The following is a 220,774-nucleotide window of genomic DNA, read 5'->3' as shown; positions in this document are numbered from 1 at the left end:
ACTTCCTGGCCCGGCAGCCCGATGGCGATGCCGGCGAGCAACAGTTGCATCCCCTGGTGCTGGAGGCGGTCACGCAGAACCGCGAGCGCCTGACCCCGCTGGCGCGGGTGCCCTGACCGGCGCGCGCGCCACGGCCGACCCGCGCGCCGCCAGCCGGTGCGCGAGCGCAGCAAGCTTTACCGCAGCAAAGGGTTCAACAAGAAGCGGCGGGACTGGATTTTTCCCGCCCACGCCGCTATAAAGCCGCACCCCGAGGAGACCTCATGGAAAGCACTGCAACACTCGACCTGCCCGGCGCCAAGCCGGGTTTCCTGGACAAGGAACGCACCATCGCCGGACCGGGTTTTTCCCGCTGGCTGGTACCCCCGGCCGCCCTGGCCATCCACCTGTGCATCGGCATGGCCTATGGCTTCTCGGTGTTCTGGCTGCCGCTGTCCAAGGCGGTCGGCGGCGCCCAGCCGCTGGCCTGCCCGCCCGACATGAGCCTGGTGGCCGAGCTGTTCACCACCAGTTGCGACTGGAAGATCTCCACCATGGGGTGGATGTACACGCTGTTCTTCGTGCTGCTGGGCTGCTCGGCGGCGCTGTGGGGCGGCTGGCTGGAACGCGCCGGCCCGCGCAAGGCGGGCGTGGTGTCGGCGCTGTGCTGGTGCGGCGGCCTGGTGATCTCGGCCTTCGGCGTCTACCTGCACCAGATGTGGATGCTGTGGCTGGGCTCGGGCGTCATCGGCGGCATCGGGCTGGGGCTGGGCTACATCTCGCCGGTCAGCACGCTGATCAAGTGGTTCCCGGACCGCCGCGGCATGGCGACCGGCATGGCCATCATGGGCTTCGGCGGCGGCGCCATGATCGGCGCGCCGCTGGCCGACCTGCTGATGCGCCACTTCGCCACGCCGACGTCGCCGGGCGTGTGGCAGACCTTCCTGACCATGGCGCTGGTGTACTTCATCTTCATGATGTCGGGCGCGCTGGGCTACCGCGTGCCGCCCACCGGCTGGAAGCCGGAGGGCTGGACCGCCCCCGCCAAGCATGCCAATAACGCCATGATCACCAAGGGCCACGTGCACGTGAAGCGGGTCTGGGGCGTGCCGCAGTTCTGGCTGGTGTGGCTGGTGCTGTGCCTGAACGTGACCGCCGGCATCGGCATCCTGGGCATGGCCTCGCCGCTGCTGCAGGAAGTGTTCGGCGGCGGCCTGATCAACAAGCCGGAACTGGGCTTTGGCCAGCTCGACAAGGCCCAGCTGGCCTCGATCGCCGCCATCGCCGCGGGCTTCACCGGCCTGCTGAGCCTGTTCAACATCGGCGGCCGCTTCTTCTGGGCCAGCCTGTCGGACAAGCTGGGCCGCAAGATGACCTACCTGATCTTCTTCGTGCTGGGCTTCGTGCTGTACGCGGCGATTCCCTGGACCGCGCACATGGGCGCGCTGGCGCTGTTCGTGGCGGCCTTCTGCGTCATCCTGTCGATGTACGGCGGCGGCTTCGCCACCGTGCCGGCCTACCTGGCGGACCTGTTCGGCACGCAGATGGTCGGCGCCATCCACGGCCGCCTGCTGACGGCCTGGTCGGCCGCGGGCATCTTCGGGCCGGTGCTGGTGAACTACATCCGCGAATACCAGCTGTCCATCGGCGTGCCGCGGGCGCAGGTATATGACATCACCATGTACATCCTGGCGGGCATGCTGGTGCTGGGCTTCCTGTGCAACCTGGCGATCCGCCCGGTGAACCCCAAGTACTTCATGACCGACGAGGAACTGGCGCGCGAGAAGGCCCTGGCGCATGAACGCGCGGCGGCGGCCGAGACCCACGGCGTGGGCGCCTCGACCTTCCGCACGCCGGCGGCGCTGGTGCTGTTCGCCTGGGCCTGCGTCGGCATCCCGCTGGCCTGGGGCATCTGGATCACGCTGCAGAAGGCCGTGGTGCTGTTCCACTGATACGGCCCCGACGGGCGGCGCCAGGCGCCGCCCGCCGCCCCCGAAGGCGCGAAGCTGCTACATTGGCAGACCGCGCCTTTTTTCTTTTTTCCCCTGGATTTCCCTGTTTCATGACCGCCTTGCCCCTGAAGCCCGCCTTGCCCGGAGCGTCCCGTTGACCCAGCCTGAACTGCATTGGACAGAGGGCGAGGCCCCTGACCAGACCCACCACACCGCCCGCTGGCGCTCGGAATCCGGCGCCACGCCGCCCAAGCGCGTGGTGCTGGCCGACGACCGCACCACGGCGGACGTGGCCTATCGCCTGGCTTGCGAAGGCGTGGGCCTGCTGTGGCGCGGCGACTTCCAGAATGCGCGCCAGTTGCTGCAGGCCATCACGCGCCGGGTCGACAAGCGCCCGCGCAAGCCGGTGGAAAGCATGCTGGAGGCCTTCAACCAACATCGCCAGATCCAGTCGCAGCGCGCCCGCATCCTCGGCATGCTGTTGATTCCGTTCGACGCCGGCCACGGCATTTCGCTGCGCCGCGCGCCGGATGCGCGGCAGGCCTGCGAAGAGGCCCACGGCCCCGCCAACGAACCCTACGTGGCGTCGCTGCGCGAGCTGCTGGGCCTGATCGGCGCCTTCGAATGGCGCAAAAAGGGCGTGGAGATCCCCGCGCTGGACAACCGCATCCACCCGCACTATGGCGTGTTTTCGCCGTTGCGCGGCGAGTACATCGACCTGGTGGCGCGCACCCCGATGCCGCGCGGCAGCGTGGCGTTCGATATCGGCACCGGCACCGGCGTGCTGGCGGCCGTGCTGGCGCGCCGCGGCGGCAAGCGCGTCATCGCCACCGACATGGACCCGCGGGCGCTGGCCTGCGCCCGCGAAAACCTCCAACGGCTCGGCCTGGCGCAGCAGGTCGAGGTGGTCGAAGCGGACCTGTTCCCCGAAGGCCGGGTGTCGCTGGCGGTCTGCAACCCGCCGTGGCTGCCGGCCCGCCCCAGCTCGCCCGTCGAGCACGCGATCTACGACCCCGACAGCCGCATGCTGCGCGGCTTCCTGAACGGACTGCCGACGCACCTGACGCCCAATGGCGAGGGCTGGCTGATCCTGTCGGACCTGGCCGAACACCTGGGCCTGCGCACCCGCGAGCAATTGCTGGAGATGATCGAGCAGGCCGGCCTGCGCGTAGTGGAACGCATCGACACGCGGCCCACCCATGGCCGCGCCAAGGATGCCGAGGACCCGCTGTACGCGGCGCGCTCCAAGGAAGTGACGTCGCTGTGGCGCCTGGCCGCCGCGGCCTGAGCGCGACCGGCCTGTCCGGTTGGAAAAAAAGCCCCCACGCTACGCGGGTCGCTGCCCCCCCGAGGGGGCTTTTTTTTGCCTTGGGGCGGCCCCGGCAAAAAAAGCCCGGCCCCGCGGCCGGGCTTTTTCATGCCCGTCCCGCCGCCACGTTGACGCTGATGGCGATGATGAAGACGTTGAAGAAGAAGGCGATGACGCTGTGCATCAGCGCCGTGCGCCGCAGCCGGCGGCTGACGATCTGCACGTCGGACACCTGGAACGTCATGCCCAGCACCAGCGAGAAGTAGGCGAAGTCCCAGTAGTCGGGATCTTCCTTGCCCGGGAAGTCCAGGCCCTTGTGCATGCCGTTGCGATGGCTGTAGTAGCCATGCGCATAGTGCAGCGCGAAGATCATGTTCATGTAGAGCCACGACAGCACGATGCTGGCGGCCGCCGCGATCAGGTCGGTCACGCCCTCGATACCGCCGGCGGCGCGCATTTCCGTCCATAGCGCCAGCATCACCAGGCACGACAGCAGCACGCTGCTCCAGAGCACGGCGCTGCGGCCGACGTCGACCTGCTGCGCCCGCACCCGCATGGCCGCGGGCGTCGCCTTGCCGAAGGCGGCGCCGGTCAGCAGCAGGAACACCAGCGCGGCAAGGTCAAAGCCCAACAGGCCCGCGCGGCTCGGCGTCAGGCCGGCGCGCCACAACCCCACCGCCACCGCGACGAACAGCAGCCCGCACAGCACCAGGCGCCGGTGCGCATGGAAAAACGGCAGCGGCGCGACGCCGGCCTGGGTCGAGTCGGTATCCGGATCCTTGACCGGCAGCGTCATGACGGGCTCCCACGCGTGGCAAGAGCCTCCACGCTAACCGATCGCGAGCAATCCCACCAGCGCGCCGCCGAACAGCAGCCATAGCGGGTGGATCCGCGTCGCGCTGCCCAGCAGCGCCACCACCGCGGTGATGGCGCCCAGCAGCCATGAGTGGACCGAGGCCTCGGTGATCAGCGCGGCGCTGGCGGCCACCAGGCCCACTGTCATCGGGAAGATGCCGGCCTGGATCACGCCGCGCCACGGGCGGTCCTTGAAGCGTTCCCACAGCCCCAGGGCGATGATGGTGATGATCGAGGACGGCCCGAACTTGGCCAGCGTGGTGACCAGCATGCCGGCCCAGCCGGCCACGTGCCAGCCGACCAGCGTGACGACCATCAGGTTGGGGCCCGGCGCCGCCTGCCCCAGGGCGAACAGCGCGGAGAAATCGGCGGCCGTCATCCAGCCGTGCACCTCCACGACCTGGCGCTGCATCTCGGGCAGGATGGTGTTGCCGCCGCCGAAGGCCAGCACCGACAGCTGCGAGAAAATGATGGCGAGGGCGATCAGGGTCTGGATCATCGGCGTTGCCTCCAGACCAGCAGGATGCTCAGGGGCGTGAGCACCGCCATGGTCGGCAGCAGCGGGATGCGCAGCACCGCGATGGCGATGAAACAGGCGGTGGCCACCGTGCCGGCCAGCCAGTCGCGGCGCTTGAGCACCGGCACGCCGATCTTGACCGCCATCGAGATCAGCAGCCCCGCCGCCGCGGCCGCCAGGCCGGCGAACAGGTGCTGGATGTGCGGATCGTTCTGGAAGCGGTCGTAGACCATGCCCAGCAGCACCACGATGGCCGAGGGCGCCAGGATCAGCCCCATCAGCGCCGCGAAGGCGCCGCGCGGGCCGCGGAACTTCATGCCCAGCGCCACCGACAGGTTGATGATGTTGCCACCCGGCAGGAACTGGCACAGCCCCAGCAGGTCGGTGAATTCGGCCCCGGACAGCCAGCGGTGCTTTTCGACCACCATGCGCCGCGCCAGCGGCAGCGCGCCGCCGAAGGCGGTCAGGCCGAGCATGAGGAATCCGTAGAACAGTTGCCCGCAGGTGGGCGGCGGCCGCGTGGCGGCGTCGGGGGAATCAGGTGCTGCTGCGTTCATTGTCGTGTGGCCGTGGCCGGTCCGCGAAGCACCGGCGCGGCGGCGCCGGGAGTGAAGGAATAGCTCGCAGCCTACTCTCGCGACAAGATAATGTCTAATATATGACTGGTTAAACATTCATATTCAATGCATATGGCATCCGTCGATCTGCGGTTGTTGCGCTATTTCCTGGCGGTGGCCGAGGAATCCCACCTGACCAAGGCGGCCGCCCGGCTGGGCATCCGCCAGCCCCCACTCAGCCAGCAGATCCGCGTGCTGGAACAGGAGCTGGGGGTCACGCTGTTCCACCGGCTGCCGCGCGGCATGGAGCTGACCGAAAGCGGCCGAGCGCTGCTGGCCGATGCCCGCAGCATCCTGGCGCTGGTCGACCAGGCGGTCGACGGCGTGCGGCGGGTGTCGCTGGGCGAGGCCGGCCGGCTGACGGTGGGCTTCACCGGCTCGGCCGCCTTTCACCCGTTCGTGCCGTCCGTGATCCGGCGCTTTCGCGAAAGCGCGCCGCAGGTGCGGCTGGTGCTGGAGGAAAGCAGCACCGGCGAACTGATGGAGGACGTGCGCGCCGGCCGGGTCGACGTCGCCTTCATCCGCGGCGCGCACGGCGCCGATCGCGGCGTGGCGGTCGAGAGCGTGCTGGAGGAAACCATGCTGGCCGCCTTTCCCGCCGACCATCCGATGGTCAAGGGGCGGACCCGCAAGCGCATCGCGCTGTCGGAACTGGCCGAGGAATCGCTGATCCTGTACCGCCGCCACAGCGGTCCCGGCCTGTACGACGCCATCATCTCGGGCTGCCGCGCCGCCGGCTTCAGCCCGCGGGTGGCGCAGGAGGCGCCGCGCGTGCTGTCCACATTGAGCCTGGTGGCGGCAGGCCTGGGCGTGTCGCTGGTGCCGGCGTCACTGCGCCGGGTCAACATCGAGGGCGTGGTGTACGTCAACGTCAGCGGCCCGGTGGAACTGCGCGCGCCGCTCACCCTGATCTGGCGCGACGCGCCGCTGTCCGGCGCGACCCGCCGGCTGATCGAGGAAGTGCGCGCGCATCGCGAGACGCCGGAAGACTAGGCTGCCCACACGGAAAGGAGCGGTGGAGACAGGCCCCGGGGCGCTACACTGGGCGCCATCCTGGCTCTCGCTGCTCACCCATGCATGCCCCCCACCCCATAGGCGTATACGACTCCGGCGTCGGCGGACTGAGCGTGCTGCGCGCCATCCGCGCAGCGCTGCCGCGGGAACACCTGCTGTACCTGGCGGATTCCGCCCATGTGCCCTACGGCGAGAAGACGCAGGAAACCGTGCAGCAGCGGGCGCTGGCCATCGCCGACTATTTCGTGTCGCGCCAGGCCAAGGCCATGGTGGTGGCCTGCAACACCGCCACCGCCGCCGCCATCGCGCTGCTGCGCGCCCGCCATCCGGACCTTGTCATCATCGGCGTGGAGCCGGCCATCAAGCCGGCCGCGCACCTGACGCGCAGCGGCGTGGTCGGCGTCTTCGCCACCACCGGCACGCTGGCCAGCCCCAAGTTCGCGGCGCTGGTGCAACGCGAGGCGCCCGAGATCCGCATCCTGTTCCGGCCGTGTCCCGAATGGGTGCTGCAGGTCGAGCGCGGCGAGATCGACGGCCCCGCCGCCGCCCGCGTGGTGGCGGCGCCGGTCAGCGAGCTGCTGGCGCAGGGCGCCGACGCGCTGGTGCTGGGCTGCACCCATTTCCCGTTCCTGCACGACGCGATCCAGGCCGCGGCGGGCGAGTCCGTGCCGCTGCTGGAAACCGGCGGCCCGGTGGCGCGCCGCCTGCGCCATCAATTGCAGGAACGCGGGCTGCTGGCGCCGGACGGCGCCGGCTCGGTGTCGCTGGAAACCACCGGCGACGCCTCCACGCTGGGCCGCATGGCCGCCCTGCTGCTGGGCCTGCCGGCCGAGGCGGCGCAGACGCCGGCGCGCTGGCGCTGACTCAGCCTGCGGGCCACCCCGCCAATGCGTCCCCGGCCCCTCTCCCGCGCAGGACGCACGCCGCTGCGCGCGCCCGATCCCGCTTCGTTTGATTCCGCGCATCCCGCCGCCGCCCAAGGCGCCGAATAATTTCGTACAGTGGAGACACTGCGGCCCTTCGCCGCGGCTCGCGGACAACAAGGAGACGTCGATGAAACGCATTCTGATCCCCGTGGATGGCTCGCGGCATGCGGTGCATGCGGTGCGGGCATTGCTCGCGGCGCGCGACTACGACCCGGTCGAACGGGTCGAACTGCTGACGGTGCAGATTCCGCTGCAGGCCGGCAAGATCGGCCGCGGCCTGTCACAGGCGGACATTGACGCCTACCACCAGGAAGAAGGCCAGGCCGCGCTGCGCGAAGCCAGCGCGCTGCTGGCCGAAGCCGGCGTGCCGTTCGGCCAGCGCGTCGAGACCGGCGCGACGGCGGACACCATCGTGCGCGTGGCCGGCGAGATCGACGCCGACGAGATCTTCATGGGCTCTCGCGGATTGGGATCGGTGGCCGCGCTGTTCATGGGCTCGGTTGCCACCAAGGTCCTGCACCTGACGGACCTGCCCGTCACCCTGGTCAAGTAAGGAGGCCGCCATGCTGCATATCCTCGTGCCGGTCGACGGCTCCGACAACGCCAACCGCGCCGTGCTGCACGCGCGCCAGCTGGCGCAGGGTGCGCGCGACGCGCGCATCCACCTGCTCAACATCCAGACGCCGCCGCAAGGCCGCGCCGGCCTGTCGCGGCTGGTCACCCAGGACATGATCGACGAATACTACGTGCGCGAAGGCCAGGAAGCCGCCGACGACGCGCGCAAGCTGCTCGACGTGACCGGCACCGACTACACCAGCCACGTCGAATTCGGCAATGCCGCGGTCGAGATCGCCAACTACGCGCAGCAGCATCAATGCGCGCGCATCGTCATGGGCACGCGCGGCCATGGCGCGCTGGCCGGCATGCTGATCGGCTCGGTCGCCAACCAGGTGGTGCAACTGGCGGAAGTGCCGGTGACGCTGGTGCGCTAGCGCGCACCCGTCGCGGTCGGCAACGCCGGCAGCGTCAGCGTCACGCGCAGTCCGCCCAGCGGCGCCTGCCCGGCGCTGACCTCGCCGCCATAGGTGCCGGCCAGGTCGCGCACGATGTCCAGGCCCAAGCCCGACCCGGGCCGCTGCTCGTCCATGCGCACGCCGCGCTCGAAGATGCGTTCGCGCTCGTCCTCGCCGATGCCGGGGCCGTCATCGTCGATCACGATCTGCAGGCGGTCCGGCGCCGACGCCCGCGCGCCGATGCGGACGCGATGCGTGGCCCATTTGCAGGCGTTGTCGAGCAGGTTGCCCACCATTTCCTGCAGGTCCTGCTCCTCGCCGCGGAATTCCAGGCCGTCGGCGAATTCCGCCATCTCCAGTTCCAGCCCGCGCGCCGCGTACAGGCGCTGCATGACCCGCAGCAGCGCCTGCACCGGAGCGCGCAAGGGCGTGCGCCCTCCGGCCGTGCCCGAGGCCGCCGCGGCCCGCGCCCGCGCCAGGTGATAGTCGATCTGGCGCTGCGCCATCGCCACCTGCTCGCGCGCCAGGCGGGCGAACGCGCCGTCCTCGCGCGCGGCCGCGTTGCCCAGGATGGTGAGCGGCGTCTTGACGGCGTGCGCCAGGTTGCCGGCCTGGGTGCGGGCGCGCTGCACGATGTCCGCGTTGACCGCCAGCACGCGGTTGAAGTCGTCCACCAGCGGCTGGATTTCGCTGGGAAAGCGGCCGTCGATGTGCAGGCTATTGCCGCCCTGCTGCGCGGCCAGCTGGCGCCGCAGCCGGCCCAGCGGCCGCAGCCCGACCGCCACCTGCACCACCGCCGCCGCCACCAGCCCGGCCGCCAGCGCGCCCAGCGACAACAGCAGCATGTGGTTGAAGCGTTCGATCGGTTCGGCCAGCACCGCGCGGTCGGCGGCCACGATCAGGCGCAACGTCACCGTGTCGGCGTCCTCGGGCTTGAGCAGGCGCGTCAGCGCGCTCAGGCGATGGTCCTGCGGACCGGCGATGTCATAGACGCCGTCGGCGCTGTCGGCCGCGGGCAGGGCCAGCACCTGGTCCCACAACGAGCGCGAACGCGCCACGCCGGCGGCCGCCACCCGGCCCTTGTCATCAAGGCGGTCGATCTGCCAGTACAGCCCCGACAGCGGCTGTTCCAGGCGCGGATCGCTCAGGGGCGACGCCACCGCCGGCCGTCCATCGGGCGCCACGCTGACCGCGGCGGTCAGCTGGTTCATGTGCAGCGCCAGTTCGGCCCGCAACTGTTCGGTGATGTGCTGGCGAAACAGGCTGCCCAGGCCCCAGCCGGCCAGCACGACGGTGACCGCGATCCAGGCCAGCGTGCCGGCCAGCAGGCGCCAGCGCAGCGAACCCGGCGCGCGCGGCGTGGTCATGAGGTACAGGCGAGCCGGTAGCCGAGCCCGCGCACGGTCTCGATGGCGTCGGGCGGCAGCTTCTTGCGCAGGCGGCCGATGAACACGTCGATGGTGTTGGAATCGCGGTCGTGGTCCTGCGCGTAGATATGCTCGATCAACTCGCCGCGCGAGACCACTTCGCCGGCGCGCTGCATCAGCACCGCCAGCACCTTGAATTCGTGGCTGGTCAGGTTCAGCGGCAGGCCGTCGACGGTGGCCTTGGCCAGCCGCGTGTCCAGCATCAGCGGACCACAGCGCCATTGCGCGCTGGCGTGGCTGCTGTGGCGGCGCAGCAGCGCGCGCACGCGGGCCAGCAGCTCTTCCATGTGGAAGGGCTTGGTGAGATAGTCGTCGGCGCCGGCGTCGATGCCGGCGACCTTCTCGTGCCAGTTGGCGCGCGCGGTCAGGATCAGCACCGGCATGCCGCGCCCGGCGGCGCGCCATTGCTTGAGCACGGTCAGGCCGTCCATCACCGGCAGCCCCAGGTCCAGCACCACCACGTCGTAGGTCTCGACCTCGCCCATGTAGTGGGCGCTGGCGCCGTCGGCGGCGGTGTCGACGGTGTAGCCCGCGTGGCGCAGGGCGTCGGCCAGTTGCGCGGCCAGGGTCGGTTCGTCTTCGACGACAAGCATGCGCATCAGTGTCGGTTCCGGAATTGGATGTCGCGGCCTTTCATGCCCAGCACGGTGCCGTCGCGCGCGTCGATCTTCAGCTTCACCAGGCTGCCGCCGGGCTGCAGCAGGCGGATCTCGTACAGGAACACGCCGTCGTCTTCCTCGAACTCGACCTTCACCACCTGGCCGGGAAAATCGCGCTCGACGATGTCCAGCACCGAACGCAGGGGCAGCACCTTGCCGGCCTGCAGCGCCTGGCGCGCCTGCTCGTGGTCGCTTTCATCGGCCACGCCCGCGCCCGGCCCGGCGGCCAGCGCCAGGACCAGCGCGCAGCCGGTCAGCCAGATTGCGATGCGCGAACGTGCGGCCATGGGGTTTCCGTGAGGGGAACGCAACCAGGGTAACCCGGCGCGCGGGGGAAAAACAGGGGAAGACAAGCGTCTCATTTATAGCGGATCAAACATGAACGGCGGGTGAACGGCGGCTTCAGAACGGGTTCATGCGCCCCCCCGAATAATGACGTCATGGCCGATCCACGGCCCGACTTCGACCCTCAGGAGAAAACCGCATGAACCCGATCCGCATGAACCCGATCCGCAAGACCCTGTCCGCCCTGGCCATCGGCGCCGCCACCCTCACCGGCGTCGCCGCGCTGGCGCAGACCGCGCCCCAGCCCGCCGCTGCGCCGGCCGCAACCGCACCGGCCGCCGCGGCTCCCGCCCAGGCCGCGCCCGCCGCGCAGATCCTGACCGTGCGCCAGATCTACGACACGCTGACCGCCGCGGGCTACCGCAACATCACCGAGATCGAGCTGGAGCATCACCGCGGCTACGACGTCAAGGCCGACAACCCGCAGGGCCAGCGCGTGAAGCTGCGCGTCGATGCGCAAAGCGGCGCCGTGTTGCGCAGCCGTATCAAGGACTGAGGCCGCCGCCATGAAAACCCGTTCCGCCCTGGGTCTCTTCCTGCTCGCGCTGACCGGCGCCTGGGCGGTCGACGCCCCCCTGCCGCAACCGGCGTCCGGGGCCGCCTGGCCCTGGGCGCTGCGCCAGCAGGCGCTGTACCTGACGGGCGTCTGGTCGATCGGACTGATGTCGCTGATCATGCTGCTGGCGTTGCGTCCGGCCTGGCTGGAAGGCCCGCTGGGCGGAATGGACAAGATCTACCGGCTGCACAAATGGGCCGGCATCCTGGCCATCGGCGCGGGCGCGGCGCATTGGCTGATCAAGCTGGCGAGCACGCCGCTGAAAGCGCTGGTGGGCATCGAAGGACGGCCCGCGCGCGACGCGGTGCTGGCCATGCTGGCGGATTCGCGCGGCCTGGCCAAGGATCTGGGCGAATGGACGATCTATGCCCTGCTGGCCATGCTGGTCATCACGCTGTGGCGGCGCTTTCCGTACCATGCGTGGCGCATCGTCCACCGCGCCATGCCGCTGGCCTTCCTGGTGCTGGCGTTTCACACGCTGGCGTTGGCGCCGGCCTATTACTGGACCGGCCCGACCGGTGCGCTGCTGCTGCCTTTGATGGCGGGCGGCGCCGCGGCCGCGCTGCTGTCGCTGGCCGGCCGCATCGGCCAAGGCCGGCGCGTCGCCGGCAAGGTCACCGGGCTGGTCCGGCGCCCCGGCGACATCCTCGAAGTCACCTGTGAACTCGGCCCGCGCTGGCCCGGCCACGCGGCAGGGCAGTTCGCCTTCGTCACCTTCGACCGGCGCGAAGGCGCACATCCGTTCACCATTGCGAGCGCGCCGCACGCCGGCCGCCACGACGTCACCTTCCAGATCAAGGCCCTGGGCGACTTTACCCGACGCCTGGCCGCCACGCTGCGCGAAGGCGCGCCGGTCACGGTCGAAGGCCCCTACGGCCGCTTCGAACGCCCGGCCGATCCCGCCGCCGGCCCGCAAGTGTGGGTCGCGGGCGGCATCGGCGTCACGCCGTTCCTGGCTTGGCTGGAAGCGGCCCGTGACGCGCCCGGCGACCGCCCGTCCGTATGGCTGCACTATTGTGTGCGCGACGCCGGCGCCGACCCGTTCGTCGAGGTGCTGCGGCAACGCTGCGAGGCACTGGACAACGTCACGCTGCAAGTGCACAGCGCGGCGCAGGGACAGCGATTGGAAGCCGCCTCCCTGGCACAGGGCGAAGTGGCTGCCGGCCGGGTCGCCGACGTCTGGTACTGTGGCCCGGCTGGCCTGGCGGCGGCGCTGCGCCAAGGACTGCGGCGCCTGGGCCGCGGCGGCGTCCACTGGCATCAGGAAGCCTTCGACATGCGCTAGGCAGTGGCGGAGCGGCCACCACCGCGTCGTATGATGAAGGCTTGCCCATCCCGCGACTGGAGCCGCGCCATGCGAATTCGATACGTATTGCCGGTGCTCGTCGTGGCCGCCGCCCTGGTGGCCGCCTGCGGCGAGGTCGCGCGCCTGCCGGTCGAGGCCGGCATGGGGCCGCGGCCCGAGCTGCCCGCGCCCAATCCCACGCTGATTCCCACGGTCAATACCGCCAAGGCGGTGGGCTGGGCCGACGCCGGCCTGCCAACCCCGGCCAGCGGCCTGGCGGTGACCGCCTACGCCCGCGGCCTGGACCACCCGCGCTGGCTCTATGTGCTGCCCAACGGCGACGTGCTGGTGGCCGAGAGCAACGCGCCGCCCAAGCCGCCCGAGGCGTCCGGCGGCATCAAGGACTGGGCCGCCGGCATCGTCATGAAGCGGGCCGGCGCGCGCACGCCCAGCGCCAACCGCATCACCTTGCTGCGCGGCTTGACGCCCGACGGCGCGGCGCAGACGCGCAGCGTGTTCCTGGAAGGCCTGAACTCGCCCTTCGGCATGGCGCTGGTCGGCGACCAGCTGTACGTCGCCAACGCCGATGCGGTGCTGCGGTTTCCCTACCAGGCGGGCCAGACCCGCATCGACGCGCCCGGCGTCAAGGTGACGGACCTGCCCGCCGGCCGCAACCATCACTGGACCAAGAACCTCATCGCCAGCGCCGACGGCGCCAAGCTCTATGCGTCGGTCGGCTCGAACAGCAACGTCGGCGAAAACGGCATGGCCGAAGAGGAAGGCCGGGCCGCCATCTGGGAAATCGATGTCGCCAGCGGCGCCAAGCGCCTGTACGCCACCGGCCTGCGCAATCCGGTGGGCATGGCCTGGGGACCGGACGGCAAGACGCTCTGGACCGCGGTGAACGAACGCGACGAACTGGGCAGCGACCTGGTGCCCGACTACATGACCTCGGTGCGCGACGGCGGCTTCTATGGCTGGCCCTACAGCTACTTCGGCCAGCACGTCGACACCCGGGTAAAGCCGCCGCGCCCCGACCTGGTGGCGCAGGCGATCGTGCCCGACTACGCGCTGGGGCCGCATACCGCCTCGCTGGGGCTGGCCTGGTCCGGCGGCGCCACGCTGTCGGCCCCCTTCACGCACGGCATGTTCGTCGGCCAGCACGGTTCCTGGAACCGCGACCCGCGCAGCGGCTACAAGGTGATCTTCGTGCCGTTCACCGACGCGCGCGCGGACGGCCAGGCGCGCGACGTGCTGACCGGGTTCCTGGATGACGCCGGCCAGGCGCGCGGCCGGCCGGTGGGCGTGGCGCTCGACACGCGGGGCGCCCTGCTGGTGGCCGACGATGTCGGCAACGTGATCTGGCGCGTCGCCGCCCAGGCCGGCACGCGCTGAGCGCGAGGCCGGCGACGGGACCACCGCCGGAGCGACCGGCCGGAACCGCGCCAGGGCAATTCGCTGGCGCCGGCTTGCGCTGCGTCAAACCCCTGGCGGGCAGCCTTGCGCCGCGAGGCGTAGACTGGAACGACAATACCGCAACGGCCGCGAGGCTCCGCCCGGCGGAGCGCGCGGTTCCTCTCCCCTCGATCCCTGGAGGCACGAACATGCTGTTGAAGAATCTCTGCGCCGCGACCGTCCTGGCCCTGGCCTCTGCCCCGGTGCTGGCCGCCGAATGCTCGGTGGATATCGCCGGCAACGACCAGATGCAGTTCGACAAGAAGGAAATCACGGTCAGCAAGAGCTGCAAGCAATTCACCGTGAACCTCAAGCATCCCGGCACGCTGGCCAAGAACGTCATGGGCCACAACTGGGTGCTGACCAAGCAGGCCGACATGCAGGGCGCCGTCAACGACGGCATGGCCGCCGGCCTGGACAACAACTACGTCAAGAAGGACGACGCCCGCGTCATCGCCCACACCAAGGTGATCGGCGGCGGCGAGACCGATTCGGTCACGTTCGACGTCAGCAAGCTGGCCGCCGGCCAGGACTACGCCTACTTCTGCTCGTTCCCCGGCCATTTCGCGCTGATGAAGGGCGTGCTCAAGCTGGTCGACTGATCGCCCCTGCCGGCCTCGCGGGATCTGCGCGGGGCCGCCGCGCCCGCCCCTACAATGGCCGTTTTCCGACACCCTGGGGAACGACGCATGAGCACGGATAAAGTGGCAATCATCACCGCCGGCGGCAGCGGCATGGGCGCGGCGGCGGCGCGCAAACTGGCGGCCGACGGCTACCGCGTGGCGATCCTGTCCTCGTCCGGCAAGGGCGAGGCGCTGGCCGCCGAACTGGGCGGCCTGGGCGTGACCGGCTCGAACCGCTCGCCCGAGGACCTGGCGCGGCTGGTGGACGCGACCCTGCAGCAGTGGGGCCGCGTCGACGCCGTGGTCAACAGCGCCGGCCACGGCCCCAAGGGCCCGCTGCTGGAAATCAGCGACGACGACTGGCACCTGGGCATGGAGTTCTACCTGCTCAACGTGGTGCGCATTGCGCGCCTGGTGGCGCCGGTCATGAAGCAGCAGAAATCCGGCGCCATCGTCAACATCTCGACCTACGCCACCTTCGAGCCGGAAGCGCTGTTCCCCACGTCCGGCGTGTTCCGCGCCGGCCTGGCCGCGTTCACCAAGGTATTCGCGGACGAATACGCCGAACACAACGTGCGCATGAACAACGTGCTGCCCGGCTTCATCGACAGCCTGCCGGAAAAGGAAGACCGGCGCGTTCGCATCCCGATGGGTCGCTATGGCACCGCCGAGGAAGTGGCCGACCTGATCGCCTTCCTGGCTTCCGACGCTTCGTCGTACATCACCGGGCAGAACATCCGCATCGACGGCGGCATCACCCGTTCGGTCTAGTCCACGCGGACCGGCCCGCCAGCGCGGGCCGACGCCCTTCTGTGGCGACGGCTCATTCAAATGGATTAGTCCCTCGTCCGAATGACGGTCTTGAAGCCCCCCCGGCGCTTCGGTACCGTAAGGGCTCGCATTCGATCCCGGGGCTGCCTGCATGTCCGCGTCGCCGTCCGAAGCGGCGCCGGCCGCTTCCTCCCCCCGCCCTCCCCCCACGCCCGGCCAGGCCTCGCGCTTCCTGGCGCAGGCCACCTTCGGCCCGACGCCGGCGCAGATCGACGCCGTGGTGCGCGAGGGCTACGCCCGCTGGCTCGACGCGCAACTGGCGCTGCCGCCCTCGCAAAGCCATTTCGACTGGCTGCTGCAGCAAGGCAAGAACACCGAGGCCTACAAGGGCAATGGCATCAACGCGCCGCTCGAATCGACGCTGTGGCGCAAGTTCATCAGCGCCGAAGACCAGGTGCGCACGCGCGTGGCGTTCGCGCTGTCGGAGATCTTCGTGGTCGGCGTGGCGTCGATCACCGCCAACTGGCCGCTGTTCGGCGCCGCCGGTTTCATGGACCTGCTGGCCGAGCATGCCTTCGGCAACTACCAGGACCTGCTCACCGCCGTCACCCGCAACCTGTCGATGGGCTGCATGCTGACCTATCGCGGCAACCGCAAGGAAGATCCGCGCACCGGCCGCCACCCCGACGAGAACTATGCGCGCGAGGTGATGCAGCTGTTCAGCATCGGCCTGGTCGAGTTGAACCGCGACGGCACGCCGCGGCTGGCGAACGGCGCCCCCGTGGAGACCTACGACAATGCCGACGTGCAGGGACTGGCCAAGGTCTTCACCGGCTGGGACCTGGACGGGCCGGAGACCGACGTGCAGTTCCACCGCCGTCCCATGGCGCTCAACCCGGCGCTGCATTCGCTGGCCGAAAAACGCTTCCTGGGCGCGGTGATCCCGCCGGGCACCGACGGCCATCTGTCATTGCGGCGCGCGATGGAAGTGATCAGCGCGCACCCCAACGTGGGGCCGTTCATCGGCACGCAGCTGATCCAGCGGCTGGTCACCAGCAACCCGAGTCCGGCCTATGTCGGGCGCGTGGCGGCCGCGTTCGACGACGACGGCCACGGCGCGCGCGGCAACCTCGAGGCGGTGGTGCGCGCCATCCTGCTGGACGACGAGGCGCGCCAGCCCGACCTGGCCGCGCCGGGCTGGGGCAAGGTGCGCGAACCCATCCTGCGTTTTTCCGGCTGGGCGCGCGCCTTCGGCGCCACCTCCACCAACGGCGCCTGGGCCATGCCCGACACCACCGACAACACCATCCGGCTGGCGCAGAGCCCGATGCGTTCGGCCAGCGTGTTCAACTTCTTCCGGCCGCGCTACACGCCGCCCGTCACCGAACTGGCGCGGCGCGGCCTGGTGGCGCCGGAATTGCAGATCACCGATGAGACCAGCATCGCCGGCTACCTGAACTTCGTGGCCATCTACGTCGATCGCGGCTGGGAAGACCTGCAGACCCCGTACACCGCCGAGATCGCCCTGGCCGCCGATGCCGACGCGCTGGTGGCACGGGTCGTGCTGCTGCTGGCGGGCGATGCCTTCAGCGCGGCCACGGCCCAGGCCATCGCGCAGGCCGTCGACACCCTGCCGCGCGAACGGCCGCGCGACCGCGTGCGCGCCGCCATCACGCTGGTGGCGGCCAGCCCCGAATACCTGGTGCAGAAATGAAGGCCGACCGCCGCGAATTCCTGCTGCGCGCCTGCGCCCTGGGGGCCACGCACGCCGCCGCGCCGCTGGCGCTGAACCTGGCGGCGCTGGGCGCGGCGGCGGCGCAATCCGCGCCACCCGGCGACTACAAGGCGCTGGTGTGCGTGTTCCTGTACGGCGGCAACGATCCGTTCAACACCCTGGTGCCGTTCGATGCGCCGGCCTACCGCGCCTATGCCGCGGCGCGCACCGACATCGCCTTGCGGCGCGACGCGCTGGCGGCCACCGCGCTGCGCGGCAAGGCACCCGCCGCCGACGGCGCCCAATTCGCGCTGGCCCCGGCCCTGGCGCCGCTGGCGCCGCTGTTCGAGCGCGGCGAGATGGCGGCGGTGCTGAACGTCGGCCCGCTGGTGGTGCCCACCAGCAAGGCGGAATACATCGGCGCGCGCGTGCCGCTGCCGCCCAAGCTGTTCTCGCACAACGACCAGCAGTCGTACTGGCAGGCGCTGGCGCCGGAAGGCGCCTCATCCGGCTGGGCCGGACGGCTGACGGACCTGTACGCCGACATCAACGCGCAGCGCAGCTTCACCGGCATAACCGCGGGCGGCAGCACCGTGCTGCTGGCGGGCCGCCACGTGGCCGGCTACCGGGTCGGCGTGAACGGCTCGACCCGCATCGAGCTGCTGACGCGCGACATGTACGGATCCGGCGCCTGCACCGCGCTGCTGCGCCAACTGATCACGCAACCGCGCGAGCACCTGATGGAACGCGAGATGTCGCGCATCGCGGCGCAGTCGATCGACGCCGATGCGCGGCTGCGGGCGGCGCTGTCGGGCGTGGCGGTGCCGGGCGATTTCGGCTCGCCGCTGGCACAGCAGCTGAAGATCGTGGCGCGCATCATCGCCGCGCGCCAGGCGCTGGGCGCGCGCCGCCAGGTGTTCTTCGTATCGCAGAACGGCTACGACAACCACACCGGCCTGAACGACACCCATCCCGCCCTGCTCAAGGAACTGGGCCAGGCGCTGGCCGTCTTCCAGGAGGCGCTGGCGGGCCTGGGCGTGGCGCGCCAGGTCACCACCTTCACCGCCTCGGAATTCGGCCGCACGCTGGGATCGAACGGCAACGGTTCGGACCATGGCTGGGGCGCGCATCATTTCGTGCTGGGCGGCGCCGTCGATGGCGGCCGCTACCTCGGCACGCATCCGGCCATCGCGCCGGATGGCCCGGGCTTCGTCGACAACGGCCGGCTGCTGCCGACGCTGGCGGTGGAGCAACTGGGCGCGGCGCTGGGCGGTTGGTTCGGCGCCAGCGCGGACGATCTGCGGCTGGTGTTTCCGAACCTGCGCCACTTCGACGCCGCGCCGCTGGCGCTGTTCACAGCGCCGCGTGGATCGTCGACGCCAGCCGCTTCCACTTGACGGCCTCTTCGCGCACGAACGCGGCAAGCTCGGCCGGCGTGCTGGTGCGCACCTCGGCGCCCTGGTCGTCGATCTTGCCGGCCACGGCCGGGTCGTTCAGCGCGCCATTGAGCGCGGTGTTCAGCCTGGCGACCACCTGCGGGTCGGCGTTGGCCGGCGCGAACACCGCGTACCACTGCGCCACGTCCACGCCCTGCACGCCCAGTTCGGCCAGGGTCGGCATGTCGGGCAGCACCTTGGCGCGGCGCGTGCCGGCCACGCCCAGCGCGCGGATCTTGCCCGACTTCAGGTGCGGATAGGCGCTGAACAGGCTGGGAAACATGACCTGGGTGACGCCGGCCAGCGTGTCCGTCATGGCGGGCGCCGAGCCCTTGTAGGGAATCTCCAGCATGGCCGCGCCGGTGGCGCGGTTGAACAGTTCGCCCGCCACCGCCGGCGCCGTGCCCGGGCCGGCCGAGGCGTAGCTCAGGCCGTCGGGATGGGCCTGGCCGTACTTGAGCAGGCCCGGCACGTCCTGCACGCCGATGCTGCTGGACACCACCATCAGCGTGGGCGAGTCGGCCACCATGCCGATCGCGGTGAAGTCGCGCACCGGATCGTAGTTGAGCTTCTGCAGCGCCGGGTTGATGCCGTGCGTGCCGATGTAGCCCAGCATCAGGGTGTAGCCGTCGGCCGGCTGGCGCGCCACGTAGTCGGCGGCGATGGCGCCCTGCGCGCCAGGCTTGTTGACCACGATGACGGTCTGGCCCAGCAGTTCGCCCATCTTCTGCCCGATCACGCGGGCCAGGGTGTCGTTGCCGCCGCCGGCGGCGGTGGGCACCACCATGGTGATCGCGCGCTCGGGGAATTCGGCGTGCGCGGCCGGGCTGCTCAGGGCCAGGCAAAGCGCGGCGGCGCACAGGGTGCTGCGGGTGGGAAAAGCCATGTCATGTCTCCTGATGGTTCTGTGGGCGGCCTCTGCGGACCGCTGTGTCTCGGGTCGGAAGCGGGTCGGCCCGCTGCCTTCATGTTTCGGTGGGCGCAGGCCTGGCGCGGCCCGCGGGTACGGCAGCCGTGCAAGGCCTAGGCCGCCAGCGCGGCGTGCGCGGGCCGCGGCCGGCTCGCGCGTTCCTCCCGCGCCGGCACATAGCGCCCCGGCACGTACAGCAGGCCCTTCATGATCTTGCGCGCGGTGCGCACCAGCCCGGCGGCCCGCACTTCGCCGCTGGCGTCGTCCAGCCTGACATCGATGTCCATGCCGCCCGACGGGTGCTCGATGCGCACGCCACGGTAGCCGGGCCGCGGCGCGGGGCCGCCGCAGTCATGCGCCACGGTGCCCGGCATGAGAAAGGCCGCGGCCACGCCGACGGCGCCGGTGGCGGCATGGGCGCGGTGGCAAGCGTGCGGCGTGAAGTAGCGCGAGCGGATGGACAGGATGGCCGGGTCGCCGCCAGGCGCCAGCAGCACCGGCTTGGGGATGACGCTGTTCGACACATCGCCCAACCCCATGCGGGCGCCGGCCTCGCGGCGGATGCGTTCCAGGCGCGCCAGCAGCGCCGGGTCGGCGTCCAGCTCGGCCGGCGATTCGTCGCCGCGCAGGCCGAAGTCGGCGGCGCGCAACAGCACCATCGGCATGGCCGCGTCGATCAGCGTGGCGGCCACGCCGTCCACGGTCTCCTGCCGTTGGCCGCTGGGGAACAGGCGGCCGGTGACCGCGCCCCAGGCGTCCAGGAAGTTCAGGCGCACCGGCGCGGCCACGCCCGGCACGCCGTCGATGCGCGCCTCGCCCTCGTAGGTCAGGCGGCCGCCCGGCGTCTGCACCACGGCCTCGATCACGGCGCCGGTATTGACGTTGTGCACCCGCACCGCGGTTTCGCCGTCGGCCGCGGCGATCAGGCCCTCGTCGATGGCGAAGGGCGCGGCGCCCGACAGCATGTTGCCGCAATTGGGGCGGGTGTCGACGCTGGCGCGGTCCACCGAGACCTGCGCGAACAGGTAGTCGATATCGCAATCGGGGCGGGTCGAGCGCGACACGATCGCGACCTTGCTGGTCAGCGAGTTGCCGCCGCCCAGGCCGTCCACCTGCAACGCGTGGGGCGAGCCCATGGCGGTGAGCAGCAGCCGGTCGCGCTCGGCGGGATCGGCGGGCAGCCAGTCGCTGAGGAAAAAGGGGCCGCGGGAGGTGCCGCCGCGCATCAGTACGCAAGGGATGATCGTTTCCATGCGGTGCATTCTGCGACGGCGCGGCTATTATTTGAATTGCAACTTACGGATGGATTAATGCATGGCACGCATCAATTTCGATTTGCAGGAATTGCAGGCCTTCGTGGCCGTGGCCGAGCGCGCCAGTTTCCGCGCCGCGGCCGAAGACCTGAACCTGTCGCAGCCGGCGCTGAGCCGCCGCATCGACAAGCTGGAAGACCTGCTGGGCGCGCGCCTGCTGGAACGCACCACCCGCCGGGTGTCCCTGACCCACGTCGGCCGCATCTTCCTGGAGCGGGCCCGCGGCGCCATCGACGAACTGGAGCGCGCGGTGCTCAGCATCGGCGACCTGGCGGCGCAGCGCGGCGGGCTGGTGACCGTGGCCTGCGTGCCGTCGGTGGCCTATTACTTCCTGCCCGCCATCATCCATGACTACGCCGAGCGCTTTCCGCGGATACGGGTCCGCATCATCGACGAGACCGCCCACACCGTGCTCAACAGCGTGGTGACGGGCCGCGCCGACTTCGGCATCAGCTTTTTCGGCACCCAGGAGCCGGACGTGGATTTCAAGGCGGTGCTGCGCGAGGACTTCGTGCTGGCGGTGCGGCGCGACCATCCGCTGGCCGCGCGCCGCAGCGTGTCGTGGGAGGAACTGTCGCAGGAACGCTTCATGACCGTGGCCAAGGAAAGCGGCAACCGCCTGCTGATCGACGACGCCCTGGCCAAGAGCGGCAAGCGCACCGTCAGCGCCTTCGAGGTCAGCCACGTCATGACCCTGCTGGGCCTGGTGGAAGCCGGCCTGGGCGTGGCGGCGGTGCCACAGCTGGCGATGCCGCCGGCCGGCCACCCCACCCTGGCCGGCATCAAACTGGAGCATCCGCGCGTCACCCGCAGCCTGGGTTTGATCTCGCGCAGGGGCCGCCCCCTGGCGCCGGCGGCGCAACAGCTCTATAACCTTATCCACCAGGCCGGCAAGAGCGCCAAGCGTGGTCCCCCCAAGCAACCCTGAAGCCGCCCCATGAGCCCTCATTCCCTGGCGTTGCAAGCCGCCACCGAAGACGACCTGCCGTTCCTGCTGTCGCTGCGCAAGGCGACCATGACCGAACACCTGGCGCGCGCCGGCGCGCCGCAGGACGACGCCCATCACCTGACCCGCATTCGCTACCACTTCGACGACGCCCAGATCGTCTGGCTGCACGGCCGCCCGGCCGGCCTGTTCAAGACCTTCCGCGACCCGACCGGCTGGCGCGTCGTGCAGATCCAGATCGACCCGGCCTTCCAGGGCCAGGGGCTGGGCCGGCGCCTGCTGGCGGGCCTGCTGCGGCAGGCGGACGACGAAGGCGCCCCGGTCACCCTGTCCGTCCTGAAGGGCAACCCCGCCCGCCGGCTCTACGAGTCGCTGGGCTTCACCCCCGTGGAGGAGACCGCCCTGGAAATAGAAATGCGCTACGAACCCGCCCCGCTCCCCGGCGGCCACGCCTGACGGCGGCCCGTCGCAGGGGGCCCGCGCGAGGCTCGGTTGGATCGTCATCCCCGGCCCTCCACTTTTTTTGTCCCGCGGCGGAATATTCCCGTTCGGCCCGGCGTCTGTAGAGGGCAGTCCCCCACTTTCCCATCTACGAGGCACGACATGCGTACTCAAATCGCCGCAGCCCTGGTTCTCTCCTCCGCCGCCCTGTTCTCGGCCGGCGCCCACGCACAGGCCGTCAAGACCCAGGACGGCGTCCTGGTCAACAGCGCCGGCATGACCCTGTACACCTTCGACAAGGATGCCGGCGGCAAGAGCGCCTGCAACGACCAGTGCGCCAAGATCTGGCCCCCGGTCACCGCCGCCGCCGACGCCAAGGCATCGGGCGACCTGAGCGTCATCACCCGCGACGACGGTTCCAAGCAATGGGCCTACAAGGGCAAGCCGGTCTACCTGTATGCCAAGGACACCAAGCCGGGCGATAAGACCGGCGACAACTTCAAGGACGTCTGGCACGTCATCAAGCCCTGATCCGGCCGCGCCGTCCCTCCACGCCCGACCATGCGCGCCGACGACGAAGCCGCGATCCTGGCCTGCATCCCCAGCCTGCGGCGCTATGCGCGCGGGCTGACGGGCGACCCGCACCGGGCCGACGACCTGGTGCAGGACACCCTCGAACGCGCCTGGAGCCGCTACTCGCGCTGGCAGCGGCGCGGCGAATTGCGGGCGTGGATGTTCGGCATCATGCATAACCATTTCATCGACGGCGTGCGCGCCAACCACCGGCAGGCCGAACAGGCCGGCGCGGGCGACCTGCCCGACGTGCCGGTGCGCGCCACGCAGACCGACCACCTGGAGGTGCGCGACCTGGACCGCTGCCTGCAAGGCCTGCCGGCCGAGCAGCGCGAAGTGCTGCTGCTGGTGTGCGTGGAAGACCTGTCGTACCAGGAAACCGCGCAGGTGCTGGGCGTGCCGATCGGCACGGTCATGTCGCGCCTGTCGCGCGCCCGCGAACGGCTGGGCGCCCTGATGCAAGGCCAGGAACCCGCCAGCCGGCTCCACCGCGTGAAATGACATGAACGACAAACGCCTCCACGCCGTCCCGACCGCCGGCAACCCGATCACCGAAGCCGACCTGCACGCCTACGCCGACGGCCAGCTGCCGCCCGGCCGCCACGCCGAGGTCGACGCCTTCCTCGCGTCCCATCCGCAGGACCTGGCCCGCGTGCACGCCTGGCAGGCCCAGCGCCGCGCCCTGCACGCGCTGCTGGACCCGGTGCTGGACGAACCGCTGCCCCTGCGCCTGCCGCTCTCGCCCCCCGCGCGCCGCCTGCCCTGGCGCGCCCTGGCCGCCGGCGTCGCCATCGCCGCCATCAGCGCCAGCAGCGCCTGGCTGGCGCGCGGCGCCCTGGACGCCCGCCACCTGCAAACCGTATTGGCCACCGCCACCCCCGACCGCGCCGCCGGCGGCTACGCCCAGCGCGCCGCCATCGCCCACGCCGTCTACGCCCCAGACATGGGCCGCCCCGTCGAAGTCAGCGGCGACAACGAAAAGGCCCTGGTCACCTGGCTCACCAAGCGCCTGGGCGCCCCCGTGCGCGCCCCCTCCCTGACCCACGCCGGCTACGACCTCGTCGGCGGCCGCCTGCTCCCCGGCGGCAGCGGCCCCGTCGCCCTCTTCATGTACGGCGCCCCCGACGGCCAACGCCTGACCCTCTACGTCACCCGCGAAGCCACCGGCGGCCAGACCGCCTTCCAATTCACCCAGGAAGGCCCCGTCCGCGTCTTCTACTGGGTCGAAGGCCAATTCGGCTACGCCCTCTCCGGCGCCATCAGCCGCGAAGAACTCCAACGCGTCTCCGAAGAAGTCTACAAACAACTACAAGGCTGACCCGGACGCCAGCAAGAGCCAGGGCAAGGGCGCGCCCAAACTGCAGCCACCACGCGCAGCGACCACCGCCCCGACGCCCCACCCCATGTATGCCAAAAACGGCTGCCCGCGCAGCCGTTTCTGGCGGGCCCCGCAAACTCCTCCACCCCACCCCGACGCTGAGCAAAACGCCAAGCAAACCACCCTCCCCGACATCCGCCGCAGGGAGACGCACGAGCGGCGGGGCGAGGCTGCGGGGCGGGTGCGGGGCGTGTAGATGCGCCCGACGGAAACCGTAGGGAGCCGAAGGCGGACGAGGTTGAGGACGGGGCAGTCCGGAGCGAACGCTCCGGACCGCAATCGTAGCCCCGCACCCGCCCCGCAGCTTCGCCCCGACGCGCCTCAAGAACCCTCCCGAGCCACATGCAACATATGCAACGTGATCTTCCGAACCTCCGCCTTGCTCATCTCGATATGCCCCCGCAACATCCCCCCCGCCGCCTCCCCCCGCCGCCCAAGCACCGCCCGCAAAATCGCCCCATGCTCCTCATACGTCGCATCCACCCGAAACTCCTTGGTGAAATCCAGCCTCCGCACGATCCGGATCTTCTCCGTCACCTCCCGGTGGATCAACGCCATTTCCGCATTCCCCGCCGCCTCCACCAGTGAGCAGTGAAACGCCTCGTCCAGCTCCGCCACCATCCGCCCATCCAGGATGCGCTGCGCCGGCGGCACCAGCCACACATCCGCCAGCGCTCCCAGCAGCCCGCGCTCATCCATCTGCTCACGCGCGCACAGCCGTTCCACCGCCGCCAGCTCCAGCACCACCCGCACGTCGTACAGCGCCTCGAAGCGCTCGAAATCGAACGGCCGCACCTGCCAGCCACTGCGCGGACTGGGCAGCACGAAGCCCTCGCGCTCCAGCCGCGCCAAGCCCAGCCGCACCGGCGTGCGGCTCACCCCCAGCCGCAACGCCAGCTCCGCTTCCGTGAAACGATCCCCCGGCAGCAGGCGGAAGTCGAACAGCTCGTCCTTGATGCGCTGGTACACCTGCTCCGCCAGCGACCCCGCGAGCGCCGGCGCCTGCCGCAGCGACGGGCCGATGCGCACCGGATCGCGCATGAGGCTCAGGTCACGGGGCACGTGGCGTCCTCGGCCAGCACCAGCAGCGCGTCGCCGGCATTGACCGGCTTGCCCGGCACGCAGCGGATCGCCGTCACCGTGCCCGACACCGGCGCGATCACCGACAGCTCCATCTTCATGGCTTCCACCACCACCAGCGTGTCGCCGGCCGCCACGCTCTGGCCCACCTGCACCGGGATCTTCCAGACGTTGCCGCACATGTCGGCGCTGACCAGCCGTTCGCCCTCGCGCAGCGCGGTCTCGGTTTCGGGCGCGGCCTCGACCGGCGCCACCGCCACGTCCTCGTGCTTCCACAGCGCCACCTCGGCGTCGAACGCCGTCTTCTGGCGCGCCTGGAACGCGCCGATGCTGTCGGCCTCGCCGGCCAGGAAGCGCTGGTGCGCGGCGAAGTCGAACACCTCCTCTTCGATCCGCACCGTGGCGCGGCCTTCGCGGAAATCCTCGCGCAGCGTATCCAGCTCGGCCTCGCTCACCGGATAGAAGCGCACCTGGTCGAAAAAGCGCAGCAGCCACGGCTTGCCATCCTGGAACACCGGGTTCTTCAGGAACTTGTTCCAGATCGGCAGCGTGCGGCCCACCAGCTGGTAGCCGCCGGGCGAATCCATGCCGTAGATGCACATGTAGACGCCGCCGATGCCGACCGTGCCCTCGGCCGTGAAGGTGCGCGCCGGGTTGTACTTGGACGTCAGCAGGCGGTGGCGCGGGTCGATCGGCACCGCGCACGGCGCGCCCAGGTAGACGTCGCCCAGGCCCATGATGAGATAGCTGGCGTCGAACACGATGCGGCGCACGTCCTCGCGGCTGGCCAGGCCGTTGATGCGCTGGATGAAGTCGACATTGTTCGGCAGCCACGGCGCGCTGGCGCGCACCGTTTCCTGGTAGCGCTGCACCGCGCCCAGCGTGGCCGAATCCTCGAACGCCATCGGCAGGTAGACCACGCGGGTCGGCACCTTCAGCGTCGCCACGTCGGCCAGCTGCGTTTCGATTTCCAGCAGCCGCGCGATCAGCGCCTGCTGCAGGATCACGCGGCTGTCGTAGCGGATCTGCAGCGAGCGCACGCCCGGCGACAGCTCGCGCACGCCCTCGATCGGCTGCGCGGCCAGCGCTTCCATCAGCAGGTGGATGCGCATGCGCAGCGCCAGGTCGAGCACGTTGGCGCCGTATTCCAGCAGCAGATAGCCGTCGCCCGCCTGGCGGTACGACACCGACGGGCGGCTGCCTGTCGCCGGCAGCGCGGCGATGATGGTTTCGGAGGCCGTGGCGGGCGGCGCGGCCGGCGCGGCGGCCCGCGGCGCCACCGCCTGCAGCCGCGCCACGCTGCTATCCTGCGCCGCCTCGCGCGCCACCGCCTCGGCGTAGTCGATGCGCACGAAGCGGATGCGGTCGCCCGGCTTGACCTGCCCCACCTTCCACAGTTCGGCGCGCGCGATCGTCACCGGGCAGACGAAGCCGCCCAGGCTCGGGCCGTCGCGCGTCAGGATCACCGGGCTGTCGCCGGTGAAGTTGATGCTGCCGATGGCGTACTCGCAGTCATGGATGTTGGACGGATGCAGGCCGGCCTCGCCGCCGTTCTCGCGCGCCCAGGTCGGCTTGGGGCCCGTCAGCCGCACGCCCAGGCGGTTGGAGTTGTAGTGCACTTCCCAGTCGGCGGCGAAGAAGGCCTCGATGGCTTCGGGACGGAAGAAGTCCGGCGCGCCATGCGGCCCGTACAGCACCCCGATTTCCCAGGTGTTGCCATAGGCCGGGATCAATTCGGCCGGCGCCGCCTGCGGCGCGCTCACGGGCGGCTCGGCATTGGCGGCTGGCAGGTCGGGACGCACCAGCGGCAGCATGTCGCCGACCCGCAGCGTGCGCCCGGCATGGCCGCCGAACTGGCCCAGCGCGAAGGTCGAGCGGCTGCCCAGGTACACCGGCACGTCCAGCCCGTTGCGCACCGCCAGGTAGGTACGGCAGCCCGACAGCGCGCGGCCGGTCGCCAGCACCTGGCCCGAGCGCACCGTGACCGGCCGCCACATCGGCACCGGTTCGCCATCGAGCGTGGCGGCGCACTCGGCGCCGGTCAGCGCGACGATGGCGTCGCCATGGAAGCGCAACGTCGGCCCGACCAGCGTGGCCTCGATGCCGGCGGCGTCGGGCGCGTTGCCGACGATGCGGTTGGCCAGGCGGAACGCGTAGTCGTCCATCGGCCCCGACGGCGGCACGCCGATGTCCCAATAGCCGGTGCGGCCCGGGTAATCCTGCACGCTGGTGTAGGTGCCGGCCTCCAGCACCTCGATGGCCGCGGGCCGGTAGGTGAAGCCTTCCAGGAAGCGCGTCGACAGCTGGCCGGCGCGAAAGCGCGCGTCGGCCACGATCTGGCGCAGGTAATCCAGGTTGGTGGCGATGCCGTGCAGGCGGGTATGCGCGAGCGCATCGGCCAGCTTGTCGAGCGCGGCCTCGCGGGTATCGGCGTGCACGATCAGCTTGGCCAGCATCGGGTCGTAGAACGCCGGCACCTCGGTGCCCGTCTCGACCCAGCCATCGAGCCGCACGCCGGCCGGGAAGTGCACCTCGGTCAGCACGCCGGGCGACGGCTGGAACTGGCGCAGCGGATCCTCGGCGTACAGCCGCACTTCGATCGACGCGCCTTGCGGCGCGCGCGACATCGCGGCCAGGTCCAACGGTTCGCCCGCCGCCACGCGCAGCATGCACTCGATCAGGTCCAGGCCCGTCACCGCCTCGGTCACCGGGTGTTCCACCTGCAGGCGGGTGTTGACCTCCAGGAAGTAGAAGCTGTCGCGCGCCGGGTCGTAGATGAATTCGACCGTGCCGGCCGAACGGTAGGCCACCGACTCGCCCAGCTTGACCGCCGCATCCAGCAGCGCCGCACGGGTCGCGGCCGGCAGATGCGGCGCGGGCGTTTCCTCGATCACCTTCTGGTTGCGCCGCTGCACCGAGCAGTCGCGCTCGCCCAGCGCCAGCACGCGGCCGGCGCCGTCGCCGAAGATCTGCACCTCGACGTGGCGGGCGTTGTCCACATAGCGCTCGATGAACGCGCCGCCATCGCGGAAGAAATGCTCGCCCATGCGCTGCACGCTGTCGAACGCCACCGTCAGCTCGGCCTCGTTGTCGCAACGCGACAGGCCGATGCCGCCGCCGCCCGCGGTGCTCTTGAGCATCACCGGATAGCCGATGCGCTCGGCCTGCGTCAGCGCCTCGCCCAGGCTGGCCAGCAGGCCCGTGCCCGGCGTCATCGGCACGCCGGCCTCGGCCGCCAGTTCGCGCGAGCGGTGCTTCAGGCCGAACTCGCGGATCTGCAACGGCGTCGGGCCGACGAAGGCAATGCCCGCGGCCTCGCACGCTTCGGCGAACTCGGCGCTTTCCGACAGGAAGCCATAGCCGGGGTAGATGGCCTGGGCGCCGTGCTCGCGCGCGGCCGCCAGCAGCAGGTCGGTGCGCAGGTAGCTGTCGACGGCCTTCTCGCCGCCCAGCGCCACGGCCACGTCGGCCTCGCGCACGTGGGCCGCGTTGCGGTCGGGATCGGAATACACGGCAACGCTGCGGATGCCCAGGCGTTTCAGGGTACGGATGGCGCGGACGGCGATTTCGCCGCGGTTGGCGATCAGGACGGTATCGAACACGGTTCGGCTCCCAGGGGCGATTGGAATTAGCGGGGGGTGGCGTTCAGGCTGGCGAGATAGGCGCGCCAGCCGCCGAAGGCGGTGATGTCGCGCGCGCCGGCCAGGCCGCGCGGCTCGCAGATGAAGCCCTTGACCTGGCGGCCGTCATGCAGCGTCAACGTTCCGATGCCCAGCGGCGCGGGAATCTCGGCCACGAAGGCGCCGAACGCGGCCAGCGGGATGTCCCACAGTTCCACCTCGATCGGCGCGCCGCTGTCGGACTTCACCAACCCCGGCTTGGGCGGCGTGGTGTTGGCCAGCGCATACAGCCGGTAGTCGGCGGCGGTGTGGGTCTTTTCGACCAGCACCGCGCGGCGCGAGGTCAGCTGGTGGTTCAGGGGCATGCCGGTCAGGTGCGCGCCCACCACGGCCACCCGCAGCAGCTCGGGGTCGGCGGCGGCCGGTCCCATTGGCGGCAGCGGCTGGCCCGTGGCGCCCAGCGGCAGCCCGCGCTGCGCCTGCCATTGGCGGCCGAAGCGCGCCAGCGCGCGGTCCTGCCAGGCCATGCCGATCAGCGTGATGCCGGCCGGCAGGCCGTCGCCGCGCATGCCGGCCGGCAGCGCCAGCGCCGACAGGTCGGCAAGGTTGGCGAAGTTGGTGTAGATGCCCAGTTGCGAATTGAGCCGCACCGGGTCGGCCTGCAATTGGGCGATGGTGTAGATCGACGGCGAGGTCGGCACCACCAGCGCGTCGAAGCCTTGCAGCGACTGGTGGATGCGGCGCGTCAGTTCGGCGCGGCGGTACTCGGCCTTGAAGGCGTCGAGCGCGTCGTAGTGGACCGCGCCTTCGACGATGCCGCGCACCACCGGGTGGATGGCCTCGGGCTTGTCGCGCCACAACGCCTCGACGGCGGCGAAGCGCTCGGCCACCCACGGCCCCTGGTACAGCAGCGCCGCCAGCTCGGCATAGGGCGCGAAGTCGATGGCCTGGACCTCGGCGCCGCTGGCCTTGAGCGCCTGCACCGCGGCCTCGAACGCGGCGGCGGCCTGGGCATCGCCGAAGAACTCCAGCCGGTCGGGCACGGCCAGCCGCGGCGTGGCGGGCCAGGGCGCGGCGACGCCGGCCGGCTGCGCGCGCGAATAGGGATCGTGCTCGTCATAGCCGCCGGCGATGCCGGCGACGCGTTCGGCGTCGTCCACCGTCAGCGCGAAGATCGACACGCAGTCCTGCGTGCGGCAGGCCGGCACCACGCCCGCGGTGCTGAGCCAGCCCTTGGTCGGCTTGAGGCCGACGATGTTGTTCAAGCCCGCCGGCACCCGGCCCGAGCCCGCGGTGTCGGTGCCCAGCGAAAACGCCACCAGCCCGCGCGCCACCACCGAGGCCGACCCCGAGCTGGAGCCGCCGCTGATGTAGTCGGGATCGAAGCTGTTGGCCACCGCGCCGTGCGGCGAGCGGGTGCCGACCAGGCCCGTGGCGAACTGGTCGAGGTTGGTCTTGCCGATCAGGATGGCGCCGGCCGCGCGCAGGCGCCGCACGACGGTGGCGTCTTCGCCCGGCGTGTAGGCGAACTCGGGGCAGGCGGCCGTGGTCGGCCAGCCGGCCGCATCGATGTTGTCCTTGATCGCGAACGGCACGCCGTACAACGGCAGCCGGGCGCGGTCGCCACCCGCCGCGGCCAGCAGCAGGCGCAGGTCGTCGAGCTGGCGCGCCAGCACCGGCGCGCTGACCCGCGTGATCCAGGCGTTGTCGGCGGCGTCGCCCGGCGCGGCGGCCAGCGGCAGCAACAGCGTTTCGGGCGTGGCCCCGTCGGCGTCATAGGCCGACAGCCATTGCGCGATCGTCCAACCGATGGGGGCCTTCTGCGTTGCTACGGCATTCATGCTGGAATCCTCTCTTGTATACAAGTACGGATTCCCAAGCAATACGCGTGCCATGTGCGCCGCGCCCCCTTCCCCGCCCTGGGCGCCCCGCCAGCCGCCACCGCGCGCGCCGCGTTCGCGCACCCACAGCGGGCAACGACCGCACCGGTTTTGTGCACGCGGCACCAGATTGAACCGCGCCGACGCGGCCGCCGCGCCGCCGCCGGACCACGCATTTCCCTATCGCTCAATACAGCGCGCCGCGCCCGCGCCGCGGTTGGCACGCCTTTTGCTTTTGAGTCCTGGTCACGCCCTTGCCCCAGGCAGGGCCGCGCGCAGAGGTAGTTGGATGCAGTCCCAGGCTTTGAGACCGTTATCGCCGGCGCCGCCGGCTTCTTCCCATCCAGGAGTCACCATGAAACGCAGACTAGTCCTCAAGCAATTGACCGCCGCGAGCCTATTGGCCATGTCGGGCTGGACGCCGCAACTGTTCGCCGCCGAAGACACCATCAAGGTCGGCATCCTGCATTCGCTGTCCGGCACCATGGCCATCTCGGAAACGTCGCTCAAGGACGTGGCCCTGATGACCATCGACGAGATCAACGCCAACGGCGGCGTGATGGGCAAGAAACTCGAAGCCGTGGTGGTCGACCCCGCCTCGAACTGGCCGCTGTTCGCCGAGAAGTCGCGCCAGCTGCTGTCGCAGGACAAGGTGGCGGTGGTGTTCGGCTGCTGGACCTCGGTGTCGCGCAAGTCGGTGCTGCCGGTGTTCAAGGAGCTGAACGGCCTGCTGTTCTACCCGGTGCAGTACGAAGGCGAGGAACTGGAAAAGAACGTGTTCTACACCGGCGCCGCGCCCAACCAGCAGGCCATCCCCGCCGTGGAATACCTGATGAGCGAAGACGGCGGCGGCGCCAAGCGCTTCGTGCTGCTGGGCACCGACTACGTCTATCCGCGCACCACCAACAAGATCCTGCGCGCCTTCCTGCACTCCAAGGGCGTCAAGGACAGCGACATCGACGAGGTCTACACCCCGTTCGGCCATTCCGACTACCAGACCATCGTCGCCAACATCAAGAAGTTCGCGGCGGGCGGCAAGACCGCCGTCATCTCCACCATCAACGGCGACTCCAACGTGCCGTTCTACAAGGAACTGGGCAACGCCGGCCTGAAGGCCACCGACGTGCCGGTGGTGGCGTTCTCGGTGGGCGAGGAAGAACTGCGCGGCGTCGACACCAAGCCGCTGGTGGGCCACCTGGCCGCCTGGAACTACTTCGAGTCGATCAAGAACCCGGTCAACGAAGAGTTCATCAAGAAGTGGAAGGCCTACGCCAAGGCCAAGAACCTGCCCAACGCCAACACCGTGGTCACCAACGACCCGATGGAGGCCACCTACATCGGCATCCACATGTGGAAGCAGGCGGTCGAGCAGGCCAAGACCACCGACGTCGACAAGGTGATCGCGGCCATGGGCGGCCAGAAGTTCAACTCGCCGAGCGGCTTCTCGATCGAGATGGACAAGACCAACCACCACCTGCACAAGCCGGTCTATATCGGCGAGATCAAGGCGGACGGCCAGTTCAACGTGGTCTGGAAGAGCAAGGGCCCGATCCGCGCGCAACCGTGGAGCCCGTACATCCCGGGCAACGAAAGCAAGCAAGGTCTCTGAACCGGAACCGGAAGCGCAGCCATGCTGAATGCGGTCATCGCGAAATTCCTGCGTCATCTCCTCTTGGCATGGCTGCTGGCCCTGCCGGCGCTGGCCGCCCAGGCGGCCGCGCCCGGCGTGGACCCGGCGCTGCTGGCGCCGCTGGCCGGCGACGACACCGACGCCCGCCTGCAAGCCATTGCCGCCCTGGGCCAGCAGCCCGGCCCGGGCGCGGCCGCGGTGCTGCAGGCGCTGGGCAATGACCAGCTGTATGCGCTGCCGGACGGCCGCGTGCTGATCGGCGACGGCAAGGGCCAGGCCACCGATCCGGCCACCGGCGCGGCCCTGCCGATGCCGGCCGAGGCTTCCGGCATCGGCATCAACAACCGGCTGCGGCGCGCGATCGAGGCGGCGCTGGCCGGCTCGCGCCTGTTCTCCGACAATCCGCAGGAACGGCTGACCGCGGCCCGCCGCCTGCAGCAGACCGGTGATCCGGCGCGCCTGCCGCTGCTGGAAAAGGCGCTGGCCGCCGAAAAGGACGCGGCCGTGCGCGCCGCGCTGGAGATCGCGCAGGCCAATCTCGAACTCAAGAGCGCCGACCCCGCGGTGCGGCGCCATGCGGTGGATCTGCTCGGCCGCACCGACAACGCCGCCTTCCGGCCGACCCTGGCGGCGCTGACGCAACAGCAGGACGGCGTCTACGCCGAACCCGACGCCGGCGTGCGCGAGGCGGCCGCCAACGCGCTCAAGCGCATCGACCGCCACCTGGCCACCATCGAGTGGGCCGGCAACCTGTTCTACGGCCTCAGCCTGGGCAGCGTGCTGCTGCTGGCGGCGCTGGGGCTGGCCATCACCTTCGGCCTGATGGGCGTCATCAACATGGCGCACGGCGAGCTGCTGATGATCGGCGCCTACGTCACCTACCTGGTGCAGACGGCGTTCCGCGCCTGGCTGCCCGGCTGGCTCGACTGGTACGTGGCGGCGGCGCTGCCGCTGGCCTTCGTGGTCACCGCGCTGGTCGGCATGGCGCTGGAACGCACCGTGATCCGCTGGCTCTATGGCCGCCCGCTGGAAACGCTGCTGGCCACCTGGGGCATCAGCCTGATGCTGATGCAGGGCGTGCGCACGCTGTTCGGCGCGCAGAACGTGGAAGTGGGCAACCCCAGCTGGATGTCGGGCGGCGTCACCGTGCTGGGCGGCCTGGTGCTGACCTACAACCGGCTGGTCATCATCGGCTTCGCGCTGTTCGTGGTGTTCCTGGTGTGGGCGCTGCTGAACCACACGCGGCTCGGCCTGTTCGTGCGCGCCATCACGCAGAACCGGCGCATGGCCGATTGCGTCGGCGTGCCCACCGGCCGCGTCGACATGCTGGCATTCGGGCTGGGCTCGGGTATCGCCGGGCTGGCCGGCGTGGCGCTGTCGCAGCTGGGCAACGTGGGCCCGGACCTGGGCCGCGGCTACATCGTCGATTCCTTCATGGTGGTGGTGCTGGGCGGCGTCGGCCAGCTGGCCGGCACCGTCATCGCCGCGCTCGGCCTGGGCGGCGTCAACAAATTCCTGGAGCCCTACGCGGGAGCGGTCATGGCCAAGATCACCATCCTGGTGCTCATCGTGCTTTTCGTGCAGAAGCGGCCGCAAGGCCTGTTCGCCCCGCGCGGCCGGAGCGTCGAATGAAGCAGACCGCGCTGACCGATCTCAACCCGCTGGCGCGCCGGCCCCTGTTCAATGGCCGCGCCTGGGCCGCTCTGGGCGCGGGCGTGCTGCTGCTGGCGCTGGTGCCGCTGCTGAACCTGGCGTTTCCCGCCGGCCATCCGCTGCATATCTCGGCCTACGCGGTGGCGCTGCTGGGCAAGTTCATGTGCTACGCCCTGGCGGCGCTGGCGCTGGACCTGGTGTGGGGCTATGCCGGCATCCTGTCGCTGGGCCACGGCCTGTTCTTCGCCCTGGGCGGCTACGCCCACGGCATGTACCTGATGCGCGCCATCGGCCAGGACGGCGTCTACCAGAGCCGGCTGCCGGACTTCATGGTGTTCCTGGACTGGAAGGACTACCCCTGGTACTGGGCGTTCACCGATCACTTCGCCTACGCCATGCTGCTGGTGGTGCTGGTGCCGGGCGCGCTGGCCTTCGTGTTCGGCTACTTCGCCTTCCGCTCGCGCATCAAGGGGGTGTATTTCTCCATCATCACGCAGGCGCTGACCTTCGCGGCGATGCTGCTGTTCTTCCGCAACGACACCGGCTTCGGCGGCAACAACGGCTTCACCGATTTCAAGCGCATCCTGGGCTTCGACATCACCGCGCCCGGCACCCGCGCCGCGCTCTACTGGATCACGCTGGCGGCGCTGGCCGGCGCGCTGGTGCTGGCGCGCGCCGTCACCCAGTCCAAGCTGGGCCGGGTACTGACGGCGGTGCGCGACGCCGAGAGCCGGCTGCGCTTCATCGGCTACGACCCGCTCGGCTTCAAGCTGTTCGTGTGGACGCTGTCGGCCGTGCTGTGCGGCATCGCCGGCGCGCTGTACGTGCCGCAGGTCGGCATCATCAACCCCAGCGAGATGTCCACCGAGAACTCCATCGAGATGGTGATCTGGGTGGCCACCGGCGGCCGCGGCACGCTGATCGGCCCCATCATCGGCGCCGGCGCCGTGAACGGCCTGAAGACCTGGTTCACCAGCGTGCTGCCCGAATTCTGGCTGTACGCGCTGGGCCTGATCTTCGTGCTGGTTACCCTTTTCCTGCCCACCGGCATCGTCGGCCTGGCCCGGCGCCTGGCCGCCCGCTACCAGGAGCGACGCGCATGACCAGCACCCATTCCGAATCCGCCATGCTGGACGGCGGCCCCAGCGGCGACGCCGGCTACGGCCGCGTCAGCCCCAAGGGCCTGGACACCAGCCACGGCGCCATCCTCTACCTGGAAGGCATCACCGTGAGCTTCGACGGCTTCAAGGCGCTCAACGACCTGACGCTGGACATCGGCGTCGGCGAGCTGCGCTGCATCATCGGCCCCAACGGCGCCGGCAAGACCACCATGATGGATGTCATCACCGGCAAGACGCGGCCCACCGCCGGCACCGCCTATTTCGGCCAGAGCATCGACCTGACCACGCTGAGCGAGGCGCAGATCGCGCACGCCGGCATCGGCCGCAAGTTCCAGCGCCCCACCGTGTTCGAGCAGCACACGGTATTCGAGAACCTGGAGCTGGCCATGAAGACCGACAAGCGCGTGCGGCCCACGCTGTTCGCGCGCCTGACCGGCGAGCAAACCGACCGCATCGGCGAGACGCTCGACCTGATCCGGCTGCGGCCCGAGGCCTTCCGCCCGGCCGGCCTGCTGTCGCACGGCCAGAAGCAATGGCTGGAGATCGGCATGCTGCTGATGCAGGAACCGCAGTTGCTGCTGCTGGACGAGCCGGTGGCCGGCATGACCGACGCCGAGACCGAGCGCACCGGCGAACTGCTCAACGAACTGCGCGGCCGCCATTCGCTGATGGTGGTCGAGCACGACATGGATTTCGTCAACCAGATCGCCGGCGACGGCAAGGTGACCGTGCTGCATGAAGGCTCGGTGCTGGCCGAGGGGCCGATGGCCAAGGTGCAGGCCGACCCGCGCGTGATCGAAGTCTACCTGGGGCGCTGACATGCTGAACGTGAACACCATCGACCAGTACTACGGCGGCAGCCACACCCTGCGCGGCGTGTCGCTGGCCGTGAACCAGGGCGAATGCCTGGCGCTGCTGGGCCGCAACGGCGTCGGCAAGACCACGCTGCTCAAGTGCGTGATGGGGGTGCTGCCGGTGGCGCGCGGTGCCATCGCCTTCGACGGCGCCGATATCACCCGCCTGGCGCCGCACCAGCGCGCCGCGCGCGGCATGGCCTACGTGCCGCAGGGCCGCGACATCTTCGCCCGGCTCACGGTCGAGGAGAACATCCTGATGGGCATGGCCACCAAGCCGGCGGCGCGCGCGCGCCGCATCAAGGAGGAAGTGTTCGAGCTGTTCCCGGTGCTCAAGAGCATGCTGGCGCGGCGCGGCGGCGACCTGTCGGGCGGCCAGCAGCAACAGCTGGCGATCGCCCGCGCGCTGGTGGCGGAACCCCGCCTCATCATCCTGGACGAGCCGACCGAGGGCATCCAGCCGTCCATCATCAAGGACATCGGCCGCGTCATCCACATGCTGCGCCAGCGCGGCGACATCGCCATCCTGCTGTGCGAGCAGTACTTCGACTTCGCCCGCGAGCTGGCCGACCGCTTCGTGGTGCTGTCGCGCGGCGAGGTGGTGGCCAGCGGCGACCGCGCCGCCATCGACGGCGAGGACGTGCGGCGGCATCTTTCGGTCTAGCGTGCCGTGCCGTATCCGCGGGACGGCAAACCAGGACGGGTCCGATATAATCCCGCGTCATGCACCTTGCCCACTTCCTGAACCGTGGCTACGCCTGGATCGCGCTGATCGCGATCCTGTGGGCGTCGCTGGTTCCGTCGCTGGCGCATGGCAACCACCTGCCCAATGCCAGCCGCCAGGTCACCGTGGACTACTGCGCCCCCGACGGCCGCTCGTCCCTGACCATCGAGGTGCAAAGCGATGACGCGGCCGGCGACCACGCCGCCCATCATGGCGACAGCAACCACTGCCCGTTCTGCCGCAATCCGCAGGGCGATCTCGGCATTCCCCCCACGTCCCTGACCGTGCTGCCGGCGCCCGCCAGCGGCGGCGTCACCTATCCGGCGCTGTTCTACCGCGCCTCGCACCCGCTCCACGCCTGGCACGCGGCCCAGCCGCGCGCCCCGCCCGCGGCCTGAGCGCGCGGAGGCCGTCCCGCGTGGACGGCCGCCCCGCCGCCTGCGCCCGAGCCCGCGCCGCCCATTTCCGGCGGCGACGCCCTGGAGACCCCGCGCCCGCGCCTTTTCGCCGCCCCTGACCGCGGCGCCCGCGCGAGCGTGCATGCCGGCCCCCGCCGGCCTGGACCATGAAAAAAACCTATGCAGCATCCCTGCTGGCCGGCGCCTGCGCGGCCAACCCCGCGTTCGCGCTGACCGCCGAACCCGCCATCGAAACCCTGGCCCCGACCCGGGTCGAAGGCGAGCGCGCCGAGGACTCGCCCAACGGCCCGATCAACCTGGAGCGCATCGACGGCACCGGCAGCCGCCTCGGCCTGCGGATCAAGGACACGCCGGCTTCCGTCACCGTCATCTCGCGCCAGCAGATCGAGGCGCGCGGCGCCCTCAACACCCAGGACATCGCGCGCGGCATCCCGGGCGTGAACAACGCCTCGCCCCCCGGCATGGCCGGCGCCGTCAGCTACCGCGGCTTCAGCGGCGGGCAGGTCTCGCAGTTGTTCAACGGCATCTCGGTGCAATACGACTCGGCGGCGGCGCGGCCGATCGACAGCTGGATCTACGACCGCGTCGAGGCCATCGGCGGCCCCTCGACCTTCCTGTTCGGCGCCGGCGCAGTCGGCGGCGCCATCAACTACGTCACCAAGCTGGCCGAACGCGATACCTTCTACGAAGGCCAGTTGCGCCTGGGTTCGTTCGACACGCGCCAGGTATCCGCCGGCATCAACCAGCAACTGGCCGGTTCGCCAGGCGGCCGCGGCCATTACCTGCGCATCGACGCCAACACCACCGCCAGCAACGGCTGGGTCGACGGCGAGCGCTCGAACGCCACCCAGGTGGCGGCCTCGCTGCTGTCCGACCTGGGCGACGACGTCACCCAGACCTGGGCCTTCGAGTACCAGCGCGAGCGCGTCGACCGCCCCTACTGGGGCACGCCCCTGATGGTCGGCGCGAACGGCAAGGTGAGCGGCGAGGGCCGCATCCGCGGCGGCACGCGCTTCAAGAACTACAACGTCGACGACGGCCTGTACGAGCAATCGGTGCTGTGGGCCCGCTCGCTCACGGAATGGCGCGCGGCGCCGGGCGTGACGTTCAAGAACACGCTCTACTACTACCGCGCCGAACGCGATTTCCGCAACCTGGAGACCTACCGCTACAACGCCGCCAACAGCCGCGTGCTGCGCTCGGCCGCGCTGCTGCAGCGCCATGAGCAGAGCCTGGTCGGCAACCGCGTCGAAGGCCTGGTCGAATCGACGCTGGCCGGGCTGCCCACCAGCTGGTCGTTCGGCGCCGACCTGAGCGTGAACAAGCAGACCCGCTATCCGACCAGCCTGCCGGCCACGGTGGACGCGGTCGATCCGTATGATTTCCAGCCGGGCTATTTCTACGACATCCCCGGCATGACGCGCGGCCACAACCCGGACCGCGACAACCGCATCCGCACGCTGGCCTTCACGCTGGAGAACCGCACCGAGGTGCTGCCCGGCGTGGCCATCGTGTCGGCCCTGCGCAAGGACTTCATCGACCTGGACCTGACCAATCGCCGCGCGGTCACGGCCAGTTCGCCGGCCTCGGCCTCGCGCAGCTATTCGCCCACCACCGGCCGGCTGGCGCTGAACTGGGCCATCACGCCGCAGGCCTCGCTCTACGCGCAATACGCCACGGCCGCCGATCCCCCGTCCGGCATCATGGCCACCGCGTCGTTCGCCGACGTGCTCAACAACGACAAACTGACCACCGGCACGCAGAAGGAAGTCGGCGGCAAGTTCGAGTTCTGGGACGGCCGCGGCTCGGCCACCGTCGCCGCCTACGAGATCACGCGCAAGAACATCTCGGCGCCCGACGCCAACAACCCGGCCGTCAGCGTCCCCGTCGGCCAGCAGTCGGCGCGCGGGCTGGAACTGGCGGGCGGCCTGCGCCTGACGCGCACCCTGTCGCTGCAGGCCAACGTGGCCTTCGTCGATCCCCAGTACGACGATTTCTCGGAGACGGTCGGCGGGGTGCGCGTGTCGCGCAACGGCAATGTGCCGACCAACACGCCGCGGCGCGTGGCCAACGCCTGGATCGACTACGCCTTCCTTCCCGACTGGAACGCCAGCGTGGCCGCGCGCTACGTCGGCCGCGCCTACGCCGATGCCGCCAACACCGTCTGGGCGCCGTCGTACACCGTGTTCGACGCGGCGCTGTCGCACCGCATCGACCGCCACTTCACCGTCACCGGCCGGGTCCGCAACCTGACCGACAAGGTGTACGCGGCCAACGTCACCGGCGCGCCGATGTTCTACCTGGGCGCGCCGCGCTCGTTCGAACTGACGCTGCAGGCGCGGTTCTGAGGACTGCCATGGACGCCATCCCTTCCCCCCGCCGCCGGCCCGCGCCCGTGCCGTGGTCCACCCGCGCCAAGCGCTGGCTGTACCTGACGCACCGCTGGGCCGGCATCGTGCTGTGCCTGTTCTTCGCCATGTGGTTCATCTCGGGCGTGGTGATGATGTACGTGGGCTATCCCAAGCTCACGCCGCAGGAACGCATGACGCACCTGGCGCCGCTCGATCCGGCCCGCGTCGCCGCCACGCCGGCCCAGGCGCTGGCGGCGGCCGGCGCGACCGACATGGCGGGGCTGAGCCTGGCCGCGCTGCGCGGCGGCGCGCCGGTCTACCTGGTGCCGATGGGCCGTGGCCGCGCGCCCAAGGTGGTGGACGCCGCCAGCGGCGCGCTGCTGCCGCGCGCCAACGCCACGGTCGCCACGGCCAGCGCCGCGGCCTGGTTCGGCGGCGACTACGCCGCGCACTACCAGGGCGAGGTGGAAGAAGACGTCTACACCCATTCCGGCGCGCTCGACATGCATCGGCCGCTGCACCGCATCGACCTGGACGACCCGGCCCGCACCCGGCTGTACGTCTCGTCCGCCACCGGCGAAGTGGTGCTGGACGCCACCCGCCGCGAACGGCTGTGGAATTACGCCGGCGCCTGGATCCACTGGCTGTATCCGTTCCGTGGCAACGTCTTCGATCCGTGGTGGCACGACATCGTCGTCTGGCTGTCGGTGATCGGCGTGGCCGTGGCGCTGACGGGCACGGTGGTCGGCATCCTGCGCTGGCGCTTCTCGCGCCCTTACGCCAGCGGCAGCCGCTCGCCCTACCGCGAGAACATGATGCGCTGGCACCACCTGGCCGGCCTGCTGTTCGCCGGCATCACCATTACCTGGATCTTCAGCGGCCTGATGTCGATGAACCCGTGGAAGGTGTTCAGCAGCGGCGCGCCGCCATTGGCGCAGCAGGCCTACGCCGGCGGCGCCTATGCCGCCGACGCGCCGCAGGCGGCGCCCGCCGCGCTGATCCGCGCCCTGCCGGCCGCGCCGCGCGAACTGCGCTGGCAACGGGTGGACGGCCACGACCTGGTACTGGCCCGCAGCGGACCGGGCGCGCCGCAACTGCTGGCGGCGGCCGACGCGCGGCCCGTCACGCTCGATCCGGCCGCCCTGCGCGCCGCCGCCGCGCGGCTAGTGCCCGGCGCCAAACTGACCGAGGTGCAGGTGCTGGACCGCTACGACTTCTACTACTACGGCCGCGACGAGCACGCCATGCTCGGCCATATCGAAAAGCCGCTGCCGGCGTGGCGACTGGTGTTCGACGATCCGCAGGCCAGCTGGGTCTACCTGGATCCGCGCACCGGCCAGGTGCTGAGCCGGCAGGACCGCGGCAACCGCGCCAGCCGCTGGCTGTTCGCCTTTTTGCACAGCTGGGACTGGACCGGCCTGCTGGCGCGGCGGCCGCTGTGGGACATCCTGCTGGTGTTCCTGAGCCTGGGCGGCGCGGCGCTGAGCCTGACCGGCGTGGTGATCGGCTGGCGCCGGCTGGGCCGCAAGCTGCGCGCCTGACGCCCGGCGGATGGGGACAGGGCCGGGCCGGAATGCACTATGCTCCCCCCTTGTCCCCGCAACACCGCAAGGAAGGCCCCATGTCCGACGTCACCATCTACCACAACCCCAAGTGCGGCACCTCGCGCAACACGCTGGCCATGATCCGCAACGCCGGCATCGAGCCTCAGGTCGTGCTGTACCTGGAAACGCCGCCGTCGCGCGCGGAACTGAAGGCGCTGTTCAAGCGCGCCGGCATCACGGTGCGCGACGCGCTGCGCGAAAAGGGCACGCCCTACGCCGAACTCGGCCTGGATGACGCCACGCTGAGCGACGACGCCCTGCTGGACGCCATCGAGGCCCACCCCATCCTGCTGAACCGCCCCTTCGTCAGCACGCCGCAGGGCGCGCGCCTGTGCCGCCCGTCCGAGCTGGTGCTGGACATCCTGCCGGCGCCGCAGCAAGGCGCCTTCACCAAGGAAGACGGCGAAGCGGTGATCGACGCCCAGGGCAAGCGCATCGCCAAGTGAACGCGCCGCCGCGCGACGCCGCCGCATACCCAGTTTCAGGGATAGCCAGCCCCGAGGGAGGCCGGCAAAATGCCATGCGGGCAAATTCGCCCGTGGCTCCCCTGTCCGCCGCCATGACCGACCTGTCGCCCGTCTCCGCGCTTGCCCTGCCCGCCCCGGTCCTGGTGGTGGAAGACGAACCGCTGGTCTGCCGCCGGCTGGAACGGCTGCTGGGACAGCTGGGCTACCCGGCCGACGCGCTGCTGTTCGCGGCCTCGCTGGCCGAGGCGCGGCGCCGCGTGGCCGACGAATCGGTCGCGCTGGCGCTGGTCGACCTGGGCCTGCCCGACGGCAGCGGCATCGACCTGATCGCCGAGCTGCGCGCCGCCGATCCGGCGCTGGCGATCCTGGTCATCTCGGCCTGGAGCACCGAAGACGCCATCCTGGCCGCGTTGCGCGCCGGCGCCACCGGCTACGTGCTCAAGGAACGCGACGACCTGGAAGTGCTGCTGTCGCTGCGCAGCGTGCTGCGCGGCGGCGCGCCGATCGACCCGTTCGTGGCCCGCCGCATCATCGAGGAAATGCGGCCCGCGCCGGCCCAGCCCGCCCCCGCCGACGCGGGCGAGATGCTCAGCCCGCGCGAAGGGCAGATCCTGCGGCTGGTGGCCGAGGGGCTGGGCAACCGTGAAATCGCCGAGCAACTGTTCCTGTCGCGCTACACCGTCGAATGCCACATCAAGCACATCTACCGCAAGCTCGCCGTCTCCTCGCGCACCCGCGCGATCCACACGGCGCGCTCGCGCGGCTTGCTCGACTGACGTGGCTGGCATTGCTGGCCTGGCTGGCGCTGCTGGCCGCGCCGGCCATGGCGCAGCCCGATGCGGCCGACTGCGTGGCGCGGGTGCTGGAAGTGCGCTCGGCGCAGGCCGGCCCCGGCGGCGAACGGCCCGCCGACGGCCCCGCCTGGCGCACGGTGTCGCTGCCGGACGACTGGGACAGCCGCTGGCCCCAATACAGCGGCGCCGTCTGGTACCGCATCGACTGGCGCCATGGCTGCGGCGGCGCGCCCGCGGGCCAGGCAGCGCTGGCGATCGAGTCCATCGTCATGGCCGGCGAGATCCATCTGAACGACGACCTGCTGTGGCGCGACGCCAGCCTGGTCGAACCGCTGTCGCGCAGCTGGAACATGCCGCGCTACTGGCGCCTGCCCCAATCCTCGGTGCGCGACGGCCTCAACACCCTGTGGATCCGCGTCACCGGCGTGGCCGGCCAGACGCCCGGCCTGGGTCCGGTCCACCTGGGCGAGCCCGAAGCGCTGCTGCGCGACCACGAGATGCGCGAATGGCGCAACCGCACCCTGTTCCTGGTCAACCTGGTGATCTCGGCCACGCTGGGCGCGCTGTTCTTCTTCCTGTGGGCCATGCAGCCGCGGCAGTCGAGCCACGGCTGGTACGCGCTGACTGCGCTCTTCTGGGTGCTGTTCTGCGCCAACGTGCTGGCCGTCAGCCCGTGGCCGTTTGGCACCACGCTGATGGCGGCGCGCGCCAACACGATCGCGCTGACCCTGCACATCGCCTGCTTCTGCCTGTTCACCTGGCGCTTCGCCGGCCAATCCTGGCCGCGCCTGGAAAAGGCGCTGTGGTGCGCCGTCGCGGTGATGCTGGCCGCCGCCATCGGCGTGCCCGATACGGCCGTGGCGACCATGCAGCGCGTCATCGTGCTGACGGTCTCGGCGCTGTTCTACCTGAACTGCCTGCAATTCGCCGTCCACGCCGTGCGCAGCCGCGACCGCGAGCAGATGCTGCTGGCCGCCTGCCTGGTGATTTTCCTGGGCGCGGCCCTGCATGACCTGCTGCTGATCCTCAAGCTCATCGGCGGCCTCTCGGTCATCCCCTACACCAGCGTCGCGGTGCTGGTCGGCATGTCGGCCGTGCTGGGCCTGCGCCATGCGCGCGGCGTGCGGCGCATCGAACGCTTCAACCACGAACTGGAGATCTCGGTCGGCCGCGCCCGCGCCGAGCTCGCCACCACGCTGGCGCGCGAACACGAACTGGCGCTGGCCAACAGCCGGCTGCAGGACCGGCTGGAGATCGCGCGCGACCTGCACGACGGCCTGGGCGGCTCGCTGGTGCGCATGACGGCGGCGGTCGAGCAGGCCGGCGAGCCGCTGCGGAACCGGCAGGTCCTGTCCATGCTGAACCTGCTGCGCAACGACCTGCGGCAGACCATCGACAGCGGCGCCAGCGCCGACATGACGCCCCCCGCCACCCCGCGCGAATGGATCGCGCCGCTGCGCCACCGCTACACCCAGCTGTTCGACGAGCTGGACGTGGCGGTGCGCTGGGACGTGCCCGGCGCCTGGGACGGCACGCCCTCGGCCCTGCAATGCCTGGCGCTGACACGCCTGATCGAGGAAGCGTTGACCAACGTGGTCAAGCACAGCCGCGCCCGGCGGGTCGGCGTGACGCTGCGCCAGCCGGCCCACGGCCAGCTGGAACTGGAGATCGAGGACGACGGCGTCGGCTTCGACGTCGACGCCGTGCGCCGCGCCAATCTCAGCGTCGGCGTGCGCAGCATGGCCACCCGCATCGCGCGCGTCGGCGGCACGCTCGACATCGCCTCGGCGCCCGGCTGCACGCGGCTGTGCGCGCGCCTGTCGCTGCCGGCCAGCGCGGCGATTACCTGATTTCAGGGATACCCAAAAGCCGGCGCGGCCGATGTAATGCGGCGTTGGCCGGCGCGCCTCACGGCAAGCCGGCGTGCTTTCTTCGCAGACCGCCCATGCCCACGCCTTCGCTTTACCGCTGCCGCCAACCAGACGTTTCGCGAGGGGCCGCCGCGCCGAGGTTGCAGGACCTGATCCGCCGCCACGCGGAGCCGCTGGCGCAATTGTTGCGGCAGCATCTGGCAACCGCCCCCGCGGACGGCGGCGCCGGCTTCGACGCCGCCGCCGCGCATTGGCGCGAGCGCGGTTCCGGCCCGTTTTCATCCTGGCTGTATGGCATCGCGCTGGGCCTGTTGCGCGAGGCGGACGCCGCGCCCGCATCCTGGCCGGCCGGGGCGGGGTTCCTCGACCGGTTCACCCAAGCCATGCCGCCGGAGGTGGCCAAGCCCTTGCTGGCCCTGGCGCGCTCGGAACTGGACGCCGCCGATTGCACGCTCTACCTGTGCAAGCCGGCGCCCGCGGCCGAGCGCCTGGCCAGCCTGGCGGGGTAAATCGAATCCAGACGTAAATCCATGGATTCCGCCGCATTTTGCAAGGGATTTGACGGCAAACCTGTCTACTATCGCGCCTGACAAAATAATTTCAGCAAGATGACGCGTCATGGAATTCCTGGAACCTTTTAATCAGTCTCTGTTTCTTCTGATCAACGCCGATCCCGCCAGCCCCGGCTGGCGCATCCAGGCCGGCCTGATCGTCGCCAACCGGCTGATCCAATTGCTGCCGATCGTCCTGGCCGCGCTCTGGCTGTGGGGCGGGCAGGCGCAGCGCGACCTGGCCCTCAAGGCGCTGGCCGGCATCGGCGCGGCGCTGTTCATCAGCTACCTGTGCGGCGCGCTGTGGCCGCATCCCCGGCCGTTCACGCTCGGCCTGGGCCACGCCTTCTTCGCCCACAAGGCCACCGCGTCGTTCCCCAGCAACCACACCATCATCATCGCGACGCTGGCGTTCACGCTGATCTTCGACCGTCGCTGGGCCGGCTGGGGCTACGCCACGCTGCTGCTGGCGGCGCTGGTCGGCCTGTCGCGGGTCTACCTGGGCGTGCACTTCCCGCTCGACATCGCCGGCGGCCTGCTGCTGGCGCCCGTGGCGGCCGGGCTGGTCATGCCGGTCTGGCGCCGCGTCGGCGCGCCGCTGACCGCGCTGCTGCAGGCCCTCTACCGCAAGCTGCTGGCCCTGCCGATCGCGCGCGGCTGGATCCGCGCCTGACCGTTTTTCACGCCGCGCGCGCCACCGGCGCGCCCCGGGCCGCCCGCCAGCGGCCTTCGTGGTCCAGCAGCCAGCGCTTGCGATGCAGGCCGCCGCCGTAGCCGGTCAGCGACGCATCGGCGCCGATCACGCGGTGGCACGGCACCACGATCCCCACCGGATTGGCCCCATTGGCCATGCCCACGGCGCGCACCGCCGACGTCCGGCCGATGCGCCCGGCCAGGACGCCATAGCTGACCGTCGCGCCCGGTTCTATATCGCGCAGCGCCCGCCACACCTGGCGCTGGAAATCGGTGCCGCCCAGCGCCACCTCCAGCCCGTCGATCGCATCGACTTCGCCATCGAAATACGCCTGCAGCCGGCGGCTCGCCGCCGAGGCCCGCGTGGCGTCCTCGACCCGCACCGCGCCCTTGCCGTACTGGCGGCGCAGCAAGGCATGCATGCGGGGTTCGTAATCCTCCCAATCGACCGCGCGCAGGCAGGCCTGCGCATCGGTCAGCACGAGCATCTGCCCGATAGGCGTGGCAACGCGTTCCAGGGTGAAGGTTTGAATCGGCATGGCGGGCTCCGGATGCGGTGGGAATGGGTTCAATATAGGCTGGCCGGCGACGCCGCGCTGGCGGATTCCGGACATGGCAGTGCGCGTGACCACAGTGTCCGAAAACCGCTAGATCGCGTCCGCGTCCGGCGCTAGCATGGCCCCATGAACCTCGACCATGATGCCTGCTACAGCGCCATCCGCGTGCGCGATGCCCGTTACGACGGCCGCTTCTTCACCGCCGTCAAGACCACCCGGATCTACTGCCGCCCGGTCTGCCCGGCGCGCACGCCGCTGTCGCGCAACGTCCTTTTCTACCCCACGGCCGCGGCCGCCCAGGAAGCGGGCTTTCACCCCTGCCTGCGTTGCCGCCCCGAGACCGCGCCCGCCGCGGGGTCGGCCCCCGAGCTGCCCGACAGCGTCGCGCGCGCCCTGGCCCTGGTCGAGCTCGGCGCGCTGGACGATGCCGGCGTCGATGCGCTGGCCGCGCGCCTGGGCGTGGGCGAACGCCAGTTGCGGCGCCAGTTCCGCCAGCACCTGGGCGCCTCGCCCGTGGCCGTGGCCCAGACCCGCCGCGTGCTGCTGGCCAAGCAGTTGATCCACGAGACCCACCTGCCGATGGCCGAAATCGCCTTCGCCGCGGGCTTTGGCAGCATCCGCCGTTTCAACGAGATCTTCCAGGCCCTGTTCGGCCGTCCGCCGGGAGAACTGCGGCGCTCCGGCAAGCCCGATGTCTCGGCCGGCCCGCAAGGCGAGATCAAGCTGCTGCTGCGCTACCGTCCGCCCTACGACTGGCCCGCCATGCTGGACTTCCTGCGCGTCCGCGCCATCCCCGGCATCGAACGTGTCAGCGGCGACAGCTACACCCGCACCATCGGCCTGGACGACGCCCAGGGCACCGTCCGCGTCGAACCCGGCGCCGGCAACGCGCTGCAAGCCACCGTCCGCTTCCCGCAACTGCACGCGCTGCCCACCCTCATCGCGCGCCTGCGCCGCGTCTTCGACCTGGCCAGCGACCCCGCCGCCCTGGCCGCCCAGTTCGCCCACGATCCGGTCATGGCGGCCCTGACCGCCGCCCGCCCCGGCCTGCGCGTGCCCGGCGCCTGGGACGGCTTCGAACTCGCCCTGCGCGCCGTCCTCGGCCAGCAGATCACCGTCGGCGCCGCCATCAAGCTCGCCGGCAAACTCGTCGCCGCCCACGGCCAGCCCCTGGACCAACCCGACGGCGACCTGACCCACCTGTTCCCGCTGCCCAAAGCCATTGCCCCCGCCGACCTCGCCCCCCTGGGCATGCCCCGCAGCCGCGCCGCCACCCTCTCCGCCGTCGCCGCCGCCGCCCTGGCCGACACGCACCTGTTCGAAGCCGCCGACAGCCTGGACGCCTCCGTCACCCGCCTGCGCGAGATCCGCGGCGTCGGCGAATGGACCGCCCAATACATCGCCCTGCGCCAACTGCGCGAACCCGACGCCTTCCCCGCCTCCGACATCGGCCTGATCCGCGCCCTGGAAAAACTCGAAAACCGCGCCTACACCCCCGCCCAACTCCTGGCCCGCGCCGAAGCCTGGCGCCCCTGGCGCGCCTATGCGGCCCAGCACCTGTGGGCAGCGTATTGAGGAAATGATGGTGCGCCATGCAGGCACGACGCCCACCCGATGAATCAGGCCAGCAAAACCACGCCCCCCGCAAGCGCGTAGCGCACACCGCCCCGACGCCCCAACCCGCGTATGCAAAAACCGGCCGCGCAGGGCGGCCGGTTTTCTGCGGGCAACGCAAACCTCTCCACCCCCCACCGCCCTGACTGCGCCGCAAACCAAGACGCCGGTAGCCCGTTGCGCGGGGTGTCGGGAGGGTGGGCAACCTCGATGCGCCCGAGGGAATCTGAAGGAAAGGCCGAAGGCCTGAACGAAGATGACGAAGGGGAAGTCCGGAGCGAACGCTCCGGACCGCAATCGTGGGCGCCCACCCTCCCGACACCCCGCGCAACGGGCGGCCTACGAAGCCCCCCCGCCGCAAAAAAGTCAGTCCCGAAAATTCTCAAACTGCAACGGCAAATCCACATCCGTCTTCTTCAACAACGCGATCGCCGTCTGCAGATCATCCCGCTTCTTGCCGCTAATCCGCAGCTTGTCGCCATTGATCTGGCTCTCGACCTTGAGCTTCGCGTTCTTGATCGCCGCGATCAGCTTCTTGGCCACGGGCTGTTCGATCCCCTGCTTGATCGTCACCTTCTGGCGCGCCCCGCCCAGGTTCTCCAGCGGATCCGCCACATCCAGGCAGCGCACGTCGATCCCGCGCGCCGACAGGCGGCCGCGCAGGATATCCAGCATCTGCTTGAGCTGGAACGCGCTGGATGCGACCTGCGTCACCACGAAGCCTTCCAGCTCGAACTTGGCATCCGTGCCCTTGAAATCGAAACGGGTGGCTAGCTCGCGGTTGGCCTGGTCGATGGCGTTGGTGAGTTCGTGTTTGTCGACTTCGGAGACGACGTCGAAAGTAGGCATGACACTGGGTCCTGTCGGTAGATGAGGAAAAGGGGAAAAGGCGGCCGCGGCCGCCGCGATGCCCCATTTTACCGGGGCTCGCCCGCATCAAGCCATCAGCACCAGCAGCCGGTCCGCCTGCAGCGGATGCGGCATCACCTGTGCCTCGATGCCATACGCCAGGAACAGATTGGCCGGCGTCAGCACCTCGGCCGGCGTGCCCAGCGCCACCGCCTGGCCGCCGCTCAGCAGCAGCAGGCGGTCGCACCAGCGCGCCGCCAGGTTCATGTCGTGCAGGATGACCAGCACGCCCGTATGGCTTTCGCGCGCCAGCTGGGCCGCGCGCCGCATCAGGTCGGCCTGGTGCTTGGGATCCAGACTGGCGGTGGGTTCGTCCAGCAACAGATAGCGGGCCTCATCCGCGGCACGCGCCGCGCGGCATTGCACCAGCACACGGGCGAACTGCACCCGCTGCTGCTCGCCGCCCGACAGCTGCGGATAGCGGCGGCCATCCAGGTGGCTGACGTCAGCCCATTCGAGCGCCTGCCGCGCCAGTTCGTCGACCTCGGCCGGCGACAGTTCCGGAAACGGATAGGCGCCCATCGCCACCACTTCGCGCACCCCCAGGTCGAAGGTCAGCCCGGGCTTCTGCGGCAGCACCGCGCGCTTGCGCGCCTGCTCGCGCGGCGGCATCGCGTCCAGCGGGCGGCCGTCCAGCGTCAGGCTGCCGCCGTCCGCGCCCAGCTCGGCCGACAGCGCGCCCAGCAGGGTCGACTTGCCGGCGCCGTTGCTGCCCAGCAGGCCCACCACTTCGCCGGGATGGATCGCCAGCGACACGCGGTCCAGGATGCGCTTGCCGTCGCGCGCCAGGGTCAGGTTCTCGGCGGCCAGCATCAACCGTGCCTCCGGCCGCGCGCCAGCAGCCACAGGAAGAAGGGACCGCCCACCAGCCCGGTCACCAGGCCGATCGGCAGTTCGGCCGGAATCACCACGATGCGCGCCAGCCAGTCGGCCAGCGTCATCACCAGCCCGCCGCCCAGCAGACAGGCGGGCAGCAGCAGGCGATGGTTGGCGCCCAGCGTCATGCGCACCAGGTGCGGCACCACCAGGCCGACGAACACGATGGTGCCGCTGGCGGCGACCAGCGGCCCGACGATCAGGGTGCAGGCCAGCACCAGCCGCGCCCGCGCCTGCTTGAGCGAATAGCCCAGGTGCTGGGCCTCGCGCTCGCCCAGCAGCAGCGCGTTCATCACGCGCCACTGGCGCATCAGCCAGAACGACAGCAGCAGCACCCACGGCCCCAGGAAGGCCAGCAGCTTCCAGCTGGCGCCGGCCAGGCTGCCCATGTTCCAGAAGGTCAGGTCGCGCAGCTGCGCGTCGGAAGCCATGAAGGTGAACAGGCCGATCAGGCTGAAGGCGATGGCGGTGATCGCCACCCCCGCCAGCAGCAGCCCGGCCACGCCCGGCACGCGCCGGCCCACCATGTAGGCCGACAACGTCGCGACCAGGCTGCCGATGAAGGCGCCCGGCGCGGTGTACCAGAAGCCGCCATGCGTCATCACGATGGCGATGACGGCGCCCAGCGAGGCGCCGGCGGAAATGCCGATCAGGCCCGGCTCGGCCAGCGGATTGCGGAACAGCGCCTGCAGCGCCGCGCCCGAGATCGCCAGGCCGGCGCCCATCACCACCGCCAGCAGCACCCGCGGCAGGCGGATGTCGATCAGCACGTTGCGCCACAGCGCCTGTTCCGGCGTGGGCGTGCCCCACAGCAGCGACGGCAGTTCGCGCAGGGGAATCGAAACGGCGCCGCTGGCGCTGGCGGCCAGCACCGCCGCCACCAACGCAACCGCCAACAATACCAGCGCCAAGGGCGGGTTAGCGCGCCATGGCATGCGCGGCCTCCTGCTTGAGCTGCGTCAGCGCCTGCGGCAGGCGCGGGCCCAGGCCCAGGATCAGCAGGTCGTCCATCACGATGATGCGCTGCTTCGCGGCGGCCTGCGTGACGGCGATGCCGGGCAGCCGCGCGAAGCCTTCCAGGCCGCCGCTGGCCTGCAGCGACTCGCTCGTCACGATGATCAGGTCCGGCGCCAGCGCGCCGATGGCTTCGGGCGACAGCGGCTTGTAGCCCTGCTGCCCGTCCAGCACGTTGGCCAGCCCGGCCAGGTGCATGACCTCGGCCGCCGCGGTGCCGTGCCCCGCGCCCTGCGGCGCGCCGTTGCGGTTGATCAGCAGCAGCGCCCGCGCGCGCGTGGCGGGCAGCGCCTCGGCCTTGTCGAGTTCGCGCGTCACCTCCTGCACCATGCGCTCGCCGGCCGGCGCCACGTCCAGCGCGCCCGCCACGGCGCGGATGCGCGCCTTGAGCGAATCGACCGACGGCGCGTCCGGCACGCTCACCACCCGCACCCCGACCTCGCCCAGGCGCTTGAGCGCCTCGGGCGGACCGGCCTGTTCGGAGGCCAGCACCAGGTCGGGCTTGAGCGCCAGCACGCCTTCCACCGGCACCGCGCGGTAATAGCCGACGCGCGGCAGCTTGGTCGCGGCCTCCGGGTACAGGCTGGATTGGTCGTCGCCCACCAGCCTGTCACCCTGCCCCAGGCCGTAGACGATCTCCGTCACGCTGCCGCCCAGGGTCACCACGCGCGCCGGCGGCGCCGCCTGCGCGCACGCCACCAGCATCCATCCCGCCGCCATCGCCAGCCATTTCTTCATTGCTTCATCCTCACGCGGCCAACGGCACGCGGCACAGACCCAACATCAATTCACGCCAACCCGGCAGTTCCGGCTTGCCCGGCTTGCGCTCGCCAAAGAACTGCGCAATCAGGTCGCCGCTGGAAGAATACAGCTCCAGCGACGTCACCCAGCCATCGCTGGTGGGCTTGTTGACCACCCACGCCGACGCAATGGCGGTGGTGTCCAGGTGCAGGTTGAACTTCGGGTCCAGCACGTTATACCAGGGACCGGTGCGGCGCAGCTGTTCAACCGGACCCGTGTGGATCTGGATCATGCCCCGGTTGCCGACGAAGCACATGATCGACAGGCCGCTGCCCGCGGCCGATTCCAGCATGCGCTCGACCGACTCCACCGGCACGGTCTGGGCCAGGTCCTCGCCGGCGGCCGCCAGCGCCGCCAGGCGCGACACCTTGAACTTGCGCAGCAGCGGGAAGAATTCGTGCGTGTCCTGCATGCCGAGCCAGGCCTGGCGCCATTGCGCGCTGTCCTCGACGCGCGGCGCGTCGGTGGCGGGCGCATAGGGCGAGGTCTCGGGCCAGCGCGACGCGCCGGCGAAACGGGCCACCAGCGCGTCATACGCGGCGACGTTGGTGGCCTCGGTGCGGTAGACCTTGTGCACCGCCACGCCCTCGCCGTCGAAGAACTGCAGGCTGTGGCGGCCATCCTGCTCGACCGCCCAGGCCGAGCGCCAGCTCGAGAAGAACACGCGCAGGTCGATATCGGGCCCCAGCACCAGGCCCACCGGCCCGTCGGCCTGGATGTCCAGGTATTCGCCGTGGCGTTCGTGCACGCACCAGTCATTGCGCGTCAAGGCCATCACCGGACCCAGCGTGCCCAATTCGCGGAAGATCTCCTGCGGCTGGCCATGCAGTTCAGTCGCCTTGACGCCGCCACAGCCGGCGGCGACCCATTCGGCCTCGGAGACGCCCAGTTCCTGCGCCAGGTTGCGGGCGCGCAGGCCGGGCTTGCTCGCCGCCAGCGCGTCGTTGCGCGCGCGCAGCTCGGCGGCGCGGGTGTCGAAATCGGTGTGCTTCACTTCTTGGTTCATTGCGAGCTCTCCAGCCGGAATGGAAAATCGAGACTGCCGCCGCTGTCGCGCAGCGGCGGCAGCGCGGGTCAGTATTGATAAGTCAGTGAGACGCGCAGGCTGCGTCCCGGTTCCGTGTACCAGTCCACCGGCCGCGGCAGGGCCGTGGCGCCGGCGGTCGGCACGTTGATCGCTTCCCAGTACTTCTTGTCGAACAGGTTGAAGACGCCTGCCTGCACCTGCAGGCCCTTGACCGCCGCCGGCCGCCAGTAGCCCATCAGGTCCACCACGCCGTAGCCGGGCGCCTGGAAGTCGCGGTTGGGCGTCGTGGCGCCGGCTTCCGGGTACTCGACCTTGTTGCGGCGCAGGGCGGTGGTCAGCATCGCGTCCACGCCCCACACGTCGCGGCCGTAGCCCACGCCCAGCACCGCCTTCAGCGGCGCCACCGAGTTCAGGTACTGGCCGGTGCCTTCATCCTTGCCCACCGCCCACGCCAGCGAGCCCCAGGTGCGCCAGCCCGGCGAGAACTTCCAGTGCGCGCTGGCCTCGGCGCCATAGATGCGCACCTTGGCGCGGTTGACGTTGCCGGTGATGCCCAGCGGGTACTGCCCGGCCCATCCCGGCTGCCACTGCGGCGAGTTGGCATCCAGCGGCACGTTGCTGTCGATGAAATTCTGGTAACGGTTGTCGAAGAACGATAGCGCGCCGCCGAGCGAATCGGACCCCAGCTTGGCGCCCAGTTCCCAGCCCTTGCTGGTTTCGGGTTTCAGGTAGGGATTGCCGACCCGCAGGTAGGTGCCGGGACCGCCGTAGTTGGTGTACAGCTGCGTCGCACTCGGCGCCTTGAAGCCATAGGCGTACTGCGCATACAGGCTAAGCTCGTCGGCCGCCTTCCAGGTGGTCAGCAACTTGGGAGAGAAACGTCCGCCGCTGTTCTCGGGCGGCAGCACGCCGCCATTGCGGTTGCTGGCGTAGCTTTCGGTGGACTTCGGCTTCTGCTCGTAGTGGTCGTATCGTAACGCCGGCATGACGGTGTAGCGGCCATCGCCGAAGCTGAATTCGTCTGACATCCACAGCGCCCACTGGCTGCCCTTGGACAGCGGCACGTCGGCCTGGTTGGTGTGCAGCATGTCGCAGGTGCGCGGGCCGAACGGCGCCGGCGTGCCGGGCCGCACCGTGGGGCAGTTGTCGTAGCCGCTGGAATTCTGTTCGGTCTTGTTGCCGTACCACTCGCCGCCCACGGTCCACAGCTGCGACACCGTGTTGCCCGCCAGCCGCTTGGTCAACTCGCCATTGGCGCCGAACATGGTCTGGCGGATGGAGTTGTTGCGGCCATAGGCGCCGCTGGGAAAGCCATAGCGGAAGGGATCGCCGGGAATGATGTTGGCGCGCGAATCGCGGCTGCGCTCGCCATCGAGCGCGCTGTCGAGCTGCATGCGCTGCCAGTACACCACCGCGGTGGCGCTGTCGATCCAGCCGCCCTCGCCAGGCGCCTTGTAGGAATAATCGAGCGACACGCGCTGGCGCTCGGTTTCCTTCTTGGTGGTGTTTTCGCCGATCAGGTAGCTGGTGCCCGGCCCCTGCTCGAACATGCTGTCCTGTGTGGCGTTGCGCTTGAAGTATTCGCCGGTCAGGCCGAAGCGGTGGCCGCCCTCGACCCGCTGCTGCAGCTTGAGCAGGAAGCTGCGCTGGTCGTAGTTCTCGGGGGTCGGTTCGTTGCGGCGCGGGCCGTAGCCGCCGACGTCGCCGCGATTGTCGAGCGCGTGGCCGTTGCGCACGCCCGCCTGCACCAGCCAGAAGGTGTTGCTGTGGATCTGCCCGGCCAGCGCGGCGTTGGCGCCCCAGCTGCTGTCGGCCGTGTCGTAGTCGGTCTTGGCCAGCGCGCCGAAGGTCTTGCCGTCGGTCAGCAGGTCCGAGGGATCGAGCGTGTACAGATCGGCCATGCCCGAGATGGCGCCCGAACCGCCGGCGCTGGCGTCGGCGCCGCGCACGATGTCCAGGCGCGACAGGGAATTGAAGTCCACCGCTTCCAGGCCGCCCTTGACGCCGCGCGCGCCGTCGTCGAGCCACGGCAGGCGGATGCCGTCCACCCGCGTCAGCACGCGGTCCTGGTCGAGGCCGCGGATGTTGATGCTGTTGTTCTGGCGGTTGAAGTTCACGCCGGGTTCCAGGCGCTTGCTCAGGTCGCCCCAGCTGCGCACCTGCGCGTCGTCCAGGCGCTTGCGGTCGCTGCGGGTTTCCCAGGCCGGCGTGACCGCCGCGCCCTCGCCTTCCACCGTGACCGGCGTCAGCTGCGTCACGCCGGCCTGCGGCAGGGCCTGCAGCACGAACACGCCCGGGCTGCGCTCGAGCGCGGCCAGGCCGCTGCCGGCCAGCAGGCGGGCGAAACCGTCAGCCACGGAATACTCCCCGTTCAGGCCGGCACCACGACGCTGGCCCACCAGCGCCGCGTCGAACAGCACCGTGACGCCGGCGTTGTCGGCGAAGCGCGACAGGTTCTCGGCCAACGGGCCGGCCGGAATGCGGTAGCTGCGCGCCTGCTCGGCCGGCGCGACCTGGGCCAGCGCGGCGGCGGCCGGCCACAGCGTGGCGGCGGGGGCAGCCAGCGCGGTGGCAATGCGCAGCGCCAGGGCCAGGCGGGTCAATCGGCATGGAGCCTCTCGGTTCATGGGGGTGCCGCGGGCGCGGCTGGCGGGGGAGTGAGCCATGGTCGTCCTTTCGATCCAACGGGTATCGGCATTCGTGTGCCTCTACTGACCATGACCCTCGGCCAACGCCAACCGGACAGCTCGCCCCCGGTTTTTTTGTAACAACGACAAATCAGGCCTGTCCCGCGCGAGGCATGATCGTCACCCAGTACGCGCTGCGGTAGCGCACCTGCACCGGCAGCGTGGACGGCAAGGCCGCCAGCACCGCGTCGGTATCCTGCAATTGGAAGGCGCCCGAGATGCGCAGCCCGGCGACTTCCGGATCACAGCGCAGCACGCCGGGCCGGTAGCGGCCCAGCTCCGCCGCGAAGGCATCCAGGCGCCAGGCGCTGGCATGCAGCACGCCGCGCGTCCAGTCGGCGGCATGCGGGTCGGCCGGCTCGATGCGTGGCGCTTCATCGCCGCGCAGCCAGGCCTGCTCGCCGGCGCGCAGCCGCACCAGCCGCTGGTCGGCGTCGTACAGCACGTCGACCGCGCTGGCGGTGTTCAGGCGCATGGAGGACCCGTCGCTGAGCGCCACCCGGCGCTGCTCGCCGGTGGCGCTGCGATAGTCGGCAGTCCATTCGAACGGGCTGGCGCGCCACGCGGCCCAGCCCACCGGCCCCGCCACGATCAGCGCGGCCAGCGTCTTCACCGCCACGCGTCGGCCGGCGGATTCGGGCCGGTTCAGCGCCGCCATGCCGAGCGACGCCGGGATCAGGCCGAAGCGCTGGTTGACGCGCTGCGCGCGCTGCCAGGCGTGTTCATGCTCGGCCTTGCTGGCGCGCCACTGCTGGCAGGCATGGACGTCGGCATCGGTGGCGCGCTCGGAGCTCAGGCGCAGCAGCCAGCGCGCCGCCTCGCGCGCGACCTTGCGGTCGACGGCGGGCAGCTCGCCCGCCACGCCCCACGGCGCGCTCATATCACCGCCATGATGCATTGCTCGTACCCCTTGGCGATGTAGCGGTGCACCGACCGCACCGACACGTTCAGGCGCGCGGCGATCTCGATATGGCTGAGCCCTTCGAGCTGCGCCATCAGGAACGCCTGCCGCGCCGGCCGCGCGAGGCCGGCCAGCATCTCGTCGATTTCCTGCAGCGTTTCGAGGATGAGCAGGCGCTGCTCCGGCGACGGCGCCATGGCCTCGGGCATGGCCGCCAGGGCGTCCAGGTAGGCCTGTTCGAGCGAGCGGCGCCGGTAATGATTCAGCACCAGGCGCTTGGCGATGGTGGTCAGGTAGGCGCGCGGCTCGCGCAGCGCGTCCAGTTCGTGCCGATGCCGCAGCACCCGCAGGAACGTGTCCTGCGCCAGGTCGGCGGCATCGCAGGAGTTGCCCAGCTTGCCCCGCAGCCAGTTGTGCAGCCATCCGTGGTGCGCGCGATAGAGCAGATGGACGGCGTCGCCAGAGGCTAGCGCGAGGTTGGACACGGTGAACTCCCGGAGATTCTTGATTACAAATAACAATCAATCTCATTCTAAATGGAAACCCCTGACGTACGTCAAGAAGTCCGCCCGGGCGTCAGGGGGATATATGATGGGGACAGATTCGGCCGCGTTCTCCCGCCGGCCACCGCCCTCAGCCAGGCCTCGCCGCCGCCGTCGCGCCGGCGCGGGCCATTCCCGAACCCCGACACCATGCTCTACAGCGCCCTGAAACTCATCCACCTGCTGGCCGTGATCCTCTGGGTCGGCGGCATGCTGTTCGCCCACTGTTTCCTGCGGCCGGCGGCCGCGCAACTGGAGCCGCCGCAGCGCCTGCGGCTGATGGCCGCGGTGCTCGGCCCCTTCCTGAACGCGGTGCTGGCCGCCATCGTGCTGATCCTGGCGACCGGCGCGGTCATGATCGGCCAGGAAGCGGCCCAGGCCGCGCGCAGCGGCGGCGCCTTCTTCATGCCGCGCGCCTGGACCGTGATGGCCACGGGCGGGCTCTTGATGACTGTCATCTACGCCTACATTCGGGCCGCGCTCTATCCGCGACTGCGCGCGGCGGTGGCCGCCTCCGAGTGGCCGCGCGGCGGCCAGGCCATGGCGGGCATCCGCCGTTGGGTCGGCGTCAATCTGGTGCTGGGGCTGCTGATCGTGGCGGCCGTCTTCCTGCTATAGCCGGACGCAGCTATCGGTCAGGCTCGGACGCCTATCGGATTTCTTTGGACTGGTGCAATACGCCGTACATCCGGCGTGGCCACACTGGACCGGACTCTCGCGGGTCTTACACATAAAAGGAAAATCCATGATCAAACGCGTCTTGCCCCTGGCCGCCCTGGGCCTGTCCCTGGCCACCCTCTCGGCCGCCTGCGCCGCCGCTCCCATCGACAACAGCGCGCTCGAGCAGCCCGCCTTCCGTGAACACAAGACGACCTACGGCGTGGTCTACCGCCTGCCGCAAGAAGTCAACGCCGTGCTGGACGCCAAGGTCAACGGCACGCTCAAGCAGGACCTGCTGGCGCTGGGCCTGAAGACCGAGGCCGAGACGCCCAACATCCCGCACGTGACCGTGGTCCACATCCACAGCGCCGACAGCGCCACGCCGCAGCGCATGCTGAGCGCGCTGCCCAAGCCGCCGGCGCCGCTGCAGGTGACCCTGAAGGACTTCTACCCGACCGAAGCCGCCAAGGGCGCGGGCCACCCGTGGTGGCTGGACCTGGGCGTGGTCAAGAGCGGCGCGGGCTTCGAGGCCATGATGGCCTACAACACCGTGGCCACCGCCGCCCTGGCGCCGCTGCGCGACGGCCCGCTGCCGCGCGTGACCGGCCCGGTCTACGCCAAGATGGCCGACGCCGGCCGCGACCTGGTCAAGACCATGGGCGTGAGCGGCGTCAACGTGATGAAGGACGGCAAGGAAGTGCGCGCCCACAACCCGCACACCACGCTGGTCTACAGCATGGCGCTGTACGACGCGCGCCTGGCCGACGCCATGAAGCAGGAGTCCGCCAAGTTCAACGCCGTGCTGCCCGACGGCATCCAGACCACCTTCAAGGACGTTTCCATCGTCGAGATCGGCTTCGCTGGCAACGTGCTGCGAGAGATCTACCGCGTCAGCCTGGAAGACGGTTCGGCCATCGACGTGGCCACCGGCAAGCCGGTCAGCCGCTAAGCCGGGACGTCCGCGGCCAGGCGCTCGCGCAGCACGTCGCGCACCTGGTCGCGCAGCCACGCCTGCAATGGCGAGGCGTGCTGGCGGCGCGCCCACACCATCGCCAGTTCCATGCGCCGCAGCCGCGCCGGCATCTCCAGCATCGCCAGCGGGAAATGGCGGCAATGCGCCCGCGCCACGCTGGCCGGCATGGTGGTGGCGTAGTCGGTGTCGACCAGCACGTAGGGCGCCACGCCGAACCCCGACAGATAGGCCGAGAACGCCATGCGGCCGGTGCCCGGCTTGAGCAGCCGGTCGAAGGTCGTCTCGCGGCCGTACATCTGCTCGAACGCGAACCACTTGATGGCGCCCAGGTCGGCCAGCGTCAGCGCGCCGCGCGCGGCCCAGGGATGCCGCGCCGACAGCACGCAGACACGGCGGTCGGTGTACAACGCGTCGCGGTGAAAGCGCGCCGGCACCTTGCCGAACAGCCCGATGGCGATGTGCAGCCGCTCGGCCTCCAGGTCATCGGGCGCGAAATCACCGTGCAGCGACTGGAAGCGCAGCGTCACGCCGGGCGCGGCGCGGTGCAGCCGTTCGATCAGCGGCGCGGCCAGCAGGATCTCGCTGTGCGCGCCGGTGCCAATGTTGACCACGCCTTCGGCGCGCGCCGGGTCGAAGGTCTCGGGCGGACGCAGCGCGGTCTCCAGCTGCGCCAGCGCGTCGTGCACCGCCGCGTGCAGCTCCAGCGCCCGCTCGGTCGGAATGAAACGGCCCTTCACCACCACCAGCAGCGGATCCTCCAGCCGCAGGCGCAGGCGCGCCAGGTCGCGGCTGATGGCCGGCTGCGTCTTGTGCAGCAGGCGCGAGCTGGCGGTGGCGCTGCGCGTGCGCATCAGCACGTCGAAGGTCAGCAGCAGGTTCATGTCGAGCCTGCGCAGGTAGGGCAAGGATTGGGGGTCGCTCATGGCGCCATGCTATGCCGTAACCGAATGACTGAAAAGAACCATATCTAATTTGATATGGTGGCCTTGCGTCACCGGCATTGGGCAGGCGCGGCCGGCTTGGCTACAGTCCGCCACGGACCGGGCGTTTCGACCCGGCCAGCCGTTACGGAGACAACCATGGGCCCCACCCGCCACCTTCCCGCGCCGCGGCGCATCCGCCCCGTGCTGGCCCGCTGGGCCGGCCGTGCCATGCTGGCGCTGGCCGCCTGCCTGCCGCTGGCCGCGCAGGCCGCCGATTTCCCCAGCCGCCCGATCACGCTGGTGGTGCCCTTCCCCGCCGGCGGCACGCCCGACATCCTGGCGCGCCTGCTCAGCGACAACATTTCCAAGCGGCTCGGCCAGCCGCTGATCGTCGAGAACCGCGCCGGCGCCGGCGGCAACATCGGCGCGCAGGCCGTGGCGCGCGCCGCGCCCGACGGCCAGACGCTGCTGATGTGCGCGTTCGGCTGCACCGTGGCGCCGTCGCTGTACCAGCCGGCGCCCTACGACATCGTCAAGGACTTCGCCCCCGTCGCCATGATCGGCACCGTGCCGAGCGTGCTGGTGGTCAACCCCAAGGTGCCGGCCGACACGCTGCCGGCGCTGCTGGCCTATGCCCGCGCCAATCCGGGCAAGCTCAATTCCGCGTCGTCCGGCATCGGCGGCTCGGCGCACCTGGCGACCGAACTGCTCAAACAGCGCGCCGGCATCGACCTGGCCCACATCCCGTACAAGGGCGCCGGCCAGGTGGCGGCCGACCTGCTCGGCGGCCAGGTCGACATGTACTTCGACAACCTGCCGGCCTCGCTGGCCAACATCCGCGCCGGCAAGCTGCGCGCCCTGGCGGTGGCCAGCGCCGCGCGCGCCCCGGCGATCCCGAACGTGCCGACCTTCGCCGAGGCCGGCGTGCCCGACTTCCTGATCACGCCCTGGTTCGGCGTGATGGCCCCGGCGGGCACCCCGACCGCGGTGCTGGACACGCTGCACGACGCCTTCGCGCAAGCGCTGCAGGCCCCCGAAGTGGCGGCCAAGATGCGCGAACTGGGCGTCGAGACCGCCGCCGGCTCGCGCGCCGACCTGGGCCGCTTCGTCACCACCGAGACGGCCAAGTGGAAACAGGTCATCGAGACCAACCACATCAAGGCCGAATGATGGCCGCTCCCCTGGACGACGGCCCGGCGCTGGCGCCAATCCGCCTGCGCGACATGGGCGCCTTCCACGTCGGCGGCCACGACCTGACGCTCGGCGGCCTGCCGCGGCGCGAACTGGTCATGGCCGAAGGCGGCCAGCCGGTGGCGCTGGATCCCAACGGCACCTACCGCGTCGAACAGATGTACGCCCAGTATTTCCTGTCGGAGCCGCCCAACGGCCGCGCGCCGCTGGCGTTCTGGCACGGCGGCGGCATGACCGGCGCGGCCTGGGAAACCACGCCCGACGGCCGCCAGGGCTGGCTGCACTATTTCCTGCGGCGCGGCTGGGACGCCTACCTGTGCGACGCGGTCGAGCGCGGCCGCGCCGGCGCCGCCCCGCACGTCTGGCCCGAGGCGCCGGTGGTGCAGGCTCAGGAAGACTGCTACACGCGCTTTCGCATCGGCCGCCCGGGCACCCGGCCCGGCCCCGGCAGCGCCTACCCGGACAGCCAATTCCCGCTGGAAGCCTTCGGCGCGCTGGCCGCGCAGATGGTGCCGCGCTGGGTCCACACCGACGCCGCCATCCTGCGCGCCTACCAGGCGTTCCTGGAGCGGATCGGCGCGGCCATCGTGGTCTGCCATTCGCAGGCCGGCGTGTTCGGCATCCGCGCCGCCCACGCCTTGCCGCGACGGGTGCGGGCGCTGGTGGCGCTGGAGCCGGCCAGCATTCCGGACCTGGGGGCCGATGCCCGCTACGACACCCCCACGCTGATCGTGATGGGCGACCACATGGACACCGACCCGCGCTGGCCGCGGATGCGGGCGCGGGTGCATGAATTCGCCGCGCGCCATGCCAGCGTCACGGTGCTGTCGCTGCCCGACCTGGGCATCCATGGCAACTCGCACATGCTGATGATGGACCGCAACAGCCTGGCGCTGGCCGGGCGGGTGCACGACTGGCTGGCGGCGCTGCCGGACTGAGGGTGGCGGGGTCGCGGGCGGCGGGCCGAGGCTTCCGGCTGCTGCCATTTTCGTGGCAGCATTACGCCATCCCGCCCTTGCCCGCCCTCCATGTCCCGCACCGAACGTCTCCTGGACCTGCTGCAGACCCTGCGCTGCCACCGCCTGCCCGTCAGCGGCCACCGGCTCGCCGCCGACCTGGGCGTCAGCCTGCGCACGCTTTACCGCGACATCGCCACGCTGCAGGCCCAGGGCGCCGAGATCGAGGGCGAGCCGGGCATCGGTTACGTGCTGCGGCCCGGCTTCATGCTGCCGCCGCTGATGTTCAGCACCGAGGAGATCGAAGCCCTGGTGCTCGGCACCCGCTGGGTCGCCGGACGCTCGGACGCGCGGCTGGGCCAGGCCGCGGCCAACGCGCTGGCCAAGATCAGCGCGGTGCTGCCGCAGGAACTGCGCGACGAACTGGACGCCATTCCGCTGCTGGTCGGCCCCAGCAGCTGGGCGGTGGTCGACCGGGTCGACCTGTCGCTGATCCGCCAGGCGATCCGCGGCGAACAGAAAATCGCCATCACCTACCGCGACGACAAGGGCGCCGATTCCGAGCGCGTCATCTGGCCGTTCGCCCTGGGATTCTTCGACAGCGTGCGCATCGTCATGGCCTGGTGCGAACTGCGCCAGGACTTCCGCCATTTCCGCACCGACCGCATCGCCACGCTCGAGCCCGGGCAACGCTATCCGCGCCGCCGCCACGTCCTGCTCAAGGAATGGCGCGCCATCAACGCGGCCAGGCCGGATGGCTGCTGATCCATGGCGTCCACGGCTGCGCCGGCGGGTGCGACATCGGCATGAAGACTGCTGACAAAATCTGACAGCATGCCTCTCTAAGATGAGCGCTCATTCAACCAGGAGCGCATCATGTCCGCCAAGAACTTCGTCATTTTCTACGTCGACAAGCCCGAGGCCAGCGCGGCGTTCTACAGCGCGCTGCTGAACCGCCCGCCCGTCGAAAGCTCGCCCACCTTCGCGCTGTTCGCGCTCGATTCCGGCCTGATGCTGGGCCTGTGGTCGCGCCACACCGTCGAACCGGCCGCCGCCGGCCGCGGCGGCTGCACCGAACTGGCCTTCACCGTGCCCGACGCCGACACGCTCAACCAGCGCCACCTCGACTGGACCCTGCGCGGCCTGCCGATCCTGCAGGCGCCCACCAACATGGACTTCGGCCGCACCTTCGTGGCGCTCGACCCCGACGGCCACCGCCTGCGCGTGTTCGCCCCGGCGCCGGACGCCCTGCCCGCCGAGGAAGAACTGGTCACGATCCCAGCATTCCCAGGAGCCTGAACCACAGGTAGTCCAGCGGCACCAGCGCCACGAACGACACCAGCGCGGTCAGCAGGCTCAGCGCCAGGCCGCTACGCGCCGGCACCTGGCCCATGCCCATCGCCACCACGATGGGCGAGGCCTGGTACGGCATGATGACGGTGGCATAGCCAGCCACCTGCGCCATCAGCACCGTCATCAGCGGAAAGCCCGAGGCCTGCGCCAGCGTCTCGGCCAGCGGCGTGTACAGGGCCGGCACGCCATTGGCCGTGACCACGAAGTTCAACGCCGCCGACAACCCCACCAGCGAAAAGAAGCTCTGCATCGGCGCCTCGGGCGACAGCGGCAGCCAGGCCAGCAGGGCCCGGCCGATGATGCCGCCCAGGCCGCTATCGGCCACCATCGCGGCCAGCCCCAGGATGCCCGCGACGTAGATCGCGGTGCGAAAGTTCACCTCCTTGCCGAACTGCTCGCCGCTGACGAAGCCCACCTTGGGCAAGAGGCACAGGCAGGCCGAGGCCAGGCCGATCCAGGCCGGCGACACGCCGTGCCAGCCGTCCGTGATCCAGCCCAGCAGCGTCAGCCCCAGCAACACCGCCAGGCGCTTTTCGGCCGCCGACAGCGGCCGGGCGGCGGGCGCCGGCGGGGCCGCCTCGGGCGTATCGCGAAACAACACGGCGATACAGGCCACCAGCACCGCGCCTTTCAGGATGCCCAGCACCGGTGCATGCAGCCACAGGTACGGCAGGTAGCCCAGTTGCAGGCCATAGCTGGTCTCGATGCTGCCGGCCATCACCAGGTTGGGCACGTTGGCCGGCAGGATCGACGTGGACAGCTGGAAGGTGCCGAAGCCCACCGCCAGCGCCAGGCCGATGCGCCCGCGCCGCCCCGCGACCAGCCCGATCTGGTCGGCATAGGCCAGCACGATCGGCATCAACAGCGCGATGCGGCCCATGTTCGACGGCATCACGAAGGCCAGCAGGTAGGTCAGCGCCACCACGCCGGCCACCACCTTCGGATACGAACCCCACAGGCGCCGCGACAGCGCGCCCGCCATGCGGTCGGCCAGGCCGGTGTACTTCAGCGCCAACCCCAGCACGTAGCCGCTCAGCACCAGCCAGAAGGCCGCCGACGAGAACCCGGAGAACACCACCTCGCGCGGGGCGGCGGCGAAGATCATCGCGGCGCTGAAGAATAGCAGCGCCGTCAGGTATTCCGGCAGGCGCGAAAAGGCCCACAACGCGATCGTGATCGCGGTGATCAGCGCGGGTAGAATCGGAAAACCGGAGGCGACAAGATGCATGAGCGGACCACTACAAAAACACGAATCGGCGCAGTGTACGGACCCTGTCCCGGGCTGAAAATGCGCGATTCGCATAGGCTGCCTGCGCGCATCGCGTAGGCTCGCCGCCATGCGTTTCGACCTGACCGACCTGGCGCTGTTCCTGCACGTGGTGCAGGCCGGCAGCATCACCCACGGCGCCGCCCGCGCCAACCTGGCGCTGGCCGCCGCCAGCGCCCGCATCCGCAACCTCGAAGCCTCGCTCGGCGCGCCGCTGCTGGAGCGCCGCCGCCAGGGCGTCATTCCCACCCCGGCCGGCCTGAAACTGGCCGCCCATGCCCGCATCATGCTGGCCCAGGCAGACCGCCTGCGCGACGACCTGGCCGATTTCTCGGGTGAATTCGGCGGCTCGGTGCGCCTGCTGTCCAACACCAATGCGCTGACCGCCTTCCTGCCCGAGGCGCTGGGCGGGTTCCTGGCGGCGCATCCGCGCATCAACGTCGAATTGCAGGAAATGCTGAGCGACGAGATCGTCGAGTGCATCGCCGACGGCTCGGCCGATATCGGCATCGTCGCGGGCACGGTCGATACCGGCGCCCTGCAGACCTACGCCTACCGCGCCGACCGCTTCGTGCTGCTCGTGCCGGCCGGCCACGCCCTCGCCGACCGCGCGCAGATCGCCTTCCGCGACGTGCTGGACGAGGACTTCGTCGGGCTCGACCGCAGCAGCGCGCTGCAACGCTTCCTGGCGCGGCAGGCGCTGGTGGTCGGCAAGCCCATCAGGCTGCGGGTGCAGCTGCGCAGCTTCGACGCCATGTGCCGCCTGGTCGAGGCCGGCGTCGGCGTGGGCATCGTGCCCGAGACCACCGCGCACAGCATGCGCCAGTTGCTCAAGGTGACGCCGGTGGCGCTGTCCGACGCCTGGGCCTCGCGCCAATTGCTGCTGTGCGTGCAGTCGCGCGACACCCTCAGCGCCCGCGCCCGCCGCCTGCTCGACCACCTGCTGGCGGACGCCGCGCCGGTCACGCCGCCGAATACAGATCCGTCATGAATTGCGTGGCCTTGATGCCGGTGCCGGTCAGCAGCACCACGGTGCGCTCGTTCGCGCGGATCGCGCCGCGCGCCCGCAGTCGGTCCAGCGCCGCCGCGGCGGTGGCGCTGGTGGGTTCGGCGTAGAGCCCCATCGCCGCCAGCCTGCGCACCGCGGCGACGATGTCCGCCTCGGGCACCGCGACGGTCTGGCCGCCGCTGGCGCGGATCGCCTGCAGCACTTCGCGCAGGCGCACCGGCCGCTTGATCGCGGTGCCTTCGGCCACCGTCGGCAGCACGTCGCGCGGCACCAGCGTATCGACGCCGGCATGGAAGCTGGCGTCCACCGGCGAGCAGTTCTCCGGCTGGGCCACGAACAGGCGCGGCAGGCGCGTGATCTGTCCGGCCGCCAGCAGCTCGGCAAAGCCGATGGCGCAGCCCAGCACGTTGCTGCCCGCGCCAGCCGGGATCACCACATTGTCGGGCGCCTCGAAGCCGAAGTCTTCCCACATCTCGTAGGCGATGGACTTGGTGCCTTGCAGGAAGAACGGCTGCCAGTTGTGGCTGGCGTAGAAGATCCGGTCGGACGCGTCGATCGCCGCGGTCTCGGCGTTCTCGCGCGGCCCGTCCACCAGTTGCACGTCGGCGCCGAACGCGCGGATCTGCGCCACCTTGGCGGTCGAGGTGTAGGCCGGCGCGAAGATGGTGACGCCCATGCCGGCCGCCGCGCCGAACGCCGCGATGGCGGCGCCGCCGTTGCCCGAACTGTCCTCGGCGATGGCGTCGATGCCGATCTGGCGCAGCCACGACAGCATCACCGCCGCGCCGCGGTCCTTGAAGCTGCAGGTGGGGTTGAACCATTCCAGCTTGAAATGCGGCCGCAGCCCGCCCCAGCCGCGCTCCACCATCGGCGTGCAGCCCTCACCCATCGACACCGGGCGCTCGATCGCCGCCGGCAGCGCGGCGCGGTAGCGCCACAGCGAGCGCTCGCGGCGGTCGATGTCGTCGGGCGAGATGCCCGGCAACGGCGAGATCATCAATGGGGCGCGGGTGTCGGAACACCAGCGCGCTTCATCCAGCGCATGGCGCGCGCCAGTGAGGGGGTCGAAATAGTGGGGATCGGACATGGCGGTCAACCTGGCGGAGAATCGGGAATGGCCGCAGTCTAGGCCCGTCCGCCCGCTCCGCGTTGCAATATCATGTTTCGATAATCGCAATGGAGAATCGCCATGGAACGTGGCACGTTATGGGAATACCAGGTGTTCTGCGCCGTTGCCGAACGCCAGAGCTTCGTGCTGGCCGCCCGGGCGCTGGGCGCCTCGCCCAGCGCCGTCACCCGCGCGGTGCAAGCGCTGGAACGCCAGGTCGGCGCGCAGCTACTGTTGCGCAGCAAGAGCAGCGTGGTGCTGACGCCCCAGGGAGAAAGCTATTTCGAGTCGGCGCGCGGCCTGCTGCGCATGGAAAACGAGGCGCGCGAGGCGCTGCGCGACACCCAGTCGGGCGACCAGGGCCGGCTGCGCTTCTCGGCGCCCGACCTGCTGGGCGTGACCCTGCTGCCGGCCGTGCTGCGCCGCTACGCGGCCGAACATCCCGGCGTCACCGTGGACATCAACTACACCGACAAGGGGATAGACCCCATCGCCGAGGGGCTGGACTTCGCCATCCGCGGCGGTTTCCCGGCATCCAGCGAACTGCTGGGCGCGCGCCTGTGGCCGTATGAGCGGCTGCTGTGCGCCAGCCCGGACTACGTGGCGCGCATGGGCCTGCCGCGCGAACCCGAGGAACTGGCGCATCACCGGCTCATCATGCATACCGGGCCGCGCGTGCTGAAGGACTGGCACCTGCGGCGCGACAAGCGCATCGTGCGCATGCATGCCGAGCCGACGGTGCGGGTCAGCACCAGCAGCGGCCTGATGGCGCTGGCGCTGCAGGGCGTGGGCATCGCCCGATTGGCCGACTGGGCGGCGGCGCCGGAGATCGCGCACGGCACGCTGGTGCAAGTGTGCCCCGGCTACACCGCCACCTCGGCGCAGGGCGTGGCGCCGCAGATGCACGCCGTGTACGCGTCGCGTTCGCTGCCGGCGCGGGCCCGCGCCATGCTGGCGGCGATCCGCCAGTGCGTGGACACGCGCGCCGCCTGAAACGCGCCGCCGCAGGGCCGCCGTCCGAAACCCGCCAGCCGCAACGGCGGACGGGTCCGGCGGCGCAGCCCCTAGGAGCGCTGCTCGCGCGCTTCCAGCACCACCGCCGCGGCGGACTTGCGGAACAGCAGCAGGTACAGCGCCGCCAGCACCAGCAGGAACGGCACGCCGAACACCAGCGTCATCTTGAACACGCCGGTGAAGTAGGTCGTCACCAGGATCGCCAGCATGGCGCCCGCGCCCAGCAGCGTCAGCAGCGGAAAGCCCGGCATGCGGAACGACAGCGCCGCGCCGCCTTCACGCGCCCAGCGGCGGCGGAAGAAGTAATGCGTGACGAAGATCATCATCCAGGTGAACAGCGCGCCGAACATCGAGATCGCCATCATCAGCGTGAACGAGGTCTCCGGATACAGCACGTTCAGCACGGTGGCGATGGCGATGCCGCTGGTCGACAGCAGCAGCGCGTTCAGCGGCGTGCCGCTGCGCGTCAGCCGGCCCAGCGCCGCCGGCGCGTGGCCGGCGCGCGACAGGCTGAACATCATGCGGGTGGTGATGTACAACTGGCTGTTCATGGCCGACAGCGCCGCCACCAGCACGATGAAGTTGATGACGCCGGCCGCGTACGGCACCTGCACCGCTTCCATCACCGTCACGAACGGGCTGCCGCCCTTGCCGGCCTGGTCCCACGGCACGATGGCCAGGATCAGCGCCAGCGTCAGCAGGTAGAACACCACCAGCCGCACGATGGTGGCGCGGAACGCCTTCTTCACCGCGCGCTCGGGGTCCTCGGCCTCGCCCGCCGCCACCGCGATCATCTCCACGCTCAGGTAGCTGAAGATCGAGATGACCACCGCGATCCACATGCCCCACACGCCGTTGGGGAAGAAGCCGCCGTGCGCCGTGTACTGCGCCGCGCCGTACTGCGGATTGCCCCAGACCACATAGGCGCCCAGGATGATGAACGCCACGATGGCGCTGATCTTGATGGTCGAGAACCAGTATTCGATGGTGCCGAACGCCTTCACGCTCATGGCGTTGATGAAGATCAGCGCCGCCGAGAACAGGCAGACCCATTGCCAGCCAGGCACCGACGGGAACCAGAACTTCATGTACTCGGCCACCGCGGTGACCTCGGTGCCCACCGCCAGCACCACGCACGACCAGTACGCGTAGCGCACCAGGAAGCCGGCCAGCGGGCCGATGTAATGCTCGGCGTAGGCGCCGAACGAGCCCGAGGTGGAATGCGCCACCGTCATCTCGGCCAGGCAGCCCATCAGCAGCAGCGTGATCAGCCCGCCGATGGCGTAGCTGATGATGACGCTGGGGCCGGCAAAGCCGATCGCGAACTTGCTGCCCAGGAACAGGCCGGTGCCGATGGCCCCGCCGATCGCGATCATGCTCATCTGGCCGGACGTCAGGCGGCGCTTGAGCCCCTGCTCCCGTTCGGCGATCCTGCCGAAGCCTTGTGGTTGTTTCATTGTCTCCTCCGGTACTGCGCTCTCTTGTTGGATGTCGCTTGGGCCGGTGCGCGGCGGCTCAGGTCACGGCCGAGCGCTGCTTGAACTCGGGCTTGTCCCAGGCCTTTCTGTCGAGCACGTCCTTGAGGATCTCGACCGCGTCCCAGACGTCGGCATAACCGAAGTACAGCGGCGTCAGGCCGAAGCGCAGCACCTCGGGCTCGCGGTAGTCGCCGATCAGGCCGCGCGCGATCAGCGCCTGCATGACCTCGTAGCCATTAGGATGGCGCAGGCTCACGTGGCTGCCGCGTTCTGCGTGGTCGCGCGGCGTCACCAGCGTCAGCGGATGGCCGGCGCAGCGTTCCTCGATCAGGGCGATGAACAGGTCGGCCAGCGCCAGCGACTTCTTGCGCACCTCGGCCATGTCGGCCTCGCGCGCCACGTCCAGGCCGCATTCGACCATGGCCAGCGACACGATCGGCTGGGTGCCGCACAGGTAGCGGCGGATGCCGCCGGCCGGCTCGTAGGCGACCGTCATGTCGAACGGACGCTGGTGGCCCCACCAGCCCGACAGCGGCTGCCAGAAGTCGGGGATGTGGCGCGGCGCGACCCAGATGAAGGCCGGCGAGCCGGGGCCGCCGTTCAGGTACTTATAGGTGCAGCCCACGGCATAGTCGGCGTCGGCGCCGTTCAGGTCCACCGGCACCGCGCCGGCGGCGTGCGCCAGGTCCCAGATGATCAGCGCGCCGCGCTCGTGCGCCTGGCGCGTGACCGCGGCCATGTCGTGCATCTGGCCGCTGCGGTAGTTGACGTGCGACAGCAGCACCACCGCCACCTCGTCGTCCAGCGCCCGGTCCAGCGGCAGTTCGTCGTCGATCAGGCGCATCTCGTAGCCCTGCTGCAGCAGGTCGATCATGCCCTGGATCATGTACAGGTCCGTGGGGAAGTTGTCGCGTTCGGACAGGATCACGCGGCGCTTGGGCTGGCGCTTCTGCTGGATGCGCAGGCTGGCCGCCAGGGCCTTGAAGATGTTCAGCGAGGTGGTGTCGGTGATGACCAGTTCGCCTTCCTTGGCGCCCAGCAGGCCGGCCAGCTTGTCGCCCAGCCGCGACGGCAGCTCGAACCAGCCGGCGGTGTTCCAGCTGCGGATCAGGCCCGTGCCCCATTCCTGGGTGATGACCTCGGCGGCGCGCGCGGCGGCGGCGCGCGGCATCACGCCCAGCGAGTTGCCGTCCATGTAGAGCACGCCGGGCGGCAGGTCGAAACGCGCCTTCAGCGGCGCCAGGGGGTCCTGCCGGTCGGCGGCGACACAGCTTTCACGGGTATGCATTCACAGCTCCTTCGGGCAATATGCTGGCTACATACTAGCAGCGCGCTCGAGCCGAATAGTTGCAAAACAAGGCGTGGCTAACCCTAGGATTTCGCATTAAATTGCGTCATAAACCATTTTTTCGAATTGGATTGCATCATGCAATTGGACGCCATCGACCACCGCATCCTCTACCGCCTGCAGGAGAACAGCCAGCTCAGCAACCAGGACCTGGCCGAGCAGGTGGCGCTGTCGCCGTCGGCCTGCCTGCGGCGGGTGCGGGCGCTGGAGGAAAGCGGCCTGATCCGGGGCTACCGCGCCGTGCTCGACGCCGAGCGGCTGGGGTTCGAGCTGGAAGCCGTCGTGCACGTGTCGCTGGACCAGTCCCGCGCCGGCTGGCACGAGGAATTCCTGGCCGGCATCGCCCTGTATGACGAGATCACCGAGGCCAGCATCGTCACGGGCGCTTCCAACTACATCCTGACGGTGCGCACCCGCAACCTGGCGGCGTTCTCGCAGTTCGTGGAAGACAAGCTCAGCAAGATCGCCGGGGTGCGCGACCTGTGTTCGCATATCGTCATGCGGAAAGTGAAGAACCGAGGCGGCATGCTGCCGCTGGCGGCCTGGCGCTGACGGCCGACGCTCAGGCGTGGCGCAGGAAGCCGAACACCGTGACGAAGTGGCAGGCCGATCCGCCCATGACGAACAGATGCCAGATGCCGTGGGCATGGCGCCAACGCTTGTCGTTGGCGTAGAACACCGTGCCCACCGTATAGAGCGCGGCCCCGGCCAGCAGCCAGGCCAGCCCCGCGCCCGACAGCGCGCCGGCGATGGGCGCGGCGCACATCACGCCCAGCCAGCCCATCGCCAGGTATAGCGGCAGGGCCGGCGCGGCCCCGCGCGCCCACCACAGTTCGCGGCCGATGCCGTACAGCGCCAGCAGCCAGATCGCCACCGCCATCGCGGCGCCCCAGCCCAGTCCGGGCGGCACGAACGCCAGCGGCGTGTAGGTGCCCGCGATCAACAGATAGATGGCGCAATGGTCGGCCTTGGCCCAGCGCGCCTTGCTGCGGCCGCGAGAGCAGTGATACAGCACCGACGACGCGTAGACCGCGATCATCGACGCCGCGAACACGGCGCAGGCCACGATCTGGCGCGCATCCACCTTCAGTTCCGTGGCGCGGGCGATCAGCGCGCCCGAGGCGGCCACCGCCATGGCCAGGCCGGCCAGATGCGTGGCCCCGTTGAAGCGTTCTCCTTCGTACATGCTGTCCCTCTCCCGCGCGCAGGCGTGACGCCGACGCTTTTCATCTTGCCCAAGCGATGTGACAGCTTGGGGTCAAGTATCCGGGAGATGCGCCGCCAGGCGCGGCTTGAGGGGCCGCGCCATCAGGGCGCCCGGCGCCGCGCACCGGCGGCCGCCGCTCAGGCGATGAAGTCGACCGCGGCCGGATAGCCTTCCAGCGCCCGCGCCGCCAGGATGGCGCGCTGCACCGCGATCGCCATCGCCTCGGCCGCCAGCACGCCCAGCAGCATCATATTGGCGGGCTTGCTGGAGACGCCCGTGCCCAGCGCGAACACGGTGTCGCCGTCGAGCATGGTGTGGATCGGGTTGATGGTGCGGGCCAGCCCGTCGTGCGCGGTCTGCGCCATCTTCTGCGCCTGCGCCTTGGTCAGCTTGACGTCGGTGGCCACCAGGCCGATGGTGGTGGCCGCGCCCTCGCGCATCGAGGTCGGCAGGTCGCCCGCCAGGATCGCCGCGCGCGTGTCCAGCAGCATCTTGCCGTCGGCGGTGCGGGCGCCAGCCAGCACGTGGCCGGTGGTCGGGTCGACCACGTCGCCCACCGCGTTGACCGCGACGATCGCGCCCACCGTGACGCCGGCCACGGTCAGCGAGGCGCTGCCCAGTCCGCCCTTCATGGCGCGCTTGGCGCCGTACAGCTTGCCGACCGTGGCGCCGGCGCCGGCCCCGACGTTGCCTTCCTGCGGCGGCTTGGCGCTGGCCGACTTGCAGGCCTGGTAGCCGGCCGCGGCATCGGGCCGGATCGAGGCGTCGCCCACGCCCAGGTCGAACAGGATGGCGGCCGGCACGATCGGCACGTGCGCCACGCCCACGTCGAAACCGATCTTGCGTTCCTCCAGGTAGCGCATGACGCCGGTGGCCGCCTCCAGGCCGAAGGCGCTGCCGCCGGCCAGCATCACCGCGTGCACTTTTTCCACCATGTTGACCGGGTTGAGCAGGTCGGTCTCGCGCGTGCCCGGCGCCGCGCCGCGCACGTCCACGCCGCCGGTGGCGCCCGCTTCCGCGATGATGACCGTGCAGCCGGTGGGCCGCCGCGTGTCGGTGTAGTGCCCGACCTTGAGGCCGGCCACGTCGGTGATGCTGCCGCCGCCCGGCACGCGCCGCAAACCGTTGGCGCCATACGCCGGCATGACGCCCGCGGACGCCGCGACACCCGCCGCCGCCATCATGAAAGCCCGCCTGTTCCACTGTTGTTGCACGCCTGTCTCCATCTGGATACCACCTGGATCAACCCCGGGCCGGGCGGCCCGGGGCGCGAATGCCGCATATGACTTGCCGCTATATTTTTACTATTCCTTATGCTTTGTGGAAAAATAGGCGCGTTGTTAGAGTGCGGCTACACCGGAAGGCGGCGCGGCTGACGCGGGCCTTTCGCAGTGATCTCTCATCCGTGGAGCATTGCCATGAAACTCTTGCGCTCGTTGTTCATCGCCGGCCTGGTCCAGGTCGCCGCCCTGTCCGCCGCCCATGCCCAGTCGGGGCTGGACCAGATCAAGTCCGCCGGCGTGTTCAAGATCGGCACCGAAGGCACCTACGCGCCCTTCACTTTCCATGATGCATCCGGCCAGCTTACCGGTTTTGACGTCGACATTGGGCGCGCCATCGCCCAGCGCCTGGGCGTCAAGGCCGAGTTCGTCGAAGGCAAGTGGGACGGCCTGATCGCCGGGCTCGACGCCAAGCGCTACGACGCCGTCATCAACCAGGTCGGCATCACCGACGCGCGCCGCGCCAAGTACGACTTCTCCGACCCCTACATCTCGTCGGCCGCGGTGCTGATCGTGCGCGACGACAACACCACCATCAAGTCGTTCGCCGACCTGAAGGGCAAGAAGTCCGCCAACACGCTCACCAGCAACTTCGGCAAGCTGGCGCAGAGCCACGGCGCCGACGTGGTGGCGGTGCAGGGCTTCAACGAAGCCATCGACCTGCTGACCTCGGGCCGCGTCGAGGCCACGGTCAACGACAACCTGTCGTTCCTGGACTTCAAGAAGCAAAAGCCCAACGCCAAGGTCAAGATCGCCGCCACCGACAAGGCCGCCGAATTCAGCAACTCCGGCGTGCTGCTGCGCAAGAACAACCCCGAACTGGTGGCCGCCATCAACAAGGCGCTGGCCGACATCAAGGCCGACGGCACCTACAAGACCATCTCGGTCAAGTACTTCGGCACGGACCTGTCGGCGCAGCAATAAGCGGTCCGCTCCATGACGCTCCCCGCCTGGCTGCACAACGTCCTGCCCGACTGGATCCTGGCCCAGGTCGACGCCCTCGCGGTGCCGGCCTGGGTGCAGCTGATGGCCGACTCGTTCTGGCCCCTGCTGCACGCCGGGCTGGTGTTCACCGTCCCGCTGACGCTGATGTCGTTCGCGCTGGGGCTGGCGCTGGCCTTCGTGGTGGCGCTGATCCGGTTGTTCGGCCCGGCGCCGCTGGTGGCGCTGGTGCGCTTCTACGTCTGGCTGATCCGTGGCACGCCGTTGCTGGTGCAGCTGTTCGTGATCTTCTACGGCCTGCCCAGCGTCGGCGTGGTGCTCGACCCGCTGCCGGCGGCGCTGATCGGCTTCACGCTGAACGTCGGCGCCTACAACTCCGAAGTGATCCGCGGCGCCATCGAGTCGATCTCGCGCGGCCAGTGGGAAGCCGCCTATTCGTTGAGCATGACGCGCGGCCAGGCGCTGCGCCGCACCGTGCTGCCGCAGGCCGCGCGGGTGGCGGTGCCGCCGCTGTCCAATTCCTTCATCGCCCTGGTCAAGGACACCTCGCTGGCCGCCGTGCTGACCGTGCCCGAGATCTTCCAGGCGGCCCAGCGCATCGCCGCCGTCACGTATGAACCACTGATCCTGTACACCGAGGCCGCGCTGATCTACCTGGTGTTCAGTTCGGTGCTGTCCGCCGCCCAGGTGCGCCTGGAGCGACGCTTCGGCCAGCACGCGGTGTTTTCCGAGAAGAACCGATGATCCGCCTGGAACAGATCGAGAAATCCTTTGGCGGCAACCTGGTGCTCAAGCAGGTCGACGTGGCCATCGCCGAGGGCAGCGTCACCGCCCTGATCGGCCCGTCCGGCAGCGGCAAGAGCACCCTGCTGCGCTGCGTCAACCTGCTGGAGGTGCCCGACCGCGGCACGCTCGAGATCGGCCCCGAGCGGGTCGAGTTCGAGCCCGGCGAAAAGCTCTCGCGCGACCAGGTGCAGCGGGTGCGAATGCAGACCGGCATGGTGTTCCAGAACTTCCAGCTGTTCCCGCACCAGACCGTCATCGGCAACGTGATGGAAGGGCTGGTGACGGTGCAGAAATGGCCGGCCGACCGCGCCCGCGCCCGGGCCGAAGAACTGCTGCGCAAGGTCAACATGCTCGACAAGGCCGAGGCCTGGCCCGCCAACCTGTCGGGCGGCCAGCAGCAGCGCGTGGCGATCGCCCGCGCCCTGGCGCCCGCCCCCCGCGTGCTGCTGTGCGACGAGCCGACCTCGGCGCTCGACCCCGGCCTGGCGGCCGAAGTGGTGGACGTGCTGCGCCAGCTGGCCACCGAAGGCATGACCATGCTCATGGCCACCCACGACCTGCGCCTGGCCGCCAGCGTCTCGCGTGAGGCGGTGTTCCTGCTCGATGGCAACGTGGTCGAATCGGGCGCCTCGCGCGACCTGTTCACCCGGCCGCGCGACCCGCGCACGGCGGCATTCATCTCGACCCTGACGCAGGACGCCGGCCAGATCGGTTGATGCGGCGCCGGGCTGCCCGAGGACCGGGCTGCCTGAAGACCGGGCAGCCCCTCGAGCGGCGGCAAACCCACGTCGCGCGCGCCCGTCCTCCCATCAACAACGCCACAAAAAAATAGCCGCCCGGCCGCCCGGCCGCCCGAAGGCCGGGCAGCCCCTCGAGCGGCGGCAAACCCACGTCGCGCGCGCCCGCCCTCCCATCAACAACGCCACAAAAAAATAGCCGCCCGGCCGCCCGGCCGCCCGAAGGCCGGGCAGCCCCCTCGGGGGGCAGCAAGCGCACGCAGTGCGCGCAGCGTGGGGGCTTATTACTTCCCGGGCAGGGAACCCGCCGGATCGACCGCCTGGCCGTCGTAGCGCAATTCGAAGTACAGCCCGACCTGCTTGCTGTCGCTGTTGCCCATTTCCGCGATCTTCTGGCCCTGGCTCACCCGCTGGCCTTCCTTGACCAGCAGCTTGCTGTTGTGGGCGTAGATGCTGAGGAAGCTGGCGTTATGCTTGACGATCACCAGATGCCCGTAGCCCCGCAGGCCGCTGCCGGAATAGGCGACGGTGCCGGCGGCGGCGGCCACCACCGGCGTGCCGGTGGAATTGGAGATGACGATGCCGTTCGAGCCCGAGCCGTCGTAGCCGCGGGTCACCTTGCCCTGCGCCGGCCACACCAGCGAGATCGCCCCCGGCGGCGCGGTGCGCCGCTTGCCCATGGCGGGCGCCGGCGAACGGCTGCCGCCCGAGGAACTGGCGCGCGGTTTGGCGGGGGTGGCGGCGGCCTGGCCGGCGGGCGGCACGACGCGCAACATCTGTCCCACCTCAATCGAATTGGAATTGGACAGGTTGTTCCAGCGCGTCAGGTTCGATACGCTGGTGCCCTGCTTGCGGGCGATCTGCGTCAGCGTGTCGCCCGACTGCACCCGGTAGTAGCCCGGCTGGACCTTGGTCGTGCCGCAGGCCGCCAGCAGCGCCAGCAGCAGAGTCAGCAACGCCAGCCGGACGAGCCGGGCCGGGCCGCGGGCCGGCGGCCGCGCCGGAAAGCCGCCGGAAACGCTGGCAAAATCGGGAACAGGCAAGGTCTGGGCGGGCAAGGAGAGCACTGAATCCTGGAACGGAGTGGAGAATGACTGCGTCCAAGGGTACCAAGATTTTCGGGCGGCGGTATGCCCCGGCAACTTTCGCGGACCATGCCGGGCCGTGTATAACCCGCTGATTGCGGCGAGCGCCCGCTCGCCCCGTGTCACAGCGTCTGCAAGGAACAATATGGGAATGACCCAAGCGCCGAGAAAGAACCTGTACTGCCTGCTATGGGCCATCCCGTACCTGCTGTGCGGCGTCTTCTCGCGCCTGCTCAACGACCCGGTGAGCCATGCCGTGTTCGTCTGGCTGCCGCCCGGCGTGGCGGTGGGCGCCTATCTGTTGACGCAGCGCCGCAACTGGTCGCTGCTGCTGGCCGCCTTCTTCTGCGCCCAGCTGACGCTCACCAGCTTCACCCGCGGCCAGCCCGCCACGGCGCTGGTGTTCGCCATCACCGCCAGCCTGTCCAGCCTGCTGGCGGCCTGGACGGTGCAGCGCCTGACCCCGCGCGAGGGTGGCGTGGGCCTGGTGGCGGCGCTGCTGGCCGGCGCCGTGGTCGGCGCCGGCCTGTCCGCCCTGCTGGGTGGCGGCTGGCTCTGGCTGACCCAGGAAGCCCATGCCCTGGTGCGGCTGCGCACCTGGGTGGCGGCCTATCTGGCGGGCATCCTGATCCTGGCGCCCGCGCTGACGGTGTGGGCCCATTTCCGCCCGCGCCGCTCGGGCGGCCCGCGCCGGCGCGACCTGGTGCTGGGCGTCTGCGCCTACGCCGGCCTGATCGCGACGACCTTCATGACGTTCGACGGCGACATGATCAAGAACCTGCCGTACGTCGTCACCTTCGAGCTGACCTACCTGCCGCTGGTGTTCGCCGTGCTGACCGCCCTGGTGTGGGGGCCGCTGGGCGGCACCCTGGCCGTCGTCACGCTGACCCTGATGGCGCTCTACCAGGGCGCGCAGGGCGAGGGGCCGTTCGTCGAGGCCAACGACCACTGGCACGTGCTGCTGGCCACCCAGGTCTACCTGGTGGTCACCGCGCTGCTGATCCTGCTGGTCAACACGCTGCGCGGCGCCCGCGCGCAGGAACTCGAGAACGCCGTGCAGTGGCGCGGCCGCTTCGACCTGGCGCTGGCGGGCAGCCACCAGCTGATGTACCGCTACAACCCGTTCGACGGCTCGCTCGAGCTGGCCGGCGACCTCCAGGGCGCCTTCGGCATGCAGGCCGACGCCATTCCGACCCTGGACGCGCTGCTGGCCCTGGCCCATCCCGACGACCGCGCCCGCCTGACGATGCATTGGGCCGCGCGCCGCGCCGGCGCCCAGGACCGCACCCCGCTGCTGTTCCGCATGGCGCATGCCGGCGGCGGCTGGCGCGTGGTCAGCGACCGCGGCTCGCCGCTGGAGGATTTCGACGGCAGCGTGGCGGTGGTGGCCGGCATGTGGCGCCTGGGCGAAGTCGAGCAGGCAGATGTCGACTAACACGGGAGCCCTGCTCATCCACGGCTTGGGCGGCACCCAGTACGACCTGGGCTCGCTGCACAAGATCCTCAAGCGCGCCGGCATCGAGACGCACACGCTGACGCTGCCCGGCCACGGCACCACGCCCGAGGATCTGCTGCCGGTGCGCGCCGAGGACTGGATCGACGCCGTCACCGCCAAGTACCGCGAGGTGGCCGAGCGCCACGACACGCTGCACGTGGTCGGCATGTGCCTGGGCGCGCTGCTGGCGGTGGAGCTGTGCAAGCGCGTGCAGCACCGCAAGGGCAAGCTGGTGAGCCTGGCCGCGCCGGTCTTCATCGACGGCTGGAGCACGCCCTGGTACCGCGGCCTGCGCAAGCTGGTCTACCGCATCCCCGGCCTGGCCGCGCGCATGCGGGTCGAAGAGGAAGAGCCCTACGGCATCAAGAACGAGCTGGTGCGCTCCATCGTCAAGGCCAAGTTCGAGCGCGGCGAGAATTTCCACTACCGCTGGGTGCCGCTGGCCTGTGTGCGCGAGGTCGACCGCCTGCGCCGCCTGGTGCAACGCGGCCTGAACGCCATCAGCTGCCCCAGCCTGATCATCCACGCCCACGAGGACGAGCTGACCTCGGTGCGCTCGGCGCACTTCCTGAACGACGCCATTCCCGACAGCCGGCTGGTGCTGCTGGACAACAGCTACCACATGATCTGCGTCGACAACGACCGCGACCGGGTCGCCTCCGACATCCTGCAGTTCATGGACAAGCGCCCGGACACCGCGCGTCCGGGCCGCGCCGCCGCCATGAGCGGCGACGAGGTCGAACGCATCCTGGGCGACTACCGCGAGGCGATGCTGTCGGGCCAGTTCGAGACCCTGTTCCCGCTGTTCGCCGAGGACGTCGTCTGGCACGAGGAAGGCGACAGCCCCCTGAGCGGCGTCTACCAGGGCCGCGGCGGCCTGATCGACCTGTTCTCGCGCGTGATGGACTATTCGCGCAACACCTTCACGGTCGACAGCGTCGGCCCGCCGCAACCGGCCGGGCGGTCGATCGCGGTGCCGCTGACCTTCCAGGTGCAGGACGGCCCCATCCGCTTCCGCGGCGCGTCCACCCATACCCTGCGCCTGCGCAACAACACCATCGCCAAGGTCACCGCGCGGGCCTCGGACCCGGCCAGCGAGGACGCCTTGTGGCGGCGGCTGGCCGTCGCCAGCGGCCTGGAGCCCGAGGGCGACGCGATGGACCGGGAGACGCTGGCGATTGCCGACGACGACCTGGAAGACGCGTTCGAGGCCGCCGTGATCGCGTTGCGCGCCCTGCCGCAGGCGCCGTCCACCAGCGTCGCCATCCGGCTGTATGCCTACGAGCAGCAGGCCCGGCGCGGCGACGCGCCGCCACAGGACGCGCCGGACGCCAGCGTGCGCGAACAGGTCGAACTGGCCACCTGGCGCCTGCTGGCCGGCCTGCCCGCCGACCAGGCGCGGCGCCGCTACATCGCCCTGATCCGCCGCCTCGATCCCGACACCTGAAGCCGTCCTCGGCCGCTCGGCCTACAATCGCTGCATGTCCGCCCTGACCCTTCCCTCGCGAACCGCCGGCGCCCCGCGCGTCCGGGGCGTGCTGTGGCTGGCGTTCCTGGCGATACTGCTGCGCGCCCTGGTGCCGACGGGCTACATGCCCGACGCCCGCGCGCTGCACGATGGCCGGCTCGAGGTGACCTTCTGCTCGGCCGCCGGCGACCTGTCCACCCTCAAGATCGCGCTCTCGCCCGACGGCAAGCGCGGCGGCGCCGGCCACTCCAGCGCCGACACCGGCGCGCAATGCCCGTTCGGCCTGCTGGCGCACGTCACCCCGGCGCCCGCCGCGCAGACCGCGCCGCTGGCGCTCGCCGTCTCCCGCGCCGCTCCCTTCCCGCCTGCCCGCGTCGCGGTGCCGGTGCAACCGGCCCAAGGGCCGCCGCTGGGCTCGCGCGCCCCACCCCTCGCCGCCTGACTCCGCTTTTCCGCGCGGCCCCGCCGCGCCCTTGCGAACCGTCAACCGACGAGGCTTTCATGCATTCCCCCCTTTCGCGCGCCCCCGCGGGCGCCGCGCCGGCGCCCGACCGCCACCGGCGCCGCCTGCTCTCGGCCCTGGCCCTGCTGCCGCTGGCCGGTTGCGGCCCCGACGCCCCCAAGCTCAACGGCATGGACCTGGCCAGCATGCCCACCGGCGATTTCCAGCTGCGGGACACCGAGGGCCGGCAACGCCAGCTGGCCGACTACCGCGGCAAGACCGTGATGCTGTTCTTCGGCTTCACCCAATGCCCGGACATCTGCCCCACCGCGCTGACCCGCGCGCTGGAGATCAAGAGCCTGCTGGGCGCGGACGCCGCCAAGCTGCAGGTGCTGTTCATCACCGTCGACCCCGAGCGCGACACGCCGGAGATCCTGCAGGCCTACATGCAGGCCTTCGACCCCGCGTTCGTCGGCCTGCGCGGCGACGCCGAGCAGACCCGCGCCGCGGCGCAGTCGTTCAAGGTGTTCTACCAGAAGGTCCCGACCGGCTCGTCCTACACCATGGACCACACAGCGCTGACCTACATCATCGACGCCGAAGGCAAGCTGCGCGTGGCCCTGCGCCACCAGCAGAGCGCCGAGGAATGCGTCGCCGACCTGCGCACGGTGATCTGAACCGCCCCCCGATCAAAGGAAATCCGATGAAAATGACCGCCTTCAAATCCTTCGCCGCCGCCTTCGCCCTGGGCGCCCTGACCCTGGTCCAGGCCCCCGCCCTGGCGCAGGACGCCACCCTCAAGGTGGAAGACGCCTGGGTCCGCGCCACGGTGCCCAGCCAGCACGCCACCGGCGTCTTCATGCGCCTGACCTCGTCCGCCCCGGCGCGCCTGGTCGGCGTCGAGTCCGACGCCGCCAAGCACGTCGAGGTGCACGAAATGGCGATGCAGGACAACGTCATGAAAATGCGCCAGATCCCCGCGCTCGACCTGCCCGCCGGCCAGCCGGTGGAACTGAAGCCGGGCGGCTACCACGTCATGCTGATCGACCTGGCCAAACAGGTGTCGGTGGGCGACCCGGTGGCGCTGACGCTGCTGGTGGAAGACGCCAACGGCCAGCAGCGCCGCGTGCCGGTGACGGCCACCGCGCGTCCGCTGGCGGGCGGCGCGGCCCCGGCCCCCAAGCACGGGCATTGATTAACGGGGACCGTGTCATCGCAAGCGCATTGACACCTGTATTTCAAGCTTGAAATAGTTGTTTGGACAACAACCCGCGTTTTCTGCAACGCCAGGACGCGCGCCCGGTCGAATCAAGAACACCGGGTGCGCCCTTTCCCAACGCATCCGCCGCATTCCCCGCATCCCAGGAAATCGTCCCCATGCCGCAGCGGGGGCGACGGCGCGGCCTGCCCCCAGGCCGTTTGCTTTGATTGCCAGGAGCGTTTCATGAAGACCTTGACTGTCACTCTGTTGCTCTGCGCCGGCCTCACCGCCACCGCAGCCGTGCAAGCCCAACCCGCCCAGGCCGCCGCCCCCGCCGGGCAATACAAGCGCGACCTTTATGGCGACTGGCGCGTCAGCTACCCCGCCCCCGCCGCCAAGACCGCCGACCAGGTGAGCGCCGAACTCGCCCGGGCCAAGACCGACGGCCAGTACACCTTCGGCCAGGAAGACTACCCGCCCGCCGTCGCCTCGAACGGCCCCGGGGAAAGCCGCGCCCAGGTCGAGCAGGAGCTGCAGACCGCCGAGACGCAAGGGCAGATGGCGTCCGACCAGGAAAGCTATCCGCCCGCCGCGATGGCCCACAGCGGCATGTCCGACTTGCAATAACAGGGACACACCGCAATCTGCGGCCCGTCCTGATTCCTCATACAATGCCAGCACACATCCGCCGCCGGCGGCCTCGCGGGGCCCGGCGGCAGCGCGGCGCCCCACGCCGCGCCGGATGCCAGCGTTCCGCGCAGCCGGACGCCTGATCCGCCGGCGATAGACCGGCAACTCTGTGTCTGGATATGCCCGGTAGTTCCGCCTTTTCCTTCCTGCGTACCCTCTGCAGCCTGCGCTGGCTCGCCATCGCGGGCCAGGCCGCCACCATCCTGGTGGCCAGCAGCGTGCTGGGCCTGGCCCTGCCGCTGGAGCCGCTGTGGATCGGCGTGGGCGTGCTGATCGGCTTCAACGTCTACGCCAGCCTGCGGCTGCGCCACAGCCGCGACCTGTCGCACGCCACCGCCTTCGGGCACCTGCTGGTGGACATGGCCGTGCTGGCCTGGATGGTGGGCTGGAGCGGCGGCCTGAGCAATCCGTTCGGCATGATGTTCCTGATCCTCACCGCCCTGGCGGCGCTGGCGCTGCCGCGCAACTGGGCGCTGGCCGCGGCGCTGGCGGGCATCTCCGGGTACTTCGCCGCCGCCATCTTCGGCCAGCCGCTGCGCGGCGACGTCAACACCCATACCCTGCTGCTGTGGGGCCTGGGCGCCAACTTCCTGATTTCCGTGGTGGTCGTGCTGGTGTTCACCACCCGCCTGGCCGCCGACCTGCGGGCGCGCGAACGCGAACTGGCGCGGCTGCGCGAGCGCTTCACCCGCAACGAGGGCATCGTCGCCCTGGCCACCCACGCGGCGGCGATGGCGCACGAACTGAACACCCCGCTGGCCACCATGACCCTGCTGGCCGACGAGATCGCCGCCGAGGTCAAGGAGCCCGATCTCAAGCAGGACGTCGCCACCCTCAGCCAGTTGCTGGCCCTGTGCCGGGAACGCATCCGCAATCTGGCGGTCCCAACCGCCGTGGACCTGGTTCGCGTGGTGGGGCAATGGCGCCTGATCCGGCCGACCATCGACCTGCAGCGTTCGGGCACCCTGCCGGCCAGCCTGCGGGTCGATCCGGCCATCGCCCACCTGCTGCAGGCCCTGCTGAACAACGCGGCCGACGCCGGCGAAGCCGCCAGCGAGCCGCGCGTGGACCTGCACCTGGAATATGGCTATGGCGCCCTGCGCGGCGAAGTGCGCGACTACGGCGGTGGTTTCGACCCCGACCACACGCTGCTGCCGGCCACCAGCCTGTTCAACAGCGGCAAGCCGGGCGGCCTGGGCGTCGGCCTGGCCCTGTCGCACGCCACCGTCGAGCAGATGGGCGGTGAAATGACCATGACCGCCGCCGATGGTGGCGGCACCCGCATCCGTTTCTATTTGCCTCTCGGCACTCCCGGGACCTGATATGTTGAATCCCACCGATCTTGGCCTGCTGATCGACGACGACGAGCTCTACGTGCGCACCCTGCAGCGCAGCCTGTCGCGCCGCGGCCTCGAGACCCGAACCGCCACCGGCATCGCCGAAGCGCTGCGCGTGGCCGAAGAGATCCGCCCGGCCTTCGCGCTGGTCGACCTGCGCCTGGGCGAGGACTCCGGCCTGACCCTGATCCGTCCCCTTCGCGCCCTGCGCGCCGACATGCGCATCCTGCTGGTCACCGGCTACGCCAGCGTGGCCACCGCCGTCGAGGCCATCAAGCGCGGCGCCGACGACTACCTGCCCAAGCCCGCCACCGCGCCGATGATCCTGCGCACCCTGGGCCTGGTGAAGCCGGAAAGCGTTACGATCGAAAGCACCATGACGCCATTGCACCGCCTAGAATGGGAGCACATCCATCAGGCCCTGCACGAGACCGGCGGCAACGTCTCGGCCGCCGCCCGCCTGCTGGGCATGCACCGGCGCTCCCTGCAGCGCAAGTTGGCCAAGAAACCGGGGCCGGAACGCGAGGTCCTGGTCGACTGATTGGTGCGGACGCCACACATCGCAACAATCTCGTCTTGTGCAGGTGCGACATATCGTCGCACCCCCACCCTCCCGGCAAAGCCCGCTCCCGCCTGGGAAAACCCTTAACGGGGAGCCTTGGGGGCAAAAGCCCGCCGGGCAATGCGACCATTCGTCGCAGCCTTGACCCAAATCAACCCGATAGGATGGACGTTGCTGCCTAGCAGCATTCCAGTCTGCTGCTCCGCAGCATTTCCCACCATCCTTCCAAGGCTGTACGTGAAACACCCCCTCCTTGCGACCCTTACGCGCATTTTCGGCGTCGGCGCGGTCATGCTGCTTGGCGGCTGCAACATGGAAATCCTCTCCCCCAAGGGAGACATTGGCGCTCAGGAAAAGACCCTGCTGTTCACGGCAACCGGTCTGATGCTCATCGTGGTGATCCCGGTCATCATCATGATCCTGACGTTTGCCTGGAAATACCGCGCATCCAATACCAAAGCCGACTACCAGCCCAAGTGGGCCCACTCCACGGCGATCGAAGTCGTGGTCTGGACCGTGCCATGTATCATCGTGGCGATCCTCGCCGTGATCACGTGGCGCTCCACGCACGCGCTCGATCCCTACAAGCCGCTCGTCTCCGAGCACAAGCCGGTCACCATCGAGGTGGTGTCGCTGGATTGGAAGTGGCTGTTCATCTACCCCGAGTACGACATCGCCACGGTCAATGAGATCGCGTTCCCGGTCGACGTCCCGGTCAATTTCCGGATCACCTCGGCCTCGGTGATGAACTCGTTCTTCATTCCCCAGCTGGGCAGCCAGATCTACTCGATGGCCGGCATGGAGACCAAGCTGCACCTGAATGCGCGCGAGCCCGGCACCTACGCCGGCATCTCGGCCAACTACAGCGGCGCCGGTTTCTCCGGCATGCGCTTCAAGGCCATCGCCACGTCGCAGGAAGGTTTCGACAACTGGGTCAAGGAAGCCAAGGCTTCGGGCGCCTCGCTGACCCCGGCGGTGTACCAGGAACTGACCAAGCGCAGCGAGCGCAACCCGGTCGTCAAGTACGCCTCGGTGCCGCCGTCCATGTTCGACTACATCCTGGGCAGCACCATGTCCAAGATGGCCGGCGTCGACGATGCCACGTGCACCCCCACGTCGAATAACCTGATCGCAGGATTGAATCAATAATGTTCGGGAAACTCACCCTAGAGGCCATTCCGTACCATGAACCCATCGTCATGGTTACGCTGGCCGCCGTGTGCCTGGGAGGCCTCGCGGTCTTCGGCGCCGTCACCTACTTCGGCAAGTGGAAGTACCTCTGGACGGAATGGCTGACCTCCGTCGACCACAAGCGCATCGGCGTGATGTACATCATCGTCGCGCTGATCATGCTGCTGCGCGGCTTCGCCGACGCCATCATGATGCGTACCCAGCTGGCCGTCGCCTCGGCCGACTCCGCCGGCTTCCTGCCGCCCCACCACTACGACCAGATCTTCACCGCCCACGGCGTCATCATGATTTTCTTCATGGCGATGCCCTTCATCACCGGGCTGATGAACATCGTGGTGCCGCTGCAGATCGGCGCCCGCGACGTGGCCTACCCGTTCCTGAACTCGCTGAGCTTCTGGCTGTTCGGTGCCGGCGTCGCGCTGATGATGATCTCGCTGTTCGTCGGTGAATTCGCCGCGACCGGCTGGCTCGCCTATCCGCCGCTGTCCGGGCTCGACTACAGCCCAAGTGTCGGGGTCGACTACTACATCTGGGCGCTGCAGATCTCCGGGCTGGGAACAACACTCAGCGGCATCAACTTCATCGTGACCATCCTGCGCATGCGCGCGCCGGGCATGACCCTGATGAAGATGCCGATCTTCACCTGGACCTCGCTGGTCACCAACGTCCTGATCGTGGCCGCCTTCCCGGTGCTGGCCGCCACGCTGGCGCTGCTGACCGCCGACCGTTACCTGGGCACGCACTTCTTCACGAACGACATGGGCGGCAACGTCATGATGTACGTGAACCTGATCTGGATCTGGGGCCACCCCGAGGTCTACATCCTGGTGCTGCCTGCCTTCGGCGTGTACTCCGAAGTGGTCGCCACGTTCGCCCGCAAGACCCTGTTCGGCTACAAGTCCATGGTCTACGCCACGGCCGCCATCGGCGTGCTGTCGTTCCTGGTCTGGCTGCACCACTTCTTCACCATGGGCGCGGGGGCCAACGTCAACGCGTTCTTCGGCATCGCCACAATGATCATCTCGATCCCGACGGGCGCGAAGATCTTCAACTGGCTGTTCACCATCTACCGCGGCCGCCTGCGCATCACCACGCCGGTGCTGTGGACGCTGGGCTTCATGCTGGTGTTCGTCATCGGCGGCATGACCGGCGTGATGCTGGCCATCCCCGGCGTGTCGTTCGTGCTGCACAACAGCCTGTTCCTGATCGCCCACTTCCACAACACCATCATCGGTGGCGTGGTGTTCGGTTGCATCGCCGGCATGACCTACTGGTTCCCCAAGGCTTTCGGCTTCAAGCTGAACGAACGCCTGGGCCGCTACTCGTTCTACTGCTGGTTCGTCGGCTTCTTCCTGGCCTTCATGCCCCTGTACATCCTGGGCTTCAAGGGCATGACGCGTCGCCTGAACCACTACGACAACCCCGAATGGCAGCCCTACCTGCTGGTGGCGCTGGCCGGTGCCGCGCTGATCATGCTGGGCATCTGGTTCCTGCTGCAGCAAGTGTTCGTGTCCGTGCGCCAGCGCAAGCAGAACCAGGACATCACCGGCGATCCCTGGGATGGCCGTACCCTGGAATGGGCGATCTCGTCGCCTGCGCCTTTCTACAACTTCGCCCACGTTCCTCACGTCGATGAACTGGACCAGTTCTGGGAAGACAAGCAGAGCGGCAAGGCCTACAAGCGCCCGGCCAAGTACGAAGACATCCACATGCCGAAGAACACCGCCGCCGGCGTCTTCATCGGCGCGTTCGGCCTGGTCATGTGCTTTGCCCTGATCTGGCACATCTGGTGGCTGTCGATCGTCGGTTTCGTCGGCATGATCGGTTCGTTCATCGTCCGCGCCTATGACCGCGACGTCGACTACTGGGTCCCGGCCGCGGAAGTCGAACGCATCGAAAACGCCCACTTTGAAAAAATGCAGAAGGCCGCCTGAGCCATGATTCAAGCCGTAGCCACTCACCCCCACGCGGGTCACGACGATCACGCGCACCATGACGATGGATCCAAGACCGTTTTCGGTTTCTGGGTCTACCTCATGAGCGACTTGCTGATCTTTTCGGTGCTGTTCGCCACGTTCGCGGTGCTGTCCAACGCCACCGCGGGCGGCCCGACCGGCAAGGAACTGTTCGACCTGAAGTTCGTCCTGGTCGAAACCCTGTTGCTGCTGTTCTCGAGCTTCACCTTCGGCATGGCCAACCTGAACGTCCACGCCAACAACAAGAGCCGCGCAATCGGCTGGTTGATGGTCACGTTCCTGTTCGGCGCGGGCTTCATCGCGATGGAAGTCTATGAATTCCATCACCTGATCACCGAAGGCGCGGGCCCCGGCCGCAGCGCCTACCTGTCGGCGTTCTTCACGCTGATCGGTACCCACGGCCTGCACGTGACGTTCGGCCTGATCTGGATCGTCGTCATGATCGACATGATCCGCCGCCATGGCCTGGACTCGATCAACAAGCGTCGTCTGGCGTGCCTGAGCCTGTTCTGGCACTTCCTGGACATCGTCTGGATCTGCGTCTTCACCTTCGTCTATCTTCTGGGAGCCCTCTGATGTCGCACTCCGCTGCGGCCGCACACGGCCACGACGATCACGCCGCCGACCACGGCACCGTGAAGTCCTACATCATCGGTTTCGTGCTCTCGCTCCTGCTCACCTTCGGCTCGTTCGGCCTGGTGATGAGCGGCGCGCTGTCCCACACCATCACCATCATCGGCGTGGTGGCGCTGTGCGTGCTCCAGCTGCTGGTGCAGCTGGTGTACTTCCTGCACATGGGCGCTTCGAAATCGGCCCGCGACAACCTGGCCACGTTCGTCTTCACCGTGATGATCATCGCCATCATCGTCGGTGGTTCGGCCTGGGTGCTGTACAACATGAACGTCAACATGGGCCACGCCATGTAAGACCCGTCATTCGATGACGACAGACAGGCGCCGCGAGGCGCCTGTTTTTTTTGGGGGATCCCGCGGCTCAGTGCGGCGCTTTCACCGTCAGCGTCACGCCGGCGCGCTGCGCCAGCGTGTCGGCGCGGACCCCGACGTACGGCTGCACCCGCGCGCCCTGCTCCAGGTCGCAGGCCGGCGCCTTGGCCGCGCCCTCCAGCACCTGCTGCAAGGCGCGCGCGGCGGCCGGGCCGAGCGGCCCGTTGTCGCTCAGGCGCCAGGCCAGCATGTCCGCCACCGCCATGCCGCAGCGCGCGGGCGTAGCGTACATGCCGGCGCCATGCTCCAGCAGCATGCGCGCCTTGGCGTCGTTGCCCAGCCGCAGCATGATGACCAGCGGCAGGGCGTCGGCGTCCACCACGCCCCGCAGCCGCAGTTGCCCGTCGCTGCGATCCGACGGATTGGCGCCCGCCTGCAGCCAGGCCAGGTACAGATCGTCGGGCAGCCAGGGCAGCGACAGGGGCGCCACATACCGGTCCGACGCGCCGCTGTCGTTGCCTTCGTAGGCCAGCGGCGCGCCCGCCGCCAGCAGCCGTTCGGCGGTGGCGCGCAGCCGCGCCCGCAGCGCGCCCCACTGCGCGCCGTCGGCTGCGCCGGCGCGGCGCTCGACCTCGTTCCATTGCCGCAGCAGGCTCGACAGCGGCGCCGCCGTCAGCGGCGCGCGCGGCTTGCCGGCGGCGGCCTGCGCCAGCCGGTCCACCAGTTCGGGCGACATCTGCCGCGCCGCCAGGCTCAGGGCTTCGTCCAGCCCGGCGCGCTGCTGCCCCGCTTTCGGTCCATAGCCGCCCACGGCCGGGTCGGCCCCCTTGGCCAGCGCGAACGCCACGCGCTCGGACACCGGATACACGGTCTGCGGCGTGAGATCGCCGCTGGGCGATTCGCGCAGCGCTTCCAGCAACGGCGTTTCCCACATGGCCTGGGCGCCGTAGTACATGCGGATATAGGCGGCATTGATGTCCGCCCCCCTGGCCAGCAGCTTGTCCGCGAACCAGAATTTCGACGGACTGCCCATGGCCGCGTGCAGCACCGAGCGGCCGCTTTTCTCGCGGCCGTTCGGATCGGCGCCCTTGGCCAGCAGGTAGTCGAGCGTGTCCTTGTCCTCGGCGGAGTACGAGACGCGGCGCAGCAGCAGCGGCGTGCCGTTGGAGTCGACCGCCTCCAGCGAGGCGCCCGCGGCGATCAGCGTGTCGGCCAGCGCATAGCGCTCGGCGGCCGGCCGGGTGTCGCGCGCCTCCGGCAGGGCCGAGGCCAGCAGCGGCGCGCCGCGATTGGGGCCGTCGACCCTGGCGCCCGCCGCCAGCAACGCCCGCACCATCTCCAGCTGCCGGTTGTACGTGGCGACGCTCAGCGCCGACACGCCGTACTCGTTGACGCCATTCGGGTCCTGGCCCTGCGCCAGTTCGGCGCGCACGGCGTTCAGGTCGCCCGAGCGGATCGCCTCGAAAATCACCAGCCGCGGCCGGCACGCCGCCGCGTCGAGCGTCCTGGCGCCCAGCGCCGCGCCGATGCGCGCGGCCACGTTCGTCGGGATCGTCTCGCCCGCCGCCAGCCTGCGCGAGCAATATTGGCGGAAGTCTTCCTGCGCCCGCGCTTCGTGGAAGTCGCGCTGGTCACGCTGGCGGTCGCGCAGCTTGATGCGCGCGTCGGCGCGATTCAGGTAGGCCGGCGTGCGCGCAGGGTCGCGGCGCAGCACCTCGCCCAGCACCCGCTCGGCCTCGGCCGCGTCGCCGGCCTCGGCCAGCCAGAAACCGTAGTCGTTCAGGGCCGTGAGCACCTCGGCGTCCTTGCCCTGCGGATCGATCTCGCGGTAGTCCTGCTCCAGCACGAAGCGGCGCAGGTCGGCGAAGGCCCGGTTGAAATCGGCCGTCCTGGCGCGCGGGATGCCGCGCACCGCCTGGTGCAGGGCGCGAAAGGCCGCGGTCGCATCGACCGGATCCCGCGTCTCGAACCGCGCCTCGGCGGGAAACGCCGGCAGGCGGTTCGGATACCCCGCCAGCGCGAGCTTGAGCGTGGCCAGCGCCCGGGCGCGGCGCGCGTCATCCCAGGGCCGGTCGGCCGTCGCCACCAGCCGGGCGGCGTCGGCGCGCACCGTGATCACGGCGCCGTCATCGTCCACCAGGAAACCGTCGGCCTGCCGGCCATCGGCATCGGGATAGGTGTAGGTCACCCAATAGAACCCCTGCCCGTCGCGCGGCGTCCAGACAATGACGTTTTCCGCGCGCGCCGGATTCCAGGCAGCCGGGTCGATCGCCAGCGGCCGCGAGCGGAATACCAGCTCGGAGGGCGTGCCCGCGCCGCCCTGGCGCAGGTAGCGGTACAGAAACAGCCGGTTCTCCACCTGCCCCACCAGCAACGCGTCCTTGGCGTTTTCCGAGCCCCAGACGCGGCGTTCGGGTTCGTGCAGCGGATAGCGGCCCAGCCGCATGGCCTCGATGACGGCGCCGATATCGTGAGCGGCGGCGGGCGGCGGCGCGCTCATGGCGAACAGGCTGGCCAGCGCCAGCGCGACGGCGCCGAGATGGCGGGGAACCGCAAGAGGGGCAAGACGGGGCATCGCGTGAACCTGTGATGGGAAGCCGGCCGATGATACCGCCCCGTTTGTCCCCCCCGCCCGAACCCGCCGGGTTTGACACATCGCAGACAGGGTCATCCCCCCTTCGTTATATATTTCGGCATATAACGATTACTTCGAACCTTGCCCGCCGTTGACCGCCATGGAAGCCGTCCTGACCGCCGTCCCGCCCGCCCGGGACATCGATGCCCTGACCTGTAGCCTGCTGGAGCAGGCCGCGCCCGACCATCCCGACGCCCGCTTTTTCGCCACGGTGATCGGCAAGAGCCTGGCGCACCGCGACCTGGCCCGCACCGGCCTGTCGCCGGCCGAACTGGCCGAGGTGCTGGTGAACCTGTTTCCCGGCGCCCAGGCCGGTTCCGCGCCGGTCTACGCCGACCTGCGGGCGCAACTGCTGGCCTACGCGGCGCGCGGCCTGGCCAGCCCGCAAGCGGATTTCACCCGGCTGCTGCGCGTGCTGCTGGATGCCTGCAAAGGATCAGCCCCGACGACGGCCTGGGTCACCAGCGTGCTGGCGCACGCCTGCCTGCGGCCGGACCACCTGTGGCGCGATCTCGGCCTGGACGGCCGCGAGGATGTCACCGCGCTGCTGACGCGGCACTACCCGGGCCTGGTGGCGCGCAACACCGGCAACCTGCGCTGGAAGAAATTCCTGGCGTATTCGGCCTGTGAACATGCCGGCCTGCCCGTGGCTGCAGCGCCCGGCTGCGCGGCCTGTGAAGACCATGCGTTCTGCTACGGCGAAGGCGCCGCGCACTGAGGCGGCACCCGCACAGGCAGCGCTTCAGAAGTAGTGGAACTTGACCAGCATCTGCGCGCTGTACTGCCCGGTCCTCAGGACAGTGCCGGGCTGGCGTTCGAGATGCGCGGTGTACTGCTGCGTCAACGACAGCGTGGAGCCATGCAACGAGCCGGCAAGATTGTTGCGGTAGTAGCCATGAGGCACGCCATGGTCATCCAGCGAGACGGGGCCCAGCTTGACGCTCTGGCCGCTGGCGTTGGTGATGCGCAGTTTCAGGCCGTTCTCCTGGCCGGCAGCATTCGTCAGGATGAGGGACTCGTCATCGATATCGATCCGCCCGCCGCTTTGCAGCTGGAACGACACTGCCAGCCGCAGGAGGAATTCATCCAGCGGGTTGCTGGTCGATGGCGGCTTGACCAGCGCGTCGACGCCCGCGCACGCCGGCTGGTTGATGCGCGTTATCACGTTGAAGGGCTTGGACTGCGGCAGCTTGCCGTTGTAGCTGACGGTCGTCAGCACGGGATCGAACCGCACCACGTTGTCGACGCTGACGTCCCCGACGCAGACCGGAATGTACTGGAAGCGCGAGGCGGTGGTGTTCAGGAAGATGCCGGGAGAGCCCGCCGCCCATTCGTCCGCGATCAGCTTGAACGCCGATGTCGGCGGCAGGAAGACACGCAGCGGCGTGTTGACCCGCTTGGCCGAGGACAGAATCAGGACGATGTACGCGCTTCGTATTCCAGTGTCTCCGATGTAGGGTTCACGGATCGTCGTTGTAAGTCTGCCGCCCAGGACCTCGGGATCGGGGTTCCACATGTTGATCATGTCGCCATCGTTGACGATATCCAGCCTGAGCGATGCATCGCGCATGGCCTGCCTGACTGGCGTGTAGTCGCCAAGCACCGTCAGCGCCACCCGTTGGGGAAAGGGGGAACTGTTGGTACAGCGGTACTGGAATTCGTACGGATGGCTGATATACAGGATCCGTCCGCTGATGGGCGCGTTGCTGGAGGAAAGGTTGACGGCTGGCGGCACGTTGAACGTCACGGAGTCGCCGCCGGAGAGCAGCTGGCACCCCGTGGCGCTTTGCGCGTGGGCCCATGCGGGCAACGCCAGGCAGGCGATGGCCAGCCCCCCTTTCCACACGGCCCGCCAGGCCCTCGCACTGCCTATCACGATTCACCTCTCCGGCCGCGTCGAATGCGCCAAATGCAAAAATCATTCTAACGTTCGGACCAGCGGCTCCCCCCGGATATCCGTCCTACATTGCGGCCTCGCCGCGATGCCGATTCAATAGCGATACGTAGCGCCCAACCCCACACCCAGGCCGCGCCCCGGCGCCGGTTCGTAGTAGCGGCCGTTGCTCTCGTTGACGATGACCGAACCGGCGTAGCGCCGGTCGAACAGGTTGTCGACGCGGGCGTAGGCGTTCAGCTCCCAATCGCCGATGCGGCTGATATAGCCCGCTGACAACGCGGCCACCACGTAGCCGGGCGCCGCGGCGGCATTGGCGTCGTCGGCGTAGAGCCGGCTCAGATAGCGGGCTTCGATGCCCGCCTGCCAGCCCTGCGGCGGCGCCCAGCCCAGGGCGGCGTAGGCCGACTGGCGCGCGATGCCCGGAATGCGGTGGCCGGCGCGGATGGCGCCGCCGGCGTCATCGCGATAGCGCGCATCCAGCCAGGTGTAGGCCAGTTGCGCGCGCCCGTGGCCGGCGAAGCCGGCCGACCAGCCCAGTTCGACGCCGTCGCGGCGCGTGCGCCCGGCGTTGCGGAAGGTGGCGCGCCCGCCCGTGCTGCCGGCCGACACGATCTCGTCGCGCGTCGAGACGCGGAACACGGCGGCCGTCAGCTGCCCGCCGGCCAGGTCCGTCTTCAGCCCGGCTTCGGCGTTGTCGCTGAGCGCGGGCGCCAGCCCGAAGTTCAAGCCCGGCAGGCCGCCCGGCCGGTACGACAGTTCATTGAGCGTGGGCGTTTCGAAGCCGCGGCCATAGGAGGCGTACAGGCTGGTGCGGGCATCGGGCTGGTAGCGCACCGCGGCCACCGGCAGCGCGCGGCGGTAGCGCGCATCGCCGCTGTCGTCGCCATTGCCGGGCGCGATGTAGTGGTCGCGCGAGCGGAACGCCACCGTGCTGTAGCGCAGGCCGGCATCGAGCGTCCAGCGCGGCGCCACGCGCCACGAGGCCTGCAGGTAGGGGTCGGCGTTGTAGACCGTGTTGGTCTCGTCGCGCCGCAAGGCGCCCTGCACGCCGAGCTGGCGGCTGGCGCCGTCGCCGGTGTAGTTCTGGTAGCCTTTGCGGGCCTCGCGCATCGTGTCGTACGAGAAGCCGCCGACGAGCGTCAGCGGCCGTTGCGTCGGCCCCAGTTCCGAAGTCCAGCGCAGGTCCGCGCCGCCATAGCGGCGGCGCAGGTCGATCACGCCGCCCGCCTGGGTCGGCGCCGCCTGCGCCGCGGGCGGGATGGCCTGGAACTGCGTGGTGTCGCGCTGGCCGTAGTACAGCATCAGGCGCAACGTGTTGGCGCCGTCGACGTGGCGCTCGTAGACCAGCCCGCCCTGGGTCTGGCGCACGGTCTTGCGGGTGTCGTACTGCGCGGCCAGGTCGGCGCTGCGCGGCGCGTCCTGGAATTGCGCGTAGGTCAGGCCGAGCGGATCCTGGGCCGTCAGGTCGACGCTGTTGGCCACGATCGTGAGCCGGCTCGCGTCGTCCAGCTGCACGCCCAGCTTGGCGTTGCCCAGGTTCTTGCGCGCCGCGCTGTGATCGCGGTAGCCGTCGGTGGTCATGCGCGACAGGTCCAGCACGTAGTCCATGCCGCCCGACGCGCCGGAGGCCTTGGCGCCATAGCGCCAGGTGTGGTCGCCGCCGGCCCAGGCCGAGGCGCCGATGGCGGATGGCACGGCGCCGTCTTCGGTGTAGGCCAGGATCACGCCGCCCGACGAGTTGCCGTACAGCGCGGAGTACGGCCCGCGCAGCACCTCGACCCGGTCGAGCGAGCCGATGTCGATGTTCGAGGTCTGCCCCTGCCCGTCGGGCATGGTCGCGGGAATGCCGTCCACGTACAGCCGCACCCCGCGCACGCCGAAGGTGGAACGCGCGCCGAAGCCGCGACTGGACAGTTGCAGGTCCTGGGCGTAGTTCTGCCGGTTCTGGATCTGCAAGCCCGGCACGCCGGCCAGGCCTTCGGACAGGTTGATGCCCGGCTGGCCGCGACGCATCGCGGCGCCCTCGACGATGTCCACCGAGGCGGGCGTTTCGAGCGGCGAGAGGCCGATGCGGGTGCCGCTGACCACCACCGGCGCCGTCTGCGGCGGCTGCGGTTCAGCCGCCATCGCCGCGACCGCCGGCGCCATGCCCAGCAGGCTGTGCAGGATAGGTCGGGCCATCGGGCCACGCCGGCGTCGTCGGTCGGTCATGCGGGGCTCCTTGCGCACGGGACTCGGGGGAATGGGTTCTAATACTCCCATGGAAAACTCGCAAGACATCGAACGCCGGCTGCTGGACCTGGAGGTCAAGGCCAGTTTCGCCGACGACCTGCTGGAACAGCTGAACCAGATCATCGTGCGCCAGCAGCAGCAGATCGACCGCCTGCAGCGCGAAGTGGCCGACCTGCGCCAGCAGGCGCCCGAGGGCGCGGCGCCGTTCCGCAGCCTGCGCGACGAACTGCCGCCGCACTACTGAGCGCCGAGCACGGTCCGGGACGGCCCGCGGCCGTCCCGCCTTCCCCCAAGGCCGCTGGCGCACCGCCCAGCCGTCCTGCCCTCCCGATCCCGCCAATTCCGCTGCCTTTTTCGCACAGGAAGGCCGGCTATCGTTGCCATTGATGGCGACTATTATCTAGAAATAACGCATTCTTTCCATTTATGGAAAAATCTTTTACCGATATACGGGTTTATCCCTAGTTCGATCGCGCGCACTATAGAGCCATCGGGAAACAACAACGAAACACGACGGATAGGCCGCCGCTTCGCTCCCCGGCTTCTGAACTCGGAGATTCACCATGAAAAAGACCCTTGCCACCGCCCTGCTGATGTCCCTGGCCGCCCTGAGCGCCGGCGCTTCCGCCTCGCAGAACATCGAACCCAACAACGTGCCCTTCCAGGGCGTCTACGGCACCCCCTACGAGGGCCCGACCCGCGCCCAGGTGCAGGCCGAACTGGCTGCCGCCAAGGCCGCCGGTCAGGTCTCGAACGTCGAACCCAACGACGTGCCGTTCCAGGGCGTGTACGGCGCGCCCCAATCCGGCGTGACGCGCGCCCAGGTGGAAGCCGACCTGGCCGCCGCCAAGGCCGCCGGCCAGGTCTCGAACGTCGAACCCAACGACATGCCGTTCTCGGGCGCGTACCACCGCGCCAACTGAGGCCGCGCTGACTGATTTACCCCTCCCCTTGTTGTACCTTGGCCGCCCCTGCCGGGCGGCTTTTTTTGCGTGCGCGCAAGCCTCGCGGCCACGCCGCGGGCGGATCGAGACAAGAAGCGGACGCTTCGCGTACCATCGGACCTGACGATCAATAGGCTGCCCGTGCAGCCCGACAACAACGAGGGAGTCCGCAATGAAAACCATCCGTCTCATCGCTTTCGCGCTCGCCGCCGGCATCACCGCCGGTCCGGCCCTGGCGGCGCCCGCCGTCATGCTGAACAACGCCCTCATCACGCAGATCTCCAAGGCCGACAAGCCGGCGTTCCACCAGGCGGTCGCGAACGCGCTGAACAACACCGCCGATGGCCAGAGCGTCACCTGGTCGAGCACGCCCAAGCGCAAGGCCGCGCCGATCACCGCCAAGATCACGCCGCTGCAGACCAGCACGTCGGGCGACCGCACCTGCCGCCTGCTGGAAGGCGATTTCGCGCGCACCAGCACCACCGAAACCTGGAAGTTCTGGTTCTGCAAGCAGCCCGACGGCACCTGGAAGGCCAGCGCCAACTAAGCTCCGCGCCCGCCGCGCCGGCGCCATGAAAAACGCCCGCTTCATCATGCGATGAAGCGGGCGTTTTGCCGTGCGGCCCCGTGGGACCGCGCCGGTCAGGCTTCGACGCGGTTGGCGTCAAGCACCGTCAGGGCCGTCATGTTGATGATGCGGCGCACGGTCGAGCTGGAGGTCAGGATGTGCACCGGCGCGTTGGCGCCCAGCAGGATCGGGCCGACCGCCACGTTGCCGCCCGCCGCCGTCTTGAGCAGGTTGTAGGCGATGTTGCCGGCGTCCACGTTCGGGCACACCAGCAGGTTGGCCTCGCCCTTGAGCGTCGAGGACGGCAGGATGCGCAGGCGCAGCGCCTCGTCCAGCGCGCAGTCGCCGTGCATCTCGCCGTCGATCTCCAGTTCCGGCGCGGCTTCGCGCACCAGCTCCAGTGCGCGGCGCATCTTGGCGCCGGAGGCCGAGCTGCCCGAGCCGAAGTTCGAGCGCGACAGCAGCGCCACCTTCGGCGCCAGGAACATGCGGCCCACTTCGCGGGCGGCGGCGATGGTGAACTCGGCGATCTGCTCGGCGCTCGGCTCGTCGTTGACGTGCGTGTCCACCAGCACCACCGTGCGCTCGTTGAGCAGCAGGATGTTCATGGCGGCGTAGACGTTGGCGCCGGGGCGGCGGCCGATCACTTCATCGACGAAGCGCAGGTGGTCGTGATAGGCGCCAACCGTGCCGCAGACCATGCCGTCGGCGTCGCCCAGGTGCACCATCATCGCGCCGATCAGCGTCAGGCGGCGGCGCATTTCGACGCGCGCCATTTCCTTGGTGATGCCGCGGCGGCACATCAGTTCCCAGTAGGTGGTCCAGTACTGGTGGAAGCGCTCGTCGTATTCCGGGTTGGTGACTTCGACGTCCTCGCCCAGGCGCAGGCGCAGGCCGAACTTCTCGATGCGCGACAGCAGCACGGCGGGACGGCCCACCAGGATCGGGCGCGCCACGCCTTCGTCGACGATGACCTGCACGGCGCGCAGCACGCGTTCGTCTTCGCCCTCGGTGAAGACGATGCGCGATTTCCCGCCGTTGCGCACGATGCGCTTGGCGGCCGAAAACAGCGGCTTCATGAAGGCGCCGGAGTGGTACACGAACTGCTGCAGCTGCTCTTCGTAGGCTTCCAAGTCGGCCAGCGGACGCGTGGCCACGCCGCCTTCCATGGCGGCCTTGGCCACCGCCGGCGCGATGCGCACGATCAGGCGCGGATCGAACGGCTTGGGAATCAGGTATTCGGGGCCGAACGAGATGTCGTAGGTGCCGTAGGCGGCCGCCACCACTTCGTTCTGCTCTTCCTCGGCCAGCTCGGCGATGGCGTACACCGCCGCCTTTTCCATCTCGCGGGTGATGGTCGTGGCGCCCACGTCCAGCGCGCCGCGGAAGATGTACGGGAAGCACAGCACGTTGTTGACCTGGTTCGGGTAGTCCGAACGGCCGGTCGCCATGACGACGTCGTCGCGCACGCCGTGCGCCACTTCCGGCAGGATTTCCGGCGTGGGGTTGGCCAGCGCCAGGATCAGCGGACGCGGACCCATCTTGGCCACCATCTCGGGCTTAAGCACGCCGCCGGCCGACAGGCCCAGGAACACGTCCGCGCCGTCGATCACTTCGGCCAGCTTGCGGGCATCTGTCTTCTGCGTGAAGCGCGCCTTGTCCGGATCCATCAGCACGGTGCGGCCTTCGTAGACCACGCCTTCGATGTCGGTGACCCAGATGTTTTCCAGCGGCAGGCCCAGGTCCACCATCAGGTCCAGGCAGGCCAGCGCGGCCGCGCCGGCGCCGGACGTGACGACCTTGACCTTGTCGATCTGCTTGCCGACGACCTTCAGGCCGTTGATGAAAGCGGCCGAAACGGTGATGGCGGTGCCGTGCTGGTCGTCATGGAAGACGGGGATCTTCATGCGTTCGCGCAGCTTGCGCTCGACGGTGAAGCATTCCGGCGCCTTGATGTCTTCGAGGTTGATGCCACCGAAAGTGGGCTCCAGGCCGGCGATGATCTCGACCAGCTTGTCCGGGTCGGTCTCGTTGATCTCGATGTCGAACACGTCCAGGCCGGCGAACTTCTTGAACAGCACCGCCTTGCCTTCCATCACCGGCTTGGAGGCCAGCGCGCCGATGTTGCCCAGGCCCAGCACCGCGGTGCCGTTGGAGATCACGCCAACCAGGTTGCCGCGGCCGGTGTAGCGGAACACGTTGGCCGGATCCGTCACGATTTCTTCGCAGGCCGCCGCCACGCCGGGCGAGTACGCCAGGGCCAGGTCACGCTGGTTGGTGAGCGGCTTGGACGCCACGACGGAGATCTTTCCCGGGGTGGGAAACTCGTGGTAGTCCAGAGCGGCCTGGCGGTCTGCTTGCGAATTCATGGGGCGGCGCCTCCTAGTCTTGAATAGGGAAAATTCTAGGGCCGCAGGCATAAGGTGTTCATTCAGATTTAATATTGTCACATTACTTTTTTCTTATGACTTGTCTATGACGCCGTTTTCCCCGGACGAGGTCATCCGCAAACTGACCTCGCGGCTGAAGATGCGCCACCTGATGCTGCTGCTGCAGATCGAGCAGCACGGCTCGCTGACGCGGGTGGCCGAGCACATGGCCACCAGCCAGCCCGCCGTGACCAACGCGCTGGCCGAACTCGAGAGCATGTTCGACGTGCCGCTGTTCGAGCGTTCGGTGCGCGGCATGACGCCCACGCCGCTGGGCGCGGTGGTGCTGGCGCGGGCCCGCGCGCTGGTCCACGACCTGGGCCACCTGGTGCAGGAAATGGAGGCCGTGGCCGCCGGCCACGCCGCCCACTTGCACATCGGGGTGATTCCGTTCGTCTCGGGGCAGATGCTGTCGGCCGCCATCGCCCGCACCATGCCGCAGGGGCGCGGCATCACCGCCACCATCCACGAGGGCCAGGGCCCCGCGCTGCTGCGGCAGCTGCGCGACCACACGCTGGACGTGGTGGTGGGCTGGGCCACGCCGTCGGTGGACCTGGGCCAGATCGACTTCGAGGTGCTGTACCACCAGCCGCCGCGCCTGATCGCCAGCCGCCGGCTGGCGGCGCGGCTGGGCCGCACGCGGCTGGAATGGAACATGCTGGCCGACCTGGACTGGATCCTGGGCACGCCGGACAGCCCGATCCGCGAACAGGTGGCCGACATCTTCCTGCGCGCCGGGCTGGCGCCGCCGACGCCTTCGGTGCAAAGCGATTCGTCCAAGCTGATCGGCGAGATGATCGTCGCCAGCGACCGCGCCGTGTCGATCCTGCCGGCCGACATCGCCGACGAGCTGGTGCGCATCGCCGGCGCGGCGATCGTGCCGTATTCTTTCGACTGGACCTTGCCGCCGATCTCGCTGTTCACCCGCGCCGACGGCCTGCGCCGCAATGTCGACGCCCTGTTCGCGGCGGCGCTGCGCGAGGTCTTCAGCCGCGGCGGGCGGGCCTGACCCCGCCCCACCAGGAGCCATGCCATGCATGCCAGCCAGTTCGTCATGTCGCGCAGCGCCCTTGCCGGCGTGCAGGCCGTGGCCGCGCGCAGCGGGCGGGCCTTCGCGCGGCACACGCACGACCAGTACGGCATCGGCGTGATCCGCCAGGGCGCGCAGGTCTCGCACAGCGGCCGCGGCCAGGTCGAGGCCGGACCGGGCCACGTCATCACCGTCAACCCCGGCGAGGTGCATGACGGCGCGCCCATCGGCGGCGAACGCGCCTGGCAGATGCTGTACCTGGATCCCGCGGTGGTGGCCGGCGCGGCCGACGCGCTGCCGGCCGCCGGCGGCTTCGAATTCACGCATCCGGTGATGGACGCCCCGGCGCTGGCGGCGGACCTGCTGGCGCTGTACGCGCTGGCCGTGGCGGGCGGCGACGCGCTGGCGCGCGACGTGCTGCTGGCGCGGGTGCTGGCGCGCGCCGGCGGCCTGGCGCGGCGCGAGCCGGCCGGCGGCGGCGCGCCCGCCGTCATTCGCCACGCCCTCGCCCTGATCGACGACGCGCCCGCCGCCGCGCTGACCCTGGCGGACCTGGCCCAGGCCGCCGGCCTGAGCCGCTTCCAGGTGCTGCGCGGCTTCAGCCGCGCCACCGGCATGACGCCCCATGCCTACCAGGTGCAGCGGCGCCTGCTGCTGGCGCGCCGCCTGCTGCGCCAGGGCATGGCGCTGGCCGACGCGGCCGCCGCCGCCGGCTTTGCCGACCAGAGCCACATGACCCGGCTGTTCACGCGCGCCTACGGCGTGTCGCCCGGCCGCTACGCGCAGGCCGCCGCCGGCTGAATCCGCGCCGCGCAATTTCGTTCAAGACCGCGGCTCCCGTCCGCGCCTACGCTGCGGCCTTCCCGTTCATCGCCGCGAGCCGTCTCCTCATGAATCGCACCCTGCAAGGCTATTGCTGCCTGGCCGCCGCCATGGCGCTGGTCGGCAGCACCGTCGTCGCCAGCAAGATCATCGCGGCCGGCCTGCCGCCGTTCAGCGCCACCGCCCTGCGTTTCGCCCTGGCGCTACCCTGCTTCGCCCTGCTGTGGCGGTTGGCCGGCGCGCGCCTGCCGCGCCTGGCCTGGCGCGACTGGCTGCTGCTGGCGGCGCAGGCCATCGCCGGCAGCGTCGGCTACACCACGCTGCTGATCGCCGGCCTGCAACGCACGTCGGCCGTGGACGGCGGCGTGATCCTGGGCACCCTGCCGCTGGTGTCGGCCGGCATCGCCATCGCCCTGCTGGGCGAGCGGCCCGGCAAGGCGACGCTGCTGGCCATCGTGGTGGCGGCGGCCGGCGTCTGGCTGATGACCCGCAGCGGCGTGGCGCAGGGTGGCGGCACGTTGTCGGGCAACGCGCTGGTGCTGGGCGCGGTGCTGTGCGAGGGCTTGTTCATCCTGCTGCACAAGCGGCTGCGCGTGCCGGTGCCGCCGCTGGCGCTGTCGACGCTGATGGTCGCCATCGGCCTGGCGGTGTGCCTGCCGGCGGCCCTGGCCGAAGCGCCGTGGACACAGCCGGTGCCGCTGGACGCGCTGCTCGCCGTGGCGTACTACGCGTTGATCCCGACCGTGGGCGGCTTCGTGCTGTGGTACGCCGGCGCGGAGCGCGTCAGCGGTTCGGACGCCGCGCTGTTCACCGCGATCGCGCCGGTCTCGGCCGTCCTGCTGGCCGCGCTGCTGCTGGGCGAAGCGCTGTCGGCCAGCCAGCTGACGGGCATGGCCTGCGTGCTGGGCGCGGTGCTGGTGCTGGGCCGCGCGCGCTAGCCGCGGCTGAACGCCAGCGCGAATTCGTCGGAGAAGATGTCCGCCAGGGAGATCCGCAAGGCGGCGGCCCGCTCCGCGCCGTAGGCGGCCTCGAAGCGGCGCTGCGCATCTTTCCACAGGCGCCTGGATTCGGCCAGCTTGTCGCGGCCGGCCTCGGTCAGCGCCACGCGGCGGCTGCGGCCGTCGCGCTCGTCGCGCGCCATGTGGACGTAGCCATCGCGCTCGAGCGGCTTGAGGTTGTGGGCCAGCGCGGAACGATCCAGCACCATGGCGCGCGCCAGGTCCGTCATGGACGGCGAACCGGCGCGGGCGATGTGCACCAGGATCGAGTGCTGCGACACCTTCAGGCCGCAGGGCGCGAGCACTGTGTCGTACAACTGCGAGACGCGCCGGGTCGCCTTGCGCAGCGCGGCGCCGTTGCAGATCAGCGGGTCCTGGGGAATGGAGGAGGAATCGGCGTCGGGCATGATGGCTTCGGACGGCAGAGGAAAAAGGTACGCAACGGCGGCGCGCGCCGGGCCTGCCAGGAAAGAGGCCCCGGGCAAGCCCATAACGCTACTGCCGCGCCGGATTCGAGTCTAGCGCAATCTTGACAGATATTGGCATATGCACGTAAATTTCGCGGACTCCCCCTCCGGCCGTTCCGCCATGTCCGCCTCTTCCGCGCCCCGCCCCGCCAACGCCCGCCTGCAGGCCATGCTGCACGCGCCGATCGCCCCCACGCTGGCCCGGTTGGCGTGGCCCAATATCCTGATGATGCTGGCGCAGTCGGCCACCGGCCTGATCGAGACCTGGTTCCTGGCGCGGCTGGGCACGCCGGTGCTGGCCGGCGTGGCGCTGGTGGTGCCGGTGCTGATGCTGATGCAAAACATGTCGCAGGGCGCCATGGGCGGCGGCATCTCCGCCGCGGTGGCGCGCACGCTGGGCGCGGGCCGGCAGCAGGAAGCCGACCAGCTGGTGCTGCACGCGGTGGTGCTGAACGCCGCGCTGGGCCTGCTGTTCTGCGTGCTGCTGCTGGCCTTCGGGCCGCTGCTGTACCGCGCGCTCGGCGCCGAGGGCGCCGCGCTGGAGGCGGCGCTGGCCTATTCCAACGTCATCTTCGGCGGCATCGTGCTGATGTGGCTGATGAACGCATTCGCCAGCGTCATCCGCGGCACCGGCAACATGCTGGTGCCCGGCGCGGTGATCTGCGGCGGCGCGCTGCTGCTGGTGCCGCTGTCGCCGTGCCTGATCTTCGGCTGGGGCCCGTTCCCGGCGCTGGGCGTGGCCGGCGGCGGCTGGGCGCTGGTCACCTACTACGCCGTCGGCACGCTGGTGCTGGGCGGCTATTGCCTGAGCGGCCGCAACGCCGCGCGCCTGACCCGCTGCCGCCTGCACCTGAGCCTGATGCGCAACATCCTCAGCGTCGGCGCGCTGGCCACGCTCAACCCGCTGCTCACCAACGGCCTGGTGGCGCTGACGGCGGCGCTGGTGGGCGCCTATGCCGGCACCGCCGCGGTGGCCGGCTACGGCATCGCGGTGCGGCTGGAATACCTGATGATGCCGCTGGCGTTCGGCCTGGGCGCGCCGATGGTGGCGATGGTCGGATCCAACATCGGCGCGGGCCAGCCGGAACGCGCCCTGCGCGTGGCGCTCACGGGCGGCGCGATGGCGTTCGCGCTGGCCGAGGCGCTCGGCCTGGCGGCGGCGCTGTTTCCCGAAGTCTGGCTGCGCCTGTTCGGCGCCGAGGACCACATGCTCGAAGCCGGCAGCGCCTATCTGCGCATCGTCGGCCCGGTGTACGGTTTCTTCGCGCTGGGATTCTCGATGTACTTCGCCTCGCAGGGCGCGGGACGCCTGAAATGGCCGCTGTGGGCCGGCTTCCTGCGCCTGGCGGTGGGCGCGGGCATCGGCGGCGTGGCGCTGCGCCTGAGCGGATCGCTGACGCTGTTCTTCCTGATCGCCGCGGCCGCCATGTGCCTATATGGCCTGATCATCCTGACCGCGGTGGCGTCGGGGTCATGGTTCGAGCGGGGCCACCTGCGCAAGCCCGGCCTGGCGCAACGCTGAACGGGCGCCGGGCCGGTCCATATCGACGGCCCCACGCGCGGGCCTGCTAGGCCTTGGGCGCATCGCGCAGCGCGTACGCCACCAGCTGCTGCGCATAGGCCGGCAGCTCGCCGCGCACGCACAGCACCAGGTCGCGCACGGCCCAGTCGTCGACCAGCGCGACCCGCCGCACGCCGACGCCGCGGCCGTAGCGCACGGCCGCCACCTTGGGCATGATCGCGATGCCCACGCCCTGCCCCACCATGCGGCAGACGGCGTCGAAGCTGCGCAGGCGCACCCGGTACGACAGCGCCTTGCCGCTGCGGCGCGCATGGTGCGCGATGTGCTCCTGCAATGCGCTGCCTTCCACCAGCCCCACGAACTCCTCGTCCGCCACGTCGGCCAGCAGCGCCGTCTCGCGGCCCGCCAGCCGATGGCCCGGCGGCAGCACCAGCGCCAGCGGATCATGGCGAAAGCGCAGCACCTGCAGCCCGTGCAGGTCGGTGGAATCGGCCAGCACGCCGATATCGCAGGTGCCGGCGCGCAAGGCGTCGGCGATTTCGTAGCTGAGGCGTTCTTCCAGGTCGACCGAGACGCGCGGATGGTCCTTGAGGAATTCGCCCAGCACCTGCGGCAGGTACTCGCTGAGCGCGGTGGTGTTGCACAGCACCCGCACGTGGCCCTTGAGCCCCTGGCCGTAGTGGTCCAGCTCGCCGCGCATGCGGTCCATCTGCGCCAGCACCAGCCGCGCGTGATGCGCCAGCGTGCGGCCGGCCGGCGTGGCCTGCACGCCGCGGTGCTCGCGCAGCAGCAGCGACACGCCCAGCGTTTCTTCCATGCCGCGGATGCGTTCGCTGGCGGACGCCAGCGTCATGTGCGAACGACGGGCGCCCGCCGTGATGGAGCCGGTTTCCTGCACGTTGAGGAAGAGCCGCAGATCGGTCAGGTCGAAGCGCATGCGAAAAGCGTAGCACGCCAGACTCAGGCTGTTCCATAGGCAGACTCAGCAAGATCCCGATATGGCTTTGCGACGCGCCGCGCGCAGAATCTGGCCGTAGACCTTCCATGACGGGGAATATCCATGAACCAATCCATCACGCGGCGCATGGCCGTGGCCTGGCCGGCCGCCCTGCTGATCGCCCTGGCGCTGCATTCCTCAGGCCGCGCCGAAGCCAACAACGGCCTGTCGGCCTATGCCACGCCGGTGCAGAAATACGCCCTGGCGCTGGAAGCCCAGACGCAGGGCGACTATCCCGCCATGCTGACGTGGCTGCGGGCGGCGGCGCGCGAAGGCCATGCGCCGGCCCAGCGCATGCTCGGCATCGCCCTGCTCGGCGGTCCGGCGCTGTATGGCGCCGGCCAGCCCGCCGATCTGTGCGAAGGCCGCCTATGGCTGCTGCGCGCCGCCAGCCAGGGCGGCGCCGACGACGTCGCCTATGCGCTGTTCGGCCGGCCGCGCGATCCGCTCACCGCGCATTGCGAGGCCGCATGAACCTGCCCGAACTGTCCGGCATCGCCACCCCGGCGTTGCTGATGGCGACCGCCGCCGTGTTCGTCCTGGCCGGCGTGGTCAAAGGCGTGGTGGGGCTGGGCCTGCCGACCATTTCCATGGCCATGCTGGCGCTGGTGATGGCGCCGGCCCAGGCCGCCGCCTTGCTGATCGTGCCGTCGCTCATCACCAACCTGTGGCAGGCACGGCCGTGGCCGACCCTGATGCGGGTGCTGCGCCGCATCGGCGCGATGCAAGTCGGCGTGTGCGTGGGCACCATCGGCGGCGCGCTGTGGCTGGGCGCGCCCGCCGGCCACTGGGCCAGCGTGTGCCTGGGCATTGCGCTGGTGGCCTACGCGGCCTGGGGCCTGTTCGGCAAGCCGCCCGTGGTGCCGGCGCGCCACGAAGGCGCGCTGGGCGCGGCGGTGGGCGTGGTCACCGGCGTCATCACCGCGGCCACCGGCGTTTTCGTGATTCCCGCCGTGCCGTACCTGCAGGCGCTGAACCTGGGCAAGGACGGGTTGATCCAGGCCATGGGCATTTCGTTCACGGTTTCGACCGTCGCGCTGGCGGCGGGCCTGTGGTTGAACGGCAGCTACAGCCCGGGCGCGGCCGGCGCGTCGGTGCTGATGCTGCTGCCGGCGCTGGCCGGCATGGCGCTGGGGCAATGGTTGCGCGACCGCCTTTCGCCGCGCGCCTTCAAGCAGTGCTTCATGGTGAGCCTGGCGCTGCTGGGCGCCTACCAGGTGGCGCAAGGCCTGGCCGGGTAGGCGCCGCCCCTCAGGCCGCCATGCGGCGCTCGTCGACGAAGCCGATCGACACCGACATCTCGCGCCAGCGCGCCAGCTCCTGCTGCACCGACTGGATCTTGCCGCGCGCCTGGTCGAAGGCGTCGCGGCCGAGGAACAGGTGCAGCGGCGCATACTGCCCGTCGGCCGCCTGGATCAGCGCGCGCGCCGCCTTGGCCGGATCGCCGGCGGCGGGATGCCCCGCCGCCACAGCCTGCCCCGCCTCGGGATGGCCGCCGGCCTCGTCGGCCCCCGCCCGCATCGCGCCGGGATACACCAGCGACACCCGCACGCCATGCGGCGCGGCTTCCAGCGCCAGCGCCTCGGTCAGGCCGCTGACCGCGAACTTGGCGGCGCTGTAGGCGCCCCAGCCGGCGCGGCCGCCGTCGAAACCGAGGATCGACGAAATATTGAACACATGCCCCGCGCGCTGGGCGCGCAGGCGCGGCATCACCGCGCGCACCACGTTCAGCACGCCGAAGACGTTGATATCGAAGCTGCCGCGCAACGCATCGTCGGACAGCGTTTCGAGCGGCCCGGACAGGCCGTGGCCCGCGTGGTTGACCACCACGTCGATACGGCCGAACGCGGCGATGGCGGTGTCGACCGCGCGGCGCACGTTGCCTTCATCGGCCAGGTTCACTTCCAGCGGCAGGAAGCGGCCTTCGAGCTTGGCGCCGACCGCGTCCATCAATACATCCACGTCGTCCGCCGTGGCCGCGACGTGGCATCCCTGATCGAGCAGCATCCTGACCAGCGCCAGACCCAGGCCGCCCTCGGCGCCTGTGACAAACCAGATTTTCTCGGTGCTCATGCGATCTCCCTCTGCTTGCAGCCGCCGGCAACACGCCGGCGACCCGCCGTCGTCCATGGATTCACGCGGAAACCATCGACCCCGGGCGTGAGAGGGATATTAAGAATCGCGTGGTGGAGCGTACAGGCTCGTTCTTGCGTGAAACCTGCCTATTTCTACAGGCTTGCCGAACGGAGCCGTCCCGCTCGCCCGGCGGGACGCGGCCGCTGCAGGCGGCGTCCCGGCGCGGGAATTGCCCTGTGCCTCAGCCCAGCGCGCTGCGGTAGTGCTCGCTATCGAAGCGCGGCGAGGTGTCGGCGGACGGCGCCTCGGCCGGGGCGGCGGCCACGGGCGCGGCGGCGGCGTCGACGCCGAAGAGGGAAAGTTCAGCGGTGACCAATGCAAGCAGGAAATTTGCCATGATGATTCCTTAGATTCAAATGCCCGGACCGGCGGCGGCTGCGTCGGTCTTATATAAGACATGGGCACCATCGTGCGGGACGCGGCGCCACGCGTCCATTTGGTTTACTCAATCACGGCGATTGAAATAATCCAAGCCCGCCGCTCAGCGCGCGAACCGGCGCCGCTGGCCGGTGTCCCGCACGGCCGCGACCAGGGCCCGCACCGCGGGCTCCGTCGAACGCGCGAAGGCATAGAAGCGGGCGTTCGGCAGCGCCGGCATGCCGTCCTCGCGCGAAAGCGCTCGCAAGCCCTGGCGCAACTGGCTGCGCGCCACCGGCGCCACGGCGAAACCCGCCTGCGCCGCGGCCAGGCAGCCGGCCATGCTGGCGCTTTCGAACGCCGGCAGCCAGGCGCGCCGCGCCTTGCCCAGCGCCGCGATCGCGGCCTCGCGGTAGACGCAGGGATCGGGGAACACCGCCAGCGGCACGCGCTCGCCCGGCTTCCAGGGCTTGTCCTCGCCCCAGGCCCATACCAGTTCCTCTTCCCACAGCAGCTCGCCGTCATCCTGCACGCGGGCGCAGCGCTTGCCGAACACCACGTCGAGCTTGCCGCGCTCCTGCTGGCGCAGCAGGTCGGCCGTGACGCCCACCTTCAATTCGATCGAGGCGCCGGGATGCGCGCGGTGAAACGCCTGCAGCACTTCGGCCAGCCAGGCGCCGGCGAAGTCTTCCGAGGAGCCGATGCGCAGCCGTCCCTTGATCCCCGCGCCGCTCAGGCGGGCGCGGGCCTCGCGTTCCAGGTCGACGATGTTGCGCGCGTAGGCGTAGAGCGTCTCGCCCGCCGCGGTCAGCTCGAAGCTGCGGGTGGTGCGTTCCAGCAGCACGGCGCCGGCCGTCGATTCCAGGCGCTTGATATGGCCGCTGACCGCCGAGGGCGTCAGGGCCAGGGCGTCCGCGGCCAGCGCGAAGCCGCCATGGTCCACGACCTCCAGGAAGGTGCGCAGCAGGGTCAGGTCCAGCACCGCGCCGGCGGGCGCCGCAGGGGTGTCCATGGGCGATTCCTCAATACATGATTCATTGATAATAACTTCACATTATTCACCAATCGTGATTTCCGGCGCCGCTATCGTGGCCTTTCCCGATACCGCAAGGACGCACGACCATGACCGCCTACGCCACCCTCCGCACGCCCCGGCTGGAGATCGCCTATCTCGAATGGAACCCCGGCGGCGAGCGCGCCGCCGTGCTGCTGCACGGCTGGCCCGACAGCCCCGAATGCTGGCGCCCGGTGGCGCAGCGCCTGGCGGCCGAAGGCTACCGCGTGCTGTGCCCGGCGCTGCGCGGCTTCGGCCCGACCCGCTTCCTGGACGCGGCGACGCCGCGCAGCGGCGAGCTGGCGGCGCTGGGCCGCGACCTGCTGGACTTCATCGCCGCGCTCGGCCTGCGCCGGCCGCTGCTGGTCGGCCACGACTGGGGCGCGCGCGCCGCCGCCAACGCCTGCGGCCTGCAACCCGGCGTGGCCTCGCACCTGGCGCTGCTGTCGGTCGGCTACGGCACCAACGATCCCGCGCAGGCGCTGTCGCTGCCGCAGGCGCGCAACTACTGGTACCACTGGTTCATGGCCACGCCGCGCGGCGCGGCGGCCCTGCGCGAGGACGCCCGCGGCTTCACCCGCTACCTGTGGGACACCTGGTCGCCGCCCGGCTGGTACCTGCCGGACGACTTCGCCGAGGCCGCGCGCGCCTTCGACAACCCCGACTGGCCCGCCGTCGTGCTGCATTCGTACCGCCAGCGCTGGGGCTTCGAGGCCGGCGACCCGGCCTACGCGGACGACAGCGCGCGGCTCACGCCCGCCCCGCGGCTGGCGCTGCCGACCCTGGTGCTGCACGGCGGCGCGGACAGCTGCAACCTGCCCGCCACGTCCGAAGGTCGCGAAGCGTATTTCACCGGCGGCTATGAGCGGCGGGTGCTGGAAGGGGTCGGCCATTTTCCGCAGCGCGAAGCGCCGCAGGCGGTGGCCGCGGCGCTGCTGAAATTCCACGCGGACTGGCCCGCCGCGGACTGACGCGCAGGCGCGGCGCCCGGCAGGAAAACGGGGAATGGCGGATAATCGCGGTATTTCCCGCCGCCATCGCGGCGGCTTCTTGCGGGCGTTCGCGCCCGGCAGCATTCGGAGTCAGCTATGTATCGCGGCATTGAGGCGATCGAACACTTCATGGTATCCATCGGCCTGACCTGGCAGCCCGGCCACACCCAGAGCGCCGAACTGCGCGCCAGCTACCGCATCGGCAACACCCGTCCGCTGGGCATCGACTGCACCCTGGTGGAATTCCACTGCGACAGCAAGCGCCCCAAGGTCTGGGTGCCCGAGTTCTCGCGCACCAGCTTCCACCAGTGGTTCGAAGTGCCGTTCCAGGATTTCGAATTCACCCCGGGCGGCTCGATGCTGAAGATCAAGGCCGCCGCGCGCGGCAACGCCCCGCCCTACAGCGTGGGCCTGAAGCCGCTCGCCTGAGCGGCCTGGCCCGCCCGGCGGCCGCCGGGCCGGCTACAGCGGCTTGTACATGATGGTCGTGCCATCCAGCCGGTTCGGATCGCGCGCATCCCGGGCAAATCCCGGAATCACCCCCACCGTGCGGTAACCCAGCGAGGTATACAGCGGCTCGGCGTCGTCGCCGGTGCGCGTATCCAGCGTGATCAGGCTGCGGCCGGCCGTCACGGCCGCGGCCTCCGCGGCCTGCATCAGTTCGCGGGCGATGCCGCGGCGACGGAAATCGGGGTGCACCAGCAGCTTGCGGATCTCGGCGCGGTGCGGCTGGTTGGGCGGCGTATCGCAGTCCAGCTGGACCGCCCCGGCGACCCGCCCCTCCCGCATCGCCACCAGCAGCACCAGCCCGCCGCTTTCGAGCGGCGGCAGCACCTTGTCGAGCCAGAACGCGCGCGCCGCCTCGGGGCCGAAGGGCAGCACGAAACTGACGCTGGCGCCATCCTGGACGCAGGCGTGCAGCAGTTCGCCCAGGCCGGGCAGCAGGGCGTGGGCCTCATCGGCGGTGACGGCGGTCAATGCAAGGGTATCGGTGGACATGGTGGACTCAGACGATGAACAACAGGTAGCGGGCGCCGCTGTGCGGCGGGGTATCGAACGCGCTCGCGCCATAGAGCTGGTAGCGCAGGCAATCGCCCGGCCCGAGCACATGGGCCTGGCCGTCGACGCGGATGGACAGTTCGCCTTCCAGCATCACCAGGTGATGTTCCAGCCCGGCGCGCGGCGACTGTTCGTAATCGATATGGGCGCCGGCGGGCAGCTCGCAGGCCAGCACTTCGCCGGCCAGCTTCTGCGACGGCGGCGACACCGAGCGGCGCCGGAAGCCCGTCGCGCCATCGACCCACACGGCCTGCGCGGCGGCCGCCACCCGCGGCGCGAAGTCGTCCTCGACCATGCGCATCAGGCGCGACATGGTCATGCCATAGGCGCCGCACAGCTTGCCGAGCACGCTGGCGGTGGGGCTGACCTCGGCGTTTTCCAGGCGTGACAGCGTGGCGCGGCTGATGCCGGCGCGCGACGCGAGTTCGTCCAGCGACCAACCGCGCTCGGCGCGCAAGGCCTTCAGGCGGCCGGCCAGGCGCTGGTCCAGGTCGATATCGGGAGCGGGTGAATTTTCCATATCAGGGAATTTATCTCAAATATGGAAACCATTCAATCACCCATGCGACGCGCGCGGCGCGCCCCGGCCCGACGACAATTCGGCACAATACGGTGTATGCACACAGCCCGATTCGTTTCCATGACCGTCCTCTGCCTAGGCATCCTGACGGGCTGCAGCCTGCCGCCCCTGGAATCGCGCGGCGCCTCGCAGGCGCTGGCGCCCGACGAGGCCCGCGACACGGCGCTGGGCCGCGCCATCGCGCCGCTGGCGGCGCGGCACCCGGGCAAGTCGGGCATCCACCCGCTGTCCGACGCGCACGACGCCTTCGCCGCGCGCATGATGCTGGTGCGCGCCGCCCAGCGCAGCCTGGATGTGCAGTACTACATCTGGCACGACGACATGACCGGCACCATGCTGCTGGAGGCGCTGCACGCGGCGGCCGACCGCGGCGTGCGCGTGCGGCTGCTGCTGGACGACAACGGCACCGCCGGGCTGGACACGGTGCTGGCGGCGCTGGACGCGCATCCGAACATCGAGGTGCGCCTGTACAACCCGTTCGTGGTGCGCTGGCCCAAGCCGATCGGCTACCTGACCGACTTTCGCCGCCTGAACCGGCGCATGCACAACAAGTCGCTCACCGCCGACAACCAGGCCACCATCGTCGGCGGCCGCAACATCGGCGACGAATACTTCGGCGCGACCAACGGCGTGCTGTTCTCGGACCTGGACGTGCTGGCGGTGGGCGCCGTGGTGCCGGACGTCTCGGCGGACTTCGACCGCTACTGGGCCAGCCAGTCGGCCTATCCGGTGGCCGGGCTGCTCAAGCCCGCCGGCCCCGATGAACTGGCCGCGCTGGAACGCAAGGCCGGCGCCGTCGAGCGCTCGCCCGAGGCCGCCGCCTACGCCGAGGCGATGCGCGAGTTGCCGTTCATCCAGCAACTGCTGCGCGGCGAACTGGCGCTGGAGTGGGCCGATACGCGCATGGTCAGCGACGATCCGCGCAAGACGCTGGGCACCGCGCCGCCCGAGGCCATGCTGCCGCACCAGCTGCACGACATCGTCGGCACGCCCACGACCGACCTGGAACTGGTCTCGCCCTACTTCGTGCCCACCACCAGCGGCACCGAGGCCTTCGCGCGCATGGCGCAGGGCGGGGTCAAGGTGCGGGTGCTGACCAACGCGCTGGAGGCCACCGACGTGGCCGTGGTGCATTCGGGCTACGCCTCGCGCCGCCACGACCTGCTGGCCGCCGGCGTCGAGCTGTTCGAGATGAAGCGCCAGGCGGGCGCGGAGCGCAACAAGAGCCTGGGACCGTTCGGCAGCTCCGGTTCCAGCCTGCACGCCAAGACCTTCGCGGTGGACGGACGCAGCGTGTTCGTCGGCTCGTTCAATTTCGATCCGCGCTCGGCGCGGCTGAACACCGAACTGGGCTTCGTGATCGACAGCCCCACCCTGGCGCGCCATATCGCCGACGCCTTCGAGCACGACATCCCGCGCAATGCCTATCGCGTTTGCCTGGACGACAAGGGCAGGCTGTATTGGCTGGAACAGCGCGACGGCCGCACCCTCCGCCACGACACCGAACCGGGCACCACCGCCTGGCAGCGCTTTTCGATCTGGTTCGTGTCGTTGCTGCCGATCGAGTCGCTGTTGTAGGCGGCGGCAACATACGGAGTTCGGCGCCGTCCCGATGGCGCTAGACTGGAGGCTATCGCTTCTCCCACGCATCGCACCGCATGAGCAAGCTGGACACCCTGGACTGGACCCGCATCGCCGCCGACCTGGACGCGCGCGGCCACGCCGTGGCCGCCGGCCTGCTGACGCCGGCGCAATGCGAGGCGCTGGCCGCCGGCTATGACGACGACCACCGCTACCGCAGCCGCATCGTCATGAGCCGCCACGGTTTCGGCCGCGGCGAATACAAGTATTTCGCCTATCCGCTGCCGCGCCTGCTGCACAACCTGCGCACCGCGCTGTATCCGCGCCTGGCGCCGATCGCCAACCGCTGGAACCGGCAGATGGGCATCGCGGTGGATTACCCCGATGCGCATGCCGACTTCCTGGCCCGCTGCCACCAGGCCGGCCAGCGCCGGCCGACGCCGCTGATCCTGCGCTACGGGCCGGGCGACTACAACTGCCTGCACCAGGACCTGTATGGCGAACACGTGTTCCCGCTGCAGGTCGCCGTGCTGCTGTCGCGGCCGGACCAGGACTTCACCGGCGGCGAGTTCGTCATGACCGAGACCGACAGCGCCGGGCAGCGCGCCGAAGTGCTGCCGCTGCGCCAGGGCGACGCGCTGGTCTTCACCGTCAACCAGCGCCCGGTCGCCGGCGTGCGCGGCTGGCGCCGCGTGGCCATGCGCCATGGCGTCAGCGCGCTGCGCGATGGCCGCCGCCACACGCTCGGCGTGATCTTCCACGACGCGAGCTGACATGGGAACCAGCCTGAACCTGTTCAACGACGAGGAAACCGCGCAGACCGGCCGCGAGCGCATCGGCGCGCAGTCGGTGGTGCTACGCGGCTTTGCGCTGCCGGCGGCGCGGGCCTTGCTGGCCGGCGTGGACGCGGTGCGCCAGGCGGCGCCCTTTCGCCACATGGTCACGCCCGGCGGGCTGCCCATGTCGGTGGCGCTGACCAATTGCGGCGACTATGGCTGGACCAGCGACGAGCGCGGCTACCGCTACACCCGCGACGACCCGCGCTCGGGGTTGCCGTGGCCGGCGATGCCGGAAGCCTTCGACACCCTGGCGCGCGAGGCCGCGCTGGCGGCGGACTTTCCCGGCTTCGCGCCGGATGCCTGCCTGGTCAACCGCTACCAGCCCGGCTCGCGCCTGTCGCTGCACCAGGACAAGGACGAGCGCGACTACTCGGCGCCCATCGTCTCGGTATCGCTGGGCATGCCGGCGGTGTTCCTGTTCGGCGGCCACGAACGCGGCGACAAGGCGGTGCACGTGCCGCTGTTCCATGGCGACGTGGTGGTGTGGGGCGGCGTCGACCGGCTGCGCTATCACGGCGTGCTGCCGCTGAAGGACCGCCCGCACCCCACGCTGGGCAGCGTGCGGATCAACTTCACCATCCGCAAGGCGGGCTGAGGCGGCCTGCGCCGCCCCGTCCGCGCGCGCTCAGGCGGCGCGCAAGGCCACCCTGGGGAAGTCCACCGGCACGTCGAAGGCGACGTTGACGTAGTTGGTGAACAGGTTCAGGGCCACGTGCGCCAGCAGCTCCACGATCTGGCCGTCGTCGAAACCGGCCTGGCGCAAGGCGGCCACATCGGCATCGCCCACCTGGCCGCGATCGCGCACCAGCTTGAGCGCGAACGCCAGCGCCGCGGCGGTGCGCGGATCGTCGGCGCGGCCGGCCTGCGCCGCGGCCATTTCCTCGGCGCTGGCGCCGGCCTTGCGGCCCAGCGCGGTATGCGCGGCCAGGCAGTACTCGCAGCGGTTGCTGTCGGCCACGGCCACGGCGATCTTTTCGCCCAGCTGCGCCGACAGGCTGCCACCGCCCAGGGCGCCGAACGCGGCCCACATGCTGCCCAGCGCCGCGGGCGAATTGGCCACCGCGCGGAACATGTTGGGGGTGGCGCCGAACGCGCCGTGGATCTGGCGCAGCAGGTCCTGGCTGGCGGCAGGGGCGGACGCGGTGTCGAGAAGGGGAACGCGGGACATGATGGTTTCCTTTGAATGAAGGGAAGTGGGTGGGGCACCAGTGCAAAGGGCCGGCGCCTGGCACCCAGTATTCCCCTTCCCGCTGTACCATTGGATACTCAACGTCCACCAAACATATCCATTCGTCCAAACCATCATGGCGCCTCCCGTCGATCGCCTGTCCTCCCTGCTGGAGCAGTTCCGCGCCCGCGCCCGGCTGTTCCACAGCGGCGCCATGTGCGGCCTGACCCGGTTTCCGCCGGAAACCGGCCGGGGCTTCCTGCACGTGCTGCGGCGCGGCCGCATGGAGGTGCGCCATCCGCCGGGCAGCGGCCTGCCAAGGCGGCTGGAACTGGCCGAGCCAACGCTGCTGTTCTATCCGCGGCCGGTGCGGCACGACTTCCACAACCCGCCACGGGACGGTTCGGACTTCACCTGCGCCACGCTGGACTTCGACGGCGGCGCGCGCAATCCGCTGGTGCGCGCGCTGCCGCCGCTGATCGCCCTGCCGCTGGCGCGGGTCGACGGACTGGCGCAAGCGCTGGCGCTGCTGTTCGCCGAGACCGAATCGGTGCGCTGCGGCCAGCGCCTGCTGGCCGACAAGCTGTTCGAGGTGGTGCTGATCCAGCTGTTGCGCTGGCTCATCGACCATCCCGAACAGGCCGGCATCCAGGCGGGGCTGATGACCGGCCTGGCCGACCCGCGTCTGGCGCGCGCGCTGGTCGCCATGCACCAGGCGCCGGGCTCGCCCTGGAGCCTGGCCGCGCTGGCGGCCGAAGCCGGCATGTCGCGCAGCGCCTTCGCCGCCGCATTCCACGAGGCCGTCGGCCAGCCGCCGGCCGACTACCTGGCGGACTGGCGCCTGGCGCTGGCCCAGGCGCGGCTGCGCGAAGGCCGGCCGGTCAAGTCGATCGCGGCCGAGCTGGGCTATGCCAACGCCTCGGCGCTGTCGCGCGCCTTCAGCCGCAAGCTGGGCGCCTCGCCCCGCGCCTGGCTGGAACAGCCGGCCGCTTGACGCGGCCGGCCGGGGCCCGCCATGCGGGTTCCCCAGAACTGGCGGCGGCCGCGCGGCGGCCCTACTATCGGGCACCCTTGCGCCCTTACCAGGAATTCCATGCGCCTCGCCCTCGCCCTGCTGTATTCGCTGGCCAGCCTGTCCGCCATGGCCGCCGAGCCGCCGGCGCCGATCGAGAATTCGCTGGGCATGGTGTTCGTGCCGTTGCCGGCGGGCAGCTTCCAGATGGGCAGCGACGAGACGCCCGAAGCGCTGGCGCGCGACTATCCGCAATACCCGAAGGAACGCTTCGCGCAGCTGTTCGACGAGGCGCCGGTGCATACGGTGCGCATCACCCGGCCCTTCCTGATGGCGCGCACGGAAGTCACCGTGGGCCAGTTCCGGCGCTTCCTCGAGGCCTCGGGCTACGTGCCGGAATCGGAAGCGGACGGCACCGGCGGCTATGGCTACAACGCCGCCTATGATCCGGACGCCAGCGAACGCGGCGACGCCTTCGAGGGGCGCGACCGCCGCTATTCGTGGCGCAATCCCGGCTTCGCCCAGACCGATGCGCATCCGGTGGTCAACGTCAGCTGGAACGATGCCACCGCCATGGCGCGCTGGCTCAGCCGCGAGGAAGGCCGCGTCTACCGCCTGCCCACCGAGGCCGAATGGGAATACGCGGCCCGCGCCGGCGGCCGCGGCCGCTACCAGAACGGCGACGATCCGGCCGCCTTGCCGGACGTGGCCAACACCTTCGACGCCGACGCCGCGCCGTTGTGGCCGAAATGGCATGCGTTCGCCGCCGCGCGGCGCGACGGCCATGTTTTCACCGCGCCGGTCGCCAGCTACGCGCCGAACGCGTTCGGGCTCCATGACATGCACGGCAACGCCTGGGAATGGGTGTCCGACTGGTATGGCGAGGACTACTACGCCCATTCACCCCAGGATGATCCGCAGGGCCCCGCCAGCGGCAACGTCAAAGTGCGGCGCGGCGGCTCCTGGCACACCTGGGCGCTGTACGTGCGCTCGGCCTACCGCAACTGGAATACGGTGGAAACGCGCTATCCGCTGGTCGGATTCCGGCTGCTGCGCGAAGTGGATTAACGTAGACCGGTTAGCATAGCCGCAAGCAAAACTTTCAAAAGAGTCCCGACATGCATTCGCTGGGCCGTCTCGTCCTGCTCGTCAACGATTACGACACCGCCATCGCCTTCTACCAGGACAAGCTGGGGATGGAGGTATTCGTCGACATGGCCGTGGGGCAGCAACGCTATGTGCACCTGCGCCTGCCCGAGCAACCGTCGGTGGGCGTCTGGCTGCTGCAGGCGCAGACCCAGGCCCAGCGCGACCGCGTCGGCGACCAGACCGGCGGCCAGCCGGTGGGCGTGTTCTACACCGACGACGTCGCGCGCGACCACGCCCGCTTCGCCGGGCGCGGCGTGCGCTTCACCCGGGAGCCGGTGGACGACGGCAACACGGTGTACGCGCACTTCATCGACCTGTACGGCAACGAGTTCGTGCTGGTGCAGATCCGGCCGTAGGCAGCCATGTCCGCCCGCCCCGCCTCCCGCGACTGGATCGTGCGCCGCGCGCCGGCCGACCGGTTCGAGCGCATCGAGGCGTATTTCGGCGGCCGCGGCTACGGCCTGCATCGCCACGACACCTACGCCATCGGCTGCACCCTGGCGGGCGTGCAGAGCTTCCACTATCGCCGCGGCCTGCGGCACAGCCTGCCGGGCGGCGTGCTGGTGCTGCATCCCGACGAGGCGCACGACGGCCAGGCCGGCACCGACGCCGGCTTCCACTACCGCATGGCCTATGTGCAGCCCGCGCTGATCCAGCGCATCCTGGGCGGCCGCCCGCTGCCCTTCATCCGCGACGGCATCTCCAGCGACCCGCGGCTGGGCGCCGCCTGCGCCGCGCTGTTGCGCAACGACGAGGACGACGCCGATCCGCTACGGGAAGACGATGCGCTCTACGACCTGACGCTGGCGCTGTGCGCCGCGGCCGGGCAGGCGCCCGCCCCCCGCCTGCCCGACTACGCCGCCGGCGAACGCGCCCGCCAGTACATCCACGACACCCACGGCATGGCGGTGTCGCTGGACGACCTGGAACGCGCCGCCGGCATCGACCGCTGGCGCCTGTCGCGCGATTTCCGCGCGCTGTATGGCACCAGCCCGTACCGTTACGCGCTGCTGCGCCGGCTCGACCTGGCGCGGCGCCTGATCGCCGCGGGGCGGCCACTGGCAGACGCCGCGGCCGAGGCCGGCTTCACCGACCAGAGCCACATGACACGGCGCCACGCCCAGGCGTTCGGCATGACGCCGGCGCACTGGCGCGGCACCCTGCGGCGCTGACGCGCGCCGCACAAACGTACAAGACGGGCGGCGCGCGCGCCCCTAAGCTGGGGCCTTCCATCTTCCGCCGAGGAGCCCCGCATGTCCGCCACCGCCATCAACCTGGCCCGCAAACTCTCGCTGATCCAGGAACACTGGACGCCCAAGGTCATCGCCGAGATGAACGACTACCAGTTCAAGCTGGTCAAGCTGCACGGCGAATTCGTCTGGCACGCCCATGCCGATACCGACGAGACGTTCATCGTGCTCGAAGGCCGGCTGCGCATCGAACTGCGCGACGGCCACATCGACCTGGGTCCCGGCGAGATGGCCGTGATCCCCAAGGGCGTCGAACACAAGCCCTGTGCCGAACACGAAGTGCACGCCATGCTGATCGAGCCGCGCGGCGTGCGCAATACCGGGGATCAGGGCGGCGAACGCAGCGCGCCCAACGACGTCTGGATCTGAGGCGGGCTCAGGGACGGTCGGACTCGATCAGCCGCTTCTCGCTCTTGCCGGCGATCCGCGCCTCGACCCGCCGCAGCACCGCCAGCACGAACAGCGCCATCGCCGTGCTGGCCACGGCCGTGGCCTCGCGGCCCATGCCGGCGGCCACGCCGATGGCGGCGGTCATCCAGATGCTGGCGGAGGTCGTCAGGCCGCGGATCTCGCGTTCGTCGCTGAGCTTGATGATGGCGCCCGCGCCGAGAAAGCCGATGCCGGCGATGACGCCCTGCAGCACGCGGCTGAGGTCGCCAACCTGCATGCCGTTCTGCAGCGGCACCAGCACGAAGATGGCCGCGCCCAGCGCCACCAGCATGTGGGTGCGCAGCCCGGCGGCCTTGCCCATGCGTTCGCGCTCGTAGCCGAGCAGGCCGCCCAGGATCACCGCCATGCCCAGCCGCAGCACGATGCGGGTGGCTTCGCCGACATCGGGAATGTCGGCGAATTCGCTGCGCAAGGTGCTCCAGACTTCCAGCCAGATTTCCGCCATCGCCGTCTCCCGCCTGCAGGTGTGCGCGTCCAGCATAGCAGGCCGGCGCTGGCGTGGCGCCGGCCATCTGGTTTACAACGTCATCCTGGTCCGCGCTACGACGGACGCGATCGCGAGGAGCTTGGAATGGATCTGCAGCTGGAGGGCAAACGCGTACTGGTCACGGGCGCGTCCAAGGGGATAGGCCTGGCCTGTGCCATGGCGTTCGCGCGGGAAGGCGCCGAGCCGATCCTGGCGGCGCGCGACGATGCGGCGCTGCAGGCCGCCGCCGCCGCGATCGCCGCGCAGACCGGCCGGCAGGCCCGCACGCTGGCGGTCGACCTGGCGCAACCGGGCGCGGCGGCGCGCGTGGTCGAGCGCACCGGCGCCATCGACATCCTCGTCAACAACGCCGGCGCGGTGCCCGGCGGCGCGCTGGACCAGGTAGAGGATGCGCGCTGGCGCGCCGGCTGGGACCTGAAGGTGCATGGCTACATCGACCTGGCGCGCCACTATTACCCATTGATGCGCACGGCCGGCAATGGCGTCATCGCCAACATCATCGGCATGGCCGGCGCGGCGCCCCGCGCCGACTACATCTGCGGCGCGGCCGCCAACGCCTCACTGATCGCGTTCACGCGCGCCCTGGGCGGCGACGGGCCGCGCCACGGCGTGCGCGTGTTCGGCGTGAATCCGTCGCGCACCCGCACCGACCGCGTGCTGACGCTGGCCAAGCAGCGCGCGCAGGCCCGCTGGGGCGATGAATCGCGCTGGCAGGAAACCCTGAACGACCTGCCCTTCGGCCGCCTGATGGAAGCGGACGAGGTGGCCGACATGGTGGTGTTCGGCGCCTCGCCGCGCGCCGGCTACCTGAGCGGCACGGTGATCGACCTGGACGGCGGCGAGCAGTACGCCGGCCGCTGATCCGGTCTCCGAATCAGCGCGTCGCGGCCCAGCCGGCCAGCAGGGCCGGCAGTTGCGCCATGTCGGTGAACACGTGCGCCACGCCCACGTCGCGCAGCGCCTCGGGGCCGCTGTGGCCGTTGTCGCTGGGGCTGTAGCCGAACACCGTGGCGCCCGCCGCCACGCCGGCGGTGGCGCCGGTGACGGTGTCCTCGACCACGGCGCAACGGCGCGGGTCCACGCCCAGCGCGCTGGCGGCGGCCAGGTAGACATCGGGATAGGGTTTGCTGCGCGGCATTTCGTGGCCGCTGAAGACGCGCTCGGCGAAACAGTCGGCGATGCCGACCTTGGCCAGTTGCAGTTCGACCTTGCGGCGGTCGGCGCCCGAGGCCACCGCGATGCGGCCGTCCAGCGTCCGGTGCAGCGCGCGCACCGCGTCCGGCGCGCCCGGGATTTCCAGCAGCTCGCGGTCCAGCGCGGCGTTGCGGCGCTCGCGGAATTGCGCGAACCAGTCGGGCGACAGCGCCACGCCGGTGCGCGCCTGGATCAACGGCAGTTCGTCGCGCACCGCCTTGCCGGTGAAGATGCGGGTGGCCTCTTCGAAGGTGATCGCCCAGCCCAGCTCGTTGAGCATCTCGGTCAGGACGCGGGCGGTGATCGGCTCGGAATCGACCAGGACGCCGTCACAATCGAACAGCACGGCGTCAAACGGAAAATCAGTCATTGCAGGCAGCGGGAAAGGGGTCCATGAAGCCGACAAGCATACTGCACGGCCCATGCCCGCCGCAGTCACGGGCGCGCGCCGCGGCCGCAAGCAACGGAGTGCCGGCGGCGGCCCGAGCCGTTATGCTGTCCTTCGCCGGCCCCCCGCCCCGCCCAGCCCACCGAATCCCGCCTCCCATGACGCCACCCGATACCGCCCCGACCGCCGCCCGGCGCCGCAAAGCCGCCGCCGCGCCGGAAACCCTGCCGACGCCGGTCCTGTTCGAGCGCGCCGCCCGCCACCTGGCCGCGCTCGACGCCGACTGGGCCCGCCACGTCCAGGCCATCGGCCCCTGCCTGCACGCGTCGCGGCCGGCGCGCGAGCCCTACGAGGCGCTGGTGCGCGCCATCGCCTACCAGCAGTTGCATGCCCGCGCGGGCGACGCCATCCTCGGCCGGCTGCTGGCGCTGTATCCCGGGCAGGCCTTCCCGCGGCCACGGACGCTGCTGGATACCGACCCCGAGGCCCAGCGCGCCTGCGGCTTTTCGGCGACCAAGCTGGCCACCATCCGCGGCATCGCGCAGGCGGCGCTCGACGGTGTGATCCCCGAGCGCGACGAAGCGCTGGCGATGAGCGACGAAGCCCTGATCGAACGCCTGGTGGCGCTGCGCGGCGTGGGCCGCTGGACCGTGGAGATGCTGCTGATCTACACGCTCGAGCGCATGGATATCCTGCCGGTGGACGACTATGGCGTGCGCGAGGGCTACCGCCGCCTCAAGCGCCTGGACAAGGCGCCGTCGCCCGCCCAGATGCGGGCGATTGGCGAAGCCTTCAGCCCGTACCGCACGATCGCCGCGTGGTACCTGTGGCGCATGCCCGCGGCGCCGACGGCATCGCCATGAACGTCGCCGGCCATCCGCTGGACCGCTACGACTGGCCCCGGATCCTCGACCAGCTGGACGCCGAAGGCTGGGCGCCCCTGCCCGCGCTGTTCAGCCCATCGCAGGCGCGCGCGCTGGCGCGGGCTTTCGACGATCCGGCCGCCGCCCGCATCACCGGCGAACGCGATGAACGCCGCGCGCTGCTTCTGCCCGCGCCGGCGCCGCTACGCGACCTGCCGCGCGCCCTGTATGCGCGGCTGACGCCGCTGGCGCAATCCTGGGCGCAACGGCTGGGCCGCGACATCCGCTATCCGCCGGCCCCGGATGCCGGGCGGGCCGCGCCGGACGCCGACCCGGCCGTCCTCACCCGCCTGCGCCTGGACGGCCGTGAAGCGCTACGGCATGCCCACGGCGAAACGGCCTTCCCCATCCTGCTGGTGGCGCTGCTGTCCGATCCCGCCCACGACTTCAGCGGCGGCGAATTCGTCATGACCGAGCAACGCCCGCGCCAGCAGTCCCGCCCCCTGGTGCTGCCGCTGGGCCTGGGCGACGCCGCCCTGATCGCCGCGGCCCACCGCCCCATCCGGGGCGCGCGCGATGACTACCGCGCCACCTTGCGCCACGCCGTCAGCCGGGTGCGCGGCGGCGAACGCCATGGCCTGGAACTGCCCCTGGACGGCCACGAATCCGTCCCCGAATAACGCCCTGGCTCCAGGGTCGACGGCCCCTCCAGATTGCATTTTGCATATTCAATATGCAAAACTAGCGCCCATGGAAAATCCCGCCCCCTCCCTGCGCCATGCCGGCTTCACGCTCGACGGCGTCGCCTACACCCACATCGACATGGCCGGCATGTACGGCCCGGACTACCACCGCCTGCCCGTGGTGCTGCGGCTGCTGCTCGAAAATGCGCTGCGCAACATGCGCGGCGCCGAGCGCGATGCCGCCGTGGCCGCCCTGTTCGCCTGGCTGGCCGACGGCACCAGCGAGGCCGAGATCGCCTTCCAGCCCGGCCGCGTGCTGATGCACGACACCACCAGCACGCCGGCGCTGGTCGACATCGCCGCCATGCGCGACGCGCTGGACGAGGCCGGGGTCGATCCGCGCGCGCTCAATCCGGTGCTGCCGGTGGACGTCTCGGTGGACCACTCGCTGGCCGTGCAGGCCTATGCGCAGCCCGACGCGGCCGCGCGCAACCTGGCCCTGGAACTACGCCGCAACGCCGAGCGCTACCGCTTCCTGCGCTGGGCCTCGAAGGCGCTGTCGAACGTGCGCATCCATCCGCCCGGCACCGGCATCATGCACACCATCAACCTGGAGCAACTGGCCACGGTGGTCTGCGACGACCGCGGCGCGCTGCACCCGGACATGATGATCGGCACCGACAGCCACACGCCGATGATCAACGGCATCGGCGTGCTCGGCTGGGGCGTGGGCGGCCTGGAAGCGCAGACGGTGATGTTCGGCATGCCGACCATGCTGCGCATCCCGGACGTGATCGGCGTGCGCCTGACCGGCGCGCTGGCGGCCGGCGTCACCGCCACCGACCTGGCGCTGACCGTCACCCAGCGGCTGCGCGCGATCCAGGTGTCGGGCGAGTTCGTGGAGTTCTTCGGCCCGGGCGTCGCCACGCTGTCGGCCGGCAGCCGCTGCGTGGTCGCCAACATGGCGCCCGAATACGGCGCCACCACCGGCTACTTCCCGATCGACGACGCCACTCTTGCCTACCTGCGCCAGACCGGCCGCGACGCGGCCCACGTCGCGCGGGTCGGCGCCTACGCGGTCAGCGCCGGCCTGGCGCTGGATCCGGCGGCCACGCCGCGCTACACCCGGGTCATCGAGATCGCGCTGGACCAGGTGCGGATGCACGTGGCCGGCCCCACCCGGCCGCAGGACCTGCGTCCCTACGGCGAGACGCGCGAGATCCTCGCCAGCCTGGCCTTCACGCCCAAGGCGGTCTCGCCGCTGCCGCGCCACGCCATCGCCATCGCCGCCATCACCAGCTGCACCAACACCTCGGACCCGCGCCTGCTGGTCGCCGCCGGGCTGCTGGCGCGCAAGGCGCGCCAGGCCGGGTTGGCGGTGCCGGCCTGGGTCAAGACTTCGCTCGGCCCCGGCTCGCCCGCCGCCGCCGACTATCTGCAACGCGCCGGACTGCTCGACGACCTGGAAGCGGTCGGGTTCGGCATCGTCGGCTACGGCTGCACCACCTGTATCGGCAATTCCGGACCGCTGCCGGACGCGGTGCGCGCCGGCATGGCCGACGGCGCGATTCACCCGGTGGCGGTGCTGTCAGGCAACCGCAACTTCACCGGCCGCATCCACCCCGATCTGGACCTGGGCTTCCTGATGTCGCCGCCGCTGGTCATCGCCTTCGCGCTGGCCGGCGACGCCGAACGCGACCTCAGCCGGGAACCGGTGCAGGTCGCGCCGGACGGCCGCGCGGTGCACCTGCATGAGCTGTGGCCGCGCGAGGACGAGATCGACGCGGCGCTGGCGCAGGGCCTGCGCGCCGACGATTTCCAGCGCGCCTTCCGCGTCGCCAGCGCCAACCCCGGCTGGCAGGCCTTGCAGTCGCCGGACACGCCGCGCTTTCCGTGGGACCCGGCCTCGACCGCGCTGCGGCGGCCGCCGTTCGCCAGCGCCGGTCCCGCCAGCCAGCTGGGCCGCTACGCCGCCTATCCCCTGCTGGTACTGGGCGACGACGTCACCACCGACCACCTGTCGCCGGCCAGCGCCATTCCGCCCGATAGCCTGATCGCCGATTTCCTGGTGGCGCAGGGCGACGACCGCGACGACCTGAACGTGTTCGCCTCGCGCCGCGGCAATTGGCAGGTGATGATGCGCGCCGCCTTCTACAGCAAGAGCCTGGCCAACCTGCTCAGCCCCGGCGCGCCGGTCGGCCATACGCTGCACGCGCCCAGCGGCGCCATCGAGCCGATCTGGGAAGCCGCCGAACACTATCGCCGCGACGGCGACGCGGTGGTGCTGCTGGCGGGCGAACGCTTCGGCACCGGCTCGTCGCGCGACTGGGCCGCCAAGGGCCAGCGCCTGCTGGGCATCCGCGCGGTGCTGGCGGTCAGCTTCGAGCGCATCCATCGCTCGAACCTGATCGGCATGGGCATCTTGCCGCTGCGCCTGCCGGCGGGCGTCACGCCGCACAGCCTGGCCATCCAGCCGGGCGACCGCCTCGAGATCGATTGCCCGCCGCAGCGCCTGGCGCCGCGTCAGCCGGTCGCGGTGCGCCTCTTGCGCGCCGATGGCCGCGAGCAGGCCCTGCAGGCCACCGCCGCGGTGGAAACGCAATTGGAACAGCACTTGCTGCGGATGGGCGGCGTGATTCCGGCTATCCTCGCGGATACGCTTGGCGCCGCGAACCTGGCGCCGTCCGAGACGGCCCCGCGGGGCTGAGGCCCACTTTCCATCCCCCATGAGCGCGCAGACCCATACCGCCAGCAAGATCCTGGAGCTGATCCGGCAGGACCGCCTGACCGACGGCGCGCACCTGAGCGCGCAGAAACTGGCCGACCGCCTGCGCCTGTCGCGCTCGCCGGTCAACGACGCGCTGGGCCTGCTGGAGGCGCACGGCATCGTGGCGCGCAAACCCAACCGCGGCTACTTCCTGCAGCGGGACCACGACGCGCTGGCGCGCACGTCCGCCGAGCTGGCGCCGCCAGCCGCCGAGGACATCGTCACGCAAAGCTATTTCCGGCTGGCCGACGAGCTGCTGCGCGGCGTGCTGCCGATGCAGTGCAGCGAAGCGCTGCTGCGCACCCGCTACGCCCTGACGCAGGCGCAGACCCAGGCGCTGCTGGCGCGCGTGGCGCAGGAAGGCTGGGCGCAGCGGCGCCCCGGCTATGGCTGGGAATTCTCGTCCATGATGACCACGCCCGACAGCCTGCTGCAGTCGTACCGGTTGCGCCTGGCGCTGGAACCCGCGGCCCTGCTCGAACCGACCTACCGCATCGACAAGAGCGTGCTGGCGCGTTGCCGCGCCGCCGAACGCCACCTGCTCGACGGCGGCATCGACAGCGACAGCGCCGACCAGCTGCACGAGCGCGGCGTGCGCTTCCACGAGTCGCTGGTCGAGGCCTCGGGCAACCCGTTCTTCATCGACACCATCAAGCGCGTCAACCGCGTGCGCCGACTGCTGTCGTACCGTTCGATGCAGGACCGCAGCCGCTATCGCCAGCATTGCGAGCAGCACCTGGAAATCCTCGACCTGCTGGAGCGCGAGCGCAACGAAGCGGCCGCCGAGGCGTTGGCCAGCCACCTGCGCAGCACGCTCGACAACCTGGCGCGCATCCGCGGCATCCTGGCGGCCTAGGCAGCCAGCGGATCAGGGCCAGCGGGCCGCCTGGCGGCCCGCCGCGAAGCCATCAGAAATCCATCGACGCCGACAGCATCAGCGTGCGCGGCACGCCCTGCGAGATGGTGCCGTAGGACGCCACACCCGACCAATAGGCGCGGTTGAACACGTTGACGACATTGGCGCGCAGGGTCACTGCCTTGCCATCGACGCGCGTGACGTAGCGCGCGCCCAGGTCGAACGTGGTCCACGAGGGCACCGACTGCGTGTTGGCCTGGTTGACGTATTCCTTGCCGGTGTGGATCACCCCGCCGGTCAGCGTCAGCCCGGCGACCCAGGGGGTATCCCATTCCGCGCCCAGGTTGGCGGTGAAGCGCGGCACGCCCACGGGCTGGTTGCCGCGCGTGGCGGGGTTGCTGGTGCGCGTCAGCTCGGCATCCAGGAACGTCACGCCGCCCAGCAGGCGCAGGCCGTGCAGCGGCTCGCCCGACAGGTTCAATTCCAGGCCGCGGTTGCGTTGCTCGCTGTCGGCGGCATACACGCCTGCCGTCAGTTGTCCGCTGGGCTTGGTGATCTCGAAGGCGCTCAGGGTCAGCATGGCGCTGTCGAAGTCGAACTTGACGCCCACTTCCTTCTGCTTGGACTTGTAGGGCTTGAACACCTGGCCGGCGTTCGATGCGGTGGCCGGCGCCACGTCGCCCTTGCTCAGCCCTTCGATGTAGTTGGCATAGAACGAGACGTTCTGCCAGGGCTTGAGCACCAGGCCGGCCAGCGGCGTGACCGCGCTTTCGTCGTAGCTGAGCGTGCGCGCGCCGGAGACGGGGTTGAAGTTGCGCGACTCGACCCGCTGCTGGCGCGCGCCCAGCGTCAGCTGGACGCGCTCGTCCAGCACGCTCAGGGTATCGGCCAGCGCAAAGCCGGTCAGGTCCGAGGACGACACCTTGGGCACGCTGGCGGGCGCGGCGATGTCCTGGCGGGGCCGCGCCACCGGGTCGTAGATATTCGACGACAGCGGCGTGCCGTTGACGCTGGCCTGCAGGTTGCGATCGCTATACAGCGTGCCCATGAAGGTGATGGCGTGGCGCACCGGGCCGGTGTCCAGCTTGGCGCGCAGGCCGGCGTTGTAGGTGCTGCGGTCGACCTGGAACTTGAAATGGTTGGGCGTCACCAGCGTGTCGCCGGCGGCGTTGACGATGGTCGGCGTCTGGTCGGACAAACGGTTGATGGTGGTGCTCGAGCCGCCCGCGTCGGCGAACACCGTCAGGCGGTCGCTGACGTCGTACTCGACGCGCAGCAGCGCGGATTCGCCCTGCGACTTCCACCAGCTCCACGCCTGGGTGGCGTTGCGGCGGCCGTCCGGCGCGTCCGGCACGCGCAGGCCCGTCGCCACCAGGAACGGCCGGGTGGGCGCGTCGACCTTTTCGTCCTGGATCAGCAGGTCGAGCGAGGCGCGCAGCTTTTCACCCTGGTAGTCCAGCGACAGCGCGCCGATGTCGGTGCGCGAATGCAGGTTGTCCAGCGGCGTGTCACCCCGGCGGTGCAGGCCGTTGACGCGCACGCCCCAGGCGCCATCGTCGCCGAAGCGGCGGCTCAGGTCGACGCGGCCGCCGAACTGCGACGACCCCGCGTAATCGGCCGACACCCGCGTCAGGTCCTCGGGCAGCGAGCGCTTGGGCACCATGTTGATGACGCCGCCCACGCCGCTGTTGGGCGACATGCCGTACAGCAGCGCCGCCGGTCCCTTCAGCACCTCGACCCGCTCGATGTAGTCGGTGAACACGTGGTAGTTCGGCGCCACGCCGTAGACGCCGTCGAAAGCGATCTCGCCCAGGTTGCCTTCGCCTATCGGAAAGCCGCGGATGTAGAACGAGTCGGTCACGCCGCCGATCTGGCCGGTGAAGCGCACCGAGGAATCGACGTTCAGCGCGTCGGCCAGCGTCACCGCCTGGCGGTTGGCCAGCAGGTCCGAGGTGTAGTTGGCGACGCTGAACGGCGTATCCATCACGTCGCGGTTGCCCAGCAGGCCCAGGCGGCCGCCGCGCGCCACCTGGCCGCCGCTGTAGCTGGCCGGCAGCGCCGAGGGATGCGCGTCGGCGCCCGTCACCACCACGTTCGGCAGCATCGTGGCATCGCCTTGCGGCGGCAGCTTGCGCAGCGAATAGGCGCCGCCGCCCTGCTCCGCCAGCGCGTAGCCGGAACTCGACAACAGCCGCGCGAAGCCCTCGCGCACCGTGTAGACGCCATTCAGGCCGTCGCTGTGCTGGCCCGCCAACAGGGCCGGATCGAACGACAGCGGCACGCCGGCGGCGGCGGCGAAGCGGGCCAGTGTGTCGCCCAGCGGGCCGGCGGGAATCGCGTAGGGCTTGCCGCTCGCCGCGCTGACGCCATCGGCGGCGCGCGCCGGCTGCGAGGCCGCCGACGCCAGCGCCAGCGCCACGCCCAGGCCAAGGGCGCGCACCGCGGCCCGCGTGGACGACGACGAGGTCCGCGCGCGGCGGACGGACAGGGAACGGGAGTAACGGCTTGCCATGAGGGATCCTTCGTGGGCGGGGCATCGCGGTCGCGCCGCGACGATTCACCCGGTACACCGGACGAAGGCGGAAAAAGTGTCAGGGAATCGGCGATTAATTTGTAACGGCCGCGCGCCCTCAGCGCGCCGCTACGGTGACCCAGTACGGCGTCATGCGCTGGATCCGCACCGGCAGCGTCTTCTCCAGCAGGCGCAGGCCGGCGTCGGTGTCGTTCAAGGGAAAGGCGCCCGACACGCGCAGCTCGGCCACCGCCGGATCGCAGCGCAGGAAACCGCGGCGGTAGCGCGCCAGTTCCGCGACCAGGTCGGCCAGGCGCCAGTTGCGCGCGGCCAGCATGCCGTCCTCCCAGGACACCAGGGCGGCGTCGGCGGCCGACTCGGGCTCGATCCGCTCCGCGTCGAACACGGTCTGCTGCCCCGCCCGCAACACGCGCTGCGCGTCGCTGGCGGCCGGCCGGATCGCCACCGCGCCCTCGAACACCGCGACGCGGATGCCGTCGCGCTCGTCCCGCACCATGAAGCGCGTGCCCAGCGCCTGCACCGAACCTTGCGCGGTGCGCACGATGAACGGCCGATGGACCGGCGCCGGGTCCTTGCCGGTGGTCAGCAGGATCTCGCCCGCGCGCAGCCAGATCACGCGCTGTTCGGCGGTGTACTGGATATCCACGGCGGTGGCGGTGTTCAGCAGCAGGCGGGTGCCGTCGGCCAGTTGCATGCGCCGCTGCTCGCCGGTGGCGGTGCGCGCGTCGGCGCTCCATTCGTGCCACGGCAGTTCGCGCCACGCCAGCCAGGCCGCCGGCCCCAGCAGCAGCAGGCCCGCGACGCCGCGCAGCGCCTGGCGCCGTCCGGGCCGGTCCAGCTGGCGCAGCGTGCGCGCGCCCAGTTCGGGCGGCACCTGCCCGAAGCTGCGCAGCATGTCTTCCACCCGCGCCCAGGCGGCGGCGTGCGCCGCGCTGCGGCCGCGCCAGCGCTCGAAGGCCGCGCGGTCCGCGGCCGACAGGGTCTCCGACTGGAAGCGCACCAGCCAGCCGGCGGCCTCTTCCAGGACCGCCGCATCCGGCGCGGCGCTCACGCGGCGCCGCCCTGGTGGGCGATGAGGCAGGCGGTCAGCGCCTTCTGCATGTGGCGCTTGACCGTGGCCAGCGACACGCGTTGCGCGCGGGCGATGTCGGCATACGCCATGCCGTCGAACTGCGAGGCCAGGAAGATGGCGCGGGTCTTGGCGGGCAGCGTGCGCAGGGTGGCGTCGATGGCGTGCAGCGTTTCCAGGATCAGCGCCCGCACCTCGGGCGAAGGCGCCTCGCCCGGCGGCAGCTGCGCGGCCGCGCTTTGATAGGCGTCTTCGAGCGCGCGGCGGCGCCAGTGGTCCACCACCAGGCCCTTGGCGATGTGGGTGAGCAGCGCGCGCGGCTCGTCGCCGCCGCCGGCGCGCACCCGCGCCGCCATCAGGCGCACGAAGGTGTCGTGGGCCAGGTCGGCGGCATCGAACGAGTTGCCGAGCTTCTTGCGCAGCCAGACGGAGAGCCAGCCGTGATGTTCGCGATAGATCCGCGTGACGGTGTCGGTGGGCAGGGAATCGGTCGAGGACACGGCGCGTCTCGCGGTGGAATCTAAATGGGAATTGTTACTATTTTATCCCATTCCGGATTCCCGATTCCCGCCGCCCTCCTACAGCTTGGGGGTGTAGCGCACGGTCAGCATGACATTGCGCGGCTCGCCGTAGTAGTTGTTGCTGCTGAGCGTGTTGTAGGACGGCACGTAGTATTTCTTGTCGAAGACGTTGTTCACGTTCAACCCGACGCTCACCTCCGGCGTGGCCTGGTAGCCCAGGCGCGCGTTCCAGACGGTGAAGCCGGCCAGCGCGAACTTGCGGTCGGAGCTCAACGTATGCGTCTGCGTGTTGACGCCGGCGCCCACGCTCAGGCGGTTCCATTCGCCCGGCAGCTTGTAGTTGGCCCACAGGCGCAGCATGTGCTTGGGGGTCCAGGTGTTGAAGATCTTGCCCTCGTTGTCGGGATCGGCCAGGTACTTGGTGGTGTTGTAGGTGTAGCCGGCGAACAATTGCAGTCCCTGGATCACCTCGCCCGACACTTCCGCCTCGAAGCCCTGGCTGCGCACTTCGCCTGCCGCCCGCGAGCAATACCAGCCATCGCACGCGAAGCCGCTTTCGTAGTCGGTCACCGCGCGGTTCTTGTGGTCGTAGCGGAACACGGCCAGCGCCACGTTGACGCGGCCATCCGCCAGCTCGCCCTTCACCCCGGCTTCGTAGTTGGCGCCTTCCACCGGCTTGAGCAGCCCGCCCGAGACGGTGCGCTCGGTCTGCGGTTCGAACACCGACGAATAGCTGGTGTAGACCGACCAGCTGTTGTTCAGCGCGTAGACGATGCCCGCATAGGGAATGACGCGGCCGGACTCCGTGGTGGCCGAGGTCTCGCCGGCGGACCGGTAGGCAAAGTCGTACCAGCCCACGCGGCCGCCGCCGATCAGCGCCAGCGACTCGGTGGGCTTGATGCGCCACGTGCCGTAGATGCCCTTCTGGCGGATGTCGTAGCTGCTGCGGCTGTCATAGCCGCTGGCCGCCGCGATGGAGTCGATGTCCTGCCAGGGCCGGTTGTGGTCGATATCGAAGATGTTGCCGTCGCTATCGCTCCAAGCCCGCGTGAAGCGGTCCTGCGTGGTGAGCTTGGAATAGTTCGCGCCCAGCACCACTTCCTGCTTCATGCCCAGCGCGGTGAAATCGCCGCTGACCGACATGTCCAGGCCACGCTGCCGGCTGTTGAAATCCACGCCGAAATTGCCATAGGACAAGCCGCTGCCATCGCGCTGCACCGAATCGGCCACGCGCTGGTGCACGCTGGTGTTCTTCTCGTTCATGGCGACGCCGCCCAGCTTGAAGCGCCAGGCGTCGTTGAAGCGGTGGTCCAGGTCCGCGTAGAACACGGTCTGGTCGTTCTTGGCGCGGTTCCAGGTCGAGCCGGTGAAGGTCGAGCGCGGCAGGTCGATATCGCCGCCGTCGGCGAAGCGCGGATAGCCCACCAGCATGGGGCGCGAACGGCTGAAACGATTGCTGACCGCGATGCCCGCCGTGGTGTCGGCGCTGATGTCGTAGTCCAGCGCGGCGTACACGTTGCGCGTCTTGTCCCACACGTAGTCGGTGTACGAATGGCTGCGCTCGTCATCCAGCACCACGCGGCCGCGCAGCGAGCCCGAGGCATTCAAGGGGCTGCCGGCGTCCAGTTGCAGGCCGTAGCGGTCCCAGGAACCGACCTTGCCCGTCACCACCACGGACGGCTCCGCGCCGGCGCGCTTGCGCACCAGGTTGACGGCGCCGCCGGGGCTGCCGGCGCCTTGCAGCAGGCCGGCCGCGCCGCGCAGGATTTCGACGCGGTCATAGAACACCAGCGAATCCTGCTCCCAGTTGCCCAGGCTGTAGTTGTTGCGCAGCAAAGGCACGCCGTCGTATTGCAGCATGTCCACCGGGAACCCGCGCGCGTTGATCGCGATGCCCGGGCCCACGCCCTGCACGCCCACCATGCCGGTGGTGTTGTTGATCGCATCCGGCAGGCTGGTCATGTCCTGGTCGTCCATCCGCTGGCGCGTCAGGATGGTGACGGACTGGGGAATGTCCTTCAGCGCCTGCGTGGTCTTGCCGATGGTGGCGGCGGACGAGGTGTAGGAACCCGTGCCATCGGTGGTGGCCTGGTAGCTGCCGGTGACCGTCACGGGCGCCAGCAGCGCCGCCTGCGGATCGACCGCGCGGCGCAGGCGATAGCCGCCTTCGGCGCGCGCCACGGCCTGCAGACCGGTGCCCGCCAGCAGACGCTCGAGCGCGGCATCGACCGGATAGGTCCCCGTCACGCCCTCGGTGCGCACGTCGCGGGTCAGCGCCGGATCGGACGCCACCATCACGCCCGCCTGCATGCCGAACGCGCCCAACGCGCCGCCCAGCGCGCCGGCCGGCACCGAAAAGGAGACGGTGCGCGGCGCGGCCTGCGCATGGACCTCGGCAACGGCGCCGGCGGCAACCATCAGCGGCAATGCCAGGGACAGGGCGGCGCGCAACCGCGTGCTCGCCGGAACGCGGCGGCGGGAGGCTTTCACGGCGGAAACCGCGGGCGGGATGAGGCGAGGCATGAAGAAGGATCCTGTGTCATGAGGGGTCGGCGCCGCCCGTCGTCGGGGCTGCTTTCCCTACATGAAGCGCGAGATCCGCCATTACGCCGTTTCAGTTACACATTGGCCGCGTCAGGCCAGCCCGACGTTGATCCAGTAGCGCGTGTAGCGCCGCACCCGCACCGGCAATACCTCTTGCAGCATCGCCAGGACCTGGTCCGTATCCGCCACGGGAAACGCGCCCACCACGCGCAGCGACGCCGCGTCCGGGGAGCAGCGCAACACGCCGGCGCGATAGCGTCCCAGTTCGGCCAGGAAATCGGCCAGCGGCATGGCGTCGGCCAGCAGCATGCCGTCGAGCCAGGCCGACACCTCGGGGCGCAGCGCGGCCGCGTCGAAGGCGCCGGCGCGCGAGAATTCGGCCTGGCTGCCGGCCGCCACCCGGCGCGGCGCGCCGCCCGCGGGCCCGCTGTCCACGTCCACCGCCCCTTCCAGCACCGCCACCCGCGCGCGGCCTTCGCCCAGGTCGCGCACCAGGAAACGCGTGCCCACCGGCGTCACCACGCCCGCGCGGGTGCGCAGCGAGAACGGCCGGCCCAGGGGATCGTGGGCGGTGGTCACCAGGATCTCGCCTTCCAGCAGCACCAGTTCGCGCCGGGTATCGGTATAGCGCAGGTCGAGCGCGCTGCCGGCATTGAGTTCGACGCGGGTGCCGTCCGCCAGCGTGAGGCTGCGGCGTTCGCCCGTGCCGGTGCGCAGGTCGGCCGCCAGGCCGCGCAGGGCCTCGCGATCGCTCGCCACCCAGGTGCCCACCCCAACGCCGGCCGCCGCCACCATCCAGCGGATCGCGTTGCGGCGCGAACGGATCAACGGCGCCTGCTGCAGCGCGCGCGAGGCCACGCCCGCTCCCGCCTGCTGCACGCCCTGCGACACCCCTTGCGTGAGCGCGACCAGGCGTTGCCAGGCCAGGTCATGGGCGGGCAGCGCCTGGCGCCAGCGCTCGAAGTGGGCGCGGTCCGCCGGCGTCGCGCCGTCGCGCAGGCGCGCCCACCAATCGGCCGCCTGGCGGATCACCTTGGGATCGATCTTGCCGGCCTCCGGCGCGTGCGGCCGCAGCAGGCGGCTGCCCTCGGCGCGGCCGCTCAACCGTACACCGCGGCGTAGCAGCGCACCAGGGCGCGGGCCAGCGATTTCTGCACGGCGTTGGGCGTGAGGCCCAGGCGCTCGGCGATCTCGCCGTTGGACATGCCGTCGAGCTGCGCCATCAGGAAGATGCGGCGGCTGGTCATCGGCAGCGTATCGAGCAGCTCGCAGACCTGCTCCAGCGCCTCCAGGATCAGGGCGCGGGCCTCGACCGAGGGCTCCACCGGCACCGGCTGCAAGGCCAGCGATTCGGCGTAGGCGGTCTCGAGCGCGGCGCGGCGCGCACGGCCGATCAGGAGGCGGTTGGCGATGGTGCGCAGGTAGGCGCGCGGTTCGCTCAGGGGTTCGGCGGGATGGGCGCGGATCAGCCGTTCGAAGGTGTCGTGCGCCACGTCGGCGGCATCCGATGCGTTGCCCAGCTTGCGCTGCAGCACGGCGCGCAGCCAATGGTGGTGGGCCAGATAAATGGACTGCGCCTCGGCATGGGGCGCGCAGGAAGAGGAAGGCATCGCGATCCGGCCTCGGCCGGTCCACCGGGGCAGTTGAGATAATGGAAATTATTCTCAATTATAAATGGACTGGCCCTTTTCACCAGGCCTGCCCGGCAATCCCGGCGCCTTGCGCCCTTGGTTACTGCCGCGGCGGCTGGCTCAACTGTTCGGCCAGCAACGCCAGCGCCGGCTTGTCCAGCGCCTGCGCCGCATAGCACAGGCCGACGCGGCGCGACAGCGCCAGCCCGTCGAGATCCTGGGCCGCCACGCCTGGCTGCTGCGCGATCAGCGAGCGCGGCGCGATGCAGGCGCCGACGCCGGCCGCGGCCAGTTCCAGCGCCAGGCGCAACGAGCCGGCCTGCGCGGCGGGCGCGCCGGCGGCCGCGCCGTAATACGGCAGCAGGCGTTGATGGCTGGGGTGGTCGGGACAGACGATCCATCGCGAAGCCGCGCCGTCGCTGCCTTCGGCCGGCAGCGCGATGGCGCAGGGGTCGTCCCACAGCGGCACGAACAGTTCGTCCTCGCAGCGCTCGTCCTCGGTCGCCAGGCGGGCGTCGCCGACGCAGCCTTCCAGCAGGTGCAGCAGCAGATTGGGCACCGCCTGCCGCGCCCGCGCCACGAAGGCGCGCACGTGCGCGCCCGCGATCTCGCCCTCGACGCCGATGCGCAGCTCGGCCAGGTGGGCATCCTGGCGGAACTGGCGCGCCATCGACTCGGTCTGCGCCACCAGGCGGCGCGCCTGCGGATACAGGATGCGGGCCTCGTCCGTGACCGACACGCCGCGCGCCTGGCGCTCGAACAGCTGCGTGCCCAGCAGGCTTTCCAGGCTCTTGATGGTGCCCGACAGGGCCGGCTGGCTCAGGTGCAGCCGCTGCGCGGCGGCGGTGATGTTGCGTTCCTCGAAGACCGCGATGAAGGCGTTGAGCTGGCGGCTATCCATAAGTTTTCCCGATTGATGCGAGAAGAATAAACCATTTTTCAAGCGCAAAAGCCAGGCCTAGAATGGTTTTCAGCCCCCCTGGCATATGAATAACCAATACCTGGAGTCTCCACCATGACTACCCCCCAACGCCCCCTCGTCGTCGTCACCGGCGCCAGCTCCGGCATCGGCCTGGCCACCGCCCGCCTGTTCTCGTCGCATGGCCACCCGCTGCTGCTGCTGGCGCGCCGCCTGGCGCCGATGCAGGCCCTGAACCTGCCGAACACGCTGGCGCGCCAGGTCGACGTGACCGACCGCGCCGCGCTGGCCGCCGCCCTGCGCGAGGCCGAGGCCCAATACGGCCCCGCCGACGCCATCGTCAACAATGCCGGCGTCATGCTGCTGGGCGACATCACCCGCCAGGATCCCGCACAGTGGGACCGCATGCTGGACGTGAACGTCAAGGGCCTGCTCAACGGCGTGCACGCCGTCGCCGCCGGCATGGCCGAGCGCGGCCACGGCACCATCATCAACATCAGCTCGGTGGCGGGCCGCAAGACCTTCCCCAACCACGTCGCCTACGTCGGCACCAAGTTCGCCGTGCACGGCCTGTCGGAAAACCTGCGCGAGGAACTGTCGCCGCACAATGTGCGCGTGGTCACCATCGCCCCCGGCGCGGTCGAGACCGAACTGCTCAGCCACACCACCGACGAAGGCATCAAGAGCGGCTACCAGGACTGGAAGGCCGACATGGGCGGCAAGGTGCTGGCCGCCGAGGACGTGGCCAACGCGGTGTACTACGCCTACTCGCAACCGCCCGGCGTGTGCATCCGCGAGATCGTGCTGGCGGCGACCCGCCAGCAGGCCTGAGGCAGGCGACCGGCGGACGCGACGCGTCCGTCGCGCCCCGCGCGCCGGCGCGGGGCACGCCCCGGAGCGCTAGAACGTCGCCTTCAGATTCAGGAACACACTGCGCGGCTCGCCGTAATAGACCTGGTTGGCCACGCCGCCCAGGTAGTACTTCTTGTCGAACAGGTTGTTCACGTTCAATTGCGCCGACAGGCGGGCATTGAAGTCGTAGCGCGCCATCAGGTTGAACAGCGCGTAGGCCTTCTGCCTGGCGGTGACGTTGCCGTCGTCCAGCTCCACGTTGGTGTAGGTGCTGATCTGCCAATTGACGCCGCCGCCCAGCGTCAGCTTGCTCCACGCGCCCGGCAGGCGGTAGGTCGTGAACAGCATCGCCGTGGCGCGCGGGCGTTCGGTGTTGACCGACACGCCATGCACGTCGCGGCTGGTGTAGTACGTGCCGCCCAGCGTCGTGTTCCAGCCCGGCGCCAACTGGCCGGTCACTTCCATCTCGATGCCGCGCGTGGTGACGCCGTCGGCCGTCTTGTAGGCGCCGTCGGTCGACCCCGGCACCATGTAGCCCGCGTCCGGCACGCCCGTCTTGCTTTCCTTGACCTTGAACAGCGCCAGCGAGGCATTGAGCCTGCCGTCGAGGTACTCGCCCTTGACGCCGACTTCGTAATTCTGCCCCTCGACCGGATCCAGGTAATTGCCGTTGCGGTCGCGATAATCCTGCGGCTGGAAGATGTCGGTGTAGCTGGCGTAGGCCGAGTAAGTGCTGTTGATGTCGTAAACCAGGCCGGCGTAGGGAATCAGGCGCGAATCCTTCTGGTCGCGCGTGGGCGAACGCGACTGCCAGGTCGCGTAGCGGCCGCCGGTGATGAGGGTCAGGCTGTCGCTGAGCGACCAGCGCGCCGCGGCATAGGCGCCGCGCTGGTGCGTCACGGTGTCGCGCAGCGTCGACGTGGTCCAGTCGGGCTGCGGATACTTGCCATCCCAGTCGTAGAACGATCCGGTGTCTGGCATGGCGCCGGCGCGGCCATAGCTGTAGAAGTCCTCGCTGTAGCGGCTGCGCATCGCGCCCAGCACCAGTTCATGGCGGCGGCCCAGCAACTGGAACGGCCCCTTGACCTGCAGGTTCAGCGCGGTCTGCTGCGCGTAGGAATTCCAATACCCCGGCAACGCGCGCAAACCCGTGCCGGTCTCGCGGTCGGGCTGGCCATACAGGTACAGCAGCTTGGCGTCGTACTTGCTCTTGCGCAGCGACCAGTCGGCCTTGGCCTCCCAGTCGTTGTCGAACCGGTGCGAGAGCGAGGCGAACGTGGTGCGCTGCGTGGTATGCCAGTAGGTCCAGTCCGCCGCGGTGGTTTTAGAGCGGCGCCAATCGGTGGGCGTGCCGTCGCTGAACACCACCGGCAGGCTGCCCCAGGTGGTGCCGCGCGGCCGCTTGTCCTGCGAGTCCATGCCGATGCTGAGCGTGGTGGACGGCGTCAGGTCGGCATCGATCACGCCGTAGAACACCTTCTTGTCGGCGTGGTAGAGATCGATGTAGGAATCCTTGTCCTGGTACAGCGCCACCATGCGCGCACGCACGCTGCCGGCCTCGTTCAACGGCGTGCTCAGGTCGAGCGAACTGCGGAACTGGTTCCATGAGCCGGCCCCGACGCTGACCGAACCGGTGAATTCGCGGCTGTTGGCATGCTTGCGCACCAGGTTGATCGAAGCCGACGGGTTGCCCGCGCCGGTCATCAGGCCGGTGGCGCCGCGCACCACCTCGATGCGGTCGTAGATGATGGAATCGTTGTCGGACTCGCCATACATCGACAGGCCGATCGTGGTGGGCACGCCATCGTATTGCAGGCTGTCGATGTTGAAGCCGCGCGACCAGAAGTCGGTGCGGTCGCTGTCCTCGGCCACCACCTGCACGCCCACCACGTTGCCCATCACCTCGTCGAGCGAACGCAGGTTCTGGTCCTCGATGCGCTGGCGCGTCACCACCGTGACGGACTGCGGCGTTTCGCGCAGCGACAGCGCCAGCCCGGTGGCCGCCGACGTGGCCGGCGTGGTGTAGGAACCCGACCCCTCGGTCACCGCGGGATCGCCGCTGCCCAGCACCTTCACCGGCGACAGGCTGGCCACCTCGCCGTCCCGCGTCAGCACGATGCTGTCGCCCTGCCAGCGATAGGCCACGCCCGTCCCCTGCAACAGGCGGGCCAGCGATTGCTCCGGACTGCCGCTCATGCGCAGGCCCGGCGTGCGCAAGCCCGCCACCAGCTCGGGCGCGTAGAACACGCGCTGGCGGGTCTGCGCGGCCCATTGCAGCAGGGCTTCGCCCAGCGGCATCGGGGCGATGTCGACCGCGACCGCGGGCGCCTGCGACTGGGCCTGGGCCGCGCCGCAGGCGCCGGCCGCCATGGCCAACGACAGCATCAGGGAGGAAAGGGCAAAGCGGGGCGTGGCGCGCGGGCGGCGCCTGGAAGAAGCATTCACGATCAGCAACGGTTTCGGTTCGGCGATAGACAGGAAAGTCCCTGCGTGGGGACGTGGCGCGACGCGCCTTCCTGGGTAGAACGATGCCGATGCGAAAAAACCTGAATGCCGGGCCCGATTATTTTGTAACGGCGCGGACGGCTAGCGCGCCGAGATGTCGATGGCGCCATCCGCCGCCGGCGTCAGCTTCACCGGCGTCACCGCCGGCAGCGCTTCCAACAGGGACTCGGGACGGTCCAGGCTGAACGAGGCCGATACGCGCAAGCGTCCGGTCTTGCTGTCGGCCAGCCGCAGGGGCGTGGCCAGATAGCGGTTCATTTCGCTGACCACCTCGGCCAGCGGCGCATTCTTGAACACCACCCGGCCCGTCTGCCAGGCCAATGCCGTATCGACATCGGTCGGCGCCGGCACGCCGATGGCGCCGCTGCCGGGCACGCGGATGCCGTGCCCGCCGCGCAGCACCGCCAGGCCGAGATTCCACCAATGGCCGCCGGTGACCTCCACCGTGCCGGACCGCACCAGCACGGTCACCACGTCCTCGTCGCGCCGGACGTCGAACACGGTGCCGGTCACGCGCACATCGCCACTGCCCGCGCGCACGATGAAGGGGCGTTCGGCTTCCGGGCTGACGCTGAAGAGGATTTCACCGCCCTGCAGCTCGATCTCGCGGCGGCCGGCGTAGAACTTGACCTCGGCCAGCGTATTGCCGTTGATGTCGAGCACGGAGCCGTCGGGCAGCGTGACCTGCTTGCGCTCGCCACGGTCGGCGCCGACCACGGTGGTGAAGGTGGGCGCCTCGCCCGGCAGGCTCCACCAGCCGGCCAACGCCACCAGCGCCAGCGCCGCGCAGGCGATGCCCACGCGCAGCGGCATCGCGACGCGGCGGCGCGACGGACGCGCCGGGACGGCTCCGCCCAGCAGCGCCCGCACCTGGTCTTGCGGCAGCTGTTCGGCCACCTTGCCCAATTGCTGCATCCGGTCGAATTCGCGTGCCGCGTCCGGCTGCTCGCGGCGCCAGCGCGCGAAGGCGCGGCGCTCGCGGCGCGTCATGTCGCCCGAATGCCAGCGGGCAAACCACCAGGCGGCGGTGGCGGGCTGGCTCGGGTCGTCGGCGTCACGGTAAAAAGACTCGGTCATCGTCGGCTGCCGTCCGCGCGCGGGCGCGGACATGGATTGAAGGAAAACTGCGTCATGGATTGTGCTCGCGCAGGCGCTCGCGCACGTGTTCGATCGCTCGCATGACATAGCGTTCAATCATATTCTTGGACAGGCCCATGTAGGTGGCCACCTCGGCCTGGGTCCAGCCCTCGATCCGGTTCAAGACGAATGCCTGGCGGCATTTGGGCGGCAGTTCACCCAGCACCCGCGCCAGGTCGTCGGCCAGCCGCGCCGCGCGCACCGGCGATTCCGGGTCGGTCTGCACAGGCTGGTCATGCTCGTCCAGTTCGTCCAGCGGGACGTGCTGCTCGCGCCGCTGGCGACGCCAGCGGTCGATCAACCGATGCCCGGCGGCCTGGAACAGATAGCCGCGGGCCTTGGCCGCCACGCTGCAGTCCGCCTTCAGCAGGTGTTCGATCGCGTCGTGGGCGGCGTCTTCGGCATCGTGCCGGTTGCCCGAACGGCGGCTCCAGGCGCCGATCAGCTCGTCATAGCAGGCGAGCCATCCGGGGCGGGTCGAGGCGGGGCGGGACATGGAACGATCCGGTGGCGTAGTGTGGCGACGCTGCGGATTTTACAAACAATTCTCATTACCGCAAGACGGCGGCCGCGCCGGCCTGCCCGCCAGCCGCTCAATAATCCATCGGCACGTGGCTTTGCGCCGCCCGCAACTCCTGGATGTGCCGCTCGGCCTCCTGGCGCTCGGCGGCCGGCGGCAGCGCGCGCCAACTCACCATGATGCCGGGCGCCTTGACCGGCATCCAGCCCAGCACGCTGTACAGCGTGATCGCGGTGTCGCCGGTGTCCAGCCGCGTCTCGTAATAGCCCTGCCGTTCCGGCGTCTTGTCGCCGGGCACCCACTCCAACTGCGACATCGTGTCTCCCTCTCGGTACAGCCTGTCCTGAAACCGCGGCTCCCGCCAAACAGGGGCTTGCGCCCGATGGTAGCGCGCCGCCCGTCTCCCGATACCCGCACGATGCGCCCGCTTTTCAATTCTTGACAGAGGGGAATCCCTAGGATTTTTCGGCGGCGCGATTGCTAAGTCGGGAACTCAGGCGCTAGGATGCGGCAAAGGATTCTTACAAACCGGAGGCCGGCGACGCTGCCGCGCCCCCGGGCCAGCCCGCCCTCGGTAGCGGGCTTCTGAGGGCGGACCGGTATGCCGACAACGAGCTTCATGCGCTATCCGAAAGACCGGTTGGCGGCCCTGGCCAGCGCAAGCGCGCTGCGCGCCATCCGCGAAGGACTGCTCTGGACGATGCCGTGCCTGCTCGTGTCGGCGCTGTTCCTGGTGCTGTCGGTGGTGGCGGGGCAGCTCGGCTTGTCCTCGACGGTGGTGCAGGAACTGGCCGCGGTGCACACCCGGCTCAACAGCGTCATGCCGATGCTGGTCAGCACCTCGGTCGGCTACATGCTGTCGATCCGCCACCGCGTGCCCAATCTGCCGGCGGCCTTCCTGTGCCTGTCGTACGTGGTGATCGCCGAGGGTCTGCTGGCGCCCTACCCGCACGCGGCCGCCACCCTGATCCTGAGCATCTCCATCCTGCTGCCGCTGGGCAGCCTGCCACTGCTGGCCTGGCTGCACCGGCGCCGCTGGACGCGGCTGGCGCCCGACGGCCTGATCGGCGAAAACGTGCGCGGCACCCTGAACATGGTGATACCGGGACTGCTGACCGCCGGCGCGGTGGCGCTCGCGGTCAGCGCGCTGATGCGGATTCCCGGCGTGGCGCAGTTCGACATCCCGCTCGACCTGGCCTCGCTCGACAGCCCCTTCACCACCGGCCCGATGACGGCCGCCCTGAACTCGATCTTCTGGTTCTTCGGCATCCACGGCTATCACGCGATGGCGCCCGTCATCGACGTGCTGGACCAGGCCACCGCCCTGAACGCGGCCAGCATCGCCGCCGGCCACGAGGGCATGTACGCGCTCAACGGCAGCCTGCTCGGCGCCTTCGTGTTCATCGGCGGCGCCGGGGCGACGCTGTCGCTGGTGGCCGCCATCCTGGTGTTCTCGCGCAGCGAATCGCTGCGGCTGCTGGCGCTGGCCAGCATTCCGGTATCGCTGCTGAACGTCAACGAGATCCTGCTGTTCGGCCTGCCGCTGATCCTGAATCCGCGGTTGCTGATCCCGTTCGTGCTGGCGCCGGTCTGCAACACGCTGGTGGCGCTGGCGGTGGTGCAGCTGGGCTGGATCCCGCCCGCCTCGGTCACGCTGCCGCTGACCTCGCCGGTGCTGCTGAACGCCTATCTCAGCGCGGGCGGCCACCTGGGCGGCGTCGTGCTGCAGGTGGTGCTGATCGCGCTGGGGACATGCATCTACGCGCCCTTCGTGGTCGCGCTGGAACGCCAGCGCAAGGCCGACGCCACCGTCTATTTCAAATCGCTCGACACCACCTTCCCGCGCCTGCAGGAGGAATCGCTGCTGTTCGCGCACGACCCGGTCGTCTCGACCTACACCAACCGCGCCCGCCGCAGCGCCGAGATCTCGCGCATCCGCACCATCAGCGAATACGACTTCTATCTCGAATACCAGCCGCAGGTGTCGCTGCGCAACGGCCGCTGCACCGGCTGCGAGGCGCTGCTGCGCGCCACCGGCCCGGAAGGCACGCAGCAGGCGCCGCTGGAATTCCTGCGCTGGCTGGCGCAGGCCGACCTGATGCGCGAAGTGGACCTGTGGGTGGCCAAGCAGGCGGTGCTGCAATGCCATGCCTGGCGCGAGGCGGGCTTCACCCTGCCCCTGACCGTCAACGTCACCAGCGGGACGCTGACCTCGGAGTCGTATCTGGACAAGCTCGTCAAGGTGCTGGAGCAGGCCCAGGGCCAGGTGTCGGTCGAGCTGACCGAGGACGCGCTGGTCGAGGACGCAGAGGCGCTGCACACGGCGTTCGACCGCCTGCACGGCATCGGTTGCAAGGTGTATATCGACGATTTCGGCACCGGCTACTCGGCGCTGAGCTATCTGCACCAGTTCGAGATCGACGCGGTCAAGATCGACCGCAGCTTCGTGCTGGCCCAGAGCAGCGCGCGCGGCGCCCAGGTGATGGGCGGCCTGCTGCGCTTCTGCGAGGCGCTGGACCTGCAGATCATCGTCGAAGGCGTGGAAACGCAGGAACAGCTGGCGGCGCTCGAATCCAGCGCCGAGATCATCGTGCAGGGCTGGTTCTACAGCAAGGCGCTGTCGGGCGAGCACCTGGTGGACTTCGCGCGGCGGCGCATGCCGGCCGCCGCGCGCAGCGACAACGCCGCCGCTATTTGATGCCGATGAACGGCAGGGCCGCGCCCGGCACCTGCGTGGCGGGCAGCACGCCGTCCCACTTCTCGACCGCGTTCAGGCTGACCAGGTTGGTGTTGGCGGCCAGCGCTTCGGCCTTGGCGCGGATCGCCGCCGCCTCTGCGTCGCCGCGCATGCGGATGCCGTCGGCCTCGGCGGTGAACTGCTGGCGGCGCGCGTCGGCTTCGGCCTTGGCCTTGACCACCTGGATCTCGGCGTTGATCATCGCCGTTTCCTTCTGCTGGCGGGTGGTCTCGATCTGCACCTGCGCCAGCATGCGCTGTTCGATCGAGTGCTCGTAGGCCTGCGAGAAGCCGACTTCCTCGATCTGCACGCCCACCACCTGCACCGGCGCGCCTTCCATGGTCTTGAGCACGGCGTTGTTCACGTCCAGGCCCAGCTTCTGGCGTTCCTGGATGGCGCGCACGGCGGTGTACTGGCCGAACACGTTCTTGACCGCGTCGGGCGTCTTGCGCTCGAGCACGCGCATCTGCAGGTTGTTGATGGTGCCGTATTCGGAATACAGCTCCGCGACATGCTCGGCCGGCACGCGGTACGTGACCGACACGCGCAGCGTGGCGGGCTGCTGGTCATAGCTGTAGGCCTCGAGCTTCTCGAACACGAAGGTGTGGTCGCGCACCGACACCGTCATCACGTTGTCGATGAACGGCGTCTTGAAATCCAGGCCGGGCTCGGACACGCGCACCAGCTTGCCATTGCGCAGCACCACGCCGCGCTCGCCCTGGTCCACCTGGAACCAGGAGCCAAACGCCAGGCACAGGATCAGCACGAACAGCACGCCCGTGATGATGCCCACCTTGAGGCTGCGCGGCTTGACGGACTTGACGATCTGGAGGTCGGTCGGCTTCACTTTTCAGTCCCTTTCTGATTTATTGCGTTTACGATCCGAGAGCACGGCGGTGATGCCGCGCGCAAGCAAATAGGCGACCACGGCCGCCCCCACCAAGATCAGGAAATATCGCATCTGGCATTCCCCCCCGGAATAGAAGCGAGCGATTCTAGCCCGAGTCAGCAGTGTGACAGGTTACGGTTGTTGCAATGAGAAAAACTGCTTGCCATTAGGACTGGCAAACGTTCCAGCCAGGCATTACGCTGTTTCAACCCCGATTCCGAGGCCTAACCCATGCGCCATACCATCGCTGTCTTTGTGACCATCCTGACCTGTAGCGCCGTGCTGGCGCCGACCGCCTGGTCGGCGCCACCCGAGAACCGCGGCAAGCCCGATCATGCGGGCCAGGGCCAGGGCCATGGCAATGGCAAGAACAAGGGCAAGGACGACGATGCCGACGTCAGCATCACCTTGAGCACGGCCGGCATCAGCATCTCGACCGCGCGCGGCTATGCGGTGCAGGCCGGCGCCACCGGCTACGGCGCGTTGCCGCCCGGCATCCGCAAGAACCTGGCGCGCGGCAAGCCGCTGCCGCCCGGAATCGCCAAGAAGATGGTGCCGGGCCCGATGCTGGCCCGGCTGCCCGTGCATGCCGGCTACGAATGGCGCGTGGCGGGCAGCGACCTGATCCTGATCGCCATCGCCACCGGCGTCGTCGCCGACGTGCTGGCGGGCGTGTTCGATTGAAGCGGCGCGCAACGCACGGCTAGTCGTAATACGCCAGGCCCAGGCGCGCCAGGTTGTCGGGGTATTCGAAGTAGGCCTCGTCCAGTTCCTGCAGCCGCGCCTGCTCGGCCTCGGTCATGGCGCCATAGATATCGTTGAGTTCGATCACCTCGGGCGCGGCCTCGAAGCGATCGATCAATCCGCGCATCCCGGCCAGGATGGCGTGCGTGCGCGTGGCGCCGATCTTGCCCAGCGCGAACAGCGCCAGCTGGCAGGTCGGGTCGCCCCAGTTGCACAGGAACTGCATGAAGCCGCCGTTGTTGATGTCGGCTTCCATGCGCCATAGCGCGACCAGTTCCTGCTCGCGCCGCGGCAGGCTGTCCAGCTTCCAGCGGGCGGCCTGCAATGCGGCCAGCGCGCGCTCGTAATGCGCATCCCACAGCAGGTCGCGCACGTTCAGCATGCCTTCGGGCGACGGCGCCAGCAGGCCGGGCCAGACCACGCCATGGTCGTCGTCCACCAGTTGCCATTGTTCGCGCTCGGCCGGGCTGCCTTTCTCCAGCCGGATGTGCCGCCGGATCGGCTCGCGCAGCTCGCGGCCGTCGGCCAGCGTCAGCAGGATGTGGGTCTCGGTCAGCGCGAGATGGCGGATGCGGTAATCGGCGGGCATGCTGTGTCTCGAAATGAAAGCGGCAGTGGCGGAACGCGCTGAAGATAACGGATCAGGCCGCGGGCGTCGAGGCGCCGGCGCGCGCTTATCGTTCCTAGCATCACGCCGCACACTGTTACGCCCCCGCGCAGGGCCCATCTGCTACCGTAAAGTCTGCCTTCGGGTACGGCCCGCGCGCCGCGTCCGCAATGTCCTCGAATGGAGACCGACAATGCCACGCCCTTCCGCGTCCACGCCCCTGATCGGCGTGATTCCGCCCTACGTCCTGGACCGCCTGGCGCAGCACGCCGACGCGCGGGTCAGCATGCCGGCGGTCAAGACCCTCATCATCGACCAGCAGCAGCGCGGCTTGCGTGAAATGGCGGCGCAGCCGCCGCGCGCGCAGGTGGCGGCGCCGCGCCCGCAGGGTCAGGCCGGCACGCCGCAACGCGCGGTGCACGACGCCGGCAACACCACCACCCTGCCCGGCAAGCTGGTGCGCGCCGAAGGCGCCAAGGCCAGCGGCGACGCCGCGGTCGATGAGGCCTATGCGCACCTGGGCGCCACCTACAAGCTGTTCCACGACATCTACCAGCGCGACTCGATCGACGGCGCGGGCCTGCCCCTGGTGGGCAGCGTGCACTACGGCGAAGACTACGACAACGCTTTCTGGAACGGCGCGCAGATGGTGTTCGGCGATGGCGACGGCGAGATCTTCAACCGCTTCACCGTGGCGGTCGACATCATCGGCCATGAACTGACCCACGGCGTCATCGACAGCGAGGCGGCGCTGGCCTACCAGGGCCAGTCGGGCGCGTTGAACGAATCGCTGTGCGACGTGTTCGGCGCGCTGGTCAAGCAGTATGCGCTGGGCCAGAACGCCCGCGAGGCCGACTGGCTGGTGGGCCAGGGCCTGTTCCTGCCCAAGGTCAAGGCGCGCGCGCTGCGCTCGATGGCCGAGCCGGGCAGCGCCTACGACGACCCGGTGCTGGGCAAGGATCCGCAGCCGGCGCACATGAGCGCCTATGTCGATACGCCGCAGGACAACGGCGGCGTGCACATCAACTCCGGCATTCCGAACCGCGCCTTCTATCTGGCCGCCACCGCGCTCGACGGTCCGGCCTGGGAAGTGGCCGGGCGCATCTGGTACGACACGCTGCGCGACAAGCGGCTGCGCCACGATGCCGACTTCGCCGCCTTCGCGCGCCTGACGCTCGACGTGGCGCGCGGCTCGCGCGGCGATGCCGCGCACAAGGCCGTGGCCGGCGCCTGGGCGGCGGTGGGCATACAGCCATGATCGCGCTGCCGCCGCTCGAACTCACGCTGCGCGTCAGCCTGACGCGCGAAGGCGGGCTGGCATACCTGCCCGGCCTGGCGCGCACCCGCAGCATCGACCTGACCGACTGCCCGCCGGACCTGCGCCAGGAAGTCGGCGACGCCCTGCGCCGCACGGCGCCGCTGGCGACGCCGGACTGCGCCGCGCAAGGCGGCGACCAGCGCTATTTCCATGTGGAAGTGGTGTTCCGCGATCCGGCCAGCGGCGACAGCGCCAGCCTCGCGTTCGACGTGCCCGAGGCGCAGGCCCCCGACACGCTGGTGCGCCTGTGGCGCAGCCAGGCCGGGCAGCCCTGAGACGGGCCGCCTCGGTTGCCTAGCGTCGCGGCGGCTCGGCCGCGCGCGGGTGGAACTGGCCGACCTGGATGTTGCGGCCCGCCAGCAGGCCGCAGCCCGCCATCGCCACGCACAAGCCGGCGCACAGGCCCAGCGCCACCGACCAGCCGCCCAGGCGGTCATGCAGGGCGCCGACCAGCGTCGGGCCGCTGGCCGCGAACAGATAGCCGATGCATTGCGCCATGCCCGACAGCGCCGCCGCCTGCTGCGCATGGCTGGCGCGCAGGCCCACGAACATCAGGCCCAGGATGATGCCGCCGCCGGTGCCCAGGCCAAGCAGCACGATCCACAGCGTGGCCCAGCCCGGCGCCACGATCAGGCCCGTGAACGCCACCAGCGAGGCCGCCGCCGAGCAGAACGCCGCGGCGCGCTGGTCCTTCATGCGGCGCACCACCGGCGCCAGGAACAGCGCCGGACCGGCCGACATCAATTGCAGCAGGCCATGCAGCGAGCCGGCGCGCTCGGCCGAATAGCCCGCGTCGCGCAGGATCGCCGGCAGCCAGCTCACCCCCACGTAGAAGACGAACGAATTGATGCCCAGGTACAGCGTGACCTGCCAGGCCAGCGGCGAACGCCACAGCCGGCCGCCATGCGGCGCATGCGCCGTCGATGAAGCCGGCGGCGTGTGGTTGGCCAGTTGCGGCAGCCACAGCAGCACGCCGGCCAGCGGGATCACCAGCATGCACAGCGCCGAGAAGCGCCAGTCGCCGCCGGCCAGGCTGGCCAGCGGCACCGCCATCGCCGAGGCGGCGCCGGCCGCGATACTCATGGTCAGCACATAGGCCGAGGTCAGGCCGGCCACCCGTTGCGGGAAATCGCGCTTGAGCAGGCTGGGCAGCAGCACGTTGCCGATGGCGATGCCCGAGCCGATGACCGCGGTGCCGACATACAGCGCCCAGGCCTGGCCCTGGCTGCGCAGCACGATGCCGCCGCCGATCAGCAGCAACGCGAAGAACAGGCTGCGTTCCAGGCCATGGCGGCGCGCCATGCCGGCGGACACCAGCGACACCACGGCAAACGCCAGCAGCGGCAGCGTGATCAGCATGCCGGCGGCGGTGTTCGACAGGCCGAGCTGCTCGCGGATCAGCCCGACCAGCGGCGGCACGCCCGTGACCGGCGCGCGCAGCGCCATGGCAATGAAGAGGATGCCCACGATCAGGAGGACGGGGCGTTGGGAAGCGGGGGAAGGCTGGGAAGGATTCATGACGACAGCTTAGGCAATGCCATGGCTGCTGAATTTCGAGATAATGACAGAATATCCTCAAATCCAGCCAAAGACGGCCGCCCATGTACCCGCCCGAAGCCCACAGCCCCTACTTCGACCCGGACATGCCCACGCAATGGACCTACGCCATGCGTGTGAATGCGGCCAGCAACCGCCTCGAATCCCCCACCCACCGGCACCGCATGGGCCAGCTGGTGCTGTCGCTGCAGGGCGCCGTGACCAGCGTGGTGCCGCAGGGCCTGTGGATGGTGCCGCCGCGCTACGGCGTCTGGATTCCGGGCGGCACGCCGCACAGCAACCGGGTCACCGACAACGGCCGCGTCTGCTTCCTGTTCGTGCCGGCGGATACGCCGGGCCTGCCGACGCAATGCTGCACCCTGGCGATCTCGCCGCTGGTGCGCGAGCTGATGATCCACCTGGCCGACCTGTCGCCGGCCGCCACCGCCGAGCCGGCCAACCGCCGCCTGGCCGGGGTGCTGGTCGAGCAGCTGGCGCAGATGCCCACCGAGCAACTGCACCTGCCGCTGTCGGAACATCCGCGCCTGCGCGAGATCGCCACGGCCCTGCATGCCGATCCGGCCGACCGCAGCACGGTGGCCGAATGGGGCCGGCGGCTGGCCATGAGCGAGCGCACGCTGGCGCGGCTGGTGCGGCAGGAAGTCGGCATGAGCTTCGGCCGCTGGCGCCAGCAGATGCACATCGTGATGGCGCTGCAGCGCCTGTCGTCGGGGGTGTCGGTGCAGCGCACCGCCGAGGACCTGGGCTATGAATCGGTCAGCGCCTTCATCACCATGTTCCGCAAGACGCTGGGGCAGACGCCGGCGCGCTATTTCGCCGGCAAGGCCGACGGCCGCGACGGCGCCTGAGGCGCGCGGGCGTCAGCCCTTCGGCCCCGCCACCAGGAACAGGCGCGGGAACGGCAGCAGCACCGTGCCGTCCGCCAGCGCCGGATAGGCGCGCGCGATCTCTTCCTGGTAGCGCGCCAGGAACGCCGCCTGCTCGCCGGCATCCAGCTTGTTCAGGTAGGGGCGCAGGGCCGTGCCCTTGAACCATTCCACCACCGCCTGAGCGCCCGCCAGCGGGTGCAGGTAGGTGGTGCGCCACACATCCAGGCGATCGCAGTGCGGCTTGAGCAGTTCGTAGTACCAGGCGGCGCTGTGGCGCGGCGGATGCTTGACGTCGCCGATCTTGGCGGCCCAGGGGCCGTCCGCGGCGACCTGGCGCGCCAGCTTGTGGGCCGGCTCTTCCAGGTTGTCCGGCGTCTGCACCGCCAGGCTGCCGCCCGGCGCCAGCTTGCCCACCAGGCGCGGATACAGGGTCGCGTGGTCGGGCACCCACTGCAGCGCGGCGTTGGCCAGGATCACGTCGTACTGGCGCGGCGGATTCCAGGTCTCGATATCGGCCAGCTCGAACGCGATCGACGGCAGGCGCTTGCGCGCCGCCGCCACCATGTCGTCCGAACTGTCCATGCCGGTCACGGCGGCCTGGGGATAGCGGCTGGCCAGCACCTCGGTGGAGTTGCCGGGGCCGCACCCCAGGTCGACGGCGGTCGCGACGTCCTCGTTGGGCAATGCCGCGACCAGGTCGCGCACCGGGCGCGTGCGTTCGTTTTCAAAGGCGGAATACTGTTTGGCGGACCAGGTCATGGCGGCTCCTTGCGTGGGTCTGGGTACGTTCCGCACTCTACGCCGCGTCTTTCCATATGACAAATATATACAGGGCTACATATTCATATTCAGTGGATATGCCGACACCCTGTCAGAATGCGGCTATCCCCAAAATCGGAACCTCGCGCATGCCCCTTCAACTGGTCCTGTTGCCTGGCATGGATGGCACCGGCGATCTGTTTGATCCGCTGCTGTCCGCCCTCCCCGCCGCGCCGCCGCCCGTGGTGCTGCGCTATCCCGCCCGCGAGCCGCTCGATTACCCCGCGCTGGAACAGCGCGTGCGCCAGGCCCTGCCCGCGCAGGCGCCGTTCGTGCTGCTGGCCGAATCATTCTCCGGACCGTTGGGCGCCGCCATCGCCGCCGCGCCGCCGCCGAACCTGCGCGGCCTGATCCTGTGCGCCTCGTTCGTGCGGGCGCCCCATCCCCGCCTGGGCTTGGCGCGCCCGCTGGCCGACTGGCTGCCGGTCACGCTGCTGCCGCGCGCGGTCCTGCATCACCTGTTGCTGGGGTCCCACGGCACGCCGGCGCTGCGCGCCGCGCTGGACCAGGCGGTCGCGCAGGTGGCGCCCGCCGTCATGCGGGCCCGTCTCAAGGCCGTGATGGGCGCCGACCAGACCGTGGCATTCGCCGGCGTGCGCATGCCGCTGCTGTACCTGCAGGCCCGCCACGATCGCGTCGTGCCGCCTGCCGCCGCCGCGCTGGTCGCGCGGCTGGCGCCGCAGGCCCGCATCGTCGACATCGACGCGCCGCATTGCCTACTGCAGGCCGCGCCCAAAGCCGCCGCCGAGGCCATCACCGGCTTCCTGCTCGCGCTCGAGGCGGCCCGGCGATGAAAAAAGGGCCCGCCATCGGCGGGCCCCTCGGTAAGCGCCGGACGCGCTTATTCCGTCTTCAGCTCGGGCTGCGGCGCACCCGAGCGGGTTTTCCACAGCGAGAACAGCACGCCGCCACCGATCAGGCCGAAGGTCACCGACAGCGACACCACGGCGGGAATCTTGCCGATGAAGCCGACCAGGAAGATCTTCGTGCCGATGAACACCAACACCAGCGACAGCGCGTACTTCAGGTAGTGGAAGCGGTGGATCATCGCCGCCAGCGCGAAGTACAGCGCACGCAGGCCCAGGATCGCGAAGATGTTGCTGGTGTACACGATGAAGGGGTCGGTGGTGATGGCGAAGATCGCCGGCACCGAGTCCACCGCGAACAGCAGGTCCACGAACTCGATCAATACCAGGGCCAGGAACAGCGGCGTGGCCCAGCGCACCGTCTTGCCCGTGGCCGCGTCCGGCTCGCGCACCCAGAAGGCGTTGCCGCGCAGCCCTTCCGTGACGCGCATGCGGCGCTTGAGGAACTTCAGGATCGGGTTGGTGGCGATGTCCGGCTCCTGGTCGGCGATCATCCACATCTTGATGCCGGTGAACACCAGGAACGCGCCGAACAGATACATCAACCAGCCGAAGTTGCTGACCAGCGCGGCGCCCAGGCCGATCATGATGGCGCGCAGCACGATCACCCCCAGGATGCCCCAGAACAGCACGCGGTGCTGGAACTGGCGCGGGATGGCGAAGAAGCTGAAGATCAGCGCGATCACGAAGACGTTGTCCAGCGACAGCGATTTCTCGATCAGGAAGCCCGTGTAATAGGCCATGCCGCTGGCCGGGCCCATCTGCCACCAGACCCAGCCGCCGAACAGCAGCGCGGCCGAGATGTAGCCGGCCGACAGCAGCAGGCTTTCGCGCACGCCGATCTCGCGGTCTTCCTTGTGCAGCACGCCCAGGTCGAAGACCAGCAGGGAGATGACGATGCCGATGAACAGCAGCCAGCTCCAGGCCGGCGTGCCGGCGAAGTCGGCTTGTAGAAATGAGAGCAAGGCTTCCATGATGTTCCCGCTTAGGTGTGAAGGCCCTCATGATCCGGATCCCGGCCCGATGGAGAAATCAGCCTGAAAGTGAGTTATGGTTCGAAAAAACCGAAGTGAATATCGCCATGCTCAATTACCGCCACCTGTACTACTTCTGGATGGTCGCCAAGGAAGGCGGCTTCTCGCGCGCCGCCGAGCGGCTCGACATGGCCATCCAGACCATCAGCGCCCAGGTGCGCGAACTGGAAAAGAACCTGGGCCACCAACTGCTGCGCCCGGCCGGCCGCGGCGTGGCCCTGACCGACGCCGGCCAGGCGGCCTTCGCCCGTGCCGAAGAAATCTTCCAGATCGGCCAGGAATTGCCGCAGGAGGTCCGCGCCGCCGCCACCAAGCCGGTGATCCGGCTGTCGGTGGGCCTGTCGGACGGCATCTCCAAGCTGGCCGCCCACGCGCTGCTGGGCCCGGTGCTGGACACCCCGGACCTGCGCCTGACCTGCCACGAGGGCGAGGTCGAGGAACTGCTGGGCGAACTGGCGCGCCACCACCTGGACCTGGTGCTGGCCGGCCAGGGCGCGCCGGCCAACCCCAACCTGCGCCTGACCAGCGACCGGCTGGTGTCCTCGCCGGTGGACTGGTATGGCCCTGCGCGGCTGGTGCGCAAGGCCGACACCCAGGACTTCCCCCACTGCCTGGAACGCCTGCCGGTGCTGCTGCCCACCGGCCATTCGGTGCTGCGCCAGACGCTGGACCGGTGGTTCAATGAACAGGGCCTGCGGCCCAATGTGGTCGGCGAGTTCGAGGACAGCGCGCTGATGTCGGTGTTCGCCGCGCGCGGGCTGGGCGTGTTCCCGCTCAGTCGCCTGGGCGGCGACGACGTCGGCCTGCTGCGCGGCCTGCGGCCGCTGGCGCGCTGCGACAGCGTGCACGAGGAGATCTACGGCATCCGCAACCGCCGCGGCCAGCACCATCCGCTGGTGCAGCGCATCCTGGCGCATGCCAAGACTTCGGTTTTTTCTTAATGTTTGTCACAAAGACGCTGGTTTTTCAGAATGGCTTTCCGCTCTATCGTGGCGTTTCTTTCTTGAATCACCGGAGTACCCCGCAATGAAAAAGATCATCTGGCTCGGTTTCGCCGTGCTGGCCGCGCTATGGACCGGATTGGTGGCGCTGACGCTGCAACTGACCGACTGGGTGCTGGCCACCATCGCCTCGGCGCAAGTGCCCGGCGCCACGGCCATCGGCTCCGCCCAATGGACCGCGCCCGCCTGGGCCGCCCCCTGGGTCGACGCCGGCCTGATCCAGTCGCTGCAATCCGGCCTGGTCTGGCTGGTGCAGGGCCTGAACCAGATCCTGCCCGCAGCCGGCAGCCTGGGCACCTGGATCGCGGTGCTGGGCTGGTTGTTCTGGGGCTTCATCATGGCCGCCCTGCTGGTGCTGGCGCTGATCCTGCACTGGCTGGCCGGCAAGCGCCCGCAGGGCGACGGCCCCGGCCGCCAAGTGGTGTAATAAGGCAGGCAACGCGGCGTCCCGGCGCGCTGCCTCCTTACAGGAGCGTACCGTGCCGTCCCGACTTTTCCGCGTCGCCATCCTGCCCGCCGCCCTGCTGGCGACGCTGCCGGCCCATGCCACCAACGCGCCCTACGGCGTCGAGGTCTGCACGCTGACCGGCACGTCGGGCCAATACAGCGTGCGGGTGCGCAACACCGGCTCGGCGCCGCTGGCCCGCGCCGACGTCACCGGCGTGCGGCTGGACGCCGGCGGCCAGGCCCGGGACAACATCATGGTCAGCCTCGGCGCCATTCCCCCCGGCCGCTACGAAACCGCCATCCTGGCGCGGCACGGCGAATCGGCCGCGCTGGTCAGCATCGCCACCTACCAGTCCGTCAATGGCGTCGAGACCCGGCAGCAGGAACTGTTCGCCGGCAAGGTCGCCCACGTCTCGCCCGGCTCGGCCCTGCAATACACCCTGGCGCCGCTGGCGGTGCGCGGCTGGACCGTGGCCTACGGCGGCCCCAACACGCCCAGGCTGGAGCCCGGCAGCGCCGTGCTGCTGGCCTATCCGGCGCGCGGCGGCAAGAAGGTGGATACCCGGCCCGAAGCGGGCCGCACGCCCGCCGACGTGGTGCCGCTGGCGCCCTGCCCGGCGCCGCGCGGCCGATAGGGACGCGGCTGGCGCCGTCCTTGGCGGCGCCCGTGACAGGACGGCGCTACGTGCCGCTCAGCAGGTCGCGCTCGTTCAGCAGCGCGTAGACGATCTCGGGTTTGTTGTCGAAGCCGCGGCGAATGGCGGCCGGAATCGACGAGCGCGTCTTGCGGCACAGGCCGGGCTGGTCGTCGAGCTGGATGGCGATGCCGCGCGAGGTGCGCACCTCGTTGTCACTGGGGACGATGCGCACCACGATGCCCAGTTGCGCCTGCATGCGGCCCTGCATCGCGCGCAGGTCTTCCAGGCTGGTGATGTTCTCGAGCCGCGCCACCAGGCGCTTTTCCTCTTCCTTGGTCAGCCGCAGGATGCGCGCGTCGGCCGCCGGGTCGGCCAGCAGCCGGTCGCGGTCGCACATACAGGCGCCCGGGGGACATTCTTGACGGATGGGGAACGGAAGGTTCATGGCACGCGCATCGCAGGCTATCCGACGATTCTACCCAGGAACCTCCAGCCGCCGCGAGCCATGGCCCGTCCCCCATCCGGGCGCGGGGCAGCCACCGCCCGGCACGGGCGCTCGGGCATAATGCGCCGAGAAGAAATCCGGGAGTCGCTGCCTTGAAAATGTTCCTGCTCGCGGCCTTGCTGGCCGGCACCGGCGTCAGCGCCAGCGCGCTCGCGCGCGACCATGCCTACGACATCAAGCCGGGCCTGCGGGCGGTGGTGACCGTCGACGGCGCCGCCCAGCAGCGCGTCAGCGTCCGCGTCGGCAAAGGCGCGCCGCAGGAAATCGCCCGCCTGGACGACGAGGCGGTCGACGTTGTCGCAACGCCCGACATCGACCACGACGGCTACCGCGACCTGGTGATCGGCCAGAGCGGCGGCAGCGGCCAGGTCCACGCCCGCCTGTTCCTGTACCGCCCCAAGGACGGCCGCTTCCACGAGATCGCGCACCCCGCGCCCGAAGCCAGCCCGTGCCACCAGTTCGTCAACCCGGTGTTCGATGCCGGCAAGGCGGCCTTCTCGACAGGCTGCCGCTATGGCGCCGACCGCAACGGCACCGAGGACTACGTGCTGCGCGCCGACGGCACGGCGCGCCCGGTGCAATGGACCACCCAGGCGCTGTTCGACCTGGAGGACACCGCCTTCGACCTGACCTATGCGTTCCACGACGACGGCTCGGTGGCGCGCATCCAGATCGACGGCGAAGGCGCGCCGCTGGACGACGGCGCCGTGCCTTTCGAGCGGCTCGACCTGTACGACGCGCCCGACGTGAAGGCGCTGTCGGCGCAGACCGCCAAGGCCGGCGACCGGCTCGACGTCATCGCGCTGCGGCCGCACTGGCTGCAGGTGCGCATTGCCGGCGCGGCCGCGGATGCGCCGCCGAAATGGGTCCGCTACGCCGACCTGAAGATCGACAAGCATCGCTATGCCCCGCCGCAGCGTCCGCCCGCCAGCGGCCTGCAGCTGTCGGTGTTCGGCCACCTCGGCACCACGCTCTACGAAGCCGGCGGCCGCTTCACGCTGCACGTGACCAATCTCGGGCCCGGCCCGGTGCGCCTGCAGTCGCCGCGCGTCTGGCTGCTGTTCATCGACAGCCAGGACCGGCGCACGCTGCAACCGCTCTACCCGCGGCCGCCCGTGACATTGGAGGCCCCCACCGACCCGCAGCTCAGCCCCGCCTACGGCGAAGGCTCGGATCGCCCCGCCGCGCCGATCCAGGCACGCCATGCGGCCCGCTGGGCGGACGACCCGGTGCTGTGGCGTCAGGACGCGGACGGCGCATCCAGTTATCAGGTAGACGCCGGCAACGGCCAGTACGTGCCCTTCTTTCCCGACCTGGCGCCCGGCCGCTACCGCCTGGTGGTGGTGCTGACCGACCCGGCGGCCGCGACCGAGCCGGTCTATTCGAATGCCATCGAGGTCGATCTGCCCTTCCCCAAACGGCAATGACCCCATCCCGCCGTCACCGTCCGCACCCATGAACGCTTCATCCTCCCGCTGGCGCCGCCGCCTCCTCGCCACCGCCGCCGGCCTGTGCGCCGCCGTGGCGCTGGCGGCCGCCGCGCTGGTCGCGGCGGGCCTGCTGGCAGACGCCCCGCGCGCGGACGTCGCGGTGGTGCTGGGCAACACCGTCGCGCCCGACGGCCGTCCGTCGCCGCGCCTGGCGGCCCGGCTGGACCGCGCCTACGACTGCTACGCCGCCGGGCGCTGCAGGGTCGTCTTCGTCAGCGGCGGCGTCGATCCGGCGGGCCGCGACGAGGCCGCGGTCATGCGCGACTACCTGATCGCGCGCGGCGTGCCGGCCGACCGGGTGGTGGCCGACAGCCTCGGCAACGACACCTGGGCCACCGCCATCCACGCCAGCGCCTACATGCGCGAACATGGCTACGCCAGCGCCATCGCCATCACGCAGTACTTCCACGTGCCGCGCACCATGCTGGCGCTCAGGCGCCACGGCGTGCCCGAGGTGGGCGGGGCCTCGCCCCGCTTCGCCGAGGCGCGCGACCTGTATTCGGTCCTGCGCGAGCTGCCGGCCATCGCCTGGTACGCGGCGCGGCCGCTATAGTTTCCCTTCCCTTTTTCCACAGACGCTACCGTGCATATCTTCCACAACCCCGTCCACGCCAAACACGATGGCCGCCAGGAAATGTTCCGCGGCAAGCTGGTGCCCTGTCATGAGACCCCGGCCCGGCTCGAATACGTGCTGGACGCCCTGCGCCAGCGCGGCATCGGCACGCTGCAGGCGCCGGCCGCGCCCGACCTGGACCTGATCCGGCGCGTGCACAGCCCGCGCTACGTCGACTTCCTGCAAGGCGCCTGGGCCGAGTGGATCGCGCTGGACCCGGCCAACGCCGAGCTCGACATCCTGCCGTCGGTGTGGCCGGTGCGCGGCTTCCGCCACGACATTGCGCCCACCAACTTCGCGGCGCGCGTCGGCCTGTTCTCGTTCGACAGCGGCAGCCCGCTGACGGCGGGCACCTGGGAGGCCGCCGCCGCCGGCGCGGCCTGCGCCATCGACGCGGCGCGCGCGGTATCTGGCGGCAGCGGCCCGCGCGCCGCCATGGCGCTGACGCGCCCGCCCGGCCATCACGCCGGCGCCGACTTCTTCGGCGGCTACTGCTTCCTGAACAACGCCGCCCTGGCGGCCCAGGCGCTGCGCGAGGCCGGCGCCGAGCGCGTCGCGGTGCTGGACATCGACTACCACCACGGCAACGGCACGCAGAGCATCTTCTACGAGCGCGGCGACGTGCTGACCGTGTCGGTGCATGGCGACCCGACCACCGAATATCCCTTCTTCCTGGGTTACGCCGATGAACCCGGCCAGGGCGCGGGCCTGGGCGCCAACCTGAACCTGCCGCTGGCGGCCGGCACCGACTTCGCGGGCTGGACCGAGGCGCTCGAACAGGGCCTGGCCGCCATCGGCCGCTTCAAGCCGGACGCGCTGGTGATCGCGCTGGGCGTGGACACCTACGAAGGCGACCCGATCTCGAAATTCAAGCTGCGCAGCGCCGACTACCTGCGGGTGGGCGCGCGGCTGGCACGGCTGGGCCTGCCCACCGTCTTCACCATGGAAGGCGGCTATGCGGTGGCCGAGGTCGGCACCAATGTCGCCAACGTGCTGGAGGGCTACGCCGGCTGAGCGCCGGCCGCCATCCGCTGCCACACGGCCTCGACCGCGGCGCGCGCGTCGCTGCGGTCCTTGAACGCCAGGATGGCCACCTCGATGTCCCAGGCGCGGTTGGCCAGCGGCGCCAGGTCGGCCGTCTCCAGCCGCCCCAGCGCGCTGTCGGCCAGCCAGGCCACGCCCAGCCCCTGCGCCGCCATGTCGCCCAGCACGTCCGACATCTCCGCCTCGAACAGGCGCACGCCGTGCAGGGGCTCCGGCCCGCTCTCGATCGCCGCGTCGATCAGGCGCGCGAAATAGACGCTGGGCGAGTACATCAGCAACGGCACCGGCCGCGCCGTGGTGCCCGGCAGGTCCAGCCCCTCGCGTTCGACCAGGCCGCGCGCCGCGTACGGCCGGATCAGCTCGCGACCCAGCGTCAGGCAGTCATAGCGCGACAGGTCCAGCGGCAGCGGCTGCGCCACCTGGTGGAAACAGATCAGCAGGTCGGCCGCGCCCGAGGTGAAGGCCGACACCGTGTCGTGCACGTTGCCCGTCTGCAGGCTGCAACTGAGCTGCTGCCCCGCGCTCCAGTCACGCCACCAGCGCGGCAGGTGGGTCGTGGCCAAGGCATAGGAAGTCGCCAGCCGCAGCTGGTTGCGCGCGGGCACCGCGGCGATGCCCGCGCGCGCCTCGACCAGCTGGTTGACCAGTTCGATCGCCGCGACGCGGAAGCGCTCGCCCGCCTCGGTCAGCTGGGTCGGGAAGGCGGAACGGTCGATCAGCCGCGCGCCGGCCCAGTTCTCCAGGCTCTGGATGCGGCGGCTGAACGCCGCTTGCGACAGATTGCGGGCCTCGGCCGCGCGCGTGAAGTTGCGCAGCTCCGACAAGGTGATGAAGTCCTGCAGCCACCGGGTATCCATACCGCTCCTTGCGCGATTCGCATGGGCCATGCGCGCCATGCATGACGGCGCATGCGTACTTCGCATTGGACGCCGGCGCCGCGCCGCCAGACACTGCGTCCGTCGGTTCCGCATTGGAACCTGCCTTTTGCCGGAGTGTAAACATGGATCAAACCCTGCGTGCGGCGGCCCGCGAATACCTCATCCGCTACGGCGGCGACACCTTCCCGAACCTGTTCAAGTCGGCCAAGGGCACGGTGGTGCGCGACGACACCGGCCGCGAGATCCTGGACTTCACCTCCGGCCAGATGTGCGCCACCATCGGCCACAACCATCCCGCCATCGTCGACGCGGTGCGCCGCGCCGGCGAGACCGCGTTCCACTTCTTCAGCGGCATGATCCCCGAAGCCGTGGCGCAACTGGCGGCCACCCTGGCGCGCGACTGGATGCCGGCCGGCATGACCAAGTCGATCTTCGTGAACACCGGTTCCGAGAGCAACGAGATCGCGCTGCGCATGGCCAAGATGCACAAGAGCGGCTTCGAGATCCTGGCCGTGGGCGGCTCGTGGCACGGCGTCACCAGCGGCGCCGGCTCGGTCTCGTACGCCAGCGACCGCAAGGGCTACGGCGTGCCGCCGGCCGGCGTGTTCGTCATGCCCGAGCCGAACGCGTACCGGCCCTACATCGCCGGACTGGACGCCGAGCAGTCGGCGCTGGCCTGCCTGGAGATCGGCCTGAAGATGTTCGACATGGCTTCGGCCGGCCGGCCCGCCGCGATCATCGTCGAACCGGTGATCAGCGCCGGCGGCGTGCTGGTGCCGCCCAAGTCGTACATGCAGGCGCTGCGCCGCGCCGCCGACGCGCGCGGCATGCTGCTGATCTTCGACGAGGCGCAGACCGCCTTCGGCCGCCTCGGCTGCCGCACCGGCTCGGAACACTTCGGCGTCACGCCCGACATCATCAGCGTCTCCAAGACCCTGGGCGGCGGCCTGCCGCTGGCGGCCACCATCACCACGCCCGCCATCGAGCAGGACGTGCACGAAAAGGGCTTCACCTTCTACACCAGCCACGTCTCGGACCCGCTGCCCGCCACCGTCGGCCTGGCGGTGCTGGAAACGCTGCAACGCGAACAGCTGCTCGAACGCGCCCGCCGCCAGGGCGACTACCTGCGCCGCGGCCTGCTGGAACTGCAGCAGCGCCACGAAGCCATCGGCGACGTGCGCGGCCTGGGCCTGCTGCTGGGCGTCGAACTGGTGCAGGATCGCGACACGCGCGAGCCCTATCACGCGCTCGGCGCCCTGACCACGCAACGCTGCTTCGAACTGGGGCTGTCGATGAACATCCGCCGCCGCCCCGAGCGCGGCTCGGTCTGGCGCATCGCGCCGCCGCTGACGGTCAGCAACGAGGAAATCGACCGCGCCGTCGCGATCCTGGACCAGGCCCTGACCGAAAGCCTGGACCAGATCGCCAAGCCCCGCGCGCTGACCGCCTGAACCGTCCCACCCTGGCGCCGGGCCGGGCCCGGCCGGAGAACGCAATGCCGATATTCCGAACCACGGCCGGCGCCCTGGCGCTGGCCACCCTCACCGGCCTGGCCCACGCCGGCCCCACCCTCGACACCGTCAAGAAGCGCGGCTACGTGCAGTGCGGCGTGTCCACCGGCATCCAGGGTTTTTCCTCGCCGGACAGCAAGGGCAACTGGCAGGGGCTGGACGTGGACATGTGCCGCGCCATCGCCGCCACCGTCTTCAACGACGCCAGCAAGTTCCGCCTGACGCCGTTGACGACGCAGGCCCGCTTCACCGCGCTGCAATCGGGCGAGGTCGACGTGCTGACCCGCAACGTCACGCCGACGATGGCGCGCGACACCACGCTGGGCCTGATCAGCACCGGCGTGAACTACTACGACAGCCAGGGCGTGATGGTGTCCGCCAAGCTCGGCGTCAAGAAGCTCAGGGAACTGGACGGCGCCACCATCTGCGTGCAGCCCGGCACCGTCACCGAGCTCGACCTGGCCGACTGGTTCCGCGCCAACGGCCTGAAGTTCAAGCCGGTGGTGATCGACAAGTACGACGAGATCGTGCGCGCCTTCGCGGCCGGCCGCTGCGACGCCTTCACCTCCGACAAATCGCAGCTGGCGGCCTCGCGCACCACGCTGGAGCAGCCGGACAATTACCTGATCCTGGACGAGAACATCGCCAAGAGCCCGCTCGGGCCGATGGTGCGCCAGGGCGACGACAACTGGTTCAACGTGGTGCGCTGGACGCTCAACGCCATGCTGGAGGCGGAGGAGTTCGGCGTGACCTCGGCCAACGTCGACAGCCAGCTGAAAAGCAACAACCCCAACGTGCAGCGAATCCTCGGCGTGACGCCGGGCATGGGCAAGAACCTGGGGGTGGACGACAAGTGGGCCTACAACATCGTCAGGCAGGTCGGCAACTACGGCGAAAGCTTTGAGCGCAACCTGGGCATGGCCAGCGCCATGAAGCTGCCGCGCGGCCTGAATGCGCAGTGGCGCGATGGCGGCCAGATGTACGGCTGGCCGGTGCGCTGACGCGCGCGACGCAGGCGGACCGCCCGGACGGGCGGGTCCGCGCCAGGCATTGCGCGCCGGTTCGGGCACGGCGCCTCGGGCGCGGCGGTCTTGCCTCGGATTCAGGCGCCGCGCGTCCCGCGCCGCCACCACAGCGCCTCGAACAGCCACAGCAGCGGCCACGCCAGCAACAGGCCGACCAGCAGGGACGGCAACCATGGCGCGGCCGCCGGCGGCATGCCGCCTTGCAGCCACGCCGGGCTGTAGAGCAGGAACGCGGACACGAAGCCGCGCGACCAGATATCGCGAAAACCCGCGCCCCGGCCCAGCGCCGCGGCCAGCATGCATACGATGACGAAGAACGCGTCGCCCGCGGCGCGATACCAGGCCGGGATGACCAGCGGATCCAGCGGCCGGTACACGGCAATGGCGATCAGCAACGCGCCCAGCACCAGGGCGCGCACGCCTTTGAATGAAGTCCCCGCGTCGCGGCCGCGTACCGGCGCCAACTTCCCGTCAGTCACGCGTTTCCAGCGCCTTGTTGATGCGCAGGGCCAGCAGCGTGCAGGCGGTGCCGGACAGCAGGTAGATGCTGACCGCCACCAGCCCGAAGCGCGCCGACAGGCCCAGCGCCACCAGCGGCGCGAAGGCCGCGCCGATCAGCCAGGCCATGTCGGTGGTGAGCGCCGCGCCGGTGTAGCGGAAGCGCTTGGTGAAGTTGGCCGTCACGGTGCCGGACGCCTGGCCGTAGGACAGCCCCAGCAGCGCGAAGCCGATCAGGATGAAGGCGTCCTGCGCCTTGGGGCTGCCGCCCAGCAGCCACGGCGTGAACAGCGCGAACACGCCGATCAGCGCGGCCAGCAGGCCCAGCGTGGTGCGCCGGCCGATGCGGTCGGCGATCCAGCCCGAGGCGATGGTGCCCAGGATGCCCACGCCCGCGCCGATGATCTGCACGATCAGCACGTCGGAAATCTGCTGCGTGGCGCTGACCGCGATCCATGACAGCGGGAACACCGTCACCAGGTGGAACAGCGCGTAGCTGGCCAGCGCCGCGAACGCGCCCAGGAACAGGTTGTAGCCCTGCTCGCGCACCATCTGGCCGGTGCCGATGGGCTCCAGCTCGCCCTCTTCGAGCAGCTGCGTGTATTCCTCGGTCAGCACCAGCCGTAGCCGCGCGAACAGCGCCACCACGTTGATGGCGAAGGCCACGAAGAAGGGATAGCGCCAGCCCCAGTCGAGGAAGTCGGCCTCGGTCAGCGTCAGGTGCAGGAACAGGAACAGCGCGCTGGCGATCATGAAGCCGATGGGCGCGCCCAACTGGCCCAGCATCGCGTACCAGCCGCGGCGCTTGGGCGGCGCGTTCAGCGCCAGCAGCGACGGCAGGCCGTCCCACGAGCCGCCGAAGGCCAGCCCCTGCAGGCAGCGGAACACCGCCAGCAGCACGATGGCGTGCGAGCCGATGACGTTGTAGCCCGGCAGGAAGGCCATGCCGACCGTGGCGGTGCCCAGCAGGAACAGCGCGATCGTGAGCTTGGTGCCGCGCCCCCAGCGTCGCTGGATCGCCATCGACAGCGCGGTGCCGATGGGCCGCGCGATGAACGCGAACGAGAAGATGACGAAGGCCCACAGCGTGCCTTCCAGCTGCGCCTCGAACGGGAAGAACACCCGTGGAAACACCAGCACGCAGGCGATGCCGAAGACGAAGAAGTCGAAGTATTCGGAGGCGCGTCCGATGACGACCCCCACGGCGATTTCGCCCGGCGCCACCTTGGCGTGGCTGGCCGCGCCCCCTGTCGCGCCCGGACTGGGCAAGGCAGAGGCATGACCGGGATACTGCGTGGTGGTCGCCATGTGAGTGCTCGCTGAAAGGAGGTTTTGGAAAACGCCTTGCCTACGCTTTTGCAACACACTAGTACGCACATGCGGCAAGGCCTCGCGGACCGCGGCGCGATCACGCCCGGTCCTGCCCCGCACGCCTTCCCGTGCATACTTTTGCTCTTTTTACCCTAGATTTTTCGCGGCTTCCAGCGTAGTGTTGCGTTTACCTCCCACGGTTACGTTTCGGGGTATGGCCATGCCGTCTTTCCCAAGGTTCCGCGGATTGTTGCTGTTAGCCGCCCTGCCATTGCTCTCCGGATGCAATGCGGTGTTGCTCTCACCATCAGGCGACATCGCGGTGCAGCAGCGCAACCTGATCATCATCTCGACCGGCTTGATGCTGCTCATCATCGTGCCGGTGATCTTCCTGACCTTCCTGTTCGCGTGGCGCTATCGCGCCAGCAACCGCGATGCGCACTACGACCCCGACTGGAACCACTCCACCATGCTGGAGCTGCTGATCTGGGCCGCGCCGCTGCTGATCATCATCGCGCTCGGCGCGCTCACCTGGGTCAGCACCCACCAGCTCGATCCCTACCGCCCGCTGGCGCGCCTGTCCGAAGGCCGCGAGGTGCCGCCCGGCACCAAGCCGCTGGTGGTCGAAGTGGTGGCGCTCGACTGGAAGTGGCTGTTCCTCTATCCCGAGCAGGGCGTGGCGGCGGTCAATGAACTGGCCGCGCCGGTCGACCGCCCGATCCAGTTCAAGATCACCTCGTCGACGGTGATGAACTCGTTCTTCATCCCGGCGCTGGCCGGCCAGATCTACGCCATGCCGGGCATGCAGACCACGCTGCACGCGGTCATCAACCACCCCGGCGAATACGAGGGCCTGTCGGCCAACTACAGCGGCGCGGGCTTTTCCGGCATGCGCTTTCGCTTCCACGGCCTGGACCAGCAGGGCTTCGACAAGTGGATCGCCGACGCCCGCGCCTCGGGCGCCACGCTCGGCCGCGACACTTACCTGAAGCTGGAGCAGCCCAGCGAACGCAACCCGGTGCAGCGCTACGCCAGCGTCGCGCCCGGCCTGTTCGACGCCATCGTCAATCGCTGCGTGGAACCGAACCGCATGTGCATGAAGGACGCCATGGCGATCGACGCCGGCGGCGGCATGGGCATCCCGGGCGCGCGCAACATCGCCAGCCTGGACCAGGCCACGCGCGAGCGCCTGGGCCTGGCCGATGCGCCGCCGCGCAAGTATGTCGGCGCCATGTGCACCTCGGCGGCGGAACTGGCGCTGTAGCGGCGTCGCCGCCGCCGCGGCGCATCGCGTGAAATCAAGGTATTCCCCCTGGAAACCGAGCCCTGGAAACCGAGATGACTGATCAACCAGACCTCACCAAGCTGATCTTCGGTCGCCTGACCTGGGACGCCATTCCCTTCCACGAGCCAATCCTGCTGGCCACCTTCGCCATGGTGGCGATCGGCGGCATCGTGGTGCTGGGGGCCATCACCTACTACCGCAAGTGGGGCTACCTGTGGCACGAGTGGTTCACCAGCATCGACCACAAGAAGATCGGCATCATGTACATGATCCTGGGGCTGGTGATGCTGCTGCGGGGCTTCGCCGACGCCATCATGATGCGGCTGCAACAGGCCGTGGCCTTCGGTGATTCCACCGGCTACCTGCCGCCGCACCACTACGACCAGATCTTCACGGCGCACGGCGTCATCATGATCTTCTTCGTGGCCATGCCGCTGGTCACGGGGCTGATGAACTACGTGGTGCCGCTGCAGATCGGCGCGCGCGACGTGGCCTTTCCGTTCCTGAACAACTTCAGCTTCTGGATGACCACCGGCGGCGTGGTACTGGTGATGATGTCGCTGTTCGTGGGCGAATTCGCCCGCACCGGCTGGCTGGCCTATCCACCGCTGTCGGGCATCGCGCAGAGTCCGGACGTGGGGGTCGACTACTACATATGGGCCTTGCAGATAGCGGGGGTCGGCACGCTACTGTCGGGGGTGAACCTGCTGGTCACCATCGTCAAGATGCGCGCGCCCGGCATGTCGCTGATGCGCATGCCGATCTTCACCTGGACCGCGCTGTGCACCAACGTGCTGATCGTGGCCGCGTTCCCGGTGCTGACGGCGGTGCTGGCGCTGCTGTCGATGGACCGCTACGTCGGCACCAACTTCTTCACGGCCGACTTCGGCGGCAACGCCATGATGTACGTGAACCTGATCTGGATCTGGGGCCACCCCGAGGTCTACATCCTGATCCTGCCGGCCTTCGGCATCTTCTCGGAAGTGGTCGCCACCTTCTGCCGCAAGCGCCTGTTCGGCTACGCGTCGATGGTGTACGCCACGGTCGTGATCACGGTGCTGTCTTACCTGGTGTGGCTGCACCACTTCTTCACCATGGGGTCCGGGGCCAGCGTGAACTCGTTCTTCGGGATCACCACCATGATCATCTCGATCCCGACCGGGGCCAAGATCTTCAACTGGCTGTTCACGATGTACCGCGGCCGCATCCGCTTCGAGGTGCCGATGCTGTGGACCATGGGCTTCATGGTCACCTTCGTGATCGGCGGCATGACGGGCGTGCTGCTGGCGGTGCCGCCGGCCGACTTCGCGCTGCACAACAGCCTGTTCCTGATCGCCCACTTCCACAACGTCATCATCGGCGGCGTGCTGTTCGGCCTGATGGCCGGCATCACCTACTGGTTCCCCAAGGCCTTCGGCTACAAGCTCGATCCGTTCTGGGGCAAGTGCTCGTTCTGGTTCTGGCTGGTGGGCTTCTACTTCGCCTTCATGCCGCTGTACGTGCTGGGGCTGATGGGCGTCACGCGCCGCGTCAACCACTTCGAGGACATGTCGCTGCAGATCTGGTTCCAGGTGGCCGCGTTCGGCGCCTTCCTGATCGCCATCGGCATCGCCTGCTTCCTGATCCAGCTGGTGGTCAGCTACCGCCGCCGCGAGTCGCTGCGCGACGACAGCGGCGATCCGTGGGACGGCCGCACGCTGGAATGGTCGACGTCCTCGCCGCCGCCCAACTACAACTTCGCCTTCACGCCGCGGGTGCATGACCAGGACGCCTGGTGGCAGATGAAACAGCACGGCTACCAGCGCCCGCAGGATGGCTTCATCCCCATCCACATGCCCAAGAACACCTGGGCCGGCATCGTGCTGGCGGCCATCAGCGTGGTGATGGGTTTCGCGCTGATCTGGCACATGTGGCCGCTGGCCGTGCTGTCGTTCGCCGCGCTGGTCATCGTGTCCATCGTCCATACCTTCAACTACAAGCGCGAGTACTACGTGCCGGCCGACGAGGTCGTGCGCACGGAGGACGCCCGCACCCAACTGTTGGCGAAACATGTCTGATACCCTGGCCCCCACCCTGCCCGGCGGCAGCGCGCCGCCCGCCGAGCCCGTGTTCCACGTGGCCGGCGAACACCACCCGAAGAACGGCACGCTGCTGGGCTTCTGGGTCTACCTGATGAGCGACTGCCTCATCTTCGCCTGCCTGTTCGCCACCTACGGCGTGCTCGGGCGCAACTACGCCGCGGGCCCCTCCGGCGCCGACCTGTTCGACCTGCCGCTGGTGGCGGTCAACACCTCGCTGCTGCTGCTGTCGTCCATCACCTACGGCTTCGCCATGCTGGAGATGCGGCGCAACCGGGTCGGCGCCACGCAGGGCTGGCTGGCGGTCACCGGCCTGCTGGGGCTGGGCTTCCTGTCGCTGGAGCTGTATGAGTTCGCGCACCTGATCCACATCGGCGCCGGGCCGCAGCGCAGCGCCTTCCTGTCGTCGTTCTTCACGCTGGTGGGCACGCACGGGCTGCACGTCACGTTCGGCATCGTCTGGCTGGTGACGATGATGGTGCAGGTGCGCATGCACGGCCTGATCCCCGAGAACCGCCGCCGGCTGATGTGCCTGTCGATGTTCTGGCACTTCCTGGACCTGATCTGGGTCGGCGTGTTCACCTTTGTCTACCTGATGGGAGTGCTGCCATGAACGCCCATGCCGACCATGCCGGCCACGGCCACGGCCACGATCACCACGACGATGACGACGGCGCCGCCCATGGCACCCTGAAAAGCTACGTCACCGGCTTCATCCTGGCCGCCATCCTGACCGCGATCCCGTTCTGGCTGGTGATGGACCGCGTGTTCGAAAGCTCGCGCACCACGGCGCTGATCATCCTGGCGTTCGCGGCGGTCCAGATCGTGGTGCACATCATCTATTTCCTGCACATGGACGCCAAGTCCGAAAGCGGCTGGAACATGTTGGCGTTAATATTCACGCTGGTGCTGGTCGTGATTACGCTCAGCGGATCCATCTGGATCATGTATCACCTGAACTCCAACATGATGCCCATGTCGATCCACGACATGCGGAATATGCCCTGACGTGATGGCGGCAACAAAAGACTCTACGCATTCCGGCGACACCCCCCGCAATCCCCGCAGCGCAACCACCCTGGTCATCCTGGGCGTGGTTGCGGTCGCGCTGTTCGCGGGCCTGTGCGCCCTCGGTACCTGGCAGGTGCACCGCCTGGCCTGGAAGCAGAACCTGATCGCGCAGGTGGACAAGCGGGCCCACGCGCCCGCCACGCCCGCCCCCGCGCGCGCCGACTGGCCGGGACTGACGTCCGACAACGCCGAATACCGCCGCGTGTCGGCCAGCGGCACCTACCAATATGACAAGCAGACGCTGGTGCAGGCCGCCACCGAACTGGGCAGCGGCTACTGGGTCATGACGCCGCTGCAACTGGCGGACGGCGCCGGCACGGTGCTGGTCAACCGCGGCTTCGTGCTGCCCGAATGGCGCAAGCGCCAGGCGGCCGGCGCCCCGGCCGAAGCCGACACCGGCCCGGTCAAGGTCGACGGCCTGCTGCGCATGGGCGAGCCGGGCAACGGCTTCCTGCGCAACAACGATCCGGCCGCCAACCTCTGGTATTCGCGCGACCTGCCGGCCATCGCCCAGGCGCGCGGCCTGGGCGACGTGGCGCCCTATTTCATCGACGCCGACGCCGCCCCCGGCGCCGGCCGCGATCCGACGCAGGCGCCCGTCGGCGGCCTGACCACGCTGACCTTCCCCAACAATCACCTGGTCTACGCCATCACCTGGTACGCCCTGGCCGCGATGATCATCGTCGGCGCCGGCATCGTGGTGCGCGAAGAACGCCGGCTGCGCGCCCGCCGCTGAGCCGCACGATCCGGCGCGCCTGCCGGATCCCCTCTCCCCCCTCTCGCCCGGACTTCCCGGCACGCCCTGAACAGGCGGCGCCGGCGAGGTCGCGCGGCCCATTCCCACGCCCGCGCGCGCCAGCGTGGCGAACTCGTCTCAGATCTGTCCTAGAAGAAAGCAGGATAGCCAGCCATTCACCGAACTTACCGGAGAATGGCCCGGTGCAATCGACACGGGCAACCGGAGCCCGGCCGGCCTTCCGGCCCTCGGATCCGTTCTTCCGCCCTTTACCTCTCTAGGAGTTCTTCCGATGAAAAAGACGCTGCTCGCAGCCGCCATCCTGACCACTTTCGCCGGCGTCGCCCAGGCGGAAACCTCGGTCACGCTCTACGGCGTGATCGACACCGGCATCGGCTACAACAAAGTATCCGGCGACTTCCCCTTCCGCGACGCGACGACCGGCAAGTTCACGATGAAAGACGTGAGCGGCAGCCGCATCGGCATGATCAACGGCGTCCAGGCCGGCTCGCGCTGGGGCCTGCGCGGCAGCGAAGACCTGGGCGACGGCCTGCGCGCCATGTTCACGGTCGAGAGCGGCTTCGACTCGGGCGACGGCCAATCGCAGCAGAACCGCCTGTTCAACCGCCAGGCCACGATCGGCCTGGCCAACGATAGCTGGGGCTCGGTCGAGTTCGGCCGCCAGACCACCGTCGGCGGCGCCTTCCTGGGCGAGATCGATCCCTTCTACACCAGCTTCACCCAGGCCAACGTGGGCACGGCCTTCAGCGCGGCCAACACCATGCGCTGGGACAACATGGTCATGTACCGCAGCGCCTGGACCGACGGCTTCCAGTTCGCGCTGGGCTATTCCTTCAACGCCGACGCCACCGACGACAACCAGAGCGGCTTCCGCACCGCCGACAACGCCCGCGGCATCACCGCCGGCCTGCGCTATGTCGCCGGCCCCCTGAACGTGTCGCTGACCTACGACCAGATCAACAGCTCGAACCAGGCCCGCGTGCTCAACGACGACGGCGAACAACTCGTCATCGACGGCAAGGAAGTCGAGTTCGACCACAGCGTCACGCCCCGCCAGTACGCCGTGGCCGCCTCGTACGACCTGGAAGTCATCAAGCTGGCCGCCGCCTACGGCCGTACCACCGATGGCTGGTTCGTCAGCCAGGACCTGCCGAACGTCAAGCTGGGCGGCTACCACTATGCCAGCGGCTTCAAGGCCAACTCCTACATGCTCGGCGCCACCCTTCCCCTGGGCGGCACCAGCAACCTGTTCGGCTCGTGGCAGCACGTCTCGCCGGCCAACGCGCTGCTCACCGGCGACGACGCCAACATGGATATCTGGAGCCTGGGCTACACCTACGACCTGTCCAAGCGCACCAGCGTGTACGCCTACGGTTCGTATGGCAAGAACTACGCCTTCATCGATGGCCTGAAGAGCACCGCGGGCGGCGTCGGCATCCGCCATCTGTTCTAAGCGGTACGAGCGCGCCGCCCAGGCGCCAGGCTTTCCAGACGCCGCCCGGGGTTGTTGCCCCGGGCGGCGTCTGTGTTTTCACGCCACCGGGACCCCGCTCGCGGACCGCGTCGACTCCCGTTTCATCCGCCTGAAACCGTATTGCCGCTGCCACGGATCCATCAAAATAGCCAGATATTCACGTTTTTTGCCAGGAAATAGGACTTTTTGACCTACACTAGGGGCTGGGAACTCCGTTGAGCGTCATGCGCAACGTGTAGTTCCCTTTGTTTTTTTCCATCACAACAAGGAGTCCCACGGATGAAAAAGACGCTGCTCGCAGCCGCAATGTTGACCACTTTTGCAGGCGTCGCTCAGGCAGAAACGTCAGTCACTCTCTATGGTGTCATCGACACCGGCATTGGCTACAACAAGATCAAGGGCAATGGCTATGACGGCAGCAAGCTCGGCATGATCAACGGCATCCAGGCCGGCTCCCGCTGGGGCCTGCGCGGATCCGAAGACCTGGGCGATGGCCTGCGCGCCGTGTTCACGCTGGAAAGCGGTTTCGATTCGGGCAACGGCACCCGCGGCCAGAGCGGTCGCCTGTTCGGTCGCCAGGCCACCATTGGATTGGCCAACGACGCCTGGGGCACGGTCGAATTCGGCCGCCAGGCCACCGTCGGCTCGAACTACCTGGCCGACATCGATCCCTTCTACACCAGCTACACCCAATCGAACCTGGGCCTGGGTTTCAGCGCGGCCAACACCATGCGCTGGGACAACATGATCATGTATCGCAGCCCCTCGATGAGCGGCTTCCAGTTCGCCGCGGGCTATTCCTTCAACGTCGACGATACCAACAGCGACGAAACCCGTTTCCGCACCAACGACAACTCGCGCGGCATCACCGCCGGCCTGCGCTACGTCGAAGGTCCGGTCAACGTCACGCTGACCTACGACCAGCTCAACGGCTCCAACCGCGCCTCGATCGACCACGGCGCCACGCCGCGCCAATACGCCGTGGGCGCGTCGTACGACCTGGAAGTGGTGAAGCTGGCCGCCGCCTATGGCCGCACCACCGACGGCTGGTTCGTCGGCCAGGACCTGCCGGCGGGCACGCCCTTCAGCGACGAGTTCGGCACCAACCGCTACGTGGACGGCTTCAAGGCCAACGCCTACATGCTGGGCGCCACGTTCCCGATCGGCGGCGCGAGCAGCGTGTTCACCTCGTGGCAGCACGTCTCGCCGTCCAATGACCGCCTGACCGGCGGCGACGCCAACATGAACGTCTGGAGCGTGGGCTACACCTACGACCTGTCCAAGCGCACCAACCTGTACGCCTATGGTTCGTACGGCAAGGACTACGCGTTCATCGACGGTCTCAAGAGCACCGCGGCCGGCGTCGGCATCCGCCACGTGTTCTAAGGCAACGGGTCGCGCCGGCGCTGCCGGCGTCCCGGCGGCTCGCCGTAGGCGCGCCGGTACATGGCGATAAAGGCGCTGTCGCTGGCATAGCCCACGGCATGCGCCACCTCCGTGACGGACGCGCCCTCGGCCAGCCGCGCCCGCGCCATCAGCAGGCGGCATTGCGTGCGCCAGCGCGTGAACGGCAGGCCGGTTTCGGCCAGGAAGGCGCGGGCCAGCGTGCGGCCGCTGGCGCCCACCCGGCGGCCCCAGTCGTCGATCGACAGCGCGCAGGCCGGGTCCGCCAACAGCTCACGCGCGATCGGCGCCAGCCGCCGGTCGCGCGGCATGGGCAGATGCAGCGGCGCCGCGGGCGCCGCCGCCAGTTCGTCCAGCAGCGAGCCCACCAGGCGCTGCCGCGGCCCGTCCAGCGGCTGGTCGGATGGCCAATGCGTCACGCGCACGATCATCTCTCGCAGCAGCGGATTGACATCGAGGATGCGCGGCTCGCGCGGCAGGTCTGGATAGACCGCCACATCGAAGTACAGGCTGCGGTATGCGAACGTTCCCTGCATGGCCGTGCGATGCACGCACCCGGCCGGCAGCCAGGCCGCCTGCAGCGGCGCCAGTTGCCCCACCCGGTCGGTGAGATACAAGGTCACCCCGCCTTCCGCCTGATACAGCAATTGCGCGCGTTGATGCGCATGCCAGTCGGACGCATGCGCGCGCGTATCGATCGCCATGCCCACCACGGGGCAGGCGACGAGGTCCGGATCCTCGACGGTATCGAGCGAATAGATGGGCATGTCCGATTAGCGATGTTTTATGGCGCGATGTCGTGATTTTCCGCGTCGCCGCGCGCCTACGCTAGCGGCTTTTCGCATCATGGCCGTCGCATGTCTTCCCGTCTCTCTTCCCCAACCGCCCCCGGCGCCCTGCCGCCGCCCTGGCTCGTCATCGCGCTGCTGGCCCTGCCGCAGATCGCCGAGACCATTCTCGCCCCCGCCCTGCCGGACCTGGCGCGCCACTGGCGCCTGGACGCCGCCGCCACGCAGCCGGTCATGGGCGTGTTCTTCATCGGCTTTGCCGCCGGGGTGCTGCTGTGGGGGCATCTCGCCGACGCCTGGGGCCGCCGCCCCGCCATGCTGGCCGGCCTGGCCACCGGGCTGGCGGGCACGCTGTGCGCGCTGGCCGCGCCGCACTTTGGCTGGCTGCTGGCCGGCCGCTTCGTCCAGGCGCTGGGCCTGGCGGCCTGCTCGGTGGTGACGCAGACCGTGCTGCGCGATTGCCTGGAAGGCCCACGGCTGACGCGCACCTTCGTCACGCTGGGCACGGTGCTGGCCTGGTCGCCCGCGGTCGGGCCGCTCACGGGCCAATGGCTGGCCGACCGGCAAGGCTATGGCGGGGTGCTGGCGACGCTCGCCGCCGCGGTCACGTTGCTGCTGGGATCGGTCGCCTGGCGCTGGAACGAGACCCGGCCGGCGCGGGCTGTCCAGGTGCCGTTGACGGCGCTGGCCCGCGCGATGCTGGCCGACGCCGCGCTGCGCCTGGCGGTGTTGCGGGTCGCCGGCCTGAACCTGCTGGTGTTTTCCTTCTATGGCGCCGGCCCGTTCATGACGGGCCCGCTGCCCGGGCTCGGCTTCGGCTGGGTGGGCCTGGGCGTGGCGCTGGTCGGCAGCCTGGGCGCCGCCGTCAACCGCCGGCTGCCCGCCGCCGCGGATGCCGAGCGCCGGGTGCGCTACGGGCTGCGTTGCGTCGCGCTGGGCACGGCGGCGCAGGCGGCCGCCATGGCTTGGCGCCCGGAACCGGGCTGGCTGTGGGCGGCCACGGCGCTGCCGGTGTTCGCTGGCTATGGCCTGGCGATACCCAATCTGCTGGGACCGGCGCTGCGGCATTACGGGCACTGCCTGGGGCGGGCCGGCGCCTTGTTCGGCCTGGCCTACTACAGCCTGCTGGGGTTGGGATTGGCGGCGACCTCATGGCTGCCGTTCGACACGCCCCGGCCGTTGTCCCTGGCCTGGCTGGGACTGGCGCTATGGCTGTTGCTGGCGCGATCGAACCGGCGCTGAACAGGGCCGCCCCTGTCGGGCCGCGCGGGACCGCGGGGGATCAGCGGGTGGGCGGGTCGGGCGTCTCGACCGCCAGCCCCTCGGCGCGCCAGTCGGGAAAACCGGCGTCGAGCCGGCGGGCGCGCAGGCCGTGCGCGCGCAACGCGCTGACGGCATCGGAAGACAGCACGCAGAACGGGCCGCGGCAATAGGCCACGATCTCGTGCTCGGCCGGCAGTTCGCCGAGCCGCTTGAGCAGTTCATCGGCGGGGATGTTGATGGCGCCGGGCAGGTGGCCCTGCGCGAATTCGTCGGCGGGCCGCACGTCCAGCAGCGTCATGCTGCCTTCGCCCAGGCGGCTGAGCAGCTCGTCGCGCGAGATGGCCTCGAGGCCGTCGCGGCGATCCTGGCTGTCCGCCACCAGGCGGCGGATCTCGCCCCGGTTGTGCTGGGCCACGGCCCCGAGGGCATTGAGCAGCCCGGCGATGGGCGCGGTGCCGAGCCGGTAGTACACGTGCTTGCCATCGCGCCGGGTCGCCACGAAACCGGCGCGGCGCAACTGCTGCAGGTGCTGCGAGGTGTTGGCGACCGACAGGCCGGACAATTCGGCCAGCCGTTCGACCGGGCGCTCGCCCTGCGCGATATGCTCGAGCAGCACCAGGCGATGGGCGTTGCCCAGCGTGCGGGCGAGTTCGGCCAGTTCGGCCGCGAGGGGGGTCTGGAGGGGTGGCGCGGTCATTGGCGGCGATCTTAGCATCCGGCCCGCGTCGCTCAAGCAACGCCTTGAACGACGCCGCGCATGAAGCTGCCGTGACGGTGCAATGAACACGAAACACGTGGCTGTCATCATTGGATACTTCTCCAGCCGACCCCGAAACGCTCATTCATGTCCCGCATGCCCAACTCCGACCTTCCCCGCCCTTTCACCGCGCGCTGGCGCCCCGCCCTGCGGATCCTGGCCCTGGCCGCGTTGCCGCTGGTGCTGGCCGCCTGCAACGGCAGCAAAGACGATGATGACGACAGCCCCGTCGTGCAGAATCCGGCGCCGCCGACCGACACCCGCAACCAGGCCTATCTGTCGGCCAAGTCGGGCGACGTGATCAAGGTGCGCATCGAGGAGCTGCACCCGACCCAGGCCGCGATCGGCTACGACCAGATCTACTACAAGCTGGGCCGCTGGCAGGGCGACTTCAATCGTCCCACCTGGGCCGCCGACGCGACCAAGCAGCTGGACTACCTGAACCGCACGGTCGGCAAGAAGTTCAGCGACTACTGCGAGGACATGGGCGCCACCACCTCCCAGGCCTTCACCTCCATCGCCCAGCTGCAGGCCGCGCGCCTGGACCAGCCGGCGACCTTCAGCTGCACCGCCGCCTTCGGCGCCAACCCCGCCAACCTGAAGACGGTGGTGGTGGGCTGGGACGGCAACCTGTACCTGACGGACGGCCACCACACCTTCTCGTCGCTGCGCGAGATCTTCGACGGCGGCCCCAAGCTGCCGGTGTGGGTCAAGGTGGACGCCAACTACAGCGACACCGGCACCGCCACGGCCTTCTGGCAGCGCATGGTCGATGAGCGCAAGGCCTGGCTGCGCGACGGCCAGAACCAGCCCATCACGGTGAGCCAGCTGCCGACGCGCCTGGGCATCGCCAACGCGCAGGAAGCCGGCGGCATGCAGGAAGACCGCTACCGTTCGCTGGTGTACTTCACCCGCGACATCGCCTACAGCAACGGCAGCCTGCCGGAGTTCGCCGAGTTCCTGTGGGGCGACTGGCTGCGCCGCCAGGTGGCCGCCAACCAGCTGCCCGGCCTGGACCAGTACGCCATGGTCGCGCCGGCCACGCCGGCGCAGATCCTGACGGTCAGCACGCTGAGCAGCGCCCTGGCATCCACCGGCGCCAACGACGGCTATGCCGCCGCCGTGCGCAACGCCGCCCTGAAGATGACCGCGCTGGCCGACACCGACATCGTGTTCCAGGACCGCACCGCCGCCAGCCTGGGCCGCATCCAGCTCGTGCCGAGCGCGCCCAGCGGCTCGCCCACCAAGACGGCGCGCGACACGCTCGAAGAGCTGCCGCGCAACGACGTCAAGACCGACGCCACGCCGCAGGGCACGCCGCGCGGCGCCGGCAAGCTGTGGTTCGCCGTCAACTACCGCGCCTGCGGCAAGCCGGCCACCGGCACCTGCTGGGGCTGGTAAGCGGCAAGGGGCCGCGCCGGCCGGCGCGGTCCCTTGTCCTCAGACCTCGCCCTGCATGGCCGGCCGGGCCTTCACCTTGGCCAGCCAGGCATTGACCTTGGGGTGCGCCGCCACCGGCGCCCCCAGGAACGCGGTGTAACCGACCACCGACGACACCACCAGGTCGGCCAGCGAATAGGCCTCGCCCAGCATCCACGGCTGGCGCGTCAGGTGGCTGTCCAGCAATCCCAGCAACCCATCCAGATCCGCGATCGCCACTTCCGCCTGGCGCGCGTCGCGATACTGCTCGGCGCCGTGCGCGGCATGGTGCAGGCGCCAGACCGCGGCGCCGTACGTCACATAGGCCCAGCTGCACCAGGACATGGCCGCCAGCCGCTCCGGAGTGCCGTCGGCCGGCCACAGGCCCTGCTTGACGCCCCAGTGCTCGGCCAGCCACAGGTGGATCGCCAGGGCTTCGAACAGCGGCGCGCCGTCCACCGTCAGGGTCGGCACCTTGCCATTGGGGTTGAGCGCCAGGAATTCGGGGCGGCGCTGTTCACCCGCCTTGAGGTCCACCTTCACGCGCTCATGCGGGACTTGCAGTTCGGCCAGGGCGCAGGCGATCGGGGAGGCGCTGGAAAAGGGGGACCAGTAGAAAACGATGGACATGACAACACTCCGGATTCAGGAAATTGCGCCGCGGCCCCATGGCCGCCGACGACGGAGTGAACTGTAGAATCCATTGCGGACAGTTTCCGCCCTCGATTCGTCCTATCGTCGCCACCATGCTCAGTTCCAGCAATCGACTCCTGCGCCTGCTTTCGCTGCTCCAGACCCGCCGCCACTGGGCCGGCGGCGAGCTGGCGCAGACGCTCGCGGTGCACCCGCGCACGCTGCGGCGCGACATCGACCGCCTGCGCGAACTGGGCTACCCGATCCAGGCCAGCAGCGGCGTGGCGGGCGGCTACGCCTTTCGCGCCGGCAACGCGCTGCCGCCCCTGCTGCTGGACGACGACGAGGCGCTGACGGTGGCCATCACGCTGCGCACCGCGGCCACCGGCTCGGTCGGCGGGGTCGAGGAGGCGGCGCTGCGCGCGCTGGTCAAGCTGGAACAGGTGATGCCCGCCAGGCTGCGCCACAAGGTCGACGCATTGCGCGCGGCGCTGGTGCCGCTGGCGCGCAACGGCCCCTTGGTGGACGCGGGCCAGCTGGCCGCGCTGGCAGCCGCCTGCCGCGACCAGTTGCGCGTGAACTTCGATTACACCGACGGCCGCGGCCAGGCCAGCACGCGCCAGGTCGAGCCGCAAGGGCTGGCGCACACGGGCTACCGCTGGTACCTGGTGGCCTGGGACCCGGCGCGCGAGGACTGGCGCACCTTCCGGCTGGACCGCATCGCCGGCGAGGTCACGCTCGGCGCGCATTTCGCGCCGCGCCCGCCCCCTGATGGCGGCGACCTGCGCGCTTATGTAGCGCGCTCGGTCGGCGGCAACCACGCCGAGGAAGCGCGCATCGTGCTGCACGCGCCCAGGGCGGCGATGGCCGCGCGCATCCCGGCGACGGTCGGCGAGATCGAGGCGCTGGATGCGGGCCGTTGCCTGCTGCGATGCAGCGGCCAGTCGCTGGACGCGCTGGCATATTGGTTGATGGCGCTGGAGGTGGAGTTCGACGTGCTCGCGCCCGACGCGCTGGTGGCGCGGCTGCGGGCCGCGGGCGAGCGCGTCGCCGGCATGTTGCGGCGGCACGAGGCGGGCCACCCGGCGCAAGCGGACGCGCCGGACCCGGGGCGATGATGCGCGGCGGCCCCGGCGGAGCCGCCCGCCAGGTCAGCCTACCTGTTGCTGCCGGGTCTGCTCGGCCTTGGCCAATTGCTGCATGACCAGCGAGACCTTCTCGGCGATCTTGAGCTTGTCGGCCGCCGACATCGCGTCGTAGTCCTTTTTCGAGATGCCGAGCGAGGCCAGCGCCGCGTAGAACATCTTGTCCTGCAGCGACATGGAGGCGTAGTCCATGAAATCCTGCTCGGCCTGCGAGGCCGAGGCCTGGGTGGCGCCCTGCACGCCCCCGCCCAGCGCCGAGGCGCCGCGCTGCTGCGCGTCCTGGAACGCGGCGCGGAAAGCGCCGACGGCAGCGGATGACGAGGACGGCTGGCGGACGTCGGCCGCGTCAGCGGCATTCCTGGAGTTGACGGCGATCATGGGCGGCCTTGGCATGGGAAACAACGATGATTCGCAAGTTACTCCGCGGCCCGCCGGGGCGATGCCTCGGAATGATGCCCGATCCGGCTGTTTCTCCGCCGATTGCCCCGATGCGCGCCGGCCGCAGTTCGAGTATCTTGTGACTCCCTCGCACATTCCGGAGCCCGCGCCGCCATGAGTCTCGAACCCACCCCCACCCCGTCCCAGCCCGCCCCCGCCGTCACCGCGCCGCCAGCCGACGTTTTCCTGCAGTTCCTGGTGAACCTGGTGAACAACGGCGGCCAGCTCAAGAGCATCGGCGTGACGCTGCAGATGGGCGGCATGCTGGTGTCCGGTTCGATCGTGTCGGGCGCCGAGTACTTCGACCGTTTCGCCGAGACCTTCGCCGACTCGCTGTCGGACATGGACAGCCAGGCGCGGCAATCGGTGCGCACCTCGCTGGCGGAACTGGGCGACGTGTTCCGGCTACCGCAACCGGCCGAACCCCTGCCCAACTACATCCATCTGGCCGACGCCCTGTTCTTCACCGCCGACGGCACCCCGATCGCGGGCCAGCCAACGCTGTGGCGCGGCCGCAGCAACGCGGTCGATGGTTTCATCCTGGGCAGCATGCAGGCCGGCTGACGCCGCGGGCAGGCGTCACTCGCCAGGCGGGCCGGATTGCGGCACGCAGGCGTGGAAGCTGCGCCAGGCGCCGCCGTCCGCCCGCAGCCAGCTCCCCAGGCAGGACGCGCTGAGCGGCGCGGACAGCGCCGGACCGCGAAACAGCAGTCCGGGCAGCCGCCGCAGCCAGGCGAAGTCGTAGATATCCCGGATATCGTCAGCGAACACGTCGAGCCCGGCATCGGCGGCGTATTCGACCAGCGCGCGAAAGCGGCGCTGCAGCGCGCGGTCGGCACCGAGTCCGGGCGGAATTCTCAGCGTCAGGCCGGATCCGCGCAGCGTGCCGCTGGACGCGCCGGGCAATTGCGCGCGCAGGCCCGGGACGAATTCGGCGTGGCAGGCCAGCAGGTGCCCCCGCGGCACCAGGCGCGGCAACAACGGAATGTGGAAGGTCAGGCGTCGGGCCGGCCATTGCAGCCGCTCGTGGCTGGCGGGCAGGCCGATGCAGAGTTCGTCGCGCGCCAGGCCGATATCGAGATCGGCGCATAGCCGTTGCGCCGGATCGGCGTCATGCGGCACCGTCAGCGCATGCGCGAAAGACAGGTCGAGCGCCGCCCCCGACCTGGCGGCAAAGGCCGTCGCGGCCCGCAGGCGGGCCCGCTGGGCCCCGATATCGGAGAGGCCGCCCGTCGAGGGCGTGGGACGGTCGACGACCGCGTATTCATGCACCTGGCCTTGCCCGGTGAACACGGGCTGGAATCGCAGGGACGGGCCGCCGTCGCGCGCGGGCCAGGCGTGAAAGGATTCACACATGGCGGGGCGGGACCCCGGGCGCCGGCCGGGCGCGGCGCGTGAAGGGAGACATCATGGAACCTCGAGGGCGTGGGCACGCCGCAATGCCGGCCGCGTCGGGCGGAAGATCAATGCAGACAAGACAGGAAGACGATGGTGCCAAAAGCGGACGCGCGACTGCACAAGAAAATTCTCAATCGACCGCGCCCTCCTGGCCGGCGCGGTCACGCCGCGCCCCGGCGCTGCCGCGCGTCCTGCATTCCTGAGAGCCTGCCCATGACTCCCGCCGCTCCCGGCCCGCACGCTTTTTCCCTTCGTCCGACTTCGGCACCGCCTGGCCCGGGGCCAGTCCCGGGTGCGGAATAATCCGCCAGCCCTCCCGGCCAACCTGATCGCGCCCCGCATGCAAAGACTCCGCATCGTCATCGCCGACGACCATCCGCTGGTCCTGATGGCCATGGCCGACCTGCTGAAAAAGCACCTGGGCTTCGAGGTTATCGCCGCGCTCGACACGCCCACGGCGCTGGTCGAACAGCTTGCGCGCGACGCGCCTCAGGTGGTCATCACCGACTACGCCATGCCCGGCGACGACCTCTACGGCGACGGCATCCGCCTGGTCAAGTACCTGATCCGCCACTACCCCGGCGTGCGCGTGGTGGTGCTGACCATGGTGTCGAACCCCATGATCGTGTCGGCGCTGTACGACGCCGGCGTGGACGCGGTGGTGTTCAAGCACGACAGCCCGAACGAGATCGTCACCGCCCTGCAGGCGCTGCGACGCGGCCGCAAATACTATCCGCCCGGCCTGCCGCGGCGGCGGTCGCCGGCGGGGCGCGGCACGCTCATCGGCGAGCGCATCAACAGCCTGTCGCCCAAGGAATTCGAGGTGCTGCGGCACTTCGTGCGCGGCGAATCGATGATGCAGGTGGCCGACAGCCTCAAGCGCAGCGTCAAGACCGTCAGTGGCCAGAAGATATCGGCCATGCGCAAGCTGGAGGTGCGCACCGACCAGGAACTGGTGGCGTTCTGCGTCGAGCACGGCATGTTCCAATGAGGGTTCGATGAACCCGACAGGGAAGATGGGCATGACGCGGCAATCCATGGAAACCGTCACCGGCCAGGCGCTGGACCGCCAGGCGATGCAGGTGCTGATCGAGCAGGCGGATGGCCAGCCGCTGGCCTTCGACGATTGCGACTTCCAGGAAGCCGACTTCTCGCGCCTGGACCTGCGCGGCGCCCGTTTCACCGCCTGCGCCATCGCCGGCGCCTCGTTCCAGGGCGCGACGCTGGCCGACAGCGTCTGGCGGCGTTGCCGTGGCGGACAGGCCGTGTTCGCCTCGGCCGACGCCAGCGACGCGGTGTTCGAGCATTGCGACCTGAACAACGCCAACTGGCGCCGCGCGCGCCTGGCGAGCGCCCGCTTCCAGGGCTGCAAGCTGACCGGCGTCGACTTCGACGGCATCGCCTGCCTGGGCTGGACGCTGCAAGACTGCCTGCTGGTGGGCGCGCTGGTGCGCGGCATCTCGTTTCGCAAGTGTGCATTGCAGCAACTGGATTTCTCCGACGCCGACCTGACCGGCTGCGACCTGCGCGACACGATCTTCCATGGCGGCAGCCTGCGCAACGCCACGCTCAAGAACGTGCGCTTCGAGGGCGCGGACCTGCGCGAGGCCGACCTGGGCGGCATCGACCTGTCCGCCGCCGCACGGCTGGCCGGCGCGGCCATCTCCAAGACCCAGGCGGCCGCGCTGCTGGCCGAACTGCGCATCACCGTGATCTGAGGCGGCGGCCAGGGGCCGGGCGCCGCGACGGCCGGCGCGCTGACGCGGGCGCCCGCAACGGATGCAGTCCCGCTACACTCCAGGCGACAGGCCGGTCATCGGCGCCGGTCCGCGACCAGGGAACCGCCATGCTCGAAACAGACAGCATTCAAGCGCGCAGGTCCAACGGGCAGAAGGCCCGGGAGCACGTCAAGCGTTCGGCCCACGCCGCCCTCGGCAATGTCGACCGGGATCCGATCCGGTTGCTGCGGATCAACAGCGCCGGGCGGGTGCAGGCCCTGGTCCCGCTGCGCTACGGCCGCATGGCGGCCTCGCCCTTCACCTTCTTTCGCGGCGCCGCCATCCTGCAGGCGCACGACCTGGCCGGCACCCCGCATACCGGTATCTCCATCCCCATCTGCGGCGACGCCCACCTGCTCAACTTCGGCGGCTTCGCCACGCCCGAGCGGCAGTTGCTGTTCGACCTGAACGATTTCGACGAAACCGCCACCGGCCCGTGGGAATGGGACGTCAAGCGGCTGACGGCCAGCCTGGCGGTGGCGGCGGCGCACATGGGCTACGGCCGCGGCGACAGCGCCGACATCGTCATGGCGGCCGCCAGCGAATACCAGTCGCGCATGAACGAGTACGCGCGGAACAGCACGCTCGACGTCTGGTACGAGGGCATCACCTTCGAACGCATGCTGCAGGACGCGGAAACGCCCGAGGGCCGCCGGCTGATCGGCCGCGCCATGGAAAAGGCCGCCGGCCGCACCAACGAGAGCATGCTGCACAAGATGGCGTACCTGGAAGGCGACCGCTGGCGCATCCGCGACGCGCCGCCGGCCATGTTCCACCCCAGCGGCCCGGTGACGCTGCTGGGCAAGGCCGAGCACTGGCCCGACACGCCGACCTGGAAAAAGAAGATGGCCAAGTGCTATGCCGGCTATCTCGACAGCCTGGCGCCGGACCGGCGCGAGCTGCTCAAGCACTTCGCGGTGCAGGACGTGGTCTTCAAGGTGGTGGGCGTGGGCAGCGTGGGCACGGTCTGCCTGGTGATGCTGATGGTCGACAGCTGGGGCAATCCGCTGTTCCTGCAGGTCAAGGAAGCGCGCGAATCCGTCATCGCCCGCTATGCCCGCGACAAGGCGCCCGCGCATGACGGGTATCGCGTGGTGGCGGGCCAGCGGCTGCTGCAGGCGGCCAGCGACATCTTCCTGGGCTGGGCCACCGGGCCGCGCGGCAGGCATTATTACTTCCGCCAGTTGCGCGACATGAAAGTGTCGGCCGACGTCGAGAGCTTCAACCAGAAGATCCTGACCGGCTACGCCCGCATGTGCGGCCGCGCCCTGGCGCGGGCCCATGCCAAGGCCAGCGGGCACTCGGTGGAGCTGGCCGCGTACATGGGACGCGCGGGCCAGTTCCCCGAGGCGCTGCTTGCGTATGCGCAGGGCTACGCGCGGCAGAACGAAAAGGACTACCGCCGCTTCCTCGAGGCCTGCCGCGCGGGCAAGCTGCCGATGCGCACCGACGAGGACATGGCGGCGGACTTCCGCGTCTGACCGCGCCCGGCCGTCAGGCGCCGGCCACGCCCATGGCCGGGTCGCTCACCGTGTGCGCGCCGGTCTCGACGCGGCCGGCGAAGCGGCGGTAGAACGCCGGATCGCTGGAGCAGGTGACGGCGAAGTCATACCACTGGCCGCTGGCGGCCAGCGCCCAGTTGCGGGTGGCCTTGCCGCCGCCCGCCACGTCCAGCGTCAGCGCCGCGTCCTGGCGGTACGCCTGCGGCGCCACCGTGAAGGTGCATGACTTGGCGCCGGTGTTGAGCAGCTCGGCGTAGACCTCGCCATTGGCGATGTCGTAGCAGACCCGGATCTCGGGCAGCGCGCCGCTGTCGGCGATGCGGTTGGTGTCGCCCTTGAAGTGGCGGTGGTAGCCGTTGGGACCGAGCACCCACAGGTCGTACATGCCCAGGTTGTCCTGCAACGCGTTCCAGGTGTCGGACAGGGTCTTGCCGGCCTCGACCGCGTAGCGCCGCGGCAGCCGGTCCAGGTGGTAGCGGTCGTAGACGTGGAATACCGCGCCCTGCGTGCCGGTGTTGGCGAACACCAGCTCCACCGTGCCGGCCGCGGCGCAGCGCGCGCTGGTGTGCAGTTCGTAGGGCAGCGCGCGCGACGGCCGCGTGCCGCTGGCCTGCAGCGGCAGCTGCATGTCGGTGGGCGGCGGCATCTGCGGCAGGGCTTCCTGGGCGGCGCGCAACTGGTCGGCGGCCGCGCGCGTGGCGCGGCCGGCCAGCGTCGGCAGCGCCTCGGTGTTGGGCGTCTTGAAGTTGAAGGCGCTGGTCAGGTCGCCGCAGACGGCGCGGCGGAACGGGCTGATGTTGGGCTCGGCCACGCCGAAACGCGCTTCCAGGAAGCGCAGCACCGAGGTGTGGTCGAACACCTGCGAGTTGACCCAGCCGCCACGGCTCCAGGGCGAGATCACGTACATCGGCACGCGCGGGCCGGGGCCGTAGACGCGGCCGTCCTTGGTCGCCGGCTGGGTGGTGCTGCCGGCGGGCGAGGCATGCGTGAAGTACTCGGGCGTCAGGTCGGCATCGGCCAGCGTGGTCTTGCCGGCCAGGCTGCCGCCGGCATCGCGCGACGGCGCGGACGGCGACGGCACGTGGTCGAAGTAGCCATCGTTCTCGTCGAAGTTCACCAGCAGCACCGTCTTGCTCCAGACCTCGGGCACCGCGGTCAGCGCATCCAGCACTTCCTGCAGGAACCAGGCGCCCTGCACCGGGCTCGACGGGCCGGGGTGTTCGCAGTAGATCGACGGCGCGTTCATCCAGGACACCTGCGGCAGTTTGCCGTCGCGGATGTCGCGCTTGAAGGCGTCCAGGTAGTTCTCGGGCGCGGCGCCCGGCAGCGTGTTGGCCACGCCCTTGTAGAGCGGATTGGCGGCGTTGTCGGTGGCCGGGTCGTAGGCCTTGTACGGCAGCGCCTGCCCCGTGTTGGCGTACGGCACGCCGGGCTCGCCGCCGCTGGACACCGGGAAGCCGGAATTCACGTTGGCCTGGCGGAAGGTGCGGAACGCGCCCAGCATGTTGTCGCCCCATTCGTCGGGCATGTTCTGGTACGAGATCCAGCTGACGCCGGCCTGCTCCAGCCGCTCGGCGTAGGTGGTCCAGGTGTAGCCCTTGTTGACGTTGGCCGGCAGGCCGTCGATCCAGTCCCACTCGTTGTTGACGAAGGCGGTGTTGGTGGGCACGGCGCCGTTGGTGCCGGTCAGGTGGAACGAGCGGTTGGCGTCGGTGCCGGTGTGCATCGAGCAGTGATAGGCATCGCACAGCGTGAATGCATTGGCGAGCGCGAACTGGAACGGCAGCTCGCGCTCCTTGAAGTAGCCCATCGAGATGTCGTTCTTGTGCGTCGGCCATTGCGCCATGCGGCCGCCGTCCCAGGCCTTCTGGCTGTCGTCCCAGCTGTGCGGGGTGCCGGAGGCGCGCTGCGCGTTGTTGGTGGTGCCGTCGATATGGAACGGCGTCAGCACGGCGCCGTTGCCGCGTTGCTGCTGCCAGACCTTGCGGCCGTTGGCCAGCGGAATGGTAAAGCGGTCGCCGAAGCCGCGCACGCCCTTGAGCGTGCCGAAGTAGTGGTCGAACGAGCGGTTCTCCTGCATCAGGATGATGACGTGCTCGACGTCCTTGATGGTGCCGGTGGCGTTGTTGGCGGGAATCGCGAGGGCGCGGCGGATGCTGGGCGGAAAGGCGGCGAGCGCGGCGGCGGCGAAGCCCGCGCCCGTGGCGGTCTGGAGGAAATTGCGGCGGGAGGTCATCAGGTGTGCTCGGGATCGTGGAGGTCGGCGCTACCGCCGCTTACGGGGCGCAACGCAGCTGCGGCGCGGTCGGTTGGGTGACCGGCGGCTGCGCGGGATCATCGGAGGAATCGTCACCGCCACAGGCGGCGAGCGTGGCGGCCGCGAGCAGGACCGCGGCAAGGGTTCTTGCAAGACTCTTGGAGGGCATGGGGAGGTTCTTTGGAAAGAGGAGGACCGACCTTGCCGCGACCAGCCGGCAAGACCCCAGCGAGTCTAGGAATGGGAAGTGACAGCGCCGTGAAAGGTGGCGTGTCGAAGCGGGCCGCGACGCGTGCGCGCGGCCTCAGTGTGTGTCCAGATGCGTCAGCGCGCGCGCCGGCTGAAGCGCTGTTCCACCACCACGCCGCCCCACTGCGTGCCCTCGGCTTCCTCGGTCAGCACGAAGCCTTCGGACTCGTACAGATGACGCGCGGCGTCCAATCCCTTGAAGGTCCACAGATACGTTTCGTCAACATCGAGCGTGTCGACGAAGCGCATCGCGCGCGTCAGCAGCGCGCGGCCGACGCCGAGTCCGCGCAGCGATTCATCGACGATGAACCAGCGCAGATGCGCGGTGCGTTTCCGCGGGTCGCTGTCGATGGCGATGGAGGCCAGGGTGCGGTTGCCGTCGGCATAGCGCCAGAGGTTCTTGCCCGGCGCCGGCAGCGCTTCGGCGAAGGCCGCCAGGCCCGTCGCCACCAGGCGCTCGAACACCACGCCGAAGCCGGCGGCCTGGGCGTAGTAGCGCGCATGCAATGCGGCCACGTCGCCGATACAGCCCGGCGCGTAGCCTTCCTGGATCTGCAGTTCGATCGCGTCGCTGGCCTGGGCGGCGCGCGTGTTCGGATTCTCGCGCGCCAGGGCGTCGGCATACAGCGACAGGTAGCGCACCAGGATTTCCTGGTCGGGCGGCGCCAGTTGCCGCAGGGCGCGCGACACCTGCTCGGTGGCGAACTGGTCGATGCGGTTGCGCAGGTCCAGGCCCGCCGGCGTCAGCGACAGGCGCGAGGCGCGCGCATCGCCGCTGTCGGTCTCGCGCGCCACCAGGCCGGCCGCCTCCAGCTTGGCGACCTGGCGGCTGGTGTTGGACTTGTCCAGCCGCAGCACCAGCGCCAGGTCGCGCGCCTGGATGCCCGGCTGCAGGCCGATCTCGATGATGGCGTGCACCGCCGACGGCGCCAGCTCGCTGCCGGCCAGCGAGGGCCGCATGAAACCGAGTTCGCGCACCAGCTTGCGCGAGAATTCCCGCAGGTCGCGGATGGTCTGTTCGCGGGATCGGGTGGGAAAGTCGATAAGATCCATGATGGCGCGTCCTGAAGTTGCGGGTCGCAACCAATTTACTTGCGAATCGCAACCAACACAAGCCCCCGGCCCATGAAAATTCAATTGCTGTCCGATCTGCACCTGGAATCCGACCCCACTTTCGTCGCGACGCCGACGCCGGGCGCGGACCTGCTGGTGCTGGCCGGCGACATCGGTTCGTACCAGCAGCGCTCGCGGCTGGCCACGGACGACTTCGGCCTGGGCCGCTATGCGCCGCGCCACGGCTGGCCGACGCCAGTGGTCTACGTGCCGGGCAACCACGAATACGACAATCTCGATTTCGACGAGACCCACGACCGCCTGCGGGCGTTGTGCCAGGCGCTGGGAATCCAGTGGCTGGAACGCGAGACGCTGGTGATCGACGGCGTGCGGCTGGTGGGCACCACGCTATGGACCGACTTCGACGCGCTGGCCGCGCCGGGCGATACGCTGACGCAGGCGCTGGCCAAGCGCGGCAAGGCCTTCCGCGCCGCCGACTTCTACCTGGAAAAGGCACAGATGCGGCGCCACGGCGCGCCCTTCATGGCCGAGCAGATGCGCGAGCAGGGCCTGGCCTGTCAGGCCTGGCTGGAGGCGGCGCTGCGCGCGCCGTTCGACGGTCCCACGGTCGCCATCACCCACTTCGCGCCGAGCCTGGCCAGCGCCGATCCGCGCTACGGCGTGACGCCCGGCACCGCCGGCTTCTGCAACGCGCTGGACCACCTGCTGCCGCTGGCCGACCTGTGGCTGCACGGCCACCTGCACTGCCCGCTGGACTACCTGAAGGACGGCTGCCGCGTGGTCGCCAATCCGCTGGGCTACGCCAAAAAGGGCGAGCAGGAGGGCTACCTGCCCGACGCGCTGTGGCAGGTGCCCGGCAAGCAGGACAGGTAGACCGGCCTCGCGGCGGCGTTCAGCGGGCCGCGGTATCGAGTTCGGCCAGCACCTGCCGGGCGACCTCGTCGAGCGAGCGGCGGCCGTCCATCGCGACACGCTGCAACTGATCGTGCGCGGCCTGTTCGCTCAGGCCATGGCGGCTGACCAGCAGCCACTTGGCGCGTTCGACCCGCCGCCGTTCCTCCAGCGCGCCGCGCGCCAGCGCCAGCGCGTCGTCCGACTGCCGCAGGCGCTGCGCCTGATCGCGCATCAGGTCGAGGATGGAACGCTCCATGGCCTCGCCCACACCGTCCTGCGGCGGCACATCGAGAATGCGGCCCTGCAGCTGGAACAGCATCGCCGGCGCGTCGTCGCTGGCGTGATCGGCGAAACGGCTCAGCAGCAGCCGGTGGTTGTCGAGCTCGGCGCGGGTCTCGACGATGCGGCGATGGCATTGCAGCGTCAGGGCCTCGGCCAGCAGGCTTTCGACCGCGCGCATGGCGTCGATGCGCTCGGTGCAAAGGCCGAACCACAGCTCGGCCAGGCCGGCGTCGACGCGTTCGGCCTCGGAGGTCCGCAGCGCCATGTCGCGCAATCGCAGCACCGGGCCGGCGCCCTGCTCCAGCCGTTCCCATGCGGCCAGCGCGTCCGCGCCGGCGTATTGCGCGAAGCTGTCGAAGCAGCGCTTCTGCAGGTCCGCCAGCTCCAGCACGCGGGCCTTCTGCGATTCGGTGAAGTAGCCGGCGGTGTAGCCCATGACGCCATAGGCGCGTTCCTGGCCGCACAGCTCCTTGCCCTGCATGAAATTCAGCAGCGCCACCAGCAGCCGCGTGACGCCCGCGTCCAGCGACGAGTCGGCGGCTTCGAACACCAGCGCGAACAGGCTGGCGATGAGCCGCGTGAAGACCGCGCCGGCCTCTTCCGCCGCCACGCGGCGATCGCGGATGGCGCGGCGCGTGCGCGGCAGTTCGTCCAGGCGGTACAGCGCGTACGCGATGCAGTTGAGCAGCCGCGCCTTGCCGGCGCTGCGGGTGGCATCCGGCTCCAGGCGGTCAAGGAAACGGCGCACTTCCTCCTCGACCGCGCAGGCGTCCGAACTGAGGCCCGCCAGCGTCTGGCGCAACGCGTCCTGGCCGCCGCACAGGTACAGGTTGGACGAGCCGCGCTCCTTCTGCAGCACGTGCACCAGCTTGCTGACCAGGGTAGCCAGTTCACAGGTGCTGGCCAACGCCTCGAGCCCGTGCAGCTCGCTGCGGCGGGCCGCCAGGAGAAAGCGCAGGGTCGAGGGCATGGCGTGCCGTGGCATGGCGGGCGTCCTCAAGCCGTCGCGGGCGGTTGGACTTCGACCGCGTCGCCGTTGAAACGCACGGGCCACGCCCGCAGCGATTGTTCGGGGTATTCGACACAGGCACCGTCGCGCAGCCGGAAGTGCTGCTTGTACAGCGGCGAGGCCACCACCAGTTCGCCGGCCAGGTGGCCGACGATGCCGCGGCCGATGACATTGGCGCCCGATTTCGGATCGCGGTTGTCGATGGCGTAGAGCGTTTCGCCGGCAACGGCGGGCAGATAGAACAGCGCCACCTGGCGGCCATCGACCAGCGCCACCACGCCGGAATCGGCGACCAGGTCGCGGCGGGTGCAAACGGGGCGCCACGACGCGGCGCCGGGCACGGCGTCGAGCGGGGGGTCCTGGCGCAGGGCGATCACGACATTCGAGCGCATCAGGCAAGCTCCTCGGCGATGGGAATCACGCGCGCGGCCGGCGCGGGGCGCGGCTGGCCGCGCTCCTGCACGAAGCGGACGTCCGGATCCGCCGCGGCGCTGTTGACGAAGGTGCGGAAACGCTTGAGCTTTTCCGGGTCGGACAGGGCATTGGCCCATTCGCATTCATAGCGGTCTACCACCAGCTGCATCTGCGCCTCCAGTTCGGCGCCCAGCCCCAGGCTGTCGTCGATGACCACGGCCTTCAGGTAGTCCAGCCCGCCTTCCAGCGACTCGCGCCAGACGGAGGTGCGTTGCAGCTTGTCGGCGGTGCGGATGTAGAACATCAGCAGGCGGTCGATATGGCGGATCAGGGTGGCGTCGTCCAGGTCCTGCGCGAACAGTTCGGCGTGGCGCGGCCGCATGCCGCCGTTGCCGCACACGTACAGGTTCCAGCCGTTCTCGGTGGCGATGACGCCGATGTCCTTGCTCTGCGCCTCGGCGCATTCGCGGGTGCAGCCCGAGACCGCGAACTTGAGCTTGTGCGGCGCGCGCAGGCCCTTGTAGCGGTCTTCGATGCGCAGCGCCATGGCGACACTGTCCTGCACGCCGTAGCGGCACCAGGTGCTGCCGACGCAGGACTTCACGGTGCGGGTGGACTTGCCGTAGGCGTGGCCGGTCTCGAAGCCGGCGGCGATCAGTTCGGCCCAGATGTCGGGCAGCTCATGCAGCTGCGCGCCGAACAGGTCGATGCGCTGGCCGCCGGTGATCTTGGTGTAGAGCCTGTATTTTTTCGCCACGGCGCCGATCGCGATCAGGCCGTCGGGCGTGACCTCGCCGCCCGGGATGCGCGGCACCACCGAATAGGTGCCGTTCTTCTGCATGTTGGCCATGAAGGTGTCGTTGGTGTCCTGCAGCGGCACCAGGTTCGGGTCCTGGATCGGGCGGTTCCAGCACGAGGCCAGGATCGAGGCCACCACCGGTTTGCACAGGTCGCAGCCGATGTGGCCGCGGCCGTGGCGCGCCAGCAGTTCCTCGAACGATTCGATGCCCTGCACCCGTACGATGGCGTAAAGCTCCTGGCGGGTGTATGCGAAATGCTCGCACAGGCTCTTGTCCACCGCGACGCCGCGGCTCGCCAGTTCGTGTTCGACCACCTGCTTGAGCAGGGCCGCGCAGCCGCCGCAGCCGGTGGCCGCCTTGGTGCAGGCCTTGACGCCGCCGACATCGGTGCAGCCGCCGTCGAGCGCGTCGCAGATGGCGGCCTTGCTGACGTTGTGGCACGAACAGATGGTGGCGGTGGCCGGCAACGCGGCCGCGCCCAGCGCGGGCGCGGCCTGGCCGGCCGGCAGGATCAGGCTGGCCGGGTCGGCCGGCGGCGCGATGCCGTTCTGCGCGTATTGCAGCAGCGTGTCGTAGTAGCTGTTGTCGCCCACCAGCACCGCGCCCAGCACGCGCGTGCCGTCGGCCGACACCACCAGGCGGCGGTACGAGGCGCCGGCCTCGTCGATGTAGCGGTAGCTGCGCGCGCCCGGCGTGGCGCCGTGGGCATCGCCGATCGAACCGACGTCCACGCCCAGCAGCTTGAGCTTGGTCGACATGTCGGCGCCCGCGAACGGCGCGCCGGCCTCGCCACAGAGGTCGGCGGCGGCCACGCGCGCCATCTGGTAGCCGGGCGCGACCAGGCCGAAGATGGCGCCGTCGAACGCGGCGCATTCGCCGATCGCGTAGATCGACGCGTCGCTGCTGCGGCAATGGCCGTCGACGGCAACGCCGCCGCGCTCGGCCACCGTCAATCCCGCCTGGCGCGCCAGGCCGTCGCGCGGACGGATGCCGGCCGAGAACACGATCAGGTCGGTCTCCAGCGGCGCGCCTTCGGCGAAGCGCATGCGGTAGCGGTACTGCGTGCCGTCCTTGATCTCCTGCGTGGCGCGCGACAGGTGCACGCCCACGCCCAGCGTCTCGATGCGCGCCTTGAGCGCCGCGCCGCCGGCTTCGTCCAGCTGCACCGGCATCAGGCGCGACGCGAACTCGACCACGTGCGCTTCCAGCCCCAGCGACTTGAGCGCGTTGGCGGCCTCCAGGCCCAGCAGGCCGCCGCCCACCACCACGCCGCGCCGGGCGCCGTCGGCCGCCGCGCGGATCTGGTCCAGGTCATCCAGCGTGCGGTACACCAGGCGCGAAGCCCCCTCGGCGCCGGCGATCGGCGGCACGAAGGGATAGGAGCCGGTGGCCAGCACCAGCTTGTCGTAGCCGTGGCTGCCGTCGGCCGTCACCACCTGCCGCGCGTGGCGGTCGATGCGCAGCACCGGCGTGCCCAGCCGCAGCGACAGGCCCGGCCGTTCGTAGAACGCGGCGTCGCTCATGGCCATCGACTCGGCATCGCGCCCGCCGATGTATTCCGACAGGTGCACGCGATCGTAGGCGCGCCGGCCCTCTTCGCCGAACACCAGGATGCGGTAACGCGCCAGCGCGCCGCGCTCGATCAGTTGCTCGACGCAGTGATGGCCGACCATGCCATTGCCGATGACGATCAGGGTCTGCATGGAAGTCGTGGAGGTCGCTGTGCTCATGGGTCTATCCAGGCTGGGCCGTTCGGTTTTCAAAAGACAAACGGCGCCCGGGACTGTTGGGTCCGGGCGCCGTTGCCTGCAAAGCTTGCGTTGTCTGGCCGGACACGGGCCCGGTATGGCAATCAAAGCAATAAGCGTGCCATCGCGGCAACGCCCGAGCGGCGGCCCGCCGCCTCCTGCGCCACGCACCCAAACGGGTCGGCGGCGCACCAATCCGGTGCCATCGCGCACCACCGCGCGCGCCCCGCGCCCTCAGGGTCCCCGCCATGCCGGTGACGCGCGACTGGCATGGAACTTGCATCGACAGGGCATCGACCCGGCCACGCCGGGAACCAGGGCAATGGCGCCCTGCCCGCCCGGCCGCTGGCCGCGCAGGCAGGGCGCTTTCTTTTTTGGAGCCGAGCATGAGCGGCAACCCGCGCACCGTGGACACCGTCTGCCCCTACTGTGGCGTGGGCTGCGGCATGACCCTGCACGTGGACCGGGAGCAGGTAGTGAAGATCACCGGCAACCGCGAGCACCCCAGCAACTTCGGCCGCCTCTGCACCAAGGGCTCGTCGGCCCACATCGCCCTGCGCCAGTCGGGCCGGCTGGAACACGCCTACGTGCGCGCCCGGCGCGGGCAGGACCTGGCGCCGCGACCGATGGCCGAGACGCTGCGCGACACCGCCGGGCGCCTGCGCGCCATCATCGACGCGCACGGGCCGGACGCCGTGTCGCTGTACGTGTCGGGACAGATGTCGATCGAGGCCCAGTACCTGGCCAACAAGCTGGCCAAGGGCTTCATCGGCACCAACAACATCGAATCGAATTCGCGCCTGTGCATGGCCAGCGCCGGCAGCGGCTACAAGCTGTCGCTGGGCGCCGACGGGCCGCCCGGCTCGTACCAGGACATCGACCGCGCCGACCTGTTCCTGGTGATCGGCGCCAACATGGCCGACTGCCACCCGATCCTGTACCTGCGCATGATGGAGCGGGTCAAGGCCGGCGCACGCCTGATCGTGGTCGACCCGCGCCGCACCACCACCGCCGAGAAGGCGCACCTGCACCTGGCGATCCGGCCCGGCACCGACCTGGCGCTGCTCAACGGGCTGCTGCATCTGCTGCACCAGGCCGGCAAGACCGACGCGGCCTTCATCGCCGCGCACACCGACGGCTGGGAGGCGATGCCGGACCTGCTGCGCGACTACGCCCCCGAACGGGTCGAGGCGCTGACCGGCATTCCCGCCGCGCAACTGCGCCAGGCCGCCGACTGGATCGGCGCGGCGCCCGAATGGATGAGCTGCTGGACCATGGGGCTGAACCAGAGCACCCACGGCACCTGGAACACCAACGCGCTGTGCAACCTGCATCTGGCCACCGGCCGCATCTGCCGGCCGGGCAGCGGGCCGTTCTCGCTGACCGGCCAGCCCAACGCCATGGGCGGGCGCGAGATGGGCTACATGGGCCCCGGCCTGCCGGGCCAGCGCAGCGTGCTGTCGGCCGCGGACCGCGCCTTCGTCGAAGCGCGCTGGGGCGTGCCGGCCGGCACGCTGCACACGCGGCTGGGGCAAGGCACCATCGACCTGTTCCAGCGCATGGCCACGGGCGAGGTCAAGGCCTGCTGGATCATCTGCACCAACCCGGTGGCCAGCGTGGCCAACCGCGCCAACGTGGTGGCCGGGCTGAAGGCCGCGGAACTGGTGATCGCGCAGGACGCCTACCTGGACACCGAGACCAACCGCTACGCCGACATCCTGCTGCCCGGCGCGTTGTGGGCAGAGGCCGAGGGCGTGATGATCAATTCCGAACGCACCCTGACGCTGATGCCGCGGGCCGTGCCGCCGCCGGGCGACGCGCTGCCCGACTGGCGCATCATCGCCGGCGTGGCCTGCGAGATGGGCTACGGCCACGCGTTCCAGTACGCCAGCGCGTCCGAGGTGTTCGAGGAAATCACCGGCTTCTCCAACCCCGCCACCGGCTACGATCTGCGCGGCGCCAGCCATGCGCGGCTGCGCGAGACGCCGCTGCAATGGCCCTGCGCCAGCGCCGACGGCCCGGACCGCAACCCGATCCGCTATCTCAACGACGGCATCAGCCAGCCGCTGCGCGAGGGGGACGAAGGCGCGCGGCCACGCCTGGTGTTCGCCACCGCCAACGGCCGCGCGCAGTTCCACGCGCGGCCGCACGTCGATCCGGCCGAGCTGCCCGACGCCGACTATCCCATGGTGTTGAACACCGGACGGCTGCAGCACCAATGGCACACGCTGACCAAGACCGGCAAGGTGCCGATGCTGAACAAGCTCAACCCCGCGCCTTTCGTGGAGATCCATCCCGACGACGCGGCGACGCTCGGCATCGCCGCCGGCGACGGCGTCGAGATCCGTTCGCGCCGCGGCCGCGCGCTGCTGCCCGCCGTCGTCACCGACCGGGTGCGGCCGGGCAACTGCTTCGCCCCGATGCACTGGAACGACGTGTATGGCGAGGACCTGTGCATCAACGCCGTCACCAGCGACGCCATCGACCCGATATCGCAGCAGCCCGAGCTGAAGTTCTGCGCGGTGGCGCTGTGCCGCGTGGCGGCGCCTGCCGGCGGGACGGCGAACGGCGAGGCGCCGGCCGCATTGGCCATGGCCGAGATGGCGGCCGGCGGCGCCGCTCCCGCCGAGGCCATGGCCGCGCTGCTCGGCCTGACGGGCGCCGCCGCCGCCCCCGCGCTGGATGCGCGCCAGCGCCACTACCTGTCGGGCTTTCTCAACGGCCTGCGGCAGGCCGGCGGCGCGCCCGGCGTGCCGGAGCTGCCCGTCCACGCGCCGTTCGACGAAGCCACCCGCCTGTGGCTCAACGGCCTGCTGCACGGCCTGTACAGCCGCGCGCCGCTGCCGTTGGCGGTCACGCCCGGCGCGGACGCGGGCGAAGCCAGCGTCCGCATCATCGGCCCGCGCCCGCGCGTCACCCTGCTGTGGGCCTCGCAAACCGGCAATGCCGAATCGCTGGTGGAACGCAGCGCCACCGCGCTGGCCGCGGCCGGCTTCGAATTGCGCACCGCCTGCATGGCGGACTGCGCGTTGGACGCCCTGGCCCGCAGCCAATACCTGCTGCTGATCACCAGCACCTTCGGCGACGGCGATGCGCCGGACAACGGCCAGGACCTGTGGCGGGCGCTGTCGGCCGCCGCTGCGCCGCGGCTGGCGTCATTGCGCTACGCGGTGCTGGCGCTGGGCGACAGCAACTATGACGCCTTCTGCGGCCACGGCCGCCGGCTCGACCAACGGTTGGCGCAGCTGGGCGCGCAGCCCTTGCTGGCGCGGGTCGATTGCGACACGGACTACGAGGCGCCGGCCGACGCCTGGCTGGAAAGCGCGATCGCCAGTATCCGTGCGGCCGACGCCGAACAGCATGGCCATCCGCCCGGCGGCCTGATGCCCGACGACATCGCCGTGGCGCTGGCCGCCGAGGCCCCGCCCGCCGTGGCGGTCCGCGTCGCAGCGCCCGAGCCGGCCGCCCCGCCGGCCGGTGCGCGCCCCGCCCCGCCCTCACGGACGCGTCCGGCCCCCGCGCGCCTGATCGGCAACCAGCGGCTGAATGCCGGCGGCGAAAAGGACACGCGCGCGCTGGCGCTGAACATCGCAGACACAGGGCTGGACTACGAGGCCGGCGACGCCCTGGGCGTATGGCCGGTGAATTGTCCCGAGCTGGTGGAGGAACTGCTGGCGCAGGCCGGCTTGTCGGGCGACGCCGTGGCCAGCGTGCCGGGCGTGGGCGACATGCCGCTGGCACGGGCGCTGTCCACGCATTACGAAATCGCGCGCCCCGCGCCGGCCACGCTGGCGCTGATCGCGGAACACGCGCGCGACCCCGGCCTGCGGCAGTTGCTGGCCGAGGAGCGCCGCGCCGACCTGCGGCAATGGCTGTGGGGCAAGCAACTGGCCGACGTGCTGCACGCGTTCCCGGCGGCGCTGCCGGCGCAGGCGTGGCTGGGCGCGCTCAAGCGCCTGCAACCGCGCCTGTACTCCATCGCCTCCAGCCCCAAGGCGCATCCCGGCGAGGTCCACCTGACGGTGTCAGCCGTGCGCTACGACAATGGCCGGCGGCGGCGCAAGGGCGTCTCATCGACCTTCCTGGCCGACCGCGCGGGCGACGTCGAGGTGCCGGTCTTCGTGCAGGAAGCCAGCCACTTCCGGCCGCCCCGGCAAGGCGACACGCCGATGATCATGGTCGGCCCCGGCACCGGCGTGGCGCCGTTCCGCGCCTTCCTGCAGGAACGGCGGGCGCGCGGCGACTGTGGCCGCAACTGGCTGTTCTTCGGCGAGCGGCACGCGGCCAGCGATTTCTACTACCGCGACGAACTGCAGGCGCTGCGCGACGACGGCCTGCTGACGCGGCTGGACCTGGCGTTCTCGCGCGACCAGGCCGCCAAGGTCTATGTGCAGGACCGCATGCGCGAACACGGCGCGCAATTGTGGGCGTGGCTGCAGGAGGGCGCGCACTTTTATGTGTGCGGCGATGCCGCCCGCATGGCCAAGGATGTGGACGCGATGCTCAGGCAGGTGGTGGCCGAACACGGCGGCCTGGATGCCGACGCGGCGGCGGCCTATGTGGCGCGCATGACGGCGGACAAGCGCTATGTGCGCGATGTGTATTGAGAACGCGGCCGCAAGCGCGAGATGACCGGCGGTTGACGACGGCCGGGGCGCGACAGGCCGCTACGGCCTAGCGCGCGCTGCCGTGGGGATCGTGCGGATCGTCTCCCGCCAGGCCCGAACCCAGGCCCATCCCCATGCCCATGCCCGCCGCGGCGCCGCCGCCGGCGCCACCCGCTGCGCCGCCCTTGCCGCCGCCACCCGCCTCGCCCCGGGCGTTGCCCGCGCCTTTCGCGCCGCCGGCCGCGGGCCGGGTCGGGCCCTGGCGCGGAATCGCCAGGCCGGCCGGCACCGGCTCCAGGTTCAGCACGCGGCGGATGAAATCGCGCAGCGACACCACCAGCTCGGCGGTCTCGATGCGGCGTCCGGCCACCAGGTCGGAGGCCGCCTTGGCCGCCAACCGCACCTGGTCCTCGGTGCCCAGCAGGATGATGTCGGACAGCGCCGCCTCGACGGCGTCGCGCACCCGCCGCCGACGTTCGCCGCCGGGGCCTTCCAGCGACGTCGGACGCAGCGGGTCGGCCGCATCGAGATCGGCTTCGTCAAGCGCGTCGGGGTCGCCGGCGGCGGCCGCTTGCGGCACGCCGCGACGCAGGTCGCGCAGGTGGCTGGGGTCCACCACCAGGTTGCCGGTGAAGGACCCGCCCAGCGTCTTGTAGGCCGCGATCAAGGTGCGCAGGCGCTCGTTGATCTGGCGGTTCTCGCGTTCGCGCCGCTGCTGGATGGTCTGCATCACCAGCAGGCGGATCCCCACCCCGATCAGGGTGATGACCGCCAGGCCCAGCAGGGTCGAAAGCACGGTTTGCCAGGAGCTGAAGTCGAGATTTCGCATGGATGTCCTCGTGGCTCCCGGCGGGCGGGATCAGGGCGCCGGGTTGGGATGGCGCACGTGGATCTGGTCGATGGCCTGCAGCACGTCGGACGACAGTTCGACGTCGACGCTGTCGATATTTTCCTTCAATTGCTGCAGGTTGGTGGCGCCGATCAGGTTGCTGGTGACGAACGGGCGCTGATTGACCCAGGCCAGCGCCAGGTGCGTCGGCGAAATGCCGTGCTGGCGCGCCAGTTCGACGTATTCGCGGGTGGCGGCCTCGGCCTGCGGGTTGCTGTAGCGGGTGAAGCGCGTGTACAGCGTCAGGCGCGCATTGGCCGGACGGGCGCCGTCCAGGTACTTGCCGCAAAGCATGCCCATCGCCAGCGGCGAATAGGCCAGCAGGCCCACGCCTTCGTGATGGGTGAATTCCGACAGGCCGATCTCGTAGACGCGGTTGAGCAGGCTGTAGGCGTTCTGGATCGAGGCGATGCGCGGCAGGCCGAGATTGTCGGATGCCTTCAGGAACTGCGACACGCCCCACGGCGTTTCGTTGGACACGCCGACGTGGCGCACCTTGCCGGCGCGCACGAAGTCCTGCAGCACCGACAGGGTTTCCTCGATCGGCACGGTGTGGTCGTCCTTGACCCACGGATACGACAGCTGGCCGAAGGTGGCCGTGGTGCGGTCGGGCCAGTGCAGCTGGTACAGGTCCAGGTAGTCCGTCTGCAGGCGCTTGAGGCTGGCGTCCAGCGCCTCGGTCAGGTTCTTGCGGTCCAGGAAGGTCTTGCCGTCGCGGATGTGGCCGGGGCGCTTGGGATCGCGCACCGGGCCGGCCACCTTGCTGGCCAGCACGATGTCCTGGCGGCGCTTGCTGCGCGCCAGCCAGGTGCCGATGTAGGTTTCGGTCAGGCCCTGGGTTTCCGGCTTGGGCGGCACCGGGTACATTTCGGCCACATCGACCAGGTTGACGCCGCGCTCGAGCGCGTAGTCCAGCTGCTGGTGGGCCTCGGCCTCGGTGTTCTGCTCGCCCCAGGTCATGGTGCCCAGGCCGATCAGGCTGACGTCCAGGTCGGTACGGCCGAGTTTGCGGTATTTCAAGTTCTGCTCCGTGCGGAATCTCTGAAGGGAACGATTACCTTACCGCAACTCTGTTGGCGTTTTGCTGACGACGCCCCGCCGTTGGCCCACCCCGTGGACGCCGGCCCGCCGCTCAGGCGATGGCCTGGCGCACCCAGGCGATGACATCGCCGTGCCCGGGCGCCCAGCCCAGCTCGCGGCGCGCCTTGCCCGCCCGCACCCGGCTGTTGGAACCGAGCGCATAGGCGCCCAGGTCCTTGCCCCAATAGGCCACCGCCTGAACCGGATCCCAGGCCTGGGCCGGCCCCAGGCCCAGCGCCTGGCCGATGGCGCCGACCAGGTCGATGAAGGCGGTTTCGCCGTTCTCGACGAAATAGAAGCTGCCGGCCGGCGCCTTCTCCAGGGCCAACTGGTACAGCGCCGCCACGTCGGCGACGTGCACATTGGACCAGCGGTTCAGGCCACGGCCGACGTGCCGGGCGATGCCGCTTGCGCGGGCCTGCGCCACCAGCGGCGGGATCTGCACGCTTTCGGCGCGCGGCCCCTCGGTCGCACCATAGATCAGGCTGTGGCACAGCACCACGCTGCGCACGCCCGGCGCGCTGGCCAGGATCAGGTCGTTGATGGCGATGCGCGCGGCCTTGCCCGGCACCGGCGCCACCGGCGTGGTTTCGTCGAACACCGCCTCGGACGGCTCGCCCAGCGCGTCGTCGGCGACCAGGCTGCTGCCGCTGGTGTGGATGAACGCCTTGCCGCTGCCGGCAAGCGCCTCCAGCAGGGCCTCGACGGCGCCGCGGTGGTCGCTGTCGGCGGCATTGATGACGGCGTCGGCGGCGCGCGCCTCGGCCGCCAGCAGCGCCGCGTCGTCCAGCGTGCCCAGCACCGGTTCGATGCCGAATCCGCGCAATTCGGCGGCGCGTTCGGGATTGCGGATCAGGCCGCGGACCTCATGGCCCGCCTTGGCCATCGAGGTGGCGACCGCGCCGCCGATGAATCCGCTGGCGCCGGTGATGAATAGCTTCATGGAATGGTTCCTTGTGAAATCAGGTTGGCGCGCGCGGCGCCGGTGGCGCGGCTCAGTCCCAGGCGGCGGCCAGGCCGTCGGGGCTGACTTCGCGGCCGTTGCGTTCCAGCGCGGCGATCTGCGCCATGTCGGCATCGGTCAGGCGCAGGTCGCGGGCCAGCAGGTTGCTCGCCAGGTTCTCGCGCTTGGTCGACGACGGGATCACGGCGAAGCCGCGTTGCAGCGCCCAGGCCAGCGCGACCTGCGCCGGCGTGGCGTTGTGGCGCTGCGCGATCTGGCCGATCACCGGGTCCTTGAGCACCTTGCCGTAGGCCAGCGTCATGTACGAGGTGACCTGGATGCCCTGTTCGTCCAGGAAGTCCACCAGACTGGCATTCTGCAGGTACGGGCTGAGCTCGATCTGGTTGGTGGCGATGGCGTCCTTGCCGACGGCGGCGATGGCTTCGCGGGTCTCGGCGATGGGGAAGTTGGAGATGCCGATCTGGCGCGTCAGGCCCTGCTCGCGGGCATCCATCAGGCCGGCCATCATTTCGGCGATGCCGACGCCGTTGCCGGGCGCGGGCCAGTGGATCAGGGTCAGGTCGACGTAGTCGGTGCGCAGCTTGGCCAGGCTGTCCTTCAGGCTGGGCACGAGCTTGGCGCGGCCGTAGTTCGGCACCCAGATCTTGGTGGTGACGAACAGGTCGCCGCGGGCGACGCCGCTGGCCTCGATGGCCTGGCCCACTTCGGCTTCGTTTTCATAGATCTGGGCGGTGTCGACGGCGCGGTAGCCGACGTCCAGCGCGTTGCGCACGGAATCGATGACGACCTGGCCCTGCAGGCGGAAAGTGCCGACGCCAAAAGACGGGATGCTCATGTAAAACTCCTGGGTAAGGTTGGAATGCACCCAGTGTGCCCGCGCGATCCTTGCGGAATAAGCCCTGTATTGGCGAAAGACTTTTGATATAACGTCAAATATGAAGACGACCCTCGACGAAATGCAGGTCTTTATCGCCATCGTGGACAGCGGCTCGATCACCGCCGCCGCCGATACGCTGCAGCAGACCATCTCCGCCACCAGCCGCACCATGACGCGGCTGGAGGAAAAGCTGCAGACCACGCTGATGCGCCGCACCACCCGGCGGCTGGAGCTGACCGAGGAAGGCCGCGCCTACCTGGAGCAGGCCCGCAAGATCATCGCCGCGGTCGAAGAGACCGAGGAACTGATGCACGCACGCCGCAACCAGCCGGCCGGGCGCCTGCGGGTCGACGCCGCCTCGCCCTTCATGCTGCACGTGATCGTGCCGCTGGTGCCGGGCTACCGCAAGCGCTATCCCAAGGTCGAGCTGGAACTGAACAGCAACGAGGGCAACATCGATCTGCTGGAACGCCGCACCGACCTGGCGCTGCGCATCGGCAGCCTGAAGGACTCGTCGCTGCACGCCGTGCCCATCGGCCGCAGCCGCGTGCGCGTGCTGGCCAGCCCCGGCTACCTGGCGGCGCACGGCACGCCCAAGCGCGTCGCCGACCTGGCCGAGCACAGCCTGCTGGGCTTCTCGCAACTGGAGTCGCTGAACGAATGGCCGCTGGAGGACGCCGACGGCCAGCCGCTGCACATCCAGCCGGCGATCCGCTCGTTCAGCGGCGAGACGCTGCGGCAACTGGCGCTGAACGACGCCGGCATCGCCTGCCTTTCCGACTTCATGACGCGCGCCGACCGCCAGTCCGGCGCCCTGCGCCAGCTGTTCCCGCGCCAGACGCTGGACGTGCGCCAGCCGGTCAACGCGGTCTATTACCGCAACACCGCGATCTCCTCGCGCATCAAGTCGTTCATCGATTACCTGGTCGAAACGCTGGGGCCGCGCGGCTTCGACGAATGAACTCCCACAACGCAAGGGGCGCGGCGGCCGCTCCGGCATAATGGCTGCCTGAACCGCAACATCACGCAATACCCCATGAAAAGCAGCTCCCCAGGCGGACTCGTCTACTCCACCGACGGCGGCCGGATGTGCCCGCAATGCCGGCGCCCGCTCGCCGACTGCCAATGCAAGGCGGCGTCGCGGCCCGTGCCCGCGCCCGGCGGCGTGCGCGTCTCGCGCGAAACCAAGGGCCGCGGCGGCAAGGCCGTGACCGTGGTCAAGGGCCTGCCGCTGGACGACGACGCGCTGGCGACGCTGGGCAAGCAGCTGCGCACCGCCTGCGGCTCGGGCGGCACCGTCAAGGACGGCGTCATCGAGGTGCAGGGCGACCACTGCGACCGCATCCTGGCCGCGCTCGAAAAACTCGGCCATCGCGCCAAGCGCGCGGGAGGTTGACCATCATGATCCTGGACCCCGCCATCGTTGGCAGCTGGCATGCCCACGTCTACTTCAACGCCGACAGCCGCGACGCGGCCTGGACCTTGCGCGAACAGGCGCTGGCCGCCTTCGGCGACAGCATCGAGATGGGCCGCTTCCACGAGCGTCCGGTCGGCCCGCACCCGCAATGGAGCTACCAGCTCGCCTTCGCGCCGGCCGCGCTGCCGCGCGTGGTCACCTGGCTGACGCTCAACCATGGCGCGCTGGACGTGTTCCTGCACCCCAACACCGGCGAGTCGCTGCGCGACCACCGCGACTGCGCGGTGTGGATCGGCCACAGCCACGCGCTGAACCTGGCGGCGCTCGGCGGCTGATCCCCGTGCCGTACCCGGCGCGCCACGCCGGGCGCGCCCGCTTCCGTTTGACCCCACCCGACATGAACCTGCATTACCGCCCAGCCCATCCCGACGACGCCGCCGCCTGCATCGACCTGCGCGGCCGCACCCGCGAAAACGCCTTCTCGGCCGAAGACCTGCGCGCCCTGGGCATCACGCGCGAAAGCTGGAGCGATGGCATCCGCGACGGCGCGCTGCCCGGCGTGGTGGCGCTGGCGGACGGCGAGCTGGCCGGCTACTGCTTCGGCGATCGCGACAGCGGCGAGATCATGGTGCTGGCCCTGCTGCCGGCCTACGAGGGCCGCGGCATCGGCCGCGCATTGCTCGACCAGGTCATGCGGATGCTGCGCGCGCTGGGCCACGAACGCCTGTTCCTGAGTTGCGCGGCCGATCCGGGCGTGCGCTCGCATGGCTTCTACCGGCGCCTGGGCTGGGTGCCCACGGGCGAGATCGATCCGGCCGGCGACGAAGTGCTGGCCTACCGGTTCGGCTAGCGTCGGGCCGCGCATACCGCCGACCGGCGCGTCGCCGCGCCCCGGCCTGGCCTACGCGAAGCGCGCCATCAGGAAGTCGATGAACGCCCGCGTGCGCGCCGACAGGTCGCGCTTGCTGGGGTAATACACGAACAGGTCGGCCGAGGGCAGGATGAACTCGGGCAGCACCACTCGCAGCCGCCCGCTCTCCAGGTACTTGGCCAGGTCCCACTCCGAGCGCACCAGAATGCCGTGGCCGTCCAGCGCCCAGTTCAGCACGATGTCGCCATCGTTGCTGGACAGCGCGCCGTGCACCTTCACGGTCTCCGCGCGGCCGTCGCGCGTGAAGCGCCAGACGCCATAGGCGTCCTCGTTCTGCCGGTGGATGATGCACTGGTGGCTGGCCAGGTCGCCCAGGCTGGCGGGCGTGCCGTGCCGCGCCAGGTAACGCGGCGCCGCGCACAGGAAGCGCCGGTTCGACAGCACGCGCCGGGCGACCAGGCGCTGGTCGGGCAAGGCGCCGAAGCGGATGCCCAGGTCCACGCCGCTTTCCACCAGGTCGATGGGCCGGTCGGTGACATCCAGCTGCACCTCGACCTGCGGATGCTGCGCGGCGAATTCGGACACGATGGGCGCGATCGCCGTGCGGCCGAAGCCGAGCGTCGCGTTGATGCGCAGCAGGCCCTTGGGCACCGAGCCGCTGGACGACACCACCTCTTCCATTTCGCGCACGTCGGCCAGGATGCGCGTGGCGTAGTGCAGATAGGTTTCGCCTTCGGGCGTGAGGCTGATGCTGCGGGTGGTGCGGTTCACCAGCCGCACGCCCAGCCGCGCCTCCAGCTGCGCCAGGCGCTTGGTGGCGGCCGGCGGAGTGAGGTCGAGCTGGCGCGCCACCGTCGACAGGTTGCGATGGCGCGCCAGCAGCACGAAGAACTCCAGGGAAGATGCCAGATCGTTGTTCACCGCCGCAAACGCCTGTTGGGGACTCGCCGCCGGCGGCATGACCCAGGGGGACTAGCCGCCGGCACTTTTAACTTCAAGTTAATAAAATAGTGCCTGATGGCGAATCATAATGCCGTATGGAGCCAATAATCTACGGTTTTCCCATCCCCGCCCCGGCCAGGAGACAACATGAAAATCGTAGAAATCCGCGAGAAGACCGTTCCGATCAGTTCCCCGATCCGCAACGCCTACATCGACTTCAGCAAGATGACGCTGAGCCTGGTGGCGGTGGTGACCGACGTGGTGCGCGACGGCCGACGGGTCATCGGCTACGGCTTCAATTCCAACGGCCGCTACGGCGCGGGCATGCTGATGCGCGAACGCTTCATCCCGCGCGTGCTGGAGGCCGATCCCGCCAGCCTGCTCGACGACAGCGGCGACAACCTCGATCCGCACCGCGTCTGGAACGCGATGTACGTCAACGAGAAGCCCGGCGGCCACGGCGAACGCTCGGTCGCCATCGGCACCATCGACATGGCGGTGTGGGACGCGGTCGCCAAGATCGCCGGCAAGCCGCTGTTCCAGCTGCTGGCCGAGCGCTACGGCAACGGCCGCCCCGACCGCCGCGTGTTCGTCTACGCGGCGGGCGGCTACTACTACCCGGGGCAGGACCTGGGCAAGCTCAAGGACGAGATGCGCGGCTACGTCGACCGCGGCTACACCGTGGTCAAGAAGAAGATCGGCGGCGCCTCGCTGGACGAGGACCTGCGGCGCATCGACGCCATCCTGGGCGTGCTGGGCGACGGCAAGAAACTGGCGGTCGACGCCAACGGCCGCTTCGACCTGGACACCGCGATCCGCTACGCCAAGGCGCTGTCGCAGTACGACCTGTTCTGGTACGAGGAGGCCGGCGATCCGCTCGACTTCGAACTGCAGGCCACGCTGCGCAACTACTACGACAAGCCGATGGCGACGGGCGAGAACCTGTTCTCGATGCAGGACGCGCGCAACCTGATCCGCTACGGCGGCATGCGCCCGGACCGCGACTGGCTGCAATTCGACTGCGCCCTGAGCTATGGCCTGGTGGAATACCTGCGCACGCTCGACATGCTGCGCCAGCACGGCTGGTCGGCCAGCCGCTGCATCCCGCACGGCGGCCACCAGATGTCGCTGAACATCGCCGCCGGCCTGGGCCTGGGCGGCAATGAATCCTATCCGGACCTGTTCCAGCCCTACGGCGGCTTTCCCGATGGCGTGCGGGTCGACAACGGCTACGTCACCCTGCCCGAACTGCCCGGCATCGGCTTCGAGGGCAAGGCCGACCTGATCGCCGAAATGCGCAAGCTGGCGGAGTAAGGCGGGCAGGACCTGTTCACGCCGGCAGGCGCCTCGCGCAGGCCCTGGCGAAAGCCTGCAACGGGGACGCCGCGCGTCCCGGCGCGGATCAGGCGACGGCCGCCTCGCCCTCGCCCTCGCCCAGCGGCGTGCGCAGATAGCGCCCCGGCGTCATGCCGAAGGCGCGCTTGAACATGGCGATGAAATTACCCGGCGTGGCGTAGCCCAGCGCGTCGGCCACCTGCGCCACCGGCTGGCCCGCGCTCAGGCGTTCCAGCGCATGGATCAGGCGCAGTTGCTGGCGCCACTGCGCGAACCCCAAACCGGTCTCGTCGCGGAACAGGCGCTGCGCGGTGCGCGGCGCGAGGCCGGCATGCGCGGCCAGCGCTTGCAGCGGCCGGTTGTCGGCCGGGTCGTCGGCCAGCGCCTGCGCCAGCCGCGCCAGGCGCCGGTCGCGCGGCCACGGCAGGTGCAGGCGTTCGCGCGGCGCGGCCTCGATCTCGTCGAGCAGCACGGCCGCGAAGCGCGCGCGGGCCGGGTCCAGCGCCAGCTTGTCGGGCCAGTCGGCCGCGCGCAGCACCAGGGCACGCAACACCCCGTCCACCCCCAGCACGCAGGGCGCCGCCGGCAAGGCCGCGGCGGCCTGCGGATGCACCAGCGCCACCCAGCCGCTGGCGGCGCCGGCCACGCTGACCCGATGCCGCAGCCCCGGCGGGATCCAGCCCGCGCGTTGCGGCGGCAGCAGCCACGAGCCGGCCTCGGTGCGCACCCGCATCGCGCCGCTGTCCACCCCGAACAGCTGCCCGCGGGCATGCGCGTGCCAGTCGTATTCGCGCGAGCCCAGGCGGAATTCGCTGCCCGGCGCATCGGCGCCATGGAACGCGCACACGGCCGGGCCGTCGAGCAATTCGCTGTAATCGGGCGCGGGGGCTGGTGTCTGGCGGGTTCGCATGATTTGTTGGCGCGACGGCATTACCGGCGCGGGCGCGCTTGCACGCAAGCTGTAGGGGTGCCGGCGACGCCGGCTTGCTTCGAGGACATTATGCAGAATCTCCACGTTTCCATCATCGGCGCCGGCCTGGGCGGCCTGTGCCTGGCGCAGGGGCTGGCGCGCGCCGGCATCGACTTCGACGTCTACGAGCGCGACGCGCGCACCGACAGCCGCGTGCAGGGTTACCGCCTGCGCATCGACGCCACCGGCCAGGCGGCGCTGGCGCACTGCCTGCCGCCGGATCTGTACGCCCTGTTCCAGCAGAGCTGCTCGACCCACGACCGCCCGGGCGCCCTGCTCGACGCGCGGCTGCGGCCGCTGCCGCAACGCGCCTCGGCCACCTGGCGCCTGGAGGATGCCGACACCGCGCCCGACCGCTCGGCCCACCGGCAGACGCTGCGCGAGATCCTGCTGGCCGGCCTGGAGGGTCGCGTGCATTTCGGCCACGGCTGCGCCGGCATGGATGCCGGCGGCCCGCGCCTGGAGGGCATCCGCGCCCGGCCTGGCACGCTGGTGGTGGCCGCCGACGGCGTGCATTCGGCGCTGCGGCGCCAGCACCTGCCGCACGCGGTGCCCGCGGACACCGGCACGGTGACGATCTTCGGCATGGCGCCGGCAGGCAGCCTGGCGCCCGACGGCCTGCCGGCGGACCTGCGCGACGGCGCCGGCGTGGTGTTCGGCGCCGGCTACGCGCTGGTGCTGGACGCCATGCAGCTGGCGGCGCTGCCGGCGCTGGCGCAGCGCCTCGCGCCGGGATGCACGCTGACGGCGGTGCCCGGCTACCAGTACTGGGCCATCATCGGCGAGCGCCGCGCGGTGCTGGGCGCGGATGACGCGGACGCTGCCACCCACGCGAACCGGCAGGACGACACCGCGACGGGCGCGCGCTGGCAACAGGCCGCGCAGCGCCTGCTGGCGCCGGTGCATCCCGCGCTGGCGGCGATGGTGGCCGCCAGCGACCCGCACGGCATCGCGCTCAAGACCGTCTACCAGGCGCCGCCCCTGCCGCAATGGTCGCAAGCCGGCCTGACCTTCCTGGGCGACGCGGTGCATGCGATGAGCCCGGCGGGTGGACTGGGCGCCAACACCGCCCTGGCGGACGCGCAGTCGCTGGCGACGCGGCTGGCGCAGGTGTGCAAAGGCCTGCCGCTGGGGCAGGCCTTGCAAGACTATGAAGCGGATCTGCGCGCTCGCGGCGACCGGGCCGTCCAACAATCGGCCGAGGCCGCCGCCCGCATCACCGGCAGGGGCTAGGGCCTGCCCGCGCGAGAGGCAACGTCGCGCAGGCCCAATCCCGGCCGCGTCAGGGCTCGACCGGCGCCTGTTCCAGCGCCGGCGCCTTGCGCGCCTTGCGCAGGAACGACACCAGCTGCCACACCACCGCCGCGCCGATCAGCGCCAGCAGCGTGCCGCTGATCGGCCGCGTCAGGAACACGCCGAACTCGCCGCGGCTGAGCAGCATGGCGCGGCGGAAGTTCTCTTCCAGCATCGGGCCGAGGATGAAGCCCAGCATCAGCGGCGCCGCTTCCATGCCCAGGCGCAGGAAGAGGTAGCCGATCAGGCCGAAGATCGCCGTGATGTAGATGTCGTCCAGGTTGTTGTTGATGCTGAACGTGCCGATGCAGCAGAAGAACAGGATCGCCGGGAACAGCACCGTGTACGGGATCTTGAACACCGACAGCCAGTAGCGCACCAGCGGCACGTTCAGGATCAGCAGGAAGCAGTTGCCCACCCACATGCTGGCCACCAGGCCCCAGAACAGGTCGGGGTGGGTGGCGATCATGTTGGGACCGGGCTGGATGCCCTTGACGATGAACGCGGCCAGCATCAGCGCCATGACGGCATTTTCGGGGATGCCGATGGCCATCAGCGGGATGAAGCTGGTGCGCGCGGCCGCTTCGTCGGCCGCCGCCTGGCCCGCCACGCCTTCGATGGCGCCGTTGCCGATCTCGTGGCGGTACTTGCTGAAGCGCTTGTCGGCCGCGTAGGCGGCGAACTGCGCGATCGTCGGGCCGCCGCCGGGCAGAATGCCCAGCACCGAACCCACCACGCTGCCGCGCAGCGCGCTGGGGATGATGCGCTTGAACTCGGGCCACGTCGGGATCAGCTTGATCTTGCCGTTGAACGGCGTCAGCGTGTTGCGGTTGTCCAGGTTCTTGACGATCTCGGCGATGCCGAAGCAGCCCAGCGCGATGCTGATGAGGCCGACGCCGTCCTGCAGGAAGGCCAGGTCCATCGTGTAGCGCGCCACGCCGCTGTTGACGTCGGTGCCGATCACGCCCAGCAGGATGCCGATCATGGCCATCGCCAGGCCATTGAGCAGGCTGCCGCTGCTGACGAAGCTGACGCAGAAGAAGCCCAGCAGCATCAGCGCGCAGTAGTCGGCCGGGCCGAACAGCAGGCCGACTTCACCCAGCGCCGGCGCCATCGTCGACAGCACCACGATCGCCACGGTGCCGCCGATGAAGCTCGACACGCCCGCGGTGAACAGGGCCAGGCCGGTCTTGCCCTTCAGGTTCATCTGATACCCGTCGATGCAGGCGACGATACTGCTCGCATGCGGGATCTTCATCGTGATCGCGCTGACGCTATCGCCGTACTGCGCGCCGTAGTAGATGCCGGCGAGCATGATCAGCGCGCCGCCGGTGGGAATGGAATAGGTCAGCGGCAACAGCAGGCTGATGGTCGACAGCGGGCCCAGGCCCGGCAGCAGGCCGACCAGCGTGCCGACCACGCAACCGATCGCGCAGTACATCAGGTTCTGCAGGGTCAGCGCGTGCTCGAAACCGAACGCGAGATTGTTCAACATCTCCATCATGATGGCTCTCCCTCAGAACAGCGGCAGGTTCAGGCCGAGCAGGTTGCGGAAGGCGAATGCCACCGCGATCAGGCCCAGCGAGATCTTGATATTGCGCACCACCGAGTACGAGGTGCCCGCCAGCGTCGAGCAGAACACCAGGAAGACGATGCCCACGATCATGTTGATGAAGCCCGACACCACCGCGAAGCCGCACAGGCTCAGCATGATGATGGCGATGTTCTTGATGCTGTAGCTCAGCGGCACCGGCGGCACGAAGCGCGAACGCACCACCGAGATCACCCCGATCACGCCCAGCAGCGAGCTGACCATCAGCGGAAACAGGCCCGGCCCCGAACGGCTGAATGTCCCCAGTTGATACTTCAACGCCGCCAGCCCGAACAGCAGGGCGAAGGCGATCATGAAGAGCCCCGCGACAAAGTTTCTATTGCCAAAGTACATAAGACGCGCCCTCCCAGGCATTGCGTTTTTTTCGCTTGTTATTGCCACCCGGTTGTTCAAACCGGTCTGGTTCCCCCGCCTGTCTTCCCGCTGAAAATTTCGGTGCTGCGGACGAGGTCGGCAGATAGTAGAGAGCGACACTTCCAATCAGCTTTCGCTTTTTGCGCCGGAACACGCGAATGCGTTATCGCTTTCCCGTAGGTCTGGCGACATCAAGCTGACTGCATCCTGAATTGATGTCAAAATCAAAACGGCCCGCGGCCTCACCCCCCATTCAGCGAGACGAAAGCCGCGTGCGCGGCCGCTTCCGGCAAGGCGGATCGGGTCAGCGAAAGACAGGGAAAGCGTCCGCGAACGGAACGAAGAAAGGCCGGCGGAAAGCATCGATATCCGCCACGGCGAGCGCCGCATCCAGCCACACAAAGGCATCACCCGCGCCGCATTGCGCGACGCCGGCGCGGCCCATCACCCCACGGAATGACGGGCCGCCGCGCGCCCTGGCGCGCGGCGCGTCACGCGCCGCCACGCCGATCGAGCCGGATCAGGCCGGCAGGGCCGCCATGCGCGGTGCGGCGCCGTGCGCATCGCCGCGCAGCTTGAACAGGGCCACGGTGCCGGCCAGCGCGCCGGCCTGGTCGCTCAGCATCGCCGAGGCCGCGGCCGACTGCTCCACCAGCGCCGCGTTCTGTTGCGTGGCCTGGTCCATGTCCGACACGCTGCGGTCGATCTGGCTGATGCCCACGCTCTGTTCGGCCATGGCGCCGTGGATCTCACTGACAAGACGCTGAACACGCGACACGCCTTCGACGATCTCGTGCATGGTCGAGCCGGCCGCCTGGACCCGCTCGGTGCCGCTGCGCACGTTCTGCACCGATGCCTGGATCAGCGTGCGGATCTCCTGCGCCGAGGCCGCGCTGCGTTGCGCCAGCGTGCGCACCTCGCCCGCCACCACGGCGAAGCCGCGGCCCTGTTCGCCGGCGCGCGCGGCCTCGACCGCCGCGTTCAGCGCCAGGATGTTGGTCTGGAAGGCGATGCCGTCGATGACGCTGATGATCTCGGTGATGCGCTCGGACGACTGCGCGATCGCGCCCATGGTGCTGACCGCGTCGGTCACCACCTGGCCGCCGCGCTCGGCCGCCTGGCTGGCTTCGGTCGCCAGGCGCGTGGCATGCTCGGCCGCCTCTTCGGTCTGGCGCACGCTGGAGGTCAGCTCGGTCAGCGCCGACGAGGTCTCCTGCAGCGAGCCGGCCGACACTTCGGTGCGTTGCGACAGGTCGCGGTTGCCCATCTCGATCTCGCGCGTGGCCGAGGTCATCGAGTGCACGCCGTTGCGCACGTCCAGCATGACGTGGCTGATCTTGTCGACGAAGGCGTTGAACGACGACGAGATCTGCGCCACTTCGTCGTGCCCCACCACCGCCAGCCGATGCGTCATGTCGCCGTCGCCCGAGCCGATGGTGTCCATCGCGTCGCGCACCGCCGACAGGCGCTTGAAGGCGCGCGACGTCACCACGCTGGCGAGCAGCACCGCGACCAGCGTCAGCACCACCATCGAGATCAGCGTGGCGTTGAAGACCTGCGACAGGCCGGCGGTGGCCTCGGCCTCGTCCAGCGCGATCACCAGGAACCAGTCGGTGCCGGCGATGGGATGCGCCTTGAGCAGCTTGGGCATGCCGCCCAGGCTCAGCACCAGCGGCGTCGCGCCCTCGAGCGCCATGCCGGCCAGCACGGCCGGCGTCAGGCCGGCGGCCACGTCGGTGGACGGCTTGAGCGCCAGCTTGTCATCGACGTGCGAGATCACCTGGCCGTCGGTGGCCAGCACGAACGCGGTGCTGGAGGGCGTGGGCCGGATCGCCTTGATGACGTCCTTGATGCCGTCCAGCGCCACCGCGCCGCTGATGGCGCCGGTGGTCTGTCCGGCGCGCACGATCGGCGCGGTGAAGGCCACGTAGGGCTTGCCGGTGCCGGAATCGCCATACGGCTTGGTCACGGTCAGCTTGCCGGCGGACACCGCGCTCTTGTACCAGGGGCGCGCGGTGGGGTCGTAGTCGGGCGGCGTCTGCGCGGTCGAGAAGTAGCTCTTGTCCGACCAGCCGATGCTGGTGATGGGAAAGCCGTTGGTCTCGCCCATGAGCTTGGTCAGGCCGCGCGGATCGCCCTTTTCCACCACGGCCGCGGTGGCCGATACCGCCTGGGCCTTGTCGGCCGACCAGCGCTCGATGGCGCTGGCGTTGCCGGCGGCGATGGCGTCCAGGTCCGCGGAGATGGTTGCCATCATGTTGTCGCGCACGATGTGATAAATCGCAATGCCCGAGAGCACCAGCGCGCCGACGACGGTAAAACACGTGATCAACAGGATCCTGTTGCGCAACGAGGTGATTTTCATGCTTGTCTTCTTACTGCAGCTGCCCATGCCGGGGGGCACGGGTATCCAGGTACGCGACGACATAGCGTCCGCGCCACCCTGGCTTACGGCAGTGCAGCATGGGACTTTAGGGGGTGCGACGGCCGGACGCGGAACGCGCGCGGCGCTGCAATCCGGGCAAGGCATAATGGAGGCAAGGCCGCTCCCCGGGCCGAGGATCCGGGGCCGGCGTCGATGCGTCAGTGTTTTTTTGGGAGCTTTCGTTGGACCCGATACTCGCCGAACTGTCGGCGTCTCTGCAGGCGGCCAAATCGGTCGAGCAGTTGACGCGCCCCCTCCTGGATATGCTCGGGGCCGTCACCGGCCTGGAATCCACGTATCTCACCTCGATCGATCCGGACGAGGACCAGCAGCATGTGCGCTACGCGCGCAACATTGGCGCGCTGCAGATTCCGGAAGGCCTGTCGGTGCCGTGGTCGGACACGCTGTGCAAGCGCGCGCTGGAGGAAGGCCGCATGTCCACCAGCGACGTCGGCGCCTGCTGGCCCGACTCCGACGCCGCGCGCCAGCTCGGCATCCAGACCTACGTCAGCACCCCGATCCGCACTGACGACGGCCTGCTGCTGGGCACCCTGTGCGGCGCCAGCGCCAGCCGCCAGAGCATCGCGCCGCAGGCCGAGGAGATCATGCGCCTGTTCTCCAGCGTGATCGCCAACTTCCTCGAACGCGAACAGCTGGTGGCGGAACTGCGCACCGCCAACACCAAGCTGATGGCCTACGCGCTGACCGATCCGCTGACCGGCCTGCCCAACCGGCGCGCGCTGTACGAGGAACTGGACCGCCTGCGCGGCCGCGCCCTGCGCGAAGGCGGCAGCGTGCTGGTCGGCGTGGTCGACCTGGACGGCTTCAAGGGCATCAACGACACCTACGGCCACCAGCTGGGCGACGCCTTCCTGCAGGAAGTCTCGCGGCGCCTGGCGATGGCGCTGCGCGCCTCCGACATGGTCGGGCGATTGGGCGGCGACGAGTTCGTGCTGATCGGCCCGGGCCCCGCGCTGGCGCGCGGCGACGCGGCGCCGGGCCACGAGGCCGAACGCGGCGACGCCGAGGAAGCCGCCCGCTCGCTGGAAGACCGCGCCGCCGCCGCCACCGTCGGCCGCTACCAGCTCGGCGACGTCGCCCTGCCCTACGAGGGCGCCAGCGTCGGCGTGGTGGCCCTCGATCCGCGCGGCCTGGTGGCGGAAGAGGCCGTGCGCCTGGCCGATACCCGGATGTACGAGATCAAGCGCGCCCGCAAGGCGGCGCGCGTCATCCACTGAGACGCGCGCCGGCCCGGCCCGCCGTTCGCGCGGGGCTTGCACAACACATAAGCAACTGCTAATGTGTTGCCATGATCGAAAACGACATCTTCAAGGCCCTGGCCGATCCCACCCGCCGCGCGCTGTTCGACAAGCTGGCGGCGGGCGCCATGAACGCCAGCGCGCTGCGCGAAGGCCTGGACATCAGCCAGCCCGCGGTCTCGCAGCACCTGGCGGTGCTGCGCCAGGCGCGGCTGATCCGCGAGCAGCGCCAGGGTCGCTTCGTGAACTACCAGGTCGACCCGGACGGGCTGGCGCTGCTCGCCGGCTGGCTGTCCAAGTACCGCGCCTGGTGGCCGGCGCGGGTCGACGCCCTGAAGACGCTGCTCAAGGACATGGACCAATGACCCACTCGGACCCCGCCCCGCAGGACACGGCACTGGTGCTCGATTACGAACTGGACGCGCCGCCCGAGAAGGTCTGGCGCGCCCTCAGCATTCCCGCCCTGCGCGAGCAGTGGCTGCCGGGCGGCGCGCTGGCCGACCCCGAGCCGCTGGCCGCCACGCCGGGGGTCGAGGTCCGCTACCGCATGCGCGAGACGCTGCCGCCCTGCCTGGAAAGCGTGGTCACGTTCCAGCTCAGCCCCACGGCCGATGGCGGCACCCGCCTGACCATCATCCACGCCCCCGACGACGCGCGGCTGGCGCGGCCCGCGCCGCAGGCGGCGAACGATGCCTGGCCGGCCTTCAGGCTCGCCGCCTGACGCCGCTTTTTCCTTTGATGCAAGACAGGAGTTCGCGCATGAGCGAAACGATGCAGCTCGTCCCGATGGTGGTGGAACAGTCCGGCCGCGGGGAACGTTCGTTCGATATCTATTCGCGCCTGCTGCGCGAACGCATCATCTTCCTGAGCGGCGAAGTCAATGACGCCGTGTCGGCCCTGGTGTGCGCGCAGCTGCTGTTCCTGGAAGCCGAGAACCCCGGCAAGCCGATCCACCTGTACATCAATTCGCCGGGCGGCGTCATCACCAGCGGGCTGGCCATGTACGACACCATGCAGTTCATCAAGTCGCCGGTGCACACCCTGTGCATGGGCACGGCGCGCTCGATGGGGTCGTTCCTGCTGATGGCCGGCGAGCCCGGCAAGCGCGCGGCGCTGGCCAACGCCAGCCTGCACGTGCACCAGCCGCTGGGCGGATTCCAGGGGCAGGCCTCGGACGTGCTGATCCACGCCGAGGAAATGCAGCGCACCAAGCAGCGCATCATCCGCCTGTATGCCGAGCATTGCGGGCGCAGCTACGACGACGTCGAGCGCAGCCTGGACCGCGACCGCTACATGAGCGCCGAGGAAGCCGTGCAATGGGGCTTGATCGACCACGTCATGGATCCGCGCTCGGCGGGCTTCTGAGGCGCCATGCGCGGTGCGCGCCGTCGGCGTGCCAACGCCGCGCGCCCGCTACGCCTCGGCCAGCGCGCGCTGGTGACGCGCCCGCAGCACGCCATTGGCCACGGCGCCCGCCGCCAGCAGCGCCGCGGTGCCCAGGAACACGGCCGGCATGCCGAAATGCCCGCCGATGAAGCCGCCCAGCAGCGGACCCGCCACCTGGCCCGCGTACTGCGCCGAGATCGACATGCCCAGCACATTGCCGCCGACGCCGTCGGGCACGTTGTGGCGGATCACGCTGGTGACGCACGGCAGCAGCCCGCCCAGCGCCAGGCCCATCAGGAAGCGCAGCGCCACCAGTTGCCAGCCGGCGGTGACGAAGGCCTGCGGAATCAGCAGCAGCGCGGCCACGGCCAGCGCGCCGACGATCACCGTCCAGTGGCCGACGCGATCGGCCAGCCGGCCCAGCCGCGAGGCCGACAGGATCGCGCCCAGCGCCGCCGCCGACATGACCACGCCCGACACCAGCGTGACGCGGGCCGGGTCCTCCACCAATTGGCCCACGTAGACCGTGATGATGGGTTCGATCGACATGGTGGCGAACATCAGCAGCATGCCGGTCGCCAGCATCGCGGCCACCGGCCGCTTGTCGGGGATCTGCGCCCAGCCGCCGCGGCGCTTGCCGTCCTGCCTGGCGGCCTTGGGCGGGCGCGGCATTTCCTTGATGAGGAACACGGTGGCCAGGAACGCCAGGAAGATCACGCCGCCCGCCAGCAGGAACGTGGCGCGGATGCCGATCAGCGGCGGCAGCGCGCCGCCGATCAGCGGACCCACCAGGTTGCCCGCCATGATGCCAGCCGACAGCACGCCCAGCGCCCAGCCCGAGCGCGCCTTGGGCGCCTGCATCGCCACCAGGATGGTCGAGCCCGACGCGTAGCCGCCGGCCAGGCCCACCAGCAGCCGCAGCAGCACCAGCTGCCACACGCTCTGCACCATGCCGGTCAACGACATACAGATCGCCATGCCGAACGAGGCGCGCACCAGCATCAGCTTGCGCCCGTAGCGGTCGCCCAGCCGGCCCCACAGCGGCGCGACCAGCGCCGCGGCGAAGAAGGTGGCGCCATAGGCCACGCCCGACCACTGCACGATGGCCGCATGGCCCTGCACGCCCAGCTCTTCCACGTACAGCGGCAGGAACGGCAGCAGTAGCGTCATCGCCACGATGGTGCTGAACGAGCCGGCGAAACAGACGGCCAGGTTGCGGCGCCAGTGGATGTTCTCGGCCGGCGCGGCGGTATCGGCGCGTTCCGGGGAAGTGGGCGAAGTCATGGGGGAAAGCCTTGTCGCTGTCGGACGGGAGTCGCGGAACCGGGATTGTTGCCAGCCTCGCCCCCCGCAGCAAGGCCAGCCGCGATACCGGTATTACCGCTACCCCCCAGGCGCGCGGCGCCTGCGCGGCTACTGCGCGGCGCCGCGCAGCCAGGCCGTGGGCGTGGCGCCGCGATGCGCCTTGAAGGCCTTGATGAAATGGCTGAGGCTGGAAAAGCCGATGCTGTAGGCGGTCTCGGTGACCGAGCAGCCGCGCCGCAACAGGCGCGCGGCCGCGTCCATCCTGGCATGCAGCAGGCAGCCATGCACCGATTGCCCGTAGAGCGACATGAAGCCGGCCTGCAGCCGCTTTTCGCTCAGGCCGACGGCCTGCGCCAGCTGGCGCACGCTGCCGCAATCGGCGTAGTCGCGCTGAATGCGGCGGTGGGCTTCGGCCAGCCGCTTGCGATCCGCCGGCGGCGGCAGGTCGGCCGCGCCGCGGCCCGCCAGATGCGCCAGGGTCAGCGCCAGCGCCTCCTGGGCCTTGCCTTGCAGATACAGCGCGGCGATCTCGCCGCGATCCTGGTTCCAGGCCAGGATCTCGCTGGCCACGCGCGCCAGGCCAGGCCACAGCGGCAGCATCGCCAGTTGCGCATCGCGCGCCGGCACGCTGCCATCGGCCGCGAAGGCGGCGGACGGCACCTGCCGCAAGGTGCGCCACCACAAGGCGCGCACGGCGTCGCTGGAAAACCGGATGTCGACCGCGCGGATGGCGCGCCGGCCCTTGAACTCATCCCAGCCGGGCACCGGCTCGGCGGTGCCGTGCAGGATGACGCTGCCCGGCTGCACGCGCAGGGCGGCGCCGCCCTCGAAGCCCAGGCCGAACTGCCCGTCGAGCACGATCGCCACGCCGACGCTGGATTCGGCCGCGCCGCTGGCGGCCCAATCGGACTGCGGCCGGCCGTCGAGGCAGCCGATCGAGATGCCGCCCGGCAGTTCATGCTGGGTGCGGATCTCGAGCCAGTCGGGCGGCAGCAGGCGCAGCAGGTCCTGCGCGGTGAGCGGCGCGGCGCGATCCGGAGCGAGTCGAGGCTGAGAGGCCATTTTTTTCCAATTCCGCGATTTCCGGCGCGGATTCGCTAGCGCGGCCGCCGCCTGGCCTGGATGATAACAATTTTCATCCGCATCCAGCCTTTCATGCCGCAATTGCCAGACACCCCTCGCCGCCCGAACGAAGCCGCCGCCCTGTTCGTCTTCAACACCCTGTGCCTGACCGCCATCATGGCCTTCATGCCCGTCATCGGCCCGGTGGTGCGCGGCCTGCGGCTGGCCGAATGGCATGGCGGGCTGGTCGTCACCGTGGCCGGCGTGCTGTGGATGCTGATGGCGCGCTACTGGGGCGGCCGCAGCGATCGCGTCGGCCGCCGCCGCGTGCTGCTGCGCGCCGCCGCGGGCTACATCGTCAGCTACCTGCTGCTGGCGGTGGGCCTGGACCTGATGCTGCGCGAGCCGCCGCCGGTGTGGCTGGCGCTGCTGGCGTTGATGGCGCTGCGCGCGCTGATCGGCGCCTTCTACGCCGCCATGCCCACCGTCAGCGCGGCCCGCATCGCCGACATCACTCCGCCGGCGCAACGCGGCGCGATGATGGCCAAGCTCGGCGCGGCCAACGGCCTGGGCATGGTGCTGGGGCCCGCCATCGGCGGCCTGCTGGTCAAGGACAGCCTGACGCTGCCGCTCTACATCGCCGCCGTGCTGCCCCTGCTGGGCACGCTGTGGCTGGCCGCGAAGCTGCCGTCCGACGCCGCGCACGAACCGCGCGCCACGCCGCCGCTGAAACTGAGCGACCGGCGGCTGCGGCTGCCACTGGCCGCCATGCTGCTGGCCATGAGCGCCGTCATTACCGCGCAGATGATCGTCGGCTTCTACGCCATGGACGCGCTGCGCCAGGAACCCGGCCCCGCGGCGCGGACCGCCGGTTGGGCCATGACCACCGTCGGCATCATGCTTATCCTGGTGCAGGTGGGGCTGGCCAAGGCGCGCCGCATGAACGCGGCACGCTGCCTGGCGGGCGGCGCGCTGTTGGCCGGCGTCGGCTTCCTGCTGGTGCCGGTGCTGAGCGGCGCCGCCGGCCTGGTGGCGTGCTACGCGGTCATGGCCGCCGGCATGGGACTGGTGTTCCCGTCGATCCAGACCCTGGCCGCCAACGCCGTCACGGCCGACGAGCAAGGCATCGCCGCCGGCTCGGTGATCGCGGTGCAGGGCATGGCGATGGTGGTGGCGCCGCTGGTGTGCACGCTGCTGTATGGCGTGCAGCCGTGGATGCCGTACGTGGTCGCGGCCAGCCTGTTGCTGCTGGTGGCGCTGGCCGCGGCGGTCAAGCCGCGCCAGCCGTTGCCGGACCCGACGGCGCCGTGAGCGGCGCGGCCTGCGCCGCCGGGGCGCGGGTCCAGCGATCCGCGACGTCCTCGTCCGCCACCCGCAGCAGGCGCAAGCCGGCAGGCCGCAACGCGACGCGATAGCCGGCGGCGGCGCCCGCCCCGCTCACCAGCCCGGTCTTTTCCAGCGGCCGCAGGCGCCGCAGCATCGCCGAACGCGAAGCGCCCAGGGCGGCGGCCAGCGCCGCCAGCGCCACCGGTTGGCCCCCCGCCCGCGCCAGCCGGTGCAACAGCGCGAAGTCGTCGAAGTCGATGCCGTGGTGCGTGGCCAGCACGTCGTCGAGCTGGCACCGCAAGCCGGTGTAGTCGCCATGCCAGGCCAGGCAGGCCTCAATAGCGCTGCCGGTCATGGCGCGGCTCCCGCCGGCTCGTAGCCCGCCTCGCCCTGGCAGGGGATGTCCTGGCGCCACAACGCCACCAGGTCCTCCAGTTCCCGCGCCGCGTCGAACGCCGGATCGGCGCGCGGCTTGACCCGGTCCAGCACCTCGAACACGAAACTGTCTTCGCCATGCGCGAGCCAATCGCGGCGCAATAGCGCATTGCGATGGGTGCCCTGGCGCAACTCGAAGCGGTGCCGGTTGAGCGCGCCATCGGCGTTGGCGCTGCCGGCCACCAGCGCGCGCCCGCTGATCCGGTTGCGGATCGCGTAGACGCCGGCCAGGGTCTTGGTATCCAGGTACTGCCGTTTGAGGAGGTGTCGGTCTGTCATGTCCAGGGCTCATCCGCATGGAACACCCGCCGGGGATCCGCGAGTCAGGTGGATAATTTTATCCGGGTAAATAAAAATAGACAATACTACCCGGATAAATATTTCATCCCTGGCCGGCAATCGCCTTCAAGGCGGGTCCATGGGATATTCCAATTGCAACGCCACGAAGCGGGCGGTGGCAGACCCATAACGAACCGCCATTTCATGCAGGATGGCGTCCAACACCGGAGTTTCCCCCCGCGCCGTCAGGGCGCCCAAAGGCAGCGGCAAGGACAACCCGGCCGGCGGAATCGGCTCGGGCAGATAAGCCAGGCCACTGGCCAATCTGACGGGTTGCGGCCTCGGCGCGGCCGCAACCAGCGACGTCCGATAGCTGCGGGCGTAGGCGTCGGCGAGCAGCGCCAGCCGCAGGTCATCCATGCCGGGCGCCAGCTCGACCCGCAGCGTCTCATGCCGCCAGAAGGCGGCGATATTGCTCGCCGCCGTGTAAAGATGCCGCGGCCCCAGATGAAAGTCCTTGCCCGGATGCGCGTCGCCCCAATCCGCCAGGCCCAGCTGGCGCGCCAACGCCTGCGCGCGCGGCCGGCCGGCCAGCGTCTCCACCAGCGCCAGCGACACGGGAATCGAGGCGCTGACGCCGGTTGTCGTCACCACGTTGCGATCCGCGACATAGCGACGGTCCTGGCGCCACCGCACCGACGCGAAATCGCGCGCCAGCGCCGCCCGTGAATACCAATGCGAGACCGCCTCGTGGCCATCCAGCAGGCCGGCCCGGGCCAATACCCACACCCCATCGCAAATGCCGATGACGACGGCGCCCTTGGCGACCTGCGCGCGCACCCAGGCCAGCAAGCGCGGATCGGCATCCTCGTGCACCGCGGGCACGATCACGTAGTCGGCGCCGTCCGGATGACGCGCGTCGAACGTGGCGACGTCGGCGTCCGGCTGCGCCCGCAAGGCGGGGAAGAAGCGCACCGGCCCGGGATCCAGCCCCAACGCCCAGACCTCGGCAACGCCCGAGCGCTTGAGCACCGCATAGGGCACCACGAAGTCGGTCAACTCGGTATTGGCGTTGTGCGCCAGCACCACGATCCGCGGCAGGCGCCCCGCGGCAGACGACCGCGGCGCGGGCAGCGGCGCGGCCTGCGATCCCGACGGCGGTGCCGGCACCCCACCGGGATCGCGCCATACCAGCGCAGCCGCCACGACGGCCGCCGCCAGCAATGCCGCCACCAGCCCCACCCCTACCCGCCTGTCCACCATGACACCCCTGTTCCACGACGAGGCCAAGCCTCAACCCCGACAGCCTAGGGGCACATCGCGCGTGGCAGCAATGACAAAACCCTGCCGTTTTCTGCCACATGATCGCGCTAAGATTCCACCAGGCCCACTCCCCATTTCCCATGCCACGACCGTCTCCCGCCCGCGCGCCGCGCCGGGTCGCCATCGTTGTCTATCCGACCGTGCAGCATCTCGACGTGGCCGGTCCCGCCGATGTCTTTTCCATGGCCAGCGCGCTGGGCGTGGATACGCCCTACCAGATCGCCGTGCTGTCGAGCGCGGGCGGGCCGGTCAGGCTGTCCAACGGCGTGGTGCTGCAGACCGAAGCGGCCGGCAGCGTCGATCCCGCCACGCTCGATACGGTGATCGTGGCCGGCGGCGAACGCGAGGGCCTGCTGCAGGCCGCCGCGGACGACGTCCTGCAGGCGTGGATCATGCAGGCCGGCACACGGGCGCGGCGCCTGGCCTCCGTCTGCACCGGCGCGTTCCTGCTGGCCCATTGGGGCATGCTGGCGGGCCGGCGCGTGGCGACGCATTGGGCCTCGGCGCAGTTGCTGGCGCGATACTTCAACGGATTGCAGGTGGAGCCGGATGCGCTCTATGTGCAGGATGGACGCTGCTGGACCTCGGGCGGCATCACCGCCGGCATCGACATGTGCCTGGCCATGGTCGAACAGGATTCGAGCCGCTGGCTCGCGGCGCGGGTGGCGCGGCAACTCAACCTGGCCTTGCGCCGCCCGGGCAATCAGGCGCAATACTCGCTGATCCTCGAGGGGCAGGCGGGCGCCTATGGCGAACTGGTCGATTGGTTGCGCGGCCACCTGGCCGAAGCCATCGATGTCGAACGCATGGCGTCCATGGCCGGCCAGACCCCCCGCACCTTCCATCGCGGCTTCACGCGTGACACCGGATACACCCCGCGGGCCTTTCTGGAAGCGCTGCGACTCGAAACGGTGCGCACCGGACTGGAAGCCGGCCAACCGCTCAAGCTCCTGGCGCGGTCCGCCGGCTTCGGTTCGGAAAGCCGGCTGGCCAAGGCGTTCCAGCGCCGCTTCGGCCTGAGCCCCACGCAATACCGCGCCGGCGCGCGCCCGCTTACTCCGTGATCTTGATATTGGCCTGGTCGATGATGACCTGGTAGCGCTTCATCTCGGCGTCGATGAACTTGGCGAAGGCCGCCGAATTCTTGACCGAGGGTTCGAAGCCCAGGCCGTTCAACTGCTCGACGATCTTGGGATTGGCCATCACCTTGGCCGACACGCCTTCCAGCTTGCGCAGCACCGGTTCCGGCAGGTTGGCCGGGCCCCATACGCCGTACCAGGAATAGAACTCGAAGTTCTTCTGCCCCTGTTCCTTCATGGTGGCCAGGTCGGGCAGCAGCGGGCTGCGCTCGGCGCCCGTCACCGCCAGCGCCTTGAGCTTGCCGGCGCGCACCATCGGCAGCGACGACAACATCGGATCGATCAGGCCCTGCACCTGCCCGCCGACCAGGTCGGACAGCGCCGGGCCGCCACCGCGGTAGAGCACGATGGGGATCTGGTCCAGGCCGTTGTCATGCAGGAACGAGGCGGCGGCCAGGTGGCCCGCCGAGCCGAAGCCGCTGGTGGCGAACGAGTACTTCTGCGGCTCGGCCTTGAGCACCTTCACGAATTCGCCCACGTTGTTGGCCGGCACCTTGGGGTAGACGCTGAAGATCAGCGCGCCCTGCGCCAATTCGCTGATCGGGGTGAAGTCCTTGACCGAGTCGAACTTGATGGTCTTCTTGTACAGCAGCGGGTTGATGGCGTGGATGGACGCGTTCAGGTACAGCGTGTAGCCGTCCGGCGCGGCCCGCGCCACGTAGGCGGCGCCGATCATGCCCGAAGCGCCGGCGCGGTTTTCCACCACCACCGACTGGCCCAGTTCCTTGCTCAGTTGCTCGGCATACAGGCGTGCCACGCCGTCGACCGAGCCGCCCGGCGGATGCGGCACCACTAGCGTGATCGGGCGTTGCGGATAGCCGGCGGTATCGGCGGCCAGCGCGCTGGCGCCGCAGGTGACGCCCACGACCGCCAGGGCGGTGGCGAGCAACCGGGTGAACGGCGCGGGACGGGATGGCGAACGGAACATGATGAGTCTCTCTTGGCGAGGGCGCGTCCATTCCGGACGCGCAGGGGCCGACCACGCCACCGGCCGCGACGCTCGCGGCCACCATGTCGTGGATCGTCAAAATGAATCCGGCGGCTATAGCCGCCGGAACAGGGGAATCAGGCCGCCTTGAGCTGCGCGGAGCTGAAGCCGTACTTGGTGTCCAGCCCCAGTTCGCGCACGATGCGCAGGCCCTTGGCCAGCGCGTCGCCCTCGAGGCCGCGCAGCGGACGGCGCAGGTCGCCGACCGGCAGGCCCACCGCCTTCATCAGCGACTTGATGGCGACCGGGTTGATGGCCGAGTACGAGTAGTGCAGCATCGGCAGCAGGCCCAGGTAGCCTTCGCGGAAGCTGACCGACACGTCCGGCGTGTCCCACGGACGCGAGATGTCGGCCATCTCGGCGGGCGCGATGTTGCCGGTCATGTTGGCGGTGCCGTGGCCGCCCAGGCTCATGGTGGGCACCACCAGGCCCAGGTTGGGCGAGTCGCAGCACATCACCGACACGTCGGGACGGCCGCGCAGCACTTGCGCCACCTGGCCGACGCGGGTGGTCGATTCCTTGTGCACCACGTAGTTGGGGTGCTTGAAGATGCGCAGCAGCTGGTCCCAGTGCAGGTCGCTCTTGACCCGCGGCGGGTTGTTGTAGATGCCCAGGGGCAGGTCGGTGGCGTCGGCCACTTCGAGGAAATAGGCTTCGGTGTCGGCTTCGGACGCGCAGATGTAGGCGGGCGCGGCCAGGATCGCGCCATCGGCGCCGTTGGCGCGCGCGAACTTCAGGTAGTCGATGGTGCTGTCGGTGTTGTTGCCGGTGCAGCCGTAGAACAGCTTCATCTTGCCGGTCTTCATCTTGGCCGTCTCGACGATCACCTGGCGGCGCTCTTCGGGCGACAGCAGCGAGACCTCACCCGTGGATCCCATGATCAGCACAGCGGCGGTGCCGTTGTCTTCCTGGAACTTCAACAGACTGCGGAAGGCGCTGAAATCGACGCTGCCGTCACGATTGAACGGCGTGACGATGGCGACGAAGGACCCCTGGATTTTCATTTTGCTCATGACCTGCTCCACATGCGGAAGGACTGCTCAATCAAAAAAAGCCAGGCTGGCGCGCGGTCGTTGGCGCCTGCACCTGACCATTCCCCTTGCTGCTTTCGCAGTATAGGAAGAGCGGCCCCGAAAATTTTTCTATTTTCCACACTTTAGCGGGGCCTGAAAGACAAAGAATTTCTAAGGCAATGCCGTTAAGTTATTAAGATTTCCATAACAATACGCTTTTCACGGCGCCGCCCGCATGTCCGAAGCGATATCCCGTTATCCGTCCCTGTCTCACTGGGGCGCGTACACCGCGCTGGTGCGCGACGGCCGCGTCATCGGCTGCGAGCCCTTCGCGCACGACCAGGCTCCGTCCCCGCTTATCCACGCGATGCCCGACATGGTGCACTCGCCGCTGCGCATCGCCCGCCCCAGCGTGCGCGCCAGCTGGCTCAGGCACCGCGGCGCGCCCGAGCTGCGCGGCGTCGACGGTTACGTGGAAGTCGATTGGGACACCGCGCTGGCGCTGGTGCACGATGAATTGCAACGCGTGCGCGCGCGGCATGGGCCGACCGCCATCTTTGGCGGCTCGTATGGCTGGTCGTCGGCGGGACGGCTGCATCACGCGCGCACCCTGACGCACCGCTTCCTGTATGCCGGCGGCGGCTGCGTCGACCAATCCGGCAACTACAGCTGGGGCGCGGCGCAGTTCCTGCTGCCGCACATCATCGGCACCTACGCGCCCGTCACCGGCCGCATCACCGACTGGAACAGCGTGGTCGGACACACCCGGCTGCTGATCGCGTTTGGCGGCA

The 220,774-nt window shown here is 69.9% G+C and carries 215 protein-coding genes (2 of these 215 cut by a window edge); 126 read left to right on the top strand and 89 right to left on the bottom strand.

Going from position 1 to position 220,774, the window contains the following annotated elements; translation table 11 throughout:
- From AC1HFW_RS27290 to AC1HFW_RS27280, 3 genes are all read left to right on the top strand, one after another.
- Positions 1-116, top strand: partial view of a formate dehydrogenase subunit delta gene (locus tag AC1HFW_RS27290; protein ID WP_006390923.1) — the end only. Its footprint begins 142 nt before the window's first position; only the last 116 of its 258 coding nucleotides appear in the window; its start codon lies off the left edge, out of view; the stop codon is at positions 114-116.
- Between the two features lie 147 nt (positions 117-263).
- On the top strand, positions 264-1,931 hold the full coding sequence (locus AC1HFW_RS27285) for an OFA family MFS transporter (protein ID WP_006390924.1): 1,668 nt from the start codon (positions 264-266) through the stop codon (positions 1,929-1,931).
- Positions 1,932-2,085: 154 nt separating this feature from the next.
- Positions 2,086-3,219, top strand: coding sequence for a methyltransferase (locus tag AC1HFW_RS27280; protein ID WP_479285867.1), 1,134 nt, complete (start codon positions 2,086-2,088; stop codon positions 3,217-3,219).
- Positions 3,220-3,346: 127 nt separating this feature from the next.
- Here the strand turns inward: AC1HFW_RS27280 and AC1HFW_RS27275 are convergent, their stop codons facing one another.
- Genes AC1HFW_RS27275 through AC1HFW_RS27265 form a run of 3 tightly spaced genes read right to left on the bottom strand, consistent with a single transcriptional unit; the run spans position 3,347 to position 5,169 of the window.
- On the bottom strand, positions 3,347-4,036 hold the full coding sequence (locus AC1HFW_RS27275) for a DUF1345 domain-containing protein (RefSeq protein WP_061073579.1): 690 nt from the start codon (positions 4,034-4,036) through the stop codon (positions 3,347-3,349).
- A 33-nt stretch (positions 4,037-4,069) separates the two neighbouring features.
- Entirely contained in the window at positions 4,070-4,594 is a 525-nt protein-coding gene (locus AC1HFW_RS27270; protein WP_006390927.1) for a chromate transporter, read from the bottom strand.
- Complete coding sequence (locus AC1HFW_RS27265) at positions 4,591-5,169, bottom strand: chromate transporter (protein WP_035359414.1); 579 nt, start codon at positions 5,167-5,169, stop codon at positions 4,591-4,593. The genes AC1HFW_RS27270 and AC1HFW_RS27265 overlap by 4 nt, the downstream gene beginning before the upstream one ends.
- Before the next feature lie 132 nt (positions 5,170-5,301).
- On the opposite strand from AC1HFW_RS27265, the gene AC1HFW_RS27260 reads away from it, so the two are divergent.
- The 4 genes from AC1HFW_RS27260 to AC1HFW_RS27245 all read left to right on the top strand — a co-directional run bounded on the left by AC1HFW_RS27260 (position 5,302) and on the right by AC1HFW_RS27245 (position 8,161).
- Entirely contained in the window at positions 5,302-6,222 is a 921-nt protein-coding gene (locus tag AC1HFW_RS27260; RefSeq protein ID WP_035359416.1) for a LysR family transcriptional regulator, read from the top strand.
- Positions 6,223-6,302: 80 nt separating this feature from the next.
- Entirely contained in the window at positions 6,303-7,106 is an 804-nt protein-coding gene (gene murI, locus AC1HFW_RS27255) for a glutamate racemase (RefSeq protein ID WP_479285865.1), read from the top strand.
- 190 nt (positions 7,107-7,296) lie between these two features.
- Positions 7,297-7,722, top strand: a complete 426-nt coding sequence (locus AC1HFW_RS27250; RefSeq protein ID WP_006390931.1) for a universal stress protein — start codon at positions 7,297-7,299, stop codon at positions 7,720-7,722.
- Between the two features lie 10 nt (positions 7,723-7,732).
- Entirely contained in the window at positions 7,733-8,161 is a 429-nt protein-coding gene (locus AC1HFW_RS27245; protein ID WP_006390932.1) for a universal stress protein, read from the top strand.
- Here the strand turns inward: AC1HFW_RS27245 and AC1HFW_RS27240 are convergent.
- The 3 genes from AC1HFW_RS27240 to AC1HFW_RS27230 are packed head-to-tail and all read right to left on the bottom strand — an operon-like array spanning position 8,158 to position 10,555.
- The gene (locus AC1HFW_RS27240) at positions 8,158-9,549 is read right to left on the bottom strand and encodes a sensor histidine kinase (protein ID WP_006390933.1); all 1,392 of its coding nucleotides are present in this window, start codon (positions 9,547-9,549) and stop codon (positions 8,158-8,160) included. The genes AC1HFW_RS27245 and AC1HFW_RS27240 overlap by 4 nt on opposite strands.
- Entirely contained in the window at positions 9,546-10,208 is a 663-nt protein-coding gene (locus tag AC1HFW_RS27235) for a response regulator transcription factor (protein ID WP_479285864.1), read from the bottom strand. Before AC1HFW_RS27235 ends, AC1HFW_RS27240 begins: the two co-directional genes overlap by 4 nt.
- Positions 10,208-10,555 (bottom strand): PepSY domain-containing protein, encoded by a 348-nt coding sequence (locus AC1HFW_RS27230; protein WP_006390935.1) that lies wholly within the window; start codon positions 10,553-10,555, stop codon positions 10,208-10,210. Before AC1HFW_RS27230 ends, AC1HFW_RS27235 begins: the two co-directional genes overlap by 1 nt.
- 197 nt (positions 10,556-10,752) lie before the next feature.
- Here AC1HFW_RS27230 and AC1HFW_RS27225 point away from each other — a divergent pair, with 197 nt between their 5' ends.
- The 7 genes from AC1HFW_RS27225 to AC1HFW_RS27195 all read left to right on the top strand — a co-directional run bounded on the left by AC1HFW_RS27225 (position 10,753) and on the right by AC1HFW_RS27195 (position 18,414).
- Entirely contained in the window at positions 10,753-11,109 is a 357-nt protein-coding gene (locus AC1HFW_RS27225; RefSeq protein WP_479285862.1) for a PepSY domain-containing protein, read from the top strand.
- A gap of 10 nt (positions 11,110-11,119) precedes the next feature.
- The gene (locus tag AC1HFW_RS27220; RefSeq protein WP_479285860.1) at positions 11,120-12,454 is read left to right on the top strand and encodes a ferredoxin reductase family protein; all 1,335 of its coding nucleotides are present in this window, start codon (positions 11,120-11,122) and stop codon (positions 12,452-12,454) included.
- Between the two features lie 69 nt (positions 12,455-12,523).
- On the top strand, positions 12,524-13,849 hold the full coding sequence (locus AC1HFW_RS27215) for a PQQ-dependent sugar dehydrogenase (protein WP_479285858.1): 1,326 nt from the start codon (positions 12,524-12,526) through the stop codon (positions 13,847-13,849).
- A gap of 209 nt (positions 13,850-14,058) precedes the next feature.
- Positions 14,059-14,511, top strand: a complete 453-nt coding sequence (gene azu, locus AC1HFW_RS27210) for an azurin (RefSeq protein WP_006390939.1) — start codon at positions 14,059-14,061, stop codon at positions 14,509-14,511.
- A gap of 87 nt (positions 14,512-14,598) precedes the next feature.
- On the top strand, positions 14,599-15,303 hold the full coding sequence (locus tag AC1HFW_RS27205; RefSeq protein WP_061073570.1) for an SDR family oxidoreductase: 705 nt from the start codon (positions 14,599-14,601) through the stop codon (positions 15,301-15,303).
- 151 nt (positions 15,304-15,454) lie between these two features.
- On the top strand, positions 15,455-17,017 hold the full coding sequence (locus AC1HFW_RS27200) for a DUF1800 domain-containing protein (protein ID WP_479285856.1): 1,563 nt from the start codon (positions 15,455-15,457) through the stop codon (positions 17,015-17,017).
- A complete protein-coding gene (locus AC1HFW_RS27195) occupies positions 17,014-18,414 on the top strand; it encodes a DUF1501 domain-containing protein (RefSeq protein ID WP_479285855.1) in 1,401 nt (466 codons plus the stop codon). Before AC1HFW_RS27200 ends, AC1HFW_RS27195 begins: the two co-directional genes overlap by 4 nt.
- On the opposite strand, the gene AC1HFW_RS27190 is transcribed toward AC1HFW_RS27195, so the two are convergent.
- Positions 18,371-19,339, bottom strand: a complete 969-nt coding sequence (locus tag AC1HFW_RS27190) for a Bug family tripartite tricarboxylate transporter substrate binding protein (protein WP_479285854.1) — start codon at positions 19,337-19,339, stop codon at positions 18,371-18,373. The genes AC1HFW_RS27195 and AC1HFW_RS27190 overlap by 44 nt on opposite strands.
- 137 nt (positions 19,340-19,476) lie before the next feature.
- Positions 19,477-20,616, bottom strand: a complete 1,140-nt coding sequence (locus tag AC1HFW_RS27185; protein ID WP_479285852.1) for a 4-oxalomesaconate tautomerase — start codon at positions 20,614-20,616, stop codon at positions 19,477-19,479.
- Positions 20,617-20,677: 61 nt separating this feature from the next.
- On the opposite strand from AC1HFW_RS27185, the gene AC1HFW_RS27180 reads away from it, so the two are divergent.
- The 5 genes from AC1HFW_RS27180 to AC1HFW_RS27160 all read left to right on the top strand — a co-directional run bounded on the left by AC1HFW_RS27180 (position 20,678) and on the right by AC1HFW_RS27160 (position 23,954).
- The gene (locus tag AC1HFW_RS27180) at positions 20,678-21,604 is read left to right on the top strand and encodes a LysR family transcriptional regulator (protein WP_006390945.1); all 927 of its coding nucleotides are present in this window, start codon (positions 20,678-20,680) and stop codon (positions 21,602-21,604) included.
- A gap of 9 nt (positions 21,605-21,613) precedes the next feature.
- Positions 21,614-22,078, top strand: coding sequence for an N-acetyltransferase family protein (locus tag AC1HFW_RS27175; RefSeq protein ID WP_479285850.1), 465 nt, complete (start codon positions 21,614-21,616; stop codon positions 22,076-22,078).
- Between the two features lie 147 nt (positions 22,079-22,225).
- Entirely contained in the window at positions 22,226-22,594 is a 369-nt protein-coding gene (locus AC1HFW_RS27170) for a COG4315 family predicted lipoprotein (protein ID WP_006390947.1), read from the top strand.
- A gap of 30 nt (positions 22,595-22,624) precedes the next feature.
- The gene (locus AC1HFW_RS27165) at positions 22,625-23,137 is read left to right on the top strand and encodes an RNA polymerase sigma factor (protein ID WP_006390948.1); all 513 of its coding nucleotides are present in this window, start codon (positions 22,625-22,627) and stop codon (positions 23,135-23,137) included.
- A gap of 1 nt (position 23,138) precedes the next feature.
- The gene (locus AC1HFW_RS27160; protein WP_006390949.1) at positions 23,139-23,954 is read left to right on the top strand and encodes an anti-sigma factor family protein; all 816 of its coding nucleotides are present in this window, start codon (positions 23,139-23,141) and stop codon (positions 23,952-23,954) included.
- A gap of 381 nt (positions 23,955-24,335) precedes the next feature.
- On the opposite strand, the gene AC1HFW_RS27155 is transcribed toward AC1HFW_RS27160, so the two are convergent.
- The 3 genes from AC1HFW_RS27155 to atzF are packed head-to-tail and all read right to left on the bottom strand — an operon-like array spanning position 24,336 to position 30,555.
- Positions 24,336-25,055: a GntR family transcriptional regulator gene (locus tag AC1HFW_RS27155; RefSeq protein ID WP_050813190.1), complete on the bottom strand. Its 720-nt coding sequence runs from the start codon at positions 25,053-25,055 to the stop codon at positions 24,336-24,338.
- A gap of 5 nt (positions 25,056-25,060) precedes the next feature.
- Entirely contained in the window at positions 25,061-28,696 is a 3,636-nt protein-coding gene (uca, locus tag AC1HFW_RS27150; protein WP_479285848.1) for an urea carboxylase, read from the bottom strand.
- Positions 28,697-28,722: 26 nt separating this feature from the next.
- Positions 28,723-30,555: an allophanate hydrolase gene (gene atzF, locus AC1HFW_RS27145; RefSeq protein ID WP_479285847.1), complete on the bottom strand. Its 1,833-nt coding sequence runs from the start codon at positions 30,553-30,555 to the stop codon at positions 28,723-28,725.
- 394 nt (positions 30,556-30,949) lie between these two features.
- On the opposite strand from atzF, the gene urtA reads away from it, so the two are divergent.
- From urtA to AC1HFW_RS27080, 13 genes are all read left to right on the top strand, one after another.
- Positions 30,950-32,203 (top strand): urea ABC transporter substrate-binding protein, encoded by a 1,254-nt coding sequence (gene urtA, locus AC1HFW_RS27140; RefSeq protein ID WP_035359425.1) that lies wholly within the window; start codon positions 30,950-30,952, stop codon positions 32,201-32,203.
- A gap of 21 nt (positions 32,204-32,224) precedes the next feature.
- On the top strand, positions 32,225-33,856 hold the full coding sequence (gene urtB / locus AC1HFW_RS27135; protein ID WP_479285845.1) for an urea ABC transporter permease subunit UrtB: 1,632 nt from the start codon (positions 32,225-32,227) through the stop codon (positions 33,854-33,856).
- Positions 33,853-34,980 carry an urea ABC transporter permease subunit UrtC gene (gene urtC / locus AC1HFW_RS27130; RefSeq protein WP_241073979.1) on the top strand — a complete coding sequence of 376 codons (1,128 nt, stop codon included), beginning with the start codon at positions 33,853-33,855 and terminating at the stop codon, positions 34,978-34,980. The genes urtB and urtC overlap by 4 nt, the downstream gene beginning before the upstream one ends.
- The gene (urtD, locus tag AC1HFW_RS27125) at positions 34,977-35,816 is read left to right on the top strand and encodes an urea ABC transporter ATP-binding protein UrtD (protein WP_061073561.1); all 840 of its coding nucleotides are present in this window, start codon (positions 34,977-34,979) and stop codon (positions 35,814-35,816) included. Before urtC ends, urtD begins: the two co-directional genes overlap by 4 nt.
- A gap of 1 nt (position 35,817) precedes the next feature.
- Positions 35,818-36,516, top strand: coding sequence for an urea ABC transporter ATP-binding subunit UrtE (gene urtE, locus AC1HFW_RS27120; protein WP_061073560.1), 699 nt, complete (start codon positions 35,818-35,820; stop codon positions 36,514-36,516).
- A 59-nt stretch (positions 36,517-36,575) separates the two neighbouring features.
- Positions 36,576-36,974, top strand: coding sequence for a DUF2946 domain-containing protein (locus tag AC1HFW_RS27115; protein WP_006390958.1), 399 nt, complete (start codon positions 36,576-36,578; stop codon positions 36,972-36,974).
- A gap of 167 nt (positions 36,975-37,141) precedes the next feature.
- Entirely contained in the window at positions 37,142-39,343 is a 2,202-nt protein-coding gene (locus tag AC1HFW_RS27110) for a TonB-dependent receptor (RefSeq protein WP_479285843.1), read from the top strand.
- An 8-nt stretch (positions 39,344-39,351) separates the two neighbouring features.
- The gene (locus AC1HFW_RS27105; RefSeq protein WP_479285841.1) at positions 39,352-40,887 is read left to right on the top strand and encodes a PepSY domain-containing protein; all 1,536 of its coding nucleotides are present in this window, start codon (positions 39,352-39,354) and stop codon (positions 40,885-40,887) included.
- 80 nt (positions 40,888-40,967) lie between these two features.
- The gene (gene arsC / locus AC1HFW_RS27100; RefSeq protein WP_198487005.1) at positions 40,968-41,396 is read left to right on the top strand and encodes an arsenate reductase (glutaredoxin); all 429 of its coding nucleotides are present in this window, start codon (positions 40,968-40,970) and stop codon (positions 41,394-41,396) included.
- 113 nt (positions 41,397-41,509) lie between these two features.
- Complete coding sequence (locus AC1HFW_RS27095) at positions 41,510-42,193, top strand: LuxR C-terminal-related transcriptional regulator (RefSeq protein ID WP_479286566.1); 684 nt, start codon at positions 41,510-41,512, stop codon at positions 42,191-42,193.
- Between the two features lie 11 nt (positions 42,194-42,204).
- Positions 42,205-44,061 (top strand): sensor histidine kinase, encoded by a 1,857-nt coding sequence (locus tag AC1HFW_RS27090; RefSeq protein WP_479285839.1) that lies wholly within the window; start codon positions 42,205-42,207, stop codon positions 44,059-44,061.
- Positions 44,062-44,156: 95 nt separating this feature from the next.
- Positions 44,157-44,591 (top strand): hypothetical protein, encoded by a 435-nt coding sequence (locus tag AC1HFW_RS27085; RefSeq protein WP_479285838.1) that lies wholly within the window; start codon positions 44,157-44,159, stop codon positions 44,589-44,591.
- Between the two features lie 109 nt (positions 44,592-44,700).
- Complete coding sequence (locus AC1HFW_RS27080) at positions 44,701-45,306, top strand: phosphatase PAP2 family protein (protein ID WP_006390965.1); 606 nt, start codon at positions 44,701-44,703, stop codon at positions 45,304-45,306.
- Between the two features lie 7 nt (positions 45,307-45,313).
- Here AC1HFW_RS27080 and AC1HFW_RS27075 read toward each other — a convergent pair whose 3' ends face one another.
- Positions 45,314-45,865, bottom strand: a complete 552-nt coding sequence (locus AC1HFW_RS27075; protein ID WP_205413657.1) for a methylated-DNA--[protein]-cysteine S-methyltransferase — start codon at positions 45,863-45,865, stop codon at positions 45,314-45,316.
- A gap of 144 nt (positions 45,866-46,009) precedes the next feature.
- Here AC1HFW_RS27075 and AC1HFW_RS27070 point away from each other — a divergent pair, with 144 nt between their 5' ends.
- Positions 46,010-47,458 carry an AlkA N-terminal domain-containing protein gene (locus AC1HFW_RS27070; protein WP_479285836.1) on the top strand — a complete coding sequence of 483 codons (1,449 nt, stop codon included), beginning with the start codon at positions 46,010-46,012 and terminating at the stop codon, positions 47,456-47,458.
- A 405-nt stretch (positions 47,459-47,863) separates the two neighbouring features.
- On the opposite strand, the gene AC1HFW_RS27065 is transcribed toward AC1HFW_RS27070, so the two are convergent.
- The 8 genes from AC1HFW_RS27065 to AC1HFW_RS27030 all read right to left on the bottom strand — a co-directional run bounded on the left by AC1HFW_RS27065 (position 47,864) and on the right by AC1HFW_RS27030 (position 56,197).
- Positions 47,864-48,346 (bottom strand): YajQ family cyclic di-GMP-binding protein, encoded by a 483-nt coding sequence (locus tag AC1HFW_RS27065; RefSeq protein ID WP_006390968.1) that lies wholly within the window; start codon positions 48,344-48,346, stop codon positions 47,864-47,866.
- An 87-nt stretch (positions 48,347-48,433) separates the two neighbouring features.
- Positions 48,434-49,222, bottom strand: coding sequence for a heme ABC transporter ATP-binding protein (locus AC1HFW_RS27060; protein ID WP_061073553.1), 789 nt, complete (start codon positions 49,220-49,222; stop codon positions 48,434-48,436).
- Positions 49,219-50,217 carry a FecCD family ABC transporter permease gene (locus tag AC1HFW_RS27055; RefSeq protein WP_061073552.1) on the bottom strand — a complete coding sequence of 333 codons (999 nt, stop codon included), beginning with the start codon at positions 50,215-50,217 and terminating at the stop codon, positions 49,219-49,221. The genes AC1HFW_RS27060 and AC1HFW_RS27055 overlap by 4 nt, the downstream gene beginning before the upstream one ends.
- Positions 50,201-51,034 (bottom strand): heme/hemin ABC transporter substrate-binding protein, encoded by an 834-nt coding sequence (locus tag AC1HFW_RS27050; protein ID WP_241070029.1) that lies wholly within the window; start codon positions 51,032-51,034, stop codon positions 50,201-50,203. Before AC1HFW_RS27050 ends, AC1HFW_RS27055 begins: the two co-directional genes overlap by 17 nt.
- A gap of 10 nt (positions 51,035-51,044) precedes the next feature.
- A complete protein-coding gene (locus AC1HFW_RS27045; RefSeq protein WP_104021713.1) occupies positions 51,045-52,103 on the bottom strand; it encodes a hemin-degrading factor in 1,059 nt (352 codons plus the stop codon).
- A gap of 68 nt (positions 52,104-52,171) precedes the next feature.
- On the bottom strand, positions 52,172-54,790 hold the full coding sequence (locus AC1HFW_RS27040; protein ID WP_479285833.1) for a TonB-dependent hemoglobin/transferrin/lactoferrin family receptor: 2,619 nt from the start codon (positions 54,788-54,790) through the stop codon (positions 52,172-52,174).
- Positions 54,791-54,902: 112 nt separating this feature from the next.
- Positions 54,903-55,691: a DUF4880 domain-containing protein gene (locus tag AC1HFW_RS27035; RefSeq protein ID WP_479285832.1), complete on the bottom strand. Its 789-nt coding sequence runs from the start codon at positions 55,689-55,691 to the stop codon at positions 54,903-54,905.
- Positions 55,688-56,197 (bottom strand): sigma-70 family RNA polymerase sigma factor, encoded by a 510-nt coding sequence (locus tag AC1HFW_RS27030; protein ID WP_479285831.1) that lies wholly within the window; start codon positions 56,195-56,197, stop codon positions 55,688-55,690. The genes AC1HFW_RS27035 and AC1HFW_RS27030 overlap by 4 nt, the downstream gene beginning before the upstream one ends.
- Positions 56,198-56,404: 207 nt before the next feature.
- On the opposite strand from AC1HFW_RS27030, the gene AC1HFW_RS27025 reads away from it, so the two are divergent.
- The gene (locus tag AC1HFW_RS27025) at positions 56,405-56,872 is read left to right on the top strand and encodes a CopD family protein (protein WP_479285830.1); all 468 of its coding nucleotides are present in this window, start codon (positions 56,405-56,407) and stop codon (positions 56,870-56,872) included.
- Between the two features lie 127 nt (positions 56,873-56,999).
- Positions 57,000-57,863, top strand: coding sequence for a hypothetical protein (locus AC1HFW_RS27020; RefSeq protein ID WP_479285828.1), 864 nt, complete (start codon positions 57,000-57,002; stop codon positions 57,861-57,863).
- On the opposite strand, the gene AC1HFW_RS27015 is transcribed toward AC1HFW_RS27020, so the two are convergent.
- Complete coding sequence (locus AC1HFW_RS27015; protein ID WP_061073545.1) at positions 57,860-58,810, bottom strand: LysR family transcriptional regulator; 951 nt, start codon at positions 58,808-58,810, stop codon at positions 57,860-57,862. The genes AC1HFW_RS27020 and AC1HFW_RS27015 overlap by 4 nt on opposite strands.
- A 156-nt stretch (positions 58,811-58,966) precedes the next feature.
- On the opposite strand from AC1HFW_RS27015, the gene AC1HFW_RS27010 reads away from it, so the two are divergent.
- The 4 genes from AC1HFW_RS27010 (at position 58,967) to AC1HFW_RS26995 (ending at position 62,256) form a co-directional block, all read left to right on the top strand.
- Positions 58,967-59,980 carry a tripartite tricarboxylate transporter substrate binding protein gene (locus AC1HFW_RS27010; protein ID WP_116521895.1) on the top strand — a complete coding sequence of 338 codons (1,014 nt, stop codon included), beginning with the start codon at positions 58,967-58,969 and terminating at the stop codon, positions 59,978-59,980.
- On the top strand, positions 59,977-60,939 hold the full coding sequence (locus tag AC1HFW_RS27005) for an alpha/beta hydrolase (RefSeq protein WP_479285826.1): 963 nt from the start codon (positions 59,977-59,979) through the stop codon (positions 60,937-60,939). Before AC1HFW_RS27010 ends, AC1HFW_RS27005 begins: the two co-directional genes overlap by 4 nt.
- Before the next feature lie 90 nt (positions 60,940-61,029).
- On the top strand, positions 61,030-61,722 hold the full coding sequence (locus AC1HFW_RS27000) for a helix-turn-helix transcriptional regulator (RefSeq protein ID WP_006390981.1): 693 nt from the start codon (positions 61,030-61,032) through the stop codon (positions 61,720-61,722).
- A 111-nt stretch (positions 61,723-61,833) separates the two neighbouring features.
- The gene (locus AC1HFW_RS26995; RefSeq protein WP_061073543.1) at positions 61,834-62,256 is read left to right on the top strand and encodes a VOC family protein; all 423 of its coding nucleotides are present in this window, start codon (positions 61,834-61,836) and stop codon (positions 62,254-62,256) included.
- Here the strand turns inward: AC1HFW_RS26995 and AC1HFW_RS26990 are convergent.
- Entirely contained in the window at positions 62,228-63,538 is a 1,311-nt protein-coding gene (locus AC1HFW_RS26990) for an SLC13 family permease (protein ID WP_479285824.1), read from the bottom strand. The two genes, AC1HFW_RS26995 and AC1HFW_RS26990, sit on opposite strands and share 29 nt — an antisense overlap.
- 109 nt (positions 63,539-63,647) lie before the next feature.
- Here AC1HFW_RS26990 and AC1HFW_RS26985 point away from each other — a divergent pair, with 109 nt between their 5' ends.
- Positions 63,648-64,568, top strand: coding sequence for a LysR substrate-binding domain-containing protein (locus AC1HFW_RS26985; RefSeq protein WP_479285822.1), 921 nt, complete (start codon positions 63,648-63,650; stop codon positions 64,566-64,568).
- On the opposite strand, the gene AC1HFW_RS26980 is transcribed toward AC1HFW_RS26985, so the two are convergent.
- Positions 64,540-65,673, bottom strand: coding sequence for a threonine synthase (locus tag AC1HFW_RS26980; protein WP_479285821.1), 1,134 nt, complete (start codon positions 65,671-65,673; stop codon positions 64,540-64,542). The genes AC1HFW_RS26985 and AC1HFW_RS26980 overlap by 29 nt on opposite strands.
- 102 nt (positions 65,674-65,775) lie before the next feature.
- On the opposite strand from AC1HFW_RS26980, the gene AC1HFW_RS26975 reads away from it, so the two are divergent.
- The gene (locus AC1HFW_RS26975; RefSeq protein ID WP_479285820.1) at positions 65,776-66,687 is read left to right on the top strand and encodes a LysR family transcriptional regulator; all 912 of its coding nucleotides are present in this window, start codon (positions 65,776-65,778) and stop codon (positions 66,685-66,687) included.
- Between the two features lie 71 nt (positions 66,688-66,758).
- Here the strand turns inward: AC1HFW_RS26975 and AC1HFW_RS26970 are convergent, their stop codons facing one another.
- Both AC1HFW_RS26970 and kynU read right to left on the bottom strand, forming a co-directional pair.
- The gene (locus tag AC1HFW_RS26970; protein ID WP_006390993.1) at positions 66,759-68,165 is read right to left on the bottom strand and encodes an amino acid permease; all 1,407 of its coding nucleotides are present in this window, start codon (positions 68,163-68,165) and stop codon (positions 66,759-66,761) included.
- A 58-nt stretch (positions 68,166-68,223) separates the two neighbouring features.
- A complete protein-coding gene (gene kynU, locus AC1HFW_RS26965; protein ID WP_479285817.1) occupies positions 68,224-69,474 on the bottom strand; it encodes a kynureninase in 1,251 nt (416 codons plus the stop codon).
- A gap of 138 nt (positions 69,475-69,612) precedes the next feature.
- Here kynU and AC1HFW_RS26960 point away from each other — a divergent pair, with 138 nt between their 5' ends.
- A complete protein-coding gene (locus AC1HFW_RS26960; protein ID WP_006390995.1) occupies positions 69,613-70,086 on the top strand; it encodes an Lrp/AsnC family transcriptional regulator in 474 nt (157 codons plus the stop codon).
- 10 nt (positions 70,087-70,096) lie between these two features.
- Here AC1HFW_RS26960 and trhA read toward each other — a convergent pair whose 3' ends face one another.
- Positions 70,097-70,720: a PAQR family membrane homeostasis protein TrhA gene (trhA, locus tag AC1HFW_RS26955; protein ID WP_006390996.1), complete on the bottom strand. Its 624-nt coding sequence runs from the start codon at positions 70,718-70,720 to the stop codon at positions 70,097-70,099.
- A gap of 158 nt (positions 70,721-70,878) precedes the next feature.
- Entirely contained in the window at positions 70,879-71,967 is a 1,089-nt protein-coding gene (locus tag AC1HFW_RS26950; protein ID WP_479285815.1) for a P1 family peptidase, read from the bottom strand.
- A gap of 192 nt (positions 71,968-72,159) precedes the next feature.
- Here AC1HFW_RS26950 and AC1HFW_RS26945 point away from each other — a divergent pair, with 192 nt between their 5' ends.
- The 3 genes from AC1HFW_RS26945 to AC1HFW_RS26935 all read left to right on the top strand — a co-directional run bounded on the left by AC1HFW_RS26945 (position 72,160) and on the right by AC1HFW_RS26935 (position 74,465).
- A complete protein-coding gene (locus tag AC1HFW_RS26945) occupies positions 72,160-72,945 on the top strand; it encodes an amino acid ABC transporter substrate-binding protein (protein WP_263910198.1) in 786 nt (261 codons plus the stop codon).
- 81 nt (positions 72,946-73,026) lie between these two features.
- Entirely contained in the window at positions 73,027-73,707 is a 681-nt protein-coding gene (locus AC1HFW_RS26940) for an ABC transporter permease subunit (RefSeq protein ID WP_061074500.1), read from the top strand.
- Positions 73,704-74,465, top strand: a complete 762-nt coding sequence (locus tag AC1HFW_RS26935; protein WP_006391000.1) for an amino acid ABC transporter ATP-binding protein — start codon at positions 73,704-73,706, stop codon at positions 74,463-74,465. Before AC1HFW_RS26940 ends, AC1HFW_RS26935 begins: the two co-directional genes overlap by 4 nt.
- 305 nt (positions 74,466-74,770) lie before the next feature.
- On the opposite strand, the gene AC1HFW_RS26930 is transcribed toward AC1HFW_RS26935, so the two are convergent.
- Positions 74,771-75,544 carry a peptidoglycan DD-metalloendopeptidase family protein gene (locus AC1HFW_RS26930; protein WP_479286564.1) on the bottom strand — a complete coding sequence of 258 codons (774 nt, stop codon included), beginning with the start codon at positions 75,542-75,544 and terminating at the stop codon, positions 74,771-74,773.
- Positions 75,545-75,722: 178 nt separating this feature from the next.
- Here AC1HFW_RS26930 and AC1HFW_RS26925 point away from each other — a divergent pair, with 178 nt between their 5' ends.
- The 12 genes from AC1HFW_RS26925 (at position 75,723) to cyoD (AC1HFW_RS26870) (ending at position 86,859) form a co-directional block, all read left to right on the top strand.
- A complete protein-coding gene (locus AC1HFW_RS26925) occupies positions 75,723-77,006 on the top strand; it encodes an MASE1 domain-containing protein (RefSeq protein ID WP_479285813.1) in 1,284 nt (427 codons plus the stop codon).
- Entirely contained in the window at positions 76,996-78,513 is a 1,518-nt protein-coding gene (locus AC1HFW_RS26920; protein WP_061073534.1) for an acyl-CoA-binding protein, read from the top strand. The genes AC1HFW_RS26925 and AC1HFW_RS26920 overlap by 11 nt, the downstream gene beginning before the upstream one ends.
- A gap of 34 nt (positions 78,514-78,547) precedes the next feature.
- Entirely contained in the window at positions 78,548-78,976 is a 429-nt protein-coding gene (locus AC1HFW_RS26915) for a DUF2946 domain-containing protein (RefSeq protein WP_006391004.1), read from the top strand.
- A 59-nt stretch (positions 78,977-79,035) separates the two neighbouring features.
- Positions 79,036-79,653, top strand: a complete 618-nt coding sequence (locus AC1HFW_RS26910; RefSeq protein WP_061073532.1) for an SCO family protein — start codon at positions 79,036-79,038, stop codon at positions 79,651-79,653.
- Between the two features lie 26 nt (positions 79,654-79,679).
- Complete coding sequence (locus AC1HFW_RS26905; RefSeq protein ID WP_006391006.1) at positions 79,680-80,171, top strand: copper chaperone PCu(A)C; 492 nt, start codon at positions 79,680-79,682, stop codon at positions 80,169-80,171.
- Between the two features lie 249 nt (positions 80,172-80,420).
- Positions 80,421-80,804, top strand: a complete 384-nt coding sequence (locus AC1HFW_RS26900) for a DUF4148 domain-containing protein (protein WP_479285812.1) — start codon at positions 80,421-80,423, stop codon at positions 80,802-80,804.
- Positions 80,805-80,986: 182 nt separating this feature from the next.
- Entirely contained in the window at positions 80,987-82,189 is a 1,203-nt protein-coding gene (locus tag AC1HFW_RS26895; protein ID WP_006391008.1) for an ATP-binding protein, read from the top strand.
- A gap of 1 nt (position 82,190) precedes the next feature.
- Complete coding sequence (locus tag AC1HFW_RS26890; RefSeq protein ID WP_369815877.1) at positions 82,191-82,745, top strand: response regulator transcription factor; 555 nt, start codon at positions 82,191-82,193, stop codon at positions 82,743-82,745.
- A gap of 258 nt (positions 82,746-83,003) precedes the next feature.
- Entirely contained in the window at positions 83,004-83,915 is a 912-nt protein-coding gene (gene cyoA / locus AC1HFW_RS26885; protein ID WP_006391010.1) for a ubiquinol oxidase subunit II, read from the top strand.
- Positions 83,915-85,891 carry a cytochrome o ubiquinol oxidase subunit I gene (gene cyoB / locus AC1HFW_RS26880; RefSeq protein ID WP_061073531.1) on the top strand — a complete coding sequence of 659 codons (1,977 nt, stop codon included), beginning with the start codon at positions 83,915-83,917 and terminating at the stop codon, positions 85,889-85,891. Before cyoA (AC1HFW_RS26885) ends, cyoB (AC1HFW_RS26880) begins: the two co-directional genes overlap by 1 nt.
- Positions 85,892-85,894: 3 nt before the next feature.
- Positions 85,895-86,509, top strand: coding sequence for a cytochrome o ubiquinol oxidase subunit III (gene cyoC / locus AC1HFW_RS26875; protein ID WP_061073530.1), 615 nt, complete (start codon positions 85,895-85,897; stop codon positions 86,507-86,509).
- Positions 86,509-86,859, top strand: a complete 351-nt coding sequence (cyoD, locus tag AC1HFW_RS26870; protein WP_006391013.1) for a cytochrome o ubiquinol oxidase subunit IV — start codon at positions 86,509-86,511, stop codon at positions 86,857-86,859. Before cyoC (AC1HFW_RS26875) ends, cyoD (AC1HFW_RS26870) begins: the two co-directional genes overlap by 1 nt.
- A gap of 67 nt (positions 86,860-86,926) precedes the next feature.
- Here cyoD (AC1HFW_RS26870) and AC1HFW_RS26865 read toward each other — a convergent pair whose 3' ends face one another.
- Complete coding sequence (locus AC1HFW_RS26865; RefSeq protein ID WP_479285810.1) at positions 86,927-89,452, bottom strand: ankyrin repeat domain-containing protein; 2,526 nt, start codon at positions 89,450-89,452, stop codon at positions 86,927-86,929.
- A 160-nt stretch (positions 89,453-89,612) separates the two neighbouring features.
- Between AC1HFW_RS26865 and AC1HFW_RS26860 the strand changes: the two genes are divergently transcribed.
- Positions 89,613-90,230 carry a nitrogen fixation protein NifQ gene (locus tag AC1HFW_RS26860; RefSeq protein ID WP_479285809.1) on the top strand — a complete coding sequence of 206 codons (618 nt, stop codon included), beginning with the start codon at positions 89,613-89,615 and terminating at the stop codon, positions 90,228-90,230.
- Between the two features lie 24 nt (positions 90,231-90,254).
- Here AC1HFW_RS26860 and AC1HFW_RS26855 read toward each other — a convergent pair whose 3' ends face one another.
- Positions 90,255-91,388 (bottom strand): hypothetical protein, encoded by a 1,134-nt coding sequence (locus tag AC1HFW_RS26855; RefSeq protein WP_479285807.1) that lies wholly within the window; start codon positions 91,386-91,388, stop codon positions 90,255-90,257.
- 114 nt (positions 91,389-91,502) lie between these two features.
- Positions 91,503-93,590, bottom strand: coding sequence for a TonB-dependent receptor domain-containing protein (locus AC1HFW_RS26850; protein ID WP_479286562.1), 2,088 nt, complete (start codon positions 93,588-93,590; stop codon positions 91,503-91,505).
- 79 nt (positions 93,591-93,669) lie between these two features.
- Between AC1HFW_RS26850 and AC1HFW_RS26845 the strand changes: the two genes are divergently transcribed.
- The 3 genes from AC1HFW_RS26845 (at position 93,670) to AC1HFW_RS26835 (ending at position 95,132) form a co-directional block, all read left to right on the top strand.
- Positions 93,670-93,885, top strand: coding sequence for a SlyX family protein (locus AC1HFW_RS26845; protein WP_006391018.1), 216 nt, complete (start codon positions 93,670-93,672; stop codon positions 93,883-93,885).
- 319 nt (positions 93,886-94,204) lie between these two features.
- Complete coding sequence (locus AC1HFW_RS26840) at positions 94,205-94,564, top strand: DUF4148 domain-containing protein (RefSeq protein ID WP_479285806.1); 360 nt, start codon at positions 94,205-94,207, stop codon at positions 94,562-94,564.
- Between the two features lie 193 nt (positions 94,565-94,757).
- Positions 94,758-95,132, top strand: coding sequence for a hypothetical protein (locus AC1HFW_RS26835; RefSeq protein ID WP_006391020.1), 375 nt, complete (start codon positions 94,758-94,760; stop codon positions 95,130-95,132).
- A gap of 95 nt (positions 95,133-95,227) precedes the next feature.
- Here the strand turns inward: AC1HFW_RS26835 and AC1HFW_RS26830 are convergent, their stop codons facing one another.
- A complete protein-coding gene (locus AC1HFW_RS26830; RefSeq protein ID WP_006391021.1) occupies positions 95,228-97,522 on the bottom strand; it encodes an NADP-dependent malic enzyme in 2,295 nt (764 codons plus the stop codon).
- A gap of 106 nt (positions 97,523-97,628) precedes the next feature.
- On the opposite strand from AC1HFW_RS26830, the gene AC1HFW_RS26825 reads away from it, so the two are divergent.
- From AC1HFW_RS26825 to AC1HFW_RS26815, 3 genes are all read left to right on the top strand, one after another.
- Positions 97,629-98,591, top strand: coding sequence for a LysR substrate-binding domain-containing protein (locus AC1HFW_RS26825; RefSeq protein ID WP_116521910.1), 963 nt, complete (start codon positions 97,629-97,631; stop codon positions 98,589-98,591).
- 24 nt (positions 98,592-98,615) lie between these two features.
- Complete coding sequence (locus AC1HFW_RS26820) at positions 98,616-99,413, top strand: AraC family transcriptional regulator (protein WP_061073528.1); 798 nt, start codon at positions 98,616-98,618, stop codon at positions 99,411-99,413.
- Between the two features lie 89 nt (positions 99,414-99,502).
- Positions 99,503-100,372, top strand: coding sequence for a DMT family transporter (locus AC1HFW_RS26815; RefSeq protein ID WP_479285804.1), 870 nt, complete (start codon positions 99,503-99,505; stop codon positions 100,370-100,372).
- On the opposite strand, the gene AC1HFW_RS26810 is transcribed toward AC1HFW_RS26815, so the two are convergent.
- On the bottom strand, positions 100,369-100,839 hold the full coding sequence (locus AC1HFW_RS26810; protein ID WP_241069152.1) for a MarR family winged helix-turn-helix transcriptional regulator: 471 nt from the start codon (positions 100,837-100,839) through the stop codon (positions 100,369-100,371). The two genes, AC1HFW_RS26815 and AC1HFW_RS26810, sit on opposite strands and share 4 nt — an antisense overlap.
- A gap of 181 nt (positions 100,840-101,020) precedes the next feature.
- On the opposite strand from AC1HFW_RS26810, the gene AC1HFW_RS26805 reads away from it, so the two are divergent.
- A complete protein-coding gene (locus tag AC1HFW_RS26805; RefSeq protein ID WP_479285803.1) occupies positions 101,021-102,421 on the top strand; it encodes an MATE family efflux transporter in 1,401 nt (466 codons plus the stop codon).
- Positions 102,422-102,467: 46 nt separating this feature from the next.
- Here the strand turns inward: AC1HFW_RS26805 and AC1HFW_RS26800 are convergent, their stop codons facing one another.
- Positions 102,468-103,358, bottom strand: coding sequence for a LysR substrate-binding domain-containing protein (locus tag AC1HFW_RS26800; protein WP_479285802.1), 891 nt, complete (start codon positions 103,356-103,358; stop codon positions 102,468-102,470).
- A gap of 123 nt (positions 103,359-103,481) precedes the next feature.
- Between AC1HFW_RS26800 and AC1HFW_RS26795 the strand changes: the two genes are divergently transcribed.
- Positions 103,482-103,892, top strand: a complete 411-nt coding sequence (locus tag AC1HFW_RS26795; RefSeq protein WP_006391028.1) for an SEL1-like repeat protein — start codon at positions 103,482-103,484, stop codon at positions 103,890-103,892.
- On the top strand, positions 103,889-104,659 hold the full coding sequence (locus tag AC1HFW_RS26790; protein ID WP_241069149.1) for a sulfite exporter TauE/SafE family protein: 771 nt from the start codon (positions 103,889-103,891) through the stop codon (positions 104,657-104,659). Before AC1HFW_RS26795 ends, AC1HFW_RS26790 begins: the two co-directional genes overlap by 4 nt.
- A gap of 10 nt (positions 104,660-104,669) precedes the next feature.
- On the opposite strand, the gene AC1HFW_RS26785 is transcribed toward AC1HFW_RS26790, so the two are convergent.
- From AC1HFW_RS26785 to AC1HFW_RS26775, 3 genes are all read right to left on the bottom strand, one after another.
- The gene (locus AC1HFW_RS26785; protein WP_006391030.1) at positions 104,670-105,491 is read right to left on the bottom strand and encodes an SDR family oxidoreductase; all 822 of its coding nucleotides are present in this window, start codon (positions 105,489-105,491) and stop codon (positions 104,670-104,672) included.
- A 244-nt stretch (positions 105,492-105,735) separates the two neighbouring features.
- On the bottom strand, positions 105,736-105,891 hold the full coding sequence (locus tag AC1HFW_RS26780; protein ID WP_162876342.1) for a hypothetical protein: 156 nt from the start codon (positions 105,889-105,891) through the stop codon (positions 105,736-105,738).
- A gap of 144 nt (positions 105,892-106,035) precedes the next feature.
- Positions 106,036-106,923: a LysR family transcriptional regulator gene (locus tag AC1HFW_RS26775; RefSeq protein WP_479285800.1), complete on the bottom strand. Its 888-nt coding sequence runs from the start codon at positions 106,921-106,923 to the stop codon at positions 106,036-106,038.
- A gap of 110 nt (positions 106,924-107,033) precedes the next feature.
- On the opposite strand from AC1HFW_RS26775, the gene AC1HFW_RS26770 reads away from it, so the two are divergent.
- Together AC1HFW_RS26770 and AC1HFW_RS26765 are read left to right on the top strand one after the other, a co-directional pair.
- Positions 107,034-107,936, top strand: coding sequence for an alpha/beta fold hydrolase (locus AC1HFW_RS26770; protein WP_061073521.1), 903 nt, complete (start codon positions 107,034-107,036; stop codon positions 107,934-107,936).
- 117 nt (positions 107,937-108,053) lie between these two features.
- A complete protein-coding gene (locus tag AC1HFW_RS26765) occupies positions 108,054-108,386 on the top strand; it encodes a hypothetical protein (RefSeq protein WP_479285798.1) in 333 nt (110 codons plus the stop codon).
- Between the two features lie 33 nt (positions 108,387-108,419).
- Here AC1HFW_RS26765 and AC1HFW_RS26760 read toward each other — a convergent pair whose 3' ends face one another.
- Positions 108,420-108,956: a GNAT family N-acetyltransferase gene (locus AC1HFW_RS26760; protein WP_479285796.1), complete on the bottom strand. Its 537-nt coding sequence runs from the start codon at positions 108,954-108,956 to the stop codon at positions 108,420-108,422.
- 7 nt (positions 108,957-108,963) lie between these two features.
- On the bottom strand, positions 108,964-109,536 hold the full coding sequence (locus AC1HFW_RS26755) for a helix-turn-helix domain-containing protein (RefSeq protein ID WP_006391036.1): 573 nt from the start codon (positions 109,534-109,536) through the stop codon (positions 108,964-108,966).
- Positions 109,537-109,656: 120 nt separating this feature from the next.
- On the opposite strand from AC1HFW_RS26755, the gene AC1HFW_RS26750 reads away from it, so the two are divergent.
- The 3 genes from AC1HFW_RS26750 to alkB all read left to right on the top strand — a co-directional run bounded on the left by AC1HFW_RS26750 (position 109,657) and on the right by alkB (position 112,611).
- Positions 109,657-111,174, top strand: a complete 1,518-nt coding sequence (locus AC1HFW_RS26750) for a phospholipase D family protein (protein WP_479285795.1) — start codon at positions 109,657-109,659, stop codon at positions 111,172-111,174.
- An 80-nt stretch (positions 111,175-111,254) separates the two neighbouring features.
- The gene (locus AC1HFW_RS26745; protein WP_479285793.1) at positions 111,255-111,950 is read left to right on the top strand and encodes a 2OG-Fe(II) oxygenase; all 696 of its coding nucleotides are present in this window, start codon (positions 111,255-111,257) and stop codon (positions 111,948-111,950) included.
- A gap of 1 nt (position 111,951) precedes the next feature.
- On the top strand, positions 111,952-112,611 hold the full coding sequence (gene alkB / locus AC1HFW_RS26740) for a DNA oxidative demethylase AlkB (RefSeq protein WP_238889332.1): 660 nt from the start codon (positions 111,952-111,954) through the stop codon (positions 112,609-112,611).
- A 30-nt stretch (positions 112,612-112,641) separates the two neighbouring features.
- Here the strand turns inward: alkB and AC1HFW_RS26735 are convergent, their stop codons facing one another.
- Positions 112,642-113,184 carry a carboxymuconolactone decarboxylase family protein gene (locus AC1HFW_RS26735; RefSeq protein ID WP_241073385.1) on the bottom strand — a complete coding sequence of 181 codons (543 nt, stop codon included), beginning with the start codon at positions 113,182-113,184 and terminating at the stop codon, positions 112,642-112,644.
- 136 nt (positions 113,185-113,320) lie between these two features.
- Here AC1HFW_RS26735 and AC1HFW_RS26730 point away from each other — a divergent pair, with 136 nt between their 5' ends.
- From AC1HFW_RS26730 to AC1HFW_RS26710, 5 genes are all read left to right on the top strand, one after another.
- Positions 113,321-114,178 carry a cupin domain-containing protein gene (locus tag AC1HFW_RS26730; RefSeq protein WP_479285791.1) on the top strand — a complete coding sequence of 286 codons (858 nt, stop codon included), beginning with the start codon at positions 113,321-113,323 and terminating at the stop codon, positions 114,176-114,178.
- Positions 114,179-114,277: 99 nt separating this feature from the next.
- The gene (locus AC1HFW_RS26725) at positions 114,278-115,264 is read left to right on the top strand and encodes a formylglycine-generating enzyme family protein (protein ID WP_479285790.1); all 987 of its coding nucleotides are present in this window, start codon (positions 114,278-114,280) and stop codon (positions 115,262-115,264) included.
- Between the two features lie 50 nt (positions 115,265-115,314).
- The gene (locus AC1HFW_RS26720) at positions 115,315-115,701 is read left to right on the top strand and encodes a VOC family protein (RefSeq protein WP_006391043.1); all 387 of its coding nucleotides are present in this window, start codon (positions 115,315-115,317) and stop codon (positions 115,699-115,701) included.
- 6 nt (positions 115,702-115,707) lie between these two features.
- Complete coding sequence (locus AC1HFW_RS26715; RefSeq protein WP_241068686.1) at positions 115,708-116,517, top strand: AraC family transcriptional regulator; 810 nt, start codon at positions 115,708-115,710, stop codon at positions 116,515-116,517.
- 81 nt (positions 116,518-116,598) lie between these two features.
- Positions 116,599-116,964 (top strand): cupin domain-containing protein, encoded by a 366-nt coding sequence (locus AC1HFW_RS26710; protein ID WP_006391045.1) that lies wholly within the window; start codon positions 116,599-116,601, stop codon positions 116,962-116,964.
- Between the two features lie 7 nt (positions 116,965-116,971).
- Here AC1HFW_RS26710 and AC1HFW_RS26705 read toward each other — a convergent pair whose 3' ends face one another.
- Positions 116,972-117,490 carry an MgtC/SapB family protein gene (locus tag AC1HFW_RS26705; RefSeq protein ID WP_006391046.1) on the bottom strand — a complete coding sequence of 173 codons (519 nt, stop codon included), beginning with the start codon at positions 117,488-117,490 and terminating at the stop codon, positions 116,972-116,974.
- 126 nt (positions 117,491-117,616) lie between these two features.
- On the opposite strand from AC1HFW_RS26705, the gene AC1HFW_RS26700 reads away from it, so the two are divergent.
- Positions 117,617-118,393 carry a short-chain dehydrogenase/reductase gene (locus AC1HFW_RS26700; protein ID WP_061073511.1) on the top strand — a complete coding sequence of 259 codons (777 nt, stop codon included), beginning with the start codon at positions 117,617-117,619 and terminating at the stop codon, positions 118,391-118,393.
- A gap of 13 nt (positions 118,394-118,406) precedes the next feature.
- Here AC1HFW_RS26700 and AC1HFW_RS26695 read toward each other — a convergent pair whose 3' ends face one another.
- Positions 118,407-119,096, bottom strand: coding sequence for an HAD family hydrolase (locus AC1HFW_RS26695; RefSeq protein ID WP_479285788.1), 690 nt, complete (start codon positions 119,094-119,096; stop codon positions 118,407-118,409).
- Positions 119,097-119,272: 176 nt separating this feature from the next.
- Between AC1HFW_RS26695 and AC1HFW_RS26690 the strand changes: the two genes are divergently transcribed.
- The 4 genes from AC1HFW_RS26690 to AC1HFW_RS26675 all read left to right on the top strand — a co-directional run bounded on the left by AC1HFW_RS26690 (position 119,273) and on the right by AC1HFW_RS26675 (position 124,283).
- Positions 119,273-119,977 carry a DNA-3-methyladenine glycosylase family protein gene (locus AC1HFW_RS26690; protein ID WP_479285786.1) on the top strand — a complete coding sequence of 235 codons (705 nt, stop codon included), beginning with the start codon at positions 119,273-119,275 and terminating at the stop codon, positions 119,975-119,977.
- A complete protein-coding gene (locus AC1HFW_RS26685) occupies positions 119,941-120,657 on the top strand; it encodes a 2OG-Fe(II) oxygenase (RefSeq protein WP_479285784.1) in 717 nt (238 codons plus the stop codon). Before AC1HFW_RS26690 ends, AC1HFW_RS26685 begins: the two co-directional genes overlap by 37 nt.
- Positions 120,658-120,727: 70 nt before the next feature.
- Entirely contained in the window at positions 120,728-123,367 is a 2,640-nt protein-coding gene (gene acnA, locus AC1HFW_RS26680; protein WP_479285782.1) for an aconitate hydratase AcnA, read from the top strand.
- Between the two features lie 19 nt (positions 123,368-123,386).
- The gene (locus tag AC1HFW_RS26675) at positions 123,387-124,283 is read left to right on the top strand and encodes a GntR family transcriptional regulator (RefSeq protein ID WP_006391052.1); all 897 of its coding nucleotides are present in this window, start codon (positions 123,387-123,389) and stop codon (positions 124,281-124,283) included.
- 52 nt (positions 124,284-124,335) lie between these two features.
- On the opposite strand, the gene AC1HFW_RS26670 is transcribed toward AC1HFW_RS26675, so the two are convergent.
- The 7 genes from AC1HFW_RS26670 to AC1HFW_RS26640 form a co-directional block, all read right to left on the bottom strand.
- Positions 124,336-126,795: a TonB-dependent siderophore receptor gene (locus AC1HFW_RS26670; RefSeq protein WP_479285780.1), complete on the bottom strand. Its 2,460-nt coding sequence runs from the start codon at positions 126,793-126,795 to the stop codon at positions 124,336-124,338.
- Between the two features lie 118 nt (positions 126,796-126,913).
- Positions 126,914-127,867 (bottom strand): FecR domain-containing protein, encoded by a 954-nt coding sequence (locus AC1HFW_RS26665; RefSeq protein ID WP_479285778.1) that lies wholly within the window; start codon positions 127,865-127,867, stop codon positions 126,914-126,916.
- Positions 127,864-128,385 (bottom strand): sigma-70 family RNA polymerase sigma factor, encoded by a 522-nt coding sequence (locus tag AC1HFW_RS26660; protein ID WP_241068787.1) that lies wholly within the window; start codon positions 128,383-128,385, stop codon positions 127,864-127,866. The genes AC1HFW_RS26665 and AC1HFW_RS26660 overlap by 4 nt, the downstream gene beginning before the upstream one ends.
- 78 nt (positions 128,386-128,463) lie before the next feature.
- Positions 128,464-130,929, bottom strand: a complete 2,466-nt coding sequence (locus AC1HFW_RS26655) for a TonB-dependent siderophore receptor (RefSeq protein ID WP_479285777.1) — start codon at positions 130,927-130,929, stop codon at positions 128,464-128,466.
- Positions 130,930-131,040: 111 nt separating this feature from the next.
- Positions 131,041-132,054, bottom strand: coding sequence for a FecR domain-containing protein (locus AC1HFW_RS26650; RefSeq protein WP_479285775.1), 1,014 nt, complete (start codon positions 132,052-132,054; stop codon positions 131,041-131,043).
- Positions 132,051-132,560 (bottom strand): sigma-70 family RNA polymerase sigma factor, encoded by a 510-nt coding sequence (locus AC1HFW_RS26645; RefSeq protein ID WP_116522736.1) that lies wholly within the window; start codon positions 132,558-132,560, stop codon positions 132,051-132,053. The genes AC1HFW_RS26650 and AC1HFW_RS26645 overlap by 4 nt, the downstream gene beginning before the upstream one ends.
- A gap of 121 nt (positions 132,561-132,681) precedes the next feature.
- The gene (locus AC1HFW_RS26640) at positions 132,682-133,482 is read right to left on the bottom strand and encodes a LysR family transcriptional regulator (protein WP_006391059.1); all 801 of its coding nucleotides are present in this window, start codon (positions 133,480-133,482) and stop codon (positions 132,682-132,684) included.
- Positions 133,483-133,596: 114 nt separating this feature from the next.
- Between AC1HFW_RS26640 and AC1HFW_RS26635 the strand changes: the two genes are divergently transcribed.
- Positions 133,597-134,331, top strand: a complete 735-nt coding sequence (locus AC1HFW_RS26635) for an SDR family oxidoreductase (protein ID WP_006391060.1) — start codon at positions 133,597-133,599, stop codon at positions 134,329-134,331.
- Positions 134,332-134,400: 69 nt separating this feature from the next.
- On the opposite strand, the gene fhuE is transcribed toward AC1HFW_RS26635, so the two are convergent.
- The 4 genes from fhuE to AC1HFW_RS26615 all read right to left on the bottom strand — a co-directional run bounded on the left by fhuE (position 134,401) and on the right by AC1HFW_RS26615 (position 138,830).
- Entirely contained in the window at positions 134,401-136,797 is a 2,397-nt protein-coding gene (gene fhuE, locus AC1HFW_RS26630; RefSeq protein WP_479285772.1) for a ferric-rhodotorulic acid/ferric-coprogen receptor FhuE, read from the bottom strand.
- A gap of 141 nt (positions 136,798-136,938) precedes the next feature.
- Positions 136,939-137,934: a FecR family protein gene (locus AC1HFW_RS26625; protein ID WP_061074495.1), complete on the bottom strand. Its 996-nt coding sequence runs from the start codon at positions 137,932-137,934 to the stop codon at positions 136,939-136,941.
- Positions 137,935-137,986: 52 nt separating this feature from the next.
- A complete protein-coding gene (locus tag AC1HFW_RS26620; RefSeq protein WP_479285770.1) occupies positions 137,987-138,490 on the bottom strand; it encodes an RNA polymerase sigma factor in 504 nt (167 codons plus the stop codon).
- Between the two features lie 97 nt (positions 138,491-138,587).
- On the bottom strand, positions 138,588-138,830 hold the full coding sequence (locus AC1HFW_RS26615) for a hypothetical protein (RefSeq protein ID WP_006391064.1): 243 nt from the start codon (positions 138,828-138,830) through the stop codon (positions 138,588-138,590).
- A gap of 303 nt (positions 138,831-139,133) precedes the next feature.
- Here AC1HFW_RS26615 and AC1HFW_RS26610 point away from each other — a divergent pair, with 303 nt between their 5' ends.
- Complete coding sequence (locus tag AC1HFW_RS26610) at positions 139,134-141,212, top strand: PTS sugar transporter subunit IIC/EAL domain-containing protein (RefSeq protein WP_116522734.1); 2,079 nt, start codon at positions 139,134-139,136, stop codon at positions 141,210-141,212.
- Here the strand turns inward: AC1HFW_RS26610 and AC1HFW_RS26605 are convergent.
- A complete protein-coding gene (locus AC1HFW_RS26605) occupies positions 141,205-142,044 on the bottom strand; it encodes a prohibitin family protein (protein WP_420534876.1) in 840 nt (279 codons plus the stop codon). The genes AC1HFW_RS26610 and AC1HFW_RS26605 overlap by 8 nt on opposite strands.
- 327 nt (positions 142,045-142,371) lie before the next feature.
- Here AC1HFW_RS26605 and AC1HFW_RS26600 point away from each other — a divergent pair, with 327 nt between their 5' ends.
- The gene (locus AC1HFW_RS26600; protein WP_479285769.1) at positions 142,372-142,824 is read left to right on the top strand and encodes an anti-virulence regulator CigR family protein; all 453 of its coding nucleotides are present in this window, start codon (positions 142,372-142,374) and stop codon (positions 142,822-142,824) included.
- 19 nt (positions 142,825-142,843) lie between these two features.
- Here the strand turns inward: AC1HFW_RS26600 and AC1HFW_RS26595 are convergent, their stop codons facing one another.
- Positions 142,844-143,473, bottom strand: coding sequence for a DMP19 family protein (locus tag AC1HFW_RS26595; RefSeq protein WP_479285767.1), 630 nt, complete (start codon positions 143,471-143,473; stop codon positions 142,844-142,846).
- Between the two features lie 211 nt (positions 143,474-143,684).
- On the opposite strand from AC1HFW_RS26595, the gene AC1HFW_RS26590 reads away from it, so the two are divergent.
- The gene (locus tag AC1HFW_RS26590) at positions 143,685-144,749 is read left to right on the top strand and encodes a M4 family metallopeptidase (protein ID WP_061073498.1); all 1,065 of its coding nucleotides are present in this window, start codon (positions 143,685-143,687) and stop codon (positions 144,747-144,749) included.
- Entirely contained in the window at positions 144,746-145,084 is a 339-nt protein-coding gene (locus tag AC1HFW_RS26585) for a protealysin inhibitor emfourin (RefSeq protein ID WP_006391072.1), read from the top strand. The genes AC1HFW_RS26590 and AC1HFW_RS26585 overlap by 4 nt, the downstream gene beginning before the upstream one ends.
- Positions 145,085-145,103: 19 nt before the next feature.
- Here AC1HFW_RS26585 and AC1HFW_RS26580 read toward each other — a convergent pair whose 3' ends face one another.
- Complete coding sequence (locus AC1HFW_RS26580; RefSeq protein WP_050813092.1) at positions 145,104-146,327, bottom strand: MFS transporter; 1,224 nt, start codon at positions 146,325-146,327, stop codon at positions 145,104-145,106.
- Between the two features lie 83 nt (positions 146,328-146,410).
- Between AC1HFW_RS26580 and AC1HFW_RS26575 the strand changes: the two genes are divergently transcribed.
- The gene (locus AC1HFW_RS26575) at positions 146,411-147,214 is read left to right on the top strand and encodes an AraC family transcriptional regulator (RefSeq protein ID WP_479285765.1); all 804 of its coding nucleotides are present in this window, start codon (positions 146,411-146,413) and stop codon (positions 147,212-147,214) included.
- A gap of 12 nt (positions 147,215-147,226) precedes the next feature.
- Here AC1HFW_RS26575 and tam read toward each other — a convergent pair whose 3' ends face one another.
- Entirely contained in the window at positions 147,227-147,994 is a 768-nt protein-coding gene (gene tam / locus AC1HFW_RS26570; RefSeq protein ID WP_479285763.1) for a trans-aconitate 2-methyltransferase, read from the bottom strand.
- Between the two features lie 149 nt (positions 147,995-148,143).
- On the opposite strand from tam, the gene AC1HFW_RS26565 reads away from it, so the two are divergent.
- On the top strand, positions 148,144-148,848 hold the full coding sequence (locus tag AC1HFW_RS26565; protein WP_479285761.1) for a serine aminopeptidase domain-containing protein: 705 nt from the start codon (positions 148,144-148,146) through the stop codon (positions 148,846-148,848).
- Between the two features lie 47 nt (positions 148,849-148,895).
- Here the strand turns inward: AC1HFW_RS26565 and AC1HFW_RS26560 are convergent, their stop codons facing one another.
- The gene (locus AC1HFW_RS26560; RefSeq protein ID WP_241047778.1) at positions 148,896-149,894 is read right to left on the bottom strand and encodes a TerC family protein; all 999 of its coding nucleotides are present in this window, start codon (positions 149,892-149,894) and stop codon (positions 148,896-148,898) included.
- Positions 149,895-150,001: 107 nt separating this feature from the next.
- On the opposite strand from AC1HFW_RS26560, the gene AC1HFW_RS26555 reads away from it, so the two are divergent.
- From AC1HFW_RS26555 to AC1HFW_RS26545, 3 genes are all read left to right on the top strand, one after another.
- The gene (locus tag AC1HFW_RS26555; RefSeq protein ID WP_035360896.1) at positions 150,002-150,895 is read left to right on the top strand and encodes a LysR family transcriptional regulator; all 894 of its coding nucleotides are present in this window, start codon (positions 150,002-150,004) and stop codon (positions 150,893-150,895) included.
- Positions 150,896-150,980: 85 nt separating this feature from the next.
- Entirely contained in the window at positions 150,981-151,382 is a 402-nt protein-coding gene (locus AC1HFW_RS26550; RefSeq protein WP_479285760.1) for a hypothetical protein, read from the top strand.
- Positions 151,383-151,434: 52 nt separating this feature from the next.
- Positions 151,435-152,037, top strand: coding sequence for a hypothetical protein (locus AC1HFW_RS26545; protein ID WP_479285758.1), 603 nt, complete (start codon positions 151,435-151,437; stop codon positions 152,035-152,037).
- Between the two features lie 46 nt (positions 152,038-152,083).
- Here AC1HFW_RS26545 and AC1HFW_RS26540 read toward each other — a convergent pair whose 3' ends face one another.
- The gene (locus AC1HFW_RS26540; protein ID WP_035359449.1) at positions 152,084-152,485 is read right to left on the bottom strand and encodes a hypothetical protein; all 402 of its coding nucleotides are present in this window, start codon (positions 152,483-152,485) and stop codon (positions 152,084-152,086) included.
- Between the two features lie 158 nt (positions 152,486-152,643).
- Here AC1HFW_RS26540 and AC1HFW_RS26535 point away from each other — a divergent pair, with 158 nt between their 5' ends.
- The 3 genes from AC1HFW_RS26535 to AC1HFW_RS26525 are packed head-to-tail and all read left to right on the top strand — an operon-like array spanning position 152,644 to position 155,662.
- The gene (locus AC1HFW_RS26535; RefSeq protein WP_479286560.1) at positions 152,644-153,972 is read left to right on the top strand and encodes a hypothetical protein; all 1,329 of its coding nucleotides are present in this window, start codon (positions 152,644-152,646) and stop codon (positions 153,970-153,972) included.
- Between the two features lie 28 nt (positions 153,973-154,000).
- Positions 154,001-154,588 (top strand): SanA/YdcF family protein, encoded by a 588-nt coding sequence (locus AC1HFW_RS26530; RefSeq protein WP_479285756.1) that lies wholly within the window; start codon positions 154,001-154,003, stop codon positions 154,586-154,588.
- A gap of 30 nt (positions 154,589-154,618) precedes the next feature.
- Positions 154,619-155,662, top strand: a complete 1,044-nt coding sequence (locus AC1HFW_RS26525) for a histone deacetylase family protein (protein WP_479285754.1) — start codon at positions 154,619-154,621, stop codon at positions 155,660-155,662.
- Here AC1HFW_RS26525 and AC1HFW_RS26520 read toward each other — a convergent pair.
- A complete protein-coding gene (locus AC1HFW_RS26520) occupies positions 155,650-156,549 on the bottom strand; it encodes a LysR family transcriptional regulator (protein ID WP_241075417.1) in 900 nt (299 codons plus the stop codon). The two genes, AC1HFW_RS26525 and AC1HFW_RS26520, sit on opposite strands and share 13 nt — an antisense overlap.
- A gap of 143 nt (positions 156,550-156,692) precedes the next feature.
- Here AC1HFW_RS26520 and AC1HFW_RS26515 point away from each other — a divergent pair, with 143 nt between their 5' ends.
- A complete protein-coding gene (locus AC1HFW_RS26515) occupies positions 156,693-158,021 on the top strand; it encodes an aspartate aminotransferase family protein (protein ID WP_006391086.1) in 1,329 nt (442 codons plus the stop codon).
- Positions 158,022-158,065: 44 nt separating this feature from the next.
- Positions 158,066-159,082 carry an amino acid ABC transporter substrate-binding protein gene (locus AC1HFW_RS26510; RefSeq protein ID WP_006391087.1) on the top strand — a complete coding sequence of 339 codons (1,017 nt, stop codon included), beginning with the start codon at positions 158,066-158,068 and terminating at the stop codon, positions 159,080-159,082.
- Between the two features lie 101 nt (positions 159,083-159,183).
- Here AC1HFW_RS26510 and AC1HFW_RS26505 read toward each other — a convergent pair whose 3' ends face one another.
- Positions 159,184-159,585 (bottom strand): hypothetical protein, encoded by a 402-nt coding sequence (locus AC1HFW_RS26505; protein WP_479285752.1) that lies wholly within the window; start codon positions 159,583-159,585, stop codon positions 159,184-159,186.
- The gene (locus AC1HFW_RS26500) at positions 159,578-160,912 is read right to left on the bottom strand and encodes an MFS transporter (RefSeq protein ID WP_061073484.1); all 1,335 of its coding nucleotides are present in this window, start codon (positions 160,910-160,912) and stop codon (positions 159,578-159,580) included. The genes AC1HFW_RS26505 and AC1HFW_RS26500 overlap by 8 nt, the downstream gene beginning before the upstream one ends.
- Positions 160,913-161,135: 223 nt before the next feature.
- Here AC1HFW_RS26500 and cyoA (AC1HFW_RS26495) point away from each other — a divergent pair, with 223 nt between their 5' ends.
- The 7 genes from cyoA (AC1HFW_RS26495) to AC1HFW_RS26465 all read left to right on the top strand — a co-directional run bounded on the left by cyoA (AC1HFW_RS26495) (position 161,136) and on the right by AC1HFW_RS26465 (position 168,966).
- Positions 161,136-162,179, top strand: a complete 1,044-nt coding sequence (gene cyoA, locus AC1HFW_RS26495) for a ubiquinol oxidase subunit II (RefSeq protein ID WP_035360898.1) — start codon at positions 161,136-161,138, stop codon at positions 162,177-162,179.
- 74 nt (positions 162,180-162,253) lie between these two features.
- Positions 162,254-164,257, top strand: coding sequence for a cytochrome o ubiquinol oxidase subunit I (gene cyoB / locus AC1HFW_RS26490; protein WP_006391091.1), 2,004 nt, complete (start codon positions 162,254-162,256; stop codon positions 164,255-164,257).
- Complete coding sequence (gene cyoC, locus AC1HFW_RS26485; RefSeq protein ID WP_006391092.1) at positions 164,250-164,891, top strand: cytochrome o ubiquinol oxidase subunit III; 642 nt, start codon at positions 164,250-164,252, stop codon at positions 164,889-164,891. The genes cyoB (AC1HFW_RS26490) and cyoC (AC1HFW_RS26485) overlap by 8 nt, the downstream gene beginning before the upstream one ends.
- The gene (cyoD, locus tag AC1HFW_RS26480; RefSeq protein ID WP_241075413.1) at positions 164,888-165,286 is read left to right on the top strand and encodes a cytochrome o ubiquinol oxidase subunit IV; all 399 of its coding nucleotides are present in this window, start codon (positions 164,888-164,890) and stop codon (positions 165,284-165,286) included. Before cyoC (AC1HFW_RS26485) ends, cyoD (AC1HFW_RS26480) begins: the two co-directional genes overlap by 4 nt.
- 4 nt (positions 165,287-165,290) lie before the next feature.
- Positions 165,291-166,085, top strand: a complete 795-nt coding sequence (locus tag AC1HFW_RS26475; protein ID WP_238889273.1) for an SURF1 family protein — start codon at positions 165,291-165,293, stop codon at positions 166,083-166,085.
- A 292-nt stretch (positions 166,086-166,377) separates the two neighbouring features.
- Complete coding sequence (locus AC1HFW_RS26470; RefSeq protein WP_479285749.1) at positions 166,378-167,559, top strand: porin; 1,182 nt, start codon at positions 166,378-166,380, stop codon at positions 167,557-167,559.
- A 300-nt stretch (positions 167,560-167,859) separates the two neighbouring features.
- Positions 167,860-168,966 carry a porin gene (locus tag AC1HFW_RS26465; RefSeq protein ID WP_479285747.1) on the top strand — a complete coding sequence of 369 codons (1,107 nt, stop codon included), beginning with the start codon at positions 167,860-167,862 and terminating at the stop codon, positions 168,964-168,966.
- Here the strand turns inward: AC1HFW_RS26465 and AC1HFW_RS26460 are convergent.
- Positions 168,963-169,751 (bottom strand): AraC family transcriptional regulator, encoded by a 789-nt coding sequence (locus tag AC1HFW_RS26460; RefSeq protein ID WP_479285745.1) that lies wholly within the window; start codon positions 169,749-169,751, stop codon positions 168,963-168,965. The two genes, AC1HFW_RS26465 and AC1HFW_RS26460, sit on opposite strands and share 4 nt — an antisense overlap.
- A 90-nt stretch (positions 169,752-169,841) precedes the next feature.
- Between AC1HFW_RS26460 and AC1HFW_RS26455 the strand changes: the two genes are divergently transcribed.
- Entirely contained in the window at positions 169,842-171,014 is a 1,173-nt protein-coding gene (locus tag AC1HFW_RS26455; RefSeq protein ID WP_479285743.1) for a multidrug effflux MFS transporter, read from the top strand.
- A gap of 40 nt (positions 171,015-171,054) precedes the next feature.
- Here AC1HFW_RS26455 and AC1HFW_RS26450 read toward each other — a convergent pair whose 3' ends face one another.
- Positions 171,055-171,732 carry an ArsR/SmtB family transcription factor gene (locus tag AC1HFW_RS26450; RefSeq protein WP_006391099.1) on the bottom strand — a complete coding sequence of 226 codons (678 nt, stop codon included), beginning with the start codon at positions 171,730-171,732 and terminating at the stop codon, positions 171,055-171,057.
- A gap of 147 nt (positions 171,733-171,879) precedes the next feature.
- Between AC1HFW_RS26450 and AC1HFW_RS26445 the strand changes: the two genes are divergently transcribed.
- Complete coding sequence (locus AC1HFW_RS26445) at positions 171,880-173,193, top strand: ParB/Srx family N-terminal domain-containing protein (RefSeq protein WP_006391102.1); 1,314 nt, start codon at positions 171,880-171,882, stop codon at positions 173,191-173,193.
- A 39-nt stretch (positions 173,194-173,232) separates the two neighbouring features.
- Here AC1HFW_RS26445 and AC1HFW_RS26440 read toward each other — a convergent pair whose 3' ends face one another.
- Positions 173,233-173,841 (bottom strand): glutathione S-transferase family protein, encoded by a 609-nt coding sequence (locus AC1HFW_RS26440; protein ID WP_238889267.1) that lies wholly within the window; start codon positions 173,839-173,841, stop codon positions 173,233-173,235.
- A gap of 116 nt (positions 173,842-173,957) precedes the next feature.
- Between AC1HFW_RS26440 and AC1HFW_RS26435 the strand changes: the two genes are divergently transcribed.
- Positions 173,958-174,962, top strand: a complete 1,005-nt coding sequence (locus AC1HFW_RS26435) for a helix-turn-helix transcriptional regulator (protein ID WP_479285741.1) — start codon at positions 173,958-173,960, stop codon at positions 174,960-174,962.
- A gap of 33 nt (positions 174,963-174,995) precedes the next feature.
- Here the strand turns inward: AC1HFW_RS26435 and AC1HFW_RS26430 are convergent, their stop codons facing one another.
- Positions 174,996-175,367, bottom strand: a complete 372-nt coding sequence (locus AC1HFW_RS26430) for a hypothetical protein (RefSeq protein ID WP_479285739.1) — start codon at positions 175,365-175,367, stop codon at positions 174,996-174,998.
- A gap of 174 nt (positions 175,368-175,541) precedes the next feature.
- Here AC1HFW_RS26430 and gvpU point away from each other — a divergent pair, with 174 nt between their 5' ends.
- Positions 175,542-175,991, top strand: a complete 450-nt coding sequence (gene gvpU, locus AC1HFW_RS26425; RefSeq protein ID WP_198486912.1) for a gas vesicle accessory protein GvpU — start codon at positions 175,542-175,544, stop codon at positions 175,989-175,991.
- A gap of 15 nt (positions 175,992-176,006) precedes the next feature.
- On the opposite strand, the gene AC1HFW_RS26420 is transcribed toward gvpU, so the two are convergent.
- Positions 176,007-176,783, bottom strand: coding sequence for a hypothetical protein (locus AC1HFW_RS26420; RefSeq protein ID WP_479285737.1), 777 nt, complete (start codon positions 176,781-176,783; stop codon positions 176,007-176,009).
- Between the two features lie 382 nt (positions 176,784-177,165).
- Here AC1HFW_RS26420 and AC1HFW_RS26415 point away from each other — a divergent pair, with 382 nt between their 5' ends.
- The 3 genes from AC1HFW_RS26415 (at position 177,166) to AC1HFW_RS26405 (ending at position 180,084) form a co-directional block, all read left to right on the top strand.
- Positions 177,166-177,816 carry a response regulator gene (locus AC1HFW_RS26415; RefSeq protein WP_479285736.1) on the top strand — a complete coding sequence of 217 codons (651 nt, stop codon included), beginning with the start codon at positions 177,166-177,168 and terminating at the stop codon, positions 177,814-177,816.
- 31 nt (positions 177,817-177,847) lie between these two features.
- Positions 177,848-178,543 (top strand): pentapeptide repeat-containing protein, encoded by a 696-nt coding sequence (locus AC1HFW_RS26410; protein ID WP_479285734.1) that lies wholly within the window; start codon positions 177,848-177,850, stop codon positions 178,541-178,543.
- 128 nt (positions 178,544-178,671) lie between these two features.
- Positions 178,672-180,084 carry a DUF2252 domain-containing protein gene (locus tag AC1HFW_RS26405; RefSeq protein WP_241069738.1) on the top strand — a complete coding sequence of 471 codons (1,413 nt, stop codon included), beginning with the start codon at positions 178,672-178,674 and terminating at the stop codon, positions 180,082-180,084.
- Positions 180,085-180,097: 13 nt separating this feature from the next.
- On the opposite strand, the gene AC1HFW_RS26400 is transcribed toward AC1HFW_RS26405, so the two are convergent.
- Together AC1HFW_RS26400 and AC1HFW_RS26395 are read right to left on the bottom strand one after the other, a co-directional pair.
- Positions 180,098-182,341, bottom strand: a complete 2,244-nt coding sequence (locus tag AC1HFW_RS26400; protein WP_479285732.1) for a phosphocholine-specific phospholipase C — start codon at positions 182,339-182,341, stop codon at positions 180,098-180,100.
- Between the two features lie 345 nt (positions 182,342-182,686).
- A complete protein-coding gene (locus tag AC1HFW_RS26395; protein WP_479285730.1) occupies positions 182,687-183,664 on the bottom strand; it encodes a GNAT family N-acetyltransferase in 978 nt (325 codons plus the stop codon).
- Between the two features lie 72 nt (positions 183,665-183,736).
- Between AC1HFW_RS26395 and AC1HFW_RS26390 the strand changes: the two genes are divergently transcribed.
- Entirely contained in the window at positions 183,737-184,558 is an 822-nt protein-coding gene (locus tag AC1HFW_RS26390; protein WP_479285728.1) for a metallophosphoesterase, read from the top strand.
- Positions 184,559-184,577: 19 nt separating this feature from the next.
- On the opposite strand, the gene AC1HFW_RS26385 is transcribed toward AC1HFW_RS26390, so the two are convergent.
- Genes AC1HFW_RS26385 through nirB form a run of 3 tightly spaced genes read right to left on the bottom strand, consistent with a single transcriptional unit; the run spans position 184,578 to position 188,814 of the window.
- The gene (locus AC1HFW_RS26385; RefSeq protein ID WP_479285726.1) at positions 184,578-185,846 is read right to left on the bottom strand and encodes a nitrate- and nitrite sensing domain-containing protein; all 1,269 of its coding nucleotides are present in this window, start codon (positions 185,844-185,846) and stop codon (positions 184,578-184,580) included.
- Between the two features lie 11 nt (positions 185,847-185,857).
- A complete protein-coding gene (gene nirD, locus AC1HFW_RS26380; RefSeq protein WP_116523030.1) occupies positions 185,858-186,262 on the bottom strand; it encodes a nitrite reductase small subunit NirD in 405 nt (134 codons plus the stop codon).
- Entirely contained in the window at positions 186,262-188,814 is a 2,553-nt protein-coding gene (nirB, locus tag AC1HFW_RS26375; RefSeq protein ID WP_479285724.1) for a nitrite reductase large subunit NirB, read from the bottom strand. The genes nirD and nirB overlap by 1 nt, the downstream gene beginning before the upstream one ends.
- Positions 188,815-189,218: 404 nt before the next feature.
- Between nirB and AC1HFW_RS26370 the strand changes: the two genes are divergently transcribed.
- Complete coding sequence (locus tag AC1HFW_RS26370; protein WP_479285722.1) at positions 189,219-193,439, top strand: molybdopterin-dependent oxidoreductase; 4,221 nt, start codon at positions 189,219-189,221, stop codon at positions 193,437-193,439.
- Positions 193,440-193,506: 67 nt separating this feature from the next.
- On the opposite strand, the gene AC1HFW_RS26365 is transcribed toward AC1HFW_RS26370, so the two are convergent.
- The 4 genes from AC1HFW_RS26365 to dkgB form a co-directional block, all read right to left on the bottom strand.
- Positions 193,507-194,268 (bottom strand): hypothetical protein, encoded by a 762-nt coding sequence (locus AC1HFW_RS26365; RefSeq protein ID WP_479285720.1) that lies wholly within the window; start codon positions 194,266-194,268, stop codon positions 193,507-193,509.
- A gap of 30 nt (positions 194,269-194,298) precedes the next feature.
- Positions 194,299-195,348: an NADP(H)-dependent aldo-keto reductase gene (locus AC1HFW_RS26360; RefSeq protein WP_006391120.1), complete on the bottom strand. Its 1,050-nt coding sequence runs from the start codon at positions 195,346-195,348 to the stop codon at positions 194,299-194,301.
- A gap of 112 nt (positions 195,349-195,460) precedes the next feature.
- Positions 195,461-196,351 (bottom strand): NAD-dependent epimerase/dehydratase family protein, encoded by an 891-nt coding sequence (locus tag AC1HFW_RS26355; RefSeq protein WP_479285719.1) that lies wholly within the window; start codon positions 196,349-196,351, stop codon positions 195,461-195,463.
- Between the two features lie 52 nt (positions 196,352-196,403).
- Positions 196,404-197,207 (bottom strand): 2,5-didehydrogluconate reductase DkgB, encoded by an 804-nt coding sequence (gene dkgB, locus AC1HFW_RS26350; protein WP_479285718.1) that lies wholly within the window; start codon positions 197,205-197,207, stop codon positions 196,404-196,406.
- A gap of 100 nt (positions 197,208-197,307) precedes the next feature.
- Between dkgB and AC1HFW_RS26345 the strand changes: the two genes are divergently transcribed.
- The 4 genes from AC1HFW_RS26345 to AC1HFW_RS26330 all read left to right on the top strand — a co-directional run bounded on the left by AC1HFW_RS26345 (position 197,308) and on the right by AC1HFW_RS26330 (position 199,516).
- Positions 197,308-198,210 (top strand): LysR substrate-binding domain-containing protein, encoded by a 903-nt coding sequence (locus AC1HFW_RS26345; protein WP_241070572.1) that lies wholly within the window; start codon positions 197,308-197,310, stop codon positions 198,208-198,210.
- A gap of 75 nt (positions 198,211-198,285) precedes the next feature.
- On the top strand, positions 198,286-198,645 hold the full coding sequence (locus tag AC1HFW_RS26340; RefSeq protein WP_035359460.1) for a translation initiation factor Sui1: 360 nt from the start codon (positions 198,286-198,288) through the stop codon (positions 198,643-198,645).
- 5 nt (positions 198,646-198,650) lie between these two features.
- Complete coding sequence (locus AC1HFW_RS26335) at positions 198,651-199,001, top strand: DOPA 4,5-dioxygenase family protein (protein ID WP_061074489.1); 351 nt, start codon at positions 198,651-198,653, stop codon at positions 198,999-199,001.
- Positions 199,002-199,063: 62 nt separating this feature from the next.
- On the top strand, positions 199,064-199,516 hold the full coding sequence (locus tag AC1HFW_RS26330; RefSeq protein ID WP_198486895.1) for a GNAT family N-acetyltransferase: 453 nt from the start codon (positions 199,064-199,066) through the stop codon (positions 199,514-199,516).
- Positions 199,517-199,567: 51 nt separating this feature from the next.
- On the opposite strand, the gene AC1HFW_RS26325 is transcribed toward AC1HFW_RS26330, so the two are convergent.
- Positions 199,568-200,458, bottom strand: a complete 891-nt coding sequence (locus tag AC1HFW_RS26325; protein ID WP_006391127.1) for a LysR family transcriptional regulator — start codon at positions 200,456-200,458, stop codon at positions 199,568-199,570.
- Positions 200,459-200,626: 168 nt separating this feature from the next.
- Between AC1HFW_RS26325 and AC1HFW_RS26320 the strand changes: the two genes are divergently transcribed.
- Positions 200,627-201,793: a mandelate racemase/muconate lactonizing enzyme family protein gene (locus tag AC1HFW_RS26320; protein ID WP_061073464.1), complete on the top strand. Its 1,167-nt coding sequence runs from the start codon at positions 200,627-200,629 to the stop codon at positions 201,791-201,793.
- Between the two features lie 88 nt (positions 201,794-201,881).
- Here AC1HFW_RS26320 and AC1HFW_RS26315 read toward each other — a convergent pair whose 3' ends face one another.
- A complete protein-coding gene (locus AC1HFW_RS26315) occupies positions 201,882-202,724 on the bottom strand; it encodes an AraC family transcriptional regulator (RefSeq protein ID WP_479285716.1) in 843 nt (280 codons plus the stop codon).
- A 90-nt stretch (positions 202,725-202,814) separates the two neighbouring features.
- On the opposite strand from AC1HFW_RS26315, the gene AC1HFW_RS26310 reads away from it, so the two are divergent.
- Positions 202,815-204,017, top strand: coding sequence for an FAD-dependent oxidoreductase (locus AC1HFW_RS26310; RefSeq protein WP_479285715.1), 1,203 nt, complete (start codon positions 202,815-202,817; stop codon positions 204,015-204,017).
- Between the two features lie 49 nt (positions 204,018-204,066).
- On the opposite strand, the gene AC1HFW_RS26305 is transcribed toward AC1HFW_RS26310, so the two are convergent.
- The 4 genes from AC1HFW_RS26305 to AC1HFW_RS26290 all read right to left on the bottom strand — a co-directional run bounded on the left by AC1HFW_RS26305 (position 204,067) and on the right by AC1HFW_RS26290 (position 208,408).
- Positions 204,067-205,578, bottom strand: a complete 1,512-nt coding sequence (locus AC1HFW_RS26305; protein ID WP_198487510.1) for a tripartite tricarboxylate transporter permease — start codon at positions 205,576-205,578, stop codon at positions 204,067-204,069.
- Positions 205,579-205,593: 15 nt separating this feature from the next.
- Positions 205,594-206,022 carry a tripartite tricarboxylate transporter TctB family protein gene (locus AC1HFW_RS26300; protein ID WP_050813093.1) on the bottom strand — a complete coding sequence of 143 codons (429 nt, stop codon included), beginning with the start codon at positions 206,020-206,022 and terminating at the stop codon, positions 205,594-205,596.
- A 325-nt stretch (positions 206,023-206,347) separates the two neighbouring features.
- Positions 206,348-206,548, bottom strand: coding sequence for a hypothetical protein (locus AC1HFW_RS26295; protein WP_479285713.1), 201 nt, complete (start codon positions 206,546-206,548; stop codon positions 206,348-206,350).
- Between the two features lie 15 nt (positions 206,549-206,563).
- On the bottom strand, positions 206,564-208,408 hold the full coding sequence (locus AC1HFW_RS26290) for a methyl-accepting chemotaxis protein (RefSeq protein ID WP_479285712.1): 1,845 nt from the start codon (positions 208,406-208,408) through the stop codon (positions 206,564-206,566).
- A gap of 242 nt (positions 208,409-208,650) precedes the next feature.
- Here AC1HFW_RS26290 and AC1HFW_RS26285 point away from each other — a divergent pair, with 242 nt between their 5' ends.
- The 4 genes from AC1HFW_RS26285 (at position 208,651) to AC1HFW_RS26270 (ending at position 211,092) form a co-directional block, all read left to right on the top strand.
- Complete coding sequence (locus AC1HFW_RS26285; protein ID WP_479285711.1) at positions 208,651-209,706, top strand: sensor domain-containing diguanylate cyclase; 1,056 nt, start codon at positions 208,651-208,653, stop codon at positions 209,704-209,706.
- A gap of 71 nt (positions 209,707-209,777) precedes the next feature.
- On the top strand, positions 209,778-210,092 hold the full coding sequence (locus tag AC1HFW_RS26280) for an ArsR/SmtB family transcription factor (RefSeq protein WP_006391136.1): 315 nt from the start codon (positions 209,778-209,780) through the stop codon (positions 210,090-210,092).
- Entirely contained in the window at positions 210,089-210,448 is a 360-nt protein-coding gene (locus tag AC1HFW_RS26275; RefSeq protein ID WP_479285709.1) for an SRPBCC family protein, read from the top strand. Before AC1HFW_RS26280 ends, AC1HFW_RS26275 begins: the two co-directional genes overlap by 4 nt.
- 38 nt (positions 210,449-210,486) lie before the next feature.
- On the top strand, positions 210,487-211,092 hold the full coding sequence (locus tag AC1HFW_RS26270; RefSeq protein ID WP_035359465.1) for an ATP-dependent Clp protease proteolytic subunit: 606 nt from the start codon (positions 210,487-210,489) through the stop codon (positions 211,090-211,092).
- Between the two features lie 48 nt (positions 211,093-211,140).
- Here AC1HFW_RS26270 and AC1HFW_RS26265 read toward each other — a convergent pair whose 3' ends face one another.
- Both AC1HFW_RS26265 and AC1HFW_RS26260 read right to left on the bottom strand, forming a co-directional pair.
- A complete protein-coding gene (locus tag AC1HFW_RS26265; protein ID WP_006391139.1) occupies positions 211,141-212,397 on the bottom strand; it encodes an MFS transporter in 1,257 nt (418 codons plus the stop codon).
- 129 nt (positions 212,398-212,526) lie between these two features.
- Entirely contained in the window at positions 212,527-213,480 is a 954-nt protein-coding gene (locus AC1HFW_RS26260) for a helix-turn-helix transcriptional regulator (RefSeq protein ID WP_479285707.1), read from the bottom strand.
- A gap of 93 nt (positions 213,481-213,573) precedes the next feature.
- Between AC1HFW_RS26260 and AC1HFW_RS26255 the strand changes: the two genes are divergently transcribed.
- On the top strand, positions 213,574-214,791 hold the full coding sequence (locus AC1HFW_RS26255) for an MFS transporter (protein WP_479285706.1): 1,218 nt from the start codon (positions 213,574-213,576) through the stop codon (positions 214,789-214,791).
- Here the strand turns inward: AC1HFW_RS26255 and AC1HFW_RS26250 are convergent.
- The 3 genes from AC1HFW_RS26250 to AC1HFW_RS26240 all read right to left on the bottom strand — a co-directional run bounded on the left by AC1HFW_RS26250 (position 214,751) and on the right by AC1HFW_RS26240 (position 216,783).
- Positions 214,751-215,161: an AsnC family transcriptional regulator gene (locus AC1HFW_RS26250; RefSeq protein ID WP_479285704.1), complete on the bottom strand. Its 411-nt coding sequence runs from the start codon at positions 215,159-215,161 to the stop codon at positions 214,751-214,753. The genes AC1HFW_RS26255 and AC1HFW_RS26250 overlap by 41 nt on opposite strands.
- Positions 215,158-215,520 carry a GIY-YIG nuclease family protein gene (locus AC1HFW_RS26245; RefSeq protein WP_479285702.1) on the bottom strand — a complete coding sequence of 121 codons (363 nt, stop codon included), beginning with the start codon at positions 215,518-215,520 and terminating at the stop codon, positions 215,158-215,160. Before AC1HFW_RS26245 ends, AC1HFW_RS26250 begins: the two co-directional genes overlap by 4 nt.
- A gap of 126 nt (positions 215,521-215,646) precedes the next feature.
- Positions 215,647-216,783: a DJ-1/PfpI family protein gene (locus AC1HFW_RS26240; protein WP_479285700.1), complete on the bottom strand. Its 1,137-nt coding sequence runs from the start codon at positions 216,781-216,783 to the stop codon at positions 215,647-215,649.
- Positions 216,784-216,923: 140 nt separating this feature from the next.
- On the opposite strand from AC1HFW_RS26240, the gene AC1HFW_RS26235 reads away from it, so the two are divergent.
- Positions 216,924-217,907 (top strand): GlxA family transcriptional regulator, encoded by a 984-nt coding sequence (locus AC1HFW_RS26235; RefSeq protein ID WP_479285698.1) that lies wholly within the window; start codon positions 216,924-216,926, stop codon positions 217,905-217,907.
- Here AC1HFW_RS26235 and AC1HFW_RS26230 read toward each other — a convergent pair.
- Positions 217,897-218,910 (bottom strand): Bug family tripartite tricarboxylate transporter substrate binding protein, encoded by a 1,014-nt coding sequence (locus AC1HFW_RS26230; RefSeq protein WP_006391142.1) that lies wholly within the window; start codon positions 218,908-218,910, stop codon positions 217,897-217,899. The genes AC1HFW_RS26235 and AC1HFW_RS26230 overlap by 11 nt on opposite strands.
- Before the next feature lie 137 nt (positions 218,911-219,047).
- Positions 219,048-219,983 (bottom strand): 4-hydroxy-tetrahydrodipicolinate synthase family protein, encoded by a 936-nt coding sequence (locus tag AC1HFW_RS26225; protein ID WP_061073457.1) that lies wholly within the window; start codon positions 219,981-219,983, stop codon positions 219,048-219,050.
- Between the two features lie 235 nt (positions 219,984-220,218).
- Between AC1HFW_RS26225 and AC1HFW_RS26220 the strand changes: the two genes are divergently transcribed.
- Positions 220,219-220,774: the start of a molybdopterin-dependent oxidoreductase gene (locus AC1HFW_RS26220; RefSeq protein WP_479285695.1), read on the top strand. It continues 1,754 nt past the right edge of the window; only the first 556 of its 2,310 coding nucleotides appear in the window; the start codon lies at positions 220,219-220,221; the stop codon falls past the right edge of the window.

This window comes from Achromobacter sp. ISS7 (genome assembly GCF_056523125.1).
Note: the sequence above shows the minus strand (reverse complement) of the source record. Positions and strands in the feature narration are given on the sequence as shown.

Bases quoted from the DNA above. Each gene is read 5' to 3' on its own strand.
- AC1HFW_RS27285 (WP_006390924.1), top strand. From the start codon at position 264: ATGGAAAGCACTGCAACACTCGACCTGCCCGGCGCCAAGCCGGGTTTC.
- AC1HFW_RS27275 (WP_061073579.1), bottom strand. From the start codon at position 4,036: ATGACGCTGCCGGTCAAGGATCCGGATACCGACTCGACCCAGGCCGGC.
- AC1HFW_RS27270 (WP_006390927.1), bottom strand. From the start codon at position 4,594: ATGATCCAGACCCTGATCGCCCTCGCCATCATTTTCTCGCAGCTGTCG.
- AC1HFW_RS27265 (WP_035359414.1), bottom strand. From the start codon at position 5,169: ATGAACGCAGCAGCACCTGATTCCCCCGACGCCGCCACGCGGCCGCCG.
- AC1HFW_RS27260 (WP_035359416.1), top strand. From the start codon at position 5,302: ATGGCATCCGTCGATCTGCGGTTGTTGCGCTATTTCCTGGCGGTGGCC.
- murI (WP_479285865.1), top strand. From the start codon at position 6,303: ATGCATGCCCCCCACCCCATAGGCGTATACGACTCCGGCGTCGGCGGA.
- AC1HFW_RS27250 (WP_006390931.1), top strand. From the start codon at position 7,297: ATGAAACGCATTCTGATCCCCGTGGATGGCTCGCGGCATGCGGTGCAT.
- AC1HFW_RS27245 (WP_006390932.1), top strand. From the start codon at position 7,733: ATGCTGCATATCCTCGTGCCGGTCGACGGCTCCGACAACGCCAACCGC.
- AC1HFW_RS27240 (WP_006390933.1), bottom strand. From the start codon at position 9,549: ATGACCACGCCGCGCGCGCCGGGTTCGCTGCGCTGGCGCCTGCTGGCC.
- AC1HFW_RS27235 (WP_479285864.1), bottom strand. From the start codon at position 10,208: ATGCGCATGCTTGTCGTCGAAGACGAACCGACCCTGGCCGCGCAACTG.
- AC1HFW_RS27230 (WP_006390935.1), bottom strand. From the start codon at position 10,555: ATGGCCGCACGTTCGCGCATCGCAATCTGGCTGACCGGCTGCGCGCTG.
- AC1HFW_RS27225 (WP_479285862.1), top strand. From the start codon at position 10,753: ATGAACCCGATCCGCATGAACCCGATCCGCAAGACCCTGTCCGCCCTG.
- AC1HFW_RS27220 (WP_479285860.1), top strand. From the start codon at position 11,120: ATGAAAACCCGTTCCGCCCTGGGTCTCTTCCTGCTCGCGCTGACCGGC.
- AC1HFW_RS27215 (WP_479285858.1), top strand. From the start codon at position 12,524: ATGCGAATTCGATACGTATTGCCGGTGCTCGTCGTGGCCGCCGCCCTG.
- azu (WP_006390939.1), top strand. From the start codon at position 14,059: ATGCTGTTGAAGAATCTCTGCGCCGCGACCGTCCTGGCCCTGGCCTCT.
- AC1HFW_RS27205 (WP_061073570.1), top strand. From the start codon at position 14,599: ATGAGCACGGATAAAGTGGCAATCATCACCGCCGGCGGCAGCGGCATG.
- AC1HFW_RS27200 (WP_479285856.1), top strand. From the start codon at position 15,455: ATGTCCGCGTCGCCGTCCGAAGCGGCGCCGGCCGCTTCCTCCCCCCGC.
- AC1HFW_RS27195 (WP_479285855.1), top strand. From the start codon at position 17,014: ATGAAGGCCGACCGCCGCGAATTCCTGCTGCGCGCCTGCGCCCTGGGG.
- AC1HFW_RS27190 (WP_479285854.1), bottom strand. From the start codon at position 19,339: ATGGCTTTTCCCACCCGCAGCACCCTGTGCGCCGCCGCGCTTTGCCTG.
- AC1HFW_RS27185 (WP_479285852.1), bottom strand. From the start codon at position 20,616: ATGGAAACGATCATCCCTTGCGTACTGATGCGCGGCGGCACCTCCCGC.
- AC1HFW_RS27180 (WP_006390945.1), top strand. From the start codon at position 20,678: ATGGCACGCATCAATTTCGATTTGCAGGAATTGCAGGCCTTCGTGGCC.
- AC1HFW_RS27175 (WP_479285850.1), top strand. From the start codon at position 21,614: ATGAGCCCTCATTCCCTGGCGTTGCAAGCCGCCACCGAAGACGACCTG.
- AC1HFW_RS27170 (WP_006390947.1), top strand. From the start codon at position 22,226: ATGCGTACTCAAATCGCCGCAGCCCTGGTTCTCTCCTCCGCCGCCCTG.
- AC1HFW_RS27165 (WP_006390948.1), top strand. From the start codon at position 22,625: ATGCGCGCCGACGACGAAGCCGCGATCCTGGCCTGCATCCCCAGCCTG.
- AC1HFW_RS27160 (WP_006390949.1), top strand. From the start codon at position 23,139: ATGAACGACAAACGCCTCCACGCCGTCCCGACCGCCGGCAACCCGATC.
- AC1HFW_RS27155 (WP_050813190.1), bottom strand. From the start codon at position 25,055: ATGCGCGATCCGGTGCGCATCGGCCCGTCGCTGCGGCAGGCGCCGGCG.
- atzF (WP_479285847.1), bottom strand. From the start codon at position 30,555: ATGAATGCCGTAGCAACGCAGAAGGCCCCCATCGGTTGGACGATCGCG.
- urtA (WP_035359425.1), top strand. From the start codon at position 30,950: ATGAAACGCAGACTAGTCCTCAAGCAATTGACCGCCGCGAGCCTATTG.
- urtB (WP_479285845.1), top strand. From the start codon at position 32,225: ATGCTGAATGCGGTCATCGCGAAATTCCTGCGTCATCTCCTCTTGGCA.
- urtC (WP_241073979.1), top strand. From the start codon at position 33,853: ATGAAGCAGACCGCGCTGACCGATCTCAACCCGCTGGCGCGCCGGCCC.
- urtD (WP_061073561.1), top strand. From the start codon at position 34,977: ATGACCAGCACCCATTCCGAATCCGCCATGCTGGACGGCGGCCCCAGC.
- urtE (WP_061073560.1), top strand. From the start codon at position 35,818: ATGCTGAACGTGAACACCATCGACCAGTACTACGGCGGCAGCCACACC.
- AC1HFW_RS27115 (WP_006390958.1), top strand. From the start codon at position 36,576: ATGCACCTTGCCCACTTCCTGAACCGTGGCTACGCCTGGATCGCGCTG.
- AC1HFW_RS27110 (WP_479285843.1), top strand. From the start codon at position 37,142: ATGAAAAAAACCTATGCAGCATCCCTGCTGGCCGGCGCCTGCGCGGCC.
- AC1HFW_RS27105 (WP_479285841.1), top strand. From the start codon at position 39,352: ATGGACGCCATCCCTTCCCCCCGCCGCCGGCCCGCGCCCGTGCCGTGG.
- arsC (WP_198487005.1), top strand. From the start codon at position 40,968: ATGTCCGACGTCACCATCTACCACAACCCCAAGTGCGGCACCTCGCGC.
- AC1HFW_RS27095 (WP_479286566.1), top strand. From the start codon at position 41,510: ATGACCGACCTGTCGCCCGTCTCCGCGCTTGCCCTGCCCGCCCCGGTC.
- AC1HFW_RS27085 (WP_479285838.1), top strand. From the start codon at position 44,157: ATGCCCACGCCTTCGCTTTACCGCTGCCGCCAACCAGACGTTTCGCGA.
- AC1HFW_RS27080 (WP_006390965.1), top strand. From the start codon at position 44,701: ATGGAATTCCTGGAACCTTTTAATCAGTCTCTGTTTCTTCTGATCAAC.
- AC1HFW_RS27075 (WP_205413657.1), bottom strand. From the start codon at position 45,865: ATGCCGATTCAAACCTTCACCCTGGAACGCGTTGCCACGCCTATCGGG.
- AC1HFW_RS27070 (WP_479285836.1), top strand. From the start codon at position 46,010: ATGAACCTCGACCATGATGCCTGCTACAGCGCCATCCGCGTGCGCGAT.
- AC1HFW_RS27065 (WP_006390968.1), bottom strand. From the start codon at position 48,346: ATGCCTACTTTCGACGTCGTCTCCGAAGTCGACAAACACGAACTCACC.
- AC1HFW_RS27055 (WP_061073552.1), bottom strand. From the start codon at position 50,217: ATGCCATGGCGCGCTAACCCGCCCTTGGCGCTGGTATTGTTGGCGGTT.
- AC1HFW_RS27050 (WP_241070029.1), bottom strand. From the start codon at position 51,034: ATGAAGAAATGGCTGGCGATGGCGGCGGGATGGATGCTGGTGGCGTGC.
- AC1HFW_RS27045 (WP_104021713.1), bottom strand. From the start codon at position 52,103: ATGAACCAAGAAGTGAAGCACACCGATTTCGACACCCGCGCCGCCGAG.
- AC1HFW_RS27040 (WP_479285833.1), bottom strand. From the start codon at position 54,790: ATGGCTCACTCCCCCGCCAGCCGCGCCCGCGGCACCCCCATGAACCGA.
- AC1HFW_RS27035 (WP_479285832.1), bottom strand. From the start codon at position 55,691: ATGAGCGCGCCGTGGGGCGTGGCGGGCGAGCTGCCCGCCGTCGACCGC.
- AC1HFW_RS27025 (WP_479285830.1), top strand. From the start codon at position 56,405: ATGCTCTACAGCGCCCTGAAACTCATCCACCTGCTGGCCGTGATCCTC.
- AC1HFW_RS27020 (WP_479285828.1), top strand. From the start codon at position 57,000: ATGATCAAACGCGTCTTGCCCCTGGCCGCCCTGGGCCTGTCCCTGGCC.
- AC1HFW_RS27015 (WP_061073545.1), bottom strand. From the start codon at position 58,810: ATGAGCGACCCCCAATCCTTGCCCTACCTGCGCAGGCTCGACATGAAC.
- AC1HFW_RS27010 (WP_116521895.1), top strand. From the start codon at position 58,967: ATGGGCCCCACCCGCCACCTTCCCGCGCCGCGGCGCATCCGCCCCGTG.
- AC1HFW_RS27005 (WP_479285826.1), top strand. From the start codon at position 59,977: ATGATGGCCGCTCCCCTGGACGACGGCCCGGCGCTGGCGCCAATCCGC.
- AC1HFW_RS27000 (WP_006390981.1), top strand. From the start codon at position 61,030: ATGTCCCGCACCGAACGTCTCCTGGACCTGCTGCAGACCCTGCGCTGC.
- AC1HFW_RS26995 (WP_061073543.1), top strand. From the start codon at position 61,834: ATGTCCGCCAAGAACTTCGTCATTTTCTACGTCGACAAGCCCGAGGCC.
- AC1HFW_RS26990 (WP_479285824.1), bottom strand. From the start codon at position 63,538: ATGCATCTTGTCGCCTCCGGTTTTCCGATTCTACCCGCGCTGATCACC.
- AC1HFW_RS26985 (WP_479285822.1), top strand. From the start codon at position 63,648: ATGCGTTTCGACCTGACCGACCTGGCGCTGTTCCTGCACGTGGTGCAG.
- AC1HFW_RS26980 (WP_479285821.1), bottom strand. From the start codon at position 65,673: ATGTCCGATCCCCACTATTTCGACCCCCTCACTGGCGCGCGCCATGCG.
- AC1HFW_RS26975 (WP_479285820.1), top strand. From the start codon at position 65,776: ATGGAACGTGGCACGTTATGGGAATACCAGGTGTTCTGCGCCGTTGCC.
- AC1HFW_RS26970 (WP_006390993.1), bottom strand. From the start codon at position 68,165: ATGAAACAACCACAAGGCTTCGGCAGGATCGCCGAACGGGAGCAGGGG.
- kynU (WP_479285817.1), bottom strand. From the start codon at position 69,474: ATGCATACCCGTGAAAGCTGTGTCGCCGCCGACCGGCAGGACCCCCTG.
- AC1HFW_RS26960 (WP_006390995.1), top strand. From the start codon at position 69,613: ATGCAATTGGACGCCATCGACCACCGCATCCTCTACCGCCTGCAGGAG.
- trhA (WP_006390996.1), bottom strand. From the start codon at position 70,720: ATGTACGAAGGAGAACGCTTCAACGGGGCCACGCATCTGGCCGGCCTG.
- AC1HFW_RS26950 (WP_479285815.1), bottom strand. From the start codon at position 71,967: ATGGAGACAGGCGTGCAACAACAGTGGAACAGGCGGGCTTTCATGATG.
- AC1HFW_RS26945 (WP_263910198.1), top strand. From the start codon at position 72,160: ATGAAACTCTTGCGCTCGTTGTTCATCGCCGGCCTGGTCCAGGTCGCC.
- AC1HFW_RS26935 (WP_006391000.1), top strand. From the start codon at position 73,704: ATGATCCGCCTGGAACAGATCGAGAAATCCTTTGGCGGCAACCTGGTG.
- AC1HFW_RS26925 (WP_479285813.1), top strand. From the start codon at position 75,723: ATGACCCAAGCGCCGAGAAAGAACCTGTACTGCCTGCTATGGGCCATC.
- AC1HFW_RS26920 (WP_061073534.1), top strand. From the start codon at position 76,996: ATGTCGACTAACACGGGAGCCCTGCTCATCCACGGCTTGGGCGGCACC.
- AC1HFW_RS26915 (WP_006391004.1), top strand. From the start codon at position 78,548: ATGTCCGCCCTGACCCTTCCCTCGCGAACCGCCGGCGCCCCGCGCGTC.
- AC1HFW_RS26910 (WP_061073532.1), top strand. From the start codon at position 79,036: ATGCATTCCCCCCTTTCGCGCGCCCCCGCGGGCGCCGCGCCGGCGCCC.
- AC1HFW_RS26905 (WP_006391006.1), top strand. From the start codon at position 79,680: ATGAAAATGACCGCCTTCAAATCCTTCGCCGCCGCCTTCGCCCTGGGC.
- AC1HFW_RS26900 (WP_479285812.1), top strand. From the start codon at position 80,421: ATGAAGACCTTGACTGTCACTCTGTTGCTCTGCGCCGGCCTCACCGCC.
- AC1HFW_RS26895 (WP_006391008.1), top strand. From the start codon at position 80,987: ATGCCCGGTAGTTCCGCCTTTTCCTTCCTGCGTACCCTCTGCAGCCTG.
- AC1HFW_RS26890 (WP_369815877.1), top strand. From the start codon at position 82,191: ATGTTGAATCCCACCGATCTTGGCCTGCTGATCGACGACGACGAGCTC.
- cyoB (WP_061073531.1), top strand. From the start codon at position 83,915: ATGTTCGGGAAACTCACCCTAGAGGCCATTCCGTACCATGAACCCATC.
- cyoC (WP_061073530.1), top strand. From the start codon at position 85,895: ATGATTCAAGCCGTAGCCACTCACCCCCACGCGGGTCACGACGATCAC.
- cyoD (WP_006391013.1), top strand. From the start codon at position 86,509: ATGTCGCACTCCGCTGCGGCCGCACACGGCCACGACGATCACGCCGCC.
- AC1HFW_RS26865 (WP_479285810.1), bottom strand. From the start codon at position 89,452: ATGCCCCGTCTTGCCCCTCTTGCGGTTCCCCGCCATCTCGGCGCCGTC.
- AC1HFW_RS26860 (WP_479285809.1), top strand. From the start codon at position 89,613: ATGGAAGCCGTCCTGACCGCCGTCCCGCCCGCCCGGGACATCGATGCC.
- AC1HFW_RS26850 (WP_479286562.1), bottom strand. From the start codon at position 93,590: ATGGCCCGACCTATCCTGCACAGCCTGCTGGGCATGGCGCCGGCGGTC.
- AC1HFW_RS26845 (WP_006391018.1), top strand. From the start codon at position 93,670: ATGGAAAACTCGCAAGACATCGAACGCCGGCTGCTGGACCTGGAGGTC.
- AC1HFW_RS26840 (WP_479285806.1), top strand. From the start codon at position 94,205: ATGAAAAAGACCCTTGCCACCGCCCTGCTGATGTCCCTGGCCGCCCTG.
- AC1HFW_RS26835 (WP_006391020.1), top strand. From the start codon at position 94,758: ATGAAAACCATCCGTCTCATCGCTTTCGCGCTCGCCGCCGGCATCACC.
- AC1HFW_RS26830 (WP_006391021.1), bottom strand. From the start codon at position 97,522: ATGAATTCGCAAGCAGACCGCCAGGCCGCTCTGGACTACCACGAGTTT.
- AC1HFW_RS26825 (WP_116521910.1), top strand. From the start codon at position 97,629: ATGACGCCGTTTTCCCCGGACGAGGTCATCCGCAAACTGACCTCGCGG.
- AC1HFW_RS26820 (WP_061073528.1), top strand. From the start codon at position 98,616: ATGCATGCCAGCCAGTTCGTCATGTCGCGCAGCGCCCTTGCCGGCGTG.
- AC1HFW_RS26815 (WP_479285804.1), top strand. From the start codon at position 99,503: ATGAATCGCACCCTGCAAGGCTATTGCTGCCTGGCCGCCGCCATGGCG.
- AC1HFW_RS26810 (WP_241069152.1), bottom strand. From the start codon at position 100,839: ATGCCCGACGCCGATTCCTCCTCCATTCCCCAGGACCCGCTGATCTGC.
- AC1HFW_RS26805 (WP_479285803.1), top strand. From the start codon at position 101,021: ATGTCCGCCTCTTCCGCGCCCCGCCCCGCCAACGCCCGCCTGCAGGCC.
- AC1HFW_RS26800 (WP_479285802.1), bottom strand. From the start codon at position 103,358: ATGCGCTTCGACCTGACCGATCTGCGGCTCTTCCTCAACGTGCAGGAA.
- AC1HFW_RS26795 (WP_006391028.1), top strand. From the start codon at position 103,482: ATGAACCAATCCATCACGCGGCGCATGGCCGTGGCCTGGCCGGCCGCC.
- AC1HFW_RS26790 (WP_241069149.1), top strand. From the start codon at position 103,889: ATGAACCTGCCCGAACTGTCCGGCATCGCCACCCCGGCGTTGCTGATG.
- AC1HFW_RS26785 (WP_006391030.1), bottom strand. From the start codon at position 105,491: ATGAGCACCGAGAAAATCTGGTTTGTCACAGGCGCCGAGGGCGGCCTG.
- AC1HFW_RS26780 (WP_162876342.1), bottom strand. From the start codon at position 105,891: ATGGCAAATTTCCTGCTTGCATTGGTCACCGCTGAACTTTCCCTCTTC.
- AC1HFW_RS26775 (WP_479285800.1), bottom strand. From the start codon at position 106,923: ATGGACACCCCTGCGGCGCCCGCCGGCGCGGTGCTGGACCTGACCCTG.
- AC1HFW_RS26770 (WP_061073521.1), top strand. From the start codon at position 107,034: ATGACCGCCTACGCCACCCTCCGCACGCCCCGGCTGGAGATCGCCTAT.
- AC1HFW_RS26765 (WP_479285798.1), top strand. From the start codon at position 108,054: ATGTATCGCGGCATTGAGGCGATCGAACACTTCATGGTATCCATCGGC.
- AC1HFW_RS26760 (WP_479285796.1), bottom strand. From the start codon at position 108,956: ATGTCCACCGATACCCTTGCATTGACCGCCGTCACCGCCGATGAGGCC.
- AC1HFW_RS26755 (WP_006391036.1), bottom strand. From the start codon at position 109,536: ATGGAAAATTCACCCGCTCCCGATATCGACCTGGACCAGCGCCTGGCC.
- AC1HFW_RS26750 (WP_479285795.1), top strand. From the start codon at position 109,657: ATGACCGTCCTCTGCCTAGGCATCCTGACGGGCTGCAGCCTGCCGCCC.
- AC1HFW_RS26745 (WP_479285793.1), top strand. From the start codon at position 111,255: ATGAGCAAGCTGGACACCCTGGACTGGACCCGCATCGCCGCCGACCTG.
- alkB (WP_238889332.1), top strand. From the start codon at position 111,952: ATGGGAACCAGCCTGAACCTGTTCAACGACGAGGAAACCGCGCAGACC.
- AC1HFW_RS26735 (WP_241073385.1), bottom strand. From the start codon at position 113,184: ATGTCCCGCGTTCCCCTTCTCGACACCGCGTCCGCCCCTGCCGCCAGC.
- AC1HFW_RS26730 (WP_479285791.1), top strand. From the start codon at position 113,321: ATGGCGCCTCCCGTCGATCGCCTGTCCTCCCTGCTGGAGCAGTTCCGC.
- AC1HFW_RS26725 (WP_479285790.1), top strand. From the start codon at position 114,278: ATGCGCCTCGCCCTCGCCCTGCTGTATTCGCTGGCCAGCCTGTCCGCC.
- AC1HFW_RS26720 (WP_006391043.1), top strand. From the start codon at position 115,315: ATGCATTCGCTGGGCCGTCTCGTCCTGCTCGTCAACGATTACGACACC.
- AC1HFW_RS26715 (WP_241068686.1), top strand. From the start codon at position 115,708: ATGTCCGCCCGCCCCGCCTCCCGCGACTGGATCGTGCGCCGCGCGCCG.
- AC1HFW_RS26710 (WP_006391045.1), top strand. From the start codon at position 116,599: ATGTCCGCCACCGCCATCAACCTGGCCCGCAAACTCTCGCTGATCCAG.
- AC1HFW_RS26705 (WP_006391046.1), bottom strand. From the start codon at position 117,490: ATGGCGGAAATCTGGCTGGAAGTCTGGAGCACCTTGCGCAGCGAATTC.
- AC1HFW_RS26700 (WP_061073511.1), top strand. From the start codon at position 117,617: ATGGATCTGCAGCTGGAGGGCAAACGCGTACTGGTCACGGGCGCGTCC.
- AC1HFW_RS26695 (WP_479285788.1), bottom strand. From the start codon at position 119,096: ATGACTGATTTTCCGTTTGACGCCGTGCTGTTCGATTGTGACGGCGTC.
- AC1HFW_RS26690 (WP_479285786.1), top strand. From the start codon at position 119,273: ATGACGCCACCCGATACCGCCCCGACCGCCGCCCGGCGCCGCAAAGCC.
- acnA (WP_479285782.1), top strand. From the start codon at position 120,728: ATGGAAAATCCCGCCCCCTCCCTGCGCCATGCCGGCTTCACGCTCGAC.
- AC1HFW_RS26675 (WP_006391052.1), top strand. From the start codon at position 123,387: ATGAGCGCGCAGACCCATACCGCCAGCAAGATCCTGGAGCTGATCCGG.
- AC1HFW_RS26670 (WP_479285780.1), bottom strand. From the start codon at position 126,795: ATGGCAAGCCGTTACTCCCGTTCCCTGTCCGTCCGCCGCGCGCGGACC.
- AC1HFW_RS26655 (WP_479285777.1), bottom strand. From the start codon at position 130,929: ATGCCTCGCCTCATCCCGCCCGCGGTTTCCGCCGTGAAAGCCTCCCGC.
- AC1HFW_RS26645 (WP_116522736.1), bottom strand. From the start codon at position 132,560: ATGCCTTCCTCTTCCTGCGCGCCCCATGCCGAGGCGCAGTCCATTTAT.
- AC1HFW_RS26640 (WP_006391059.1), bottom strand. From the start codon at position 133,482: ATGGATAGCCGCCAGCTCAACGCCTTCATCGCGGTCTTCGAGGAACGC.
- AC1HFW_RS26635 (WP_006391060.1), top strand. From the start codon at position 133,597: ATGACTACCCCCCAACGCCCCCTCGTCGTCGTCACCGGCGCCAGCTCC.
- AC1HFW_RS26625 (WP_061074495.1), bottom strand. From the start codon at position 137,934: ATGACCGAGTCTTTTTACCGTGACGCCGACGACCCGAGCCAGCCCGCC.
- AC1HFW_RS26620 (WP_479285770.1), bottom strand. From the start codon at position 138,490: ATGTCCCGCCCCGCCTCGACCCGCCCCGGATGGCTCGCCTGCTATGAC.
- AC1HFW_RS26615 (WP_006391064.1), bottom strand. From the start codon at position 138,830: ATGTCGCAGTTGGAGTGGGTGCCCGGCGACAAGACGCCGGAACGGCAG.
- AC1HFW_RS26610 (WP_116522734.1), top strand. From the start codon at position 139,134: ATGCGCTATCCGAAAGACCGGTTGGCGGCCCTGGCCAGCGCAAGCGCG.
- AC1HFW_RS26600 (WP_479285769.1), top strand. From the start codon at position 142,372: ATGCGCCATACCATCGCTGTCTTTGTGACCATCCTGACCTGTAGCGCC.
- AC1HFW_RS26595 (WP_479285767.1), bottom strand. From the start codon at position 143,473: ATGCCCGCCGATTACCGCATCCGCCATCTCGCGCTGACCGAGACCCAC.
- AC1HFW_RS26590 (WP_061073498.1), top strand. From the start codon at position 143,685: ATGCCACGCCCTTCCGCGTCCACGCCCCTGATCGGCGTGATTCCGCCC.
- AC1HFW_RS26585 (WP_006391072.1), top strand. From the start codon at position 144,746: ATGATCGCGCTGCCGCCGCTCGAACTCACGCTGCGCGTCAGCCTGACG.
- AC1HFW_RS26580 (WP_050813092.1), bottom strand. From the start codon at position 146,327: ATGAATCCTTCCCAGCCTTCCCCCGCTTCCCAACGCCCCGTCCTCCTG.
- AC1HFW_RS26575 (WP_479285765.1), top strand. From the start codon at position 146,411: ATGTACCCGCCCGAAGCCCACAGCCCCTACTTCGACCCGGACATGCCC.
- tam (WP_479285763.1), bottom strand. From the start codon at position 147,994: ATGACCTGGTCCGCCAAACAGTATTCCGCCTTTGAAAACGAACGCACG.
- AC1HFW_RS26565 (WP_479285761.1), top strand. From the start codon at position 148,144: ATGCCCCTTCAACTGGTCCTGTTGCCTGGCATGGATGGCACCGGCGAT.
- AC1HFW_RS26560 (WP_241047778.1), bottom strand. From the start codon at position 149,894: ATGGAAGCCTTGCTCTCATTTCTACAAGCCGACTTCGCCGGCACGCCG.
- AC1HFW_RS26555 (WP_035360896.1), top strand. From the start codon at position 150,002: ATGCTCAATTACCGCCACCTGTACTACTTCTGGATGGTCGCCAAGGAA.
- AC1HFW_RS26550 (WP_479285760.1), top strand. From the start codon at position 150,981: ATGAAAAAGATCATCTGGCTCGGTTTCGCCGTGCTGGCCGCGCTATGG.
- AC1HFW_RS26540 (WP_035359449.1), bottom strand. From the start codon at position 152,485: ATGAACCTTCCGTTCCCCATCCGTCAAGAATGTCCCCCGGGCGCCTGT.
- AC1HFW_RS26535 (WP_479286560.1), top strand. From the start codon at position 152,644: ATGTTCCTGCTCGCGGCCTTGCTGGCCGGCACCGGCGTCAGCGCCAGC.
- AC1HFW_RS26530 (WP_479285756.1), top strand. From the start codon at position 154,001: ATGAACGCTTCATCCTCCCGCTGGCGCCGCCGCCTCCTCGCCACCGCC.
- AC1HFW_RS26520 (WP_241075417.1), bottom strand. From the start codon at position 156,549: ATGGATACCCGGTGGCTGCAGGACTTCATCACCTTGTCGGAGCTGCGC.
- AC1HFW_RS26515 (WP_006391086.1), top strand. From the start codon at position 156,693: ATGGATCAAACCCTGCGTGCGGCGGCCCGCGAATACCTCATCCGCTAC.
- AC1HFW_RS26510 (WP_006391087.1), top strand. From the start codon at position 158,066: ATGCCGATATTCCGAACCACGGCCGGCGCCCTGGCGCTGGCCACCCTC.
- AC1HFW_RS26500 (WP_061073484.1), bottom strand. From the start codon at position 160,912: ATGGCGACCACCACGCAGTATCCCGGTCATGCCTCTGCCTTGCCCAGT.
- cyoA (WP_035360898.1), top strand. From the start codon at position 161,136: ATGCCGTCTTTCCCAAGGTTCCGCGGATTGTTGCTGTTAGCCGCCCTG.
- cyoB (WP_006391091.1), top strand. From the start codon at position 162,254: ATGACTGATCAACCAGACCTCACCAAGCTGATCTTCGGTCGCCTGACC.
- cyoC (WP_006391092.1), top strand. From the start codon at position 164,250: ATGTCTGATACCCTGGCCCCCACCCTGCCCGGCGGCAGCGCGCCGCCC.
- cyoD (WP_241075413.1), top strand. From the start codon at position 164,888: ATGAACGCCCATGCCGACCATGCCGGCCACGGCCACGGCCACGATCAC.
- AC1HFW_RS26475 (WP_238889273.1), top strand. From the start codon at position 165,291: ATGGCGGCAACAAAAGACTCTACGCATTCCGGCGACACCCCCCGCAAT.
- AC1HFW_RS26470 (WP_479285749.1), top strand. From the start codon at position 166,378: ATGAAAAAGACGCTGCTCGCAGCCGCCATCCTGACCACTTTCGCCGGC.
- AC1HFW_RS26465 (WP_479285747.1), top strand. From the start codon at position 167,860: ATGAAAAAGACGCTGCTCGCAGCCGCAATGTTGACCACTTTTGCAGGC.
- AC1HFW_RS26460 (WP_479285745.1), bottom strand. From the start codon at position 169,751: ATGCCCATCTATTCGCTCGATACCGTCGAGGATCCGGACCTCGTCGCC.
- AC1HFW_RS26455 (WP_479285743.1), top strand. From the start codon at position 169,842: ATGTCTTCCCGTCTCTCTTCCCCAACCGCCCCCGGCGCCCTGCCGCCG.
- AC1HFW_RS26450 (WP_006391099.1), bottom strand. From the start codon at position 171,732: ATGACCGCGCCACCCCTCCAGACCCCCCTCGCGGCCGAACTGGCCGAA.
- AC1HFW_RS26445 (WP_006391102.1), top strand. From the start codon at position 171,880: ATGTCCCGCATGCCCAACTCCGACCTTCCCCGCCCTTTCACCGCGCGC.
- AC1HFW_RS26440 (WP_238889267.1), bottom strand. From the start codon at position 173,841: ATGTCCATCGTTTTCTACTGGTCCCCCTTTTCCAGCGCCTCCCCGATC.
- AC1HFW_RS26435 (WP_479285741.1), top strand. From the start codon at position 173,958: ATGCTCAGTTCCAGCAATCGACTCCTGCGCCTGCTTTCGCTGCTCCAG.
- AC1HFW_RS26430 (WP_479285739.1), bottom strand. From the start codon at position 175,367: ATGATCGCCGTCAACTCCAGGAATGCCGCTGACGCGGCCGACGTCCGC.
- gvpU (WP_198486912.1), top strand. From the start codon at position 175,542: ATGAGTCTCGAACCCACCCCCACCCCGTCCCAGCCCGCCCCCGCCGTC.
- AC1HFW_RS26420 (WP_479285737.1), bottom strand. From the start codon at position 176,783: ATGTGTGAATCCTTTCACGCCTGGCCCGCGCGCGACGGCGGCCCGTCC.
- AC1HFW_RS26415 (WP_479285736.1), top strand. From the start codon at position 177,166: ATGCAAAGACTCCGCATCGTCATCGCCGACGACCATCCGCTGGTCCTG.
- AC1HFW_RS26410 (WP_479285734.1), top strand. From the start codon at position 177,848: ATGACGCGGCAATCCATGGAAACCGTCACCGGCCAGGCGCTGGACCGC.
- AC1HFW_RS26405 (WP_241069738.1), top strand. From the start codon at position 178,672: ATGCTCGAAACAGACAGCATTCAAGCGCGCAGGTCCAACGGGCAGAAG.
- AC1HFW_RS26400 (WP_479285732.1), bottom strand. From the start codon at position 182,341: ATGACCTCCCGCCGCAATTTCCTCCAGACCGCCACGGGCGCGGGCTTC.
- AC1HFW_RS26395 (WP_479285730.1), bottom strand. From the start codon at position 183,664: ATGGATCTTATCGACTTTCCCACCCGATCCCGCGAACAGACCATCCGC.
- AC1HFW_RS26390 (WP_479285728.1), top strand. From the start codon at position 183,737: ATGAAAATTCAATTGCTGTCCGATCTGCACCTGGAATCCGACCCCACT.
- AC1HFW_RS26385 (WP_479285726.1), bottom strand. From the start codon at position 185,846: ATGCCACGGCACGCCATGCCCTCGACCCTGCGCTTTCTCCTGGCGGCC.
- nirD (WP_116523030.1), bottom strand. From the start codon at position 186,262: ATGCGCTCGAATGTCGTGATCGCCCTGCGCCAGGACCCCCCGCTCGAC.
- nirB (WP_479285724.1), bottom strand. From the start codon at position 188,814: ATGAGCACAGCGACCTCCACGACTTCCATGCAGACCCTGATCGTCATC.
- AC1HFW_RS26370 (WP_479285722.1), top strand. From the start codon at position 189,219: ATGAGCGGCAACCCGCGCACCGTGGACACCGTCTGCCCCTACTGTGGC.
- AC1HFW_RS26365 (WP_479285720.1), bottom strand. From the start codon at position 194,268: ATGCGAAATCTCGACTTCAGCTCCTGGCAAACCGTGCTTTCGACCCTG.
- AC1HFW_RS26355 (WP_479285719.1), bottom strand. From the start codon at position 196,351: ATGAAGCTATTCATCACCGGCGCCAGCGGATTCATCGGCGGCGCGGTC.
- dkgB (WP_479285718.1), bottom strand. From the start codon at position 197,207: ATGAGCATCCCGTCTTTTGGCGTCGGCACTTTCCGCCTGCAGGGCCAG.
- AC1HFW_RS26345 (WP_241070572.1), top strand. From the start codon at position 197,308: ATGAAGACGACCCTCGACGAAATGCAGGTCTTTATCGCCATCGTGGAC.
- AC1HFW_RS26340 (WP_035359460.1), top strand. From the start codon at position 198,286: ATGAAAAGCAGCTCCCCAGGCGGACTCGTCTACTCCACCGACGGCGGC.
- AC1HFW_RS26335 (WP_061074489.1), top strand. From the start codon at position 198,651: ATGATCCTGGACCCCGCCATCGTTGGCAGCTGGCATGCCCACGTCTAC.
- AC1HFW_RS26330 (WP_198486895.1), top strand. From the start codon at position 199,064: ATGAACCTGCATTACCGCCCAGCCCATCCCGACGACGCCGCCGCCTGC.
- AC1HFW_RS26320 (WP_061073464.1), top strand. From the start codon at position 200,627: ATGAAAATCGTAGAAATCCGCGAGAAGACCGTTCCGATCAGTTCCCCG.
- AC1HFW_RS26315 (WP_479285716.1), bottom strand. From the start codon at position 202,724: ATGCGAACCCGCCAGACACCAGCCCCCGCGCCCGATTACAGCGAATTG.
- AC1HFW_RS26310 (WP_479285715.1), top strand. From the start codon at position 202,815: ATGCAGAATCTCCACGTTTCCATCATCGGCGCCGGCCTGGGCGGCCTG.
- AC1HFW_RS26305 (WP_198487510.1), bottom strand. From the start codon at position 205,578: ATGGAGATGTTGAACAATCTCGCGTTCGGTTTCGAGCACGCGCTGACC.
- AC1HFW_RS26300 (WP_050813093.1), bottom strand. From the start codon at position 206,022: ATGTACTTTGGCAATAGAAACTTTGTCGCGGGGCTCTTCATGATCGCC.
- AC1HFW_RS26290 (WP_479285712.1), bottom strand. From the start codon at position 208,408: ATGAAAATCACCTCGTTGCGCAACAGGATCCTGTTGATCACGTGTTTT.
- AC1HFW_RS26280 (WP_006391136.1), top strand. From the start codon at position 209,778: ATGATCGAAAACGACATCTTCAAGGCCCTGGCCGATCCCACCCGCCGC.
- AC1HFW_RS26275 (WP_479285709.1), top strand. From the start codon at position 210,089: ATGACCCACTCGGACCCCGCCCCGCAGGACACGGCACTGGTGCTCGAT.
- AC1HFW_RS26270 (WP_035359465.1), top strand. From the start codon at position 210,487: ATGAGCGAAACGATGCAGCTCGTCCCGATGGTGGTGGAACAGTCCGGC.
- AC1HFW_RS26265 (WP_006391139.1), bottom strand. From the start codon at position 212,397: ATGACTTCGCCCACTTCCCCGGAACGCGCCGATACCGCCGCGCCGGCC.
- AC1HFW_RS26260 (WP_479285707.1), bottom strand. From the start codon at position 213,480: ATGGCCTCTCAGCCTCGACTCGCTCCGGATCGCGCCGCGCCGCTCACC.
- AC1HFW_RS26255 (WP_479285706.1), top strand. From the start codon at position 213,574: ATGCCGCAATTGCCAGACACCCCTCGCCGCCCGAACGAAGCCGCCGCC.
- AC1HFW_RS26250 (WP_479285704.1), bottom strand. From the start codon at position 215,161: ATGACCGGCAGCGCTATTGAGGCCTGCCTGGCCTGGCATGGCGACTAC.
- AC1HFW_RS26245 (WP_479285702.1), bottom strand. From the start codon at position 215,520: ATGACAGACCGACACCTCCTCAAACGGCAGTACCTGGATACCAAGACC.
- AC1HFW_RS26240 (WP_479285700.1), bottom strand. From the start codon at position 216,783: ATGGTGGACAGGCGGGTAGGGGTGGGGCTGGTGGCGGCATTGCTGGCG.
- AC1HFW_RS26235 (WP_479285698.1), top strand. From the start codon at position 216,924: ATGCCACGACCGTCTCCCGCCCGCGCGCCGCGCCGGGTCGCCATCGTT.
- AC1HFW_RS26230 (WP_006391142.1), bottom strand. From the start codon at position 218,910: ATGTTCCGTTCGCCATCCCGTCCCGCGCCGTTCACCCGGTTGCTCGCC.
- AC1HFW_RS26225 (WP_061073457.1), bottom strand. From the start codon at position 219,983: ATGAGCAAAATGAAAATCCAGGGGTCCTTCGTCGCCATCGTCACGCCG.